The organism is Enterococcus sp. M190262 (assembly GCF_005843965.1).
Classification (GTDB): domain Bacteria; phylum Bacillota; class Bacilli; order Lactobacillales; family Enterococcaceae; genus Enterococcus_D; species Enterococcus_D gallinarum.
The window spans coordinates 2,871,029-3,101,714 of sequence record NZ_CP040461.1 but is presented as its reverse complement, the minus strand read 5'-3'; the positions used below and the strand labels follow the sequence as shown (position 1 = coordinate 3,101,714).

Annotated in this window: 213 protein-coding genes, 1 tRNA gene, 1 pseudogene and 1 other annotated feature (2 of these 216 cut by a window edge); of the genes and pseudogenes, 185 read left to right on the top strand and 30 right to left on the bottom strand. The window is 40.3% G+C overall.

The window, feature by feature from the left end; translation table 11 throughout:
* Both FE005_RS14660 and FE005_RS14655 read left to right on the top strand, forming a co-directional pair.
* On the top strand, window positions 1–198 hold the final stretch of the coding sequence (locus FE005_RS14660; protein WP_138372071.1) for a glycerate kinase. 963 nt of this gene lie to the left of the window's left edge; 198 of the gene's 1,161 nt are visible here — the last part of the coding sequence; its start codon lies beyond the left edge, outside the window; its stop codon occupies window positions 196–198.
* A gap of 123 nt (window positions 199–321) precedes the next feature.
* Window positions 322–2,886 (top strand): HAD-IC family P-type ATPase, encoded by a 2,565-nt coding sequence (locus FE005_RS14655; protein ID WP_081131640.1) that lies wholly within the window; start codon window positions 322–324, stop codon window positions 2,884–2,886.
* A gap of 1 nt (window position 2,887) precedes the next feature.
* Here FE005_RS14655 and FE005_RS14650 read toward each other — a convergent pair whose 3' ends face one another.
* Window positions 2,888–4,342, bottom strand: a complete 1,455-nt coding sequence (locus FE005_RS14650; protein WP_103299652.1) for a helix-turn-helix domain-containing protein — start codon at window positions 4,340–4,342, stop codon at window positions 2,888–2,890.
* A 204-nt stretch (window positions 4,343–4,546) separates the two neighbouring features.
* The gene (locus tag FE005_RS14645; RefSeq protein ID WP_138372070.1) at window positions 4,547–5,419 is read right to left on the bottom strand and encodes a helix-turn-helix domain-containing protein; all 873 of its coding nucleotides are present in this window, start codon (window positions 5,417–5,419) and stop codon (window positions 4,547–4,549) included.
* 270 nt (window positions 5,420–5,689) lie between these two features.
* On the opposite strand from FE005_RS14645, the gene bsh reads away from it, so the two are divergent.
* The gene (gene bsh, locus FE005_RS14640) at window positions 5,690–6,664 is read left to right on the top strand and encodes a choloylglycine hydrolase (protein ID WP_138372069.1); all 975 of its coding nucleotides are present in this window, start codon (window positions 5,690–5,692) and stop codon (window positions 6,662–6,664) included.
* Between the two features lie 395 nt (window positions 6,665–7,059).
* Here bsh and FE005_RS14635 read toward each other — a convergent pair whose 3' ends face one another.
* The 4 genes from FE005_RS14635 to FE005_RS14615 all read right to left on the bottom strand — a co-directional run bounded on the left by FE005_RS14635 (window position 7,060) and on the right by FE005_RS14615 (window position 10,056).
* Window positions 7,060–7,536: a DUF3139 domain-containing protein gene (locus FE005_RS14635; protein WP_113849561.1), complete on the bottom strand. Its 477-nt coding sequence runs from the start codon at window positions 7,534–7,536 to the stop codon at window positions 7,060–7,062.
* A 14-nt stretch (window positions 7,537–7,550) separates the two neighbouring features.
* Window positions 7,551–8,039 carry a hypothetical protein gene (locus FE005_RS16875; RefSeq protein ID WP_175413560.1) on the bottom strand — a complete coding sequence of 163 codons (489 nt, stop codon included), beginning with the start codon at window positions 8,037–8,039 and terminating at the stop codon, window positions 7,551–7,553.
* 1,158 nt (window positions 8,040–9,197) lie between these two features.
* A tRNA-Arg gene (locus FE005_RS14620) sits at window positions 9,198–9,271 on the bottom strand.
* An 89-nt stretch (window positions 9,272–9,360) separates the two neighbouring features.
* Window positions 9,361–10,056: an O-methyltransferase gene (locus FE005_RS14615; RefSeq protein WP_138372067.1), complete on the bottom strand. Its 696-nt coding sequence runs from the start codon at window positions 10,054–10,056 to the stop codon at window positions 9,361–9,363.
* Window positions 10,057–10,675: 619 nt separating this feature from the next.
* Here FE005_RS14615 and FE005_RS14610 point away from each other — a divergent pair.
* The 4 genes from FE005_RS14610 to leuD are packed head-to-tail and all read left to right on the top strand — an operon-like array spanning window position 10,676 to window position 15,200.
* On the top strand, window positions 10,676–12,196 hold the full coding sequence (locus FE005_RS14610) for a 2-isopropylmalate synthase (protein ID WP_005471121.1): 1,521 nt from the start codon (window positions 10,676–10,678) through the stop codon (window positions 12,194–12,196).
* On the top strand, window positions 12,193–13,230 hold the full coding sequence (gene leuB, locus FE005_RS14605) for a 3-isopropylmalate dehydrogenase (protein WP_103299661.1): 1,038 nt from the start codon (window positions 12,193–12,195) through the stop codon (window positions 13,228–13,230). The genes FE005_RS14610 and leuB overlap by 4 nt, the downstream gene beginning before the upstream one ends.
* Window positions 13,231–14,610 (top strand): 3-isopropylmalate dehydratase large subunit, encoded by a 1,380-nt coding sequence (gene leuC / locus FE005_RS14600; protein ID WP_113849564.1) that lies wholly within the window; start codon window positions 13,231–13,233, stop codon window positions 14,608–14,610.
* Complete coding sequence (gene leuD / locus FE005_RS14595; protein WP_138372066.1) at window positions 14,610–15,200, top strand: 3-isopropylmalate dehydratase small subunit; 591 nt, start codon at window positions 14,610–14,612, stop codon at window positions 15,198–15,200. The genes leuC and leuD overlap by 1 nt, the downstream gene beginning before the upstream one ends.
* Window positions 15,201–15,219: 19 nt before the next feature.
* Here the strand turns inward: leuD and FE005_RS14590 are convergent, their stop codons facing one another.
* Complete coding sequence (locus FE005_RS14590) at window positions 15,220–15,867, bottom strand: uracil-DNA glycosylase (RefSeq protein WP_003126176.1); 648 nt, start codon at window positions 15,865–15,867, stop codon at window positions 15,220–15,222.
* Window positions 15,868–16,012: 145 nt separating this feature from the next.
* Window positions 16,013–16,084, top strand: a sequence feature (ribosomal protein L21 leader region).
* A gap of 19 nt (window positions 16,085–16,103) precedes the next feature.
* Between FE005_RS14590 and rplU the strand changes: the two genes are divergently transcribed.
* From rplU to FE005_RS17150, 43 genes are all read left to right on the top strand, one after another.
* Complete coding sequence (gene rplU / locus FE005_RS14585) at window positions 16,104–16,412, top strand: 50S ribosomal protein L21 (RefSeq protein ID WP_005225751.1); 309 nt, start codon at window positions 16,104–16,106, stop codon at window positions 16,410–16,412.
* A 26-nt stretch (window positions 16,413–16,438) separates the two neighbouring features.
* The gene (locus FE005_RS14580) at window positions 16,439–16,783 is read left to right on the top strand and encodes a ribosomal-processing cysteine protease Prp (protein WP_003126178.1); all 345 of its coding nucleotides are present in this window, start codon (window positions 16,439–16,441) and stop codon (window positions 16,781–16,783) included.
* 12 nt (window positions 16,784–16,795) lie between these two features.
* Window positions 16,796–17,089, top strand: a complete 294-nt coding sequence (gene rpmA, locus FE005_RS14575) for a 50S ribosomal protein L27 (protein ID WP_003126181.1) — start codon at window positions 16,796–16,798, stop codon at window positions 17,087–17,089.
* Between the two features lie 90 nt (window positions 17,090–17,179).
* Window positions 17,180–17,632 carry an N-acetyltransferase gene (locus FE005_RS14570; RefSeq protein ID WP_003126182.1) on the top strand — a complete coding sequence of 151 codons (453 nt, stop codon included), beginning with the start codon at window positions 17,180–17,182 and terminating at the stop codon, window positions 17,630–17,632.
* 524 nt (window positions 17,633–18,156) lie between these two features.
* Complete coding sequence (locus FE005_RS14565) at window positions 18,157–19,083, top strand: phosphate/phosphite/phosphonate ABC transporter substrate-binding protein (protein WP_003126183.1); 927 nt, start codon at window positions 18,157–18,159, stop codon at window positions 19,081–19,083.
* 81 nt (window positions 19,084–19,164) lie between these two features.
* Entirely contained in the window at window positions 19,165–19,953 is a 789-nt protein-coding gene (gene phnC / locus FE005_RS14560; RefSeq protein ID WP_138372065.1) for a phosphonate ABC transporter ATP-binding protein, read from the top strand.
* Complete coding sequence (phnE, locus tag FE005_RS14555; RefSeq protein WP_081131634.1) at window positions 19,950–20,732, top strand: phosphonate ABC transporter, permease protein PhnE; 783 nt, start codon at window positions 19,950–19,952, stop codon at window positions 20,730–20,732. Before phnC ends, phnE (FE005_RS14555) begins: the two co-directional genes overlap by 4 nt.
* Complete coding sequence (gene phnE, locus FE005_RS14550; protein WP_171917336.1) at window positions 20,729–21,514, top strand: phosphonate ABC transporter, permease protein PhnE; 786 nt, start codon at window positions 20,729–20,731, stop codon at window positions 21,512–21,514. Before phnE (FE005_RS14555) ends, phnE (FE005_RS14550) begins: the two co-directional genes overlap by 4 nt.
* Window positions 21,515–21,665: 151 nt before the next feature.
* Window positions 21,666–22,574 carry a diacylglycerol kinase family protein gene (locus FE005_RS14545; protein ID WP_138372064.1) on the top strand — a complete coding sequence of 303 codons (909 nt, stop codon included), beginning with the start codon at window positions 21,666–21,668 and terminating at the stop codon, window positions 22,572–22,574.
* 96 nt (window positions 22,575–22,670) lie between these two features.
* Window positions 22,671–23,207, top strand: a complete 537-nt coding sequence (locus FE005_RS14540) for a GNAT family N-acetyltransferase (protein ID WP_138372063.1) — start codon at window positions 22,671–22,673, stop codon at window positions 23,205–23,207.
* A gap of 231 nt (window positions 23,208–23,438) precedes the next feature.
* The gene (locus tag FE005_RS14535) at window positions 23,439–26,264 is read left to right on the top strand and encodes a sigma-54-dependent transcriptional regulator (RefSeq protein ID WP_005471136.1); all 2,826 of its coding nucleotides are present in this window, start codon (window positions 23,439–23,441) and stop codon (window positions 26,262–26,264) included.
* 228 nt (window positions 26,265–26,492) lie between these two features.
* Window positions 26,493–26,987 carry a mannose/fructose/sorbose PTS transporter subunit IIB gene (locus FE005_RS14525; RefSeq protein WP_029486684.1) on the top strand — a complete coding sequence of 165 codons (495 nt, stop codon included), beginning with the start codon at window positions 26,493–26,495 and terminating at the stop codon, window positions 26,985–26,987.
* Window positions 26,988–27,057: 70 nt separating this feature from the next.
* Entirely contained in the window at window positions 27,058–28,047 is a 990-nt protein-coding gene (locus FE005_RS14520) for a mannose/fructose/sorbose PTS transporter subunit IIB (RefSeq protein ID WP_003126193.1), read from the top strand.
* A 29-nt stretch (window positions 28,048–28,076) separates the two neighbouring features.
* A complete protein-coding gene (locus FE005_RS14515; protein WP_003126194.1) occupies window positions 28,077–28,880 on the top strand; it encodes a PTS mannose/fructose/sorbose transporter subunit IIC in 804 nt (267 codons plus the stop codon).
* A gap of 20 nt (window positions 28,881–28,900) precedes the next feature.
* Entirely contained in the window at window positions 28,901–29,812 is a 912-nt protein-coding gene (locus FE005_RS14510) for a PTS system mannose/fructose/sorbose family transporter subunit IID (protein ID WP_003126195.1), read from the top strand.
* Window positions 29,813–29,925: 113 nt separating this feature from the next.
* Window positions 29,926–30,291, top strand: coding sequence for a DUF956 family protein (locus FE005_RS14505; protein ID WP_138372062.1), 366 nt, complete (start codon window positions 29,926–29,928; stop codon window positions 30,289–30,291).
* 72 nt (window positions 30,292–30,363) lie between these two features.
* Window positions 30,364–30,603, top strand: a complete 240-nt coding sequence (locus tag FE005_RS14500; RefSeq protein ID WP_005471142.1) for a GlsB/YeaQ/YmgE family stress response membrane protein — start codon at window positions 30,364–30,366, stop codon at window positions 30,601–30,603.
* 81 nt (window positions 30,604–30,684) lie between these two features.
* Window positions 30,685–31,197, top strand: a complete 513-nt coding sequence (locus tag FE005_RS14495; RefSeq protein ID WP_005471145.1) for an RNA polymerase sigma factor — start codon at window positions 30,685–30,687, stop codon at window positions 31,195–31,197.
* Window positions 31,190–32,248: an anti sigma factor C-terminal domain-containing protein gene (locus tag FE005_RS14490; protein ID WP_113849570.1), complete on the top strand. Its 1,059-nt coding sequence runs from the start codon at window positions 31,190–31,192 to the stop codon at window positions 32,246–32,248. The genes FE005_RS14495 and FE005_RS14490 overlap by 8 nt, the downstream gene beginning before the upstream one ends.
* A gap of 108 nt (window positions 32,249–32,356) precedes the next feature.
* On the top strand, window positions 32,357–33,421 hold the full coding sequence (locus tag FE005_RS14485; protein ID WP_138372060.1) for a Xaa-Pro peptidase family protein: 1,065 nt from the start codon (window positions 32,357–32,359) through the stop codon (window positions 33,419–33,421).
* Between the two features lie 202 nt (window positions 33,422–33,623).
* The gene (locus FE005_RS14480; RefSeq protein ID WP_003126202.1) at window positions 33,624–34,049 is read left to right on the top strand and encodes an Asp23/Gls24 family envelope stress response protein; all 426 of its coding nucleotides are present in this window, start codon (window positions 33,624–33,626) and stop codon (window positions 34,047–34,049) included.
* The gene (gene nusB / locus FE005_RS14475) at window positions 34,042–34,494 is read left to right on the top strand and encodes a transcription antitermination factor NusB (protein ID WP_003126203.1); all 453 of its coding nucleotides are present in this window, start codon (window positions 34,042–34,044) and stop codon (window positions 34,492–34,494) included. Before FE005_RS14480 ends, nusB begins: the two co-directional genes overlap by 8 nt.
* Window positions 34,495–34,744: 250 nt before the next feature.
* Window positions 34,745–35,062, top strand: a complete 318-nt coding sequence (locus FE005_RS14470; protein ID WP_113849571.1) for a cupin domain-containing protein — start codon at window positions 34,745–34,747, stop codon at window positions 35,060–35,062.
* Window positions 35,063–35,076: 14 nt separating this feature from the next.
* The gene (locus FE005_RS14465) at window positions 35,077–36,717 is read left to right on the top strand and encodes a peptide ABC transporter substrate-binding protein (RefSeq protein ID WP_138372059.1); all 1,641 of its coding nucleotides are present in this window, start codon (window positions 35,077–35,079) and stop codon (window positions 36,715–36,717) included.
* A gap of 261 nt (window positions 36,718–36,978) precedes the next feature.
* Window positions 36,979–37,830 carry a bifunctional methylenetetrahydrofolate dehydrogenase/methenyltetrahydrofolate cyclohydrolase gene (locus FE005_RS14460; protein WP_005471160.1) on the top strand — a complete coding sequence of 284 codons (852 nt, stop codon included), beginning with the start codon at window positions 36,979–36,981 and terminating at the stop codon, window positions 37,828–37,830.
* Window position 37,831: 1 nt separating this feature from the next.
* The gene (gene xseA, locus FE005_RS14455; RefSeq protein ID WP_138372058.1) at window positions 37,832–39,184 is read left to right on the top strand and encodes an exodeoxyribonuclease VII large subunit; all 1,353 of its coding nucleotides are present in this window, start codon (window positions 37,832–37,834) and stop codon (window positions 39,182–39,184) included.
* Window positions 39,165–39,383 (top strand): exodeoxyribonuclease VII small subunit, encoded by a 219-nt coding sequence (locus FE005_RS14450; RefSeq protein WP_003126209.1) that lies wholly within the window; start codon window positions 39,165–39,167, stop codon window positions 39,381–39,383. Before xseA ends, FE005_RS14450 begins: the two co-directional genes overlap by 20 nt.
* Before the next feature lie 8 nt (window positions 39,384–39,391).
* Window positions 39,392–40,276, top strand: a complete 885-nt coding sequence (locus FE005_RS14445; RefSeq protein WP_175413577.1) for a polyprenyl synthetase family protein — start codon at window positions 39,392–39,394, stop codon at window positions 40,274–40,276.
* Window positions 40,276–41,106, top strand: coding sequence for a TlyA family RNA methyltransferase (locus tag FE005_RS14440; RefSeq protein ID WP_003126211.1), 831 nt, complete (start codon window positions 40,276–40,278; stop codon window positions 41,104–41,106). The genes FE005_RS14445 and FE005_RS14440 overlap by 1 nt, the downstream gene beginning before the upstream one ends.
* Window positions 41,107–41,199: 93 nt before the next feature.
* The gene (gene argR, locus FE005_RS14435) at window positions 41,200–41,649 is read left to right on the top strand and encodes an arginine repressor (protein WP_003126212.1); all 450 of its coding nucleotides are present in this window, start codon (window positions 41,200–41,202) and stop codon (window positions 41,647–41,649) included.
* Window positions 41,650–41,661: 12 nt separating this feature from the next.
* Window positions 41,662–43,332, top strand: coding sequence for a DNA repair protein RecN (gene recN, locus FE005_RS14430; protein WP_138372057.1), 1,671 nt, complete (start codon window positions 41,662–41,664; stop codon window positions 43,330–43,332).
* 122 nt (window positions 43,333–43,454) lie between these two features.
* Window positions 43,455–44,183 (top strand): alpha/beta hydrolase, encoded by a 729-nt coding sequence (locus tag FE005_RS14425; protein ID WP_138372056.1) that lies wholly within the window; start codon window positions 43,455–43,457, stop codon window positions 44,181–44,183.
* Between the two features lie 401 nt (window positions 44,184–44,584).
* A complete protein-coding gene (locus FE005_RS14420; RefSeq protein WP_003126216.1) occupies window positions 44,585–45,439 on the top strand; it encodes a phosphate ABC transporter substrate-binding protein PstS in 855 nt (284 codons plus the stop codon).
* A gap of 118 nt (window positions 45,440–45,557) precedes the next feature.
* Complete coding sequence (gene pstC, locus FE005_RS14415) at window positions 45,558–46,478, top strand: phosphate ABC transporter permease subunit PstC (RefSeq protein WP_003126217.1); 921 nt, start codon at window positions 45,558–45,560, stop codon at window positions 46,476–46,478.
* Complete coding sequence (gene pstA / locus FE005_RS14410) at window positions 46,478–47,362, top strand: phosphate ABC transporter permease PstA (protein ID WP_003126218.1); 885 nt, start codon at window positions 46,478–46,480, stop codon at window positions 47,360–47,362. Before pstC ends, pstA begins: the two co-directional genes overlap by 1 nt.
* Before the next feature lie 13 nt (window positions 47,363–47,375).
* Window positions 47,376–48,182 (top strand): phosphate ABC transporter ATP-binding protein PstB, encoded by an 807-nt coding sequence (pstB, locus tag FE005_RS14405; protein WP_003126219.1) that lies wholly within the window; start codon window positions 47,376–47,378, stop codon window positions 48,180–48,182.
* A 31-nt stretch (window positions 48,183–48,213) separates the two neighbouring features.
* Entirely contained in the window at window positions 48,214–48,972 is a 759-nt protein-coding gene (pstB, locus tag FE005_RS14400; protein WP_003126221.1) for a phosphate ABC transporter ATP-binding protein PstB, read from the top strand.
* 12 nt (window positions 48,973–48,984) lie between these two features.
* Window positions 48,985–49,662, top strand: coding sequence for a phosphate signaling complex protein PhoU (gene phoU, locus FE005_RS14395; RefSeq protein WP_003126222.1), 678 nt, complete (start codon window positions 48,985–48,987; stop codon window positions 49,660–49,662).
* A gap of 408 nt (window positions 49,663–50,070) precedes the next feature.
* On the top strand, window positions 50,071–51,639 hold the full coding sequence (gene liaX / locus FE005_RS14390) for a daptomycin-sensing surface protein LiaX (RefSeq protein ID WP_005471173.1): 1,569 nt from the start codon (window positions 50,071–50,073) through the stop codon (window positions 51,637–51,639).
* 51 nt (window positions 51,640–51,690) lie between these two features.
* Window positions 51,691–51,996 carry a PspC domain-containing protein gene (locus FE005_RS14385; RefSeq protein WP_003126224.1) on the top strand — a complete coding sequence of 102 codons (306 nt, stop codon included), beginning with the start codon at window positions 51,691–51,693 and terminating at the stop codon, window positions 51,994–51,996.
* Window positions 51,996–52,355: a phage holin family protein gene (locus FE005_RS14380; RefSeq protein WP_003126225.1), complete on the top strand. Its 360-nt coding sequence runs from the start codon at window positions 51,996–51,998 to the stop codon at window positions 52,353–52,355. Before FE005_RS14385 ends, FE005_RS14380 begins: the two co-directional genes overlap by 1 nt.
* Before the next feature lie 602 nt (window positions 52,356–52,957).
* On the top strand, window positions 52,958–53,683 hold the full coding sequence (locus FE005_RS14375) for a LytTR family transcriptional regulator DNA-binding domain-containing protein (RefSeq protein ID WP_081131622.1): 726 nt from the start codon (window positions 52,958–52,960) through the stop codon (window positions 53,681–53,683).
* A 28-nt stretch (window positions 53,684–53,711) separates the two neighbouring features.
* The gene (locus FE005_RS17150; RefSeq protein ID WP_138372055.1) at window positions 53,712–58,715 is read left to right on the top strand and encodes a bacterial Ig-like domain-containing protein; all 5,004 of its coding nucleotides are present in this window, start codon (window positions 53,712–53,714) and stop codon (window positions 58,713–58,715) included.
* A gap of 227 nt (window positions 58,716–58,942) precedes the next feature.
* Here the strand turns inward: FE005_RS17150 and FE005_RS14365 are convergent, their stop codons facing one another.
* Window positions 58,943–60,643 (bottom strand): M3 family oligoendopeptidase, encoded by a 1,701-nt coding sequence (locus FE005_RS14365; RefSeq protein ID WP_103299684.1) that lies wholly within the window; start codon window positions 60,641–60,643, stop codon window positions 58,943–58,945.
* A gap of 161 nt (window positions 60,644–60,804) precedes the next feature.
* Between FE005_RS14365 and hprK the strand changes: the two genes are divergently transcribed.
* From hprK to FE005_RS14335, 6 genes are all read left to right on the top strand, one after another.
* Window positions 60,805–61,740, top strand: coding sequence for an HPr(Ser) kinase/phosphatase (gene hprK, locus FE005_RS14360; protein ID WP_003126230.1), 936 nt, complete (start codon window positions 60,805–60,807; stop codon window positions 61,738–61,740).
* Between the two features lie 15 nt (window positions 61,741–61,755).
* A complete protein-coding gene (gene lgt, locus FE005_RS14355) occupies window positions 61,756–62,586 on the top strand; it encodes a prolipoprotein diacylglyceryl transferase (RefSeq protein ID WP_003126231.1) in 831 nt (276 codons plus the stop codon).
* Window positions 62,587–62,660: 74 nt separating this feature from the next.
* Window positions 62,661–63,683, top strand: a complete 1,023-nt coding sequence (locus FE005_RS14350; protein WP_003126232.1) for an NAD(P)H-dependent glycerol-3-phosphate dehydrogenase — start codon at window positions 62,661–62,663, stop codon at window positions 63,681–63,683.
* 18 nt (window positions 63,684–63,701) lie between these two features.
* Complete coding sequence (galU, locus tag FE005_RS14345) at window positions 63,702–64,622, top strand: UTP--glucose-1-phosphate uridylyltransferase GalU (protein WP_138372054.1); 921 nt, start codon at window positions 63,702–63,704, stop codon at window positions 64,620–64,622.
* Window positions 64,623–64,796: 174 nt separating this feature from the next.
* Window positions 64,797–65,222 carry a DUF948 domain-containing protein gene (locus tag FE005_RS14340; RefSeq protein ID WP_113849578.1) on the top strand — a complete coding sequence of 142 codons (426 nt, stop codon included), beginning with the start codon at window positions 64,797–64,799 and terminating at the stop codon, window positions 65,220–65,222.
* 14 nt (window positions 65,223–65,236) lie between these two features.
* A complete protein-coding gene (locus FE005_RS14335; RefSeq protein WP_138372053.1) occupies window positions 65,237–65,917 on the top strand; it encodes a YtxH domain-containing protein in 681 nt (226 codons plus the stop codon).
* 166 nt (window positions 65,918–66,083) lie between these two features.
* On the opposite strand, the gene FE005_RS14330 is transcribed toward FE005_RS14335, so the two are convergent.
* On the bottom strand, window positions 66,084–66,950 hold the full coding sequence (locus FE005_RS14330) for an NAD-dependent epimerase/dehydratase family protein (RefSeq protein ID WP_138372052.1): 867 nt from the start codon (window positions 66,948–66,950) through the stop codon (window positions 66,084–66,086).
* Between the two features lie 16 nt (window positions 66,951–66,966).
* The gene (locus tag FE005_RS14325; protein ID WP_081131682.1) at window positions 66,967–68,067 is read right to left on the bottom strand and encodes an aminopeptidase P family protein; all 1,101 of its coding nucleotides are present in this window, start codon (window positions 68,065–68,067) and stop codon (window positions 66,967–66,969) included.
* Window positions 68,068–68,262: 195 nt separating this feature from the next.
* On the opposite strand from FE005_RS14325, the gene ccpA reads away from it, so the two are divergent.
* Window positions 68,263–69,261, top strand: a complete 999-nt coding sequence (gene ccpA, locus FE005_RS14320) for a catabolite control protein A (RefSeq protein WP_060815299.1) — start codon at window positions 68,263–68,265, stop codon at window positions 69,259–69,261.
* A 134-nt stretch (window positions 69,262–69,395) separates the two neighbouring features.
* Here the strand turns inward: ccpA and FE005_RS14315 are convergent, their stop codons facing one another.
* Window positions 69,396–71,855: a transglycosylase domain-containing protein gene (locus FE005_RS14315; RefSeq protein WP_138372051.1), complete on the bottom strand. Its 2,460-nt coding sequence runs from the start codon at window positions 71,853–71,855 to the stop codon at window positions 69,396–69,398.
* 193 nt (window positions 71,856–72,048) lie between these two features.
* On the opposite strand from FE005_RS14315, the gene tyrS reads away from it, so the two are divergent.
* The 4 genes from tyrS (at window position 72,049) to FE005_RS14295 (ending at window position 75,781) form a co-directional block, all read left to right on the top strand.
* The gene (gene tyrS / locus FE005_RS14310; RefSeq protein ID WP_081131618.1) at window positions 72,049–73,311 is read left to right on the top strand and encodes a tyrosine--tRNA ligase; all 1,263 of its coding nucleotides are present in this window, start codon (window positions 72,049–72,051) and stop codon (window positions 73,309–73,311) included.
* An 89-nt stretch (window positions 73,312–73,400) separates the two neighbouring features.
* Window positions 73,401–74,312, top strand: a complete 912-nt coding sequence (locus FE005_RS14305) for an AEC family transporter (RefSeq protein ID WP_003126243.1) — start codon at window positions 73,401–73,403, stop codon at window positions 74,310–74,312.
* Window positions 74,313–74,413: 101 nt separating this feature from the next.
* A complete protein-coding gene (locus FE005_RS14300) occupies window positions 74,414–75,304 on the top strand; it encodes a deoxyribonuclease IV (protein ID WP_138372050.1) in 891 nt (296 codons plus the stop codon).
* A 90-nt stretch (window positions 75,305–75,394) separates the two neighbouring features.
* Window positions 75,395–75,781: a cytidine deaminase gene (locus tag FE005_RS14295; protein WP_029486697.1), complete on the top strand. Its 387-nt coding sequence runs from the start codon at window positions 75,395–75,397 to the stop codon at window positions 75,779–75,781.
* A gap of 93 nt (window positions 75,782–75,874) precedes the next feature.
* Here FE005_RS14295 and FE005_RS14290 read toward each other — a convergent pair whose 3' ends face one another.
* Window positions 75,875–76,492, bottom strand: coding sequence for an FMN-dependent NADH-azoreductase (locus FE005_RS14290; protein ID WP_103299697.1), 618 nt, complete (start codon window positions 76,490–76,492; stop codon window positions 75,875–75,877).
* Window positions 76,493–76,650: 158 nt separating this feature from the next.
* On the opposite strand from FE005_RS14290, the gene FE005_RS14285 reads away from it, so the two are divergent.
* The 14 genes and pseudogenes from FE005_RS14285 (at window position 76,651) to FE005_RS14220 (ending at window position 95,101) form a co-directional block, all read left to right on the top strand.
* Entirely contained in the window at window positions 76,651–77,346 is a 696-nt protein-coding gene (locus FE005_RS14285) for a response regulator transcription factor (RefSeq protein ID WP_003126248.1), read from the top strand.
* Window positions 77,343–78,290 carry a HAMP domain-containing sensor histidine kinase gene (locus FE005_RS14280; protein ID WP_003126249.1) on the top strand — a complete coding sequence of 316 codons (948 nt, stop codon included), beginning with the start codon at window positions 77,343–77,345 and terminating at the stop codon, window positions 78,288–78,290. The genes FE005_RS14285 and FE005_RS14280 overlap by 4 nt, the downstream gene beginning before the upstream one ends.
* 90 nt (window positions 78,291–78,380) lie before the next feature.
* A pseudogene (locus FE005_RS14275) lies at window positions 78,381–79,154 on the top strand (ABC transporter ATP-binding protein).
* The gene (locus tag FE005_RS14270) at window positions 79,126–81,210 is read left to right on the top strand and encodes an FtsX-like permease family protein (protein WP_003126251.1); all 2,085 of its coding nucleotides are present in this window, start codon (window positions 79,126–79,128) and stop codon (window positions 81,208–81,210) included. The pseudogene FE005_RS14275 and the gene FE005_RS14270 overlap by 29 nt, the downstream one beginning before the upstream one ends.
* Window positions 81,211–81,397: 187 nt before the next feature.
* Entirely contained in the window at window positions 81,398–82,858 is a 1,461-nt protein-coding gene (locus tag FE005_RS14265; RefSeq protein ID WP_138372049.1) for an LPXTG cell wall anchor domain-containing protein, read from the top strand.
* A gap of 310 nt (window positions 82,859–83,168) precedes the next feature.
* Window positions 83,169–83,702: an adhesin gene (locus FE005_RS14260; RefSeq protein ID WP_081131612.1), complete on the top strand. Its 534-nt coding sequence runs from the start codon at window positions 83,169–83,171 to the stop codon at window positions 83,700–83,702.
* A 412-nt stretch (window positions 83,703–84,114) separates the two neighbouring features.
* A complete protein-coding gene (locus FE005_RS14255) occupies window positions 84,115–85,638 on the top strand; it encodes a helix-turn-helix domain-containing protein (RefSeq protein ID WP_175413559.1) in 1,524 nt (507 codons plus the stop codon).
* Between the two features lie 306 nt (window positions 85,639–85,944).
* Window positions 85,945–86,853 (top strand): ABC transporter ATP-binding protein, encoded by a 909-nt coding sequence (locus FE005_RS14250; protein WP_113849585.1) that lies wholly within the window; start codon window positions 85,945–85,947, stop codon window positions 86,851–86,853.
* A 1-nt stretch (window position 86,854) separates the two neighbouring features.
* Complete coding sequence (locus tag FE005_RS14245) at window positions 86,855–87,658, top strand: ABC transporter permease (RefSeq protein WP_138372047.1); 804 nt, start codon at window positions 86,855–86,857, stop codon at window positions 87,656–87,658.
* 107 nt (window positions 87,659–87,765) lie between these two features.
* On the top strand, window positions 87,766–87,984 hold the full coding sequence (locus FE005_RS14240; RefSeq protein WP_138372046.1) for a YneF family protein: 219 nt from the start codon (window positions 87,766–87,768) through the stop codon (window positions 87,982–87,984).
* 292 nt (window positions 87,985–88,276) lie between these two features.
* The gene (locus tag FE005_RS14235; protein WP_081131609.1) at window positions 88,277–90,028 is read left to right on the top strand and encodes an ABC transporter ATP-binding protein; all 1,752 of its coding nucleotides are present in this window, start codon (window positions 88,277–88,279) and stop codon (window positions 90,026–90,028) included.
* Entirely contained in the window at window positions 90,025–91,809 is a 1,785-nt protein-coding gene (locus tag FE005_RS14230; protein ID WP_175413576.1) for an ABC transporter ATP-binding protein, read from the top strand. The genes FE005_RS14235 and FE005_RS14230 overlap by 4 nt, the downstream gene beginning before the upstream one ends.
* Before the next feature lie 415 nt (window positions 91,810–92,224).
* On the top strand, window positions 92,225–93,067 hold the full coding sequence (licT, locus tag FE005_RS14225) for a BglG family transcription antiterminator LicT (protein ID WP_003126263.1): 843 nt from the start codon (window positions 92,225–92,227) through the stop codon (window positions 93,065–93,067).
* Between the two features lie 114 nt (window positions 93,068–93,181).
* The gene (locus FE005_RS14220; protein WP_003126264.1) at window positions 93,182–95,101 is read left to right on the top strand and encodes a beta-glucoside-specific PTS transporter subunit IIABC; all 1,920 of its coding nucleotides are present in this window, start codon (window positions 93,182–93,184) and stop codon (window positions 95,099–95,101) included.
* Between the two features lie 75 nt (window positions 95,102–95,176).
* Here the strand turns inward: FE005_RS14220 and FE005_RS14215 are convergent, their stop codons facing one another.
* Window positions 95,177–96,097 carry a MurR/RpiR family transcriptional regulator gene (locus tag FE005_RS14215; protein WP_138372044.1) on the bottom strand — a complete coding sequence of 307 codons (921 nt, stop codon included), beginning with the start codon at window positions 96,095–96,097 and terminating at the stop codon, window positions 95,177–95,179.
* A gap of 260 nt (window positions 96,098–96,357) precedes the next feature.
* On the opposite strand from FE005_RS14215, the gene FE005_RS14205 reads away from it, so the two are divergent.
* The 3 genes from FE005_RS14205 to FE005_RS14195 all read left to right on the top strand — a co-directional run bounded on the left by FE005_RS14205 (window position 96,358) and on the right by FE005_RS14195 (window position 100,732).
* Complete coding sequence (locus FE005_RS14205) at window positions 96,358–97,734, top strand: 6-phospho-beta-glucosidase (RefSeq protein WP_003126266.1); 1,377 nt, start codon at window positions 96,358–96,360, stop codon at window positions 97,732–97,734.
* Window positions 97,735–97,767: 33 nt separating this feature from the next.
* Window positions 97,768–99,201, top strand: a complete 1,434-nt coding sequence (locus tag FE005_RS14200; RefSeq protein WP_060815317.1) for a 6-phospho-beta-glucosidase — start codon at window positions 97,768–97,770, stop codon at window positions 99,199–99,201.
* A gap of 73 nt (window positions 99,202–99,274) precedes the next feature.
* Window positions 99,275–100,732, top strand: coding sequence for a family 1 glycosylhydrolase (locus tag FE005_RS14195; protein ID WP_138372043.1), 1,458 nt, complete (start codon window positions 99,275–99,277; stop codon window positions 100,730–100,732).
* A gap of 104 nt (window positions 100,733–100,836) precedes the next feature.
* Here the strand turns inward: FE005_RS14195 and FE005_RS14190 are convergent, their stop codons facing one another.
* Together FE005_RS14190 and FE005_RS14185 are read right to left on the bottom strand one after the other, a co-directional pair.
* The gene (locus FE005_RS14190) at window positions 100,837–101,310 is read right to left on the bottom strand and encodes a glutathione peroxidase (protein ID WP_103299715.1); all 474 of its coding nucleotides are present in this window, start codon (window positions 101,308–101,310) and stop codon (window positions 100,837–100,839) included.
* A 380-nt stretch (window positions 101,311–101,690) separates the two neighbouring features.
* The gene (locus FE005_RS14185; RefSeq protein ID WP_138372042.1) at window positions 101,691–103,076 is read right to left on the bottom strand and encodes an MATE family efflux transporter; all 1,386 of its coding nucleotides are present in this window, start codon (window positions 103,074–103,076) and stop codon (window positions 101,691–101,693) included.
* 186 nt (window positions 103,077–103,262) lie between these two features.
* Between FE005_RS14185 and trxB the strand changes: the two genes are divergently transcribed.
* The 6 genes from trxB (at window position 103,263) to thrB (ending at window position 109,873) form a co-directional block, all read left to right on the top strand.
* A complete protein-coding gene (gene trxB, locus FE005_RS14180) occupies window positions 103,263–104,195 on the top strand; it encodes a thioredoxin-disulfide reductase (RefSeq protein ID WP_003126271.1) in 933 nt (310 codons plus the stop codon).
* Between the two features lie 146 nt (window positions 104,196–104,341).
* The gene (locus FE005_RS14175; protein ID WP_081131602.1) at window positions 104,342–106,069 is read left to right on the top strand and encodes a phospho-sugar mutase; all 1,728 of its coding nucleotides are present in this window, start codon (window positions 104,342–104,344) and stop codon (window positions 106,067–106,069) included.
* Window positions 106,070–106,299: 230 nt separating this feature from the next.
* On the top strand, window positions 106,300–106,593 hold the full coding sequence (locus FE005_RS14170; RefSeq protein WP_003126275.1) for a metalloregulator ArsR/SmtB family transcription factor: 294 nt from the start codon (window positions 106,300–106,302) through the stop codon (window positions 106,591–106,593).
* A gap of 116 nt (window positions 106,594–106,709) precedes the next feature.
* Window positions 106,710–107,945 carry a homoserine dehydrogenase gene (locus FE005_RS14165; protein ID WP_005471203.1) on the top strand — a complete coding sequence of 412 codons (1,236 nt, stop codon included), beginning with the start codon at window positions 106,710–106,712 and terminating at the stop codon, window positions 107,943–107,945.
* Between the two features lie 3 nt (window positions 107,946–107,948).
* Window positions 107,949–109,007 (top strand): threonine synthase, encoded by a 1,059-nt coding sequence (gene thrC / locus FE005_RS14160; RefSeq protein ID WP_005471205.1) that lies wholly within the window; start codon window positions 107,949–107,951, stop codon window positions 109,005–109,007.
* Window positions 109,004–109,873: a homoserine kinase gene (gene thrB / locus FE005_RS14155; protein WP_138372041.1), complete on the top strand. Its 870-nt coding sequence runs from the start codon at window positions 109,004–109,006 to the stop codon at window positions 109,871–109,873. Before thrC ends, thrB begins: the two co-directional genes overlap by 4 nt.
* A gap of 99 nt (window positions 109,874–109,972) precedes the next feature.
* Here the strand turns inward: thrB and FE005_RS14150 are convergent, their stop codons facing one another.
* The gene (locus FE005_RS14150) at window positions 109,973–110,821 is read right to left on the bottom strand and encodes a pyruvate, water dikinase regulatory protein (RefSeq protein ID WP_003126279.1); all 849 of its coding nucleotides are present in this window, start codon (window positions 110,819–110,821) and stop codon (window positions 109,973–109,975) included.
* A 93-nt stretch (window positions 110,822–110,914) separates the two neighbouring features.
* Between FE005_RS14150 and FE005_RS14145 the strand changes: the two genes are divergently transcribed.
* From FE005_RS14145 to recO, 9 genes are all read left to right on the top strand, one after another.
* On the top strand, window positions 110,915–111,346 hold the full coding sequence (locus tag FE005_RS14145; protein ID WP_003126280.1) for a Fur family transcriptional regulator: 432 nt from the start codon (window positions 110,915–110,917) through the stop codon (window positions 111,344–111,346).
* A gap of 168 nt (window positions 111,347–111,514) precedes the next feature.
* A complete protein-coding gene (gene rpsU, locus FE005_RS14135) occupies window positions 111,515–111,691 on the top strand; it encodes a 30S ribosomal protein S21 (protein ID WP_002356740.1) in 177 nt (58 codons plus the stop codon).
* A 33-nt stretch (window positions 111,692–111,724) separates the two neighbouring features.
* Window positions 111,725–112,174 (top strand): GatB/YqeY domain-containing protein, encoded by a 450-nt coding sequence (locus tag FE005_RS14130; protein ID WP_003126298.1) that lies wholly within the window; start codon window positions 111,725–111,727, stop codon window positions 112,172–112,174.
* Window positions 112,175–112,385: 211 nt separating this feature from the next.
* The gene (locus tag FE005_RS14125; RefSeq protein WP_003126299.1) at window positions 112,386–113,360 is read left to right on the top strand and encodes a PhoH family protein; all 975 of its coding nucleotides are present in this window, start codon (window positions 112,386–112,388) and stop codon (window positions 113,358–113,360) included.
* A gap of 21 nt (window positions 113,361–113,381) precedes the next feature.
* Entirely contained in the window at window positions 113,382–115,583 is a 2,202-nt protein-coding gene (locus tag FE005_RS14120; protein ID WP_003126300.1) for an HD family phosphohydrolase, read from the top strand.
* Window positions 115,583–116,059, top strand: coding sequence for an rRNA maturation RNase YbeY (gene ybeY / locus FE005_RS14115; protein ID WP_060813417.1), 477 nt, complete (start codon window positions 115,583–115,585; stop codon window positions 116,057–116,059). Before FE005_RS14120 ends, ybeY begins: the two co-directional genes overlap by 1 nt.
* A complete protein-coding gene (locus tag FE005_RS14110; protein WP_029486721.1) occupies window positions 116,043–116,432 on the top strand; it encodes a diacylglycerol kinase family protein in 390 nt (129 codons plus the stop codon). The genes ybeY and FE005_RS14110 overlap by 17 nt, the downstream gene beginning before the upstream one ends.
* Before the next feature lie 27 nt (window positions 116,433–116,459).
* Window positions 116,460–117,359 (top strand): GTPase Era, encoded by a 900-nt coding sequence (gene era / locus FE005_RS14105; RefSeq protein ID WP_060813415.1) that lies wholly within the window; start codon window positions 116,460–116,462, stop codon window positions 117,357–117,359.
* Window positions 117,360–117,474: 115 nt separating this feature from the next.
* Window positions 117,475–118,251, top strand: coding sequence for a DNA repair protein RecO (recO, locus tag FE005_RS14100; RefSeq protein ID WP_138372040.1), 777 nt, complete (start codon window positions 117,475–117,477; stop codon window positions 118,249–118,251).
* Here recO and FE005_RS14095 read toward each other — a convergent pair.
* The gene (locus FE005_RS14095) at window positions 118,242–119,048 is read right to left on the bottom strand and encodes an AraC family transcriptional regulator (RefSeq protein ID WP_138372039.1); all 807 of its coding nucleotides are present in this window, start codon (window positions 119,046–119,048) and stop codon (window positions 118,242–118,244) included. The genes recO and FE005_RS14095 overlap by 10 nt on opposite strands.
* Before the next feature lie 110 nt (window positions 119,049–119,158).
* On the opposite strand from FE005_RS14095, the gene FE005_RS14090 reads away from it, so the two are divergent.
* From FE005_RS14090 to glyS, 5 genes are all read left to right on the top strand, one after another.
* Window positions 119,159–121,171: a beta-galactosidase gene (locus FE005_RS14090; protein ID WP_138372038.1), complete on the top strand. Its 2,013-nt coding sequence runs from the start codon at window positions 119,159–119,161 to the stop codon at window positions 121,169–121,171.
* A complete protein-coding gene (locus tag FE005_RS14085) occupies window positions 121,168–122,922 on the top strand; it encodes a beta-galactosidase family protein (RefSeq protein WP_113849594.1) in 1,755 nt (584 codons plus the stop codon). Before FE005_RS14090 ends, FE005_RS14085 begins: the two co-directional genes overlap by 4 nt.
* A 484-nt stretch (window positions 122,923–123,406) precedes the next feature.
* On the top strand, window positions 123,407–123,646 hold the full coding sequence (locus FE005_RS14080) for a hypothetical protein (RefSeq protein WP_003126309.1): 240 nt from the start codon (window positions 123,407–123,409) through the stop codon (window positions 123,644–123,646).
* Window positions 123,647–123,658: 12 nt separating this feature from the next.
* The gene (gene glyQ / locus FE005_RS14075; protein WP_162787489.1) at window positions 123,659–124,573 is read left to right on the top strand and encodes a glycine--tRNA ligase subunit alpha; all 915 of its coding nucleotides are present in this window, start codon (window positions 123,659–123,661) and stop codon (window positions 124,571–124,573) included.
* A 1-nt stretch (window position 124,574) separates the two neighbouring features.
* Window positions 124,575–126,647 carry a glycine--tRNA ligase subunit beta gene (gene glyS, locus FE005_RS14070; protein WP_081131594.1) on the top strand — a complete coding sequence of 691 codons (2,073 nt, stop codon included), beginning with the start codon at window positions 124,575–124,577 and terminating at the stop codon, window positions 126,645–126,647.
* A gap of 99 nt (window positions 126,648–126,746) precedes the next feature.
* On the opposite strand, the gene rlmD is transcribed toward glyS, so the two are convergent.
* Window positions 126,747–128,123 carry a 23S rRNA (uracil(1939)-C(5))-methyltransferase RlmD gene (gene rlmD / locus FE005_RS14065; protein ID WP_003126313.1) on the bottom strand — a complete coding sequence of 459 codons (1,377 nt, stop codon included), beginning with the start codon at window positions 128,121–128,123 and terminating at the stop codon, window positions 126,747–126,749.
* A 115-nt stretch (window positions 128,124–128,238) separates the two neighbouring features.
* On the opposite strand from rlmD, the gene recX reads away from it, so the two are divergent.
* The 3 genes from recX to FE005_RS14050 all read left to right on the top strand — a co-directional run bounded on the left by recX (window position 128,239) and on the right by FE005_RS14050 (window position 130,798).
* A complete protein-coding gene (gene recX, locus FE005_RS14060; protein WP_081131593.1) occupies window positions 128,239–129,033 on the top strand; it encodes a recombination regulator RecX in 795 nt (264 codons plus the stop codon).
* Entirely contained in the window at window positions 129,026–130,171 is a 1,146-nt protein-coding gene (gene mutY / locus FE005_RS14055; RefSeq protein WP_138372037.1) for an A/G-specific adenine glycosylase, read from the top strand. Before recX ends, mutY begins: the two co-directional genes overlap by 8 nt.
* Window positions 130,172–130,264: 93 nt before the next feature.
* Window positions 130,265–130,798 (top strand): DUF402 domain-containing protein, encoded by a 534-nt coding sequence (locus FE005_RS14050; protein WP_003126316.1) that lies wholly within the window; start codon window positions 130,265–130,267, stop codon window positions 130,796–130,798.
* A gap of 207 nt (window positions 130,799–131,005) precedes the next feature.
* On the opposite strand, the gene FE005_RS14045 is transcribed toward FE005_RS14050, so the two are convergent.
* Complete coding sequence (locus FE005_RS14045; protein WP_138372036.1) at window positions 131,006–131,446, bottom strand: GNAT family N-acetyltransferase; 441 nt, start codon at window positions 131,444–131,446, stop codon at window positions 131,006–131,008.
* A gap of 139 nt (window positions 131,447–131,585) precedes the next feature.
* Between FE005_RS14045 and FE005_RS14040 the strand changes: the two genes are divergently transcribed.
* The 8 genes from FE005_RS14040 (at window position 131,586) to FE005_RS14005 (ending at window position 140,191) form a co-directional block, all read left to right on the top strand.
* Complete coding sequence (locus FE005_RS14040) at window positions 131,586–132,710, top strand: AI-2E family transporter (RefSeq protein WP_003126318.1); 1,125 nt, start codon at window positions 131,586–131,588, stop codon at window positions 132,708–132,710.
* A 101-nt stretch (window positions 132,711–132,811) separates the two neighbouring features.
* Window positions 132,812–134,188 (top strand): hemolysin family protein, encoded by a 1,377-nt coding sequence (locus FE005_RS14035; protein WP_003126319.1) that lies wholly within the window; start codon window positions 132,812–132,814, stop codon window positions 134,186–134,188.
* Between the two features lie 192 nt (window positions 134,189–134,380).
* Window positions 134,381–135,394 (top strand): lipoate--protein ligase, encoded by a 1,014-nt coding sequence (locus FE005_RS14030; protein ID WP_138372035.1) that lies wholly within the window; start codon window positions 134,381–134,383, stop codon window positions 135,392–135,394.
* A 32-nt stretch (window positions 135,395–135,426) separates the two neighbouring features.
* A complete protein-coding gene (locus tag FE005_RS14025; protein ID WP_081132169.1) occupies window positions 135,427–136,149 on the top strand; it encodes a methionine ABC transporter ATP-binding protein in 723 nt (240 codons plus the stop codon).
* Complete coding sequence (locus FE005_RS14020; protein WP_138372034.1) at window positions 136,136–136,804, top strand: methionine ABC transporter permease; 669 nt, start codon at window positions 136,136–136,138, stop codon at window positions 136,802–136,804. The genes FE005_RS14025 and FE005_RS14020 overlap by 14 nt, the downstream gene beginning before the upstream one ends.
* Window positions 136,805–136,812: 8 nt before the next feature.
* Window positions 136,813–137,619 carry a MetQ/NlpA family ABC transporter substrate-binding protein gene (locus tag FE005_RS14015; RefSeq protein WP_003126324.1) on the top strand — a complete coding sequence of 269 codons (807 nt, stop codon included), beginning with the start codon at window positions 136,813–136,815 and terminating at the stop codon, window positions 137,617–137,619.
* Window positions 137,620–137,845: 226 nt separating this feature from the next.
* The gene (locus tag FE005_RS14010) at window positions 137,846–139,426 is read left to right on the top strand and encodes a peptide chain release factor 3 (RefSeq protein WP_138372033.1); all 1,581 of its coding nucleotides are present in this window, start codon (window positions 137,846–137,848) and stop codon (window positions 139,424–139,426) included.
* A gap of 222 nt (window positions 139,427–139,648) precedes the next feature.
* On the top strand, window positions 139,649–140,191 hold the full coding sequence (locus FE005_RS14005; protein WP_081132171.1) for a DUF3267 domain-containing protein: 543 nt from the start codon (window positions 139,649–139,651) through the stop codon (window positions 140,189–140,191).
* Window positions 140,192–140,262: 71 nt separating this feature from the next.
* Here FE005_RS14005 and FE005_RS14000 read toward each other — a convergent pair whose 3' ends face one another.
* Window positions 140,263–140,880, bottom strand: coding sequence for a GNAT family N-acetyltransferase (locus FE005_RS14000; protein WP_081132172.1), 618 nt, complete (start codon window positions 140,878–140,880; stop codon window positions 140,263–140,265).
* Between the two features lie 141 nt (window positions 140,881–141,021).
* Here FE005_RS14000 and FE005_RS13995 point away from each other — a divergent pair, with 141 nt between their 5' ends.
* The 5 genes from FE005_RS13995 to FE005_RS13975 all read left to right on the top strand — a co-directional run bounded on the left by FE005_RS13995 (window position 141,022) and on the right by FE005_RS13975 (window position 146,716).
* The gene (locus FE005_RS13995) at window positions 141,022–141,582 is read left to right on the top strand and encodes a TetR/AcrR family transcriptional regulator (protein WP_138372032.1); all 561 of its coding nucleotides are present in this window, start codon (window positions 141,022–141,024) and stop codon (window positions 141,580–141,582) included.
* A 344-nt stretch (window positions 141,583–141,926) separates the two neighbouring features.
* Window positions 141,927–142,364 carry a hypothetical protein gene (locus tag FE005_RS13990; protein WP_060813395.1) on the top strand — a complete coding sequence of 146 codons (438 nt, stop codon included), beginning with the start codon at window positions 141,927–141,929 and terminating at the stop codon, window positions 142,362–142,364.
* 912 nt (window positions 142,365–143,276) lie between these two features.
* The gene (locus FE005_RS13985; protein ID WP_113849597.1) at window positions 143,277–143,735 is read left to right on the top strand and encodes a hypothetical protein; all 459 of its coding nucleotides are present in this window, start codon (window positions 143,277–143,279) and stop codon (window positions 143,733–143,735) included.
* A 55-nt stretch (window positions 143,736–143,790) separates the two neighbouring features.
* Window positions 143,791–144,780, top strand: a complete 990-nt coding sequence (locus FE005_RS13980) for a DUF916 domain-containing protein (RefSeq protein WP_175413558.1) — start codon at window positions 143,791–143,793, stop codon at window positions 144,778–144,780.
* A 466-nt stretch (window positions 144,781–145,246) separates the two neighbouring features.
* The gene (locus FE005_RS13975; RefSeq protein ID WP_138372030.1) at window positions 145,247–146,716 is read left to right on the top strand and encodes a helix-turn-helix domain-containing protein; all 1,470 of its coding nucleotides are present in this window, start codon (window positions 145,247–145,249) and stop codon (window positions 146,714–146,716) included.
* A gap of 155 nt (window positions 146,717–146,871) precedes the next feature.
* On the opposite strand, the gene FE005_RS13970 is transcribed toward FE005_RS13975, so the two are convergent.
* A complete protein-coding gene (locus FE005_RS13970) occupies window positions 146,872–147,183 on the bottom strand; it encodes a DUF1827 family protein (protein WP_029486733.1) in 312 nt (103 codons plus the stop codon).
* Window positions 147,184–147,346: 163 nt separating this feature from the next.
* On the bottom strand, window positions 147,347–149,599 hold the full coding sequence (locus FE005_RS13965; protein ID WP_138372029.1) for an ATP-dependent Clp protease ATP-binding subunit: 2,253 nt from the start codon (window positions 149,597–149,599) through the stop codon (window positions 147,347–147,349).
* A gap of 250 nt (window positions 149,600–149,849) precedes the next feature.
* Between FE005_RS13965 and FE005_RS13960 the strand changes: the two genes are divergently transcribed.
* From FE005_RS13960 to FE005_RS13930, 7 genes are all read left to right on the top strand, one after another.
* Window positions 149,850–150,032: a hypothetical protein gene (locus FE005_RS13960; RefSeq protein ID WP_005471251.1), complete on the top strand. Its 183-nt coding sequence runs from the start codon at window positions 149,850–149,852 to the stop codon at window positions 150,030–150,032.
* A 171-nt stretch (window positions 150,033–150,203) separates the two neighbouring features.
* Complete coding sequence (locus FE005_RS13955) at window positions 150,204–150,470, top strand: phosphocarrier protein HPr (RefSeq protein ID WP_003126335.1); 267 nt, start codon at window positions 150,204–150,206, stop codon at window positions 150,468–150,470.
* Window positions 150,470–152,197 carry a phosphoenolpyruvate--protein phosphotransferase gene (ptsP, locus tag FE005_RS13950; protein ID WP_003126336.1) on the top strand — a complete coding sequence of 576 codons (1,728 nt, stop codon included), beginning with the start codon at window positions 150,470–150,472 and terminating at the stop codon, window positions 152,195–152,197. Before FE005_RS13955 ends, ptsP begins: the two co-directional genes overlap by 1 nt.
* A gap of 206 nt (window positions 152,198–152,403) precedes the next feature.
* Entirely contained in the window at window positions 152,404–153,423 is a 1,020-nt protein-coding gene (locus FE005_RS13945) for a glycosyltransferase family 4 protein (RefSeq protein WP_138372028.1), read from the top strand.
* A 22-nt stretch (window positions 153,424–153,445) separates the two neighbouring features.
* Window positions 153,446–154,678: a glycosyltransferase family 4 protein gene (locus tag FE005_RS13940; protein WP_113850300.1), complete on the top strand. Its 1,233-nt coding sequence runs from the start codon at window positions 153,446–153,448 to the stop codon at window positions 154,676–154,678.
* Window positions 154,679–154,752: 74 nt separating this feature from the next.
* Window positions 154,753–155,628 (top strand): NAD(P)-dependent oxidoreductase, encoded by an 876-nt coding sequence (locus FE005_RS13935; RefSeq protein WP_138372027.1) that lies wholly within the window; start codon window positions 154,753–154,755, stop codon window positions 155,626–155,628.
* 84 nt (window positions 155,629–155,712) lie between these two features.
* Window positions 155,713–155,943, top strand: a complete 231-nt coding sequence (locus FE005_RS13930; RefSeq protein WP_003126341.1) for a YkuJ family protein — start codon at window positions 155,713–155,715, stop codon at window positions 155,941–155,943.
* A gap of 90 nt (window positions 155,944–156,033) precedes the next feature.
* Here FE005_RS13930 and FE005_RS13925 read toward each other — a convergent pair whose 3' ends face one another.
* On the bottom strand, window positions 156,034–156,990 hold the full coding sequence (locus FE005_RS13925; RefSeq protein WP_113849600.1) for a GIY-YIG nuclease family protein: 957 nt from the start codon (window positions 156,988–156,990) through the stop codon (window positions 156,034–156,036).
* 302 nt (window positions 156,991–157,292) lie between these two features.
* Between FE005_RS13925 and FE005_RS13920 the strand changes: the two genes are divergently transcribed.
* From FE005_RS13920 to FE005_RS13805, 24 genes are all read left to right on the top strand, one after another.
* A complete protein-coding gene (locus FE005_RS13920; protein ID WP_005471259.1) occupies window positions 157,293–157,733 on the top strand; it encodes a MarR family winged helix-turn-helix transcriptional regulator in 441 nt (146 codons plus the stop codon).
* Between the two features lie 9 nt (window positions 157,734–157,742).
* The gene (locus FE005_RS13915) at window positions 157,743–158,705 is read left to right on the top strand and encodes a beta-ketoacyl-ACP synthase III (RefSeq protein ID WP_138372026.1); all 963 of its coding nucleotides are present in this window, start codon (window positions 157,743–157,745) and stop codon (window positions 158,703–158,705) included.
* A gap of 47 nt (window positions 158,706–158,752) precedes the next feature.
* On the top strand, window positions 158,753–158,977 hold the full coding sequence (locus FE005_RS13910; RefSeq protein ID WP_003126345.1) for an acyl carrier protein: 225 nt from the start codon (window positions 158,753–158,755) through the stop codon (window positions 158,975–158,977).
* Between the two features lie 125 nt (window positions 158,978–159,102).
* Window positions 159,103–160,026 (top strand): ACP S-malonyltransferase, encoded by a 924-nt coding sequence (fabD, locus tag FE005_RS13905; RefSeq protein ID WP_081132182.1) that lies wholly within the window; start codon window positions 159,103–159,105, stop codon window positions 160,024–160,026.
* 9 nt (window positions 160,027–160,035) lie between these two features.
* Window positions 160,036–160,773, top strand: a complete 738-nt coding sequence (gene fabG, locus FE005_RS13900; RefSeq protein ID WP_003126347.1) for a 3-oxoacyl-[acyl-carrier-protein] reductase — start codon at window positions 160,036–160,038, stop codon at window positions 160,771–160,773.
* A gap of 13 nt (window positions 160,774–160,786) precedes the next feature.
* Window positions 160,787–162,025 (top strand): beta-ketoacyl-ACP synthase II, encoded by a 1,239-nt coding sequence (gene fabF / locus FE005_RS13895; protein WP_003126348.1) that lies wholly within the window; start codon window positions 160,787–160,789, stop codon window positions 162,023–162,025.
* A complete protein-coding gene (gene accB / locus FE005_RS13890; protein WP_138372025.1) occupies window positions 162,026–162,505 on the top strand; it encodes an acetyl-CoA carboxylase biotin carboxyl carrier protein in 480 nt (159 codons plus the stop codon).
* A 12-nt stretch (window positions 162,506–162,517) separates the two neighbouring features.
* A complete protein-coding gene (gene fabZ / locus FE005_RS13885) occupies window positions 162,518–162,937 on the top strand; it encodes a 3-hydroxyacyl-ACP dehydratase FabZ (protein WP_029486743.1) in 420 nt (139 codons plus the stop codon).
* Between the two features lie 7 nt (window positions 162,938–162,944).
* Entirely contained in the window at window positions 162,945–164,309 is a 1,365-nt protein-coding gene (locus FE005_RS13880) for an acetyl-CoA carboxylase biotin carboxylase subunit (RefSeq protein ID WP_003126352.1), read from the top strand.
* 11 nt (window positions 164,310–164,320) lie between these two features.
* Window positions 164,321–165,190 (top strand): acetyl-CoA carboxylase, carboxyltransferase subunit beta, encoded by an 870-nt coding sequence (gene accD / locus FE005_RS13875; protein ID WP_081132187.1) that lies wholly within the window; start codon window positions 164,321–164,323, stop codon window positions 165,188–165,190.
* A complete protein-coding gene (locus FE005_RS13870) occupies window positions 165,183–165,968 on the top strand; it encodes an acetyl-CoA carboxylase carboxyl transferase subunit alpha (RefSeq protein WP_003126354.1) in 786 nt (261 codons plus the stop codon). Before accD ends, FE005_RS13870 begins: the two co-directional genes overlap by 8 nt.
* A gap of 200 nt (window positions 165,969–166,168) precedes the next feature.
* A complete protein-coding gene (locus FE005_RS13865) occupies window positions 166,169–167,008 on the top strand; it encodes a transporter substrate-binding domain-containing protein (RefSeq protein ID WP_005471269.1) in 840 nt (279 codons plus the stop codon).
* A 17-nt stretch (window positions 167,009–167,025) separates the two neighbouring features.
* Window positions 167,026–167,715 carry an amino acid ABC transporter permease gene (locus FE005_RS13860; protein WP_005471270.1) on the top strand — a complete coding sequence of 230 codons (690 nt, stop codon included), beginning with the start codon at window positions 167,026–167,028 and terminating at the stop codon, window positions 167,713–167,715.
* An 11-nt stretch (window positions 167,716–167,726) separates the two neighbouring features.
* Window positions 167,727–168,458 (top strand): amino acid ABC transporter ATP-binding protein, encoded by a 732-nt coding sequence (locus tag FE005_RS13855; RefSeq protein WP_003126356.1) that lies wholly within the window; start codon window positions 167,727–167,729, stop codon window positions 168,456–168,458.
* 422 nt (window positions 168,459–168,880) lie between these two features.
* Window positions 168,881–169,405 carry a YqeG family HAD IIIA-type phosphatase gene (locus FE005_RS13850; protein ID WP_003126357.1) on the top strand — a complete coding sequence of 175 codons (525 nt, stop codon included), beginning with the start codon at window positions 168,881–168,883 and terminating at the stop codon, window positions 169,403–169,405.
* A 2-nt stretch (window positions 169,406–169,407) separates the two neighbouring features.
* The gene (yqeH, locus tag FE005_RS13845; RefSeq protein ID WP_003126358.1) at window positions 169,408–170,520 is read left to right on the top strand and encodes a ribosome biogenesis GTPase YqeH; all 1,113 of its coding nucleotides are present in this window, start codon (window positions 169,408–169,410) and stop codon (window positions 170,518–170,520) included.
* Window positions 170,521–170,536: 16 nt separating this feature from the next.
* Complete coding sequence (gene yhbY, locus FE005_RS13840; protein ID WP_060813376.1) at window positions 170,537–170,848, top strand: ribosome assembly RNA-binding protein YhbY; 312 nt, start codon at window positions 170,537–170,539, stop codon at window positions 170,846–170,848.
* Window positions 170,849–170,860: 12 nt separating this feature from the next.
* Entirely contained in the window at window positions 170,861–171,499 is a 639-nt protein-coding gene (locus FE005_RS13835) for a nicotinate-nucleotide adenylyltransferase (RefSeq protein WP_003126360.1), read from the top strand.
* Window positions 171,492–172,076, top strand: coding sequence for a bis(5'-nucleosyl)-tetraphosphatase (symmetrical) YqeK (gene yqeK / locus FE005_RS13830; protein WP_081132189.1), 585 nt, complete (start codon window positions 171,492–171,494; stop codon window positions 172,074–172,076). Before FE005_RS13835 ends, yqeK begins: the two co-directional genes overlap by 8 nt.
* 27 nt (window positions 172,077–172,103) lie before the next feature.
* Window positions 172,104–172,448: a ribosome silencing factor gene (gene rsfS / locus FE005_RS13825; RefSeq protein WP_138372024.1), complete on the top strand. Its 345-nt coding sequence runs from the start codon at window positions 172,104–172,106 to the stop codon at window positions 172,446–172,448.
* A 2-nt stretch (window positions 172,449–172,450) separates the two neighbouring features.
* Complete coding sequence (locus FE005_RS13820) at window positions 172,451–173,182, top strand: class I SAM-dependent methyltransferase (RefSeq protein WP_021149847.1); 732 nt, start codon at window positions 172,451–172,453, stop codon at window positions 173,180–173,182.
* Between the two features lie 68 nt (window positions 173,183–173,250).
* Window positions 173,251–174,414 carry a nucleotidyltransferase gene (locus tag FE005_RS13815; RefSeq protein WP_113849605.1) on the top strand — a complete coding sequence of 388 codons (1,164 nt, stop codon included), beginning with the start codon at window positions 173,251–173,253 and terminating at the stop codon, window positions 174,412–174,414.
* An 80-nt stretch (window positions 174,415–174,494) separates the two neighbouring features.
* Window positions 174,495–175,220, top strand: coding sequence for a YebC/PmpR family DNA-binding transcriptional regulator (locus FE005_RS13810; RefSeq protein WP_003126366.1), 726 nt, complete (start codon window positions 174,495–174,497; stop codon window positions 175,218–175,220).
* Window positions 175,221–175,382: 162 nt separating this feature from the next.
* Window positions 175,383–176,042, top strand: coding sequence for a hypothetical protein (locus tag FE005_RS13805; protein ID WP_138372227.1), 660 nt, complete (start codon window positions 175,383–175,385; stop codon window positions 176,040–176,042).
* 153 nt (window positions 176,043–176,195) lie between these two features.
* Here the strand turns inward: FE005_RS13805 and helD are convergent, their stop codons facing one another.
* A complete protein-coding gene (gene helD, locus FE005_RS13800) occupies window positions 176,196–178,460 on the bottom strand; it encodes an RNA polymerase recycling motor HelD (RefSeq protein WP_138372023.1) in 2,265 nt (754 codons plus the stop codon).
* Window positions 178,461–178,596: 136 nt separating this feature from the next.
* On the opposite strand from helD, the gene FE005_RS13795 reads away from it, so the two are divergent.
* From FE005_RS13795 to rbfA, 11 genes are all read left to right on the top strand, one after another.
* The gene (locus tag FE005_RS13795) at window positions 178,597–179,460 is read left to right on the top strand and encodes an aminoglycoside 6-adenylyltransferase (RefSeq protein ID WP_175413557.1); all 864 of its coding nucleotides are present in this window, start codon (window positions 178,597–178,599) and stop codon (window positions 179,458–179,460) included.
* Between the two features lie 125 nt (window positions 179,461–179,585).
* Window positions 179,586–179,762, top strand: coding sequence for a 2-hydroxymuconate tautomerase (locus tag FE005_RS13790; RefSeq protein WP_005471289.1), 177 nt, complete (start codon window positions 179,586–179,588; stop codon window positions 179,760–179,762).
* A 322-nt stretch (window positions 179,763–180,084) separates the two neighbouring features.
* Entirely contained in the window at window positions 180,085–182,025 is a 1,941-nt protein-coding gene (gene thrS / locus FE005_RS13785; protein WP_041119746.1) for a threonine--tRNA ligase, read from the top strand.
* A gap of 293 nt (window positions 182,026–182,318) precedes the next feature.
* Window positions 182,319–182,735, top strand: coding sequence for a DUF4234 domain-containing protein (locus tag FE005_RS13780; protein WP_003126374.1), 417 nt, complete (start codon window positions 182,319–182,321; stop codon window positions 182,733–182,735).
* Window positions 182,735–183,073, top strand: coding sequence for a DUF2752 domain-containing protein (locus tag FE005_RS13775; protein WP_138372022.1), 339 nt, complete (start codon window positions 182,735–182,737; stop codon window positions 183,071–183,073). The genes FE005_RS13780 and FE005_RS13775 overlap by 1 nt, the downstream gene beginning before the upstream one ends.
* Window positions 183,074–183,319: 246 nt before the next feature.
* The gene (gene rimP / locus FE005_RS13770; RefSeq protein WP_003126376.1) at window positions 183,320–183,793 is read left to right on the top strand and encodes a ribosome maturation factor RimP; all 474 of its coding nucleotides are present in this window, start codon (window positions 183,320–183,322) and stop codon (window positions 183,791–183,793) included.
* 21 nt (window positions 183,794–183,814) lie between these two features.
* The gene (nusA, locus tag FE005_RS13765) at window positions 183,815–185,011 is read left to right on the top strand and encodes a transcription termination factor NusA (RefSeq protein WP_003126377.1); all 1,197 of its coding nucleotides are present in this window, start codon (window positions 183,815–183,817) and stop codon (window positions 185,009–185,011) included.
* 17 nt (window positions 185,012–185,028) lie between these two features.
* Window positions 185,029–185,325, top strand: a complete 297-nt coding sequence (locus FE005_RS13760) for a YlxR family protein (protein ID WP_003126378.1) — start codon at window positions 185,029–185,031, stop codon at window positions 185,323–185,325.
* Window positions 185,318–185,620, top strand: a complete 303-nt coding sequence (locus FE005_RS13755) for a YlxQ-related RNA-binding protein (RefSeq protein WP_005471295.1) — start codon at window positions 185,318–185,320, stop codon at window positions 185,618–185,620. The genes FE005_RS13760 and FE005_RS13755 overlap by 8 nt, the downstream gene beginning before the upstream one ends.
* Window positions 185,621–185,632: 12 nt before the next feature.
* Window positions 185,633–188,245, top strand: coding sequence for a translation initiation factor IF-2 (infB, locus tag FE005_RS13750; RefSeq protein WP_138372021.1), 2,613 nt, complete (start codon window positions 185,633–185,635; stop codon window positions 188,243–188,245).
* Between the two features lie 28 nt (window positions 188,246–188,273).
* Complete coding sequence (gene rbfA, locus FE005_RS13745) at window positions 188,274–188,624, top strand: 30S ribosome-binding factor RbfA (protein WP_005471299.1); 351 nt, start codon at window positions 188,274–188,276, stop codon at window positions 188,622–188,624.
* A gap of 102 nt (window positions 188,625–188,726) precedes the next feature.
* On the opposite strand, the gene FE005_RS13740 is transcribed toward rbfA, so the two are convergent.
* A complete protein-coding gene (locus FE005_RS13740; protein ID WP_103299756.1) occupies window positions 188,727–189,296 on the bottom strand; it encodes a phosphatase PAP2 family protein in 570 nt (189 codons plus the stop codon).
* Window positions 189,297–189,420: 124 nt separating this feature from the next.
* Between FE005_RS13740 and truB the strand changes: the two genes are divergently transcribed.
* From truB to iadA, 5 genes are all read left to right on the top strand, one after another.
* Window positions 189,421–190,350 (top strand): tRNA pseudouridine(55) synthase TruB, encoded by a 930-nt coding sequence (truB, locus tag FE005_RS13735; RefSeq protein WP_138372020.1) that lies wholly within the window; start codon window positions 189,421–189,423, stop codon window positions 190,348–190,350.
* Between the two features lie 2 nt (window positions 190,351–190,352).
* Complete coding sequence (gene ribF / locus FE005_RS13730) at window positions 190,353–191,288, top strand: riboflavin biosynthesis protein RibF (protein WP_103299759.1); 936 nt, start codon at window positions 190,353–190,355, stop codon at window positions 191,286–191,288.
* Between the two features lie 693 nt (window positions 191,289–191,981).
* A complete protein-coding gene (locus FE005_RS13725; protein ID WP_138372225.1) occupies window positions 191,982–193,406 on the top strand; it encodes an APC family permease in 1,425 nt (474 codons plus the stop codon).
* A gap of 250 nt (window positions 193,407–193,656) precedes the next feature.
* Window positions 193,657–195,348 carry a putative basic amino acid antiporter YfcC gene (gene yfcC, locus FE005_RS13720; RefSeq protein ID WP_230320984.1) on the top strand — a complete coding sequence of 564 codons (1,692 nt, stop codon included), beginning with the start codon at window positions 193,657–193,659 and terminating at the stop codon, window positions 195,346–195,348.
* A 16-nt stretch (window positions 195,349–195,364) separates the two neighbouring features.
* Entirely contained in the window at window positions 195,365–196,549 is a 1,185-nt protein-coding gene (iadA, locus tag FE005_RS13715; RefSeq protein WP_138372019.1) for a beta-aspartyl-peptidase, read from the top strand.
* Window positions 196,550–196,619: 70 nt separating this feature from the next.
* On the opposite strand, the gene FE005_RS13710 is transcribed toward iadA, so the two are convergent.
* A complete protein-coding gene (locus tag FE005_RS13710; protein WP_138372018.1) occupies window positions 196,620–197,438 on the bottom strand; it encodes an aldo/keto reductase in 819 nt (272 codons plus the stop codon).
* A 186-nt stretch (window positions 197,439–197,624) separates the two neighbouring features.
* On the opposite strand from FE005_RS13710, the gene FE005_RS13705 reads away from it, so the two are divergent.
* Complete coding sequence (locus FE005_RS13705; RefSeq protein WP_175413556.1) at window positions 197,625–198,275, top strand: hypothetical protein; 651 nt, start codon at window positions 197,625–197,627, stop codon at window positions 198,273–198,275.
* A gap of 216 nt (window positions 198,276–198,491) precedes the next feature.
* Here FE005_RS13705 and FE005_RS13700 read toward each other — a convergent pair whose 3' ends face one another.
* Entirely contained in the window at window positions 198,492–199,685 is a 1,194-nt protein-coding gene (locus FE005_RS13700; RefSeq protein WP_138372016.1) for an AraC family transcriptional regulator, read from the bottom strand.
* A gap of 165 nt (window positions 199,686–199,850) precedes the next feature.
* On the opposite strand from FE005_RS13700, the gene FE005_RS13695 reads away from it, so the two are divergent.
* From FE005_RS13695 to FE005_RS13625, 15 genes are all read left to right on the top strand, one after another.
* The gene (locus FE005_RS13695) at window positions 199,851–201,305 is read left to right on the top strand and encodes a DUF5597 domain-containing protein (RefSeq protein ID WP_230320930.1); all 1,455 of its coding nucleotides are present in this window, start codon (window positions 199,851–199,853) and stop codon (window positions 201,303–201,305) included.
* A gap of 166 nt (window positions 201,306–201,471) precedes the next feature.
* Window positions 201,472–202,647, top strand: a complete 1,176-nt coding sequence (gene hemW, locus FE005_RS13690; protein ID WP_175413555.1) for a radical SAM family heme chaperone HemW — start codon at window positions 201,472–201,474, stop codon at window positions 202,645–202,647.
* Between the two features lie 191 nt (window positions 202,648–202,838).
* Window positions 202,839–203,882, top strand: coding sequence for a heat-inducible transcriptional repressor HrcA (gene hrcA, locus FE005_RS13685; protein ID WP_003126395.1), 1,044 nt, complete (start codon window positions 202,839–202,841; stop codon window positions 203,880–203,882).
* A 34-nt stretch (window positions 203,883–203,916) separates the two neighbouring features.
* Complete coding sequence (gene grpE, locus FE005_RS13680; RefSeq protein ID WP_138372013.1) at window positions 203,917–204,483, top strand: nucleotide exchange factor GrpE; 567 nt, start codon at window positions 203,917–203,919, stop codon at window positions 204,481–204,483.
* A 37-nt stretch (window positions 204,484–204,520) separates the two neighbouring features.
* Window positions 204,521–206,350 (top strand): molecular chaperone DnaK, encoded by a 1,830-nt coding sequence (dnaK, locus tag FE005_RS13675; protein ID WP_003126397.1) that lies wholly within the window; start codon window positions 204,521–204,523, stop codon window positions 206,348–206,350.
* A 126-nt stretch (window positions 206,351–206,476) separates the two neighbouring features.
* A complete protein-coding gene (dnaJ, locus tag FE005_RS13670) occupies window positions 206,477–207,643 on the top strand; it encodes a molecular chaperone DnaJ (protein ID WP_060813350.1) in 1,167 nt (388 codons plus the stop codon).
* Between the two features lie 109 nt (window positions 207,644–207,752).
* The gene (locus FE005_RS13665; protein WP_138372012.1) at window positions 207,753–208,862 is read left to right on the top strand and encodes a glycerol dehydrogenase; all 1,110 of its coding nucleotides are present in this window, start codon (window positions 207,753–207,755) and stop codon (window positions 208,860–208,862) included.
* 407 nt (window positions 208,863–209,269) lie between these two features.
* Window positions 209,270–210,202 carry a PLP-dependent cysteine synthase family protein gene (locus FE005_RS13660; RefSeq protein ID WP_138372011.1) on the top strand — a complete coding sequence of 311 codons (933 nt, stop codon included), beginning with the start codon at window positions 209,270–209,272 and terminating at the stop codon, window positions 210,200–210,202.
* 2 nt (window positions 210,203–210,204) lie between these two features.
* On the top strand, window positions 210,205–211,368 hold the full coding sequence (locus FE005_RS13655) for a cystathionine gamma-synthase (protein ID WP_029486761.1): 1,164 nt from the start codon (window positions 210,205–210,207) through the stop codon (window positions 211,366–211,368).
* Window positions 211,358–212,008, top strand: a complete 651-nt coding sequence (locus FE005_RS13650; RefSeq protein ID WP_113849621.1) for a class I SAM-dependent methyltransferase — start codon at window positions 211,358–211,360, stop codon at window positions 212,006–212,008. Before FE005_RS13655 ends, FE005_RS13650 begins: the two co-directional genes overlap by 11 nt.
* Window positions 212,005–212,460, top strand: coding sequence for an S-ribosylhomocysteine lyase (locus FE005_RS13645; protein WP_003126404.1), 456 nt, complete (start codon window positions 212,005–212,007; stop codon window positions 212,458–212,460). Before FE005_RS13650 ends, FE005_RS13645 begins: the two co-directional genes overlap by 4 nt.
* Before the next feature lie 181 nt (window positions 212,461–212,641).
* A complete protein-coding gene (locus tag FE005_RS13640; RefSeq protein WP_003126405.1) occupies window positions 212,642–213,106 on the top strand; it encodes an RNA polymerase sigma factor in 465 nt (154 codons plus the stop codon).
* Window positions 213,099–214,124, top strand: coding sequence for a hypothetical protein (locus FE005_RS13635; protein ID WP_138372010.1), 1,026 nt, complete (start codon window positions 213,099–213,101; stop codon window positions 214,122–214,124). The genes FE005_RS13640 and FE005_RS13635 overlap by 8 nt, the downstream gene beginning before the upstream one ends.
* A 3-nt stretch (window positions 214,125–214,127) precedes the next feature.
* Complete coding sequence (locus FE005_RS13630; protein ID WP_138372009.1) at window positions 214,128–214,445, top strand: hypothetical protein; 318 nt, start codon at window positions 214,128–214,130, stop codon at window positions 214,443–214,445.
* Window positions 214,446–214,462: 17 nt separating this feature from the next.
* Window positions 214,463–214,729: a hypothetical protein gene (locus FE005_RS13625; protein ID WP_003126408.1), complete on the top strand. Its 267-nt coding sequence runs from the start codon at window positions 214,463–214,465 to the stop codon at window positions 214,727–214,729.
* 41 nt (window positions 214,730–214,770) lie between these two features.
* Here the strand turns inward: FE005_RS13625 and FE005_RS13620 are convergent, their stop codons facing one another.
* Window positions 214,771–215,508 (bottom strand): amino acid ABC transporter ATP-binding protein, encoded by a 738-nt coding sequence (locus FE005_RS13620; protein WP_003126409.1) that lies wholly within the window; start codon window positions 215,506–215,508, stop codon window positions 214,771–214,773.
* Entirely contained in the window at window positions 215,509–217,665 is a 2,157-nt protein-coding gene (locus FE005_RS13615; RefSeq protein ID WP_138372008.1) for an amino acid ABC transporter substrate-binding protein/permease, read from the bottom strand.
* Window positions 217,666–217,938: 273 nt separating this feature from the next.
* Here FE005_RS13615 and uvrB point away from each other — a divergent pair, with 273 nt between their 5' ends.
* The 7 genes from uvrB to whiA all read left to right on the top strand — a co-directional run bounded on the left by uvrB (window position 217,939) and on the right by whiA (window position 227,975).
* Window positions 217,939–219,930: an excinuclease ABC subunit UvrB gene (gene uvrB, locus FE005_RS13610; RefSeq protein WP_005471338.1), complete on the top strand. Its 1,992-nt coding sequence runs from the start codon at window positions 217,939–217,941 to the stop codon at window positions 219,928–219,930.
* A gap of 14 nt (window positions 219,931–219,944) precedes the next feature.
* The gene (gene uvrA / locus FE005_RS13605) at window positions 219,945–222,761 is read left to right on the top strand and encodes an excinuclease ABC subunit UvrA (RefSeq protein ID WP_003126412.1); all 2,817 of its coding nucleotides are present in this window, start codon (window positions 219,945–219,947) and stop codon (window positions 222,759–222,761) included.
* Between the two features lie 299 nt (window positions 222,762–223,060).
* Window positions 223,061–224,314, top strand: a complete 1,254-nt coding sequence (locus tag FE005_RS13600; RefSeq protein ID WP_060813336.1) for a carboxylate--amine ligase — start codon at window positions 223,061–223,063, stop codon at window positions 224,312–224,314.
* 3 nt (window positions 224,315–224,317) lie between these two features.
* A complete protein-coding gene (locus FE005_RS13595; protein WP_021149805.1) occupies window positions 224,318–225,022 on the top strand; it encodes an amino acid racemase in 705 nt (234 codons plus the stop codon).
* Between the two features lie 113 nt (window positions 225,023–225,135).
* Window positions 225,136–226,026, top strand: coding sequence for an RNase adapter RapZ (gene rapZ / locus FE005_RS13590; protein WP_003126416.1), 891 nt, complete (start codon window positions 225,136–225,138; stop codon window positions 226,024–226,026).
* Window positions 226,023–227,024 carry a YvcK family protein gene (yvcK, locus tag FE005_RS13585; protein WP_138372007.1) on the top strand — a complete coding sequence of 334 codons (1,002 nt, stop codon included), beginning with the start codon at window positions 226,023–226,025 and terminating at the stop codon, window positions 227,022–227,024. The genes rapZ and yvcK overlap by 4 nt, the downstream gene beginning before the upstream one ends.
* A 15-nt stretch (window positions 227,025–227,039) precedes the next feature.
* A complete protein-coding gene (gene whiA, locus FE005_RS13580) occupies window positions 227,040–227,975 on the top strand; it encodes a DNA-binding protein WhiA (protein WP_003126418.1) in 936 nt (311 codons plus the stop codon).
* Window positions 227,976–228,130: 155 nt separating this feature from the next.
* Here whiA and FE005_RS13575 read toward each other — a convergent pair whose 3' ends face one another.
* Window positions 228,131–228,646: a DsbA family protein gene (locus FE005_RS13575; protein ID WP_003126419.1), complete on the bottom strand. Its 516-nt coding sequence runs from the start codon at window positions 228,644–228,646 to the stop codon at window positions 228,131–228,133.
* A 226-nt stretch (window positions 228,647–228,872) separates the two neighbouring features.
* On the opposite strand from FE005_RS13575, the gene nifJ reads away from it, so the two are divergent.
* A protein-coding gene (nifJ, locus tag FE005_RS13570) for a pyruvate:ferredoxin (flavodoxin) oxidoreductase (RefSeq protein ID WP_138372006.1) crosses the window boundary here: on the top strand, window positions 228,873–230,686 show its start. The gene runs 1,882 nt beyond the window's last position; the window shows 1,814 of its 3,696 coding nt (coding positions 1–1,814); the start codon lies at window positions 228,873–228,875; the stop codon falls past the right edge of the window.

The window sequence follows — 230,686 nt, the reverse complement described above, 5'->3', positions numbered from 1 at the left end:
GAGCCTGATCTAGGAGAGATCGGTCAGTATTTTGCTGGTATTTTCAGTATTCAACCAGGCCCACTTCTCCTTGATGAAGCAATGAAAAAAAGTGTAACGCTCGCAAATATGGCAGAAACCGCACAGGCTATCGCGATGTTTCATGAAAAAATCACAAGAGCGAATCATGGTGATGGTGGAGGAAATGGATCTTTCTAATAGAGCGTTTTTTTAATGGGCATTTTTTTCATATTAGACTGAAATAATCGACCGTTTATTTTTAAGAATCCCCCCTATACTTATAGACAAGCGAAAGCTAAAAAGACATTAGGGGGAATGACAATGAAGTGGTATCAAATTTCAAAAGAACAATTGATGAAGCAGCTACAGTCCGATCGTCAGGGACTTTCAAATAAAGAACGTCAGGCACGGTTAGAAGCAGATGGTGCAAATCGCATTGCAGAAAAAGTTCAAATCAAAACTTGGCAAAAAATCGCAAAACATTTTACGGATCTGTTGATGATCGTGTTGATGGTTGCTGCAGCTTTAAAGGCTGTTACAGGTGATTATGTAGAAAGTGGCATCATTCTTCTAGTTGTTATCATCAACGGCATTGTGGGTTACTGGCAGGAACGAAAAGCGGAAGAATCTTTGGACGGCTTAAAACAAATGATGGGCCAAGAAGCCGTAGTCATTGTGGAAGGACTGCAGCAAACTGTTGCCGCAGAGTCGATCGTTCAAGGAGATTTAGTCTCATTGAAGGCGGGCGATGTCGTACCAGCGGATATGCGATTGATCGAAAATCATGGATTGGTCGTAGAAGAGTCGATCTTAACTGGAGAATCTGAGCCAGTCAAGAAAACAGAACACGTCATCACAGAAAACAGTATTATTGGAGATCAAAAGAACATGGTCTTCTCTGGTACACTTGTTCAAAGTGGGTCAGCTATCGGTGTGGTAGTAGCAACTGGCGACGAGACAGAAATCGGTAAGATCAATCAAGCTTTGCAGTCAGTGAAATCACAAGAGACACCGTTGGTAAAGAAAATGCATCAGTTGAACAAGCAGATTTTTCGCGGTATTGTCGCGCTGATTCTCTTCTTAATTTTCTTTACCGCATTCCGGTATGGTCTAGAACTAAACGTGTTGTTTTCCTCAGTGATCGCGTTAATCGTAGCAATGGTTCCGGAAGGATTACCAGCTGTTTTAACCATGATTTTGTCAATGGGTGTCAAAGAAATGGCAGATCAGCAAGCAATCATCAAGACGATGCCGTCGGTGGAAACGCTTGGTGCAATGACAGTCATTTGTTCGGACAAAACAGGAACGTTGACAAAAAATGAAATGACCGTTGTAGATACTGTCACTGTAACCGAAAAAGAGCAAGCGCTCATGTACGATATCATGGCAAATTGTCAAGATCTGAAACAAGATAGTTCTCAGCGGGCAGCAGATTTGCAAGGTAATCCTACTGAGCGGGCGCTGCTGCAGTTTGTGGAGACTCAGGAATTACCCTTGCAACAAGTTGCAGCAAAAATTCCTTTTAGCTCTACTTACAAGTACATGGCAACTTTGCATCCTTTGCAAGAGGATCAATCAATCTTATATGTAAAAGGCGCTCCAGAAGTTTTGCTAAATAAAAGTCAGCTATCAGAAGATCAAGTATCCTATTGGCAGCAAGCGGCTTCTGAGCTAGCACAGAAAGGACAGCGGGTCTTAGGGTTCGCATACAAGACAGTTCCAGCATCCAGTCAAGTTGCTCATGAAGAAGTCACTGATTTAGTCTTCATAGGTCTTGCAGGAATCATTGATCCGCCAAAAGACAGTGCAATCAAAGCAGTGAGAGAGTCCTTACAAGCGGGGATCAGAGTCAAAATGATCACAGGAGACCACAAAGAAACGGCGCAAGCCATCGGCGAGCAAGTCGGGTTGAAACATACGAAGAAAGTTCTTGAAGGATTAGATATCGACCAAATGACCGATGAGGAGTTGGCACAGCAAGTCAATCACGTGGATGTTTTTGCTCGGACGACGCCAGAGCACAAGCTACGAATTGTGACCGCTCTACAAAATAATGGTGAGATCGTAGGCATGACCGGAGACGGTGTCAATGATGCTCCCGCATTGAAAAAAGCAGATATCGGGATCGCTATGGGGATCAAAGGAAGTGAAGTAAGCAAGCAAGCAGCCGATATGGTTTTGGCAGATGATAACTTCCATACAATCGCGAATGCAGTCAAAGAAGGGCGACGGATCTTTGACAATCTGAAAAAAACTATCAACTTCTTTTTGCCAACAGCATTAGCGCAAGGATTGATTGTCATTTTTGCTCTCTTGTTAAATCGTCCATTACCTTTGACTCCAGTTCAGATCCTCTGGGTCAATATGGTAACAACAATTACATTGTCTTATGCACTAGGATTCGAAAAAGCGAGTAAAGATGTGATGGATCGGCCGCCACGTCCAGTCAATGAAGGAATTCTTTCCATGTACAGCATGTTCCGAATCGTCTATGTTTCTCTACTGATCATGATTCCTGCTTACTTTTTGTCCATGCAATTTGAAGGGCAAGCAGTCCAGCAAACGATTCTCCTGCAGAACATCGTATTAGGACAAGCAGTATACATGTTGAATTGTCGGGAGCTTTTAGAGCCAGCATTGAACAAGAGTATGTTCCAAAATCGGGCACTGTTCATTTCTCTAGGAATCTTGGTGATCTTGCAAGGAATGGTTCTGGTGTTGCCAGTTGCGCAGCAACTGATTGGGACAACTACATTGACGCTTGTACAGCATCTTAGTATCGCAGCAAATGGCTTCTTACTCTTTGCGGTGGTTGAAGTTGAAAAGCATCTAATGAAGCGGCGCGCCAATCGGCAAAATACAAAAACAACCAATGAACTAAGCTAAGTCATTGGTTGATCAGATAATATGTTTGGATGAGCTCAGTCAATTGATTGAGCTCATTTTTAGTTGGCAGCATTGAAAGATAGAAGACTGGTAATTTGGGATCATCCAAAGGGACGTTCGAAATAATGAAGTCGTCATTTCGAGTAGTCATCCCTGCGAATTCAGCTGGTTCGACTGGGACTAATTCGATCCTAGAACCCAAATAATCACTTATTTCCTGTTGCAAGAAAACTTTCCATGCTGGTTCTCCTTGAAAGAAGAAGAAAGCTCGGGTCGTTACTGGTCGTGCCTGAAGCACAGCTTGTTGTACGAGGAGTGAAGCCATATTCAAGATATACTTAGGTTCATCGGTTACAATGGCAAATTTTGGATCTAAGATAAATTTCCGTAATCGTTCAAAAATTGCTTGATAGTTGTGTTGACGAATGTGCATCATTTCTTGATACTCTAATTGAAATTGTTCAGACAGTTTTGCGGATTCATTGAATTTTAAGACCAAAAGCAGCAAATTGTCCGCTAACTGGGTTTCAGAAAGTAGGGGAATCGCCAATTCTTGCCCAAGTTCTTGAACAAATCGCTGGACGGATTGTTTGATTTCCTGATAGGCATCTAGTGTGACAGCAATTTTGCTTGTCCACTGATTGTTGTAATTCCAACTTTCCAGAAAACAATAGAAACTAAAGAAACACTCCTCCTGATTCAAATAGACGCCTTCTTTTTGATAAACTTGCTGGAGCGACTGCTGATATTGTAAAAAAAGCGGATCTAAAGGATCAAAAGCGAGTGCATTGACCCGACAATTGGCTTTGATTCGGATTGTATTGATGAAGAACCAGCAAGTGCCAAAAATTTCTTCAGAAAGAACGTCCAACTCTTGACGTTTCAGTGACTGTAAAAAGATAAGATAATGTGATTCATGAATAGCATAATCTTCAAAGAAATAATTATTGTGGGTAAAAGGCAGCAGCAGACGATGGAAGAAAACTCGAATGCTGATCTCACTACCTGACAGTTTGGCTTGCTTGGCGTTCAACTGAATTCGAATATTGTATGGTTTAATGCCACGGTTGATTTTTGTAACATGACGTTTCAATGTTTCAAAAGAGATACCACTGTCATGCAAGAAAGATTGTGTTGAGATTCCTTTTGCAAAGAATAACTGTTTGATCAACATAGCGCCAATTGAAAGCGGCAAGAAGCTTTCCCATAATTGATTGGTTAGTTGGGAATCTTTTTTAAGTAAAGAAAAGCCATTACTTGTCGCTTCGATTTCCCATCCGTCAGGCAATTGCTCTCGAATATACTGAATATCTGTAAAGACAGTCCGCTCTGTAGTTTGAATCGAAGCAGCCAATGCCTTTGCCGTAATCGTTTTGTGATTGGATAACTCTTCGAGAAGCAGGATCTGCCGTAATAAATCTTTTTCTGTAATGATACTTTTCATCATTGTATCCATAGAAAGCTTCCTCTCCGATTCAGAATAAGCTGATTGGTAAAAAGTTTTCTTTTATTTTACCTCGCATTGATTCAGAAATCTATTTCTTTTTCGTATAAGAAAAGGAGGGGAGCAGGATTTTTGCTTGGATCCTTCAAGCACAGTAGTATTCCATAAGGTCTTGTGGCATCTTGAATTCTACTGTAGCTCATTTATTAACTATTCTTATTCCGAAAACGACAAGTTTTGGGGTTCCGTTGGGTAGTACTGTTCACTATTAAATTCGGTTGTTTGAATATCATTGGGAACGATTTCTAAACAAAAATCATCAGCCCACAAAGTGCCTTTTCCCTGCAACAAAAACCCAAAATTTAAAACTTCAGCTTCCTGTGAGACATCTAAGACAGAAGAATAATAATTCCAATCATTTGTGCCTGTTACTGGACGATTCTGCATATTATCGAACGCTAATTGTTCAAAATTCTTGCCATCAATTCTCAACCAAATTCCTCCCCAACCTTCAATTGATTCTGATTTTAGGTATGCGCTTAATCGCACACGTTGATTAATGTAATTTTTTGCACTCACTTGTTGCATAACAGTTGCAAAATTCTCTGTGTATAAGCTCTCTGTTTGGCTCATTTTTACTGACTGATTTCCACTATGAAAAGTCATTTGATCAATTGTCACTTCATATTTGTCAAAATTATTTCCAGAAAGCAACCAGCCATTTATTTTTGTCTCACTCATTTTTTGATTCCCCCTAAAAAAATTTTTAAATTGGATTCTATATTGTCGAGGAGGGAGTTGATAATAGGACTTAAAAACTCTGGAAAACGCCTCTTGTGAGGAAAAACCGCTGATCAGAGCAATTTCGATAATCTTCAATTCGCTCTTCAAAAGTAGTAGGGAAGCATGGGCCATACGTCTTTTTTGAAGATATTTATATACTCCCATGCCCAGTTGTTTTTTAAATACACGCTGAAAATGAAATTCTGACATGCCGGCTTTTTTTGCAATTTCTTTTGAGGAGAGATCGCCAGTCAAATTATTTTCAATGTAGAGTAATGCCAGTTGAATGTCTTTTGTATAATCCATAAATCACCTCACTGCCTCCTTGTATGTAGAATACATCTTTTATTGGAAGGTTTTTTGATAATTAATGCTTTTTTACGATAGGTATGAAATCTAGTGTAACAACGATAAGTTTTATTGAAAAGTACGAATAGAGTACTTGTTAACGTTCATTTTCCTAGAGATGATTATAACCAATAAAAGAACTGAGTTCGAGACACAATCATTTCTTTTGAAAAAAAAGTGAAGAGGAGTAAAATATAAGTGAAAAAATGAACATTAGGAGGAAAAAATATGTGTACATCAATTACTTATTCAACGCGAGATCACTATTTTGGTAGAAACTTTGATTATGAGCTGTCTTATGAAGAAGTAGTCACGATTACTCCTAGGAACTATAAGCTGTCTTTTCGAAAAGTTGGTGAGTTATCACAGCATTATGCGATGATCGGGATTGCTGCTGGTATAGCGGATTATCCGCTGTATTATGATGCTACCAATGAAAAAGGTTTAAGTATGGCTGGGTTAAATTTTGCTGGTTTTGCAGATTACAAAGAACCGGTTGAGAATAAAGACAATGTCACACCATTTGAATTCATTCCCTGGATATTAGGGCAATGCAGCACAGTAGCTGAAGCAAAAGAATTGTTGAATAAAATCAATTTGGTTAATATCAATTTTAGCGAAAATCTTCCGCTATCGCCTTTACACTGGTTATTAGCGGATAAAGAATCTTCAATCGTTGTAGAAAGTATGAAAGACGGACTTCATATCTATGATAATCCTGTTGGTGTCCTAACGAACAATCCTTCTTTTGACTATCATTTGTTCAATTTAAATAACTATCGTTCTTTATCTAGTAAAACGCCAACCAATACCTTCTCAGATGCAATCGAATTGAATGAGTATAGTCGAGGAATGGGCGGAATTGGGTTGCCTGGGGATTTGTCCTCGATGTCTCGATTTGTGAAGGCTGCATTCACGAAACTGAATTCTGTATCTGGTGATTCAGAATCAGAAAGTATCAGCCAATTTTTCCATATTTTAGGGTCTGTCGAACAGCAAAAAGGATTATGTGATGTGGGAGACGGGAAATATGAATATACCATTTATTCTTCTTGCTGCAATATCGACAAAGGGATTTATTACTATCGGACCTATGAAAATAGTCAAATCGTCGCTGTAGATATGCATAAAGAAGACTTAGACAGTGAAAAACTGATTAGTTATCCGTTAGTTGAACAACAGCAAATACACGTTGCTAATTAATCGGTAAATAACTTTCAGAGAAGAACGGTAGCGTACGTATCGCTTGGATGAAGTGATCGAAAGAGAAGTTGGTTTTTATTGCTAAGAAATACGACAGAAGATGATTGATGACTAGCAGCAATGACCAACACCTTTAGATAATTGATTTATGAATCCATGTGTTACAGTTTTTTCGCGATAACTCGGACATTCGTGAGATGAAAAATAAAAGAACTTGCTAGTTTGATAAGATGCACTTTTTGGTTGAACAAAGAGTGCATCTTTGATTTATATTTGGCACAGATTGGGTACAAAGCAAAACAAAAACCGCTAAGATCAAGGGTCCTTAGCGGTAAAATAACGTTTTTTGAATATGGGTTCACCTAAGTAATTTCGATCAAGGAAGTTAATGAGTTTTATTCTTCTGGATAATCGAAAGGGATATCAGGATAGGCAAAATTTTCTTTGATTACTTTTTTACTGTTTATATAACCAGTTCCAGTGATCACGTAAGTAAATTCAACTTTTTTATCTGGGAGACGACACACAAAATTATAAATTAATTCACAATCTTCTACTTTCGGTAAATAGTTTTTAGGTAGGCAATCTCCATTATAAAATTTTCCATTTTTTTTAATTTCTTTTTTCCATTTTTCAAAATCTTTTTTAGTAGTGATTTTTTTTGAAAAATTTGTTTCCTGTTTGGTTGATTGTCGATAAGTATCTTTTACCAATAGGATTTCTTTTTTAGGAATTTTATCTATTCGGGCTATAAAGTCATCAATCTTTTTGTCAGATGTATATTCATGATATTTAAAATAACTGACATATAACAATAATCCAACTATTACAAAAAGAACAAATCCTATTAAAAAGAACCTGATTTTTTTCATAAATAAACACTCCTTCAATAGGTTCCAACTTTATAGGGTTTGTAGGAACTAGTAAATAAATTAGGCAAAGCACTCGGAGCAATGAAAGTAAGTCCTGAAGCAAAGCTTTGCATGACTGGAGCTGAACCACTACCATACCAAAAAGCATGAAAGACCAATTTTGAACAGTAAGTTGGATTCATAGACAACGTGTTAGGTCCAATGAAATAGTCATAGTAACGATTCTTTTTGTATCCACCAGATGAGTTCCAAAATGTTTTATCGGCATAATTTGCACACTGATTAGCCATTCCTTTATTAGGGATACGCCAGATTTGTATCCACTTATCTATATTTTTGCTAGGACTCACACCTTCTTGATCCTCATTTCCCCACAGCCAATTATGCTTTGAATATTGATGGTTATTATTTTTCATGACACCAGTAGGCCATTTGTTAATTACTCCTCCTCCAGACATCTCTAAGATATAGTTATCACTAGTGGCGATTGCTGCATGCCCCATACCACCACTGACAACAATAATATCTCCTTTACGAAGATCACGTTTGAAACGGTCTGCGTTTTGTTTTTGGGTTGCACATTTTTACCGTTGATTATTGCGAGGAGAATGTCCTTCTCCATCCGGGAAGGCACTGTAATTTAATATTTCTCCAAACCAGTTATCATAGGTTAATCCAGCGCCAACAACTTCTTTCATTCCTTCATAGGATGTTTTATTTACTTGATAATTCTCTTGAAAAGCTTCATAGGAGTATAATTCTCGATTAACTTTTCCTTCAGCGATCCCTTTTTCATATAATTCTTTGATTTTCGTTGCTTCTTGATCTGTTAGTTCTGGAGAATTTGTTTAATCAGAATCATATTTTACTTTGTTTTCGTCTTCCATATCCCAAAGAGATGTTCGAGCTTCTTGCTCTGATGAAGTGGCTGCAGTAGGTTCTGTTTCTTCTTCAAGTGAGTTTGTTAGTATTGGATCAGAAATATCAGTTGATGAAGCAGTTATGAAGGTGTTGCTTGTATCGGTGGTAGTAGTTGAACGCGTTGAGTGTTCTTCTGAATAAGCGTTTCCAATGAAGCTTAGGTCAATGAATAGCATAGAGAGAATGGAGAGGACGATAAATCATCTTTTCATTTAATTCACGCCGTTCTGTAGGTTTTTGAATTGTATATATATTATATCTAAGTGGAAATTAACATTAAAAATGTAAAAAAACAACTTACGCTTTTGTCACGTGCTTATTGAACAAGCGAAAAAGGTTTTTGCACTAAGACTTTTTTACTTAAAATCGAGGAGGAGATTTTTTCTTTAATGATGGTTAGTTTCAATAATGATGGTTAGTTTCAATTTTTTTTAACCTACAAGCTTAGTAGGATAGTGAATAAAAGATAGGCTACATGAGATGAGCGCTTCTCCTATAGATATTTTTAGCGTCACCTTAGCTCAGAAAAATTTATGATTTCACGTGACAAAAAAGTTCAAATTCTTGTCGCCCGATAAATACAAGATTTGACAAGCTTAATTTCGATAGATTCGTGTAATCTGTGTGCTTATAAAACTAGTATGACGTAAAAAGGTCCCGTGATGTCCATAAACGGTAAACAAAAACCGCTAGGAATTCATATTCCTAACGGTTTGTAAATAGAACGTATGATAATATAACGTCACAGGAGGGATTCGAACCCCCGACCGTCCGCTTAGAAGGCGGATGCTCTATCCAGCTGAGCTACTATGACAAGTCAGCAACAAATAACATTATAGAAAAAGGAGCGCCTAATGTCAATCGCTTTTCGCTATTTTTGCCAACTTTCTTTAAAATGACTCGTTACTCGCTGGTTGTAGCCACGTCCACATGATCTGCTTCTTTCGTAATAAGAATAACGCCATCTCCTAAGGGAATTAAGCTAGAAGTCAGTTGGGGATGATCCATCACTGTATTGAGGAAAAGGTTTAGTTTACGGTGGATGGCCCGTTGTCCTCGTGGAATGTCTTCTATAGGATCTAAAATCGTTCCTGCCTGAAAGACGTCATCGACCATTAACACGCCGCCTTTACGTAAAAGTCGTAAGCATTCCGGTAAAAATTCGATGTATTTAGACTTTGCACTATCCATGAAAATAAAATCGTAAGGGCCATCAAGTGTCGGCAAAACGTCTGCTGCCTGTCCCTCTAAAAGAGTGACTTTATCCTCAAGGCTCAATTGTTTGTAAGTTTCTCTGGCTTTTTTGATCATGACATCATAGCGATCGATGGTAGTTACGTGACCATCACCTACATACTGTGCCATCAAACTTGAAGAAAAGCCGATTGCTGTACCGATTTCTAATATTTGCTTGGGCTTCATTTGTCCTAATAAAAATTGCAGGAACACCACTGTCTCATGCGGAATAATAGGAACTTCTTTTTCATGAGCTGCCTGTTCGATTTGACCTAATTTCCCAGTTAATTGCTTTTGTTTTTCCCGCATAAACGCCACTAGTTCTTTTTTTACTACTGGACGATGCATCATTTCGTTACGCATCCTGATCCTCCTAAATAATTTCTGTTACTTATTATACGGATAACTCTCTTTGAGTTCAATCCTTTCTACTTGGGAAAAGAACAGATCTTTTGCTCAGTAAGACAAAAAAACCAGTCGAATGACTGGTAGGGGAGAAAGGTTGAAAAATTAATTTTTGGTATACAATGATACTAACAGAGCAATGTTTAAATTGTGTTAAGAGTCTGTGAAGATATAACCAGTATTTGCTGAAAAAAATCTGTTTTAAAGGGACGTATTTCAAAATAATTTCTTACTTCTAAGAGATATGAAGAGAGAAAAGGACACTTTTATTTCTTTTTCTCTAATATTATCTATCTAAATATTCAGAAAATTCAATTAAAAGCATTGACAGATGCAGTGTCTTTCGGTATCTTCTTATATAAGGTAACGAGAAGCAGAAAGTGATAGGTGAATAAAATGAATAGAAATAGGCCGATGAACACTAGCAACTTATTATTACCGTGAGGACTCTTTTTTGTATTTCATGATCTGATGACGTGAAACAGAGGAGTCCTATTCGCATTGCATAAAGGGAAGACCTTTATGGAGTGCTTTTTTTATACCCTAAAAGAACAAATGAGCCAGAGGAGGAATCAGTTTGAGACAGATCCAGTTTTTTGACACCACCCTTCGAGATGGAGAACAGACTCCAGGAGTGAATTTCAATACGAAAGAAAAGGTACAGCTTGCTTTACAGCTGGAAAAATGGGGAATTGATACAATTGAGGCAGGTTTTCCAATTGCTTCGGAAGGAGACTTTGCAGCGGTTCAAGCAATCGCAACTGCTGTATCCACGATGACAGTGGCAGGTCTGGCACGCTGTCAAATTAAAGATATTGATCGCGCTTATGAGGCATTAAAGCAAGCAGTAAGTCCCCAGATCCATGTGTTTTTGGCAACCAGTGAAGTCCATCGCCGTTATAAATTAGCCATGACTAAAGAAGAAGTAATCCGAGCAATCAAAGAACATGTTACCTATGCTAGAACCTTATTTGACAAGGTTCAATTTTCTCCAGAAGATGCGACCCGCACAGAAAAAGATTTTCTGTTAGAAGCGGTCCAAACAGCGATCGATGCCGGGGCGACCATCATCAACATTCCAGATACCGTTGGCTATAGTAATCCCACTGCCTATGGCGAATTATTTGCCTATTTGATTGCCAATACCAAAAGCAAGGAACCGATTATGTTTTCCTCCCACTGTCACGATGATCTGGGAATGGCAACGGCGAATGCTCTGGCAGCTATTGAGAACGGAGCCACTCGTGTGGAAGGAACGATCAATGGCATTGGTGAACGGGCCGGAAACACGGCGTTGGAAGAGGTGGCATTAGCATTGCATGTGCGTCAAGATTTCTATGACTGCACAACGAATATTCAGTTAGGCGAAACCAAACGAACCAGTGACCTAGTCGCTCGACTATCAGGGATCGCTGTTCCTAAGAATAAAGCGATCGTTGGAGGAAACGCCTATGCACATGAATCGGGCATCCATCAAGACGGCGTCTTGAAGAATCCTGAGACATACGAGATCATTACGCCGCAATTAGTCGGTGTTCAAACAAATTCGCTACCGCTGGGAAAATTATCTGGTCGGCATGCGTTTATAGAAAAGATGAATCAATTAGGCTATCAGTTTGACTCTGAGGAAACAAATGCATTGTTTAAACGATTCAAAGAACTGGCAGACAAAAAGAAACAAGTAACGGAGCAGGATTTGCTGGCGTTAGCAGCGGATCAAGGTCGCACGCAAACAGAGGGCGTTGAATTAGAGGCTGTTCAGCTACAATATGTCTCCAATGGTCATCAAGGTGCCGTGGTATCGATCACAAAAGATCATCAATCTTATGTTGCCTCAGCAATTGGCGCTGGGAGCATTCAAGCAATCTATAATTCGATCGACCAGATTTTTGATCAGCAACCGCGACTGCTAAATTATGAAATCACGGCTCTTACGAGTGGAGAAGATGCGCAAGCAGAAGTGCATGTAGCTATCGAATGCGCAGAGACAAACCGACAAATCAGTGGGATCGGTGTTGATTTTGATGTGCTGCAAGCTTCTGCAAAAGCCTATGTACAAGCCAGCGCTGCTTTGAAGAATCGAGGCGAGAATAAATGAAAAAAATCGTCGTTCTTGCTGGTGATGGCATCGGACCGGAGATCATGACCAGTGCATTGCAAATTGTAAAGGCGTGTTTGCCAAGCAACCCGTATTTCTCTTTTGAGTCTTATGCATTTGGCGGACAAGCCATTGAGCAGTATGGCACACCACTGCCAAAAAAAACATTGCAAGCTTGTCAGCAAGCGGATGCCATTTTGCTCGGAGCCATTGGAGATCCCAAGTGGGAAAATGCAGCTTATACACCGGAAAAAGGTTTATTGGACTTGCGGCGCGCGCTTGATCTTTATGCCAACATTCGCCCCATCAAAGTAACGGATGCTTTTTTACCCTTTTCTCCTTTGAAAGAGCAGATCGTTAAAGGAACCGATCTGGTACTGGTAAGAGAATTGACGAGCGGCATCTATTTTGGAGAAAAAAAGCTATCGGCAACAGAGGCTTCGGATCTGAATTATTACCATAGGGAAGAGATTCGCCGTATCTTACGAAAGGCGTTTCAGATCGCACGAACTAGACAACGGCGAGTAGTGTCCGTGGACAAGGCCAATGTTTTGGCAACAAGCAAATTATGGCGAAAGGTGGCGAATGAAGTAGCGCAAGAATTTCCCGATTGTCAGTTAACACACCAATATGTTGATTCTGCCGCTATGAAGATCTTGCAACAGCCAACTGCATTCGATGTGATTGTGACTGAAAATCTTTTTGGCGATATTCTCAGCGATGAGGCGTCAGTCCTACCAGGATCATTAGGTGTTTTGGCTAGTGCAAGTCATAGTCTTTCTGGGGTTTCACTGTATGAACCGATTCACGGTTCAGCACCGGATATTGCCGGCAAAGATATTGCTAATCCCATTTCAATGATTCTGTCTGTGGGGATGATGCTAACTTCTTTTGGGATGAAATCAATTGCTGATCAGATGGAGCAGGCGTGCTATCAAGTGATGGAAGATGGGGTCGTGACTTGTGATCTTGGAGGGAATACTACTACAACAGAATTTACGGATGCGGTAATCAAAAAATTAGGGGGCTACTGAATGGGGAAAACATTATTTGACAAACTCTGGGAACGTCATGTAGTGCTGGAAGAAGGTGAGGCACAGCTGTTATATATCGATCTGCATCTGATCCATGAAGTGACTTCTCCTCAAGCTTTTGAAGGACTGAGGCAAGCTGGCCGGCGTGTTCGTTGCCCTGAAAAGACCTTTGCAACGATGGACCACAATATCCCGACTAAAGATATTTTTACGATCACGGATTTGGTTGCAAAGAAACAGATTGATACACTGCGCAACAACTGCCAAGCATTTGGGATACAGTTATGTGACAATGGCTCAGCCCGACAAGGAATCGTACACATGGTTGGCCCGGAAACCGGTCTGACACAACCGGGGAAGACGATCGTTTGTGGAGACTCACATACAGCCACACATGGCGCGTTTGGAGCTATCGCTTTTGGTATTGGCACAAGTGAGGTGGAGCATGTTTTTGCAACTCAAACGATTTGGCAAACGAAACCAAAACGTATGGGGATTGAGATCAAGGGAACTTTGCAACCAGGCGTCTACGCTAAAGATATCATTCTTGCCCTGATCGCCACTCACGGTACGGATTTTGGAGTAGGTCATGCCATTGAATTTTATGGAGAAACAATCCGGAATCTGTCAATGGAGGAGCGCATGACGATTTGTAATATGTCGATTGAAGGTGGGGCGAAGATAGGGCTGATTGCCCCTGATGAAACAACCTTTGCTTATGTCGCGGGTCGGGAATATGCACCCAAAGAGCTCGCTGACGCAATTGCAGACTGGCAAACGCTAAAAACCGACGAAGATGCTGTTTTTGATACCCAACTGACACTTGATGCCTCTCAGCTGGAACCTTATATTACGTGGGGAACCAATCCTGAGATGGGAGTGCCTATCAGTGGAGTCTTTCCTGAAATTCGTGACCATAATGATGAACAAGCTTATCAATATATGGCATTGCACCCTGGACAGCGAGCCGAAGATATTCCAATTGAATATATTTTTATCGGTTCCTGCACAAATGGTCGACTCTCTGACTTGCAAGAAGCCGCAACTATTTTGGAAGGAAAAAAAATCAAAGATGGGGTCACTGGCATCGTGGTTCCAGGATCACGTCCAGTTAGAAAAGCGGCAGAAAAACTGGGGTTAGATCAGATCTTTAAAGATGCAGGTTTCGAATGGCGAGAGCCTGGTTGTTCCATGTGCCTAGGCATGAATCCAGATAAAGTACCAGCGGGCGTCCATTGTGCTTCTACATCAAATCGGAACTTCGTTGGACGTCAAGGTAAGAATGCCCGTACCCATTTATGCAGTCCAGCAATGGCTGCGGCTGCCGCTGTTTATGGCCGCTTTGTAGATGTTCGAGAAATCGTCGGGAGGAAAAATTAATGGAAGCCTTCACTTACTATCAAGGGAAAACGATCCCATTAATGAATGATAATATTGATACGGATCAAATTTTACCGAAAAATTATTTAAAACGGGTTGAAAAGACAGGATTTGGTCAATACCTTTTTGATGACTGGCGCTATTTACCAAATCGCCGTTCAAATCCTGAATTTATTTTGAACTTTCCAGAATACAAAGAAGCATCTATCCTCATTTCTGGAGATAATTTTGGTTCTGGTTCTTCGCGTGAACATGCGGCTTGGGCGCTGATGGACTACGGCTTTCGTGCAGTGATTGCCGGCAGTTTTAGCGATATTTTTTATATGAATGCAACGAAAAACGGCTTGCTGCCTATCGTTTTATCGCTTTCTGCTCGTCAAGTATTGGCAGCATTGGCTCCTGATGAGAGGATCGCTATTGATCTTCCCAAACAGCAAGTAACTGTCAAACAAACGGTCTATCCTTTTGAGATCGATGCAACATGGAAGCATAAACTGGTCAATGGATTAGATGAGATTGGCATCACGTTGCAAGAAGAAGAAAAAATCACTGCTTATGAAAAAACAATCCCTCATTATCGCCGCAACTAAAAGACAGAATTGCGAGATGTTAGTGCAAGCCATGCTCTCTGATGCGATTCAAGCCAGACCAATCTTGATGGATCCGCTCAGCCAATGTTCGATTATAAAAAATGGCAGCGGGATGATACATTGGAACAATCAGGTATTGTTTGTCAGACCACGTATAACCATTTTTTTCAGCATTCAACTGTTGGATCGCACTTCTGATTGGCTGCCCATGAACATTTGTAATGGAATAGCGATTGCCTAATAATCTTTGTAACCCGATGTTTCCAACCGTAGCAATCAAAGGCGGATCCACCTTTTGGATTTCGTAATCCAATAAAGGCGCATGCAACAAGACTTCTTTTTTTGTTGGCGTTCGATTGGGGTGCACTACTTCATGTGCGCCACTTCGTTTGTTGATTCGTTCTTTGATCGAATAGGGACGGCTCCGTACTGCACTCGTGATATATACCTCTTCACGTGTCAGTCCGACTAACGCCAAAGAGGCCATCAGTTCTTTGCCCGCTTGGCCACTGAAAGGAATAAAATTCTCGATTTCGGTCCGTCCAGGTGCTTCACCAACGATCATTAATTTGGGATGAAGCGGTCCTTGACCAGGAACAAAACCTTCAAGCTGATAGGCTTTTGATTGTTCAATGATTGGCTCAGCTAGTTTTTTTGGGTAGTTCATTTTAACACCTCATTTGTTTCTTTCTTCTATAGTAAAACAACTTACTTAAAAAAAATAGTAAAGCGGCATGACGAAAATAAATCATTATTTTTCATTGACTTTACGGAAACATTTTGATAAAGTTAATCTGTTGTAATTGTGGACTCCACAGCTACAACCGCACAGAACAAGTTATTAAGTACGAAAGTCACTTGGGATGGCGAGTCTAAGTATAATAGAAGGAGGTGCTTTAGAGCATGTACGCAATTATCAAAACTGGTGGTAAACAAGTAAAAGTTGAAGTGGGTCAAGCAATCTATGTTGAAAAATTAGATGTAGAAGCTGGACAAAAAGTTACTTTTGATGAAGTGATCTTAGTAGGTGGCGAATCAACAAAAGTAGGTGCCCCAATCGTTGCTGGTGCAACTGTTGAAGGAACTGTAGAAAAACACGGCAAACAAAAGAAAGTCGTAACTTTCAAATACAAACCTAAAAAACATTCACACCGCAAACAAGGTCACCGTCAACCTTACACAAAAGTTGTTATTGACGCAATCAATGCATAATTCTTACGAAAAGTAGGGTAACGAATATGATCAAAGGGACATTCAAGCGTAATGACTCTGGTCGGATTGTTTCTTTTGAACTTACCGGTCACGCGCAAGCAGGAGAATATGGCAAAGACATCGTCTGCGCAGCTGCTTCAGCATTAGCGATCAGTGCGGTAAATGGGATCGATGCTTTGGCTGGTGTAACACCAATCGTTGAAGCGAACAATGAAGAAGGTGGCTACCTTCTTGTTAAACTTGTTCCTCGTTTGACCCAAGAGCAGTCGAATATCTCTCAGATTCTTTTAGAGAATCTATTGATTGGTCTGCAATCTGTTCAAGAAGAATACAGCGATTATATCCAAATCAAAACAATCAAAGAAAACTAGGAGGTGCATCTCATGTTGATGAAAATGAATTTGCAATTCTTCGCTCACAAAAAAGGGGGCGGTTCTACTTCTAACGGACGCGACTCTCAATCAAAACGTTTAGGTGCTAAACGTGCTGATGGTCAAACTGTTTCAGGTGGATCAATCCTTTATCGCCAACGCGGTACTAAAATTTACCCAGGAGTAAACGTAGGTATCGGTGGAGATGATACATTATTTGCAAAAGTTGACGGTGTTGTTCGTTTCGAACGTAAAGGCCGCGACAAAAAGCAAGTTTCTGTATACCCAGTAGCGCAAGAAGCTTAATAATACAGTTAGATGATTTACTATATCCTTAGTAAGTCATCTTTTTTTATTCGGTTTGTTTGAAAGCGATTTAATTAGAGGAGGTCTGAAATGATCCGGTTAAAACCAATCACAAAAGAGAATTATCGTGGTTGTATTGAACTAAAAACAACCAAAGAACAAGAAAAATTTGTTGCGCCTAATTGGTATTCTTTGCTGGAAGCTGTATATGAAGAAGCTCGGCAGGCTTTTGCGATTTATCATCAAGAAGAAATGATCGGTTTCTTATTGTTTAGTTATTACGAAGCGGATGAAGATTATGCAAAAGAATCATGGTGGATCGAGCGTTTTATGATTGATCATCGCTTTCAGCAAAAAGGATATGGATCACAGGCAATGGAAGCAGCGATTGAATGGTTCCGGCAGGCGATCCAAGCAAAAGAACTACGAATTTCTTCCGTTAAAGAAAATACGATCGCTAAACAAATGTACGAAGGTTTTGGATTTGTTGCAACTGGAGAGTTTGTAAATGATGAGACCGTGTTGTTGAAAGAATGGAGATAATCTAGTTGAAAATAAACTCATGGTGGTGTTGGATGTGAGGAGCCGACAGCCATGAGTTTTTTTGCACTTGAAAGACTGCTGTTGTAAGTCCGGGGAAGAATAGGCGATCATCTTTTCGATCTGTCTCTTCAAACTTTTGTTTTGGTAATCTTGGTCAAACTAGTTACCGGTAGATGTGAAGAGAGAAATGTAGCCTCAAAAGTAGAGAATTTCCTGATTGATGACATGTCCAATAGATCACAACTATCTTCGAGAGGATTAACAGAAACTTTACGTGTTGTAAATACAAACAATAAATTGCTTTGGTACTCTTTTTAAAGTAGAGCAAAGCAATTGACAGACTGTGAAATACTCTTTGATTGAGAAAAGGCACACAAGTTAATGTTCGTGATTAGATTGATTTTACTAAAAAAATATCCATTTATAGCGAAAAATAGTTGTAATTAAATGTACGTTTTTCTATAATCAAAAAGGTAAAGTTCGTTAATTGGTTGTTCTGATTTTTAACACAAAGGAGAAGAAGAATGAAGCTTTGGAAAAAGGTAGGAATCGTTGGATTAGGGTTAGCAACTGGATTGGCATTAGCAGCTTGCGGAGCGGGAGAATCTAGTTCGAGTGCAGAGGAACAATATGTTCCAGAAAAGTTGACAGTTCAATTTGTGCCCTCGCAAGCAGCAGAAACGTTAGAGGCTAAAGCGAAACCGCTTGAAAAGCTGCTAAGTGATAAATTAGGAATTCCAGTTACCGTAAGTGTTTCAACAGATTACAATACGATCGTCGAAGCAATGGCTTCTAAGCAAGTGGATGTAGGCTTTTTGCCTCCAAATGCTTATGTTTTGGCTCATGAACAAAGCAATGTAAAAGTATTACTGCAGGCACAGCGATATGGAATCAAGCAGCCTGGTGGTGAAGCGACAGATGAATTGGTGGATAGCTATCGATCAATGGTTGTGGTCAAGAGCGGCAGCGATATCAAGGAATTAGCTGATTTGAAAGGGAAAACGATCGCTACACAAGATGTAACCTCTTCGGCTGGGTATGTTTGGCCAGTTGCGGAACTTCAAAAAGAAGGGATAGACATCAATAAGGATGTAACGACAGTTCAAGTCAAAGGTCATGACCAAGCAGTTTTGGCTGTCTTAAACGGAGATGTAGATGCGGCTTTCGTTTTTGAAGATGCGCGAAATACAGTGAAGAAAGATTATCCTAAAATCATGAATGACGTGGAACCTATGTATTTCACAGAACCAATCCCGAATGACACCATTAGTGTTCGCAGTGATATGAGTGAGGAATGGGACAAAAAAATCCAAGATGCCTTTATCGAAATTGGTAAAGATGAAGAAGGTCATCAAATCATTTCAGATATCTACTCTCATGAAGGCTATGTAGTCTCCCAAGACAGTAATTTTGATATCGTTCGTGAATATGCAGAACAAGTAGGACAATAAGCGGCAGAGAAAGGGTATCGTATCAGCAGATACCCTTTTCAATTTTATAAAAGTAGTTTAATGAGAGAAAGTAGGAGAACCATGGCGTTAGCAAATAAAAAGATCATTTCGTTTATAAATGTGACAAAAGAATATCCAAACGGTGTGCTGGGGTTAAAAGATTTGAATATTGACATCGATCAAGGGGAGTTTGTGATCGTTGTTGGGTTGTCTGGTGCGGGGAAATCAACCATGCTGCGTTCCATCAACCGCTTGCACGAAATCACCAGTGGCGAAATTTTGATCGATAATCGCTCCATTACAAAAGCAAAGGGCAAAGAATTACGTTTGATTCGCCGAGACATTGGCATGATTTTCCAAAGCTTCAATTTGGTAAAACGTTCGAGTGTCTTAAGGAATGTTCTCACTGGAAGAGTCGCTTATCACCCCACTCTTCAGATGCTTTTGGGATTGTTTCCGCAAGCGGATAAGGAACTAGCTTATCAATCGCTACAAAGAGTGAATCTAGCCGAAAAAGTTTATTCAAGAGCCGATCAATTGTCTGGTGGGCAGCAACAACGGGTCTCGATTGCACGGGCATTGACTCAGGAACCAAAAATCATTTTAGCGGATGAGCCGGTAGCTTCTCTGGATCCTATGACAACGGAGAAGGTCATGAGTGATTTAAAGCGGATCAATCAAGAGTTAGGTATTACGATCGTTGTCAATTTGCATTCCGTGCAATTAGCGCGAGAGTATGGTACACGGATCATTGGGTTACGTGATGGTTGCCTTGTTTTTGATGGACCAGTTAGCGAAGCCACTGACCGAAAATTAAAAGAAATCTACGGCAGTGAGATTATCGAAGAGCAAGGAGGCACAGAAAAATGACCACTCAATTGTTGCCTAAACGAAGCGGACTATGGAAGAATATTCTTTGGTTGGTGCTTTTTTTGCTCGTTTTGATTTTGAGTGGATCGATTACGGGAGTCGATCTTCGCCGTTTTTTTGAAAATGCGGATCAAATGAACGTGATACTGATAAAAATGCTGCGACCAGATTGGTCGTATAGTACGATCATTGTGGAGCCTCTTCTTCAAACCATTCAAATGGCAATTGTCGGAACAACGTTTGGGGCGCTCATTGCTTTGCCTTTTTCTTTGCTGGCAGCCAGAAATATCCTAACAATTCCTTGGCTATCGGGGATTTTTCGCTTTCTTTTGAATATCGTGCGAACGATTCCTGATTTGATGTTGGCGGCGCTGTTCGTAGCAGTTGTCGGTATTGGTCCGGTAGCTGGTGTGATTTCAATTTCCATCTTTTCTTTTGGGATGATCACGAAATTATTTTATGAGTCGATCGAAACAATTGATGCGGGACCGATCGAGGCTGTTACCGCTTCAGGGGGATCAAAACTGGCGATTATCCGTTACGCAGTACTTCCGCAGGTAACGAGTCATTTTTTAAGTTATCTTTTGTACGCCTTTGAGATCAATGTTCGCGCCTCAACGATCTTAGGGTATATCGGCGCGGGAGGAATCGGTGTCTTTTTGCAACGATCATTGAGTCAATTTCGCTACGACCAAACGGCAATTATCGTTTTGGCGATTTTTATCGTTGTTCTTCTTATAGATACCATCAGTAATAGAGTAAGGGAGCGATTGCTATGATGTTGCCAACGGAACCCCAGAAAAAAAGAAAATGGCTTTTCGTGCTCGTTCTGGTTGCTATTTATATTTGGGCATTTGCAGGAATCCCCTTAGCTGCTATCAAAGAAAACGTTGGTCAAATCTTAGGGGCAATTTTCTACGGATTGATCCATCCAGATTGGAGTTATGTCTATACCGGGGATGGCGAAGATTTGTTCAGTTTAATGATTGAAACGGTAGCCATCGCTTTTGTTGGTACATTTATTTCTTCTTTATTAAGTATTCCTTTTGCGTTTTGGGCAGCTCGAAGCAAAAATACACCTAGATTCTTGTCGAGCACAGGAAAAGTCGTCTTAACAGCGATTCGCACGTTTCCTGAGATTGTTCTAGCCATCATGTTTATTAAAACTGTTGGTCCAGGATCTTTTGCGGGCGTTTTAGCCGTCAGTGTCCATTCCATAGGTATGTTGGCCAAGTTATATAGTGAAGCGATCGAAAATATGGATCAGGGACCTTCTGAATCTGTTGTGAGTGCTGGCGGAAATCGCTGGGCGGTTTTAGGATTTGCGACTTTACCGCAGTTGATTCCAGAATTTTTGTCGTTTACTTTATATCGTTTTGAATTAGCTGTTCGCTCTGCATCGATTCTGGGAATAGTGGGAGCAGGAGGGATTGGTACACCGATGATTTTTGCTATCAATGCACGATCTTGGAGTCGTGTGGGCATCATTTTGCTTGGTATTATTTTGACAGTTACCTGTATTGATTTTATTTCGGGGCGTTTACGCAAACGATTGGTCTAAGAATAAGAAATACGGCAATTACACACAGCCCTATTCGATTCAATTGGAGATTCGGTCAGAGTTATTCGCGGTGGTTTGCAAAAAAGACAAATCTGGTGGCTCTTTGTTATACTAAAATGTGAAACGAAGTAGCATTAAGGAGGCAGAGGAGATGAAAGCACTATTGATCGTCAATCCTAGTTCAGGAGGCGAAAAAGCTGCAGAATACGAGGAATTAGCAACAAAAAAATTGCAGGAACTATTTGATGAAGTGGCTGTTGCACACACAGAAAAAGCAGGTGATGCCGAGCGGTTCGCATCTGAAGCTGTCGGCTCCGTGGATAGCGTGTTTGCAATGGGAGGTGATGGTACAGTTAATGAGGCGATCAGCGGAATTGCTAGTCATGAGGAGCGTCCGCGTTTTGGCTTTTTCCCTCTAGGTACAGTCAATGATTTGGCTCGTGCATTGGCCATTCCTCTTGATCCTGAAGAAGCAATCGAATCATTTTCGTTGAATCATTCTCGCAAAATCGATATTGGGAAAATCAATGACGATTATTTCATGAATGTAGTGGCGATCGGCATCATTCCAGCAGCTATCAACAATGTTGAAGTTGAAGAAAAAACGAAACTTGGAAAAATGGCTTATTTCCTTTCCGGGTTACGGGAAGTACGCAAAAATGAAAGCCATCAATTTGAAATTATCACTAGTGGTCAGGAAGCAACAGAAACCAAAATTGAAAGCAGCACACTGATCGTAGGATCGTCGAATACGATCGGTGGTTTTGAATCGCTGTTACCAGAAGCGAGTACGAATGATGGGAAATTGCATCTTATCTACATTAAAGACAGCAATCTTTGGGAAACCATCAAGAGTATTCCCGAACTGCTAAAAGGAGTGACGGAATCCAACGAATCCCTTGGATATCTAACGTTTGAAAAAGCGCAGATCAAACTACTGGATGATACAACGATCGAAACCAATGTCGATGGAGACCCTGGTCCAAGTCTGCCGGTTGAGATCCAAGTATTACCACAACATATTCCTGTGTTTTGCGGGCAAGAAAAAAATCAAGCATAAGCTAGTGGGTAAAGATGATCCTTGTTTTTAGACAAGGATTGTCTTTTTTTTATTAGAAAGGTATACTGATAAAAATTTGAAGAAAGAAGGGAATATATGAACATTCGAAAGGCTGCTGTTGCAGATACCAAATCATTGTTAAAAATTTATGCGCCTTATGTAGATCATACGGCTATTACTTTTGAAACAGAGATACCAACTGAGGAAGAGTTTGCGCACCGGATCACTCAAACGCTTCAGCGTTATCCATACTTGATTGCTGAAGAAAATGGTGTCATTCTTGGCTATGCTTATGCCACCGCTTACAAAATACGAGCTGCCTATGACTGGACGGCGGAAGTGACGGTTTACATCGATCGAGAAGTAAAAGCAAAAGGGATAGGAACGATGCTTTATCATCATTTGGAGTCAGAGTTGAAAAAACAAAATATCGTAAATTTGACCGCTTGTATCACGGCTGGGAATGAAAGCAGTGTGAGGTTCCATCAAAAATTTGGTTACAAAGAAGTTGCATGTTTCCCACAAATTGGCTATAAGTTTGAGCAGTGGCACGATGTTTTGTGGATGCAAAAAGAGTTGCAGCAGTTTGATGGTGACGTGCCAAAATTTATTCCCTACCCATTGACACAATAATCATAGCATTAGATTGTCTTTTTTTTGCTAAATGCTTTATTCTTAAGTTAATCAAAAGGTGCTATGAAAAAATGGTTAGTGCTGTATGCTGCAAGATTTTTCAAGGGGCGTGTTTAAGAGTGGCTAGGTTATTGGCTGGTTTGAGTAGGGAAAGTATTCAGAAAAGATTTGCAATTTTTATTCAAACCCATTAAAGTATTCAAGGATAAAACTTTCAAGGAGGCGGAGCTGTTGGGGAAACGGATTGAGCGTATTTATCAATTTTTATTGGAAAATACAGAAAATGGCTTGAATGAAAAGGGAACGACGACATCAGAGGTCGCTGATCAATTGATGATCCAACGAAGCAATGCCAGCAAAGATTTGAATCAACTTGTCAAAGAAGGCCGCGTTCAAAAGAGTGATACCCGGCCAGTGAGGTATTGGGTAGCTCAAGATGCACGGTCTGGGCCTGAGAAATATGTTCCAAGTTATAAAGAGAACCGCCCCCAAAGAGAGAAAGCTACGCCGCAGCGAGTGGATGTCAAATTGGGAAACCGTGATATTTTTTCAACGATCATTGGTGTGAACGGCAGCATGAAAAATGCTGTCGAACAAGCCAAAGCGGCAATTCTGTATCCTCCTAAGGGGCTGAATTGTTTGATCACTGGACCAACAGGTTCAGGGAAGACGTATTTTGCTCACGCCATGTTTCAGTTTGCGAAAAGCAATCAGGTGATCGAAGAGGAAAAAGAGTTGATCGTTTTCAACTGTGCCGATTATGCCAATAATCCAGAGTTGCTTATGAGCCATTTGTTCGGTTATGTTCGCGGTGCTTTTACCGGAGCGGATCAGGAGAAAACCGGAATCATTGATCAGGCGGATGAAAGTATGCTATTTCTAGATGAAATACATCGATTGCCGCCTGAAGGACAAGAAATGATTTTTTACTTTATGGATCATGGAACCTTTAGTCGATTAGGTGAGACTGGTAAAAATCATCAAGCCAATGTTCGCATCGTCGGAGCAACTACTGAGGATCCCAATTCGACATTGTTGGACACTTTTACTCGGAGAATTCCGATCAATATCCAACTGCCGTTTTTTGAAAAACGACCTGCCTCAGAAAAAGTGGATCTTGTTCGGGTACTTGTAGGACAAGAAGCAACACGAATCCAACGCACGATCACATTGACTGAAGATGTCGTTAAAGCGTTGATTGGCAGTGTCAGCTTCGGAAATATTGGTCAATTGAAGTCCAACGTTCAGTTGGTCTGTGCACGAGGGTTCTTGAATCATATGCAACAAGATGAAATCGAGATTGATTTGGACGAACTTCCCGAAGGAATCCGCTCAGGATTAATGGTCTTGGGGAATCGCCGAGATGAGTTAGCTGAGCTGTCCAAAATTCTTGAGCCGACTGTGCGTGTTCAACCAAACCAAAATCTTAATAATATTCAATCCGATTCTTATGAATTACCGTATAATCTTTACGATATTATCGGCGATAAAGCTGCTTTATTAAAAGCGGATGGGCTGGATCAAGAAGCCATCAATCATTTCATATCTACAGATATCAATGTTCATTTGAAATCATTTTACAAAGATCACGGCTTTTCTTTCAATTCAGAAAACAAATTGAGCGAGTTTGTGGATCAAAAAGTGATCACAGTGACAAATCGTATTTATGATCTGGTACGCACAAGGCTGAACTATGAATTTCAGCAAAATTTTGTGTATGCGATGAGCTTACACATTAGTTCTTTTTTGAAAAAAATTCATCTGGGAGAAGAACGGCATACCAATGACAATATTCGTCAAATGGTCGCCGACTATCCGAAAGAGTTTGAAGTTGCTAAAGAAATTCGTACATTTATTGGTGATAGTTTCAAAGTATCGATTCCTGAAAGTGAAACCTATTATTTGGCTGTTTTACTCGTATCTTTGCGGACTGCCCATTCCTCTGGAAAAATTGGTGTAGTTGTAGCAGCCCATGGGAATAGCACGGCAAGCAGTATGGTTCAAGTGGTTCAACAACTTTTAGAAGTGGATCAAGTGGCAGCAGTAGACATGCCTTTGGACATGCCGCCTACCGTTGCATTGAAAAAGATCGAAGAAAGTGTTCAAGCAGTTAATGATGGTAGCGGCGTGATTTTATTAGTAGACATGGGATCTTTGGCTACCTTCAACAATGAGATTCAGAGGGAAACAGGTGTGATTGTACGGACTGTCGATATGGTGACGACATCAATCGTTTTGGAAACAGTCCGAAAAGCATCAGTTATCGGCACGGACATCGATAGTTTGTACGAATCGCTTAGAAAATTTCGCGGCTATGGTTCCGTTGAACAGCCAGAGGGACACTTAAGCAATCATCATCGCAAAGCCATCTTAGCCATCTGTGCCTCGGGTAAAGGAACGGCTCAGAGGATCAAAGAACTAATTCAAAGTTCCCTCTCGAAACGTCAAAATCAGAATGTAGAGGTTGTGACACTTTCAGTGGCTGATTTAAAGACTGAGTTAGAACCCATACAAAGACAGTATCAACTGATCGCCACGACAGGGATCATAGATCCTAAAATCGATGCGCCTTTTATTTCTCTGGAACGATTCATTGATCAAGATGTAGATCAATTGTTGGAAGAAATTTTGTTAGAGAATGATCTGAGTTTTGAACAAGATGTTGAACTTGGTGAAGAACAAGCAGAAGAAATTTGTTTTAAATATATGGAGCAAAACCTGACTTTTGTCAATCCGCGAAAAGTTATCGAGCCATTGTGGCAATTTGGCCATCAATTGATCAATGATTTAGAATTGACGGATGCAATACCAGGGTTTCAAATCAATTTTGTGCTCCACTCTGCTGGAATGATCGAACGGATCGTATTAAAGCAACCTTTAACTGTCGATGAACCCCTTGTTTCTGAACTGAAGCAAGAGCCGATGTACAAAAAACTTCACATCCATGTTCGCTCGTTCTCGCGCTTGTTAAATGTAGAAATACCAGAAAGCGAAGAATATTACTTAGCAGAGTTGATTAAAAATCATCAAGAAAAAACGGTTTTGGCTGATCAATAATACATTAAGAATAGAATACACTAAAAAAGATACACTGTTTTTCAGTGTATCTTTTTTTAGTGTATCATCAAGAGGCCGATTCTTAAGCCTTTCCAAAGATTAGTGTATTGTATAAAAGTTGGCACGCTTCTTGCTTCTATATAAGTGGATACAGGAGGTGAATGAAAAAAGTAAGGGATCCACAAATAGCCAGCGGATCGATGGATGTAGGAGGTTTTTACGATGGGAATGGATATACGTCTTGCTCGGATCGATGATCGTTTGATTCATGGTCAAGTAGCAACAGCCTGGTCGAAAATGACTGGTATTAACCGAATCATCGTTGTCAGTGACGAAGTCGCAAATGATCAGCTTCGCAAATTTCTTTTGAAAGAAGCCGCTCCGCCAGGAATCAAATCCAATGTCGTCACAGTGGCGAAAATGCTTGAGGTTGCACATAACGCATTATTTGATACCCAAAAAGTCATGTTATTATTTACCAATCCTCAAGATGTTGTCACACTAGTCAAAGGCGGATTACCGATTCATTCAATCAATATTGGAGGAATGAGCTTTTCGATAGGAAAGCGGATGATCACTAATTTTGTTTCTGTAAATGATCAAGACCTCGAATCACTGCTTTATTTGCAGAAACAGGGCATTGAAGTCGAGATTCGAAAAGTTCCTGCTGATCGTAAAATCTATTTGATGGATATTTTGGAAAAAGAGGGTAGTCACACTTGATTTTTCGTCGTTGCTTTTTTTCTTTCATTTAAGTGTCACATTTATCAATTTTGAAATAGGAGGTAAAAAGATGGTAGGAATTATCCTAGCAAGTCATGGAGAATTTGCAAACGGCATTTTGCAATCTGGTTCAATGATTTTCGGCGAACAAGAAAATGTTAAAGCTGTAACATTGATGCCAAGTGAAGGCCCAGATGATATCAAAGCAAAAATGCAAGAAGCAATCGCCACATTCGACGATCAAGAAGAAGTGTTATTCTTAGTTGATCTTTGGGGCGGTACACCTTTCAACCAAGCAAACAGCTTGTTTGAAGACCACAAAGACAAATGGGCAATCGTAGCTGGTATGAATTTACCAATGGTCATCGAGGCTTACGCTTCACGTTTTTCAATGAATACAGCACATGAGATTGCTGCACATATCATTGAAACAGCTAAAGAAGGGGTCAAGGTGAAACCAGAAGAACTTGAACCGGCAGAAGCTGCTGCTCCAGTTGTGGCTGACGATCAACCTAAAGGATCACTTCCTCCAGGTACTGTACTGGGCGATGGCAAGATCAAAATTGTATTGGCTCGTGTTGACTCTCGTTTGCTTCACGGACAAGTAGCTACAGCATGGACAAAATCAGTGAATCCATCACGGATCATCGTAGTATCAGATGCAGTTGCAAAAGACGACTTGCGTAAAAAATTGATCGAACAAGCAGCTCCTCCAGGAGTAAAAGCCAATGTTATTCCAGTAGAAAAAATGATCGAAGTGTCAAAAGACCCTCGTTTTGGTAATACGAAAGCATTGCTATTGTTTGAAAATCCAGAAGATGTATTGCGAGTAGTAGAAGGCGGCGTAGACATTCAAGAAGTCAACGTTGGTTCAATGGCTCACTCAGTCGGAAAAGTTGTTGTAAGTAAAGTATTGTCTATGGGTACTGAAGACGTTGAAACGTTCGAAGAACTAAAATCACGGGGCATCAAATTTGATGTGCGTAAAGTACCAAACGATTCACGCGACAACATGGATGAAATTTTGCGTAAAGCGAAAAACGAATTGTCGAACAAGTAAAAAGTATACAACTAAATAGGAGGTCTATCATGTCTATTATATCTATGGTATTAGTAGTAGTCGTTGCCTTTTTAGCTGGTATGGAAGGGATCTTGGATGAATTCCAATTCCACCAACCGCTAGTGGCATGTACATTGATCGGTCTAGTGACCGGTAACTTAGAAGCATGTATTATTTTAGGTGGATCATTACAAATGATCGCGTTAGGTTGGGCAAACATTGGTGCCGCTGTCGCACCGGATGCTGCATTGGCATCTGTTGCATCTGCAATTATTTTAGTTTTAGGTGGACAAGGACGTGGCGGTGTTGACACAGCCATTGCCGTTGCGATTCCTTTGGCTGTAGCTGGTTTGTTCTTAACAATGATCGTACGTACATTAGCTGTACCAATCGTTCACTTTATGGATGCAGCTGCTGAAGAAGGTAATATCCGCAAAATCGAAATGTGGCATGTGATTGCCGTATGTATGCAAGGGATCCGTATTGCGATTCCAGCAGCAGCATTGCTAGCAATTCCAGCTGCAACTGTTCAAAACTTCCTAGAATCTATGCCAGCTTGGTTAACAGATGGTATGGCTATCGGTGGTGGTATGGTTGTTGCCGTAGGTTACGCAATGGTTATCAACATGATGGCAACTCGTGAAGTATGGCCATTCTTCATCATTGGTTTTGTGATTGCAGCGATTTCTGAATTGACATTGATTGCGATCGGTGCGTTGGCAGTAGCTATTGCATTGATTTACTTGAACATCACCAAAATGGGCGGATCATCAAATGGAGGCGGCGGCAGCAACACTGGCGACCCTCTAGGCGATATCTTGAATGACTATTAGAATCGAAGGAGGAGAAAAAAATGGCAGAAAAAATTCAATTAAGTAAAAAAGATCGTTTAGCCGTAGCATGGCGCTCTACCTTCATTCAAGGTTCATGGAACTATGAACGTATGCAAAATGGTGGTTGGGCATTCTCAATGATTCCAGCAATCAAAAAATTATACAAAACAAAAGAAGACCGTGCCGCTGCTTTGAAGCGTCATTTGGAATTCTTTAACACTCACCCATATATTGCTTCACCAATTCTAGGGGTAACTTTAGCATTGGAAGAAGAACGTGCCAATGGAGCCGCTGTCGATGATGTAGCGATCCAAGGGGTAAAAGTTGGTATGATGGGTCCTTTGGCTGGTGTCGGTGACCCTGTATTCTGGTTTACTGTTCGTCCGATGTTAGGAGCTCTAGGTGCTTCTCTAGCGTTAGGAGGAAACATCTTAGGCCCAATCATCTTCTTCTTGGCTTGGAATATCATTCGTTGGGCATTTATGTGGTATACACAAGAATTTGGCTACCGTGCCGGATCAAAAATCACAGATGACCTTTCAGGTGGTTTGCTGCAAGACGTAACAAAAGGTGCTTCAATCCTAGGGATGTTCGTATTAGGATCGCTTGTTCAACGTTGGGTATCAATTTCATTTGCACCTGTTGTATCTCGTGTCCCTCTTGATGAAGGAGCATATGTGGATTGGGCAAAATTGCCATCAGGTCCAGAAGGGTTACAACAAGCATTCCAACAAGTCGCTGAAGGCCGTGCATTAACAGATACGAAAGTAACGACCTTGCAAAACAACTTGGATCAATTGATTCCTGGGTTGGCTGCACTATTACTTACTTTGTTATGTATGTGGTTATTGAAGAAAAAAGTTTCTCCAATCATCATCATTATCGGTTTGTTCTTAGTCGGTATCGGTGGACACTTGATCGGATTGTTCTAATCTTTCAACTAAAAGTGCTTGGGGAAACCCAAGCACTTTTTATCTATTCGCCAAAAATCATCAGAACAAGTATAATAAGAAACAATAAGACGTAGAAATGGAGCAAACAAATTATGGTACAATCCCTGAACACCAAAGTTGATTTGACGATCGATGCGACCTCATTTTTGGGTATCAACGAATATGGCAAAATTATGATCGGCGACAAGGCTTTTGAATTTTACAACGACCGTGACCAGCGGAAGTTTATCCAGATTCCTTGGGAAGATGTAGATTACGTGATTGCCTCTGTCATGTTCAAAGGTCGTTGGATCCCAAGGTACGCTATTCGGACGAAAAAAAATGGCACCTATATTTTTTCTTCGAAAGAGCCCAAGAAAGTTTTGCGGGCGATTCGCGTCTATGTTGATCCGGATCATATGGTTCATTCTCTTGGCTTTTTCGATGTGCTAAAGCGGGCTTTCACTCGCAGAAAATAACATGCAGGCATATTTTTGTTCAAACCATAATTGATGTGGTACCCTTTTATTAGAAAGTTTAGGAGGGGTATTATGCATTTTTTATGGACATTGATCGTAGGTGCGGTCATCGGATCAATCGGAGGCGCAATCGCTGGTGAGAAACGCGGTTGTATCTTTGATATCGTAGCCGGGCTAGTTGGGGCATCGATTGGTCAAGCACTATTTGGAACATGGGGACCACAGATTGCTGGAATGGCAATTGTTCCTGCCATTATCGGAGCGGTCATTTTTGTCGCTGTTGTTTCGTTCTTCTTGGGACGTAGAAAATAACTTACAGCCATTCATTTTTTAATGAATGGCTTTTTTTTTTGTGACTTTTTCTCTGTGAGTTCGTATAGTAGGTATGGAGGGGTGACTGAGTTGGGAGATGAACTGTTAGCAAAAATATATAAAGATTACTCGCAAGACTGTTATTTGTATGCGTTTTATTTTACAAAAAATAAAGAGCAGGCCCAAGATTTAGTCAGTGAGGCGTTTCTCGTCATAGCGGAATCTCTCGATGAGCTAAACGAAAAGCAAATCAACTATTTTTTACTAAAAATAATCAAAAATCGCTTCATTGACTGGACGCGTAAACAAACGGTGGCACATAGATGGCGAAAGTTTCCTTCACACGTTTTTCAAGCAGAAAGCCAACAGTTGTCTACCCCATTGGAAGAAATAATAGGACAAGAGAGAAAAAGAGCATTGTATCGCAGTATTGAGAAATTACCTAAAGATACGCGAGAAGTGATTTTACTATACTATTTTTTGGAGTGGCGAATTGAGGAAATTGCAACGTATAAAGAATGGAGCTACACGCAAGCGAAGAATCGTTTGTATCGAGGAAGACAATTACTTAAGGAGGAATTAACAAATGAATGAACCATTTCACTTTGAACAATTGCAAAGAAAAATCAAACAACAACGTTACAAACGAGGGATTTTCTTTCTTTTTGCAGCTGTTGTACTGACAATTGCAGTTTTACTTGTAATGCCAAAATTTGTTGACCTCTTTTTCTATGATCCTCGGCAAAGTAGCCTACAAGTAAATCAAGATAGTTACATCATGAATCGTCAAATCAATAACGAGTTAACGACGCAAAATCATTTTCTATCGAAGTATGAAATACGTTCATTAGGTTTTGGCAGTTATGAGGTGACAGAAGTTTATCAAAATCTCGATCAGAATCATTCTACGATTCAGACAGTAACGATCGATAAAAATCACTTGCTGAAGAATTATCTCTCTAATTCGCAAAAAAAAGATTTTCTTTTTGAATCACGTATGCGAGATTCATCGAGTCTTGAATTCTCTGAGAATCAGACAATGAAGCAGAACCTTTTGAACAATTTAAAAAAATTGCCCAAAAGCACTTCATTGATCACCACATTAATTTTTGAGAAAGACTTATCTTTGGAAGAATTGAGAGACTGGCAGATGTATCAAATACCCAAAGGAGAAATTCTCTGGACAGCTGTTCGAACAGGGGGGGCAACTGGAAATCAAGATTTTCAGCCGCTTGGGTTTTCCAATAGTTTTTCTCGTGTAGTCCCAGAAGAAAAGACACTTGAAGAGAGTTTTTTAAAAGACTTTCCTTTTCTGGATTTATCTGAAGCAACTAGCAAACAACAATCAGACTATTCAGAAACAGAACAATCCGCTGCGCATTTTGAATCGATGTTGAAATACTTACTAACCCAGAAAGACTTTTTAGCCTTGGAATCGAATGACGCGCGTGATATTTTATCTGTTGAACAAATTGAAACAGCGTTGACCTACATTCAAAAAAACGGTGTACAAACCTATGGAATTTCAGCACGCATGTCCGTAGATGCACTGATTACCCTTCTAGAAGACGGTGAAAACATTTTAACAGCGCGTGTGATGGAGACGAATTTGTTTTCTTTGATAGACCAGATTAACGAGGATTAAAGAATGTCTAAAAGCAATCTGTCTTTTTTTGTATAAATTTTTTTCATTCTTTTCGCTTTTCTGGGAAGTTTGCTATAATAATACAGAACAAGAAAGTGGGGAGAAAGAATGTTAAGAGTTGAAAAATTAAGAGAAGCAATGAGAAAAGATGCCATTGATGGCTTTTTGATCACGAGCCCATACAATTTGCGTTATTTGACCAATTTTACCGGCACGACTGGTTTAGCTGTCATTACATTGGACAAAGCTTTTTTCGTTACTGATTTTCGTTATACAGAGCAAGCGGCTGCTCAAGCACAAGGATTTGAAATCGTAAAAAATAGCGGACCGATTTTTGAAGAAGTTGCGGCTATTTGCGAAAAAGAAGAGATCAATGTTTTGGCTTTCGAAGAAAGTTACGTCAGCTTTTCTGATTATTCGGTCTTGGAGGAGATTATTGAAGAATCTTCATTGGCTCCTGTTTCAGGTATGATCGAAGCATTGCGGGAAGTCAAAGATGAGTCAGAAATCGCGTTGATTCAACAAGCTTGCCATATTGCGGATCAAGGATTTGAACATATTTTGAAAATGATCCGTCCCGGAATGTCAGAAATAGAAGTAGCCAATCAACTTGACTTTTTCATGCGTTCTTTGGGCGCTACAAGCGTTTCTTTTGATACAATCGTTGCCAGTGGATTACGTTCAGCTATGCCCCATGGGGTAGCTAGTGAAAAAGTAATTGAACAAGGAGATTTGATCACTCTGGATTTTGGTTGCTACTATCAAGGATATGTTTCTGATATGACTCGGACGTTCGCCGTAGGTGATCCCGGAGACAAATTAAAAGAAATTTATCAAATCGTCCTTGAAGCTCAAGAAAAAGTTTTAGCTGCAGCCAAACCGGGCATGACAGGAATTGAATTAGATGCAATCGCACGTGATCATATTGCTTCATTCGGCTATGGAGAAGCTTTCGGACATTCAACGGGTCACGGAATCGGTCTAGAGATCCATGAAGGACCAAACGTCTCTTTCCGAGCAGACAAAGCATTTGTTACGGGCAACGTCATTACAGACGAACCGGGAATTTATCTTCCAGGTATCGGCGGCGTTCGAATCGAAGATGATTTGTTGATCACAGAAACTGGTAATCAAGTTTTGACGCATTCTCCTAAAGAATTGATCATCTTGTAAATCAACATCCTCGTTTATTTCAGAAAATTCATTGAGAATAGTGGGTTATTATAGATTCTCAGTGCAGAAAATGATAAACTTAGAGCGAGAAGAAACCTCTATACAAATGAAACTGTCTATCCAAGTCATGACTTATTGAGACGAAACATATCGTGAAGGGATAGATAACAATGTGTGGAAGTTTAGAATGGAGGCAAAACTTATGAATGAAGATAAAAATCTAGTCTTAGACGCAAGTCCTGAATTAGGCGAAATCGTGATCGCACCAGAAGTCATCGAGATCATTATTGGTATCGCAGCATCTAAAGTGGAAGGTGTCTATGGGATGCGGGGGACATTAGCCAATAGTGTGACTGAATTGCTTGGACGCTCCGCGCATGGCAAAGGGGTCTACTTGACAATCGATGAAACTGGGATCAAGGTTGATCTTTATTGCTATCTAAGCTATGGCGTTTCAGTGCCTAAAGTAGCAATGGAAATTCAAGATCGAGTGAAACAGCAAGTATTGTTCATGACAGATGTTCACTTAGCGGAAGTCAATGTCCATGTGGTAGCTGTAGTACCAGAAAAGATTGAGCAACCTGATATTGAAGAATTATTCGGAAACGACGAGGAAGAAAATGAGTAAAGAATTATCACGTCACGAGATTCGGAAAATGGCTCTGCAAGCCTTATTTCCTTTAGATTTTAATAAAGATTTAACGAAACAAGATGCGATCATGCATGCAATTGAGTTGGAACACCATGAGCTGATTGATGAAGAACAGGAACACTTCGTTCCAGCGTATTTGGATCAACTTGTAGCAGGGGTATGTCAGTACAAAGAAGCGTTGGATGAAGTGATCCAGTCCCATTTAAAATCCGGTTGGAAGATCCAACGATTATCAAAAATGGATGTAACGATTTTACGAATTGCATTATATGAAATGGTGTATGTTGACAATGTTCCTAATCGAGTCGCGTTAAATGAAGCCATTGAATTAGCCAAAACATTCAGTGATGACCAATCAAGAAAATTTGTGAATGGTATTTTGTCTAATGTGAACAGTGAAATTGAAAGTAAGAATGACTAGTTAATCAAAACAGCCTCAGCTAAAAGCTGAGGCTGTTTTTTGGTTATTTGCGATACAATGCCATAGTTGTTATTAAGTTGGTTGAGGTAAAAAAACTGAGTCTTTCTACAGAGAGAAGTGTTAATAAAAGTAATTTTTTCAAAAAAACAGCTGAAAAATAAAAATAAAAGCGATATTTTGAATAAAAGTATTGACTTTAGAATATTCTGACGATTTAATTGAAAGTAATAATTGAAAGGAGTCAGAAAAAATGAAAATTATTTCAGTGGATAATGGGAAAGAATTTGAAACGATATTTGATTCATTGAATCAAACCAACGGAAAGGTTCAAATGGGAGTGGTTCGGTTAGCTCCAGGTGAGAAAAGACCATTAGAGGGATTTGCACGTCACACACAAGATGAATTTTCCTATGTGATCAAAGGAAGCGCTCATACAGTTTTAGAAGACGGAACAGATCTCACTGGAAATCCGGGAGACTGTCAATGGATCGAAGCCGGAGAAGGGCATATCAACTACAATGATGGCACAGAAACGGCTGAGGTTGTGTGGTTTTTGGTGGAACGATAAAAAGGAGGAAAAGAATGAGAAAAGGATTTAACAGATTGTTGGGGTTGATAGTAGCAATGATATTTTTGACTGGATGTACAGCAGGTACAACAACAAAGCAGAAAGAAGATTCAGCCTCTCAAGTGATTCGACTAATGTCTATGACAGAGCTAACTTCATTGGATCCGGCTGCCATGTTGGACTTCCCAGATGCAATTATTCAAACAGCCACTTTTGAAGGCTTATATCTATTGGATGAAAAGGATGAAGTGCAGCCGGGTGTAGCAGTTGATTTACCGGAAATTTCGTCTGACGGCAAAACTTATCGCTTTAGGTTACGCGAAAATGCACAATGGAGCAATGGGGATCCGGTGACAGCGAATGACTTTGAATATGCTTGGAAACGGATGATTGATCCTGAAAATGCATTTCAGTATAGTTTCTTGATGAATGGATTGATCGAAAATGCGGAAGAAATTGCCCGTGGCGATCAGTCGGCGGATACGCTAGGTGTTGAAGCAAAGGATGACTATACATTAGAAGTCCGTCTTACACAACCAGCTCCGTATTTTACTTCCTTGATGGTTTTTCCGATTTTCTTTCCTCAAAATCAATCGGTTGTCGAAAAATTTGGACAGGAATATGGGACAGCCAGCGACAAAATTGTTTATAATGGACCATTTGTTGTAAAAAACTGGCAGCAAACTGAAATGAATTGGGATTTAGCCAAGAATGAATCTTATTGGGATCAAGAAGCTATTCTGGCAGAAGAGATCCATTATGATGTGGTAAAAGAATCTGCAACCGCGCTAAATCTTTATGAAGATGGACAGTTGGATGTCGCGATCATCAGTGGAGAGATCGCCAAACAAATGCAGTCAAGTGACCAATTTGCCTCTTATCCTTCGGCAACGATGAATTATATCCGGTTAAATCAAGAAAGAAAGGGACAACCGACACCTTTACAAAATGAAAATTTACGAAAAGCTCTCGCATTGGCCATTGATAAAGAGAATCTTGTCAATAATATTATGGCAGATGGATCCAAACCCTTGAATGGCGCGATCACAGAAGGCTTTGTCGCTAATCCTGATACTGGCGTGGACTTTCGTGAGGAAGCTGGTGATTTGATGGCCTATGATAAAGAAAAAGCGCTAGCCTATTGGGAACAGGCAAAAGCAGAATTAGGCGATGAAATCGAGCTTGATCTGTTAACGACTGATGATGGTTCCTACAAAAAAATGGGTGAGAGTATCCAATGGAGTTTGGAGGACCTCTTTACTGGTTTGAAGGTCAATATGCGCTCGCTGCCAGCCGAAACAGCGTTGAATCTTGCTAGTGAAAGCGACTATGATTTGTTCCTAATTTATTGGACTCCCGATTATCAAGATCCTTATTCTACACTTAAGATGATGTATAGCGGAAACAATCGCCATTACTCGAATCCTGTTTATGACCGCTTATTGGATGATGCCAGCACTACCTATGCTCTTGATAAGAACAAGCGATGGGAAACGATGATTGCAGCCGAAAAAGAACTGATGGAAACAACTGCCGGTATGATCGTTATCAGCCAAAATCAAAACTCAGTGTTACAAAATCCTTCAATCTCAGGATTAAACTATCACACTTTTGCGGCACCGATGACTCTCAGAAACCTTGTGAAAAATGAGTGAAGAATAGCTGATCAATCAGACTCATTATATCAAAACTGCGGATTTTGAATTGATTAGGTTTCTACAAACAAATAGTGAAAACTAGGCAGTCCTTTTGCAAAAGAGGCTGCCTTTATTGTTCTGTGTGAGTCTTTGGTTAAGCAGTTGCAATGAGAAAATGCTATGATACTAGAGATGGGAAACTATGATTTTCCTACCAGAAATCATTTTTCTTCAAAGCGAACTATGCTAGAATAGAAAAAAGTCAGAGGAGTTGTCAAGATGGGTATTTTGATTAATGGAAAAGAATTAGCAGAAAAAATGCAAGCAGATCTTACTGCAGAAACCGCCCTTTTAAAAGAACAAGGAATTGTTCCCGGCTTAGTTGTTTTACTGGTAGGGGAAGATAAAGCAAGTCAAACGTATGTGCGAAACAAAGAACTGGCTGCGGCAAGAATCGGCATACGATCTAAAGTTGAACATTATCCCGAGTCGATAACTGAAGAAGAACTACTTAGTGAAATCGACAAGTACAATCAGGACCCAGACTTTCATGGTATCTTAGTCCAGCTGCCACTGCCAAAACAAATCGATGAAGAGAAAGTGTTGCTAGCTATCCGACCTGAAAAAGATGTCGATGGTTTCCATCCTATCAACCTTGGTAAATTGTTTGCTGGTGTTCCCGATCGAATCCCTTGCACCCCTTACGGTATTATGAAAATGTTTGAAGCGTATGATATTCCACTTGAAGGTAAAAATGCATTAGTGATCGGCCGAAGCAATATCGTAGGCAAACCGATGGCACATTTGCTTCTCGGTAAAAATGCTACCGTCACGATCGCACATTCAAAAACACAGAATTTACCAGCATTGGCTAGACAAGCCGATATCTTAGTGGTTGCGATTGGACGCGGTCATTTTGTAACTAAAGAATTTGTGAAAGAAGGAGCAGTCGTTATTGATGTAGGAATGAATCGTGATGAGGCAGGAAAATTGATTGGGGATGTGAAATTTGCTGAAGTTGAACCTATCGCAAGCTATATCACGCCAGTTCCACGAGGCGTCGGACCAATGACGATCACGATGCTGATGGCACAAACCTTAGCAGCGGCAAAGGAGACTGTAAAGAGATAACATGGCACAACAATATTTAACTGTGACCGCATTGACCAAATACTTGAAACGCAAGTTTGATGCTGATCCTTACTTGGAACGAGTCTATTTGACTGGAGAAATCTCCAATTTTCGCAGACGGCCAAACCATCAATATTTTAGCTTGAAAGACGATGGCGCAAAAATTTCGACAGTCATGTTCAAGGGAGCTTTTGACAAGCTGCGATTTCAGCCGGAAGAAGGAATGAAAGTGTTGGCTGTTGGCCGCATTTCACTCTATGAGGCCAGCGGAAATTATCAGATGTACATTGAACACATGGAACCTAACGGAGTGGGGGCGTTGTATCAAGCCTACGAACAACTTAAGAAAAAATTAGCAGAAGAAGGGCTATTTTCAGCTCCCAAAAAAATCCTTCCACGATTTCCAAAACGAATCGCGGTACTTACAAGTCCCAGTGGCGCAGTGATTCGGGATATTATCACCACTGCGCAGCGGCGCTATCCGATTGCCGAAATCGTCTTGTTTCCAACCGTAGTCCAAGGAGACAAGGCAGCAGATGATGTAGTAAAAAATATCCAACGAGTAGAAGCAGATGGCACCTTCGATACAATGATTATTGGCCGCGGCGGAGGTTCTATCGAAGATCTCTGGCCATTTAATGAAGAACGCGTTGCACGTGCCATATTCGCTGCCGAGACACCAGTCATTTCTTCTGTGGGACATGAGACAGATACCACCATCGCTGATTTAGTGGCTGATGTACGAGCAGCCACACCAACTGCTGCTGCTGAATTAGCAGTGCCAGTTCTTTCAGAAGAAATTTTACGGATCGAAGAGAAGCAAACAAGGCTTGAACAAGCATTTATGTATCAAATCCAGCGGAAACAAGAACGTTTCCAACGGGCAGTAGGTTCTTATATTTTTCGTCAACCAGAGCGCTTATATGAGGCCCAAGCGATTAAGCTGGATCAGTTGCAGCAACGAATGAATCAATCGTTGCAAACACAGCTCTATGATAAAGAGAAGGTGGCCAGTCAGTTGATTCATCGTTTGGAACAACAGCTACCTAAGGCACGGCTATCAGCTGCAGGACAAGAAGTTACTTATTTAACGCAACGACTAGAAAAAGCCATTCAACTTAGCGTTGAAAAAAAAGAACAGCGATTTTTAAGTGCTCTCCAATCGTTAGATCTTTTGAGCCCTCTAAAAATCATGGGACGAGGCTACAGTTTTACGACGAAAGACGAGCAAGTCGTTAAAACCATCGCAGATATTGAAGCTGGTGATGAGTTGAACGTCCATTATCAAGATGGTCAAGCGCTTGTTAAAGTTATTGCAACAGAAGGAGAAGATCATGGCAAATCCAACATTTGAAGAATCATTACAAGAATTAGAACAAATCGTTACTCGGCTGGAACAAGGCGATGTACCATTAGAAGAAGCTCTTGACGCTTTTCAAAAGGGAATGGTGTTAAGCAAACAGTGCAAAGATACATTGGCTAAAGCAGAAAAATCATTAACAAAAATGATGACTGAAAACAATGAAGAAGTTCTTTTTGATGAGGAAGACTAATGGATAACATGCAACAATTTCAAGAAAAATATCTTTCGGAGATCGAAGCTGTGATTGTTCGATTTCTAGAAGAGCATACAAGTGATCAAACGTTGAAAGATAGTATGCTCTACTCCATTCATGCTGGCGGTAAACGAATTCGTCCATTGCTGTTGACAGCGACCGTTGCTTCTTTCTATAAGTCAATGACTTTGGGAGTATACCAGACTGCAGCAGCCCTAGAGATGATTCATACCTATTCACTGATTCATGATGATTTGCCGGCGATGGACGATGACGCCTTGCGACGAGGCAAACCAACAAACCATAAAGTCTATGGAGAAGCACTAGCGATCCTTGCTGGGGACGGTCTATTGACTGCTGCGTTTCAGTTGTTATCGTTAGCTGATCTTGAACCAGATAAGAAAATTTTGCTTTTGCAGCAGCTTAGTCATACGGCAGGCACAGCGGGGATGGTGGCTGGACAGGCAGCAGATATCCAAGGGGAAAATCAGCAACTCACACTTGATGAGTTGATCAGCATTCACGAACGCAAAACAGGTGAACTGATTCGTTTTGCAGTGATTGCAGGTGGTATTTTAGCGGATCAGACAGAAGAAGTTATCCAGCTGCTCGATCAATTTGCTCGTCATATGGGCTTAGCCTTCCAAATCCGCGATGATCTTTTAGATGTCACCAGTACAACAGAAGTATTGGGCAAGATTGTCCATCGAGATGATGCACTAGCGAAAAGTACTTATCCGGCTTTGCTAGGACTTGATGGCGCTAGTGAAGCGTTGAAGGATGAATTGAATCAAGCGTATGCTGTGTTAGATGAACTGAGCAGTTATGGTCATTTCGATCAACGATTGCTCGCATCCGTTGTCAAACAATTCGAGATTAGAGGAAAGTAATGAAAAAAGAACGAGTAGATGTTTTAGCGGTCCAACAAGGACTTTTTGAAACCAGAGAACAAGCGAAACGCGGTGTCATGGCTGGATTAGTTTACACAGAGAAAAATGAACGTTTAGACAAACCAGGTGAAAAAATCAGCGGGGAGACACAGTTGCAAATCAAAGGCAAAAAGCTGCCTTATGTCTCCCGTGGTGGCTTAAAACTTGAAAAAGCTTTGAAAATTTTTGACTTTGAGGTGAAAGACCAAATTCTGCTGGATATTGGTGCGTCTACCGGCGGCTTTACTGATGCAGCTCTGCAGAATGGGGCAAAAATGAGTTATGCCTTAGACGTTGGCTACAATCAGTTGGCGTGGAAACTACGTCAAGATCCGCGAGTAGTCGTGATGGAACGTGTGAATTTTCGTTATGCCAAACCTACTGATTTTTTAGAAGGATTACCAGAAAGAGCAACCATCGATGTGTCATTTATCTCTTTGAAGTTGATCTTGCCGCCGTTACATGAAATTCTCGTAGACCAAGGAGAAGTCATAGCGCTGATCAAGCCCCAATTCGAAGCAGGGAAAGCATCTGTCGGAAAAAACGGCATTGTTCGTGATCCTGCAGTCCATCAAAGGGTTCTCGAAGAAATCTTGGACTTTGCCCAATCGAATGGCTTTAATATTCTTGATCTTAGTTTTTCACCGATCACGGGCGGTGAAGGCAACATTGAATTTTTGGTTCATCTACAGAAAGTGCAGAATGGTGATGGCACAAGGAAAGCCGAAATCTCTGTCCCTCAGATCGTTGCTGAAGCACATGAAACCTTTCATCATCCAAAAACTTACTGATTTTGCAGAGCTGGTATTTTACATGCCGGCTCTCTTTCTTTCTGTCTAAAAATAGGATAAAATTAGTAGGAATTCAATCAGGAGGAACGAGAGATGAGAAAAAAAGAGCGTCATCGTTTGATAACACGATTGCTTAGTGAGCAAGATATTCAAAAACAGGAAGAATTTGTCGAATTGCTTCAGGAAAAAGGGGTGTCGGTCACACAAGCGACAATTTCCCGCGATATCAAAGAAATGAAGCTAGTCAAAGTCCCTTCACAAAAAGGTGGCTACCGCTACAGCATTCCTCAAGAAACGTCAGAAGATGTCATTGCCAAATTAGAAAAGATTTTGAAAGCTGCCTTTGTTTCTGTTGATCGAATGGATAAATTCGTTATTTTACGCACATTGCCGGGAAATGCTTCCGCTTTGGCAAATTTGATCGATAAACAATATGCAAAGGAACTGTTTGGTACCTTAAATGATGATGACAATGTATTGATGATCACTAAAACAGAAGCAGATGCAGAAACTTTGTTTAAAGATTTTCAACGATTTATGTAGAGGAGGCAATCCATGCTTTTAGAGTTGACCATTCAAAATTTCGCAATTATTTCCCACTTACACCTTTCTTTTCATGAAGGAATGACAGCTTTGACAGGTGAAACAGGTGCCGGGAAATCAATCATTATTGATGCGATGGGCTTGTTAGCCGGCGGACGCGGATCTACTGACTACTTGCGTAAAGGAGCAGAGAAATGCCGACTGGAAGGCCTTTTTGAATGGCCGCAGCAGCCTGAGTTTCAAGAACTGACAGAAGAATTAGGCATTGATCAAGAAGATGTGCTGATCGTCCAACGGGATATCACACAAGCAGGAAAAACAATCTGTCGTGTCAATGGACGTACGGTCACCTTGGCAAGTCTGCGAAAGATTGGTCTTTTTTTAGTTGATATTCAAGGACAAAACGAACATCAAGAGTTATTACAGCCGGAAAGGCATCTTAGCTTGGTAGATGGGTTTGGCGATGATGGTTTCAAAGCAGAACTGCTGCACTATCAGGATGCCTATCAGGAATACCGCAATTTAGAAAAACAGGTTCGCAATATTCAGGAAAATGAACAATTATACGTTCAACGGATGGATATGCTGCGATTCCAACAAGAAGAAATCGCACAGGCTGAATTAATCGAGGGCGAAGAAGAAAATCTGATCGAAGAACGTGAGAAGTTAACCAACTATCAGAAAATCGTCGATGCACTGGGGCAAAGTTATGGTGCGCTCTCTTCAGAAGAAATGAGCAGTGTCGACGGTGTAAGTGTGGCACTGTCCGAGATCCAATCTATCGCCCACTTAGATCAAGCCTATGAAAAAATCACTGAAACGATCCAGAGCGCTTATTATTTGTTGCAGGATGCTGCTTCTGATATTTCACGACAATTAGATAACCTTGAACTTGATGAAGGACGTCTAGAAGAAGTTGTCAACCGACTGGAAACGATTCGTCAATTGAAGCGCAAATATGGCGAGTCCATCTCCGTCATCCTAGCTTATTATGAAGAAATTAGTAAGGAGATCTCTGAATCTGCCTATACTGAAGGCCAGCTGGAACAGTTAGAAGAGCAATTGACAGCTAAGGCCGATGCTGTTTGGGCTCTTGCTGAACAACTCCATGTCAAGCGGCGAGAAATCGCACATCGATTAGAAAAAGAAATTGTGCAAGAATTGAACGACCTCTATATGGAACATGCACAGTTTGAAGTTCGTTTTGCAAATGGCAAGCAGTTGACAGCTACTGGATTTGATAGTGTGGCTTTTTATCTCACGACCAATCCTGGGGAAGGCATGAAGCCGTTGGTTCGGGTAGCATCTGGTGGTGAGCTGTCTCGTATCTTATTAGCATTGAAATCGATTTTTTCACGGAAACAAGGGATCACGAGTATTGTTTTTGACGAAGTAGATACCGGAGTCAGTGGCCGCGTGGCGCAAGCAATTGCTGAAAAGATCTCAAAAATTGCGTTGAATTCCCAAGTATTGTGTATCACTCATTTGCCGCAAGTAGCCGCAGTAGCTGATTATCAATATTTTATTGAAAAAGCGATCCAAGAAGGACGGACGGAGACTCGAGTTCGTCAGTTATCCTATGAAGAACGAGTGACTGAGATTGCTCGTATGTTATCAGGAGCAGAAATCACAGAACTGACAGTAGAGCATGCGCGTGAATTGTTAGCCTTGGCTCATCAGTAAATGCTTGAAAGAAGTTACCCACAAAATGGAAACGCGAACGCAAGTGCCGCTCCCTTCAAACTAGTTAAGAAGCGACTGCTTGGTTCAGGCGGTTCCATTTTGTTGATTTTGGAGGATGGAAAATGAAAAAATATCAAAAAATACTACTTGGTCTAGTGATCGGCCTACTGTTGATCGGAGCAGGTGGATGGTTGGGCTGGCAAAAATTACACTATCCGGCAAGTGAAGCCGCTCAAGCAGCTCTTTCGAAAGGGCAAGAGAAACGAGATGCGCTTTATTTCTCTGGAGACCCTGAAAAACCACTCGTTGTTTTTTATCCGGGAGCATTAGTAGATGCAGAAAGTTACAGTATTTGGGCAAAAGAGGTGTCTGAAAAAGGATACTCGGTTGCAATCGTCAAGATGCCCTTTGATATGGCGGTCCTTGGGGGAAATCGAGCAGAGAATATTTTAAACGAATTTCCACATAATGGCTATGTGATTGGCGGGCATTCATTGGGTGGCGTGATGGCAAGCCGTTATGCCGCTAGTCAAAAGAATGGGTTAAAGGGAGTCTTTTTCTTAGCGAGTTATCCAGATGAAAAAGGCAGTTTAGCAGAGACTAATTTGCCTGTGCTTTCTCTCACTGCTAGCAATGACGAGGTATTGAATCAAGGGAATTATCAAGCAGCAAAAACCTATTTGCCGGATTCAGCTATTTTCGAAACAATCTCAGGAGGCAATCACGCTGGTTTTGGTAGTTACGGCTCACAGCGTGGTGACGGAGCTGCCGAGATTTCAAATGAGGAACAACAACAACAGATCGCTGAGAAACTCACACAATGGTTAGATAACCTGGATAAAACACAATAATCCGTTATTTTGGACAAAAAAAGACGGCAGAAGCTGGTACATAAATGACCACTTCTGCCGCTGTTTTGATTCAACATACATTTGGGGAAATGTTGATGAAATCACGAAAACGTCGAACATAATTTGGGGCTATTCTTGATTGGGGAAGCAAGAAAGGTTATTATGTTCTTTTAATAATTGTTTTCTTATCCAGTATAGCACAGTAAGAATTGACAATATACTTCTTTTTACTAATTGAAAAAAATTTTTACTTTTTTACTTTTAGTTATTTTCTGTAAGTGATTGTAGTAAATTTTTGTCAGGAGTGAGAAATATTAGCAAATAATAATTTTCAACAATTTCATAAAATGGTAAAATGGAAATAATTGTATTTAACTTTGGAGAGAACAAGGAGCGTTATCATGAAAAAATTGAAATTTTTGGGACCAGTTTTAGGCTTGGTCATTCTATTATCAGGATGTGCAAAATGGATCGATCAAGGGGAATCGATCACCGCTGTCGGCTCATCCGCATTACAGCCGTTAGTAGAGACTGTGGCAGAAGAATTCCAAAATGAAAACCCAGGCAGATTTATTAATGTTCAAGGTGGCGGTAGTGGTACAGGATTGAGTCAAGTTCAAGCAGGTGCTGTAGATATCGGCAACTCAGATCTGTTTGCAGAAGAAAAGTCTGGTATCGATGCTAAAGCACTTGTGGATCATAAAGTAGCTGTAGTAGGAATCACTCCTATTGTAAATAAAAATGTCGGTGTATCTGATATCTCTACAGAAAATTTACGAAAGATTTTTCTAGGCGAAATTACCAACTGGAAAGAAGTAGGGGGGAATGATCAAAAAATCGTTCTATTGAACCGTGCGGCAGGAAGCGGAACAAGAGGAACTTTTGAAAAATGGATCATGGATGGAGAAACAGCAATCCCATCGCAAGAACAAGATTCAAGTGGAATGGTTCGTTCGATTGTTTCGGATACGCCGGGAGCTATCAGTTACGTTGCATTCTCTTATGTGACAGATGATGTCAATGTTCTTTCTATTGATGGCGTAGCACCGACAGACGAAAATGTGACGACAAATGACTGGAAAGTCTGGGCGTATGAACACATGTATACGAAGGGAGAACCTACAGCACTGACAGCAGAATTCCTAGAGTATATCCTTTCGGATGAAGTTCAAGAGCACATTGTTGGGGATCTTGGTTATATTCCTATTTCAAGAATGCAAGTTGAACGCGATTGGGAAGGAAACGTCATCAAGTAACCTTTACACAAAATTTACAATGTTGCCGAAAAATTTACAAAAGGTTTAACAGAAATTGATGTTCGAGCGATAAACTAATATTTGTGAATTTAGTTTGATTTTTGAGGAGGAATCCCTCGTGGAAAATGTAAAAGAAGTGTTAACGAAAAAATCTAAGCGAGCAAAAATGGAGCAGCGGGGAAAGCTCATTAGTTTTCTTTGTATCGCATTGATCGTTTTGGTTGTGATTTCAATTTTTTATTTTGTAGCAAGTCGTGGGCTTGCCACGTTTTTCGTTGATAAAGTAAATGTGTTTGATTTCTTGTTTGGTACACAATGGAACCCTAGTGCTGTTGGTCCAGATGGACAGCCGCTTGTCGGCGCATTGCCGATGATCGTCGGCTCATTTGTGGTAACTTTCTTATCAGCGATTATCGCAACACCATTTGCGATTGGTGCAGCTGTCTTTATGGTAGAAGTTTCCCCTCGCAACGGTGAAAAGATTTTGCAGCCAGTTATCGAGTTACTAGTGGGGATCCCATCCGTTGTTTACGGATTTATCGGACTATCCGTGATTGTTCCAGCGGTCCGTTCTGTTTTTGGCGGTACTGGTTTTGGGATTCTGGCAGGGACATTTGTTCTGTTTATCATGATCTTGCCAACTGTGACGACAATGACTGTCGATGCGTTGCGAGCAGTCCCAAGACACTATCGCGAAGCCTCACTTGCTCTTGGAGCAACAAGATGGCAGACGATTTACAAAGTTGTTTTGCGTGCAGCAGTTCCAGGGATTTTAACAGCAGTCGTCTTTGGAATGGCTCGGGCATTTGGTGAAGCATTGGCCATCCAAATGGTGATCGGGAATGCGGCATTGATGCCGTCTAGCTTGGTGACACCTGCTTCAACATTGACATCGATTCTAACGATGGGAATCGGAAATACGATCATGGGGACTGTTGAAAATAACGTGCTATGGTCATTAGCGCTGATCTTATTATTAATGTCTTTATTGTTCAATATTGTGATTCGATTGATTGGTAAGAAAGGAGCGTTGAAATAATGAATGCAAAACGCTCAGATAAAATTGCGACTGGTGTGCTTTATGCTGTAGCAGGAATCATTGTTTTGATTTTGGCTTCTTTATTGCTTTATATCTTAGTACGAGGGATTCCTCATATTAGTTGGGAATTTTTGACCTCACCTTCCAAAGCTTATCAAGAAGGTGGTGGGATTGGGATTCAGCTATTCAACTCATTGTATCTTTTATTGGTTACAATGATCATTAGTTTCCCGATTTCATTAGGTGCCGGAATCTATTTATCCGAATATGCGAAAAAGAATTGGTTTACAGATGTAGTGAGAACATCGATTGAGATTCTTAGTTCGTTGCCTTCAGTTGTAGTCGGTCTTTTTGGTTTTTTAGTCTTCGTTATCCAATTCGGTTACGGATTCTCGATTATTTCAGGAGCCCTAGCACTAACGTTTTTCAACTTACCATTACTAACAAGAAATGTAGAAGAATCATTGCAAGCCATCCACTATACACAGCGTGAAGCTGGGTTGTCGCTTGGATTGTCACGCTGGGAAACAGTCATGCGAATCATCGTTCCTGAAGCAACACCAGGGATATTGACTGGTGTGATCCTAAGTTCGGGACGTATTTTCGGGGAAGCCGCAGCATTGATTTACACCGCAGGTCAGAGTGCACCAGCGTTAGACTTTTCAAATTGGAACCCGCTGAGTGTTTCCAGCCCGATCAGCATTTTCCGACAAGCGGAAACATTGGCTGTCCATATTTGGAAAATCAATACAGAAGGAACGATGCCTGATGGAATCCAAGTTTCAGCTGGCGCTTCAGCTGTCCTGATCATCGCTGTTCTATTGTTTAACTTTGGCGCTCGTGCAATCGGTAAACGATTGTATAAGAAAATGACGTCAGCATAAGGAGAATCACTGTATGAATGATTATAATTGGGAAGAACGCAATATCATTACCTTTGATCGACCAGAAGACGTCGCTCTTTATACAAATGATCTGCACGTATGGTATGGAACGAATGAAGCGATCAAAGGAATCGATCTGCAATTTGAAAAAAACAAAATTACCGCATTGATTGGACCTTCTGGTTGTGGGAAATCGACCTATCTTCGTTCATTGAATCGCATGAACGATGGTATTGCGAATACGAAAGTAACGGGTCAAATTATGTACAAGGGTGTCGATGTCAATACGAAAGAAGTCGATGTCTATGAAATGCGCAAACGGATTGGTATGGTTTTTCAACGTCCAAATCCTTTCAGTAAATCAATTTATGACAATATCGCATTTGCTTTGCGTCGTCATGGTGAAAAGAACAAGAAGAAATTAGACGAGATCGTTGAAACAAGTTTGAAACAAGCCGCTCTGTGGGATCAAGTCAAAGACAGCCTGGATAAAAGTGCTTTAGCATTGTCCGGGGGGCAACAACAACGTCTGTGTATTGCTCGTGCCATCGCTATGAAGCCGGATATTTTACTTTTGGATGAACCAGCGAGTGCGCTAGATCCAATCTCTACCGGAACGGTTGAAGAAACATTGGTCAACTTAAAGCAAGATTATTCGATTATTATCGTGACGCACAACATGCAGCAAGCTGCACGGATCAGTGACTATACCGCGTTCTTTTACTTGGGAAATGCAATTGAATATGATCACACACGAAAAATATTCACGCGTCCTAAAATCCAAGCAACAGAAGATTATGTATCAGGTCACTTTGGCTAATCTGATCCGATCAGTAAACGGAGGCTAAGAAATGGCAGAAGAAATTATCACATCAAAAGATCTGCATTTATATTATGGAAAAAAAGAAGCACTAAAAGGAATCGATCTTTCCATCAATAAAGGAGAAATTACTGCAATGATCGGTCCTTCCGGCTGCGGCAAGTCGACTTATCTTCGTTCGTTGAATCGGATGAATGATTTGATTCCTGGTGTCACGATCACAGGGAGTGTCGTATATAAAGGAAAAGACATCTACAGTCCGCAACAAGATACAGTAGATTTACGGAAAGAAATCGGTATGGTTTTCCAACAACCGAATCCATTTCCCTTTTCGATTTACGAAAACGTTATTTATGGGTTAAAATTAAAGGGTGTCAAAGACAAAGAGATTCTCGATAAAACCGTGGAAGAAAGCTTGAAAGCTGCCTCAGTATGGGATGATGTCAAAGATAAGCTTCATCAAAGTGCGCTTTCTTTGTCTGGCGGCCAGCAACAGCGGGTTTGTATTGCCCGAGTATTGGCTGTCGATCCGGAAATCATTTTATTAGATGAACCAACCAGTGCGTTGGATCCTATTTCATCAGGTAAAATCGAAAATACCCTTTTGACACTAAAAGAACGATACACAATGATCATTGTGACTCATAACATGTCTCAAGCTTCAAGAATCTCTGACAAAACAGCCTTCTTCTTAGATGGCAACTTGATCGAATTCAATGATACCAAGAAAGTATTCTTGAGTCCGAGGGAGAAAGAAACAGAAGACTATATTTCAGGAAGATTTGGTTAGGAGGAAAAAGCAATGTTGCGTACACAATTTGAAGAAGAATTACTGAATCTTCACAATCAATTTTATGAAATGGGGATGCTTGTAAGTAGTGCGATCCATAAATCTGTTCGCGCTTATGTGAAGCATGATAAAGAGATCGCTCAAGAAGTAATAGAAAACGATGAAGCAATCAACAATATGGAAGTTCGACTTGAGAAGAAAAGTTTCGAAATGATTGCCTTGCAACAACCTGTAACGACTGATTTGCGAATGATCATCACTGTGATGAAAGCTAGTTCCGATTTGGAACGAATGGGAGATCACGCGGTATCTATCGCAAAGTCAACGATTCGTGTTAAAGGCGAGACCCGAATTGCAGAGATTGAGAAAGAAATTTCCGATATGTCTGACTATGTCAAAAAAATGGTGGACAATGTTTTGGTCGCTTATGTAAAAACGGACCAAGAAGACGCCCGGATGATTGCACAAATGGATGAGCGGGTAAATGATTACTATCGAGATATCTATTATAAAACGATTGATAGCATGAAAGCCAATCCTGAGACAGTTGTCAGTGGTACGGATTATCTTTCTGTGGCCCAATATCTCGAGCGGATTGGTGATTATGTCACAAATATTTGCGAATGGATCGTTTATTTGGCTACTGGTAAGATCAGTGAGTTAAATAGTAATCGTTCTGAGCTGATGTAGTGAGTATATCTTTGTTCAAAATATAGATTTAGCTCATCAGCTTTCACATGAATGTATATTATTATTGTACGGACTGTACTGTAAGAAGAGAGATAAAAAATAGCGTATCATTGATCTGGGATCATGGATAAACTATTGGAAAACGTGTGAGGTTATTCTTGCGCTATTCTGTTCTTCTGTAGTACAGTTTTTTTGTAGTTTTTTTAGATAAAGCTGATAAGCACAAGTTTTCCTTTCACAAAGAATCATCTTCTCTGATTTCAAGCAGAACAATTACTCTTTTATTGAAAGAACTTCGGATTGATAAAAACTTGGTACTTAAGACCTATGACAGTTTGCGGAAAAACAGGCATAATAGGTTCGTAAGCTAAACTTGCAAACAAAAATTTGCTGAAGGAGGCAATTTCCATGAACGAAAGAGAACGTGTATTGGATTTAGTGAAAAAAGGTGTGCTTTCTACAGAAGAAGCATTGGATTTGCTGGAAGGAATGGCAAAAGCCAAAGACGAGAATCAAATCAACAAAGCTGCAGCTGAAGTATCCGCTGATAAGACAAATAATGACTTTTTTGAAGAAGTTGAAGAAGCCCACGAGAAAGAAGAAGCTTCTTTTGATGGTGAAGAAAAACTTCGTCAAAATGAAGCACAAGATAAAGAAAATCTTGAAAAAATCTTGGACGGATTGGCAACTGAGGCAAACCAAGCTTCTGCTGAATTAGATGAGATCAATGTAGAAATTCAAGGTGTAAAAGAGGAACTGAAAGAAGCACAAGAAGTCCTCATGCAATTGAACACAAAAGAGGAATTGGATCAATTATCTGAAGAAGAACTTGCAACACGGCAAGAGACGGAAGCGACAATCGCTTCTCTAGAAGATTCATTAGATAGTTTGAGCGAAGAAAAAGCGACATTGGATGCGAAGTTGAAAAATATTCGCAAAGACCAATGGTCACAAACAAAAGAAAAAATCAGCCAAAAACTTGATATTCCAGATGACTGGAAAGAACAAGCCTCTGATACATTTACTCAAGTCAGTGAAAAAATGGTTGATGCAGGTACTCAATTTGGCCAATTCTTGAAAAAAACAGTTCGTGCTGTTTCAGAATCAGTGAATGACAACATGGAATGGAAAGATATCAATCTGAAAGTTCCAGGAGTAGCAGCAACGAAATTTGAACATACCTTTGAATATGCTGAAACAGAAGCAACATTGATCGATGTGAAATTAGCAAACGGAAATGTTGAATTCCGCTTGTGGGATCAACCGGGTGTGAAAGTGGATGCTAAAATCAAACTCTATGGTAAAATGGATGCTGCAACACCTTTCGATGCTTTTGATGCACGAAGCCAAATTGATGTTGACGATGAACGCATTTCATTCCAAATTCCAAACAAGCGTATCCGCGCTGATCTGGTTTTCTATCTGCCGACACGTACCTATGATCATGTTGCAGTGAAATTGTTGAACGGGAATGTAACATTTGACGAATTGGTGGCAAGAGATGTTTATACGAAATCAACCAACGGTACGATCGATTTCCGCAAAGTAGATGCTACGATGTTGGAGATTGAAGGTGTCAATGGAAATATCTTGGTTCAAGATGGAGATATCCTTGATGCTATCATTGAAACTGTCAATGGGGATGTTACTCTTACCGCGACACCACAAAATACTGGAATTTCTCTAGTGAACGGGAATATCCGAATCACTTACAAAGAAGACCGACTACAAAAATTAAATGCTAGCTCAGTCAACGGAAATGTCAAAGTAGCATTACCACAATCAGTTGGATTTGAAGGCTTGGCAAAAACCAGCTTAGGAAGTATCAATCAACGGCTGAGCAATTTTGAAATCGTGCGTGAGAAAAAAGAACGTATGAACCAATTATTGCAATTCCGCCGCGTAGCTGATAAAGTAGCACAAGTCGATCTTTCAACAACGACTGGGAATGTCTTTATCAAAGACACAGAACAATAATCTGATTCCATCAGATCTATAGATAGATTGTCAGAAGGAAGGTGAAGGTAAATGAACAAACGATTAACGAAATCAACCAATAATGTAGTGATTACAGGTACTCTGGGAGGTTTAGCAGAATACTTAGGAATCGATCCAACGATCATCCGTGTGATCTATGTCTTTCTATCATTAGTGACAGCTGGTTTCCCTGGGATCACCCTTTATGTCATCATGGCGATCTTGATCCCTTCTGGACGCAAAAGCTCTGGTGGATATGGACACGACAATCAGTACTACAAAGCGAACAACAAAGAAACAAATCGTCCGCGCAAAGAAGCAGATAAAGTCGAGGATGAGGACTGGAGTGACTTCTAATGTCCTACTTTCAACGACTGATAATGAATACACTCACCTTTGTTGCTCTGGCAGTATTGCTGCCAAACATGGTCCATGTACGTAGCATCATGATGGCATTAGTAGCCAGCTTTGTTCTCTCTATTTTAAATGCGTTGATCAAACCAATCTTGAGTATCATCTCATTTCCATTAACGCTGTTGACATTTGGGCTTTTCAGTTTTGTCATCAACGCTTTAATGCTAAATTTGACTTCAACTTTTGTAGGAGCTGCTAACTTTGGCTTTTCCTCATTTGGTGCAGCGATTCTGGTTGCTTTGATTATGTCAGTGATCAATATGATTGTGACTGAACACCATATTGAAAAATATACAAAATAAAACATCCACACGTTTCTGATACATAGCTAGCTATGTTGAAAGAACGTGTGGATGTTTTTGTTTTTTAATATTAAAGAACAATGTGAACAAACAAACTGTAATAATAAGAAAAGCAAAACATCTTTTTTTGTAATATTTATAAAAGAAAGACAAATCCGCCAATTATTTCTTCGAAATAACCATTTTTTGTCATGTTCATCTAGCTGTGTCATGTTAAATTGAGTAGAAAAATCTGTGAAAATACTCGTGTCTATTAGTTCCATTTGTTATTGTTTCGCAGTGATAAATATTGATAGAAGTAGTATTTTATGAAGGGGATCGATGGGAATACGAGCAGTATCATCGCACCACTTTTTTGACTAATAGCTATTCACTAAAACGAATAGTCTAAGCAGTTAAGCCGCCCACGCTAGAGTACCATTCTAAAATCTACGGAAACAATTCTTGCTGAATATCCACTATGACTAACTAAGTGAATAGTTACATTGTTCTTAAATACAGCTGAATTTTTGCACAAAGGTTCTTTTAATGCGCTTGAAAGTGCAAGCGGGCATTTTTGATTAATAATACAATTAAAAATGATGTAAAAAAGGAGAACTTAGATGTCTGCAAATTTAAGCAACTTTGCTGTTTATGTAGTAGATGATAATTTTTTTAATGGAGAGTGGCTAAAAAAAGCGATCCAAGAATGCCAACTTCCGTGTGCTTCAGTAGAAATTTTCCTGCCGGACCAATTTGAGCGTTTTATTAATGAACACCTTACCGATATCAATGATTTATTCTTATTTTCCACTGATATGAAAGGATATGATCGAGGTTTTCAATTAGCAGGAAGATTGAGAAGCCAATGTAAAAAATGTCAAATAGCTTTTTATGGAATAGATGCTTCAAAGATACAGATGAAAAAAATGAACCTCCTGTGCCCATTAGGGATCATTGATACAAAAGAAGCGTTTAAACACCAACTAAGAAACTTGTTAATTGAAGCAATAGAAGTAAAGCAATCATTATTAGGCAAAAAGCACTTATTAAAGCTTGAAAACAAACGAGAATTGATCGTTATGGATGCAGAATCAATCAACTATATCACAACGGTCAAAGAAGAGCGCAACCAAATCGTTCTTCACCAAAAGAAGTCGATCGAATACATTGAGATGTCCTTGAAAGTCATCAAGCAATTGGACCTACCCGCTTATTATAAAGTGTTTAAATCCTACATTATCAATACAGGACAAATCAGGAAAATTGATCGAACAAACAACATTCTTTCTTTTTTTAGCGGTGAAGAATTAGAAGTGGGTAAGAAAATAAGAAAAGCGATTGATTAAAAATACATATATAAATTGGAGGAGAATAATGAAGAAAATCACTAAAAAAATAGAACAAAGTATGGTTGTTATTGCGTTGAGTCTTACTCAGATCACAACGCCAATACTGGTGATTGCTGAAACATCTGAGGCTGATCAGCCAGCTGAAACAACTAGTAAAATAGACAAAGAAAAAGATCCTATCTTGGCTTCATCTGAAAAAGAAGCTTCCTCATTCACTTCAAGTGCTAGTAGTCAAGAAGAAGTTGATACTTCTTCCAGTGAAGAGAACGAAGTGGATCAAAGTGAGGAAACATCAGGTATAAAAGATTCTAGTGTTGCAGAAACTGAAACCAACAAATCTTCTACTGATCCCAAAATAGCTAAGAAAGAAGAAAATGCTTCTGGTTCCAATCGACAAATAAAGGCGCAAGAACTTTTAAAGAAAGGAACACTGCTTACGATGGCTGATGAAGAGTACAGCCAAACACAGGAAACAAGAGTGCTAAATAATACACCAGTTAAACTAAAATTGGATTTTGAAATCATTGACGAAGATTACTTAGCTGGAACAACTGTTGTTTTTAGTTTGCCGGACACCCTTGGATTTACCGATAATCAAGGGACGATTCAAGGCATCGATGCGACTTGGCAAGTAGACAGTGCCAATCGTCAAGTAACGATCACTTTTAATCAAGCTATCCACGATGCAACATTTTCCCTTGAATTAAAGAGTTATCTTTATTCAGAAAGTACCCCGCAAATCAAAGTGACAATTGATGATCTAAATAAAACCAGTTATGCGATCGATCTTTATGAAGATGTCGAATCATTGAAGTACGAGCAACAAAAAAACATTTTTGGTCTAGATGGTACAGTGTATTATAATTTAGACCGCAAGCTCTCGGGAACGGAAACACTCTCTTTGCAACTTATTGACATCCCAGGAGCAGTTTTCAAAAAAATAGAATCGCAACCACTAAAGGTTTATAGCTATGATGTAGATATCAAAGGAAATATCAAGCCAGAAACGCAAACGGAGCTAGTCGCTGGCACAGATTATACAATTACAGCTAATGACTTACAAAATACAGCAGTTGAGATCAAACAAATGGATCAGCAAAAGGCTTATGGTGTTGTCTATCAATTCACGATGAGCATATCTGAAATTAGTGACCATCAGTATTCTTATTACAAAAACTATCCAACCACCGGTTTTGGATCAGTAAATCTTGAACCATCGGCTGGGGAGTACCGTGGAATTTCTTTTGTGGCAAAAACAAGTCAAACTGAAAAAGAGATTTCATCAAGGTATTATTCAGCTGTTGCCGGTGGAAATTTATATTCCAATGAAAAGGGATCCTACTATTTAACATTACATGGCATGCCAACTGAAATGAAAAAAGGACAGCAGATAACGATATCCGCTGAAAATGGACAGGAACTTACAGTGAAGCAACTAATGGTCAATGATGCTTTTTATCAAAATGTACCTTTAGATGAATACTTTAAAGTCGAAAATTCTAACGGCATGTTGACCTTGACGGCAACCAAAGACAGTAACCTAGCATTTTCCATGATTCATCTTACGGTTCCTTTTGATCAAAAAGACATCGTCATGAATGTCACGACTCCTTTGATTCCCAATGAAAAATTCAAAGTGATTGGGGATGATTATGTACAACCAATCTCAGTTTTATATCCTAATTCAGCTGAGACAGCTTGGGGGAACTACAACCAAAATGGTGCCTATGCAAATGATACTTCAGTCAACGTTGAAGGAAGCACAACACAACCTGTCGAAAATCTTAAAATCTTCGTCGAACATCCAGATTATTTGACACTTAGAAAAGTTCCAGAAGTGAACTATTATTACAAGATCGATCAAGATTACCGTATCGAGAAGGTTGAGGGAGGGTCCTTAGTTACTTTTATTACGCCAATCAATCGTTCAATTCAATTTGACATTGGATTTAATTATGTGCCAGACAGTCTCGCTTCTACAACGCGGATCCCAGTAGATAAAATTCCGATTAGTATCTCAGCGGATGGCTTGGATACTGTCAATACAACAGTTACCACTGGAAGAAAAAACTATTCAGAACAAACGTTGCAAGGAAGCAAAAATCAATTTTTAGTTAATGCCCGGCAAGATACCATCAAAGATCTGAAGGTACAAACACATGTACCAATGAATACAGATGTCGTATTTTCCATTATCGATGTCTCCAATGATCAAGTGGACGGGGTTTATCCTCAATACTGGGATCGGGGGCAATACAATACGCAAGTCATGAAAGAAACAGATCCGAATTACCCTACCATCACGCATGATGAAGCGACGAATTATTATACGTTCGATTTTGGGACAACTGATCACAGATACATCATTGCCTATCATTATGCAAATGGTTGGCAGGAAATGAAATCAATTCTGATACCGGGATTTTCTAAAGAACCACTGTATGGTAATCAACAAGGGTCATCGACGGTCACTGTCTCTAATACCGCAACAGACATTATCGATATTAGTCAAAGGACAGTTACTAGCGCAAAAAACGTAACCCAAGTCACTGTGAAAACGAAAAACATTGATGATGGAACAAAGAAAGTTGTAAATCCAACGTTCAGCTTAAAATCTATTGGTAACACCAATGGAGAAATCGATCCAAACTCCATCAGAATCTCAAATGTTCCTGATGATAGTTATAAAGTAGAGAAAGTTAATGGTGAGATTCAGCTGGTTTTTGCAAACTATGTGCTTAAGGAGAACGTGGAGATCAGCTATACCGTCCTTTCTCAAAACGCTGGTCAAATTTCTGCATCAGCCACCATCTCATCCGAGACGATTGATACATTGTCCGAAGCAAAGCGCACCGCGACATCCACTATCGCAAATCTGCAATTTTCAGCAGGTGATTCGGAAGGGATTATCTATAAAACGTCTGCTTTACTTGATGTCTTTGATACAGAAAGGCCGACAAAAAAGATTGCTGGAGTTTCATTAATGTTAATCAATCAGTTGACTGGAACTGTGATCAACACCACCACTGATCAAGTAGGCGAGTCACAGTTGACAGATATTTATACAGGTAAATACAAGGTATACGTTTCAAAAGTCCCTGAAGGATATGTTGTTCCAGAAGATATTCAATCTGGTATGGATGTAAAAGTCAATCGAACGGGTAACCAGATATCTATTGGAATCACACCAGAAAAAGATTTATCCAGTATTTCAGTAAAAGACAGCACCTTGTATGTAGGAGACACATGGCAAGCCGAGGACAACTTTGTCTCTGCGACGGACAAACAAGGCAATAACGTAACATTTTCAGAAGTAACTGTTAGCGGCGATGTTGATACTTCAAAAGCAGGTAGTTATCAAGTGACCTACAAAAATGGAAACGCCGAGTCAGTGGCAACGATCACCGTCGTGTCTGATCAAGCAACCGTGGTAGCCAAAGATAGTACGCTCTATGTGGGAGATTCTTGGCAGGCGGAAGACAACTTTGTATCCGCCACAGATAAAGACGGAAAAGCAGTATCACTCGCTGATGTAACCGTCACAGGTACGGTAGACACTACGACACCCGGAAAATATGAAGTCAGCTACCGCAATGGAAAAGTCGAAGCAGTAGCTACGATCACAGTTTTAGCAGATCAAACAAGCGTCAAGGCAAAAGACAGCACATTATACGTAGGAGACACATGGCAAGCCGAGGACAACTTTGTTTCTGCGACGGACAAACAAGGCAATAACGTAACATTTTCAGAAGTAACCATTAGCGGCGATGTTGATACTTCAAAAGCAGGTAGTTATCAAGTGACCTATACCAATGGAACAGCTAAGGCAGTGGCAACGATCACCGTCGTGTCTGATCAAGCAACCGTGATAGCCAAAGATAGTACGCTCTATGTGGGAGATTCGTGGCAGGCGGAAGACAACTTTGTATCCGCCACAGATAAAGATGGAAAAGCAGTATCACTCGCTAATGTAACCGTCACAGGTACGGTAGACACTACGACACCCGGAAAATATGAAGTCAGCTACCGCAATGGAAAAGTCGAAGCAGTAGCTACGATCACAGTTTTAGCAGATCAAACAAGCGTCAAAGCAAAAGACAGCACATTGTATGTAGGAGACACATGGCAAGCTGAGGACAACTTTGTTTCTGCGACGGACAAACAAGGCAATAACGTAACATTTTCAGAAGTAACTGTTAGCGGCGATATTGATACTTCAAAAGCAGGTAGTTATCAAGTGACCTACAAAAATGGAAACGCCGAGTCAGTCGCAACGATTACCGTCGTGTCTGATCAAGCAACCGTGGTAGCCAAAGATAGTACGCTCTACGTAGGAGACACATGGCAGGCAGAAGATAACTTTGTCTCTGCGACGGATAAAGAGGGAAAAACGTTGTCAGTAGCTGAATTGGATATAACAGGGGATGTCGATACTACGACACCTGGCAAATATGAAATCAGCTACCGCAATGGTAAAGTTGAAGCAATAGCTACGATCACAGTTTTAGCAGATCAAATAAGCGTAGTTGTTAAGGACTCAGTAGTGTATGTAGGCGATCAATGGGAGGCTAAGAACAATTTTGTTTCAGCAACTGATCGTGAGGGCAATACCCTATCAATTGAACGACTTCTTATTGAAGGATCTGTTGATACCAGCAAGGTCGGTACTTATCAGGTGAACTATTCTGTTGTTTCAGGTGAGAAAGTAGCAAATCCAGCGCTGTTTGAGCGCATATTTGGGACAACCAAACAATTGGCTGTTACGGCAACGGCTACGATTCAAGTGATCGAAAAACAACCAGCAACGGACGATGGAAAAAAATCTAACAACAACGATCAAACTAAACCAGTTGATCCAAATTCAAATGATGGAAGTAAACTGATCAAAGCAACTGCTAAAGATCGTCAACAGCGAGTTTTGCCAAAAACTGGTTCGAGTGACAATCAAGTTTATCCATTAGTGGGGATTGCATTCATTGGGCTTGTTGTTACCTTCTTCTTTAGAAGAAAGAAAAAAGCGAACGAATAAGCTTATAAAATTGGCTCAATAGCCAAGCAAGAAAGCAGCGAGTATTCGTTGCTTTTTTGTTGGTCCTTAGTAAGTTAGTCCTAGCAGCTGGCAAAAAAAGAGCTGACTATTCTTTTAACGTACCTGGTTGACTAGTTCGTGACTGCATGTCGTTTATTTAAAGGACTGCAATGAAAAATGGAACGAACAAATCAATGATGATTCGTTCGTTCCGTGGATTGTGTGGTCTATTTTAGTTGTTCTTCGGAAACATTCTCTAGGTAATCATCAACAGCCTTCAGAGTATCATCTAACGCACCTTTTTCAAAGGGCGAACGTAAGTGAGCTGTTTCGAGAATTTCAAGAAATGTTTGTGTACCGCCGACTTGACAAATGGCCAAATAATCTTGCCAAGCAGTAGGATCTTGGGCTACGATCGAACGATACCAAAATTGAAAGGCACAAACTTGAGCTAACGTATAGTCGATATAATAAAAGGGTGACTCAAAAATATGTCCTTGTCTAAACCAGTAAAGCCCGCGATCCAAATCAGGAAATTCACTGTAGTCACGTTCTGGACAATAGCGGCGTTCCAGGTCTCTCCAACAAGTTTTTCGTTGCTCTGGAGTCCAATCAGGATTTTCGTAGACTTCTTGTTGGAAGTGATCAACTAACACGCCGTAAGGTAGAAATTGTAGACTGCTAGCCAGATGGGCGAACTTGTACTTTGCAGTTTCCTCTTCAAAAAAAGCATCCATCCAAGGCCAAGCGATAAATTCCATTGACATGGAATGAATCTCACAAGACTCGAAATTTGGAAAAAGAATTTCTGGCTCTTTGATCCAACGAGACTGAAACGCTTGAAATGCATGACCAGCTTCATGAGTCAAGACATCTACATCAGCAGCAGTCCCGTTGAAATTCGCAAAAATAAAAGGAGATTGATATTCCTGGATAAAGGTACAGTAACCCCCAGATTGCTTGCCTTTTTTGCTTAAAAGATCCAAGAGCTCATGATCAACCATGAAGTCAAAGAATTCACCTGTTTCTTGAGACAGTTCATGATACATGGTACGGGCTTTCTCCACTAATTCGTTTGCGGTGCCTTTCGGTGTTGCATTTCCGTTCGGATAGACCAATGGCAAATCCGCAAAAGTGGCTTTTGATAGCTGATTACGTTTTGCTTGGCGGGCATACAGCTTTTGAGTGATTGGGACAACTTTTTCTAAAATTTCCTTTCGATAGGTTTCGATCATTTTGCGATCATAATCCCAGCGGTTCATTTGGACATCTGCAAAAGCAACATAATTTTCGAAGCCTAATTTATGGGCGATTTCTGTACGTACTTTGATCAATTCATCATAAATTGTGTCGAATGTCGTTTCATTTTCAGCAAAAAATGCTGTTTGAATGTTTATTGCTTCCAAACGAATTTCACGATTTTTGTGTTCAGTAAAAGGGCGTAGTTGTGCAAGGGTATAGCTGTCTCCTTGGAACTCCAGCTGGGCGGAAGCAATCAATTTGCCATAATCAGAAGTCAGTTGATTCTCTTTTTGGAATAATTCGATCAGTGATTCATCAAATAACTTCACGCGACTTTCAGCAAATAAAAAGAACGTTTCTGGATAGATAGTTTTTAATTCTTCCACTAGCGGTGAAGCGAGTAGACAACGGTAGAAACGAAAATCCAGTGATTCAAAATGAGGCTGGTACTCATTCCAAAATGTATCTTCTGCTTCATAATACGGATCCGTCGTATCAATTGAGTGTCGAATTGAAGCCAAGTTGACTGCCGTGTCGATCGTTCCCCGCAAATAATTCAATTCATCGATGGCTGCTTTCGCAGATTCAAGGTTGGCTGCTTCCTCAAGGTTGTGTAACGCTTCCAAATAATTGTGTTTGTAAGAATCAAAATCTGGTCGTACGTAAGTATAGTCTGAAAATTTCAATTAAATCCCTCCTCTTTAAAAATAATAGCATAAAATAAAAAGAAATAGGTAGTTCCAATAACACGTGTAGTAAGTTTTAAGATAGAATGATAAAATAGAGAGGAACAGTTTGCAAAAAAGAAGCAGCTGAAGAATCAATGGAGATGAAGAGAGGGACTATTATGACAGAAACCGTCAAGGTCAATGAGTTGGCTGAGGCTTTGAACTTAGAGATCGTCCAAGGGGATGAAACAAGTTTGGAACGGACAATCATCACCGGGGATATTTCGCGACCGGGGTTGGAATTGACCGGCTATTTCAATTATTATTCCCATGATCGATTACAACTATTTGGAAGTAAAGAAATTACTTTTGCTGAACGAATGATGCCGGAAGAGCGGTTGATGGTCTTGCGTAAAATGTGTTCAGAAGATACACCTGGATTCATTGTTTCCAGAGGATTGGCTATCCCAGAGGAAATGATCCAAGCTTGTGCAGAGCACAATATCGCAATTTTGCGTTCGCCTATTTCAACTTCACGATTGCTAGGTGAACTTTCGAGCTATTTAGATGGACGATTAGCAGCTCGAACAAGCGTACATGGAGTTTTGGTAGATGTTTATGGATTAGGTGTCTTGATTCAAGGAGATAGTGGCATCGGGAAAAGCGAGACGGCATTAGAGTTGATCAAGCGTGGACACCGGCTGATTGCTGATGATCGAGTAGATGTTTATAAGCAAGATGAACTGACACTGGTGGGAGAACCGCCCAAAATCCTCCAACATCTAATTGAAATTCGCGGAATCGGAATTATCGACGTCATGAACTTATTTGGTGCCAGTGCGGTCAGAGGCTATATGCAAGTGCAGTTGGCAGTTTACCTTGAAGCGTGGGCTAAAGATAAAAAATATGATCGCTTAGGTACGGATGATACAACTGTTCAGATTGGTGAAGTAGATATCCCGCAAATCAAGATTCCAGTAAAAACCGGACGAAATGTCGCCATCATTATTGAAGTTGCAGCCATGAATTTCCGGGCAAAAACAATGGGTTATGATGCGACACAAACGTTTGAGAATCGATTGACACAGTTGATCGAAGAAAATTCTGGAAATTAGAGAGGAACAGTTTATATGTTAGCTTTAGTAAATCGTGTTGCTTTTGAGTTGTTCGGTCTGCCGATCTATTGGTATGCGATCATTATTGTCTCCGGTGTCATCATTGCGATGTGGTTGAGTACGAGAGAAGCAGTCCGTGTGGGATTGAAGGCCGATGATGTAACGGACTTTATGTTGATTGGCTTGCCAGTTTCAATTATCGGGGGCAGACTGTATTACGTCCTATTTGATTTAGAACCTTATTTGAAAGATCCAATTCAAATTTTCAATACTCGTTCTGGGGGATTGGCAATCTATGGGGCTTTGATCGCTGGAGGAATATGGCTGTATTTCTTTTGCCGACGCAATTTTATTTCACCAGTGACCTTTTTGGATATTGCAGCACCTAGCGTGTTGTTGGCACAAGGAATTGGACGTTGGGGGAATTTCATGAATCATGAAGCTCACGGCGCAGAAGTCAGCCGTTCCTTTCTAGAAAGTCTCCATCTACCTAATTTTATTATTGATAATATGAATATCGATGGAGCTTATCGACAACCAACATTCTTATACGAATCTGTCTGGAATGTTTTAGGTTTTATTGTTTTGATCTTACTCCGTAAGAAAAAGGGACTTTTAAAAGAAGGCGAAGTCTTCCTAGGGTATCTGATCTGGTACGGTTTTGGACGCTTCTTCATTGAAGGAATGAGAACGGATAGTTTGTACTTGTTTGGACCGATCCGAGTATCGCAAGTCTTATCAGCTGTGTTATTCTTTGGTGCAATCATCGTCTTGATCTGGCGCCGTAAAAAAACAAAAGTAAAAGATTACAACCGTTCCTATGGAGAAAATGAATATGTAATCTAGCAGTTATTTTTCAGCAACTATGGTAAAATGATTGAGTGAAGTTTTATTGTAAATGAACAGAGGAGGTTTCCATCGTGAAACAAAAAATAGCCGTATTAGGCCCTGGCTCTTGGGGGACTGCGCTTGCGCAAGTGTTATCCGAGAATGGTCATGAAGTGAAAATTTGGGGCAACAATCCAGCTCAAATCGATGAAATCAATACGTACCATACGAATCGTCATTATCTGCCGGATTTGAAGCTACCAGAAAATATTTTGGGTGTTAAGGCTCTTGAAGAAGCGATCATTGATGCAGATGCCATTCTTTTCGTTGTACCGACGAAAGCAATTCGGGCGGTCGCTAAAGAGTTTGCCGAAAAGGCAACCAATCGTCCCGTGATCATCCATGCATCGAAAGGATTAGAGCAAGGAAGTCACAAGAGAATATCTGAAATTTTGGCAGAAGAGATTCCTACAGAGAAACGACAAGATATTGTTGTGTTATCTGGACCTTCTCATGCAGAAGAGGTGGCTGTCCATGATATTACTACCATTACTGCAGCGAGTGAAAATGAAGAATCAGCAAAATATGTGCAGGAATTGTTCATGAATGACTATTTCCGTATTTATACGAACAATGATGTAATCGGGGTTGAGACTGGTGCAGCATTAAAAAATATCATCGCAATCGGTGCGGGAGCAATTGCTGGTTTAGGCTTTGGAGACGACGCAAAAGCGGCGATCATGACCCGCGGGTTAGCTGAAATCAGCCGACTAGGAGTAGCTATGGGAGCCAATCCATTGACCTTTATCGGTTTGAGTGGTGTTGGTGATTTAATTGTGACTTGTACGAGTGTTCATTCACGAAATTGGCGTGCGGGAAACTTACTTGGTAAAGGACACAGTTTGGATGAAGTATTAGAAAACATGGGAATGATCGTTGAAGGTGTATCGACGACAAAAGCAGCGCGAGAACTGGCAGCAGCTTTAGGTGTTGAAATGCCGATCACCGAAACCATTTATTCTGTTCTTTATGAAGGAAAAGCAATCGAACAAGCAGCCAAAGAAATCATGCTGAGAGATGGCAAAGAAGAGAACGAGTTTACGCTTGAAAAGTAACGATAAGGAGAGAGACAAATGAATGTAAAAAAAGCAGTTATTCCAGCAGCAGGATTAGGGACCCGTTTTTTACCGGCAACAAAAGCAATGGCTAAGGAAATGTTGCCGATCGTTGATAAACCAACGATCCAATTTATTGTTGAAGAAGCTTTACAATCAGGGATCGAAGATATTTTGATCGTTACCGGAAAAGCAAAACGCCCAATTGAAGACCATTTCGATGCAAACTTAGAACTAGAAATGAATCTGCAAGAAAAAGGCAAAACTGAATTATTGAAATTGGTCGAAGAAACCACAGATGTTAATCTTCACTTCATTCGTCAATCACATCCTAAAGGGTTAGGGCATGCTGTCCTACAAGCAAGAGCCTTTGTAGGAAATGAGCCCTTCGTGGTAATGCTTGGCGACGACTTGATGGAAGATGAAGTCCCATTAACGAAGCAATTGATCGATGATTACGAAACAACGCATGCTTCAACGATTGCTGTGATGGATGTTCCGCATGAAGACACATCAAAATATGGGATTATTGATCCTGGCATGCAAGTTGATAAAGGATTATACAACGTGAAGAACTTTGTGGAGAAACCTGCTCCAGACAAAGCGCCTAGTGATTTGGCAATTATTGGCCGCTATTTGTTGACCCCAGAAATTTTTGATATCTTAGCTAATCAAAAACCAGGTGCCGGCAATGAGATTCAGTTGACTGATGCTATTGATACGTTGAATAAAACACAACGCGTATTTGCTCGCCAATTTACTGGTAAACGGTATGATGTTGGTGATAAATTTGGTTTCTTGAAGACAAGCATTGAATATGGCTTGAAACACCCAGAAGTCAAAGACAATCTAAAAGAATACTTGATTGAATTGAGTAAAGAATTAACACCAACTGAAAAAACAGCAATCCAGCCAAAACCAACAAAAGAGAACAAGTAAGAAGAACGCTTGCCGAACAACTGACGATCAATCAAAGTTGTTCGGCATTTTTTTTGTTTTGTATGAAAGCGGATAGATTTTAGTAAAAAAAAACAAAATTCGCTAGTCTTTTATTTGTAGAACGCCGTTTGAAATGCTATTCTTAATATAAGTAAAAGGGGAAGGAGACATTTTATGACAGGAGGAGAGATTGCAGCATTGATCGCTGCGATTGCATTCGTCGTACTTGTCGTTTTTGTTGTACGATTATTGATGCAAGTAAGCAAAACGATGACCAAAGTGGACAAAACAGTGGAAGAAGCCAATACCACGATTCGAGTCATCACCCAAGACGTAGATATCCTTTCAAAAGAAGTGGAGGGATTGTTGGTTAAGACCAATGAATTGCTGCAGGATGTAAATGGCAAAGTTGCGACCATTGATCCGCTCTTTACTGCAGTAGCAGATTTAAGTACCAGCGTCTCTGAATTGAATAGTTCAGGAAAGAACTTGGTCTCGCGAGTTGGCAGTTTAGGTCGAACAACGGCTAAAGCAACTGTTGCTGGTAAAGTAGGTCAAACAGCAATGAAGTTTTTCAAAGACCGTAACAAAAAACAATAAGAGGAGGAATTTCAATGAGTAAAAAAGGTGGATTTCTATTAGGTGCAGTAATTGGTGGGACAGCAGCAGCGGTAGCAGCCCTGTTATTAGCACCCGAGTCAGGTAAAAACTTGCGAAACAAACTAGCCAAACAAGCCGATGATTTATTGGATAAAGCTTCTGATTATGGTGATATGGCTAAAGATAAAAGTACCGATTTAGTGGAGATCGCTAAAGATAAAGCAGCTAAACTTGGCGAACAAGCTTCAGGTTTTACTGATTCATTGACTGCAAAAGTAGATGACTTAAAAGATAAAGCAGCTAGTTCTTCTAGCGATACAGTTGAAGAATTAAAAAAACAGGCAGGAGATTTATCTGAGCGCTTCAAAAAATCTGCTGACGAAGTCAAAAATTCTGCTAGTGATCTTCATGAAGACGTCCAAGAAACAGCAGAAGACATTTTTATTGATGCAAAATCTTCCGCTGCAGACATGAAGGAAACGGTAAAAGAAGGGGCAGAAGAGGCCAAACCAATCGTAGATGATGCTGCAAAAGAAACAAAATCAGCAGCAAACGAATTGAAACATGAAGCAAATAACAAAGCGGCTGATGTAAAAGCAACAACAAAATCAGAAGCCAAAGATGCGAAAGAAGATTTTGAAGAAGTCAAAGAAGAATTAAAAGATAAAATGGAAAAAAATAATCCAGAAGCATAATCTTTCTCTTTTGAAAGTTAAAGGAGCTGCTTTTAATCGGTAGCAAAAAAACATCCAAACGAAGATAAAATGCCGAGCCGTGACAACACGGTTCCTGCGATCAAACAGATCACAGACGCATTTATTTCTAGTTTGGATGTGTTTTTTTTAGCGAAGGCGCACATAGTTAAGCATTTTTGATCTCTTGATCACATAGTGAGTAGATCCAATCAGATAGTTGGGAGAATTGAAAGCCGTTTGCTTCAGCTAGTGCTACATTTATCGAATATTCTGGCGTGCCATTGTATTTTCTGGCTTCTCCGGTAGGTGATAAAAGTGGGTCAATGCCAGTTTCTTTTGAGACATAAGCTAAAATTTCTGCCAGTGAGAGGGTACCTTTAGCAGCAGCGTTGACGGGGCCTGTAAAGGAACTGGTTCCTAAAAATGCTAAAAATTTTCCTGCTTCTTTAGAATCGATAAAACTCATTTGATGGGAAAGATTGTCAATAAACATGGCTTTTTCTTGACAAACGGATTGAATATAGAAAGACAATCGTTTGGTATAGTCATCAATTCCCACCACATAAGGAAAGCGGACAAATGCCGAATTTTGTGAGTATTTTTGGCTTAAAATCTCCTCGACACTGCGTTTTCCTTCTGCATAGTTCACTTGTTCTGAGGTCACAAGACGATAAGCATGTGCTGTTGGATCAAAATCTTTCTCGACCAGATTGTCATGGAAAGTTGGATAAACAGACATAGAGCTTGTGACAATATAGCGTTCGGTAGTGACATGACGCATCAAAATATCAATATCATTGGAGGTATAGGCGATATTATCGTAAATCACATCATAAGTTTCTTTTGTCAAAACAGATCGGATACTGTCTTCATCTTCTCTGTCAAAAATCAATCGAGTTACCTTTGGACCAAATGAGTCTGGTGTTTTTCCACGAGTAGCAATCGTTACGTTCGCACCCTGTGTAAGCAGTTCATTGACGAGATGTTTGCCAAAAAAGCGTGTCCCACCTAAAACCAATACATTTTGCGTCATAATCCATCTCCTTTTTTTAATTCAATACTAGTAGCTCTTTTGCAGTTTTTGTAAACGGCACACAACCAGTTTCAGTAACATAGATACAATCTTCGATACGAACACCGACTTGTTCAGGAATGTAAATCCCAGGTTCGATGGAGAAACACATGCCTTCTTCAATCACCAAATCATTCCCGGTAATCAATGATGGAAATTCATGAACCGTTGTGCCGATCCCGTGACCCAATCGATGATTGAAGTATTCACCGTATCCATGACTTTCGATGACCCCACGAGCAATTTCATCCAGTTGACCCGCAGTAATGCCTGGTTTAACAGCTGCTTGGGCAGTCAGTTCCGCTTCAAGGACGATATCATAGATATTTCGTTGCAATTCAGTCGGCTCGTGATAGGCAATGGTACGCGTTGCGTCGCTGCAATAGCCATTCCAGATCACACCTAGGTCGAAGAGAACTAGTTCATTTGGTTTGATTTGTTGTTTACCTGGAACCCCATGAGGGCTTGCAGCATTGGCACCTGCTAAGACCGTCGTATCAAAGGACATGTGGGAAACGCCGCGTTTTTTGAGTTGATATTCAATCTCTGCAACGATCTCCATTTCAGAAATACCTTCTTTGACAGCAGAAAAACCAATCTCAAAAGCGACGTCTGCCCAATTACCTGCTTCAAGCAATGTGTCGATTTCCGCTGCTGTTTTGGTTAATTGCATTTTCTGGATCACAGGAGTGATATCAAGTGAAAAATCAGTTCCTGGAAGGAAACCATTCAATGCTTCGAAACGTTCAACAGTCAAATCATTCTTTTCTAGTGCTAATCGTTTGAGGTGATAACGAGATTCTAGCTCTGAACAGATTTTTTTCCAAGGATCTTCACTATCTAAATAACCAATCACATCGTAGGGCCAGCCACTATTTTTAGCTTCTTCAACTTCTAAAGCTGGTGTAAATAGGAAAGGGTCTTTATCAGGTGAAAGAAAGAGTGCTAATACGCGTTCATGAGGTTCACTCTTGAAACCTGAAAAATAGGCAATCGTTGAAGGATTTGAGATATAAGCGACCTCAGCTTGATTGCTGGCTAACCACGTTGTCATTTCTTGTATTTTTTCTTTATTCATGAAAAAACCTTCTTTCAAGTATTCTTTCTCCATTTTAGCACGCTTTACTGGAGAATGCTTGTCCGTAAATATGTAAAATTGACTAAGTTTTCATGAAAGCGGAATTAAAACGGTTGCATATTCGCAAAAAGTTTGCTATTCTATCAAAGAAATGTAAATAAGATTTTCTGAAAACAGAATAAAGGGAGATATATCATGGAAAAACAAACAATTACGATTTATGATGTTGCTCGTGAGGCAAATGTTTCGATGGCGACGGTTTCTCGTGTCGTGAACGGCAATCCAAATGTTAAGCCAGCGACACGTAAGAAGGTTCTGGAAGTCATTGACCGCTTAGATTATCGTCCAAATGCTGTTGCACGAGGATTGGCTAGCAAAAAAACAACTACAGTCGGTGTAATCATTCCCGATGTCAGCAATATGTTCTTTTCTTCATTGGCTCGTGGGATCGATGACGTAGCAACGATGTACAAATACAACATTATCTTGGCGAATTCCGATGGCGATAGTATGAAGGAAGTAAACGTACTGAACAATCTTTTGGCAAAACAAGTAGACGGTGTGATTTTCATGGGTCATCGGATCACTGATGAAATCCGTGGCGAATTTTCGCGTTCAAAAACACCAGTGGTACTTGCTGGCTCAATCGATCCCGATGAACAAGTGGGGAGCGTGAACATTGATTATACAGCAGCTACGAAAGATGCAGTAAGTTTACTAGCCAAAAACAATCAAAAGATCGCTTTTGTCAGCGGTGCATTGATTGATCCAATCAACGGTCAAAACCGGTTGAAAGGGTATAAAGAAGCGTTAAAAGAAAACAACTTAGACTATTCAGAAGGCTTGATTTTTGAAGCGCCTTATAGCTTTAAAGAAGGCTTGGCATTAGTTGAACGAATCATGAACAGTGGAGCGACAGCGGCATATGTAACAGACGATGAACTTGCTATCGGTGTTCTAGACGGTTTGATTGACCGAGGTGTCAAAGTACCTGAAGAATTTGAAATCATTACAAGCAACAATTCTTTATTGGCAGAAGCTGCCCGTCCACGTTTATCTAGCGTGACCCAGCCTTTATATGACATGGGTGCTGTTGCGATGCGTTTACTAACGAAAATGATGAACAAAGAAGAAGTAGAACAAAAAACAATTGTTTTACCATATGGTATCTCTGAAAAGAGTTCAACGAAATAAGTGAGAAAAAAGAAGAAACCGTTCTTAGGAGCGGTTTTTTTATTTACATATAGATATAAAAAAGAACAGGAGCAACGATGTGCTTCCCGTTCTTCAGGTAAAACAGATTTTGGCAAATGACTGTGATGACGTAATCAGTCATCCTCTTTCTGCTCGTTTTTCTTTTCTTCCGTTTTTTCTGCTTCTTTTTGATTATTGTTATTGTTCGTGGCGTTTTCTTCTTTATTGGTACTTCTAGAGCCATTGTTCGTGGCTGTATTGGTAGAAGTAGATGTTGTTGTTCGGCTAGGGGCGATTTTCTTCCAATAATCTGCATAATTGGCATTCGATCCGCCAATCCCAAATTCAAAGGATGCTTCTTTGGGACCGCCTTTTGTCCAATACGAAGTGACTGTGTCGCTTGGATTGGTTCTTCTTGTGTTATCTACTGTGACCGTGCCGCCTGGAAGTGTTCCTGTAGCCTTAGACACTTTGATCTTTTTGACATCATCGGATAACTCGAATTTTTTATCCACTCCAAAGACCTTCTGGTCGGATTGATAAATGCGATTGATCAAATAAGCCATGTATTGAGCGGTACGTGTTCCGGCACTACTATCGGTGGCTTTGTTGTCATCACGACCGGACCAGCTGCTGATGGTAATGGAAGGAGTTGAGACCACGAGCCAAGAATCGGACCAATTGTTTGTCGAACCTGTTTTACCGACCCAATCGGCATTTCCAAGGTTCCAATCCAGACCACTAACAACGGATTTAAAGTTAGACGTCTTTTTTTCGTCAATTACACTGCGCATCATGTCATTCATGATTGATGCTGTTGCTTCAGAGAAGACTTGAACTGGTTTTTGTTCATGCTGATACAAGACTTCGCCTTCATTGTTCTTGATCGATTCGATCACATAACCTTCCTGGTAAACGCCTTTGTTTGCTAACGTTTGGAATCCATTGGTCTGAGTTAAAACAGTTACGTTGGTGACTCCTAAAGGAGCAGACTCATAAGCCCAACTATTGTCTTCAGGATAGTTCATCTTGCTCAAATAATTCTTATAAGAGAAGAATGGGTCACCTTCTTGCTCCCAAATGTCTTGAAAAATGTTTGTCGCAGCGATATTACTAGAGACTTCTAATGATTCTCGAATCGACATAAAGGTATTGGTTCCCTTATTTGTCGCGTTAACGATTGGTTCATCCGCATTTTCACCAGTGCGCCATTTAGCTGCGTAATCAGAGACCATTGATTCAGAACCCATCAAGCCTTCATCGATGGCAGGGCCGTAAACGAGCATTGGCTTAATACTTGATCCAGCTTGTCTTTGGGCATCGAACGCATGATTGAATTGATTTTGCTGATAATCGCGACCACCAATGAACCCAAGCACACGGCCTGTTGCATTATCCATCATGACATTCCCAACTTCAATGGGCGCATCGCCCCAGTTATCCAGCATATAGCCATATTTGGACACAGCGTCTTGCATGGCATTATAGATGTTTTTATCAATGGTAGAGGTAACTGTGTAACCACCATTGACTAATTTTTGTTGTGCTAATTCTAAATATTTCTGATAGGTTTCTTCTTTACTGTATTCTTCTGCGCTAACTTTATCTTCGTCCGCCAATTGTTTAGCGATAATATCTTTGGCTTCATTGAGAACCGTATAATAGAGGAAACTCTGATCGGTCTGCTCAATGGCTTCTTGTTTTTTGAAGTCTTGTTTCAAATCATAAACCATTGCTTCGTCGTATTCTTTTTTTGAGATGTCATGATTACGATACATACTAAAGAGGACGAAGTCTTTTCGATCTAAACCGGCACTGAGATTTTCTTTGATTTCACCAGTATTCGTGTACGGACTATAGACGATCGGGCTTTGTGGCAATCCAGCAATAAAAGCAGCTTGGGGCAGTGTAAGATCGGCAGCATTGACGCCAAATATTCCTTGGGCCGCTTCTTGCACGCCGGCAATATTTTGCCCTTTATTATTTCTACCAAATGGTGAAATATTTAAGTACATTGTGACAATCTCATCTTTAGAGAAAAACTTTTCGACTTCCATCGCCAAGAGAATCTCATTGGCTTTGCGTTTAAAAGTAGTTTCGCTTGAGAGAATTTGCTGTTTGACTAATTGCTGAGTTAATGTCGATCCACCGCCACCACCAAAGCCAGTTGCTTCAGAGAGGAGGGCACGGACGACCGCTTTAGGAACGACGCCATTATGCTGATTGAAATATTCGTCTTCTGTTGCAATGATCGCTTTTTTGAGATAATCAGAAATTTTATCTGAAGAAACCGATGTACGCATCAGATCTGATCGAATCGTGGCGATTTTACTACCATCCGCATAAGCTAGCTGTGAAGTCTCTGTGATGTCGGTTAATTCTTGTTGCAGTTCTTCTTTTGACGGGGCAGCGGTATCTTCTACTAAAAATGCAAAATAGCCAACACCGATACCTAGTGCGAGTGAACCGCCCAGAATCAAAAAGGAAATTGCGACTAAAAAGAGCGAATGGAGCACGCGCAAGCTGATATTGAAATAAAACCAGCTCTTTTTCGTACTTGGAGATTTTGGTTGTTTTTTCTTATTTTGGGGCAAAAATGGTCACCTCAATGATATTAGAATAGATTCCGTTGTATTATAGCAAAAATCAACGCACTTGGATAGTTTTGCTCGTTATCACAATCAAATTATAACAAATACGGGATTGATCCAAAATGGGATTAAGGCTTTTCTTTAGGCGGATTTTCAGTTAATATGAACAGTGAGTAATGATTTAGGAGGAAAAAAAATGAGTTCAGACTTTTTTGAAGAATTAAAAGGTCGTGGTCTGGTTCATCAGACTACTGACGAAAGTGCATTGATCAAACAATTAAACGAAGAGTCTGTGAAACTATATATTGGGTTTGATCCAACCGCTGATAGTTTGCACATTGGCCATCTTTTACCGATCTTGATGCTGCGCCGTTTCCAACAACGAGGGCATGTTCCTATTGCATTAGTAGGCGGAGGAACAGGGATGATTGGGGATCCATCTTTCAAGGACCAAGAACGGCAATTAAATACATTAGATACCGTCAAGGAATGGTCTCAAAGTATCAAAAATCAATTGTCTCGTTTTATTGACTTTGAGGATCAAACGAATCCAGCAATTTTAGCCAATAATTATGACTGGTTAGGCGAATTAAAATTGATCGATTTCCTACGTGATGTAGGGAAGAACTTTACCATCAACTACATGATGAGCAAAGAAAGCGTAAAACGCCGCATTGAAACGGGAATTTCTTATACCGAATTTGCTTACCAATTGCTGCAAGCCTATGACTTCCTAAATCTTTATGATGAACATGGCTGTCTATTGCAACTTGGAGGCAGTGACCAGTGGGGAAATATCACGTCAGGAATTGAACTGCTACGTCGCGAACGAGAAGTCCAAGGGTTTGGTTTGACGATGCCTTTGATTACTAAGGCAGATGGTACCAAGTTTGGTAAAACTGAGGGGAATGCAGTTTGGCTAGATGCCGACAAAACAACACCTTACGAATTTTATCAGTTTTGGATCAATACGGATGACCGTGACGCTGTGAAATTCTTGAAATACTTCACTTTCTTATCACTTGAAGAAATTGCAGCAATTGAAAAAGAATTCTTAGCTGCACCAGAAACACGAGTTGCCCAAAAAGCGTTGGCCAAAGAAGTGACCACATTAGTTCATGGTGCAAAAGCATATGAGCAAGCTGTTCATATTTCTGAAAGCTTGTTCAATGGGGATATCAAAGGACTGTCTGCTGACGAAATTGCACAAGGATTCAAAGGGGTCCCAACCTATCAAGTCTCGAATGATGATGAGTTAAACATTGTAGAATTGTTGACTACTTCGAAAATCGAAGCATCGAAACGACAAGCCCGGGAAGATATCCAAAACGGGGCAATCTATGTGAATGGCGAACGCCAACAAGACTTAAATTACGTGATCAACGAAGAAGACCGTATCGGCGGCAAATATGTTGTTATTCGCCGTGGGAAGAAAAAATATTTCTTGTTGACATTTTAGCTAGTTGCTAGAGAGTGAAATGAGTAAAAAGCGAACCGCTGAGTGGGTTCGCTTTTTTTCAAATCAATAGAGGAGGAAACAGATCGTTTATGGGACAATTATTTTTGAATGCCGCTGGTCTCTTTGCAATGATCTTTTTGGGGTATTTTCTTAAACAGCTAAAGGTCCTATCAAAAGCGGATGGATCTATTCTGTCTCGGATGATCCTCAATGTCACTCTGCCAGCAGCAATCATTCTTAATCTTGCCGATATGCAGATCCAAATGGACGCACTGGCATTAATTTTAATTGCGGTAATCATCACATTCGTGCAGATTATGACTGCCTTTTTCCTAACCAAAAAAGAGAATGATGTGTTGCGTCAGTTTTCGATGTATTGTGGCTCCGGATTCAATATCGGAAATTTCGCGATTCCTTTTGCACAAAGTTTTTATCCATTAGGAATCCCCTTGATTTCATTGTTTGATATGGGTAACAGTATTATGTTGGCAGGAGGCACCACCATTTTGATTGAGTATCTAATCGGGAAACGGACAGTTTTTGAGCCAGGAAAAATCATTCTTAATTTATTACGATCGCCAACCTTTACTTGCTATTTATTTATGTTGCTGATTCGCAGCTTTGGGCTCTCATTACCGCAAGGGGTGATCCAGCTAGTCCAACCTATCGGTAATGCCAATACCTTTCTATCGATGTTCATGATTGGTTTGTTTTTAGATTTTCGTTTACCGAAACATGCTGCTGCAACGGTAGGAAAGATTTTGAGTTTGCGTTATGGAATCGGTTTGCTATTATTCCTCTGCTTTTTCTTTTTACCTCTTCCCGCTTTTTTGAAGCCCGTGTTGTGTTTACTGGTATTTGCTCCAATTCCTTTATTCGGTGTGATCAATTCTGTATTGGCAGGTATGGAGGAAGAGGCAGTCGGCTTTGTGTCTTCTATCAGTTTCTTGATTAGTTTGCCTCTCATGACACTCGTACTGATTTTATTTGGATTGGCTTAATATAGTGGATAAAGTCAAAGAAAACGGCAAGCAAAAAACTAGCATGAATGAATGTTTTTTCGCATAATAGACAAGACTTATTTTTAGGAGGAAGACAATCAATGTTAATTGGATCACATGTTTCCATGAGTGGGAAAAAAATGTTGCTGGGAGCGGCAGAGGAAGCAGCAAGCTACCAAGCAACTACCTTTATGATTTATACGGGGGCTCCGCAAAATACCCGTCGTAAGAAAATTGAAGAGATGAATATTGCTGCTGGACAAGATTTAATGACGAAAGCAGGCATTTCGAATATTGTTGTCCACGCACCTTATATCATTAATTTGGGAAATACCATCAAACCAGAAAATTTTGGCTTTGCGGTGTCGTTTTTACAAGCGGAGATTCAACGAGCACAGGCATTGGGCGCAACGCAAATCACATTGCATCCAGGAGCTCACGTTGGTGCAGGGCCAGAAGCAGGTATCAAGCAAATCATCAAAGGATTGAACGAAGTCTTGGAAAAAGGGCAAACGGCTCAGATTGCTTTAGAAACGATGGCTGGTAAAGGAACGGAAATCGGACGCAGTTTTGAAGAAATTGCTGCAATTATTGATGGTGTTACGCTGAATGAGAAGCTTTCGGTGACGTTTGATACTTGCCACACCAATGATGCTGGATATAACGTCAAAGAAGATTTTGATGGTGTCTTAAATGAGTTTGATAAGGTCATTGGACTGGATCGTTTAAAAGTAATCCATGTCAATGATTCCAAAAATCCCCAAGGCAGCCATAAAGATCGGCATGCGAATATTGGTTTTGGAACGATTGGTTTTGAAGCATTGAATAAAATCGTCCATCATGAACAATTGAAACAACTCCCTAAAATTTTAGAAACTCCTTATGTTGGAGAAGACAAAAAGAATAAAAAAGCTCCTTATGGTTTTGAAATCGCCATGCTGCAGCAACAAACGTTTGATCCAGATTTGTTGACTAAGATCATGGAGCAATGAACCACATTATCCTATGGCGCAAAAACAGTCTAACCTAGTCTGGAACTGTTTCGATTATTGAAGAAAGAATGGGTTTAGCAGGAGGAAAAGATGGAGTTTGATGAATTGATTACTTTCGCCCAAGCGAAGATTGCACCAAGAAAACTGTCTCCCTGGGCAGAATCCGGCGGTGTTGCAGCAGCCATCCTTACCAGAGAAGGGAACGTTTTTACTGGAGTGTGCATTGACACTAGTTGTTCTATGGGTTTTTGTGCAGAGCATGCCGCTGCAGCAGCTATGATCACTGCGGGAGAACATCACATTGCAAAAGTTGTGGCTGTGGACTGGCAGGGGCATCCGATCTCACCTTGTGGTCGTTGCCGCGAGTTTCTCAGTCAGCTGTCTGAAGACAATCTTTCTGCGCAAGTCTTGACGAAGGCGGGCAGTCTGCCGCTTGCTCAGCTTTTACCACTTGATTGGAAAGACGGTCTTGTTTAACAGTAATAAAAAAATCTCAGGAATAAAGCTGTCCCATAACTGCTAGTTCGCATTGTTGGTTCGCTTATCATTCCTGAGATTTTTAATTTTTTATTAGAATTTTTTTGCTGCTTCTGCCACTTTTTCTAGGCCGGCTGCAATGATTTCTTCTGTTTTTGAAGGGTCTGCATTGTGACCTTCAATGATTACTTCATCGCTGATCGTCATGCCAAACATACCACCAAATACTTTTTCCATAAATGTAACAGCACTTTCCATACCGCTCATTTCACCTGAGTAAACACCGCCACGAGCATTTAACAAAACAACTTCTTTGTCTTTCAATAATTGGTTCATAGATCCATCTTCATTGTAGGAGAAAGTGAAACCGGCTTGGAAAATATAATCGATAAATGTGTGCAATGCCGCAGGAATCGTCAAGTTCCACATAGGAAATGCAAAGACAATCGTATCTGCTGCTGCAAATTTATTCATGACATCTTGACGGACGGTCATCAATTCTTGTTCTTCTTGGTTTAATTCTTGTTCTTGTGCTAATTTTCCGAATGCTTCGAACAATGTTTGTCCGATATAAGGCATTGGTTGTGCGTAAACATCAAAAGTAACTACATCTACTGCTGTTCGATCTAGATTTTCTACAAAAGTATCGAACATTTTTGCAGATACTCCGTCAGGACGGTTATTTGCTTTTACAACTAAAACATTTTTCATCAATTTTCCACCTTTTAGATATATTTAACATGTCACGAGAAATAGTATACTATAAAATCATTTTGCTTACAATAAATAAGTAGACAATCTTTTTCTGATTTTTTTAAGGAAGTGATCCGTTGCTTTTGGTAAACTAGAAGTACTTCAGGAGGTGCACTGTGAAAATATTTCTAATTGAAGATGACAAGTCATTAGTCAAAATGATTGAAAGTCAGCTGTCTCGCTATGCCTTCGAGACCTTTATTCCGCAGGATTTCGAAAAGATCTTGGAAGAATTTCATAGAATAGAGCCAGATTTGGTTTTGTTAGATGTTAATTTACCTTTTTTTGATGGTTTTTATTGGTGTCAAAAAATCCGCGAGCAATCCTTGGTACCCATTTTGTTTATTTCGGCTCGTGACGGTAATATGGATCAAGTGATGGCACTTGAGTATGGAGCAGATGATTTTCTGATCAAACCGTTTTCTTATGAATTACTCTTAGCAAAAATAAAAAGTCATATTCGGCGAGTATATGGAGACTATGCACAGAGCAATCGTGCTCGCCAACTAAAAGCTGGGGAATTGATTTATTATCCTGAGGCTTTAAAGATGAATTATCTAGAAAAGGAAGAAGTGTTAACTGTTCGTGAAGGAGAATTGCTTACTTTATTAATGATGGCTTATCCAGAAATGGTCTCCAGAGAACAGATCTTGAATAAATTATGGGACGATGAACGTTTTGTAGATGATAACACATTGTCAGTAAATGTTGGTCGTCTGCGAAAAAAAATGGTAAGTCTCGGTCTTGATGAACCAATCCAAACGATTCGTGGAAAGGGTTATGCTCTTTTTATTGCAGGGAGACCAGAATGAAAGAATACTTGAAAGTTCAATTACCAGCAATTGCTTTATTTGGGATGTCGATTGCTTTGATCCTTTTGCTCGTTTGGTTAGATGGGTATCGTAATGGTTTTGTGATCGGCTATGGCTTACTATTAGTGGGCTTGTTAGCGATAGGAGTTTTCACGATTGATTATCTCGCCAATCGCAGTTTCTACCACTATCTAAAAACAGGATTATCTGGAAGAAGCGCTGGTTACTTAGCTAGAAGAGTCAAAAAGCTTTTAGATGACGACCATCATCATGTACAAGAGCAACTAGCAGCGATTGATGCTCATCATCAAACCCATATCAAATTTATGAATATCTGGGTCCATCAAATGAAAACACCAGTCTCAGTCCTAGAACTGATGGCAGAGAGTAGTCAAATTGACCCTTACGATCTTTTAGCAGAGACGGATCGTTTGAAAAGCGGATTAGCCACAGCCTTGAATTTTGTTCGTCTGGAAGATTTTGAAGAAGACTTTTTGATTGAATCAACCTCCTTATTAGCATTGATCAAGCAAAGCATCGGTGAACAGAAGCGCAATTTCATCCGGCATGAAATTTATCCGAAAATTAAGGATGAGACTGATTTTTGGATAACAACAGACAAAAAATGGTTGCAGATTCTACTTTTTCAATTGATCAGTAATGCCATCAAATACTCGAATCCGAAAGCAACAGTCACTTTTGCATTAGATGATGCGAACAGAAGTCTGACGATTACAGATACAGGTTGTGGCATTTCAGCGGCAGATTTGCCACGGGTGTTCCGACCTTTTTATACCGGTGACAATGGACGGCAGCGGGGAGAAGCTACCGGTATGGGACTCTATTTAGTCTCTCTCATTAGTCAAAAACTCTCGATTACGGTTACGATTGCTTCTGAAGTCGGTCAAGGGACTGTCCTGCAATTAAAATTTCCCGAGAGCTAACGAAACTTACAAAATTGTAAGTTATCTTTCAAACAATCGATAAGTTTGTTTCAGAAAACCTGTTACACTGACAGCAAAGGAGTGAGTGCTATGGCTTTACTAGAGTTGAAAAATATCACTAAAACGTATACTGGTGAAGTATCTGTGGAAGTGTTGAAACAAATTGATCTCAAAGTGCCTGCCGGAGAATTTATTAGCATTATGGGTCCTTCTGGCAGTGGTAAAACCACCATGCTGAATTTAGTTGCGACTCTGGATCAACCAACATCCGGCTCGGTCATCATCAATGGCGCCCAACCGCTGACATTGCCAAAACAACAGCTTGCTGAGTTTAGACGCCGACAGTTAGGTTTCGTGTTTCAAAATTATAACTTATTGTCTCCGCTAAATGTGGCAGAGAATGTTATGCTGCCCTTAACATTGGATCGAGTACCGGTTGATGAGATGAAACGGCGCTGTGAAGCGCTTTTGACAGAGTTAGGAATCAATGACAAAAGAAAAAAACGGATCTATCAGTTGTCCGGTGGAGAACAGCAGCGTGTTGCGATTGCTCGAGCGCTGATACATTAGCCAGAACTGTTGCTTGCGGATGAGCCGACAGGTAATCTAGATTCTAAAGCAGCCCGTGATGTCATGGAAATTTTGAGCCGAATGAACAAACAGCGACAAGTGACAACGATGATGGTTACCCATGATCCCTATTCCGCAAGTTTCTCTGATCGTGTTGTTTTCATCAAAGACGGCAAACTTTACAATGAGGCCTATCGCGGAAGTGATCAGCAACAATTTTACCAAAAAATTCTTGATGTTCTTGCACATCTAGGAGGTCGCCGTCATGAATTTCAGACAGTTGATCATTCGTAATTTAAGAGGTAACTTCCGCACCTATGCTGCTTATTTCGTAAGCAGTACATTTGCTGCCATGGTTTTTTATATATTTAGTCTGCTTTTGTTCCATCCGCAACTAAAAGAAAACTTGTCAGCGAGCGATACCATTTCCAGTCTAGCTAAGATGGGATTAGCGGTTGCTTTAGTAGTAATTGCATTTTTATCTTTGATGTTTCTTTGGTACACCTTTGTTGTTTTCTTAAAACGTCGCAAACGCGATCTCGCGATCTATCTCATTTTAGGGATTGAAGAGAAGGATTTGCGAAGGATTCTATTTATTGAAAATGCGCTATTAGGATCGCTGGCCACCTTTCTAGGGGTTGGCTTAGGAATTTTGGGAACAAAGCTATTATTGCTTGTTGCTCAGAATGTGATGCATCTCAATCGCGGATTGTCTTTTATGGTTCCATTGACTAGTTTGGGATTAACAATCGGCGTGTATCTTTTGATGTTCCTGCTGATCTCATTTTTTAGTACGCGTGCTTTACAAGGGGAAAAGATCATATCATTGATCAAAGAAAACGAGAAGCCCAGGCCGGAGCCTGTGAGTCGTCGGATCTATGCATTCCTTGGGGTGCTTTTGCTCTTTGTCGGCTACGGATGTGTGTTTTATTTTTCTTTCAAAGCTGACGGTTTTTTGATTCTTTTATTAGGCGTTTTGTTGACGGTAGCAGGCACGATCTTGTCCTTCTATCAGTTTAGTGTTTACTTATTGAAACAACTTAAAAGAAGTCCTTCTTTTTTACAAGGAACACGCTTGTTAACGATTAGTGAATGGATTTTTCGTATGCGGGACAATGCGGCAATGTACAGTCTGATCGCCATTAGTACATCAGTGGCTTTTGTAGGAATAGCAGTAATGATGGCGATTGGCAACACTTCGTTTTCTTCGATTCAAGGAATTAGTGTAGCGTATGTTTTTTCGGAATACGAAAAAGATGAAATAGGTAAAACGAAGGCTTTTGAAGTGAAAGAAAAATTGGAAGCGCAAGGCTATCATCCGGTTATGGAACAAGTGGATCTCATTGAGACCTACACAAATCTTGAAAATCCAGCGATTGCTACTGATCCATATTACATGAACAATGCATTTTCATTGATGCGAGAAAGTGATTATCGCAAATTGATGAGCCAAATCGGAGAAAAAGCTGAACCTGTTATGGATGATCAAGTGCTTGAACTTAGCAGCAATTATTCAAGACGTAAAGAACTGTTGTCGGTTGACCAAAGCCAACGACAACATGTGTATCCGCTGGAAATTGGCGGAGATAGCGATTTTCAGCAAGATATGACGATCGTTCATAGTCCCTCAATGCTTTCGTTGAACTATTTTGGCCTTGGTGTTGTAACTGATCAAACTTTTGAGAAGTGGCAAAAAGAAATTGGTGATTCTGAAGATTCGGGAGGATTTGTTTGGTTAGATTACCCCGAGTGGGCAGACGATCCTACGTTAATTGATGGTATCAATCAGCAAATCGATCAAGAAAATAAAGAAACAGATGAAAAAGTATCCGCTATCTACGATGAATTAGGAGCAGACAAAGTCAACGAGATGTCCGATGAAGAGTGGTCAAAAGCACTTGAAGGCATTCCGTCTCATATTGGTTATCAATCAAAATACAAAGTTTTCCAGGAAACACGTCAAGGCAATGGTCTCATTTTAATGATCACTGTTTTACTGGGCTCCGTTTTCTTTATTTTCTCTGCATCAATCATCTATTTCCGCCTGTTTGCGGATCTTGACAAGGACGGCGCTTACCATCGCTCCTTGCATGTGCTTGGTGTTTCACCAAAAGAACGGCATAAAATTCTGCGTCATCAGCTACAAGTTATGTATTTTTTGCCAACTATCGTGGCAATGATTCATTTTGCTGTTGCGATGACCGCACTGCGTTTATTAGTTGAATTGCCCGTTTGGCAGTTCTATGGTGAAATCGTAGGTATTTACTTATTGTTCCAAGTTATTTTTTATATTTGTTGTCAACTACGTTATAATCAACAAATTGATCGCTATGCAGATCCAACAGAATAATCAGTCAGTCTTTTTCCAAAACCTATCGCTTTGTTTGAGTGATAGGTTTTTTTCTGTGCAAAGCAGATGATTAATTTGAAAGTGAAGCCCTGCCTTGTGATATAACTCGCACAGTTCGTATGATTTGCTTCTGAATTTTCCATAAATTATACTGACGGTGACCTATTAACTATCAGGGAGGGATCACATGCTTTCAAAGATTGCAAAAGTACTTGTTGCTCTGTTGCTAACTATCCCCATTTTTACCGGTATGGAAATTGTATATGGAGAGACGGATGTGGGGGCAAACTTAATCACTGATGTATCCGTTGTCAATAGTCAGAATCAAGAAGTGACGACTTTAGATGAAGACGAATCTTTCAGAATTGATCTCAAATGGAGTCTCGAAGGATTAGGTGACTTAAAGGCCGGGGACAAAGCGACGATTATCCTCCCAGTAGAGATTGAAGGTGTCAATAATAGCTATGAACTGTATGATGAGAACGGTCATTTAGTAGTAAATGTCACCCAAGTTGGGAATCAGCTTACTTTTGTATTTACTGAGTTTGTTGAGCAGAACAACAATGTGCATGGAGACTTTTACTTTTGGACAAAATTTAGTGAAGACATTACTGTCGATCAGATCAATCAACTCGATTTTGAAACAGTTAATGGAATTAAGACAATTCCTTTATTTATTCGAGGGGTTGAGGATACTGGAACAGGTGCATTACTTACGAAACAAGGGCTGTATCTAGGCACACAAGAACCCAAACGAACGATTGATTGGCGTATTTATATCAATTCTTATGATACGAATAAGGTTTCAATTAAAAATGGGAGATTCATTGATACTCTTGGACCCCATCAAGCATTGATCAGCACCATGGCACGAGTGGTGTATGGTCCAAGCGTAACTAATCCCACTTATGTTGACCAAGTCCCAATTATGCTTAATTCAGACGGCACTTTTGAAATTCCTTTGCGGGATACGAGTGAGAGAATCTATATCACCTATAAAACAGAAACTGATGGGTCTTTGGAGCAATATACAAACAAGGGAACCATTCAAGCATTGATCAATGATTCAGCAGCAGTCCACACAACTACTGGCTACACGCCGAAATATGGAGGCGGGGGCAGTGGTACCGGAGAAACGAGCACTTCAAGCGAAAGCACGACCGCAAGCAGTGAGAGTACAACAAGTAGCACAAGTAGTGAAAGTACGACCGCAAGCAGTGAAAGCAGTGAGAGTACAACAAGTAGCACAAGTAGTGAAAGTACGACCGCAAGCAGTGAAAGCAGTGAGAGTACAACAAGTAGCACAAGTAGTGAAAGTACGACCACAAGCAGTGAAAGCAGTGAGAGTACAACAAGTAGCACAAGTAGTGAAAGCACGACCGCAAGCAGTGAAAGCAGTGAAAGTACAACAAGTAGCACAAGTAACGAAAGTACGACCAATAGTATAAGTAGCGAGAGTGCGACTTCCAACAGTAATGGTAATAGCGTGGACAATTCTTCATTATCCGTTCCTAAAGTAAGTCAGAGTGGGGCACCGCCAAAGAATGGAGGGAATCCTCAATTACCGCAAACCGGAATGACCAATGATAAATGGATGATTCTCGGGGGCATGCTTTTGATTTCTTACGTTATCTATAAACGAAAATAAAAAGAAAAAATGAATTGGAGATTGGATGAACGTGTGAATGTATCGCTTCAAATCTAATATCCTTACAGATTTAAAAGGCTGAACATAAGAAGAGACAAAATATTGATCTAGTTAGTGGTAGTTTGCTGCTGGATTTTTCGAAGAATTCACTGCGACTTTTTGTCTTTCTTGTGTCAGTCTTTTTTGGTTGTTTTCTGAAAAATGCCAATTTCCACCTGATTCTGTCTTTTTTTTGGCGCGTGGTTACCTAAAAAAACTACTATAATCTCATTATCAAGTTAACCTGAAATAGATTTAGGAAGTGAGGCAAATGAATAAAATCCCCTTGTTGATTGCTTTTTTTATTATTTTATTTATTGTTTTCTTTAAAATAGATAGTTTGGCAAATGAACGAGCTCCCAGTAAACTATCTTTGACTTTACGAACGAACCGTATCATTTATGATGAGCAGTCAAAGTGGATCACGATACCTATTCGTCCGAATAAAACACGATCAGCCAAATCGGTTCGAGCAGTGTTAACTTATGGTTGGGATGGTAAGGGTACTGAGAATAAGGTCATTGGTGAAACGACTTTAACGAATGTAGAATGGGTTTCCGGTATTGAGAATTTTTTAAGAATTCGTGGAGATTTACCAATGTCTGAGATCAAGTGTAAAAACAAAGTGGATTTAGTGATTGTTTACGATGGTGACGTTACAACTATAGAGAATTTAAAGCCAAGTAAATGGATTATTGTTGATCTACCGTCTTCTTCTGAGAGTTCCAGCATTGACACTAGTATACTTAAGGAGACGAGCAATCCCAATAGTCTTTCCTCATACGATAATAATGATGAAAATTAATTGTGGCAGGACAAACACTCAGAACAGAAAAAGACATTTAAGAAGTTCATTTAATATTGTAAATAAAAAAGCGGTCGCTGCTGATAATGAAGTAAATAAAGAATAGACAGATTGGCATGTAAACTCTCTTGAGAGATTGTCGCAAAAAGGCAGCACAAGCAAAATGATTGGAAATTTCTTCCCCAGAAATGAACAGTTACAATTTATTCGGCTCAACAAATCGCAAGATTTGTTGAGCTGATATTTTTTAATAAAAGACTTTGACGGGTAGTTTGACAATCGTCCCTTTGAAGTGGTATGATCGCAAAACATTCACTAACTTACAATATTGTAAGATCTTTTTACTTGTCCAGATGAAATCAAACTTAAATGAAGGCAAAGTTTGAATAACTATTTAAGCGAGGGTCAATCAGTGTTTCATGTATTATTTGACACAACAGAAAAACAAATCAACCAGTTTCTCACCTATTGTTATGAAAGGAATCAAACAACTTATTCAACCAAAGAGCTGATGGCTGTGTTTAACTATAAAACTAGCAAGCTATTGTCTGTTATTCAACAGGTAGAACTATTTCAGGAGCAATATTCTGAGTATACGGTTAATTATCAATCAGAATCAAAAACTATCAAGATAGAATTTTCACCTAGATTTCTGCTAAGCAAAGTTTATGCAATCTTGGTGGAAAGAACTGTCGGATTTACCTTTCTTGATTTGTTGTTTAAGGGAAAGTACCACTCATTAGAGCAATTAAGCCAAGAGACATATAGCAGTTTACGGACGATTCAAAGAAAATTGACTGAATTGAATCAAGTGTTAGCAAATTATCATTTATCATACAGTTTAAGAAAAGGAAATCCACTTGAAGGAAAAGAGTACTACATACGTTATTTTTATCATGTCATGTATTGGCAGTTGTTTGATGAAACGGATTCAGATCTTTTAGCAACGATAAGGGACAAGCAAACTATTGCTACTCAAATTGAGCGTCACGCTCCTTACATGCGAAAAATTGATTGCAATAAATTTTTATCTCTGCTGGCTATTTCATTGCAGCGAATCAAACAGCAACATTTTATCGTAGAAATTCCTGATGAAATAACGACTTTCGAGCATCCATTGATGACTAAAAGAAAGTTCACCGAATGCATACTGGCACCTTTTTTTCAGGCAAATGTTTACGCTGTGAGTGATCTCACGGACGAAGAAATCAGTTTTCTTTATTTTATGTTTGCAGTAATGAATACATATTTGGAAGAGGATCTGACTGAAATCCATCAGGATTGGTTTGATAATGAGCAGTATTCGACTGAGGAGATCATTATTGACAAACTGTCTGCATACTTTGATTTGGCACTCACTTCGAAAGAAAAAAATTATTTATTGGTCAACTTACTCATGATTCATTCCTACTCATCAGTTTTTGGAACAGAACATAAAATAGATGGGTTTGGAAAACAAACGCGGGAAAGTGAGCTTGAAGCTTATTTTCCAGTCATGTACCCAACGATGAGACGATTTTTGATCGCAATAAAAAGAGAAATCCCTCCACTTGTTGGTTTTGCAAAGAAGAATGATCGTCTTATCTTTCAATACTGCATGCTCGTTCGAACAGTCTTTATTAAATATGAGCGTCCAGTAACTTTTTCTATTCAATCGAAATTTGGCAAGACACAAGAATTATGGATCAAAAATCGATTGTTGAACACCTCCCATCGAGCAATCCAGCATGTTCCTTCAGTTGATGAACCAGATATTCTAATCAGTGATTACCCGATCTATCGCCAGCTAGGGGCAAACAAACAAATGGAGATTTTTTATTGGAATGGTCAGCCCACCAGCAGTGACTGGGAACGTTTGAAAGAAAAGATTCATAAAATTCGGAGCGAAAAGCATAAACAGGTTTTTGACAGCCTAAGTTTCCATCAGTTTTCCTAGCAGCAGGTGAATTAATCACATTTCGGAGAAAACACCTCTTTATAAATTTATATGTTCAGTCCAATTCCCTCATTTGTTAAATGATAATTTGATTTCTACTACGTTTATTTTTATTAAATCATGTCATTAATTTAAAATCCCAATTTGATGAAGCTGGCTCGTATTCTTTGAATTTCATTCGGAAGTAAGAAGACCAAATTGAAAAGATCATTCTTTTTCCTGTTGACTTTTTAATACTCTAGTGGGATGGTAGTAATAACTATTATCATGAAAGTAAAAAAATAGCGAATAGGAAGTAGGGATGAAATGACAGAAATACTAACACTGAAAAATGTATCGAAACTGATTGGAACCAAGCAAATCATTGATAATGCTTCTTTCTCAGTGGAAAAAGGGCAAGTGGTCGGGTTATTAGGACCGAATGGTGCGGGTAAGACGACGATTATTCGAATGATCGTTGGCTTAATGAAGCACAATAAAGGCTCAATTACGATCATGGGGAATTCCCTAGAAACGTCTTTTAAAGCAGCCATTGCCTCGGTAGGAGCGATTGTAGAAAATCCTGAGTTCTACAATTATCTGACTGGTTACGAGAATTTGATGCAGTACCAGCGCATGGCGAAGACAAAAATGACGGCAGTTGAGATGGATGACTTGATTCGCCAAGTTCATTTAGAAGAATATATCAATCAAAAAGTCAAAACGTATTCACTAGGGATGCGCCAACGATTGGGTGTGGCGCAGGCATTAATCCATCGTCCTACTCTCTTAGTATTAGATGAGCCAATGAACGGACTTGACCCAAAGGGTATGAGAGAGTTTCGGGAAATGATTCTCATGTTAAGAGAACAGGGTGTTTCTGTTTTAGTATCGAGTCACCAATTAAGTGATATCGAACAGATTGCAGATCATCTGATCGTTGTCCAAAAAGGGAAAGTGACCCATCAAGTCGCGATGGATACCTTGAAGGCAGAAAAAAGCCTACTGATCATCAAAACAGATGACGATCAGGAAGCATTAAATGTCTTGAAGACTAAATTCCAAATCGATGGGCTTGCTTTGACTGATGGATTACAGATTTCACTTGAAACGGATAATCGTTCTGAGATCGCTGCTGCCCTCGTTAATGCAGGGATTGGTTTAAAGGAAATGAAATTGCAGCAATCTTCGTTGGAAGAAACATTTTTGGCTTGGACGGAAGAGGGAGGGCTCTAGAATGAGGACACTAATAAAAAATGAATGGATCAAAGTCACGAAAAAAAAGTCCACATGGATCATGTTGGGACTTTTGGTGATTTTAACATTCGGACTCACCTATGTGATCCGCTTAGGCTCGCCTGATACTAAAGCCAACGATCTATTTATTTTTCTAAGCGACATGACGTCATTTTTGAATTTATTTGTTGTTATTGTGGCAGCTTCAGCGGTAGCAGAAGAATTTAGTCGAGGGACCATCAAGTTTTTGTTGATTCGGCCATTTTCAAGAAGTCAGATATTAGCCGCAAAAGCCATCAACACACTCTTATTTGCTTTGCTTGGCACACTGGTTTTATTTCTAAGCAGTTTTCTTGCTAGCAATTTGTTTTTGGTAGCTGAATCTCCCTTCACATCAACGGATTATAATCAATTGCCTGCTATAGTTGTGGCTCTTGTCTATGCAGCAACGAATTTCCTGTTGATTGTATTTTATATGACCATGACTCTGTTCATCTCTGCCGTCATTCGCTCTCAAAGTATGGCAGTGGGATTAGGAGTAGCTGTGTTGTTCGGGAGCAGCATCATCAACTCCATCATGCTTTTTGCGATAGAAAAATATCCTTGGTTGAAGTGGAATCCATTTAATTTTATGAATATCAAAGATACGGTTCCCACATTATTGCATCAAACGGATATACAAAATGCAATAATTGATCCGGGTTTGAATTATTGGGAAATGACGATTGGACTTTTGTTATACAGCTTATTGATCTACTTTTTGACAAACTGGTTGTTCAACAAACGAGATGTGGCATTAAGCTGATATATAGAGGGAAAGTTTTTGGAGAAATCCTGCTTTCTCTCTTTCTTTTTGTATTTTTTTCTAGTAAAATGATTCATTGAGAGTACAAGAGAAAGGAGAGATTTCAAATGATTAGTTTAGGAATTGTAATCGTGATCGCTGTTATCGCGGTATTATTAGGCGCTGTCGGCGGCTTCTTTTTGGCGCGTAAATATATGCAAGATTATCTGAAGAAAAATCCTCCCGTTAATGAGGATATGTTGCGTTCGATGATGATGTCAATGGGCCAAAAGCCTTCTGAGAAGAAGATTCGGCAAATGATGCAACAAATGAAAAACCAAAAATAGGTTTTTTAGCGCAAAAAGCGGGCTGATCCCATCAGCTCGCTTTTTGTTGCGAGTCACTGCGATTGACCGCGTCAGCGAGACATGCAAGTTCATCTTAGTGATTTTCCCTTAGAAGAACTGTAAGCGAAGCGTAGATTTGCAAATGAATGTGCCTATCGTTGAGCAGGTAACAAAACGTGTTTCGCGAGGAATTGAAATGTAACTACATCGGAAGGTCAGTCATTGCCAAAATAGTCCGAAAATTTCGATGATTCAAATCGTAGCCAACAGGAGTGAATAATAGGAGGGTGTTATGTCGATTTTTAGAAAGTTAGGTTGGTTTTTTAGACAAGAAAGGAAACATTATTATATAGGAGTAGCCGCATTGGTTTTGGTGGCTCTCGTTCAATTAGCGCCACCCAAAGTGATCGGAATCATTATTGATGAGATCGCAGAAAAAGAGATTTCGATAGAAACGATTTTATTTTGGATAGGTATTTTGCTTGCCGCTGCATTAGCACAATATATTTTTCGTTTTGTCTGGCGGATAAATATTTGGGGGAGTGCTGCACGCTTGGAAAAAAGCTTACGTCGTCAATTATTCGATCACTTCACCAAAATGGATCATCTTTTCTATCAAAAACATCGAACTGGAGATTTGATGGCCCATGCCACCAATGATTTGAACGCCATTCAAAACGTTGCTGGGGCGGGTATTTTAACCTTTGCGGATTCGTTTATCTCTGGAGGAGCAACGATCATCGCCATGATCCTTTTTATCGATTGGCGTCTGACCTTGATTGCGTTGATTCCTTTGCCATTTCTTGCGGTCATGGCTAGAGTGTTAGGCAGCAAACTACATGATGCTTTTCGTGATTCGCAAGAAGCTTTTTCAGCGATTAATGACAAAGCACAAGAAAGTATTACTGGGATAAAAGTCATCAAAACGTTTGGACAAGAGACAGAAGATATTCAAGATTTTCAAGCCAAAATTGATGATGCCATCATCAAGAACCGTAAAGTCAATTTTTTAGATGCACTTTTTGATCCTTTCATTACATTGATTATCGGTGTCTCATATGTCTTAACGATTATTGTGGGTGGTCGTTTTGTCATGTCAGGAGAGATATCGATTGGCCAATTGGTTTCATTTATTAGTTATATTGGTATGCTGGTTTGGCCTATGTTCGCCATTGGCCGTCTGTTCAATGTTTTAGAACGAGGGAATGCCAGCTATGATCGGGTATCTGAATTGCTGGGGGAAAGAACCCATATTGTTGAAAAAAAACACGCGATCCAAGAGCCGGCTCAAGGTAAAATTGAAGTGGCGTTAGACGCTTTTCGCTATCATGATGCCGAAGAAATCACGCTGCAACAGATAGCATTTACCTTACATGAAGGACAGACATTAGGAATCGTTGGCAAAACCGGTGCAGGTAAAACCTCCATTTTGAAGTTGCTGATGCGGGAATATGATCATTATGAGGGTGACATTCTTTTTGGCGGGCACAGCATCAAAGAATATACTTTGAATGCGTTATTGGGCTCTATCGGGTATGTTCCCCAAGATCACTTTCTTTTTTCCATGTCGATTCGAGACAATATCCGTTTTGCGGTACCCCAAGCACCACAAGAAGCGGTTGAAGCGGCTGCTGATTTGGCGTCAATCAATGATGACATCAAAGCATTGCCAGAAGGATACGAAACAATGGTCGGTGAACGAGGGGTCTCATTATCTGGCGGGCAGAAACAGCGGTTGTCCATCGCACGGGCATTGATTGTTGACCCAGAATTACTGATCTTAGATGATGCCTTGTCAGCTGTCGATGCCAAAACAGAAGAAGATATTTTGCACAAATTGCGAGACTATCGAAAAGACAAAACAACGATTATTTCTGCGCATCGGCTAAGTAGTGTGAAGCATGCCGAAGAGATCTTAGTTATCGATGAAGGAAGAATCATCGAGCGAGGGACCCACGAAGCCCTGTTAGCCAAAAATGGCTGGTACAAAAAAATGTGGGACAAGCAACAACTGGAAGCCAAAATTGAAGGGAGTGAAGTATAATGGAACGTCAAGAATCTGAATGGTCAAAATCAATTCCATTTAAAGAGCAAAAATTGATCATCAAGCGGATGTTACAATTTGCAAAACCCTTCAAGAAGACATTTTTTGCAGCCATTTTCTTTGCTTTTCTCTTATCAATTGTCAACATTCTCCTGCCTAGAATTCTGCAGACATTCATGGATAACTATCTAACGCAACAGTCAGCAACCAATCAAATCATCTATTTCTTTGCGGGTCTCTATTTCTTTGGGGTAGTCATCAAAGCAGTCATCTGGTTTTTTCAATGGTTTCTATACTCGATGGCTTCCTTGCAGACGTATCAATATGTGCGGACCAAGTTATTCGAGAAGCTGCATAGTTTAGGTATGCGGTATTTTGATCAGACTCCGGCAGGTTCGATTGTGTCGCGGGTCAGCAATGATACCGAAACATTGTATGAATTATGGTATGTGTTTTTGATGGTTTTGACTGGTATTTTTGCAGTCCTATCTTCTTTTGCCGCCATGTTTCAGATCAACGTAAAAATTGCTTTATTGAATCTGATTTTCTTACCTATTTTGATGATCGTCATCTGGTATTATCAAAAATTCAGCTCCCGAATCTATCGTCAAATGCGAGAAAAATTAAGTCAATTGAATACGAAATTGAACGAGTCGATCTCGGGAATGCAGATTATCCAGCAGTTCCGACAAGAAGCACGTCTGAACCGAGAATTTGAGGAAACGAATGATGAATACCTCAAGACAAGGTATGCAATGATTCGTACTAATTCGTTGCTATTATCGCCGATCATCAATTTTCTCTATGCGATTGCAGTTGCGATGTCATTAACATTGTTTGGGTTTGATGCTTTGCATTCTCCGATTGAAGTGGGGTTGATTTATGCTTTTACCACCTATGTCCAAGGCTTCTTCAATCCTATGACACAGATGATGGATTTTCTCAGCGTCTTTACTGATGGCATGGTGGCTGGTAGCCGTATTCTTAAAATCATGGATAATGAAGAATTTACCCCACAACAACATCCAGATGCGAATCAAGTCATTGAACAAGGAAAGATTGAATTTCGTAATGTCAGTTTTTCTTATGATGGAGAAAATCATGTATTGAAGAATATTTCCTTTACTGCTTATCCAGGAGAAACCGTCGCTTTGGTGGGACACACTGGTAGCGGCAAAAGCTCGATCATTAATGTTTTAATGCGCTTTTACGAATTTGGTGAGGGACAAATTTTGATTGACGATCATGATATTCGCGATTTTACGATCGAAGAATTGCGAAAAAAAGTCGGATTGGTTTTACAAGATGCTTTCATGTTCTATGGAGATATTTCTGACAATATTCGTTTACTGAACCCAGAAATCAGCGAAGAACAAATCCGAGCAGCAGCGAAATTTGTGCAAGCAGATAAATTTATCGAAAAACTGGAGGGCACTTATCATGCCAAAGTGATTGAACGTGGCGCTAGCTACTCCAGCGGGCAACGACAGTTGATCTCATTTGCTAGAACGATGGTGACTGATCCTAAAATCCTCGTTTTAGATGAAGCTACTGCCAATATCGACACCGAAACAGAAGGATTGATCCAGGAAGGGTTGGCGAATATGCGACAAGGGAGAACTACGATTGCCATCGCCCACCGATTATCCACGATTCGGGATGCTGAATTGATTTTAGTTTTAGATAAAGGACGTATCGTCGAACGAGGAAACCATGATTCATTGTTAAAACAGCAAGGCCTTTATGCAGATATGTATAAATTACAGTCCAGTGACGTGTGATCAGTCGGAAATATTTTTTGCTGTTTCCTTCCAGTGGACACTAACTAATTACTAGAATTCCATGTATCCATTACTCCATCACTTTGTTGGTGTTGGCTTGGGAGCGGGTATGTGGGGTTCTTGTTTTTCATCGATTCATTTTATAAAAGGAATCGGGAGGAAGTAAAATAACGAATCCTTTTTACGGTCAATGTATTGACAGCGTTTTCTCCGTTTGCTATCATAAGGATAAGTTAATCATTCGTATGGATAGTGATTGTTGAAAAAACAAGCTAAACCTGATGAAAGTAAGGCTATTTGGTCTGCTCTCATTAGGTTTTTTTTCTGGAAAAAAGGAGTATGGATCAAAATTGATTTGAATGGCTATCTCGTATAAAAATAGGTTAGTACGTCAATAATCAAGTGGGGGTAAAACATGAAAATCAGTAAAGTGTTAAACAATAATGTCGTGATAACTACTGATGAAAAACAAAACGAAATTATTGTGATGGGAAGAGGGATCGCATTCAAGAAAAAAGTTGGTGACGATATCAGTGATCAAACGATCGATAAAGTATATCGTTTAGAAAATCGTACGATTGCTTCCCAATTTCAGGAATTATTGGCCGACTTGCCATTAGAATATTTGGAACTTTCGAACCAAGTAATCGAATATGCAAGAGAAGAGTTGTCCTCACCGATCAACGATTCGATCTATATTTCTTTACCTGATCATTTACATAGTGCAATCGAGCGTGCCAAAAAAGGGATCGTTGTCAAAAATGTTCTTCTCTGGGACATCAAGCGATTTTTTCCAGATGAATTCAAAATCGGAAAACGAACGATTGAAAAAATTAGTGAGCGCTATGGGATTGAGTTGCCGGAAGATGAAGCGGGTTTCATTGCACTGCATTTGGTAAACGCTCAAACAGAAAACAATGATCAAAGCAATCTTTATGAATTGACGAAAACAATGCAAGATATCATCAATATCGTCAAATACTATTTTAAAACAACTTTCGATGAAGAATCGGTTTATTTTTATCGTTTTACTACGCATTTGCGTTTTTTTGTTTCCCGCATGCAGAACCACTCTACCCATGCGGAAGAGACTGACGATGAGCTCCTTGAGATGGTAAAGATAAAATATCGCAACGCCTATCAATGTGTGCAAAAAATCAAATCATTTCTGGTAACGAATTATCGTTACGATATGTCCAATGATGAAAGTTTGTATTTAACGATTCATATTGCGCGATTGGTGCAAAAGAATCGCTAACCATAAAAGAAAGGAGGTCATCCCAGAATAAACTGGGGAATAGTAAAGCATTTTTTGGATAGTGACATTCAGTTGGCTAAACCTTCAATCAAACAAAAATTGGAGGAAACAAAAATGGGAAAATATCATGAATTAGCAGAAAAAATCGTGGCAAATGTGGGCGGAAAAGAAAATATCAATAGTTTGACCCACTGTATCACTCGGCTGCGGTTTAAATTGAAAGACGAAGGAATCGCGAACGATGACATCTTGAAAAATATGGATGGGGTCGTAACAGTGATGAAAAGTGGCGGTCAATACCAAGTAGTTATCGGTAATCATGTGCCAGATGTCTATGCAGAAGTAGTGGATGTTGCGGGGATCAGTGAAAACAGTGAAGAAGAAAGTTCCGGAGGGAATATTTTCAATCGTCTGATCGATATCCTCAGCGGTTGTTTCCAGCCTTTCTTAGGTGCGTTAGCAGCTGCCGGTATGATCAAAGGGTTTAATGCATTATTAGTCTTTTTGGGTACACAGGGTTGGTTCAACTATACAGCAGAATCAGGCACATATGTAATGTTGAATGCGATCGGTGATGCAATATTTATGTTTATGCCGGTTATTTTAGGTTATACTTCTGCAAAAAAATTCCGTTTGAATCCGATGGTCGGTATCGTTATTGGAGCCGCTCTATGCTACCCAACGATTCAAGGCACTGCGCTGCAAACAGCCTTTACCGCAGTTGCCGGAGAAGGAGCAGCAGCACCTTATAGCTTACTTGGACAATCTGCCTATCAAACTTTCTTAGGTATTCCATGGGTAGGGGCAACCTATACAAGTAGTGTCGTACCAGTCATTTTCATTATTGCATTTGCTGCACAGATTCAAAAACTTGCTAAAAAAGTGATTCCAAGTGTCGTGCAAACTTTCTTGGTACCATTTTTCGTCTTACTGATTGCTTTACCTGTTGGGTTCTTGATCATTGGTCCAATCATCAGCATGTTGACAGATCTCTTGAGTGCCGGATTCCAAGCGCTAATGGACTTCTCGCCAGCGGTTTATGGATTGATTCTAGGATTCTTCTGGCAAGTATTGGTTATCTTCGGCTTACACTGGTCGGTTGTGCCACTAGCGATCATGCAAGTTACGCAACAAGGATTCAGCCAAGTGTTGACAGGTTCCTTCGGAGCTAGCTTTGCTCAAACAGCAGTTGTCGTTGCCATGTATTTCAAATTAAGAGACAAAAAGATGAAAGCATTATGTCCGCCAGCGATCATTTCTGGTATCTTTGGTGTAACTGAACCAGCTATTTATGGGATCACTCTTCCTAAAAAGACTCCTTTCATATATTCTATGATCGGTGGTGCTGTCGGTGGACTGTTCTTAATGGTCAATGGTGTAACGGGCTACACGATGGGCGGACTTGGTATTTTCGGGATCTTTAACTTCATCACACCGGATGGAGATGCGAGTGGCATGTGGACTTCACTGATTGCTATCGCCATCTCTGCAGCGATTGGTTTTGGTTTGACGATGGCATTCTGGAAAGACAATACAGTAGTCGAAGAAATTGCTGAAGGCGAACCTACAATGTCTGTACGTAAAGAAATCATTAGTTCTCCTATCGAAGGAACGGTTGCACCTTTAAGCAGTGCCAAAGATGAAGCTTTTGCCCAAGGAATCTTAGGTAAAGGAATCTTGATCCATCCTACAAAAGGGGAAGTCGTTGCTCCATTTGATGGTACCGTTATGACATTGTTCCCAACGAAACACGCCATCGGGTTGATCTCAGATAACGGATTGGAATTGTTGATCCATATCGGTTTAGATACCGTTCAACTCAATGGGCAATACTTCGAAGCGCATGTCAAGCAAGGAGATAGAGTAACTCGAGGTCAAAAATTGATTACCTTTGACAAAGATGCGCTGATCAAAGCTGGTTTCAACATTGAGACCCCTGTTTTGGTAACAAATTCTGCTGATTACTTAGATATTATTGAATCAGATAAAAATGAAGTTGCTTGTTCAGATGATTTGATCACAGCTCTCGTTTAGCGAAAACTTTCTAAAAAGAGCTATTTATGCATAAAAGCGATCGGCCATGTGGGGCGATCGCTTTTTGTCAGCCGTTTAATTCGGAAACAGAGAGTCTTTGTATTGAAGATTTTTATCGTAGGTTGGTTCAGCGATAATCGTTGAGAAAGTAGGACGTTTGTCATAAGCCATGCCAATATCGATCAAATGCTGGAGATTTTTTTCATAATGTTCCGAAAAGACGATTCCATACAGCACATCCAGTAGGTAGCAAACGGACGTATTAATCGTGAAATTTGCGATCTTTGAGTAAAGCCTTTCTCGGGTTGTGATATTTAAGACACAATCACTTAATTTTGCCAATGCGTTCTCGCCAATACTAGTCATTCCAATAATTGAAACTTGACGTTCGGCAAGAATTTTACCGATTTCTTTGATCATCTTGTTTTCACCAGTATAAGAAATCAAGATGGCTGTCGTATCAGAAGTACAGTTGGATGCTTCATAAGCACTTTCGCCAAAAGTGTCACAAACATGGATGTTTTTTCCTAAACGCCGCATCTTCAAAACAAAGTCTTGAGAAATCAAGGTATTGGCATTACTTGCGAAAATCTTGATATGGCTGGCATTGAGTAGCGATTGTTTCGCTTTTTGCAGTTCATCGTGATGGATCAAGGAAAGCGTATCTTCAATTGTTGTTTGTTCGAGTTTCGCTAACTTTTTGGCGATAGTCATAATGCCGTCATGGGAGGAAAAGGGAAAGTTGGCATCAAGATCTGTAAAATGACTGCTCATATAGGTTTGCTCTTCCAAAAAGACTGTCTTTAAGTCGAGCCAACCGTTGAAGCCTAATTTTTTGGCGATCCGAATAAAAGTAGAAGGATGAACGTAGGTTTTTTCAGACAATTCCTTGATGGTTTGATCAGCCATCGCAGTTGGATTGGCTAATAAAAAATCGATCAAAGATCGTTCAGCAGGGGCCAACTTGATTTGGCGCATTTTTTCTTGTAATAACATGGTATCCACATTCCTTTTTACATTTTTATATAGTTCTTTGTAAATAAAATTATCGGAAATTTTTCTTTTTTGAGTATTTGAATAATTGTCGATATGAATATTATTCCTTATATTATTCGATTTGTAAATGCTTTTTACAAATCACTCGCAAGATATCCCTAGATTTGCAAACGCTTTTTCTAAATAATAAATTTACATTGAATCTAATTATTTTATAAATGATAATAAGGGTGTAAATAAAATAGCAAAGGAGCAATACAATGACAAAAGGAATCAAAATCGCTACCATTGGTGGCGGCAGTAGTTATACTCCGGAGTTAATGGAAGGCTTTATCAAACGCTATGAAGAACTGCCAATTCGGGAAATTTGGTTAGTAGATATCGAAGCAGGAAAAGAAAAACTGGCAATCGTTGGAGCGATGGCACAGCGAATGTGGGATGCTTCTCCTTATGATGTGAAAATCCACATGACGCTGGATCGAGAAGAAGCCTTGAAAGATGCCGATTTTGTTACGACTCAATTTCGAGTAGGCTTGCTGAATGCCCGGATCAAAGATGAGCGTATTCCTGCCTATTATGGCATGATCGGTCAAGAAACCAACGGTCCTGGCGGGATGTTTAAAGCATTTCGGACAGTACCAATTATTCTGGAAATCGTAGAAGATATGAAACGCTTATGTCCAAATGCTTGGTTGATTAATTTTGCCAATCCAAGCGGCATGGTCACAGAAGCGGTTGTCCGTTATGGGAAATGGGATAGAGTGATTGGACTTTGCAATGTTCCTGTGATGGCGACCATGATCGAACCTGCATTGATCGGTAAAGAGCCGGATGAGTTAATCTACAAATTTGCTGGCTTAAACCATTTCCATTGGCATAAAGTCACTGACTCACACGGAAATGATGTGACGATGGATATTATTGATAAAATGTATCAGGAAGATAATGGTTTGCCGAAAAATATTTTTGATGTGCCGTTTTATCGTGAACAATTAGAACAAATGAGAATGATTCCTTGCGGTTATCATCGCTATTACTATCGTCAAGAAGAAATGTTGAAGCATGCACTGGAAGAATATCAGACTGTAGGAACGAGAGCGCAGCAAGTGAAGCAAACAGAGGCAGAACTTTTTGAACTTTATAAAGATCCAGAATTGGATCATAAACCAGAACAGCTGCAGCAACGTGGGGGAGCCTACTATTCAGATGCGGCTTGCGAAACGATTGCCTCGATTTATGCAAACAAAAATACCCAGATCGTGGTCTCAACCAAAAATGAGGGAGCTGTTCCTGACCTACCGGCTGATTGTGTTGTCGAAGTTACCGCGTATGTTGGGGGACAAGGTGCCCGCAATGTGGCTTTTGGCGAGCTGCCGACTGCAGAAAAAGGCTGGCTACAAGTAATGAAGGCTATGGAGCTTTTAACGATCGAAGCAGCGGTTACTGGCGATTACAATACCGCATTACAAGCTTTCACCATTAACCCATTGGTGCCATCAGGAGAAACAGCTAAACGCGTAATGGATGAATTATTTATTGCCCACAAAGCTTATCTACCAAACTTTAAATCAACGATTGAGCGTTTGGAAAAAGAAGGAATCGAAGTTCAAGACGAACTGGCAAAATCACTTAATTAATCAACAAAATATCAAGAAAGTAGGAATGAAATAATGGGATTTAGAAAAGACTTTTTATGGGGCGGCGCAACTGCTGCCAATCAATGTGAAGGAGGTTACAACGAAGGTGGGCGAGGCCTAGCCAATGTCGATGTTGTACCGATCGGTAAAGATCGTTTTCCAGTGATCACAGGACAGATGAAAATGTTTGATTTTGATGAGGATCATTTTTATCCTGCCAAAGAAGCAATCGATATGTATCATCGTTACAAAGAAGATATTGCTTTATTTGGAGAAATGGGCTTTAAAACCTATCGTTTGTCCATTGCTTGGAGTCGTATTTTTCCAAAAGGGGACGAACAAGAACCAAATGAAGACGGCTTGAAATTCTATGAGGATCTCTTCAAAGAATGTCATAAATATGGTATTGAACCACTGGTAACGATCACGCACTTTGATTGTCCAATGCATTTAGTAGAAAAATATGGTGCTTGGCGTTCACGAGAATTAGTAGGCTTTTATGAGAATTTATGCCGAGTTATTTTTAATCGTTACAAAGGATTGGTCAAATATTGGTTAACTTTCAACGAAATCAACATGATTCTTCACGCGCCATTTATGGGAGCTGGCCTCTATTTTGAAGAAGGCGACAACGTGGAGCAGGTTAAATACCAAGCGGCCCATCATGAATTACTGGCATCTGCGATTGCGACGAAAATCGCTCACGAAGTAGATCCGGAAAATAAAGTGGGCTGTATGCTGGCTGCAGGTGCCTATTATCCTTACACAAGTAAGCCTGAAGATGTTTGGGCATCAAGAAAATCAGATCGCGAAAACTATTTCTTCATTGATGTCCAGTCTCGGGGAGAATACCCACAATATGCATTGAAGGAAATGGCCCGTAACGGGATTGAGATCAAAATGGAAGAAGGCGACTTAGAGTTATTGAAGGCCCACACAGTTGATTTTATTTCATTCTCTTACTACTCTTCTCGGGTATCGACAACAGATGCTGAGCTATTGGAACAAACTTCTGGAAATATTTTTGCTTCAGTAAAAAATCCTTATTTGGAAGCAAGCGAATGGGGCTGGCAGATCGACCCATTAGGTTTGCGGATTACTATGAATGACCTTTATGATCGTTACCAAAAACCATTATTCATTGTAGAGAACGGTTTGGGTGCTGTTGATACACCAGATGCTGATGGCTATGTGGAGGATGATTACCGAATTGATTATCTTGCAGCACATATACAAGCCATGAAAGACGCTGTTGAACAAGATGGTGTTGATCTATTAGGGTATACAACATGGGGATGTATCGATTTGGTCTCTGCGGGAACAGGTGAGATGAAAAAACGCTACGGTTTTATCTATGTTGATCGCGACAATGAAGGCAATGGTACGCTGAAACGGACGAAGAAAAAATCCTTCGACTGGTACAAACAAGTCATTGCTTCAAATGGCGAAGACTTAACAAACAAATAATCATGCTTGCGGCTTCTTCTTGGATGAATTCTAAGAAGAAAGCCGCTGATAGTCTTTACGATGGAGGGATAATATGGGGTTTGCAAAAAATTTTCTATGGGGTGGCGCAACAGCCGCGAACCAATATGAAGGCGGCTATCTTTCTGGCGGAAAAGGGTTAAGCACCCTCGATGCCATTACAGGAGGCAGTATGGATCAGCCGCGAATGATTACCTATAAAACAAAAGACGGCCAGATCGGGAAAGTTACTCGGGATACCGAATTACCTGAAGGTGCCGTTGGGTACATCGATCCAGAACAGTATTATCCTAGTCATGTGGCAACAGACTTTTACCATCATTATCAGGAAGATATTGCGTTGTTTGCAGAGATGGGCTTTAAGTGTTTTCGGATGTCTATTTCCTGGGCGCGGATTTGTCCAAAAGGAACCAGAGAGATCAACGAAGACGGCCTGGCTTTTTATGATGCAGTTTTCGATGAGTTGTTGAAGCATGGCATTGAACCAGTGGTGACGATCAATCACTTTGATATTCCTATGTATTTAGCGGATGAATATGATGGTTGGTCGAATCGCAAAGTGATCGACTATTTCTTGTTTTTCTGCGAAACGATCTTCACTCGTTACCAAGATAAAGTGAAATATTGGATGACGTTTAACGAGATCAACTTTTTGAGAAGTTGGACACAAATTGGTATTCATAAAAATGATAAGCAGCATAAGTATCAAGCTGCGCATCACTTGTTTGTAGCAAGTGCTAAAGCAGTACAAATGGGACACCGAATCAACCCGGATTTCATGATTGGGATGATGGTGGCGTATATTCCAAGTTATCCGATGACAGCTAACCCAGAGGATGTTTTAGCTGCATTGCAATTCAATCGGGAACAAGAATTCTATATTGACGTTCAAGCAAAAGGCTATTATCCTGCCCACAAGGTAAAAGAGTTCGAACGTGAAGGGATCGAAATCAAAAAAGAAGCTGGAGATGACGCGGTCATTGCGAACGGAACGGTTGACTATATCGGTTTTAGCTATTATATGTCAACCGCTTCTTCAGCAAATCCTGAAACAGTCAAGTATGTTGGCGGCAACCAAATGCCTGCGGTGAAAAATCCTTATTTAACCGAATCGGATTGGGGCTGGGCGGTCGATCCATTAGGGTTGCGGATCTCATTGTGTCAATTGTCTGATCGTTATCATCTTCCTTTATTTGTAGTAGAGAATGGATTCGGTGCCATAGACAAAGTGGAATCTGACGGCTCGATCAATGACGATTATCGAATTGATTATTTCAAAAAACACATTGCAGCCATGAAAGATGCGATAACTCTTGATGGCGTAGACTTGATTGGCTATACACCTTGGGGATGTATCGATCTTGTATCGGCAGGAACTGGTGAGATGAAAAAACGCTATGGCTTTATTTATGTGGACATGGATGATCACGGGAACGGAACATTGGCCCGGAAAAAGAAAAAATCATTTGATTGGTACAAAGAAGTGATTGCTTCAAATGGAGAACAACTTTAAAGAATAAGAAAACATCCCCGCATTCATGGCGCAAACAGCAGTGAGAGAGTACTCATTGCTGTTGCAAACCGATGAGTGAGTGGATGTTTTTTCTGGTTAGATCATTAGCCAAGAACCTTTTCAATACTAGGGATCATTTTGGTTGGATTGGTCTGAGGGGCAAAACGTTCAACGACATGTCCCTCGCGATCAATTAAAAATTTAGTAAAATTCCATTTGATCGCTTTCCCCATCGTTCCTGGGGCTTCTTCCTCCAAGTATTGAAAAAGCGGATCAGCTTCTTTTCCGTTGATGACTGTCAATTGATGCATCGGAAAGTCAACACCATAGGTTGTGCGACAAGCTTCGGCAGCTTCACTAGCAGAATGAACTTCTTGTTTGAATTGGTTGGAAGGGAAGCCTAAGACCATCAATCCTTGGTCGCGATATCGTTGGAACAATTCTTCAAGTTCGTTGAATTGGGGGCTCAATCCGCATTTTGTCGCCGTGTTAACGACAATGATGGCTTGCCCCCGATAGCGTTCTAATGAATAGGTTTCACCGTTTTCCAAAGTGGCTTGAAACGCGTAAATTGACATTTTTTTGCTCCTTTCGATAGTTGACAGTATTTTCTAATTGTTGATTGTTCAGTAGTTCTAAACTTGTAATTAGTATAGTTCAATCTGGATGAAAAACCAAAAATAATTGATTTTCTTTCAGCAGTAAATAGACGCAAGGCAGCAATAAGAGGTTGGGATCAGAAGTGTTAAACTTCGATAAATAAGGAGGAATATATGGAAATTGCTTTTCAATTTTTTGGTATTTCGACTTATTTCCGAAGACATTGTTTCTGCTACCGCTGTTTAGACGTGTTTAGAGCGTAAAACAAAAGTGTTTTTTACTTTTGTTTTACGCTCTTTTATTCGCTTTGACATTCGATTGTCTAATTGGCAGAAAAGATGACCTTTTTAGCAAGTCATTAGATTTCTGAAGCGACTTCGCCTTCAATTTCTTTTCCACGGACTACCGATTTGGTTTTCCACACACCGGAATGCCAACGATAAATCATTAAAATACTCCGCAATGCTTCATCAATTGCGTAAGCGATCCAGACACCAATCAAGCCAAATTTAAAGACGATGGCCAAAGAGTACGAGAATGGTAAGCTGATGACCCAAAGAACGATCAAACTGCAGAATAATGGGAATTTAACATCCCCGCTGGCATTTAAAGAGCCCACTAGAATCATATTGACCGCACGTGCTGTCTCTAGGACGATTTCAACAAGAAATACGCCTTTAGCGATTGAGATGACTTCAGCATTGGTAGTAAAGATTCCCATAATCGGTTCGATAAAGAGATAAGTCAATAAACAAATTGTAACAGAAGCGATGATGCCAATAATCATTGTGCGCATGCCCCGTTTTTGTGCTCGCTCAAATTCTCCTGCGCCTACATGACGACCAATCATGATTTGATTTCCCTGACTTAACGCCGAGGCGATCAAATACACAAATTGAGTGATCGCTGTAACATAAGACTTAGCAATCAGCACGCTTGAACCTAATTGCGCAACGATCATCGTTACTACCACTTGTGCTCCTTGATAAGACAAAGATTCTCCTGAGGAAGGTAGGCCATAGGTTAAGACATTTTTCATTACATCCCATGATAAATACTTCAATCGGGCAGAAAGAACAGAAAAACCAACGTGTTTTTTCAGTAAAAATGCCGCAACAATCAAGCCAATCGTATTGCCGAAGACACTGGAGAAAGCTAGTCCTGTTACACCGAAATTAGGTAAGCCAAAAGGACTGTAAAGTACAAAGTAGTTACCAATAACAGCTAGGATACTGGCAAACATCGGTACAAGCAAAGCAGGTTTCGTAAAGCTGTGGCTACGCATGACCGCGATAATGACAGCTGTCAGCGAAGAAATAAACAAGCTTCCGCCATATACTTGCAGGTAGCCGCGACCCAAATCAACCAATGCTTCTTCTAATCCCATAAAATGCAGCAATTGATCAGAGCCAAAGATAAACATCAAGCTGATCAAAATACCTAAAAATAGAGAACCAAAAAGTGCTGTATTGATCACAGTAGGGATTTTATCTCGCTGCTTCGCACCAATTAGTTGAGCAATAATGATTTGCGTACCGACAGTGATGAAACCATAAATAAAGACGGTCAGATTCAGCAATTGATTTGCTGCGCTGACGGTAGCGACTGCTGGTTCAGAATAATGGGAAATCATCCATACATTGACATTCCCAATAATCACACGTAAAAATAGTTCAACAAAAATCGGCCAGCTAAGAAACAATAGTTCCCGATCAGATCTTTTCAAAAGTTTTTTCTTATTCAATTGTAAGGACTCCCCGTTTTCTATATAATAGATGTATCGTGAAAATTTTACAAAAAATGAAAAGAAAGTCAATGTAATTTTCAGAGAAAAAAACGGGAATATCTTATTATTTTTTGTAAGCAGAACATTCGACAGAAATTCTTTTTGAAAGTAAAGTATGGGTAGTCGAAAATGGAGGGAACAATTATGTATGATGTAATTATTATCGGCGCTGGACCTGCCGGCATGACAGCAGCGCTGTATGCGTCACGGTCAAATTTATCTGTTCTGATGATTGAGCGGGGAGCTCCTGGCGGTCAAATGAATAATACTGCTGAGGTTGAAAATTATCCTGGCTTCGATTCGATCTTAGGCCCAGAACTTGCTTTTAAAATGTATGAAAGTGCCATCCGCTTTGGCGTGGAGAATGCCTATGGCATCGTTCAAGGGATCACGGATCATGGAGAGTACAAAGAAGTCTGCACAGAAGACAAGAATTATCAAGGGAAAACTGTGATCATTGCAACAGGCTGTGTACATAGAAAATTAGGAGTCAAAGGCGAGGAAGAATTCGCTGGACGCGGAGTTTCATATTGTGCAGTTTGTGATGGCGCCTTTTTCCGCAACAAACGGTTGATCGTAGTGGGTGGTGGAGATTCTGCAGTCGAAGAAGCGATCTACTTAACACAATTTGCTTCAGAAGTAACGATTGTCCACCGTCGGGATGAGCTACGTGCGCAAAAGATCATCCAAGAACGAGCATTTGCCAATGAAAAGATCTCATTTATTTGGGATTCTGTCGTGGAAGAAATCAAAGGCAACGAGATGGTCGTAACTGGTGTTCAAGTGCGAAATGTCAAAACAAATGAAGTAACGGAAGAAGCGGCTGGTGGTGTCTTTATCTACGTTGGGCTAGATCCATTGACTGAACCATTCAGAGCTAGCGGACTCACGAATGAAACAGGTTGGATCCCAACCAATGAAATGATGGAAACAACTATGCCAGGCGTCTATGCGGTAGGGGATGTTCGAGAAAAAGGCTTACGACAAATCACTACAGCAGTCGGGGACGGCAGTATCGCTGGCCAACAAGTATTTGATTTTATAGAAACACAAAAAGACCAGCAACCAGTTAAATAATTATCGAACGCACTGTTATTTATAAAACGTTATTCGTTTTTGATAGCAGTGCGTTTGCATTTTCGTTTGGTTATTCTTTGAGAAAAACAGAAGTAGTGTTATACTAAAATTATAGTCATTTTAAAGTTAGAAGGAGTGGTTTTTGTATGGGATGGGAACAAATTTATGAGCAATGGAAAAATCATCAACAATTAGAAGCAGGGTTGAAGGATCAGTTAACAGAACTGGAGAAAGATCCAGAAATGTTGCAAGATGCTTTTTATATGCCGCTTGAATTTGGTACTGCTGGGATGCGAGGGATCTTAGGACCTGGGATCAACCGCATGAATATCTATACGGTCCGTCAAGCAACAGAGGGATTGGCGCGCTTCATGGATACACAAGATCCAGAAACCCGTCGCCGCGGTGTCGCAATCGCATATGATTCTCGTCATTTTTCACCAGAATTTGCGATGGAAGCAGCCAAGACATTAGCAAAACACGATATTCCTGCCTTTGTGTTTGAAAGCTTACGTCCAACCCCTGAATTATCTTTTGCGGTACGTTATTTGCATACGTTCACTGGAATCATGATTACAGCATCTCACAATCCGGCAGCTTATAATGGATACAAAGTATACGGCGAAGATGGTGGACAAATGCCTCCAGCAGATGCGGACGCCTTGACAGCTTTTGTTCGAGAAATTGAAAATCCATTAGAAATTCCAGTTTTATCAGAAGAAGAAGCAAAGCATAGTGGATTGATCACGATTATCGGCGAAGAGGTCGATACTGCGTATCTAAAAGAAGTCAAAACAGTGACAATCGATCAAAAATTAATCGAGACAACAGGGAAAAATCTTAAATTAGTTTACACACCATTACACGGAACAGGTCGGATGCTTGGTGAAAAAGCTTTGAAACAAGCAGGGTTTGAGCAATTTATTATTGAACCTTCACAAGCTGTTGCGGATCCAAACTTCAGTACAGTCAAGTCACCGAATCCAGAAGAACATTCTGCCTTTGAATATGCGATTGCTCTGGGAGAAAAAGAAGACGCAGACTTGTTGATTGCAACTGATCCGGATGCGGATCGCTTGGGTGCTGCAGTCCGGATGCCTGATGGAAACTATCAAGTATTGACAGGAAATCAATTAGGCGCATTGATGATCCGTTACATTCTAGAAGCCCACAAGAATGCCGGCACACTACCGGAAAATGCAGCAGTCCTAAAATCAATCGTTTCTAGTGAATTGCCAACAGCGATTGCCCAGTCTTACAACGTTGAAATGGTCAATGTATTGACTGGCTTCAAATTCATTGCCGAAAAAATCCAACAGTATGAAACAGATCATTCCCATACGTTCATGTTTGGTTTTGAAGAAAGTTACGGTTACTTGGTAAAACCTTTTGTGAGAGATAAAGATGCGATCCAAGCACTTGTCTTGTTGGCTGAAGTCGCTGCTTTTTATAAACAATCGGACAAAACACTTTATGATGGATTGCAAGATATCTTTGAGGAATATGGTTATTATGCCGAAAAAACGATTTCTGTTACGATGAGCGGTATGGAAGGTGCAGCCAAAATCACTGCATTGATGAAAACATTCCGAGAAAAAGCACCATCAGTTTTCGCGGGTATACCAGTCGTTCAAACAGAAGATTTCAAAGAATTGACAAGAGTTGGTTTAGATGGTCACATGCAAAAAATGACTACACCACCGTCAGATGTATTGAAATATACTCTTGAAGATGAGAGCTGGATTGCGGTTCGTCCTTCTGGAACTGAACCAAAAATCAAATTTTACATTGGAGTCAAAGGAAACTCTTCTGAAGATGCAGCAAATAAAATTGCTGAACTTGAAGCTGCCATTAATGAAATTACAGAAGTTTAAGCGATAAACAAGAGCTAGATCCTTTTCAAATACTTGGATGAGAAGCAGATAGATTATTTTGCTGATATTCAGTTCTTCTTGGAGAACATATTATAGGAAAATGTGCTGCTTCTTTTCCAGGTATTTGGGTGGATCATGCATATATTTTGACGCCTTGTTTTCAATGGGGCTTGACAAAGAATGCTTGAACCAGCTAGAATTTTATTCACCATCGAGAAAGGAAGACCAGCATGACTCAACCAGATCAAGAAGATATCCAAAAAGTCACTCAAATTTTTAAAATGCTTGGTGATCCTACACGTTTGAAGATATTGCTTTCTTTAGAAGAAGGAGAACGTAATGTAACTTCGATCGCAGAGCAAGTGATGATGGAACAATCTGCGGTCTCTCATCAATTGAAACTATTGAAAGATAATCGGATCGTAAAATCGGAACGACAAGGAAAGACAATTTTATATAGTTTAGATGACAAGCACGTAGTCGACATCTTACAAAAAACATTCGCTCATATCCATCACCGCTGAAACTAGGACGAGAATTTCTCGAAAGTCCTAGTTTTTTCTTATGCTTTTTGGTATGCTAGTAGAAAATTAAAAATGGATGAACGATTTTTTAATAACGTTTTCGGTAAGGAGGCTATATGAAAGAGCAATTAAATATAGGACTACTAGGAATGGGTGTCGTAGGCACTGGAGTCTGCCAACTATTAGCGGAACAAAGAGAGGCAATCGCAGCCCGAACTGGTGTCGAGATTTTTATTACGAAAGCATTGGCCTCTCCTTATGATGATAAAAGCGCAATTGCCCAAAAATACGGGTTTGAACTGACTAGTGATATTCAGGAAATCTATCAGGATGAGTCCATCGATGTCATTGTGGAATTGATTGGCAAGATCGATCCTGCGAAGGATTTTATTCTTGGTGCGTTAGCTCACAAGAAACATGTTGTAACCGCCAATAAAGATCTCTTGGCGACTCATGGCCCAGAACTGACTGCCGCTGCTAAAAAAGCCGGTGTTGCATTGTATTATGAAGCCAGCGTGGGAGGCGGGATTCCTATATTGCGAACATTAAGCACGCATTATTTACCCGATACGATTACCTCGATTTCTGGCATCGTCAATGGTACGACGAATTATATGCTGACAAAAATGTTAACAGATAACTTAAGTTATGAGGAAGTTCTAGCTGAAGCACAGGCAAAAGGATTTGCAGAATCGGACCCGACCAATGATGTGGACGGTATTGATGCAGCTTATAAGATGGTCCTCTTGACAAAATTTGCATTTGGTATGACGATCGAGATGAAAGATGTTTCTATCGGCGGCATTCGTGGATTAGCAATTGAAGACATCATTTATGCCCAACAACTAGGGTATGAAGTGAAACTTATTGGTACGGCACAAAAGACACCAAAAAATCATGTCGCTGTTTCTGTTGGTCCAGTTCTTGTCCCTAAGCCCCATCCGCTAGCCTCAATCAAATATGAGTTTAATGGCGTGTATATCGAAAGTACGGGCATCGATCGTTCCATGCTTTACGGGCCTGGAGCGGGGGCTCGTCCTACTGCAACGAGTGTGCTGGCAGATGTGACGGAGATCGCTAAAAATAAATCTGCTGGGATCACTGAATCATTTCTAACCTTTGAACAGCCGACTCAGATTGCAGTACCAGATGAGCTTCGTCAACGTTATTACATTGCGTTGACTGGACCATTAGCAGCGCAGCAACAGACATTGGACTGGATCGACCAAGAATCTATCTTGGAAAAGAAAGCATTTTTGACGAAGCCATTGAGTCCCTCGGAATTAACAGCAGCATTATCGATTTTTGAAGATGGTCGAATTAGCCAAATCATGAAAGTAATGGAGGAGTAGCAGATGTATGAAGGACTATTAAAGCACTATAAAGAGTATTTACCGGTGACAGAAAAAACACCGCTAATCTCATTAGCAGAAGGAAACACACCGCTGATTCCATTGAATAACTTATCAAAAGAATTGGGTATCACATTATATGGGAAATACGAAGGACTAAATCCTACTGGATCTTTCAAAGATCGGGGAATGGTGATGGCAGTAGCCAAAGCGGTGGAAGAAGGCGCAAAAGCAATCGTTTGTGCTTCTACTGGTAATACCAGTGCTGCAGCAGCAGCGTATGCGACACGAGCAGGAATCAAAGCCTATGTGGTGATTCCAGATGGTAAGATCGCAATGGGCAAGTTGGCACAGGCAATCGTTTATGGCGCGGATATTATTTCTATTCCCGGGAATTTCGATGAAGCACTAAAAGCAGTTAGAGAAATTGCCAAAACAGAAGCTGTGGCCCTCGTGAATTCAGTCAATCCTTACCGTTTGGAAGGACAAAAAACCGCTGCCTTCGAAATTTGCCAGCAGTTGGAGAAAGCGCCAGATGTACTAGCAATTCCAGTAGGAAATGCTGGAAACATCTCTGCTTATTGGAAAGGATTCAAAGAATGGCATGACAAACAAGGGACTTCACTACCAAGAATGCATGGATTTGAGGCAGAAGGTGCCGCAGCAATCGTAAAAGGCGCGGTAATCGAAGAGCCAGAAACAATCGCAACAGCGATTCGGATCGGCAATCCAGCAAGTTGGAAGCTAGCAGAAGCCGCTCGTGATGAATCAAAAGGGTTTATCGATGCTGTAACCGACGAAGAGATCTTGAATGCTTACCGAAAGGTAGCTGCACAAGACGGTGTCTTTATTGAACCAGGATCGGCTGCTTCACTAGCAGGCGTGATTCAACACGTGAAAAACGGGAAAATTCGTCCTGGTGAAACCGTAGTGGCAGTCTTTACTGGAAACGGCTTGAAAGATCCTGATACAGCTATTCAGGCTACTGAAGTAGCGATCCATAAGATGAGTGATCTAGAAGAAATGCGGCAACACCTGCGTAAAGGAGTGTCTCAACTATGAAGATTCGCGTTCCTGCAACCAGTGCAAATTTAGGACCTGGTTTTGATTCTTGCGGGATTGCTCTCTCAAAATATCTATTCATTGAAATTATGGAAGAAAGTGACCGATGGGAGATCTTACATGAACTAGGCAGTGAAATCCCTAATGATGAAAGTAATCTGCTGTTACGTGTCGCGCTGAAGCTTGCACCTACACTTACACCGCGTAAAATCCGCATGTACTCAGATATACCTTTAGCACGGGGATTAGGCAGCAGTTCATCGGTTATCGTGGCTGGAATCGAATTAGCCAATCGTTTAGGACACCTGAACTTAAGTGATGCACAGAAAGTTGATATTGCAACGGCCATTGAAGGCCACCCCGACAATGTGGCACCGGCAATTTATGGCGATTTTCTGATTACGGCCTTTGATCATGAACATAAACAAACTTTTGTTGTTAAACATCATTTTCCGGAATGCGATATTGTTGCTTATATTCCGCAAGAACAATTGTTGACAGAAGCTAGTCGGAATGTCCTCCCTAAAACACTGAACTTTTCAACTGCTGTTGAAGCCAGTGCAATCGCCAATGTGATGATCGCAGCAGTGATCAAAGGGAATCTACCTTTAGCAGGTAAAATGATGCAGGCGGATCGTTTTCATGAGAACTATCGTGAAAAATTAATTCCGCATTTATCCACGATCCGCCAAATTTGTGAAGAAGAAGGCGGCTATGGCTGCTTCCTGAGTGGGGCTGGACCAACTGTCTTAGCGATTGTCCCACCCGAAAAGGCAGATAAGATCTGCCGCCTTCTCCATGCGCTTGAAACCAATGCAGCAATCGAACAGCTGCAGATCGATCGCGAAGGCGTCCAAGTCTTTTAGACTTTTCTGATTTGACACAAGCAAAGATCCCCAGAGTAATGGTACAGTCTAGCTGACCATTACTCTGGGGATCTTTTTGTCTAAAATGTATGTGGCTGGTTATTCTTCTGTTTCTGACGTGTAGTAACTATGGTCTTCCAAATTCAATGCATTCAAAATCATGGAAGCTGTCTCTTCAATTGAAAGAGAGGCAACATTAATGACGATGCAGCCTAATTTTTGATAAAGATCATTGGCAAACTCTAATTCAGCCCGGATTTTTTCAATATCTGAATACGCCGTGTCTGGATTCAATCCGTAAGAACGCATCCGTTCTTTGCGTATGCTGTTTAAAACGTCGGGATCATTCGTTAACCCAACGATTTTGCTCGGTTCGATTTCCCACAACTGCTTAGGAATATGTGCTTGGGGCACAAGAGGCAAATTCGCCACCTTTAAGTTTTTGTTGGCTAAGAAAAGACTTAGCGGTGTTTTTGATGTTCGGGAAACACCTAACAAAACGACATCGGCTTCGAGAAAACCTCGTGGGTCTTTTCCATCATCGTATTTAACAGCGAATTCCATTGCTTTGATACGTTTGAAATAATTTTTGTTTAAATGATGCAATGCGCCGGGTTCTCGCGATGGAGCGACACCTGTGCGTTTTTCTACCTCGGTGACAGGAGGAGTCAATACATCAAAATGATATAGGTCGGCTTCTTCACAAAAGTGATTGGTTAGCGAGACTAGCTCATCGTTAATCAGTGTGTGCAAAATAATGGCATCGTGTTTTTTGGCATCAGTCAACGCCTGGATCAAGTGTTCTTTGGTGTGAATAAAGGTACGCCGAAATAAGTTGAATTCAACACTTGGGTACTGTGCCATCGTTGCTTGAGCTAATTTGGAGGCCGTTTCTCCTGCTGAATCGGACAAGACAAAAATCGTGACAATCGTTTCTTGTGGGTTCATAGTAAAATCCTCTCTTGCATTTTTGATAATTTCATTATACCATACTTACGATCGCTAAAAATCGGAATGATTTTGATTTACTGGAGGGATTCGATGAAAAATCAACCATTGATTGAGCAAGCTATGTCGATATTAAAAGAACATGGCTATAAATATACCAAAAAAAGAGAAGCTATCATTACTTATTTAGTGAAACGCAACCGTTATTTGCCGGCAAAAGAAATCCATGATTTCATGTCTGAAGAATACCCGGGTCTAAGTTATGACACGATCTATCGGAACCTTCATGATTTTTCTGAGATTGGCATCTTGGAAGAGACTGAATTGAATGGAGAAATGAAATTTCGTTATAATTGCTGCGTGGAATTGGAAGATCATCACCATCATCATTTTATTTGCACGGTTTGTGGCAAAACAAAAGAGCTGCATATTTGTCCAATGGATTTCTTTCAAGAACAATTGCCCGGGTGCAGTATCGAAGGCCATCGTTTTGAAATTCTAGGCAGATGTGAAGATTGTCGCTGATTGTTCGGATTCTAAGATTGAATCAGGAAGTTCATCGACTTTTTTACTAGAATACCTTGACACTTTTTCAGGGGTTAGCTATAATTTTCAAAGGACAGTCTTGTTTTTTGAGATTTTATTTCAATGACAAATACGGTTACTTTTTAAGCTCGGAGGGAGGGAATTTACATGTCAAAAACAGTCGTTCGCAAAAACGAATCACTTGACGATGCTCTTCGTCGCTTCAAACGTTCCGTGTCAAAAGCGGGTACTTTACAGGAATCTCGTAAACGTGAATTTTACGAAAAACCAAGTGTAAAGCGTAAGAAAAAATCTGAAGCAGCTAGAAAACGTAAAAAATTCTAATTTTCTACTGTTTTGAGAATTGGAGCTGGTAGTGTGACGCTACTAAGTACACTGAATGATGACATGAAAACAGCGATGAAAGCCAAAGACAAGGAAACGTTGCAGGTGATTCGCATGTTGAAAGCATCGATTCAAAACGAACAGATCAAAAAAGGTGCCGACTTGAACGAAGAGGAAGAATTGACTGTGTTGTCTCGTGAAATGAAACAACGTCGTGATTCTCTGACTGAATTTGAGAAAGCCGACCGTACCGATCTGGCTGAAAAAGTCAAAGGTGAAATTGCAATTGTTGAAAAATACTTGCCGGCACAACTTGATGAAGCGGAAATTCGCCAAATCGTTGCTGGTGCGATCGAAAAAACAGGGGCTTCTTCTCCGAAGGAATTCGGAAAAGTGATGGGCGCTGTGATGCCTCAGGTAAAAGGCAAAGCAGACGGCAACCAAGTCAATGCGATCGTCAAAGAATTATTAGGGCAAATGTAAGGACACGCCGTAAGCATCTTATTGGATGCTTACGGCTTTTTTGTTCTTTCTTAGTGAGTATTTTTAAGTAGAATCAATGATCGAAAAACAAACTATTAATAAATTGCAAAGAACGCTGCCAAAACGCTTCTTGAAGCTTACAAGTAATTTTGCTTTTAGCGATTGTGTGGTATTATAAACTAGAATGCCTAAAAAAGGAGCTGTAACTTATTTGACAGAAGAGCGTATTTCTTTGGAAATCCAACTGACTCAAAATGATGATATTAGTTTGTTGTTGGGTTCCCATGACAAACATATCAAAGTCATCGAAGATGCTACACAAACAACGATTCATACCCGCGGAGAAATGATCCAAATCATTGGTGAAAAGACAGCCGCTGAAAAAGCCCAATCCGTGATCCATGCGTTGCAAGAGTTGATCAAACGAGGGATCAATATCAGTACGCCAGATGTTATTACGGCATTGAACATGGCAAATAAAGGAAACTTAGATTATTTCACAGATATGTATGAAGAAGAAATCATCAAAGATCGTAACGGTAAGCCGATCCGCGCAAAAAATGCCGGACAAAAGAAATATATTGAAGCCATCAGAACCCATGATGTCGTTTTTGGCGTTGGACCAGCAGGAACCGGAAAGACGTTTCTTGCCGTTGTCATGGCCATTGCGGCATTGAAGAAAGGACAAGTTCAAAAAATCATCTTGACGCGACCCGCTGTTGAAGCAGGTGAAAATCTTGGCTTTTTACCAGGTGATCTGAAAGAAAAAGTCGATCCCTATTTGCGTCCCGTTTATGATGCCCTTTATCAAATCTTTGGTATGGATCATACCAATCGTTTGATGGAACGCGGCGTGATCGAGATTGCTCCGCTAGCCTATATGAGGGGGCGGACTTTGGAAGATGCTTTTGTGATTCTTGATGAGGCACAGAATACCACTATTGCCCAAATGAAAATGTTTTTGACCCGCCTAGGATTTAATTCAAAAATGATCGTTAATGGCGATACAAGTCAAATTGATTTACCAAAAGGAACAACGAGCGGACTGATTCATGCGCAACGAGCGTTAGAAGCAATTCCTAAAATTGCGTTCGCGCACTTTGAAGCAGGAGATGTCGTTCGTCATCCAGTCGTTGCAGACATTATACGTGCCTATGAGGAATCCGATAGTAAAGAACAACGTTGATTGTCGGACAGGAGGGGTAAAATGATCATACAACCGTTACGGAATTTTCGAGAAAAATTAGGCCGCTTTTACCTGCCGCTGCTTATGGTGCTCTTTTTTGTTTTATCTATTGGGATCATGTTTTCCAGTGTAAAACAAAACAATGTCGACTATAGCGAGGGGCAGGTTGCGGAAGAGAATATCCGAGCCAACAAAACGATTGAAAACACAACTGCTACTGAACAAAAACGTACGCTAGCCGCTGAAGCCGTCTCGCCTGAATACACGTATCAAGACGATTTGGCACAAGTTCAACATGAACGGATCAATCATTTGTTTGAATTGATTGATACAGTCAACAAGACTGTCAATACGAAATATGAAGCTGCGGTCAAAGCTGCTGGTGAAAATGAAAATGTTCCTAAACCGGATACAGAAGAGTATATCGCCACTTTAAAAAAAGAATTTGAAAAAATGAGTGATGATGAACTTGATTTTTATCAAGCGCTGACCAATAATTTTTTGTCGACATTGTTTTCATTGAATAGTGATCAGCTGAACACGGTAAGAGATTATGCGCTGCAGCTTGTTGATGAACAAATGGCTAAACAGATCCGCCAATCTGAATTGAGTACTTTCCGATCAGAAGCCGAAGAAAAGATCCAGTTTTTGGATGTAACTTCTGAAATGGCAACAGCATTACGCTTTTTAGTCAATCAAGGGATCGTTGTCAACGATTTTCCTAATGAGAAACGAACGGAAGAAGCTCGGCAGGCTGCCAAAGACGCTGTTCAGCCGGTTATGATCTATCAAGGTGAGATCATTGTCCGGGAAGGCTCGCAGATTGATTCAAATGCATTAGAAAAATTGCAGCTTCTCGGTCTGACGAGTCAAACCTTCTCTGTATTTCCGTTGATTGCTTTAGTTTTTACTGCTGCTTTACAGATGCTCATGCTCTTTTATTACACACGGCAGACAAAAAACGAAGACAAACGGATGAATGCTGTGACCTTTTATGTCATTGCGATGATTTTTAGTATTTTGTTGATGAAGTTTTTCCAACTATTTCAGTCTGAACTCATCGCGTTCATTCCGTTATTCTTTCCAGCTGCCTTTACCCCGCTGATCTTGAATATATTCTCAAGTCGGCGTTTGGGAATTTTAGCTGCGATGTTTCAAGTAATCAATGCGATTTTCATTTATTTTGATTCCAGCGGTACGAATATGCTGACTACTGTCTTGGTAACCTATTTGTTCTCTGGATTGATGGGAACGATGATCAGAAGGGAACGAATCGCCAGTCAAGGACGAACAGCCATTATGTGGGTCATCGTCTTTCCGTTCTTATTAAGTGTCATGTTAGTGATTTTCCAAGGGATGGATTTCGCGAGAGGCAATACCTGGACGACGATCATTTGTGCCTTAGCGGGTTCATTACTTAGCTATCTACTAACGATTGGTTTGCATCAATACATTGAGTTATTGGTCTCAGACAATAGCATGATCGTTCTGAACGAACTAAGTAATCCAAATCACCCGTTACTTAAACAATTACTGGAAGAAGCACCAGGAACCTATCATCATAGTATGATGGTCGCCAATTTGAGTGCTAATGCTGTAGCAGAGATCGGCGGACAAAGTTTACTGACACGGGTCGCTTGTTACTATCATGATATCGGTAAATTAAAGCATGCGAATTTCTTTGTTGAGAATTTACCCGCAGGGGCTGAAAATCCCCATAACTTTTTGCTTCCGGAAGACAGCAAGCAAATCATTTTCGGACATGTGATCGATGGAGCGGTTCTTTTAGAAAATGAGAAAATGCCTCAGATGGTGGTGGATATTTGTCGCCAGCACCATGGAACAACCTTGATGCGTTATTTCTATGTCAAAGCGAAAGAACGTAATCCAGAAGTGACAGAAGCCGATTTTCGCTATCCTGGACCAAAACCACAAACAAGAGAAGCAGGGGTCGTTAGTATCGCGGATAGTTGTGAAGCTGCTGTGCGGGCAATGGATAATCCCACAGATCAGAAAATCAAGGAATTTGTTTCGAATTTGATCAATGATCGGATTCTTGATGGACAATTAGATGAGTCCGGACTGACATTGCATGAAATTCGTATCATTGAAAAGTCCTTAGTCAATGGATTGTGTAGTACATTCCATTCACGGATCAAATATCCGAAAATGAAGTCCGAAGCGGAAAAAATGAAAGAAGAACAAGAAAGAAGAGATCGGTAATGGAGATTGCTTTTTTAGATGAAACAAATACAGTGAGTCAAGAGAAAATCAATGAAATTGATGAACTGCTGCAGTATGCGGCAGACTATTTGAAGCTGCCTGAGGATACGGAAATGTCTGTCACCTTCATGGACAATGCCGCTATCCAAATCATCAATCGGGACTATCGTGATAAAGATCAACCGACGGATGTCATCAGTTTTGCTTTAGAAGAAGAAACGGAAGAAGAGTTGCCGATCATCTTTGATGATGAAATGCCAGCTATGCCGAGAAATCTCGGGGATATCATGATTTCAGTCGAGCGGGCAAAAGAGCAAGCTAGTGAGTATGGACACAGCTATGATCGGGAATTGGGCTTTTTAGCGCTGCATGGATTTTTGCATATCAATGGTTATGATCATATGACACCAGAAGATGAGAAAGAAATGTTCGGTCTGCAAAAGGAAATATTGGATGCCTATGGACTCAAAAGATAAGAATACAGAAAAAAACAAACAATTTATCACATCCATTGAATTTGCCTTTACAGGAATCAAGACCGTCTTTGACGAAGAGCGCAATATGCGCAAACATGTCTTGTTAGGCATCGTTGCAATCATTGCGGGATTTGTCTTTAGATTAAATCAAATGGAATGGCTCTGGTTGTTATTGTCGGTATTTTTGGTTTGGATCGTGGAAATCGTCAACACAGTCTTTGAAAATGTCGTTGATATGTTTACCGATTTTCACTTCCATCCCATTGGCAAAAAAATCAAAGACATGGCGGCAGGAGCAGTCCTGATGACAGCATTCTTTGCATTGATCGTTGCGGCAATCATTTTTATACCAAAAATTTTAGCGTTCTTTTAGAAAGATAACACACAGAGGAGATCACCTATGACAACACATAAATCAGGCTTTGCTGCCATTGTTGGCCGGCCCAACGTTGGTAAATCCACATTACTTAATCGCGTAGTAGGTCAAAAAATCGCTATCATGAGCGACAAAGCACAAACGACCCGAAATAAAATCCAAGGGGTTTACACAACACCAGATGCACAAATCGTTTTTATCGATACACCTGGAATCCATAAGCCAAAACATCGCTTAGGAGATTTCATGGTGGAAACTGCTTATAGTGCACTTCGTGAAGTCGATGTGACCTTATTTATGATCAGTGCCGATCAAAAACGGGGGAAGGGCGATGACTTCATTATCGAGCGGCTGCGGAAAAACGAGACGCCGGTCTTTCTAGTCATCAATAAAATCGATAAAGTACATCCAGACGAACTTTTAGCTATTATCGAAGATTATGCGGCTCAAATGACGTTTGCGGAGATCGTGCCGATTTCGGCAACGGAAGGAAATAATTTTGAGACATTGATGAGATTAGTCATTGATCAAATGCCGGAAGGTCCCCAATATTTTCCTGAGGATCAAATCACAGACCATCCAGAATATTTCATCGTTTCGGAATTAGTGCGGGAAAAAGTGCTGTTACTGACTAGAGACGAAGTGCCTCACTCAGTCGCTGTGGTGGTTGACTCGATGAAACGGGATGAAAATGATAAAGTTCATATTCAAGCAACGATCGTCGTTGAACGGGATAGCCAAAAAGGAATCATTATTGGGAAAGGCGGCAAAATGCTGAAACAAATCGGAACAAAAGCACGATTAGATATCGAGCATTTGTTAGACGATAAAGTTTACTTGGAATTATGGGTCAAAGTTCAAAAAGACTGGCGAGACAAACAAACCTTCCTGACAGACTACGGTTATCGGAACGATGATTACTGATCTTCTCTAAACAAGATCAGCTAAGAAGTTTGATGAGAGAAAAGACAAAGAAAGCTGGAGCAAGCGAAGGGGATTGAGCTGCTTCAGCTTTCTGGTTTAGAAAGGAGCGTTTTTCATGAATTTAGTTGAAACAAAAGGGATCTTGTTATTTACTAGGGACCATAAAGAAAAAGATAAACTGGTCAAAATATTCACTGAATCGGCTGGAAAGCAAATGTTCTATGTAAAAGGTGCCCACCGCAAGAATAATCCTTTAACGCCAGCTTTGCTTTCGTACACTGAAGCGACCTATATTGGAAATATTCGTTCTGAGGGCTTGTCATTCTTGAATAATGCCAAAGATATCCATTCTTTTCGCAAAATCCAAGCTGATATTTTTCTTGCAGGCTATGCTACGTATCTATTGAATCTGGCTGACTCTGCGATCGATGACCGCGTGTACGATCCAAATCTCTATCATTTCTTACATGAAGCTTTGCAGTTGATGGATACTGATAATGATGCAGAGATCATCACTAATATTTTTGAGATTCAGTTGCTGCAGCGTTTTGGCGTCTCACCGATATGGACCCACTGTGCGGTCTGCGGACAAACAGAAGGCCGCTTTGATTATTCCTCGAAATACAATGGCGTCATATGCGAAAAGCATTGGGCCTTAGATGACCATCGTTATCACGGTGATCCAAGGGCAATCCATTTTATTCGTTTGTTTGCACAAATCTCTTATGAACAAATCGCATCGATCAAGTTAAAACCAGAAACGAAGCAAGCCATTCGTCAGGTAATTGATTTATTGTATGATGAATATGTTGGCTTACATTTGAAAAGCAAAAAATTTATTGATCAAATGGGACAGTGGCAAGATATCCTGAAACCCAAAGATCAACGATAAAGTTGGCGAAACTTCTTTGGAGTAGCGCCAACTTTTTTTTTGAAAAGAGCAGTGAAATGACTTGCATCTGGGATTCCTACCAAGAAAGCGACATCTTGGATGTCCAGATGAGGCTCGCCTACCAATAATTCTTTGGCACGATTCAGGCGATAATTCAGCAAAAATTGGGAGGTTGACTGTCCCAAAAAGCGCTGAAAGAGCCGCGACAAATACTGCGGAGTTACAAAAATTTTTTCCGCAAGTTCAGCGACGGTCAATGGATGAGCATAATTGGTTTCGATTTCTTGTAGTACAGGCGCAATGTAGCGTTGGTACAAATGATGCTTTTCATTTGCGTCAGCATTTTGTTGTTGGATCAATGCCAAAAGAAAGTGATAGCAACTGCTGGAAGAGCGCAATGGGTCTAATATTTTTTCTTGATCGTCGCGGATTCGTTGATTGATCCACTCACTGTAAGAAAATAAAGGGCTATCTTGCCCCATCAAGTAGCGCTTTCCGCTAAAAGGTTTCAACAATTCCTGTACTAAATCTCCTTGCAGCGTAACAAAGTTTGTCTGCCAGTCTCTATGAGGATGGTAACGATGAGGGATGAATGGCAAAATCAAAATGCCAGCCCCAGGAGTTAACACAAAGGATTGATCGTTAAAAAGGACGGTCCCTTGGCCAGCGGTAGTTTGCAACCAGTGATAATATGGATAACCAGTGGGGCGAACCACTTCATCTTGTGCCCAATGATTCCCAATGCTCTCGATACTGACAGGGAGCCGAGGGTTGTTCTGATAGAAATAGATAGACATTGAATTCTCCTTGTTTCGAAATATTATAGAATCATGACAATCCTATTATACTACAACTTTTTGAAAAGCCTTACAATAATAATTATCAATGAGAAAAAGGAGCGTCAAACATGAAAAAAGTTTTTGAACGGTTTTTATTCGGTGGCGATTATAACCCTAATCAGTGGCCGCAAGAAATCTGGCAAGAAGATATGCGAATTTTTAGAAATGCACACATCAATAGTGCGACTATCAATGTCTTTTCTTGGGCAAAAATCCAACCTTCAGAGCACGATTATTACTTTAATGAGTTGGATGAGATGATTGATATGTTGAGTGAAGAAGGCTACGACATTGTATTAGCGACTTCAACAGCGGCGTTGCCAGCATGGATGTTCAAGCGCTATCCAGAAGTGGCTCGAACTGACTATGAAGGGCGGCACCATAAATTTGGACAGCGGCACAATGCGTGTCCTAACAGCTTAGTCTACCAAAAATATGCACAACGATTAGCTGGGAAATTGGCACAACGCTATGGTGGTAACCCGCAAGTCACTTGTTGGCATATCAATAATGAATATGGAGGTGAGTGTTATTGCGAAAACTGTGAGAAAGCTTTTCGGGTCTGGCTAAAAGATAAGTATCAAACCCTTGAGACATTGAATAAAGCGTGGAATCTGGAATTTTGGGGGCATACTGTTTATGAATGGGACGAAATCGTTCTTCCGAATGCTCTTTCTGAAGGAATCGGTCATGACAAAACCGCATTTGCAGGAATTTCTATCGATTATCGTCGTTTCAATTCTGACAGTCTTTTAGAAAACTTTAAGTTAGAACGGGACGCTATTCGTCAATTCGATAGTCAAACACCGATTACCACGAATTTGATGGGAACTTTTAAAGGACTCGATTACTTCAAATGGGCAAAAGAAATGGATATTGTTTCTTGGGACAACTATCCTTCGTATAATACACCATGGAGTTTCGTTGCAATGACTCATGATTTGATGCGGGGATTGAAGCAAGCGCCGTTTATGTTGATGGAACAAACACCATCCCAACAAAACTGGCAACCATATAATTCATTGAAAAAACCTGGCCAAATGCGCGCGCAAAGCTATCAGACGATCGCTCATGGAGCAGATACAATCCAGTTTTTCCAACTTCGCCGCTCCATTGGTGCTTGTGAGAAGTTTCATGGTGCGGTGATAGAACATGTTGGGCATGAGAACACCCGTGTATTTAAAGAAACTGCAGCATTAGGAGAAGAATTGAGCCGACTGAACGAAGTTTTGGGTAGTGAAACAAAGGCTGAAGTTGGTGTTCTATTTGATTGGGATAATTATTGGGCATTGGAATATACGAGCGGACCAACAGTTGATTTGACTTATGTGCAACAAATCCATCAATATTATCGTTACTTTTATGAAAAGAATATCGCAACAGATTTGGTGTCAGTTGATGCAGATTTCAGCAAGTACCAAGTGCTGGTAGCACCGGTTTTGTACATGGTAAAAGCAGGTATGAAAGAAGCTCTTGAATCCTTTGTGGAACAAGGAGGCACCTTGATCACAACGTATATGAGTGGCATTGTTGACCAGTCAGACAATGTCCATCTAGGCGGCTACCCTGGGCCTTTAAGAGAGCTAGCAGGAATCTGGGTAGAAGAGATTGATGCATTAGCACCAGAGCAGACGAACGTTATCCAATTAAAGGGGGGAAGACAGGGAGAAAGTAACTTAGTCAGTGAGATCATCCATTTGGAGACCGCTGAATCTGTAGCGGACTATACGAGTAACTTCTATGCCGGTTCACCAGCAGTGACCAAAAATCGATTTGGTAAAGGGGTCGTTTATTATATTGGGACTCAACTTGAAAAAGATCTTTTAGATACGATCTTGGATGAAGCAACCAATAGCGCAAATCTAACTGCTGTGATTGAAGGAGAAACAAATCTAGAAATCAGCTGTCGTCATACGGAAGAAGCGGTTTACTATTTTATCATCAATTTTCAGAAGCAAGCGCAAAAGGTGCCGGCACAATTTGTAGGAAAGAAGGACCTACTGTCCGGTAAGCATTTGACTGAAGACTCCGTTGCAGATCAATACAGTGTATATGTAATCAAGGAAGGAAGAAGCGAATGACTGCTTTTGTAATCAAAGACGAATTTTATTTAAATGATCAGCCTATGAAAATTATTTCTGGCTCGATACACTATTTTCGAGTTGTGCCTGCATATTGGCGGGATCGCTTAGAAAAATTACGTTTGATGGGTTGTAATACAGTCGAAACGTATGTGCCTTGGAATATGCATGAACCGCAGGAAGGAAAGTTTGACTTTAGCGATAATCTTGATTTGCGGCGCTTTATTCAGCTTGCACAGGAGGTAGGGCTGTATGTGATCCTTCGTCCAGCACCTTATATTTGTGCGGAATGGGAATTCGGGGGCCTTCCTTATTGGCTGTTAAAAGATCCCTTCATGAAGATTCGCTTTGACTATCCACCGTTTATGGAAAAGATCGCTCGATACTTTACACAGCTTTTTTCTCAAGTGAGTGATTTACAGATCACTCAAGAAGGACCAATTTTGATGATGCAAGTTGAAAATGAATATGGCAGTTATGGAAATGACAAAAGTTATTTGCGAAAGTCTGCTGAACTAATGCGTCACAATGGCATTGACGTGCCCTTATTTACGTCAGATGGTCCTTGGCTGGATATGTTAGAGAACGGTTCGATCAAGGACATCGCACTGCCAACCATCAACTGTGGATCAGACATTAAGGAGAATTTTAGGAAACTTCAAGAATTCCATGGGAAGAAGCAGCCATTGATGGTCATGGAATTTTGGATAGGCTGGTTTGATGCATGGGGAGATGACAAGCACCATACCACATCGGTAACCGACGCTGCTAATGAATTGCGGGACTGCTTAGAAGCTGGCTCCGTCAATATTTATATGTTCCATGGTGGCACGAACTTTGGCTTTATGAATGGTGCCAACTATTATGAGAAATTATCACCAGACGTTACTAGCTATGACTATGATGCGTTGTTATCGGAATGGGGCGATGTGACACCTAAGTATGAAGCATTTCAACAAGTCATAGGTGAAATTACCGAAATCCCATCCTTTCCTTTGACTACAAAAATCGCCAAACGGGCTTATGGTAGCTGGAAAGTTAGTCAGCGAGTTTCTCTCTTTGAGACACTAGCTAGCATCAGTCAACCAGTCAAGCACAATTATCCTTTAACGATGGAACTGTTAGATCAAGCTACTGGCTATGTCTATTATCGTTCGCAAATTGGCAAATCGCGTGTGATCGAAGACTATCGACTGATCCATTGTCAGGATCGAGCCCATACGTTTATTAATAATCAGCTGCAATTTATTCAATATGATCAGGAAATCGGACAAAAGAAGACTCTCACACTGACGGAGGAGTCAAATGAGTTAGGGATCTTGGTTGAGAACATGGGACGGGTCAATTACTCCGTCCAAATGAATCATCAATACAAAGGTATCAAAGACGGAGTGATCGTCAACGGTGCGTTTCAAAGTGAATGGGAAATATACAGTCTACCGATGGATAATCTTGATCAAGTAGATTTTTCCGGTCACTGGCAAACGGGACAACCGAGTTTCTCCAAAGTGAGCTTTCAAGTGGATGAATGCGCAGATACATTTGTAGAACTGCCGGGCTGGGGCAAAGGATTTATTGTGATCAATGGGCATAATATTGGTCGTTTCTGGGAGAGAGGACCGCAAAGACGGTTATATATTCCAGCTCCTTATTTACGAGAAGGAAACAACGAGGCTGTGATTTTTGAAAGTGATGGTCGGGTATCAGATATGATCATCTTTCACGATCAGCCGGACTTAGGCCCTAATTAATTGCTTTTATATTTTTTGATTGACAAAGTCCCTATACAGCTACTATGATAAGGATAATCAAATAAATACGTTGATCGGAAAAAAGAAAGAAGCCAGAGTCATCCAGCGAGCTTGGGATAGTGAAAGCCAAGTTGAATCCTTTTTTCGCAGGCATCCGGGAGTATGACTCAATGAAGCTGCCGAGTAATCGGAAGTAGGGTGGAACCGCGAGAATATCGTCCCTATATCTATGCGCAAGTATAGGTATAGGGATTTTTTGGTGTGGTTCACCATTGCTCGAATCACTGTGATCGACCTGTAAAACAGGACATACAAGTCCTTGTTAGCGAACCCTGCTGGTAGAAGTGACTGCAGGAGTAACACAGAAGAGACGAGCAGATGTGAAACAGTAGGCTCGCAGGGAGAACGTGGTATCTGTGTCCTATTTCATGAAAAACTCAACCTTTGCGGTAGAATCAATGACTTAGAAAAGGAGGGGACTCTCATGCCATTTGATATGACGATTGCTGCATCAGAATTCAAAGAAAAAAAATTAAAAGTGTTAGCAAGTATTCCATTGCAAATCTTAGTCAAGCAAGATGATCAACTAGTCAAAGAGTTAACAACAAAACCGGACCAAATGTTGTATGATTTGTCAGATGTTTTGACGGATGATCATGTTGTTGAAGTAAAATTGATTCCAGGTCATGTTGTTGAATTTTATCCAGTAGTCAATGCGTTGTAAGAAAGGAAGAAAATAATGAGTAAATTAACCGTTCAAGAAATGATCTTGACTTTACAGAAGTTCTGGTCTGATAACGGCTGTATGCTAATGCAGGCGTATGATACCGAAAAAGGAGCAGGAACTATGAGTCCGTATACTTTTTTACGTGCAATTGGTCCGGAGCCTTGGAACGCCGCCTATGTGGAGCCGTCTCGCCGACCGGCTGACGGCCGTTATGGAGAAAATCCCAACCGTTTGTATCAGCACCATCAATTTCAAGTGGTGATGAAGCCCTCTCCAGAAAATATTCAAGAATTATACCTTGAAAGTCTGCGTTTGCTAGGGATCGATCCGCTAGAACATGATATTCGCTTTGTAGAAGACAACTGGGAAAATCCTTCTATGGGTTGTGCTGGTCTGGGTTGGGAAGTTTGGCTAGACGGCATGGAGATCACTCAGTTTACTTACTTCCAACAAGTTGGAGGATTGGCCTGCAAACCCGTTACTTCAGAGATCACCTATGGACTAGAACGTTTAGCATCTTATATCCAAGAAGTTGAAAGTGTCTATGATCTGGAATGGTCGACAGGGGTCAAATACGGCGAGATTTTCCGTCAGCCTGAATTTGAACATTCAAAATATTCCTTTGAAGTCAGCGATCAAGAGTTATTGTTAAGCAATTTTGACCGCTTTGAGGCAGAAGCAAAACGCTGTATCGATGAAAACCTCGTTCATCCTGCATATGACTATATTTTGAAATGCAGTCATACATTTAACCTGTTAGACGCTCGAGGAGCTGTTTCGGTAACTGAACGTGCTGGATATTTGGCTCGTATCCGTAATTTAGCAAGACAAGTTGCCAAGTTATTTGTCGCTGAACGGGAAAAACTAGGTTATCCATTATTAGCGCCAGAAGAAGCGGAAAAATTGATTGCGGGAGGGAAATAAAATGGCACAAAACCTATTATTAGAAATCGGTTTAGAAGAAATGCCAGCACATGTTGTCACGCCAAGCATGAAACAGCTACAACAAAAAACGGCGGAGTTTTTGACAGCTCATGCACTGCAATTCAGTTCGATCGAAGCTTATTCTACACCTCGACGTTTAGCTGTATATGTGACTGGGATTCCGGAAAGTCAAGCTGATACGCAAGAAGAAGTGAAAGGACCTGCCAAAAAAATTGCAATCGATGCCGATGGCAATTGGTCAAAAGCAGCCCAAGGGTTCGTTCGCGGACAAGGATTGACCACAGATGCAATTACCTTCAAAGAATTAAATGGTGTGGAGTATGTCTATGTCACCAAGCATATTCAAGGTAAACCAGCGCTTGAAGTTTTAACTGGTTTGAAAGAGGTCATTACTAGTTTGGCGTTCCCGGTAACAATGCACTGGGCAAATTTCGATTTTGAGTATATCCGGCCAATCCACTGGATCGTAGCACTGTTTGGCGCGGAAGTCGTACCATTTACAGTCCTTGACGTAGTAACAGATCGGAAATCCCGTGGCCATCGTTTCCTTGGAGAAGAAGTCACCTTTGAAACTGCCGATGACTATTTGAGTCAAATGGAACGCCAATTTGTGATCGCTGATCCATCCAAAAGACAGCAATTGATCGTAGACCAAATTGAGGCAATTGCTAAAGAAAACAACTGGCGGATCGATCTTGATGAAGATCTTTTAGAAGAAGTGAACAACTTGGTAGAATATCCGACTGCTTTTGTCGGTGACTTTGATGAAAAATATCTTTCAGTTCCAGAAGAAGTCTTAGTCACTTCGATGAAAGAACATCAGCGGTATTTTGATGTGCGCACCCCAGAAGGTGTTTTGTTGCCCCATTTCATTTCAGCAAGAAACGGCGATCGGGTAAAAATCGATAATGTAGTCAAAGGAAATCAGAAAGTATTGACAGCGCGTCTAGAAGACGCGGAATTCTTTTACAATGAGGATAAGAAACTTACCATCGATCAATGTGTGGAGAAACTAAAACAAGTCACTTTCCACGAAAAAATCGGTAGCTTATATGAAAAAATGCAACGGGTAGCTGTTATTGCTCAAATCATTGGAGAAACCGTCGGATTGTCTGAAGATGAAAGAACAGAATTGAAACGTGCATCAGAAATCTATAAGTTTGATTTAGTAACGAATATGGTCGGTGAGTTTCCGGAATTACAAGGAGTCATGGGTGAAAAGTATGCTCTCTTGCAAGGAGAAACACCGCAAGTGGCACAAGCGATCCGCGAACATTATATGCCTGTCTCTGCTGAAGGTGCGTTACCTGAATCAAGCGTTGGAGCAATTTTAGCAATTGCTGATAAGTTAGACAGTTTACTGTCATTCTTTGCAGTGGGCATGATTCCAAGCGGATCGAACGATCCATACGCATTGCGCCGACAAACTTATGGCATCATTCGGATTATTGCTGAGAAACGTTGGTACTTCCCGTTAGCCCGTTTACAGGAAAAAATTCGCACAGCAATCAATGAACAGCCATCAGTCTATGGCATTCAATTGAACGAAGGACAAGAGCAAGTCATTGATTTTGTTGACGGACGTCTGCGTCAATTCTTAGCAACGAAAAACATTCGTCATGATGTGATCGAAGCAGTGATCAACTCTCGTCAAGGCGATATCAGTCTTTTGTTTGAAGCTGCTCAAATGTTGAGAGCACATTTGAATGATTCTGATTTCAAACCATCGATGGAAGCTTTGACAAGGGTCATTAATCTTGCGAAAAAGGCAGATCTTGAACACAAACAAATCAATCCTGAATTGTTTGAGAACGAATCAGAAAATACGCTTTATGAGGCAGTGGTCGCCATTGAAGATAAGTTCCCGCAACAAACGATGGAACAAAACTATCAAAGCCTAGTTTCATTGAGACCATTGATCGAAGCTTATTTTGATCAGACAATGGTCATGGTAGATGACGAGGCAATACGTCGCAATCGTTTTGCATTATTGGATAAGATCGCCAAAATGAGTTTGGCAGTAGCCAGCCTTGATGCTTTAGTCACAAAATAAGATTTGATCCAGCTAGTGTCCAACAATGTGTGTTTGGATACTAGCTGAATTCCTAAAAAAGCCTAGCCATCTTCATTTACTTGAAGATGGCTAGGCTTTTTATATACGCGTCAATTTAACGACAACTTCACAACGAGCAGTTTGAGGAAACATGTCAACAGACTGTAGATACTCAATCTTGAAGACAGACGCTAATTTGACCAAATCACGGGCTAATGTTGAAACATTACAAGAGATATAAACCATTTTCTTTGGCGGCTGAGCAACTAACGCTTGCAACAGGTGGTCATCTAATCCAGTTCGAGGGGGATCAACCACAATACTGTCGGGTCTAAAACCAGCAGCAAACCATTTAGGGAGTAAGTCTTCAGCAGTTCCTGTTTCATAATGCGTATTATTTGCTTGGATTCGGCGGGCATTTTCTTTGGCATTTTCGATTGCTTGCGGAATGATGTCCATCCCACGGACTTCCTTTGCATGTTTTGCGAGGCTTAGTCCAATCGTTCCAACACCACAATAGGCATCAACGACGGTTTCATTTTTTGTCAATGCCAGTGCTTTGATTGCTTCGTCATAAAGTATACTAGTTTGTTGCGGATTCAGTTGGAAGAATGCACGAGGAGAAAGGTCGAATGTTAATTCCTGCAATCGTTCTTCAATCGCTTCTTTTCCCCAGAGATGTAAAGTTTCATCCCCCATGATCACCGAGGTCTTCTTGCTTTGGACATTTTGCATGATCGAAACTACTTGGGGCATGCGTTGATTGATTTCTCGAATCAAGGCATTTTTCTGTGGCAGTTTGCTAGAGTTCGTGATAAAAACGACTTGTACTTCGCCGGTCGCTCTGCCCACTCTGACCATCAAAGTCCTCAGGATGCCGCTGTTTTTTCTTTCATCATAGATGGGGAGTTGATACTTGTTCAGTAACTGCACAAGGCCATTGATCACATCTTGGGTTGCTTTTTCTTGAACGAGACAATCATCAATCGCCACTAAACGATGAGAATCCATTTCGTAAAGACCAGCTTCGATTCGTTTTGATTTTGTATCATATCGCAACTGAAATTGCGCTTTGTTGCGATAGTGCCATGGTTCTTCCATGCCAATCGTATCTTTTAAGATATACTTCTGATAACCTTTGGGCTTAAATTTGGTTAATGCTTGTTTTAATAAGTCTTTCTTAAAGTCTAGCTGCTTTTCATAAACAAGATGCTGTAATTGACAGCCCCCACAACGATCATAAAATTTACAAGGGGGGAGAATACGGTCGCTGCTTTTCTTGATGATTTTGGTCATTCTCGCTTCTGCAAACCTCGGAGTTGCTTTGGTCACTTCTGCAATCACTTCTTCTCCCGGAAGAACTCGCGGGACAAAGACGATCAATTTTTTATAATAGCCGATTCCTTCTCCGTTGATTCCTAAACGTTTGATCGTCAGTTGTAGTTTTTGACCGTTTTTAAGTTGTACGTTTGCCATGATTGCTCCTTATCGATAAATAGTCTCTCTATTTTACCATACTTTTTATAGCTCTTTTGAAGGAATTTCCCCTTTTTTGTGATAAACTAGAATATACGTTCGTGAGGTGAAGAAAATGATAACGATCATTCGTATCAGTAAGGGAAAAGGTCCCTTTTACGAAGTAGACTGCTCTAATGGAGAATCTTTGCGGGTTTCTGAGGATCTTCTGGTTCGTTTCCGTCTTCTAAAAGGAAAAGAAGTGACGGAAGAAGAGTTGACCGAAATCAAAAAAAGCTCCGGTTTTGATATTGGGCTGCAGCAAGCAATGAATTACATTAGCTATCAACTACGTTCCGAAAAAGAAGTTCGTACCTATCTAAAAGACAAAGAAATCAATTTAGAGGATCGCCATTTGGTCGTGCAGCGATTGAAAGAACTAAATTTACTTGATGACCGTACCTACGGAGAAAGCTACTTGCGGACACAAATCCGTTTAGGAGACAAAGGGCCATCAGTCATCAGTCAGCAACTAAAACAAAAGGGGCTGTCTGAAGAAGTGATTCAAGAAGTGATGCCGTTATATACAGAAGAAAAGCAATTTGATGTCGGCTATCATACTGCCGAAAAAGCATTGCGTCGGTTCCAAGGGAAAAGTCACAAAGAGATGATGCAGAAACTATCGCTGCACCTAATGCAAAAAGGGTTTAGACAACCAGTTATCCAATTAATTTTAGATGAACTGCCTACAGATAGAGACGATGAAGAGGAAAACGCAGCTTTGCAAAAAGAGGGTCAACGACTTTTGCGAAGACATCAGCGGTTGCCTTTGAATAAAAGAAAAATGAAAATCAAACAAGGTCTTTACCAAAAAGGTTTCGCTCTGGATGCGATCCAACAATTTTTAGATGAGGAAGTTATGGATGAATAAACAGTGGGAAAAGTGGTCAAAAGAGGACATTCGTTCTTTCCAAGACAAGTTTTTGAATTGGTACCATGATGAAAAAAGGAATCTCCCCTGGCGAGCAACCAACGATCCCTATGCAATCTGGATCTCGGAGATCATGCTCCAGCAAACAAGAGTGGACACCGTCATTGGCTATTATTACCGCTTTATGGAACAATTTCCAACCATCAAAGATTTAGCTGGTGCAGAAGAGCAGAAGCTTTTGAAGGCTTGGGAAGGATTAGGTTATTACTCTCGTGCTCGCAATTTAAAAGCTGCCGCTCAACAAATCATGGCAGAGTTCGATGGAGAGATGCCACAGACCATCACTGATATTCGTTCGTTAAAGGGGATTGGTCCTTACACTGCCGGGGCGATCGGCAGTATCGCTTTTGGATTGCCGGAACCTGCAATCGATGGCAATGTGATGCGTGTAGTGAGTCGTTTGTTTTGTATTGAGGCAGATATAGCTAAAGCGAGTTCTCGCGGAGTCTTTGATGAAGCAATGCGTACAATCATTTCTCACGATGAGCCAGGAGAATTCAATCAAGCTTTGATGGATCTTGGTTCAAGTATTTGTACGCCGACTTCACCATTATGCGAGGAATGTCCACTGCAAGAATATTGTCTAGCCTATCAGCAGGGAACACAAACCGATTTTCCCGTAAAATCAAAAAAAGCGAAGCCAAAAGATGTGTATTACATTGCTGGAGCTATTGAAGAAGATGGCCGCTTTTTATTGGTGCAGCGACCAGAAACTGGCTTGTTAGCCAAAATGTGGCATTTTCCGCTTTTGGAAGTGGATCAGGCGACCTATATGCAATTATTGGCTTATTGGCAAGACCAACAGTTAACATTGGATGCAGTTGCAGAAGAACCAGCTCCGATTTTCCCTGAATTTCCCGTCGTTTGGCAAAAAAGACATCTTGGTGAGGTTACTCACATCTTTAGTCATTTGAAATGGCACATACTGCTTTTTTATGGACGCACACCGTCGGAATTCTCGTTAGAACACAGTCAATGGGCTGCGCCAGAAGAATTTGAACAGTATGTCTTTCCCAAACCTCAGTTGAAATTAGTCGAACAATTGAAGAAAAATCATAAAGTCGATAAACATTTCTAGGCAAAGGGTTGTTTTATTGCTATAATATTTACGATATCGGTGTAATGAACACCCAAACAAAACGCAAGTTTTCTTGCTGAGGGAAGGGTTGCTATGCGAGTTCCAAAAGAAGGAGAGTTTGTCAGCATCCAAAGCTACAAACATGACGGCAATTTGCATCGAACGTGGCGGGATACTATGGTCTTAAAGACGAGCGAATTCTCAATGATTGGTGTCAATGATCATACATTGGTGACTGAATCGGATGGAAGACGCTGGGTTACCCGTGAGCCAGCTATTGTATATTTTCATAAAAAATACTGGTTTAATGTAATCGCAATGATCCGAGAAAAGGGGGTTTCCTATTATTGTAATCTCGCTTCACCGTATTTGCTTGATGAAGAGGCCTTGAAATATATCGATTATGACCTTGATATCAAAGTATTTCCTGATGGTGAGAAACGTTTACTAGATGTGGATGAATATGAGCTTCATAGCAAGATCATGCATTATCCGCAGGACATTGATTTTATTTTAAAAGAAAATGTCAAAATTTTAGTAGATTGGATCAATAATGGCAAAGGACCATTTTCTGAGGGGTATGTGGACATTTGGTATGATCGCTACAAGCAGTTGTCTCAGAAATAGCAAGGAGTAGCCGTAAAGGGTCACTTCAATGTGCAAAAGACTCGACTTTAATTAGAAGTCGAGTCTTTTTGTATCAAAAAATAGTGCCTGTCATCGAGTGATTGATTTGTAAGGCGGGGCTTCTTTAAAGGAGATTCATCCAGTTCTATAAAGAAGCGAAAATTGTCAATCACGTGAGTTATAACTGATTGACAGCTTTTAAGATACTTAGTTCTGCAGATATTTACTCATTTTGATGTGGGGCATATCCGCATCAAGAAATTCTTCCCCTTCAGGTTGGTAGCCTAGAGAAAGATAAAAACCTTTTGCGGTTAGCTGAGCACCTAAAGTGATTTTTTGAAACCCTTGCTTCCGAGCAAAATCCTCCGCCCCTTGGATCAAAATTCGTCCGAAGCCTTTTTTGCGATGGGCAATGGGTACGGCCATACGCTGAAGTTTCAATGTGTGGCTATCTATAGGAAGCAGCCGCAAAGTTGCTGTTGCTTCTTTTTGTTCATTATAGAGAACAAAATGGACCGCGTTTGCTTCGTCCTGATCGATCTCAAGACTTAAGGGCACGCCTTGTTCTTTGACGAAGACATCATTACGAATTTTCAACGAGTCCAGATAAATTTCGCTTAATGTATCTTTGGTTTGTGCGACGAACATAAAATCAACCACCTTCTTATTTCATCAATTATTTTCTAAGTATACCATTTTTACGAAAAGAAAAATTGCTTTTGCGGCTAAAGTCGCAAGCTTTTTTTTGCAAAATACTCTATAATAGTGAAAAAAAGGAGGGAATCGTTTGTTCGACAAATTCAAACAATCAAAACTTTTCTTCTGGTCATTAGAAATTCTCGTTCTTGCCACGTTAGCTCTGGTATTGAGCAAAATCAATTTCTTATTTGCACCAGTAGGAACATTTTTTTCGACATTATTTGCGCCGGTCTTAATTGCAGGCTTTTTGTACTATCTGCTTAATCCGATCGTCGTTTTTCTGATGAAGACCACTAAGATCAAAAGAATCTACGCTGTGATTTTAGTTTTACTCTTATTAGTAGCAGCTATTGTCCTAACAGTCGTAAGCGTGATTCCAAATCTGATCAACCAAATTTCACAACTTGCAGAAAATATTCCTACTTTTGCTAAAAATATGGAGACTTGGATTTCTAAAATAGCAGATGACCCAGTATTTAAACAGATCGACTTTGCGCAACAGTTAGAAAATCTCAATCTTTCCTATGGTTCATTGCTGCAACAATTTCTAAGTGGGCTGTCAACAAGTTTGGGATCGATCGTAGGAACGATTGCTTCAGCAACGATGATCATTGTTACAGTACCATTCATCTTGTTTTATATGCTGAAAGACGGCGAGAAACTTGTGCCAAATATTCAATCAGTTTTACCTGAAAAAAGACGAAATCAAATCATCGAGTTATTGGGTGATCTGAATAAAACATTGTCCAATTACATTAGCGGACAAGCGATTGAATGTATTTTTGTCGCGACCTTTACCTTTATCGGCTACTGGCTAGTGGGTGTCAATTACGCCTTTTTATTTGGTGTCATTGCAGGGATCACTAACTTGATTCCTTATTTGGGCCCTTACCTCGGCTTGATTCCGGCAGTTTTAGTGACAATCTTTGATGATCCTTTCCGGGCTCTGTTATGTGGTGTAGTCGTGTTAGTCGTTCAACAATTAGATGGTAATGTGATCTATCCTAATGTAATCGGAAAGTCATTGGCGATTCATCCGCTAACCATTATTTTAGTGTTGCTAGTCGCAGGGAACATCGCTGGATTACTGGGTATTTTCTTAGGAGTACCTTTCTACGCCATTTGTCGTACGATTGTGATTTTTGTGATTCGTTTGATTCGTGACGATAAAAGCAAGAAAAACCAAGAGAAATTGATCGAACTAGATAACTGATGGTTTTTATTGCAAAGAAAAAAGCTTTATGATACGATTTTATCGTGGGTATAGCCCACGATTTTTTTTAGAAAATGTAAAAATAAGGAGAGAATGCTATTATGAATGCTGACCCCGAGAGTCAGTCGCTATTAGCGCAAATTTTATTATTGATCGTTTTGACATTGATCAATGCTTTCTTGGCTGCTTCAGAAATCGCGGTTGTTTCAGTTAATAAGAACCGTGTAGAACAGAAGGCTGAGGAAGGAAATGTCAAATCACAAAAATTATTGAAAATCATTGACAATCCCACCAACTTCTTGTCGACGATCCAAGTTGGGATCACATTAGTCAATATCTTATCAGGGGCCTCACTGGCAGATACGCTATCTACCCGCTTAGCACCCGTTCTAGGTGGCGGAGCTGCAGCAAAAAGCCTGGCTAATATCATTGTATTAGCGATTTTGACCTATGTTTCGATCGTATTTGGTGAGTTGTATCCAAAACGAATCGCAATGAACAAATCTGAAGAAGTTGCTCAATTTACTTCAGGTGTGATACGTGTGATTGGTACGATCGCAAAACCATTTGTGTGGTTGCTTTCCGCTTCAACTAGTTTGTTAGCTCGAATCACACCAATGGAATTTGATGATGAAGATACAAAAATGACTCGTGATGAAATGCGGTATATGTTAGAAACAGAAGGTGTCTTTGAAGAAGATGAATTGGAAATGCTACAAGGAATCTTTTCATTGGATACGAAGGTGGCCCGTGAAGTGATGGTGCCGCGGACTACTGCATTTATGGTCGATATCAATGATTCAGTAGATGAAATTTTGACAGAAATTTTAGCAGAAAACTATTCTCGAATCCCAGTATATAATGAGGACAAAGACAAAGTCGTAGGTATTTTACATACAAAAAACCTGCTGAAATGTGCCTATAAATATGGATTTGAAACATTAGATATTAAACAAATCCTCCAAGAACCATTATTTGTGCCTGAAACTGTTTTTATTGATGACTTACTCTATGAGTTGAAAAAGACTCAAAATCAGATGGCTATCTTATTAGATGAATACGGCGGTGTCGTAGGTCTGGTTACTTTAGAAGACCTCTTAGAGGAAATCGTTGGTGAGATCGACGATGAATCGGATGAAGTAGAAGAATTATATGAACAAGTTTCTGATCATGAGTACATCATCCAAGGGCGAATGTTGATTGACGACTTTAATGAAGCATTTGATATGAGCCTGCACATGAGTGATGTTGATACAATGGCTGGATATTTGATCACAGCTTTAGGGTTGATTCCTGATGAAGGAGAGAAATTATCCTTTAAAGTGGATAACGTCACACTGATCACAGAAGAAATGGAAGGGTCACGTGTATTGAAGATCCGCGTTATCTTCCATGATCCTGAAGAAACAGCTGTCGAACCTGAAGAAGAACGCCGCTATTTCAAAAAAGATTTTGAAGAAGACGAACCTCGTCGATAAAATGAATGCTTGAAGCAAATGCTTCAAGCATTTTTTTGTCTAAAAATAATATATAGAACAGAATGAGTTAATCAAATGATACAGATTTAGCTAGATAAAAAAACTAAAATAACTAAGCATATTTCTTGCTTTTCTTGTGAATTAAAGAGAGGATAAGAGTGCGATAACTAGAAATCATTGTGGGGTGGGAAAATGAGATTTTACCGAATGAAAAGTGATGATATTCGGATGAACTTAGCTACTGAAGAATATTTAATGAATAACGTAGATATTTCAGAACCATGCTTGCTGTTATACATACAAAAGCCTTGTGTTATAATCGGCAGAAACCAAAATGCCTACGAAGAAATAAATTTTGACTATTTACGACATAATGACATCGTTTTAACCCGGAGAACCTCTGGTGGTGGAGCGGTTTATGACGATCTAGGCAACATGAGTTTTAGCTTTGTGACTAAAAAAGATGTGACTCATTTTGGTGATTATCATGGAGCCACCCAACCTATTTTGAAAGCATTGCAGAAGATGGGAGCAAAAGAGGTTGAAGTACGGGGAAGAAATGACTTGTTTGTTGAAGGAAAGAAATTTTCTGGTAATGCCATGTACACAAAAAATGGCAGAAGCTATTCCCACGGAACATTGATGTTCGATGTTGACTTAAGCGTTTTGACAAAAGTGTTGAACGTTCCGCAGGAAAAGATCGATTCGAAGGCAACAAAGTCAGTGCGTAAAAGTGTGACCAACATCAAGCCCTATCTTTCTGAAGAATATCAACAGTTGTCAACGAAAGAATTTAGAGATCAATTGCTCTGTCATATTTATGACGTCGACAACATTGAGGAAATCCAAGAAAAAGAAATCAAATTAACGGCTGAAGATCAACGGAAGATTAATCAGTTGTATCAATCGCGATATGCCAATGATCAATGGATTTATGGGGAAGCCCCTAATTATCAATGGACGAAACGCAAACGTTTTGAAAATGTTGGTATCGTTGAACTACGCTTTTCAGTGGCAAAGGGGAAAATCACAGAAGCACAAATCACTGGAGATTTTTTTGGCGAAGAAGATATCGCTGGTCTCGAAAAACAGCTGATTGGTCTTCCTTATAATGAAGAGTTGCGGCAGCATTTTCAAGGGGTGGAAGTCGCGAAATATATCCATCAACTGACAAATGAGCAATTTGTATCACTACTTTTCAATTGAGTTTGAAGGCAGAGGAGCGTCAGGAACCAAATATGATCGAAGTAAAAGAGGTTTCACAAGTATATCAGGACAATGTCCTTGATCGAGTATCGTTAACAATCAACAATGAGATCGTCGGTATCGTCGGCAAAAGCGGTTCCGGGAAGTCTACCTTGTTGCGTCTGATTAATTTGATCGAATCTCCTTCAGCTGGCGAAATCGTGATTGATGGCGTGAACACGACAGGATTGACCAAGAAAATGAGACGAAGTCTACAGCAAGATATTGCGATGATCTTTCAACAATTTAATCTGCTCCATAATCTGACTGTCTACGACAATGTTTTTTTGCCTTTAAAATTAGCTGGAAAATCACAACGACAAGTGATGGAAACGTTAGACTTCGTAGGTATGTCTGAAAAGGCTTCGGTTTATCCTGCTTCTTTAAGTGGAGGGGAAAAGCAACGAGTAGCAATTGCCCGTGCTTTGGTCAAAGAACCAAAGATCCTCTTGTGTGATGAACCGACCAGTGCATTGGATGAAGATACTAAGGGAGATGTTTTATCGTTATTGCAAAAGGTTCATGGCACTTTCCAACCTACAATCGTGTTTGTTAGTCATGAATTGTCAGCGGTTCGACAAGTTTGTGAGCGGGTCTATGTTATGGAACAAGGAAGAATCGTAGCGGAAGTAGCGAATACGCCGCATCTTTTACAAAAAGAAGAATTAAACTATGTCGATCGTGTGATAAGGAGTCTAAAGCATGACGATAATTGAGAGTATTCAATACTATTTACCAGAATTGATGCAGGCGATGGAAGAAACCCTGATCATGATGAGTATCTCTATCTTCGCCGCTGTTTTGATTGGATTGCCATTAGGTATTCTATTATTTATTAGTCGTGAAAACAACAATCAGGGAACGATTTTGTATCAAATATTAAATTTGCTGATCACGGTCATTCGTTCGTTTCCTTATTTACTGTTTGTTGTTGCGATGATTCCCGTCACTCGTTTTTTGTTAGGCAGCTCGTTTGGGCCGATCCCAGCAAGTATCCCCTTGAGTATTGTGTCAATCGTCATCTATGCTCGTTTAGTCGAGCAGGTATTGTTGGATGTCCCAGAAGATGTCGGACTATTGGCACGCTCATTAGGTGTCTCCACTTATCAATATGTCAAAGAATTTTTGCTCGTGGAATCAAGAAGCGGGTTAATCCTGTCTCTGACGACAACGATCGTCAGTATGGTGTCTTATTCCACAGTGATGGGAATCGTTGGCGGAGGAGGAATCGGAGACTTTGCCATCCGTTATGGATATCAACGGTACGAATATGGGGTCATGTATTTTGCCATTTTAGTGATGATCGTAGCAGTTTTTAGTATTCAGTTGATTGGGAATGGGTTAGCAAAAAAAGTTGATAAAAGAAAGTAGGAGTAGGAATGAAAAAAGGAATTTTTTTTGGGTTAGTACTAGCAGTAATGTTTCTTGGTGCTTGTGGAACAGGGAATGAGTCGCAATCAGAGGATAAAGTGATTAAAGTCGCTTCTCAAACGACCCCTATGACAGATGTTGTCAAAGTAGCAGCCGATGCGGTAGAAGATGGCTGGAAAATTGAATTGGTACAAGTAAATGACAATATTCAATACAATGAGCTGTTGAATAATAAGGAAGTAGACGCAAACTTTGCGCAGCATGAGCCGTATATGCAACGCTACAATGAGGAAAAATCAGCAGATTTAGTGGCTTTAGACAAAATTTATAATGCTAAAGTGGGCTTTTACTCAAAAGAGTATACAAAAATTGAAGACATTCCTGAAGGAACGAAAGTTGCTCTGCCGAATGATGTTTCTAATGAAGGACGAGCATTAGCCATCTTAGCTGAGCAAGGATTGATTGAATTAAAAGATGGAGTTGGAGTCAATGGTACGATCAAAGACATTACTGCGAATCCTAAAAACTTTGAATGGTTATCTGTGGACTTATTGAATCTAGCAGAAGCCTATAATGAACCAAATGTCTCCCTTGTCTACAACTATCCGACCTATATCGCCAAAATTGGTCTAAAGCCTGACGATGCCTTGTTCTTAGAGAAAACGATAGATGATCGTTTTGCGATCTCTTTAGTTGCTCGTAAGGACAATCAAGATTCAGAAAAAATCAATGTTTTGCGAAAAGCGATGACCAGCGATAAAGTCAAAGAATTTTTGGAAAATGAGCATAGTGATACATTAATTCCAGCCTTTTAGTTTTTTGAGTGTTTTTCATGCTTTCACAGCAGTTCTCGTATAAATACAAATAGCTATCAAGCTGCTTAAACAGTTGCTCTCTAGACTTTCGAATCTGAAAGATAGAGAGCATTTGTCTGTAATTTTTCTTTTTTCCGCTCTTGATACATGATATACTGATTTGGTCAGAAAATCTTTGTATAGACACAGAGAGTTCTAATTTCAAGGAATGGAGTAACTACATAACATGGAGAATCCAAATTTAAAACAACAAGTTGAAAGTCGTCGCACCTTTGCGATTATTTCTCACCCGGATGCTGGGAAGACAACGATCACTGAGCAGTTGCTGCTATTTGGAGGAGCAATTCGCCAAGCAGGAACTGTCAAAGGAAAGAAAACCGGTAATTTTGCTAAATCCGACTGGATGGAAATCGAGAAACAACGGGGGATTTCTGTCACTAGTTCTGTAATGCAATTTGATTATCAAGGAAAACGTGTGAACATTTTGGATACACCAGGACATGAGGATTTCTCTGAAGATACGTATCGTACGTTAATGGCTGTTGATAGCGCCGTGATGGTTATTGATAGTGCCAAAGGGATCGAAGCACAGACGAAAAAGCTTTTCCAAGTCGTAAAAAAACGGGGAATCCCGATCTTTACCTTCATCAACAAATTAGACCGTGATGGTCGTGAACCATTAGAACTTTTAGAAGAGCTAGAAGAGTTGCTTCAAATCGAGTCCTACCCAATGAATTGGCCAATCGGAATGGGAAAAGGGCTTGAAGGACTTTATGACATTCACAATCAACGGGTTGAAATTTATCGTCCAGAATCTCATGGCGGTGAACGCCTGATTTCATTTGATCAAAACGGTGAAATTCCCCAAGATCATCCGCTGAATCAAAATGGTGTCTATCAACAAGTGTTGGAAGAAGTCGAATTATTACAAGAAGCTGGCGATTCCTTTGATGAAGAGAAAATCGCTCGTGGTGATCAAACCCCTGTCTTTTTTGGCTCTGCGTTAACAAACTTTGGTGTGCAAACTTTCTTAGAAACATTTTTACAATTTGCACCAGCACCTTACGGACATAAGACAATGACAGGAGAAGAAATTAGTCCATACGAACAAGAGCTTTCAGGATTTGTTTTCAAAATCCAAGCCAATATGAACCCCGCACACCGTGACCGGATTGCCTTTGTCCGCATTTGCTCAGGAACATTTGAACGGGGAATGGATGTCACGCTTGAGCGGACAGGCAAAAAAATGAAATTAAGTAATGTGACCCAGTTCATGGCAGACACTCGCGAAAATATTGAGCAAGCTGTTGCCGGCGACATCATTGGGGTATATGATACCGGAAATTATCAAATTGGTGATACTTTATATGAAGGGAAATTGAAAGTCGCCTATGAAGAATTACCTTCGTTTACACCTGAACTCTTTATGAAAGTAACAGCCAAAAATGTTATGAAACAAAAATCATTCCATAAAGGGATCTATCAGTTAGTGCAAGAAGGAGCCATCCAATTGTATAAAACGTATCTCAGTGATGAATACATTATTGGAGCGGTTGGACAGCTGCAATTCGAAGTATTTCAATATCGAATGCTGAACGAGTACAATGCAGAGGTGATCATGTCGCCAATGGGACATAAGATTGCTCGTTGGATCGATCCTAAAGATTTGGATGAAAAGATGAGTTCAAGTCGCAACATTTTAGCCAAAGACCGTTTCGACCAGCCATTGTTCTTGTTTGAGAACCAATTCGCGATGCGTTGGTTCGCCGACAAATATCCAGATGTCGAATTGAAAAGTTTGATGTGAAAACACTGCTAGTACTTGTGACGGCAAGTGTTCTCAAATGATGGGAGCGAGAAATGAGTTGGTTCTTGTCTAAAAAAACATTCTTATCGTTTTTGATAAGAATGTTTTTTTTGTTTTGTATCAGTAAAAAATCGAATTGTTTTGGTCTAAAAAGACTGATATAATAATTTATGACGTGAGACGAGCGCTTATAGTGTTGCAAATAGGAGTAAGGGGGTCATTATGAAATTAATCAAGCGTGTCAATTTGCTTGACGATAAAAAGCTAATCATGAAACTGAATATCTTAACGATTCCTCTATTGGTTATTTTCTTTGCTTTATTTACGCTTTTAACATTAGACAGAAAGTTATCGGAAGAAGTCACTATCGATTTAATGTATCTCGTTATTGCCATTCTATCAATGGCAGGGTTAATCATCGTTCATGAATTGATTCACGGGATTTTTTTTAAGCTGTTCAATAAGGAAGGAAAAGTCAAATTTGGTTTTAAGAATGGTTTGGCCTATGCAACAAGTCCTAATTCCTTTTATTCAAGGTGGCAGTTTTTACTTATTTTGCTTGCTCCTTTTGTCTTGATCACTTTGGTCTTATGGCTGTTGTATGCGTATAGGGAAATTTCTCCTTATGCATTTGTCTGGTTGGCTTCTTTTCATGGGTCAGCCTGTATTGGGGATTTTTATTTTTGTTATTTAGTGACTAAAGCTCCAGCGCATAGTTATGTAGAAGATACCGAACAGGGGATAAATTTTTATTCCAATCATTAGCAAAGCACAGCCATTAGGGCTGTGCTTTTTTGCACTCATTTGAAAAACGCTTTTGTTGCGTAGCATGGCTATCATTTGTCAATCACTTTGCTATAGAGCATGCACTGAAGATCAATTTTTTTGTTGGGCAATTTTAATGAAATCATTTTTTCTTTTTGACGTTGAAAACCGCGCTTTTCATAAAATTGATACGTACAAGCACTATCTGTAAAAAGATAAATTTCTTTTCCTTGCACTCTTTTCTGTAGTTCATCTAGCAGCCGCGTTCCGATCCCTTTGATAGGTATATCAGGATTAGCTGCTAAGAAAATGATTTCCCCATCCGGTGAATGGTCACTTAAATATTCAGAAAGGAGTTGATTGTTTCCGGCATCATATGCTCCGGCACTTTCTTTGGCAAAACTATTCTGTAAGAATTCAAATAGTTTTATGTACATCATTTGTCCAAAAGAAGTATGCGCTTTAGGTGCACCGCTTATTTCCGCTAGTAAAACTCCAGCCAATACATCTTCGTGATAGAGAGCAATAATCTCAGTCGCGCGATTTAATTCCAAGTACCAGAAATATCTGCCGTAAAGATTTAAGAGCAGTTTGTTTTTGATATACCAATCAAAGTGCATTCCTTTGATGGCAAACTGGATGGCTTTATGATAGTCTTTTTTTTCTAAATTTCTGAAAGTTAAAGTCATTTTTTATTCTCCTAATCATTGGTTGTCTGTGATACACTTATATTATAATAGACACTTTGTCGATTATCTATGGACAATCTTACTTGAACTTGTCGTTTAAACGACAAGTCTAGCCATAAGTGTCGAATAGGGGGAAGTAGAATGAATAAAGAGGATCGTCGGTTTAAAAAAACTGAAAGGGCGTTGGCAGAGGCTTTATCAAAACTGATGATGGATAAAAAAATACAATCAATCACTATACGCGAGCTAACAGAAACAGCCGATTTGCATCGATCCACGTTTTATAAACACTATACAGATATTTGCGATCTATATGAGCAACTGGAAATGCGATTCTTCCAAGACATCAATCAACTGATTTCCTTTGATAACACTCACAGCTATGAAGACTTGTATATAAATCTAGTTGAGTACGTCTATCATCATTCGTTTGTCTACAAGCTATTCATTACTTATTCAAACGGTTTGGAGGTACAAGAAAAAATGAAACAGTTGATCGAAAAAAATTACTTGGAAATTTGGTTGTATGAAGATAAAAAGAATGTGATTACTGAAGAGATGAGATACTTTACGACCTATCATATTCAAGGTTGTCTTTCCGTATTGAATTATTGGGTACAAACGAATTTTGCTTACTCAAAAAAGGAAATGCTGGAACTATTACAGAAATTAAACAATCATCTCGAAAGAATCATGCCATGAGAAAAATTATAATTTGTAAACGAGGCACGATCGATGTAAAAAAGATAACATCCCCTTTTGATTTGGAACTAGAATTACTTTAACATGATGATTGAACGGAACGGATAATGCGTTAGTTTTCAAATAAAAATTCTGCTAGAAAAAATCCTCTTAAAAGATCTATAAGCTTTTTAAGAGGATTTTTTGTATCGAATTCTAAGCTGGTTAGTCGATTCTGTCAAAAAAAGATTGTACATAATGTGTAATTTTTTGACAAAAAAAGATAACTAAAAAGGTTATAAATGCTTTATTTTAAAGTGTAGGAAGGTCATTTGCCATAAATAATCTCTGAAGGTGATTTGAAAATGATGGAAATATCAGAAAGTAAAAGTATGAGAGGAAAAATGTTTTCCATACGATTTACAAATAAAAGACACGTATATTTTCTTAGAAAATGTGTTTTTCCTATAAATTATACTTTAAAACAAGTAGAAAATTACTTGCACAATTCATTAAACATTGTAAAAGAAACATTAGAAATCCTCGATGCAACGAATGTTCTGATTATGGATGGCTTCAAACGTTCTAATGAGAGCACGGATAATACATTAATTGATGCCTATTGGATAGACGCCGAACAATACATAATAGAGTTGAACTATACAAATAAGGTAGATTATATCATTTTAATTGCAAATATAGATACAGAGTTGGATGCTGTCGAAAAATTTGTCAAGAGTGAATACCCAAATTCTCAGTTTACGATCGAACATTATGATGAAGCGTGGATAGTAAAATCGTGAATAGTCTTCGTCAGAGAGATGATTATAGGAAAAAGAGAAAACTCATGCCATAGAAGAATCGAATATCTTTCTAGCAATTGATGAACCAATAAATTTTGATTTTCAAGAAATTGATTTTAGTAAGGAGCTATTAAATCATGAAGGTAGTATAAATGTAGAGATTTCACTGAATGAATTGATTACTGATGACATTTTAGCGATCTCTTCATTTGGTAATGGCTTAAGTGCGGCTTTTGAAAACGCAGAAGAATGGGTAGTTACGCAATCTGCAGATGTCCGTAAGTTTTACGTTACATAAGATCTTAAGAAATTTCTGGCGCATGATCAAGAGAATTATAAAATTGTTTTTACTCTCAGTGAGATGACCTCAGGCGTTACTAATCCTAATTCATCGGACTTAAAAACCGAACTCAGAAATAGTCAAGAAGAAAATGAAGCCTCGACAATGAATGAATGGATGGAGGAATCGCTCTCTGAAACAAGTACTATTTCTTCCTCAAATAGCACCTCAACTGGGAGTGTGTTTCACGGTAGTGAGAGTGCTTTTTTATGGAAGAAGCACAATCGCATAGTACTGTATTTTCATTTTCCCAAGAATCATTCGATTGTCATACTAATTCTCCCATCTAATTGTGAAGCAGGTTAATTCCAGCTATGGCACATAATGAATATCCCAAGATCTGCCTATCAGACGGTCGGGGTTCAGATTTCTGTGTGAAACAAGAATCCGATCTTTGCAAATTAATAACAGGCGCAAAAGATTAAAATATTACTAGATAAAATTAAAAAATACTTTATTCTTATTGTGAATAAAATTGCAAAAAGAAGAGAATATTGTCAAAAAAAATAGTGTATAGTTTTTTTGTAAGACCATCTTCTTACAAAATAAATAATAAAGGAGGAATGAAATTAATGAAAAAGGTTACTTTAGTAACAACATTATTGCTTGCTCTATTTTTTGGAGCATCAGCAAGTGCAGAAGTAGTTACTGTAAATGTCACAGAAGGAGCAGCAACATTTACTTTAGCTACTCCTGTTGAAACAAAAACTGTAGATTTTGCAGATATTAGTTTCACAGAAACGAAAGCGAATCCGCTAACAGGTACTTTCACGTTATCTGGAACATTAACGAATAAGTCATTTGGAGCAAAGCAAGTAGTGATAACAGCAGCAGTTCCTGGAGAAACCTCAGCACCTGGTTTAACGATTGCAACGAGTGAAGTATTCAAAGTTGAAGCAAGTCAAGGCTATGAAACGACTGAAGAAGGTACTTTTGATTATACAATTGATCCTTCAACTTTTGACAACACTAAGGCAAGTGATTACGTAATCACACTAACTGCATCAGAAGTGACAGACGTCACTCCTTAATCGTATGTTATATCCTAGCTACAAGAATGAATCTTATTCTTTTGGGGTGTTTCTTTTGTTCCTGTGCTTAGGAATATTTTTTTTCAGTCCAGAAGCATTGGCAGAAGAATCGATTGGCTCTTCTTTTGAAGTTCAGATCCAAGCAGACAAGAATTCAAGTATAGTAAAAGATATTCAATTTTCGCCTGATCTGAACCAAAAGTATACTTATACAGAAACTGTTACTAATCATGAAAGTCATGCCATTGAAGTATCGGTTTTTCCTAGTATCGCTGTTTCAACTAGGACTTCAATGACTTATGTTGCGGAAACAAACAATTTGCTAAATAAAGATTATGATTTAAAGAAGTACGTAAAACTCTTACCAATTGAAGGTAAATTGGGAGATGGTCTTTTAAAAATAGATGCAAAGCAAAGCAAAAAAATCAAAATCATAATTAATGTAAATAAAAAGATTATTGGGGAAGTATTAGGTGGAATCAATTTCTCTCAAGCAATTGGTTTACAAGAAAATAAAGATTCCGTAAATGTTCAGCAAGTTTATCAAAAAGTAATCGTTGTTCGCTTGAAACAAAATGAATGGGCTCAAGAAACAAAACAGATCATTGGGGACTTTAAATTTACGATTACAGGAAACGCAACGACTCTTTCTTATTACCTTTACAACAAGAATCCACTTGTTACTTATGCAGAAGGTGGCTCCTATCGAGTAATCAATCCTGATCAAGAGATCATAGCTGAAGGGGAGATAGAACAAGAGAAGATTGTGCTTTCACCGTATATAAAAACAATGTTTGAGGCGCCATTGTTAGATAAAGCTGAATTGATGTCTGGGGAGTATCAATTTGTTTTATCCGATGGCGAAGATGAGACGATAACGTATTTTAATTATACGAAAGAAGAAATTGATCAGTTTATAGAGGAGACTACAGATCTTAGTAATAATGTTACAGTGAAGTCAAAAGTCAATCTTTGGTTGATCATCGCCTTATCACTAGTTTTATTTTTGCTTATTTTTTCGCTTGTAAAATTGCTAAAAAAATAAGAAAAGTTTAGGGACGTACTTCGCCTCTAAACTTTTCTTGTTGCTTAAAAGTCCGCTTCTGTCATCTGTTATTAGAAAAGCACTTGCTGAAATTTTACCTGGCAGTTTTTATTTCCTCAAAGAATTGTTTTATTTGTTTGATACAAATTGTCTTCGCGAGTTCTTTTATATCGGAACTGGAGCTTTTTAATTTTGATAAAAGAAAGTGTTCACTCATGAGTAGATTAAATGATTCGCAATCATTGTAGATTAGCTCATTTTAGTTTAAACATACCTATCATCCTAGGGCGACAATTCTCAGCGACGACCAGAGGTTCTTATTTTTTATCACTATTTATCTAAAAAAACTATTTCCACCGATAAAAAGAGTATCTTTTCATCTCAATAGGTAACTGTACTTAATAATTGTTTCGTTTCAGAGATAGACAAAATTATCGAAGTAACTATCATTAAAAAGGAGATCATCATGGATTTATGGAAGTTGTTTCTGACAGAGAGGCAAGAACAAAAATTAAACTTGTTAGAGGATATTATTTCAAAGACTGAAACATCAATTGATGAACTAGCTTGTAAGCATTCGCTGACTAATCGCAAGGTGAAGTCATTGATTATGCAGATCAATGAGGATTACATAGTAGAACTGAATATAACCGACTCACTCATTAAATTTGAAAATAGATTATTTAGACTTTCTGATGTAGAGACCCCAGAAACTTTTACGTCTTTGTATTCAAGTATAAAGATACAGTATATTAGACAAAGTTCTGTTTTCCAAGTCCTGAATTACTTTCTTAAACATCGAAAAGTAGGGATGGTCAAGTTATCAATGCAATTTAATTATAGTCAGTCCTATTGTTACAAATTAGTCAATAAAGCAAACGATATCATTCGAACGATTGGAGTCGATTGCCAGATTAGAAAGAAAATGAATTATTTAGTTGTGGAAGGTAAGGAAAGCCAGATACGAGTACTTTCTTATATTCTGAATACACATTCTTCGACATTTGCTGAGGACAATTATTATAGTTATCATAACGAAAAGAATGTAACGAGGATCAAGCAAGAGAAACTTTCTAGAATAACTAGAGTTTTTATGGATGCCCATAAAATAGGAAGTTATACTGATATAGATTCAAAAGAGGAGACGGCTATAAGCGACTGTTTATATGAAGAAATCCGACTAGGATTTTGTCAGACTTTTTATCCGTTAGATAAAAAGATCAATCATTCTATTTATCAGTCAGAAAAATTCTTTTACTATCTTTTCGCTATTTATTTCTTTCCAGAATATTTGACATCTGAAATCTGCGAACGATTGGGGGAGCGATTAATGAAATTATCTGGAAATCCTATCGTAGATCATGCATGTGAAGCTTTGAAGAAAATGGAGGAGAGTTACAGTATCCCTGCCAACCTTCATAGCACATTTGTTTTTCATCTTGTATATCGTTTTTTGATCACGGATAAGCTGAGTTTAAGTTCCTTCTTTTACCACGAAGATAAGAAATTGTTGTTGAACGATAAGTTTCTAAAAATAAAAGAGATGATAAAATCAGTTTACAAAAAAAGCATAGCGGAAAGAGATTTGGATATATTTAGTACACAACTAACAGAGCTACTATACTCCTATGTTGGACATGTGATGGCGGAACCTTTGAATGTCATGATTAATATTACCTATCATGCCAACTATGTAATGTTAGTAAAAAATTATATAACAGGTGTATATAAAAAGGAAACTGTAACTATGGTAGAAAACCTTGCAGAAGCAGATATCGTTATTTCTGATCGATTCGTTGAATCAAAAAAGAATCAGTGTTTTTTCTTTCTTGAGGATATCCATAACATTGAAACATGGAAAAGGTTAGGGATATTTATCAATGGGAGGATCATCGAACGGCGAATTCGATCTGAAAGTGCCTCAAAAATTAGCTAGGATCGATCTGTTGATTGAGTCATGGCACAGATGCTTTTGCTTAAAGATTGTTTGTTTCGTAGGGGCAACGATAAATAAGTCAAAAAAATATATCTATAAAAGAGGGCTGTGACAGTCATCTTTTATAGATATTTTTTATAGTGATTTCATTGGTATTAGGTTTGCGAAGAAAGCGATTTTTGGATAGAAATTTCTACAATATCTGGCATTTCAATAACTGAGATCGTTTCAGGTTCATAAGAACCAGGCGGTAATTTTTTCAAGAAGTAATGTTTGATTTCTTCAATTTCGGTAGGTTTGATTGCGCGTTTTTTGTTGATCAGCAATATTTCGTTGTGATTTGGGGCAGAAGTAAAGATGACTGTGATGTCTCCGGCAGTATATACTTTTACCATTTCAGCATCGGTATTTTCAAGCTGATTCATAACTAATCGAGAATGGCTGTTTGTCACATTGATCAATTTCACCATACTCACCTCACATTCTATGTATTTTTACTAATATTATAGGGCGTTTTTTTTAAAAAGAAAAGCCAGACAGCTTGAAAACCTTGGTTTTTTTGAGGTTATTCAGGCGTCTGGCATAGAAATCTAGACAAATAAGGTACGATGTCTGGCTGTTGCGAGGATTTTACTCATCATCAGATGGCTGTTTTTCTTGTTCCTTTGGCTCTTCGGGTGTGTCAACAGTTTTTGCTGTCACAATGATTTTGTCTTCAGAATCCAAAGTTGCTTGTAGATCATGGACTTGAGGATGATCAAGATAAAATTCTGCGATACCATCTTCGATATGATCTTGAATCGTTCGGCGTAATGGGCGAGCCCCCATCGTAGCACTATAACCAAGCTCTACCAATTTTTCTTGGACATTTTCTGGAACTTCAATATGCAATTTTTGATTGGCTAAGGTTTGATTGACATCTGCGAGCATCAAAGAAACGATGGATAACAGATTTTCTTTGCTTAATGCTTTGAATTCAATGATGCCATCAAAGCGATTCAGAAATTCTGGTGTGAAGTAGTTATTTAACTGATTCAAGACAGATCGTGTGACACCTTCCCGGGCTGCTCCAAAACCAACATTGGCTTCTACTTTTCCAGTGCCGGCATTACTTGTCATGATGATCAATGTGTCTTTGAAGCTGACCGTGCGTCCTTGAGCATCAGTTAAACGACCGTCATCCAAGATTTGCAAAAACATATGCAGAACATCAGGGTGAGCTTTTTCGATTTCATCTAAAAGAATTAAGCTATAAGGGTTACGACGGACTTTTTCCGTTAACTGTCCAGCTTCTTCATAACCAACATAACCAGGAGGAGAACCAATCAGTTTGGAGACACTGTGTTTTTCCATGTATTCTGACATGTCAAAACGAATCATTGATTCTTCAGAGCCAAACATTTCATAGGCAAGTTGTTTAGCAAGTTCTGTTTTACCAACACCAGTTGGTCCGACAAAAAGGAACGAACCGATCGGACGGCTTTGTTTTCCTAATCCCACACGATTACGACGGATCGCTTTAGCAACTTTATCGATTGCTTCATCTTGTCCGATTACATGCGATTTCAGATCTTGAGCTAAGTTTTTCAACTGAGTTTGTTCTTTTTCTTTGAGTTCGCCAACCGGAATGCCCGTCCGTTCTTCAACGATTTGCTCCATATCCTTTTCGGTGATCACGGGTGTTTCTTCTTCACTGATTTGACGTTCTTTCATTTTTTGCAGCTTATTGATTTGATCTCGGTAGTAAGCAGCTTTTTCAAAGTCTTCTTCTCTAGAAGCAGCTTGTTTTTGTTCTTCTGCTTCTTGCAATTTCTTGTCGATTGTTTTCGGATCGACAATTTGAATAGTCAGATTTTTTTTCGAGCCGGTCTCATCCAGAAGATCGATTGCTTTATCAGGCAAGAAACGGTCTTGGATGTAGCGATTGGAAAGGGTAGCAGCAGCTTTGATTGCCTCATCCGTATATCTTACATGATGGTAATCTTCATATCGAGGCTGTAATCCTTTCAAAATACTGATGGTTTCTTCTACAGAAGGTTCATCGACTCGGACAGGTTGCAAACGACGTTCTAAAGCTGCATCTTTTTCAATGATGCGATATTCGTTCAATGTCGTTGCGCCGACCATTTGTAATTCGCCGCGAGCCAATGCTGGTTTCAGAATGTTTCCAGCGTCCATGTTGCCATCACCAGCAGCCCCTGCGCCCACGATCTCATGGACTTCATCAATGAATAAGATGACATTTTCGGCTTGTTTGATTTCTTCAATCAATTTTTGGATCCGCTCTTCAAATTGTCCGCGAATACCCGTTCCTTGAACCAGTGACGCAACATCTAAGCGAATCACTTCTTTATCCATTAGTTTTTGAGGAACGTCACCGTCGACAATTTTTTGTGCCAGACCTTCCACGACAGCGGTTTTACCTACACCAGGCTCACCAATCAATACAGGATTGTTTTTCGTTCGGCGATTCAAGATCTCGATCACCCGACGAATTTCATCGTCACGTCCTACGACTGGATCGATCCCGCCGTCTCGAGCTTGTTGTGTGATATTGATGCCGTATTCGCCTAAAAGACCAGAAGGTGCTTGGCCATTGCGCGGAGGTTGTCCGCCGATTATGCCATTTCCTCCAGTTTGAGTTGGAGGCGTTTGTTCATAAGGTGAATTTCCTTGTTGCATTTGGCGAGACATTTGTCGAAAAAGGTCATCAAGATTTCCGAAGCCGAAGGGATCCTGAGCCATTATATTTGTTGGATTTCCAGATTGTGCTTTTAATTTTTGGTAACAACTTTGACAATAATCGAGTTGTTTTCTTTGACCATTGACATTGGCATAAAGATGAATAGAAGCTTCATTTTTACCGCAGTTTTGACAAAGCATATGTTCACGACCTTTCTTATCATTTGCTCATCTATCATTCTACCGCGATTTTTACTCATGGTAAAAAGATACACTTGCAGATTCGGTGAATAATTGTCAGCAGCGTCAAAAATTTCATTGACCTTTACTGACCATAACTTTATTATACAATTTTTTTTTCAGACTGCAAGGATTTCAGCTTTGATGGCGGAAACAACTTTTCTCTGAAAAAAGAATCGTTTATAATGGAGAAGATGAAGAGGTGATAGAGATGAATGAAAATCGATTTGTTGAACAAATTGAACAGTTGCGCTCTGGAGAAATCGACGAATTGCTGGTAGAACAATCCGAATTTCTGCTATTTCGAGAAGCATGGTTAAAATTGGAAGACCGCATGAAATTTGTCGGCGAGGCTGGCTTGAATGGCAAGATCATCTATCGGTACCAACCATAAAAACAAATATAGGTTCATTTCAGTCGTTTTCTTAAGAGAAAACGGTTGTCTATCAGAGAAAAAAATGGTAATCTTAACAGTTGAAAGGGCGTTTTTTTGAGTCTGACAATTGACTGAGTCAAAAAAAGCCTTCACCACAAAAAAACCGTATCATAAAGGAGATTGATCAATATGGAAAAGAAAGATTTTCACGTAGTTGCTGAGACAGGGATTCACGCACGTCCAGCTACTTTATTAGTACAAACAGCAAGCAAATTCAACTCTGATATCAACTTGGAGTACAAAGGTAAATCAGTAAACCTTAAATCAATCATGGGCGTTATGTCTCTAGGTGTTGGTCAAGGTTCTGACGTTACAATCACTGCTGAAGGTGCTGACGAAGCAGATGCAATCGCTGCAATCGTTGAAACAATGAAAAAAGAAGGTTTGTCTGAATAATGGTTGAGATGCTAAAAGGAATTGCTGCTAGTGATGGTGTAGCCGTTGCCAAAGCCTACCTGTTAGTACAACCTGATTTATCTTTTTCAAAAGTAAATGTTGAAGATACGGCAGCAGAAGAAGCTCGTTTAGATGAAGCACTAGCAAAGTCAACAGCGGAATTGCAACAAATCCGTGACAAAGCAGCGCAATCTTTAGGCGAGGCAGAAGCACAAGTATTTGATGCTCATTTAATGGTTCTGTCAGATCCTGAAATGATCGGACAAATCAAACAAAACATGGCAGATAACAAAGTCAATGCAGAAGCTGCATTGAAAGAAGTCACTGACATGTATATCGGCATGTTTGAAGCAATGGATGACAATGCATACATGCAAGAACGTGCAGCGGACATCAAAGACGTTGCGAAACGTATCTTGGCACATTTGCTAAATGTGACGTTGCCAAATCCTTCAATGATCAACGAAGAAGTTGTTATCGTTGCTCACGATTTGACACCAAGTGATACTGCGCAATTAGACCGCAACTTCGTTAAAGCTTTTGTAACTGATATCGGGGGACGTACCTCTCACTCAGCAATCATGGCTCGATCTCTTGAAATTCCTGCAATCGTAGGATCAAAAGAAATCACAGCTAAAGTGAATGCTGGTGATATTCTGGCAGTTAACGGAATCTTAGGAGATGTTATCATCAATCCTACTGAAGACCAAGCTGCTGAATTTATTGAAGCAGGGAAAGCTTACGCGGAACAAAAAGCAGAATGGGAAAAATTGAAAGATGCTCAAACCGTTACAGCTGACGGCAAGCACTTTGAATTAGCTGCAAATATCGGAACGCCTAAAGATCTTGAAGGTGTTCACAACAATGGTGCAGAAGCTGTCGGTTTATACCGGACAGAATTCTTGTACATGGATTCTCCTGATTTTCCTACAGAAGATGACCAATATGAAGCATACAAAGCAGTTCTTGAAGGAATGGCTGGTAAACCAGTCGTTGTTCGTACAATGGACATCGGTGGGGACAAAGAACTTCCTTACTTGAAATTGCCACACGAAATGAACCCATTCTTAGGCTATCGTGCATTGCGTATCAGTTTGTCTGAGTTGGGTGACGGCATGTTCCGTACACAACTTCGTGCGCTGTTACGTGCTTCTGCTCACGGAAACTTGCGTATTATGTTCCCGATGGTGGCAACATTGAAAGAGTTCCGTACTGCGAAAAAAATGTACGAAGAAGAACGTCAAAAATTGATCGATGAAGGCGTAACTGTCTCTGAAGATATTCAAGTAGGTATCATGATCGAAATTCCTGCAGCAGCTGTCTTAGCTGACAAATTTGCCAAGGAAGTAGACTTCTTCAGTATTGGTACCAATGACTTGATCCAATACACAATGGCTGCAGACCGTATGAATGAACAAGTTTCATATCTTTACCAACCATATAACCCATCTATTCTACGTTTGATCAAAAACGTAATCGATTCAGCACATGCTGAAGGTAAATGGGCTGGTATGTGTGGAGAAATGGCCGGCGATCAAACTGCTGTGCCACTTCTAGTCGGTATGGGCTTAGATGAATTCTCTATGAGCGCAACTTCTGTACTTAAAACACGGAGCTTAATGAAACGCTTGTCAACAACTGACATGCAAGAATTAGCAAAACGTGCTTTGGAAGATTGCGATACGATGGAAGAAGTAGTCGAATTGATCAATCAATATGTAAAGTAGTTAAAAGTTAGCAGCAAGCGAATTCGCTTGCTGCTTTTTTTGTGGTCTGGGAGCGAACAGTTTTGTCATATTGTTTTGATGACCTTTGATAAACCAGCTTTTTGACGTATGATAGAAATCAATACAAAAACTAGGCCTTGAGTTGGAGGGTGATCTCGTCTAGCTATGTTATACTAGATGTAACAGTTTAGAAGGAGGAATCTCGTTTGAAAGTACTTCTCTATTTTGAAAGTGAAAAGCTTTTAGAGAAATCTGGTATCGGCAGAGCACTTGCGCATCAGCAACGTGCACTGAGCAGTATCGGTGTTGAATATACATTAGACAAACAAGCTGATGATTATGATATACTTCATATTAATACGTATGGGATCAATTCGTTGAATCAAATCAATAAAGCAAGGAAACAAGGCAAAAAGGTAATTTACCATGCGCATTCGACTGAAGAAGATTTTCGAAATTCATTTATCGGCTCAAACCAGTTATCGCCATTATACAAAAAATATTTGATCAATTTATATTCCCGAGCCGATCAATTGATAACCCCAACGCCCTACGCAAAAGAACTTTTGGAAGGGTATGGCATCAAGGTACCGATCTGTGCGATCTCTAATGGGATTGATTTGGACAAATATCGTCCGGAACCAAAAAAAGAACAGGCTTTTCGCGACTATTTCCAATTGTCGGCGGATCAAAAAGTGATTATTTCTGTTGGCTTGTATTTTGAGAGAAAAGGAATTGTCGATTTTGTTGAGATTGCTCGCCGCATGCCAGAGTATACTTTTATTTGGTTTGGACATACACCTATGTATACGATCCCTAAAGCGGTTCGAGATCTCGTGAAAGAAAACCATCCTGAAAATGTTATTTTTCCTGGCTATATCAAAGGAGATGTCATTGAGGGGGCCTATTCTGGAGCAGATCTGTTTTTCTTTCCTTCCTATGAAGAAACAGAAGGGATCGTTGTGTTAGAGGCGCTTGCTAGTAAGCAGAAAGTTCTAGTGCGTGACATTCCTGTTTACCATGGTTGGTTGCAAGAGAATCAAAATTCTTATATGGGACGGACAGTTGATGAGTTCGTTGAACAAATTGCTAACATCGTAGAAGGTCGTGTACCAGATTTGTCAGCTGCCGGCTATCAAGCAGCTGCAGAACGGAGTATTGAAGAAATTGGAAAAGAGTTAAAGAAAGTTTATCAAAGCGTTTTAGAAGAAAAACCCGTTGATTGACGGCAAGTTTGGAGGTACCGTTGTGAAAATCGGATTTTTTACAGACACATATTTTCCGCAAGTGAGCGGTGTAGCGACATCGATCAAAACATTAAAAGAAGAGTTGGAAAAGAAGGGCCATAAGGTCTATATCTTTACGACTACAGATCCAAATGCAGAAATGGATGAGGAAGATATCATTCGTATGCCTAGTGTGCCTTTCGTGTCTTTCAAAGACCGTAGAATCGTGGTGCGGGGCATGTGGTATGCCTATTTGATTGCGAAAGAGTTGGAACTAGAACTGATTCATACCCATACTGAATTTGGTGCGGGACTACTGGGAAAAATGGTGGGACGAAAACTACAGATTCCTGTGATTCATACCTATCATACAATGTATGAAGATTATCTGCATTATATTGCGAAAGGAAAAGTTTTGCGACCTACACACGTAAAGTATTTCTCTCGTCTGTTTGCCAATCATTCTACTGGGGTTGTCTGCCCGAGTGAACGGGTCATCGATACACTACGCAGTTATGGCGTTGTGTCGCCGATGCGCATCATTCCCACTGGTATTGAGGTAGAGAAATTTCGCCGTCCGGATATCACTCTGGAAATGAAACGAGCCTTGCGTCAAGAATTGGCGATTGAAGAAGACCAGCCGATGTTATTATCATTGAGTCGTATTTCTTATGAGAAAAATATCCAAGCGATCGTTGATGGACTGCCTGATATTCTAGCAGAAATTCCTTCAGCCAAATTAGTGATCGTGGGCAAAGGGCCTTACAAAGAAAAATTGGAAGAAAAAGTTCAAGAAATGAACTTGTCTGACCATGTTCATTTTGTTGGAGAGGTTGCAAATGATGAAGTAGCCATCTATTATCATGCAGCAGATTTCTTCGTCAGTGCTTCTACTTCAGAGACACAAGGACTGACGTATACAGAAGCAATGGCAGCAGGTACGCCTTTAGTCGTTGAAGGCAATGATTATTTAAATACATTGATCGATGATCCATCTCTTGGTGTGACCTTTGACACCGATCAAGATTTTGCTTCTGCATTTATTCATTATTATCAACAGCAGATTCCTAGGGATGAAAGTGTCTTAGCACGAAAAATGTATGAAATCTCTGCGGCACACTTTGGTGAATCGATGCTTTCTTTTTACCATGATATGATCGCTTACTATGAGACAGAACGCCTAGACAAGGAAACCGAAGAAACATTGAAAAGATTCAAAGTCAAATTGAAATCATTTAAACGAACAATTGATTAAACATTATTGCAGTCAAGTTCACGTTTTTAGCGTATACTAAAGACGTGAATTTTTTTATTTTTGGAGGTATGACTATGAAGCTAGGTTTTATTGGAACGGGTGTCATGGGCCAATCAATGGTCGGTCACTTTTTAGCAAGCGGACATCATGTAAATGTGTATAATCGTACAAAAAGCAAAACAGACGAATTAGTCGCTAAGGGAGCGGTTTGGTGTGATACGCCTGAAATAGTTGCTGCTGAAAGTGAAGTTGTTTTCACAATGGTCGGCTATCCTGCAGACGTTGAGGAAGTTTACTATGGAGAAAAGGGAATTTTTCAAACCGATGTCGCGGCAAAATATTTAGTTGACTTTACAACTAGTACGCCAAAATTAGCAGAACAAATCTATCAAACGGCAAAAGAGCAAGGTGCGGCAAGTATTGATGCGCCAGTTTCTGGTGGTGACCTTGGAGCAAAAAATGGAACGTTGACGATAATGGCGGGTGGTGACGAGGAAGCCTATCAAAAAGTTGAACCACTATTTGAGATTGTCGGAAAAACGTGTCATCTTCATGGCTCTGCCGGCAAAGGCCAGCACACAAAAATGGCCAATCAGATCATGATTGCTGGCACGATGACTGGAATGACTGAGATGCTCGTCTATGCCGATAAAGCAGGTTTAGAACTTCCGCAAGTCATTGAGACATTATCTGGTGGCAGCGCCGCAAACTGGTCATTGGCCAACTACAGCCCCCGTATTTTGAAAGAAGATTTTTCACCTGGTTTTTTTGTCAAACATTTTATCAAAGATTTAGGTATCGCACTTGATGAAGCAGCGAAAATGGGACTGGATTTGCCAAGTACGGCTTTGGCAAAAAAAATGTACGATCGCTTAGCGGAAGCTGGCTATGAAAGTGATGGGACTCAAGCCCTGATTAAGCTTTGGTGGCAAGATGGAAAAAAATCTTAAAATGACAAAATAAATTGTAAAAAATCAATGCAAGATAGAATATGATTTGATACAATATAACGGACAGAAAAAGGAGGCTTACGAATGAAAAGTTCGCAATTAGTCGCTATCATCAAACGTTTAGAAGCGATGGTCGAAGCGCAAGACAACGAGGTTCAAGTTCGCCGTTTCGAAAAAGAAGGCGTAGAAAAATGCACAGTGACCTACGATAACACCACAGAAACGTTTGAGTTAACGGAAGCAGAGTCAAGTCAGCCTTATCAATTTGATAATATTGATATTGTAGCCATGGAAATTTATGATTTGATCCAATAAACGTATCAGCGTTCAGATGAAAAATGCCATACGCATTGCCAGCGTTCCTCTTTAAGGAGCGCTGGTTTTTTGTTGCAATCATTTGAGCGTTTAGGTATTTGAGAGCACAAAATTTAATTGTCTTAACTGGCGCAAAATTATATGTAGAGGGTCAAGGTCTGTTGGCAGCAATCGTTTAGCTGTTGTTAAAGGTGCTGGAACAAAAGCATCAGAGGTTGATACAACTTCGCTATGAATGATTTGTCCAAAAGAGAGTTGATAGACTTTTACTTGTGATGAATCGGCAGCAAGAGAAGCTTCAAGAGAGGTTTCAAGAGGAATCTCAAAACGAACTTCTGGGAGAGCGATCAGAGTATTCACCTCGAGAATTTCTCGATAAAAGGATTGAAGCAATTTTTTTTGGTACAGTAGTTGATCAGCCTGTTCAAAAAGTAACTGTTCCGCAAAATAATGCAATCGTTGGTCGAGATAACGAAATATTGTCTTGCTTTCTGCACGAAAGAAAAGTTTCAGCTCATTCAGTTTTTCTTCCAAAGGAATAGTTTGCATCAACGGCAACTGTTTGGACAACGAGAGAAGTTTATAAGGATTGACAGAAGGTAATTGATACGTTTCTGTCAATATCTCAATGATTTCCGGCAATTGCTTGGATCGGCGAAAAGGTCCTATTGCATCCTCTGCTCCCTCATTTGTTCGAACGATGTTTCCTGCATCAAAGCGGATGTATTGGTAATTAAGAAAGTTGGTCATTTGACGGTTATAAATGGGACGATGTTGCTGAATCAACTGACATTCTAACAATAGCGCATCGAGTTCTGTGTCTACGAAAATTGTTTCGAAATCTACGACATTGTGAACTAAACGCAGAATCTTGTTTGTATGCTGTGTATTTTTGCGAAAATAAGAAGAAACTCGTTGTTTCAATTGCTTAGCTTTTCCAACATACAGAATTCCGCCATGAGAATCTTTCATTAAATAAATCCCAGGTTTTTGGGGTAACGCATTTGCTTTTTGCTTTAAGTATTCGATCCGTGCGTTGATGTCCATCACCTCATTTCTACACTGCAACGATACCAAAATTTAAGGTGCAGAACAAGTGATGTTCTGACACGATAATCATTTTCGTGAAATGATGGAAGAAATATTTGATAATCAAAATAATTTTTAACTACTCGATTCTCTGGTAATTGTCAACTTAAAAACTTGTGAAGGTTAGAAAAGCGTACTGAAAATAAAAATGCGCTTAAAAAAAATTAAAATCAAAAAATTTTCTTGCAATTCTCTAAAAGTTACTTTATAGTTTGACTATCAAATGATTTGATTATCAAACTATTCGGATGGTGAAAGATATGGAACCAAATTTAGAAACGGTCAACGACTATTTAGTCAGTGTCTTCAATGACATTCTCGTGATCGAAGAATCAGAATTAAAGAAATCACAATTTAAAGATCTTTCAATCACAGAAATGCATACGATTGAAGCAATCGGCATGTACAAGAAGAAAACAACTTCAGAAGTCGCTAAAGAGCTTTCTATTACTGTTGGGACCCTCACCATTGCAATCAATCGTTTGGTTAAAAAAGAATATGTAGAACGCATTCGCAGTGAAGACGATCGACGCGTAGTCAAACTTGCGTTGACAAAAAAAGGCAAATTGCTTTATCGGGTACATCAACATTTTCACCGTGAGATGGTCAAAGGCGTTCTAAGCCAGATGTCTACGGATGAAGAGCAAGCTTTACTTAAAGCCTTAAAAAATCTGCATGACTTTTTACAAGATTATAAGTGAGTGTAACGGATGAATATGTTTGGAAAGATTACCGCAACAGCAAGCTATGTTCCTGAACAAATCGTGACGAATCAGCAACTTTCAGAAATTATGGATACATCAGATGACTGGATTTTTTCACGTACAGGAATCAAAGAACGTCGAATTAGTAATGGAGAAAATACTTCCGATTTATGTACGAATGTTGCTACGAAACTTTTGGCATCAAGGGGACTTGCTCCAGATGAATTGGACTTTATCCTAGTAGCGACCATCACTCCGGATTTCAATACACCGGCAGTTGCTTGCCAAGTTCAAGGGAATATTGGCGCCCATCAAGCTTTTGCTTTTGATATCAGCGCAGCTTGTGCCGGATTTGTTTATGCATTGTCTTTAGCAGAAAAATTGATTCGGACCGGTTCTAAAAAAGGGCTCGTCATTGGCGGTGAAGTGCTGTCAAAGGTCTTGGATTGGGAAGATCGTTCAACCGCAGTTTTATTTGGAGACGGGGCAGGCGGGGTGCTTTTAGAAGCAACCAACCATCAGCATCTCTTGAAGGAATCGCTGCAGTCTGATGGAACCAGAGGACTCTCTCTGACATCAGGTTTTGTTGAAAATAAGAATCCTTACGGAAGTTCGTCAACCCAATACAGTGCTTGTATGCAGATGGTTGGTCGTGAAATTTTTGATTTTGCGACACGCGATGTCGTTCAATCCATTCGTGCAATCAGTGAGCATGAATCGGTAGATTATTACTTGTTGCATCAGGCCAATTCCCGAATCTTAGATAAAGTGGCTCGGAAATTAAAGGTCCCGCGACATAAGTTTTTGCAAAATATGCAATTTTATGGCAATACTTCAGCCGCTTCAATTCCGATTTTGTTAGATGAAGAAGTGAAACGCGGCACGCTGTCTTTAGGCAGCGGACAAAAAGTGGTGTTCTCAGGTTTCGGCGGCGGATTAGCATGGGGGACCATGCTGGCAGCTTTATAGCCTGTTCACAATCAATATTGAAGAAAACACATTGGAGGAATATACACATGGTATTCGAAAAAATTCAAGAAATCGTAGCAGAAGAATTAGGAAAAGAAAAAGAAGAAATCAAATTAAACACAAACATTCAAGAGGATCTTGAAGCAGACAGCTTAGACCTTTTCCAAATCATTAACGAGATCGAAGATGAATTCGATGTAAAAATCGAAACTGAAGACGGCATCAAAACTGTCGAAGATCTAGTTAAATACGTTGAAAAACAACAAGCATAAAAAACGAGGCTAGGCAAACAGCCTAGCCTTTCCTTGTAATAGAAAGAGTGTGTTTCACTCGCTGAGATCTGCGAGTGAAGATGCCATTTTCTCCAAAATCTTTCAGTTCAAAAAAGGAGTTTAAAATGAAAACAGCATTTTTATTCAGCGGTCAAGGAGCCCAATATGTAGGAATGGGTCAGGAGTTATATCAGCAAGAATCAAGTGTTCAACAAACCTTTGCGGAAGCAAGTGAGATGCTCGGCTATGATATGACTGAACTATGTTTTACTGAAAATGACCGTTTGAATCAAACTGAATATACGCAGCCAGCCATTTTAACCGTCAGTGTGGCTTTTTGGCGTTTGTTAAAAGAAAAAGGTCTCCAGGCCGATGCTTTGGCTGGTTTGAGCTTAGGTGAATATTCCGCATTAGTAGCAAGCGGCGCATTAGACTTTCAAACTGCTGTAGCCCTCGTGCAAAAACGCGGCAAGTTTATGGCAAATGCCGCACCACAGGGTGTGGGTAAAATGGTCGCTGTGATGAATACTCCGGCTGAAACCATTGAGGCGATTTGTAAAGAAGCTAGCCAAGTAGGGATCGTTTCGCCAGCTAATTACAATACGCCGCAGCAAATTGTCATCGGTGGGGAAGTAGCTGCGGTTGACCAAGCCGTTCAGTTATTGCAAGCGGCGGGAGCCAAACGAATGATTCCATTAAATGTCAGCGGCCCTTTCCATACGAAACTTTTAGAACCCGCTTCTAAACAACTTGCTCAAGAGCTGGCGAAAATTGAAATCAAAGATTTACAGGTGCCGGTGATCAGCAACACGACTGCGAAACCGATGAAACAAGAACAAGTCAAAGAATTATTAGAGAAGCAAGTCAAATCACCTGTGCGTTTTTATGAAAGCATCGAGCAGTTGAAACAAATGGGAATTGAGCAGATGATCGAGATCGGTCCCGGAAAAGTATTGACCGGTTTTTTGAAAAAAATCGACAAAACCATTGCTGCTTCGAGAGTGGAAGATGCTCAAACACTTTTTGACACACTTTCAAGGTTTGATTAGGAGGAATTTATGGAACTGACAAATAAAAATGTCTTTATTACTGGTAGTTCAAGAGGGATTGGCTTTGGCATTGCAGAAGCATTTGCCAAAGAAGGAGCCAATATCGTATTGAATGGGCGGAAAGAGATACCTCAAACTCTTATAGAGACGATTACCCGTTTTGGTGTGAAATGCATCGCAGTCAACGGTGATATATCCGAATACGATCAAGCTGTTTCGATGCTTGCACAAGCGGAAGCTGAATTAGGACCGATCCACATTTTAGTCAACAACGCAGGAATCACCAATGACAAGTTATTGTTGCGCATGAAACCAGAAGAATTTGAAAGTGTATTGAAGATCAATTTGACTGGAACCTTCAACATGACGCAAGTAGCTCTCAAAAAGATGATGAAACTACGCGAAGGACGTATCATTAATTTGACTAGTGTCGTAGGATTGACTGGCAACATTGGTCAAGCAAATTATGCAGCAAGTAAAGCTGGCGTGATTGGTTTTACCAAATCAGTTGCCCGCGAAGGAGCGGCTAGAGGCATTACCTGTAATGCGATCGCACCAGGATTTATTGAAACGGAGATGACCGCAGTTCTTTCTGATAAGGTAAAAGAACAATCGATCAATAATATTCCGTTGCAGCGATTTGGTGCTGTAGAAGATGTCGCAAAAGCTGCGGTTTTTTTGGCCCAAAGCGCTTATATCACAGGTCAAGTAGTCAGCGTAGATGGCGGAATGGCCATGCAAGGATAGAAAGGAGATACTTATGAATCGAGTAGTTATTACAGGATACGGTGTGACTTCCCCAATTGGGAATGATCCAGAAACATTTTTAGCTAGTTTGCAAAATGGAACCAATGGGATTGGCCCCATCACCAAATTTGACGCCAGTGGAACAGGGATTTCAGTAGCAGCTGAAGTCAAAGAGTTTCCACTAGAAAAATACTTTGTCAAAAAAGATACGAAACGGATGGATCTTTTTTCGATTTATGGGATCTATGCTGCCCTTGAAGCAATGAAAATGGCGGGTTTGAATTCTGAAGCGTTAGATGCCGATCGATTCGGTGTCATGGTCGGATCAGGTATTGGAGGTTTGCCAACTATTCAAGACCAAGTGATTCGAATGCATGAAAAAGGTGCAAATCGTGTGTCTCCAATGTTTGTGCCCATGTCGATCGTCAACATGGTGGCAGGAAACATTGCATTGCGTGTGGGGGCAAAAGGTATTTGTACAACTACGGTCTCTGCTTGTGCATCCGGTACTCATTCGATTGGTGAGGCTTTCCGCAATATCAAACATGGTTATGCAGACGTGATGATTGCTGGCGGATCTGAATCAACGATTTGTGAGATTGGTATCGCTGGTTTTGCTTCTTTAACGGCATTAACAACGGAATCTGATCCAGACAAAGCATCCACACCATTTGACAAAAACCGCAGCGGGTTTGTGATGGGAGAAGGTGCTGGGGTTTTGATTCTAGAATCATTTGAACATGCCCAAAAGCGCGGAGCGAAGATTCTCGGGGAAGTTGTTGGCTATGGTGCCAATTGTGATGCCTACCATATGACTGCACCGAATCCTGACGGTTCAGGTGCTGGAAAAGCAATGAAACTCGCGATGTCTGAAGCAGCGATCACTCCAGCCGAAGTTGGCTATATCAATGCTCACGGAACAAGCACACCAGCTAATGATGTAGCTGAAGCTACATCGATCCAATATGGTTTAGGGGACGACTATCGCAAACCTTACGTCAGCAGTACAAAATCTATGACAGGACATCTTTTGGGGGCAGCAGGAGGAATCGAAGCAATTGCCTCGCTTTTAGCATTGCAGCATCAATTTATTCCACCGACCATCAATGTTCGTGAACAAGATCCTGAAATCGACTTAAATATTGTGAAAAACCAAAGCCAGCCAGCAGAAATTACGTATGCAATGAGTAACTCACTAGGTTTTGGTGGACACAATGCAGTCATCTTATTGAAACGTTGGGAGGAAGCTTAATTGGAAACAAATGAAATCAAGGATCTGCTTTCCCAATTTGATCAGTCCTCTTTGACTGAATTGCAGCTCAAAAAAGAAAACATCGAACTTTATTTTAATAAAAATTCGTTCAGTAGCCGTCAAGTATCATCCGAGAGTTCAGATGTCAAAGTTGAAAGCATCCCTGCAGCTGCACCAGTACCAAGCGTACAACCAACAGCTGCTGGAACCGTCGAGGTTAGTTCAGAGCCAATTATGGCGGGAACGGAGATCGTTTCACCTTTAGTGGGTGTGGTTTACTTAAAACCTAGTCCTGAACAAAGCCAATTCAAACAAATCGGCGATTCTGTCAAAAAAGGGGATGTCCTTTGTATCGTTGAAGCAATGAAAGTAATGAATGAAATTGTTAGCGATGTTGATGGCGAATTAGTTGAAATCTTAGTTGAAAATGAGCAGATCGTTGAATACGATCAACCATTATTCCGTGTGAAAGAAGGGTAAGCTATGTCAGTTATGTCAATTCAAGAAATCAAAGAAATCATTCCACATCGCTATCCTATGCTCTTAGTGGATCGCATTGAAGAACTAGAAGAAGGAAAACGGGTGGTAGCAAAGAAGAACGTGACCATCAACGAACCTTTTTTTCAAGGCCATTTTCCTCATGAACCAGTCATGCCTGGTGTATTGATCGTTGAAGCAATGGCCCAAGCGGGGGCAGTTGCACTCTTGTCTTTACCGGATTTTCGAGGTAAAACCGCTTATTTCGGCGGACTTGATAAAGCAAAATTCCGCAAAAAAGTAACACCAGGAGATACATTGATCTTAGAAGTAGAAATACTCAAGGTAAAATCTGCAGCAGGAATCGGCAAAGGGATTGCCTATGTTGATGGCAAAAAAGTTGCAGAAGCAGAACTTACCTTCATGATTGGATAGGTGAAAAATGTTTTCTAAAGTATTGATAGCTAACCGTGGTGAGATCGCTGTTCGCATTATACGTGCTTGCCGCGAACTTGGGATCCAAACGGTCGCAGTTTATTCAGAAGCAGATAAAGAAGCGTTACATGCAGAACTTGCCGATGAAGCCATTTGTATTGGCCCGGCGAAAGCAGCAGACTCTTATTTGAATGTGCAACAAATATTAAGCGCCGCGATCGTTACCAAAGCTGAAGCCATCCATCCCGGATTTGGTTTCTTATCAGAAAATAGCCGTTTTGCATCTATGTGTGAAGAATGCAATATTGTCTTTATTGGTCCTAAGAGTGAAACAATCGATGCAATGGGGAACAAAATCAATGCCCGACGGTTGATGATCGAAGCACAAGTGCCAGTGATCCCCGGCAGTCAAGGAGCGATTTCTGATGTGAAAGAAGCATTGACGATCGCTGAAGAAATTGGCTATCCAGTGATGCTTAAAGCAGCAGCAGGCGGTGGTGGTAAAGGCATACGTAAAGTATTGACAAAAGAAGAATTGCCGCAGCATTTTTCTTCCGCTCAGCAAGAAGCAAAAGCCGCTTTTGGTAATGATGAAATGTATATTGAGAAAATCGTGTATCCCGCAAGACATATCGAAGTCCAAGTTTTAGGAGATTCTTTTGGGAATATCATTCACTTGGGCGAGCGGGATTGTTCTTTACAACGGAACAATCAAAAAGTTTTGGAAGAATCGCCATCGGTCGTAATATCAGCTAGTAAACGTCAAGAACTAGGAGCTGCAGCAGTTCGCGCCGCTCAGGCTGTTGGCTATCGCAATGCTGGTACAATCGAATTTCTGATGGATGAAGCTGGCGAATTCTATTTCATGGAAATGAATACTCGCATCCAGGTCGAACATCCGATCACAGAAATGGTGACCAATATCGATCTCGTAAAAAAACAAATTGAGATTGCTAGCGGCGAACCGCTGGATATCAAACAAGAAGATGTCAAAATGCAAGGTGCTGCCATCGAGTGTCGTATCAATGCGGAAAATCCAGCCTTTAATTTTGCTCCTTCCCCTGGAAAAATTCATAATTTGTTTTTACCTGGAGGAGGTCTGGGCGTTCGTGTGGATAGTGCCATGTACTCTGGATATACGATTCCTCCTTACTATGATTCGATGATTGCAAAGGTCATCGTTCATGGAGAAAATCGATTTGAAGCATTGATGAAAATGCAGCGAGCTTTGGCTGAATTAGTGACTGAGGGTGTAGTGACGAATGCAGAATTCCAAATGGATCTGATCGGTCATCCAAAAGTGATTGCCGGAGACTACAACACAGCCTTTTTACAAGAGGAATTCTTGCCAAACTGGACGCCTGAACAATAGGAGGGAAGAGAATGGCTTTATTTAAAAAGAAGAATTACATTCGCATCAATCCTAATCGCGGCCAGGCACCTGCCAATGAACCAACAGTGCCCGACAATCTTTGGGCGAAATGTCCCAGCTGTAAACGGACCTTATATACAAAAGAAATGGGCGCAGAAAAAGTCTGTCCTCATTGTGGCTATAATTTCCGTATCAGTGCCTGGGAAAGAATCGCATTAACGATCGACGAAAAAAGCTTGGAAGAATGGGATACAGATGTGAAAACAGAAGATCCTCTCAACTTTCCTGATTATCTCGAAAAAATAGCTTCCGTACAGGAAAAAACTGGTCTTCATGAAGCCGTGTTAACTGGAGAAGCGACAATCAATCAGCAACCTGTGGCAATAGGAATCATGGATTCCAACTTTATTATGGGAAGTATGGGAACTGTCGTAGGTGAAAAAATCACTCGATTGTTTGAGCGAGCGCTTGCGAAGAACTTACCCGTTGTATTATTCACTGCTTCTGGTGGTGCACGGATGCAAGAAGGGATTTTTTCATTGATGCAGATGGCTAAGATCTCTGCAGCAGTGAAGCGTCATAGTGAAGCCGGTTTATTTTATTTGACAGTCTTGACAGATCCAACTACCGGAGGCGTAACAGCAAGTTTTGCAATGGAAGGAGATGTGATTCTCGCTGAACCGCAGGCATTGATTGGGTTTGCGGGGAGACGAGTGATCGAACAAACGATTCGACAAGAACTGCCAGAAGACTTCCAAAAAGCAGAGTTCTTGTTGGAACATGGTTTTGTCGATCAAATCGTTCCACGGACACAATTAAGGGAACGAATTTCCCAATTGCTTAAATTGCATACGACAAAGGGGTGGATGACAAATGATTGAAGCGGCACATGAGATCGTTGAGTTAGCCCGCAGCAAAGATCGTTTGACGGCACTTGATTACTTTGAACATGTTTTTAGCGATTTTCAGGAATTCCATGGGGATCGTCTCTATGCCGATGATGAAGCTGTTGTGGGCGGGGTCGCTGCCTTAGATGGGAAACCTGTGACAGTGATCGGTATCCAAAAAGGGCGGAACCTGCCAGAGAACCTTCGACGAAATTTTGGTGCTCCTCATCCAGAAGGTTACCGAAAAGCGTTGCGGCTAATGAAACAAGCGGAGAAATTTCAACGGCCTGTTATCACATTGATCAATACAGCAGGTGCCTATTGCGGCGTCGGCGCTGAAGAGCGTGGCGAAGGAGAAGCGATTGCGCGCAATCTCTTAGAAATGTCAGATTTAAAAGTACCAATCTTGGCAATCATTATTGGCGAAGGCGGCAGTGGTGGAGCTTTGGCATTGGCTTTAGGGGATGAAGTATGGATGATGGAACATTCTATCTATGCGATTTTATCCCCGGAAGGCTTTGCATCGATCCTCTGGAAAGATGGAAGCCGTGCGAAAGAAGCTGCCGGACTCATGAAAATAACAGCGCAAGAGTTGCACAAGCTTGGAGTGATCGAAAAAGTGATTCCCGAGACCATCGACGGTGAACTGTTGTCGAAAGAGACAGTGATCGCGGAAATGCGATCGGCAATCACCAAAAAGATCGCTGCTCTAGCACAAAAGAATATAGACCAACTCCTTGCTGAGCGCTATCAGCGTTTTCGCAAATTTTAATCATAAGTTTGATATCAATGTCGATTTTTGATCCGTCATTGATTTCAAGCTTTTTTATTTGTCCTTGTGAAATTTCTCTAATATAATAAACATCAGCAGATAGTTGTTTGAAATTCAATAACATTGTGGTATTATGTATATATTCTGAATAAAGATGGGAATATATGCATAATTATTTATTTTATAAGGGGAGAAAACAAATGAAGAAATTGATGAGTGGATTTATAACAGTTGCTGCTTTATTAACTTTAGCTGCATGTGGGAATGGTGGATCATCAAGCACTGATTCGTCAAAAAAAGGAGATCAAAATCAGCTAGAAGCTATCAAGTCTGCTGGTGTATTAAATGTAGCGACATCAGCTGATTTTGCACCTTTTGAGTTCCATGCTTTGATTGATGGCAAAGACCAAATCGTCGGCGCGGACATTGATCTGGTAAATGAAATCGCCAAAGAATTAGGCGTCAAAGTCAATGTAATGGATTTGGAGTTCAATGCTGTTCTAACTGCATTGAGCCAAGGAAAAGCGGATATTGCGGTTTCTGGGATCTCAGCAACTGATGAAAGAAAACAAACATTTGATTTTACTGACAACTACTTTACACCTGAACAAAAAATCGTGATCAAAAAGGACAATACGGATGCATTGTCTGCAATCGATGACTTTTCAGGAAAGAAGGTAGGCGCCCAAAAAGGATCGATCCAAGAGGCTGTGGTTCAAAACCAATTAGCTGACTCACAATTGGTTTCGATTGCGAAAGTGCCTAACTTGATCAATGAATTGAAACAAGGATCGATCGATGGGCTAGTACTTGAAAGTGCCGTTGCAGACTCATATGTTGCTCAAAATGATGATTTGGCAGTGGCTGACATTGCTTTGGAAGCTTCACCAGATGATTCTTATGCTATCGCTCTACCAAAAGGCAGCACAGAATTAAAAGATGAATTGAACCGTATTTTGAAAGAATTGAATGATAAAGGGACAATTAATGAATACGTTCAAAAGAATACAGACTTAGCCAACGAAAATGCGGCTGAATAGATCGGAGTAGTAAATTTATGGATTTTTCCTTCTTGTCGACTTATTATCCTTACTTTATCTCAGGGGTATTGATTACGATTGTCATCTCCATTATTACAGTGATCCTAGGCACCATCCTCGGAATCACCTTTGCATTGATGAAGTTATCAAAAGTAAAACCATTACGCTGGATCGCTAATACGTATATCGAAGTGTTACGGGGAACACCGATGCTGGTTCAGATATTGATTGCATTTGGGTTGTTGCAGGGGCTGTTCTCACTGCCGACGATTTCGTTTGGTGTGTTGAATCTTGACTTTGGACGACTATTTCCAGGGATTATCGCCCTTTCATTGAACTCAGGGGCTTACGTTGCTGAAATCGTTCGTGGTGGTATCAATGCAGTCGATTTTGGTCAATCAGAAGCAGCTGGTTCGCTAGGATTGCGTCCTGCACAAGCGATGCGGTATGTTATTTTACCTCAAGCTTTGCGTAATATCTTGCCTCCTCTAGGTAACGAGTTCATTGTTTTGATCAAAGACTCTTCTTTGTTATCCACTATCGGTATCTACGAATTGATGAATAGCGCACAAATTGTTGTGACAAGTTCGTATCAGCCATTAACTCCTTTATATGTTGCCGCTGTAATTTACTTTATTTTAACGTTTACCACCTCCCGCTTGTTGAATCTATGGGAGAAAAAACTCGGCAAAGGTTATCGGCGATAGGAGGAAAAAAGATGGATACAATGATCAAAGTAAAGAATTTACACAAAACATTTGGAACAAATCAGGTGCTTAAAGGTATCAATACTGAAATCAAAAAAGGTGAGGTCGTTGTTGTGATTGGACCTTCCGGATCGGGAAAGAGTACTTTTTTACGCTGCTTGAATTTGTTAGAAGAACCAACAAGCGGCAATATTTACTTTAAGGGGACGGACATTACTGACAAAAAAAATGATATTTATCAAATGCGGGAAAAATTAGGCATGGTTTTTCAAAACTTTAACCTCTTCCCCAATCTGACAGTAATGGATAATATTACATTGTCGCCAATCAAAGTAAAAAAAATGTCTAAAGAAGACGCTCGGAAAATCGGAGAGAAACTGTTGACTGACGTAGGGTTGCCGGATAAAGCAAAAGCTTATCCCCAAAGCTTATCCGGAGGACAAATGCAACGGATCGCTATTGCTCGCGCATTGGCGATGCAGCCAGAAGTGATGTTGTTTGACGAACCGACATCGGCGTTAGACCCGGAAATGGTCGGTGAGGTATTGAGTGTCATGCAGCGTTTGGCTCAAGAAGGGATGACGATGGTGATCGTTACCCATGAAATGGGATTTGCCAAAGAGGTTGGCGACCGCGTTCTTTTCATGGACCAAGGGGTCATTATGGAAGAGGGGACTCCTGCTCAAATATTTGATGCACCGCAAAATCCGCGGACAATCGATTTTCTGGCAAAAGTCTTATGATCTTTTTTAGACCATGAAGTTGGTTAGTGTGATGTGCGTTCATATCGGTCAAGATGAAAAACAATGAATTGTCTGAACGATTCTTGAGGAAGGAAGCTGCAGAAGTAATCTGCATTGATTGCTCACTCCTCTGATCGTTCGGCTTTTTTATTTTTTAAAGAAAGTAGCAGTGGATGATCCGTTGCTTTTTTCAACTAGATGAAAATCTGTTGCTGAGAGTTGTAGCTCAGTCTAGTATTTCACACGATTCTATTGTATAATTACAGGTTGAAAGTAGCATTATAAGTAGGATGCCTTTAAATAATCATCAGTGACCCTGTGGGGACTGATTGACGACTTGTCAGCTGACAAGCTGTTTTTATCTAGACGTGTCAACAAATTGACTATTTTTGTCACATGAATAAAAGAATCAAGGAGAATCTATGTTTTCAAAATTTAAACCGACTTGGATGGTCGATGCCATCTATCAGATCACTCCCCATCAACTTAAGAAGCAAGGCATCAAAGCTGTTCTAACTGACCTTGATAATACCCTGATTGCTTGGAATGACCCTGACGGTAGTGAAGAGCTAAAAAATTGGTTGTTAGAAATGAAGAATGCGGGAATCCCGGTGATTGTCGTTTCAAACAATAATAGTGAACGGGTCGCACGGGCAGTGGCGCCCTTTGGTTTGCAATACGTCCATCGAGCATTGAAACCTTTTTCTCGTGGCATCAAGCAAGGATACCGCCAACTCGGCTTGCAAAAAGAAGATGTTGTGATGATCGGTGATCAAATCATGACCGACATTCAAGGTGCTAATCGAGCAGGGGTCCGTAGTATCTTAGTGAAGCCGATCATTAATACGGATTCATGGAAAACACAATTCAACCGTTTGCTGGAGCGAAGAATTATGAAGTATTTATTGAAACACAATCCAGAAATGAAATGGCGAGGTGGAATTTGATAATGAATGAAGAAATGATTCATTGTATTGGCTGTGGCGCGCTGATCCAGACAGAAAATCCAACAGAGCTTGGTTATACACCGCTCTCTGCATTAGAGAAAGGGTTAGAAACCGGAGAAGTCTATTGCCAACGCTGTTTCCGCTTGCGACATTACAATGAAATCCAAGATGTCTCGCTGACAGACGATGATTTTCTGCGTTTACTGAACGAACTCGGTCAAAAAGATGCATTAATCGTAAATGTAGTGGATATCTTTGATTTTAACGGTTCGTTGATTCCAGGACTTCATCGTTTTGTGGGAGACAATCCTGTGTTGCTAGTGGGCAATAAAGTGGATATCTTGCCAAAGTCATTGAAGAAATCAAAAATGACCCAATGGATGAGAGAGCGTGCCCATGAAGCAGGGCTGCGTCCAATCGATGTTTTATTGACAAGTGCAAAAAAAGCCGCTGAAATGACTGAATTGTTACAGGCGATCGATCATTATCGAGAAGGTCGAGATGTCTATGTGGTAGGTGTTACGAATGTTGGTAAGTCGACATTGATCAATCAAATCATCAAACAGACGGCTGGAGTCCAAGAATTGATTACTACTTCTCGTTTTCCAGGGACAACCCTTGATAAAATCGAAATTCCTCTCGACGACGGTCACTTTTTGATCGACACTCCAGGGATCATCCACCGACATCAGATGGCTCATTACCTTGGAAAGAAAGATTTAAAAATCGTGGCGCCGAATAAGGAAATCAAACCGAAAAGCTACCAATTGAATGCTGGCCAAACACTCTTTTTCGGAGGAGTGGCACGTTTTGACTTTATTCAAGGAGAGCGCAGCTCATTCATTGCTTATGTAGCAAATGATGTGGTGCTGCATCGCACGAAGTTAGAAAAAGCTGATGCTTTTTATCAAAAACATGTTGGTGGTCTTTTACAACCGCCTCGTCCTGATGAGTTAGCTGATTTTCCGGAGTTAGTTCGCTTTGAATTTTCGATCAAAGAAAAAACAGATATTGTTTTTGCAGGTTTAGGATGGATCACAGTCACAAAACCAGGAGTTGTTGCTGGTTGGGCACCCAAAGGCGTTGATGTGATCAAACGGAAAGCATTAATTTAAAGGAAGAAGGCAGAACATGGAATTACGAGGAAAACAAAAGCGGTTTTTACGCAGTGAAGCGCATCATTTAACACCGATTTTTCAGATTGGCAAAGGCGGGTTGAATGAGGCAATGATCAATCAAATCGAAGAAGCGCTAGAAAAAAGAGAATTGATCAAGGTATCTTTATTGCAAAATACCGACGAAGTGGCGGAGGACGCTGCTGCAGCAATCAGTGAAGCGATTCAATGCGAGGTTGTTCAAATCATTGGACGCGTGATTGTGTTATTCAAACCATCTACAAAAGAAAAATATCAAAAAATCTCTGTAAACGTACGTTCATTATAGGAGTGATTTGACATGCAAGGAAATTCGTTTGGCAAAGTTCAGACCTTATATACAACAGAAGCGGCTTATCAAGCGCCTAAAAAACAAGTGGGCATACTGGGGGGGAATTTCAACCCCGTTCACTATACCCACTTGGTCATGGGTGAAGAAGTTGGGCAAGCTTTGGGCTTGGATAAAGTCTATTTTATGCCTGAGTATCTTCCGCCGCATGTCGATGAAAAAAAGACGATCCCGGCTGCTCACCGACTGGCAATGTTACAGTTAGCGATTGCGGATAATCCCCGATTTGCGATTGAAGACATTGAATTGAAACGCAAAGGGAAAAGCTATACTTTTGATACAATGAAGGAACTGACTGAAAAGAACCCTGATACAAGTTATTACTTTATTATTGGCGGCGATATGGTACAATACTTGCCGAAGTGGCATCGGATTGATGAATTGATGGAGTTGGTCACCTTCGTCGGGGTTCGTCGTCCTAGCTATCCCGTTGAAACACCCTATCCGATCATTTGGATCGATGTGCCTTTGATGGATATCAGCTCCACAATAATTCGTAAGAAAGTGCAACAAGGATGCTCGATTCGCTACTTATTGCCGGAAAATGTGTTAAACTATATTCAAGAAAAGGGGCTGTATCTGGATGAATAGCCAACAGTATACGCCTGCTGAACGCGAATTATTGATGCAGGAAGTACAAATGCATATGAGCCAAAAACGATTTCAGCATGTACTAGGGGTAGAAAAAACGGCTGTCGCATTGGCTGAAAAATTCGGTGCTTCACCGGAAAAAGCCAGTATCGCTGCGCTGACTCATGATTATGCCAAAGAGCGTCCAGATGAAGAATTCCAGCTTGTCATTCGGCGAGATGGTTTTGATCTGGATTTGCTCAATTGGAGCAATGCTATTTGGCATGGTATTGTGGGAGCCGATTTTGTTCAGCGAGAGTTAGGCATCGATGACGAAGAGATCCTACAAGCCATTCGTATCCATACGACTGGCGCTGCAGAAATGAGTTTGTTGGATAAGATCATTTACGTTGCCGATTATATCGAACCTGGTCGATCATTTCCTGGTGTGAAAGAAGCCCGTGAATTAGCTATGATTGATCTTGACGCTGCAGTAGCTTACGAAACGAAACATACATTGCTTTATTTGATTGAAAAGGAAGCACCAATTTATCCCAAGACGATTGAAACATACAATCATTGGGTCGCAAACCATTAGGAGGGAATTACCATAGATAGCCAGAGAATTTTAGAAATTGCTGTTAAAGCAGCAGATTCAAAACATGCCGAAGATATTATGGCATTAGACGTTCGTGAAATTTCATTATTAGCCGATTACTTTGTGATTTGTTCAGGAAACAGTGAAAGACAAATCAATGCCATCATTGATGAAGTTCTTGACAAAGAAGAAGAAGAAAACCAAGTGGAGGTTCGCCGTGTTGAAGGAAAAGATGGTGGTAAATGGGTCTTGATTGATCTTGGTGATGTCATCGTTCACGTTTTCAACGCTTCAGAACGTGCGTTTTATAATTTAGAAAAATTATGGTCAGATGCACCGCTTGTTGATCTGAATGAATGGGTCGTGGCTTAATAATGGCCTACGAAACATTTGCTTTTGTCTATGACGAAGTAATGGATTCCAGTCTCTATCAAAAGTGGCTGGATTTTTCTTGCCGTCATTTAGGTGAAAAAAAACAAATCATGGAACTAGCCTGCGGAACAGGTGCATTAGCAGTAGAATTCGCAAAAGCGGGTTTTGATGTAACCGGCTTAGACCTTTCAGAAGAAATGTTGATGATCGCCAGTCAGCGGGCGGAACAAGAGGATACGCCCATCCAATTGGTAGAAGGGGACATGCTGGATCTGACAGATGTGGGAACCTACGAAGCGATCACTTGTTACTCTGACTCAATCTGTTATATGGAAGATGAACAAAGTGTCCAACAAGTTTTCGATGGGGTTTATAACAGCTTGCGTGACGACGGGGTATTTATGTTCGATGTACACTCAACGTACCAGATCGATGAAGTATTCCCTGATTACAGCTACCACTATCAAACAGATGAGTTTGCCTTTCTCTGGGAAAGTTACCAAGGAGAAGTTCCTCACAGCATTGAACATTTTTTGACTTTTTTTGTGCAAAATGAGGATGGAACTTTCCAACGAATGGATGAACTACACCGAGAACGCACCTATTCGCTTGAAAGTTATCAGCGGATGTTAGAAAATGCTGGCTTCTCTGAAATCGAAATGTATGCAGACTTTATTGATAGTCCGCCAAATGAAAAGAGCCGTCGTTGGTTCTTTGTCTGCCGCAAGCTTTGATTGTTTGCGGTTTTTTTAGATTAAAAAGAACTTAAATTTATTTGCTGATGGGAGAAAGGAGTGGAGAAATGCAAGCATGCGGTATTGTTGTAGAGTATAATCCTTTTCATAATGGCCATGAATTTCATGTCCAGCAAGCTAGAAAAGCATCCGGAGCGGATGTTGTTGTGGCGGTGATGAGTGGCAACTTTTTGCAGCGAGGAGAACCGGCAATCGTTGACAAATGGCAACGTGCTCGAGCTGCACTCGAAAACGGCGTGGATCTAATTGTAGAATTACCGCCGGCTTGGTCAGTTCAATCAGCTGATTTCTTTGCAAAAGGAGCAATTAGAATTCTGCAATCATTGGATTGCTCCTTTTTATGTTTTGGAACGGACGCTCCCGAACCGTTTGATTATGAAGCATTTGCGCATTTTGAGCAAAACAATCAAGAAGTCATCGACCAGTTTTTTCAAGAGAATGCTTCTGAGAACCAAACCTATACACAAAAAATGCATGCGGCTTTTGCAGCAGTCTATCCAGACTTTTTGGCAGAGGCTCATTTGCCTAATCACATATTGGGCATGCGCTATGCTCGTGAAACGTGTCAGTATCCATCACCAATGAAACTGTTGCCGATTTCAAGGAAACAAGCGGCCTATCACTCACAAGAATTGTCTGGTGGGATGATTGCCAGTGCGACGGCTATTCGCAAAGCTGTGAAGGCAGGTCAAGAGATTAAAGGGTACGTTCCTGAAAGTGTAAGAAATGATTTATTAGACCAAACGATTGATTGGGAGTTTTTTTGGCCATTGTTGCAGTACCAACTTATCGCAACCCCTCTTGAACAATTGCGAACCCGGTATCAAGTGACCGAAGGATTAGAATATCGGATCAAAGCTTGTTTACACGCCACTTCTTTTGCGGAATTTATGGCACTTCTGAAAACAAAACGGTATACTAGAACTAGACTTCAGCGGTTGATGTGTTATCTATTGTTTCAAGCAACCAGTGAAGAAGTCCAACAAGCGCAAAAGAATACCGGGATTCGTATTTTGGGGTTTACAACAGCAGGTCAAACTTATTTAAAGCAAGTTAAAAAGAAGACAGACCTGCCGCTCATTTCTAAATTTGGCAAAAAGGAAAGCGAGCGTTTTGGGTATTCTTTACGGGTAGATCAAATCTATCAGTTGGCATCACCACAGATTGTAGAACAAAATTTTGGTCGTTCCCCTATTTTTCTAAAGAATTGAACTGAAATTACTTCACAGAACAGGAAATCACAAGTATAATGATTAAGGAATTTTGATTATAAAGAAAGCGAAGTGAAATTATGGGTCGTAAATGGGCAAATATCGTAGCAAAGAAAACTGCTAAGGATGCAAACAATAGCCGAGTTTATGCAAAATTTGGAATCGAAATCTACGCGGCAGCAAAATCAGGTGATCCTGATCCTCATGCGAACCAAAAATTGCGCTTTGTTATTGAACGTGCAAAAACATACAATGTACCAAAACACATCATTGACCGAGCAATTGAGAAAGCAAAAGGTTCAGGGGATGAACAATACTCCGAATTGCGTTATGAAGGGTTCGGACCAAATGGTTCAATGGTTATCGTCGATACATTGACGAATAATGTTAACCGTACAGCAGCAGACGTACGAGCAGCTTTTGGTAAAAATGGCGGAAACATGGGTGTTTCTGGCGCGGTTGCTTACATGTTTGATAATACGGCATTATTTGGTTTTTCTGGTACGGATGCAGATGACATCTTAGAATACTTGATGGAAAAAGACATCGACGTGCGCGATGTTCTTGAAGAAGATGGTCAAATCATCGTCCATGGAGAACCTAGTGATTTTCATGTGATTCAAGAAGCTTTAAAAGAAAAAGGAATTACTGAGTTTTCAATTGCTGAGATGCAGATGATTCCTCAAAATGAAGTCACTTTGACTGGAGAAGATCTTGAAAAATTTGAAAAAATGATCGATGCACTAGAAGACTTAGAAGATGTCCAAAACGTTTATCATAATGTAGCAGACAGCGAAGAAGAATAAAAGTAAGACATCCTTGAAAGTTTATCTGTGCTTTCGGGGGTGTTTTTTTACTTTCATTTTTATCGTTTTCAAAAAACAAAGGGGTATTTCTTTTGGTTTAATCGCTTTTTTTATGTTATTATTTAAGTAATTAGCAGTATGAGCAAGAAGGGAGCGGCAGAGTTGGAAGAAAAAATCGTTTTAGAGCCTTTTGATCGGATTTTAAGCGGATACGATAAATTAGCAGAAGTATCTGTCTCAGTTTCTGATTGTTCTGCACTGTGCCGCAAATACAAAAAATACGGTGTAGAGGGATACCGTTTGGGCAGCTTTCGTGGAGCCACCTATTTGAATCGTTACTTGAATGTGACGGTAGATCGTGCGCCTTTACTGATTTATAAACGGAATTTTTTGATCCCGCTGGTTTTTCGAGTATCGGAAGCGTCCCAACGCTTATTTTTGGACAATTATCGGATGGAAGGCTTTTTCTTGTTGTTAGAGTGGCTGCTGCATCATCGTCCAGAAAAAGCAATCATTGATTTTCAGAAAAGTAGTCAAATTGATCCTGAAAGGGAATATGTGATCGACAGTTCTTATATTGCTTTTCGTTTAACAGAAATTCTAGATGGTTCCGGTTTTCCCCTCAGTCACTTTACAGATGTCGAACAATTTATGGAATGGAACCGGATCTATCGATTGATCGACAATGGCAGTATTGGAAAACATAGTAAAATCTTTGATCCTGACAATGAAGAAAATGTTTCAGAACTTCAGATGATTTTGACGATTGTCGCGATGAAATATCCAGAAACGAGACTCTTTATCGGTGAATTGAAGGGGTGATCGAACCCTGTAAAAAAATGACAAAACAAATACCGATCAAACAAGGCTTTTGTCGAGAAGAATATTGTTTGATTGATCATTTATCGCTAAGCAAAAACGAGAGCAAGGGATTGTCCGCTTGCTCTCGTTTTTTTGATGTATCAATCGCTTTCCTTAAAGCAATTGTAATGCGTAGGTTGCGGGATCAGCTTTCTCTAGCAATTGATTGGTGTTATTTTGCAAAACAATCAATTGGTGCATGGCACGGGTCGCCATGGTATAGAAGATCAATTGATCTTGCTCCGTCACAAAAGAAGTCCCATACGTCCATAAGAATACTTGATCAAATTCCAACCCTTTAGCTAAAAAGGCTGGAAAAATCATGATTTTACGTTTCATAAAATCTTCCTCTGAAGTAATTAATTGAACTTGATCCTGCATCTCTTCAGAGAGCTGGGCATAAAGCGCTCGGCAGTCGGCAGCTGTCTTACAGATGATAGCTGTGCGCCAGTGTGACTGTGATTTGGTTAATGCTTGCTGCAAGTAGTCCAGACCAACTGTTTCGTTCTCGGTTTGAATGACTTGAGGGAGAGCCCCTTCGCGTGCTGTCAATTCAACTTGATCGGAACCAGTTAAGAATTGGTTGGCAAAATCCGTGATTTCTTTCGTTGAACGATAGCTGGTTTTTAATTGATACCGAGTCACGCTGTCAGCAGGAAACAACTCTTCCAACGAACCAACGATCGTTTCATTACCGTAGACCTTTTGATTTAAATCACCACATAAAGTAATTCCGGCTTTAGGATATAATTGACGTAAGAGAGCCACTTGAGCAGGCGGAAAATCCTGCATCTCATCAATGAAAATAAACCGTGCTTTTTCATCCACATAGATTGGGTAAAGTTGTTTGATCAGCAAAAAGAATAGCACGGCATCTTCTTGGGTCAATTGGCGTTGCCGCAGACCTTCTCTCAGAAGTCGGAGATGTTGTTGCCAATCTTCGTCACGGATCGCTTGTTCGTCTAACAACGTCTTAGGAACTGCCTGTAAGAAATGTAAATACTGCTTGGTTTGGTTGATAAACTGGTATTGTTTGACACCACGAGTTAGTGAGCGGAATTTTTTCTTAACGATTTGCTGCCGGATTTGCTTACGCAATCGGCGTTCATTTTCTTCGGTGTACTCCTGATAAGGATCTTTGGCAAAATGTTGCTGCAACTGCTCTTCGGTTGCTTCTTTGACCCAATCTTTTTTGGCCTCATCTTTTTCAAGACCACCGATTTTTTTCAGTAATTTTGTTTGTAATAATTGACTCCGTTGATACAAAGGAAGCTCTTGATTTGTTTCTTGATACCAACGACGGATTTGTTCTTTCGTAATGTATGTCTGTCCTTGAATTTTTAAATCACGAAATAACGGACCGATCACAGAAATCTTCTGTACGTATCGTTGAATCAATTTGACAAGTTTCAGACTGCTTTTGATCTTTTCAATCCGATCGTCTGCTCCTGATAAGAAAGTTTCTTCTAGCTGTGTTTCTTTTGTGATTTGGAAATTGGGCAGAGCTCTTTGGATGAAATGGTGGAACGTACGTGTTGGCACTTCACTTTCCCCAAGAGAAGGCAAGACCATTGAAATATAATCGGAAAATAAATGATTGGGAGAGAAAAGCAAGACTTGTTCTTCATCCAGCCATTTGCGGTTGCGATAAAGCAAGAACGCCACCCGTTGCAACAGTGCCGATGTTTTACCACTGCCGGCAATTCCTTCAATCAGCATGAACTTGCTAGTAGTATCACGAATGATCTGATTTTGTGCTTTTTGGATCGTTGAGACAATATTTTTCATTTGAGAAGAAGAGGCTTCGTCTAAAATTTCCAGCAAAAACTCATCATTGATGATTTCTGAAGTGTCCACCATAGACAAAATCTGGCCTTCTTGAATTTTGAATTGACGCTTCAGCAACAACTCAACTGTAAAGCGATCGGTTTCTGTTTCATAAAACGTTTCGCCTAATTCTCCTTCGTAATATAAATTTGCGATAGGTGCCCGCCAATCGATGACAATTGTTTCTTCTTGCTGATCCCTTAAAGAGGCGATCCCTAGATAAAGTGTTTCTTTTTCTTGTTCTTCTTGAAAATCAATTCTGGCAAAATAAGGATTGCTAGCCATTGTTTCCAATGTTTTGACCCTTTTCTCTTGAGATTCCGCTGTTCGATATTTTAACAGCAATTCTTGCTCGTGTTGCTGATATTCAACAACAGATTCGTAAAAAGCTTCGCTGTCACCACCACGAATTTTCTTTTCGGAAATCTCTTTTAACTGATCCTCCATTTTTGTAGCCAAGTCCGCTTTTTGCTGCGCTAAGACCATTTGTTCTCTTCGAATCAATGCGATCGTATCATCGACATGTAGTTGTTCTTTTTGACGTTCGTTCACAAGGAATCCTCCTTAAAAAAATTGCGACATAAAATTATAGCATATAATCTTTGCAAATGTCGTCTGAAAAATCGTTCTATGGTAAAATTTAAGTATGCTTTTGAGATCAATGGGTTCAAAGAAAGGGAGGATACCTGTGCGGAATGAAGCTGAAATGCTAGCAGTGATTTTACGAGTTGGTCAAAAAATAGGGGTCCAAGCAATCGCAATCTCTGGGTCTCGGCGAGAACCTAATGCAATAAGCGATCGGTTTCAAGATTATGATATCGTTTATATTGTTGACAATATGCAAGAACTAATAGCAGAACCTAGCTGGCTGGAAGAATTCGGACAGATCATGATCATGCAGACACCAGAAAGTTCTGTGCTTTCGCAACCCTCTTTGGGAGGACGTTTTACATTCTTGATGCATTTTGAAGATGGCAATCGCATAGACTTGATGCTTTGCCCGGTTGAATTGATCCATTTGTTGCAAGCTGAACCCTTTCTTGAGCGTCTCTATGATCCAAAAGAACTTCTGCAGGGAATGACAGTTCCTGATGCCTCTATCTTTTGGATTAAACCACCGACAGAAAAAGCGTTTCATGACAGTTGTAACGAATTTTGGTGGGTAGCGACTTATGTCGTCAAAGGGCTTGTCAGAAATCAGCTTTTCTATGCCGCCGACCATTTGTACCAAATTTGCTGGCAAGAGTTGCTTCGGCAATATGACTGGTATCTAGCGCATCAAGCAGACTATCGTCTCAGTACCGGAAAGAACCATAAATATCTTCAAAATTATTTATCAGAAGAAGAGTATGAGCGGTTGACGGCACTTTGTTTTTCATCTGTTGAAACTTGCGGCGAATCATTATGGAAAATCGTTCAACTATTTGATGAGATTGCTCGTTATGTAAGCAGACAACACCAATTTTTGTACCATGAAGAGGAAACCAGTAAGGTGATGAAGTATGTTCAAAAATGGCATTCGAGAAAATGGCGTGAAGATCCAGCCAAATGAAATGGAAGAATCTTTAGATTGTCAGAAACGCTTATTCTTGATAAGGGACAGTCATTCGATAATAGAGCAGGTTATTGCAGAGCATAATTAAGAAGCGTATACTAATGAACAGAGGAGTGATGACTATGCCATTTATTCATGTAGAATTAGTAGAAGGCCGATCGCAAGAACAATTGACCAATATGATGAAAGAAATCACTGAAGCAGTCCACAAAAATACTGGGGCACCTAAAGAACATATTCATGTCATTATCAACGAGATGAAAAAAGGACAGTATGCAGTTAATGGTGATTGGAAATAATTTACTTGATTTTTTAAGCAGATAGTGGTTAAATGAAGCCATAATTGATTGATGAAAAAGACACCTGAATTTGAGAGTCTTCGATAAGAGAGGGAAATCACGGCTGAAAATTTCCTGGAAGAAAACCAATGGATGACCACTTTTTCAAACCTTTGTTGAAACAAAGGCGGTCGTACCGTTATCCCGTCAAAGAAATACAGCGTTGTTGTATTTGAAATTAGGTGGAACCACGAAATCTTCGTCCTAGTATCGTTATCTGATACTAGGACTTTTTTTGGTTCGAATCATTCATTGATCAAATAAATCAGTAGGGGGAAAACAAATGACACTAACAATTACATTCCCAGATGGGGCGAAAAAAGAATTTGCAGTTGGCATCACAACAAAAGAAATTGCTGAAGGAATCTCTAAAAGTTTAGCGAAAAAAGCCTTAGCAGGAAAGGTCAATGGTCAGTTGATTGATCTTGATCGAGGGATTGAAGAGGATGCACAAATCGAAATCGTCACTCCGGATCATGAGGATGCTTTAGGCTTGGTTCGCCATTCAGCAGCTCACTTAATGGCTCAGGCGATGCGTCGCCTTTATCCAAACATTCATTTTGGCGTGGGACCAGCTATCGATACAGGATTCTATTATGATACAGATAATGGAGAAAGCCCTGTAACTGCCGAAGATTTACCAGCAATTGAAGCAGAAATGATGAAAATCGTGAAAGAAAATCTACCGATCGAACGTCGTGTATTATCGAAAAAAGAAGCTTTAGAACTATTTGCTGAAGATCCATATAAAGTAGAATTGATCAGTGAACTACCAGAAGATGAAACGATTACTGCCTATCAACAAGGAGAGTTTGTTGATCTATGCCGCGGGCCTCACGTGCCATCAACAGGACGGATTCAAGTGTTCAAACTTTTATCTGTGGCAGGAGCTTACTGGCGTGGAAATTCAAATAACCAAATGATGCAACGGGTCTATGGAACAGCGTTCTTTGACAAAAAAGAGTTGAAAGAATTCATTCGTTTACGAGAAGAAGCCAAAGAGCGGGATCACCGCAAGCTAGGGAAAGAGTTAGACTTATTCATGCTCTCTCCAGAAGTTGGTGCTGGTCTACCATTTTGGTTGCCAAAAGGTGCAACCATTCGTCGTACCATTGAACGCTACATCGTGGACAAGGAAGTAAGCTTGGGTTACCAACACGTTTATACACCAATCATGGCCAATGTTGATCTTTATAAGACTTCAGGACACTGGGATCATTATCATGAAGATATGTTTCCGCCAATGGACATGGGAGATGGGGAAATGCTCGTTCTTCGTCCAATGAATTGCCCCCATCATATGATGGTCTACAAAAACGATATTCACTCTTATCGTGAATTGCCGATTCGAATCGCTGAATTAGGGATGATGCACCGTTACGAAAAATCTGGCGCTCTTTCTGGGTTGCAACGGGTTCGGGAAATGACTCTAAATGATGGACATACATTTGTTCGTCCTGATCAAATCAAAGATGAATTCAAACGGACTTTGGATTTGATGGTTGAAGTCTATAAAGATTTCAATGTAACAGATTACCGCTTCCGTTTAAGCTATCGTGATCCAGAAAACAAAGATAAATACTTTGATGATGATGCGATGTGGGAAAATGCCCAAACCATGCTGAAAGCAGCGATGGATGAATTGAATTTGGATTATTTCGAAGCAGAAGGGGAAGCAGCGTTCTATGGTCCAAAATTAGACGTTCAAGTAAAAACTGCTTTGGGCATGGAAGAAACGCTTTCCACGATCCAATTAGATTTCTTATTACCAGAACGTTTCGACTTAACTTATGTTGGTGAAGATGGTGAAAATACACATCGTCCCGTCGTGATCCATCGCGGGATCGTTTCAACAATGGAACGTTTCGTTGCCTACTTAACAGAAGTTTACAAAGGCGCATTTCCAACTTGGTTGGCACCGATCCAAGCAACGATCATTCCTGTTTCAGTCGATGCACACAGCGATTATGCTTATGAGATCAAAGAACGTCTTCAATCACAAGGTTTACGTGTGGAAGTGGACGATCGCAATGAAAAAATGGGCTACAAAATTCGCGCATCACAAATGCAAAAAATTCCTTATCAGTTAGTTGTCGGAGATCAAGAAGTCAAAGATGCAACTGTCAATATTCGTCGTTACGGCAGCAAAGAAACGAACGTTGAAGAACTAAATATCTTTGTTGATGCAATGGCAGCAGAAGTAAAAAATTATAGTCGCGCATAAATCAATTAAAAGGATTGTAATAAAAGGATTGTAATAGAAGCAAAAAATGAGACTATCCGAATGACAGTGGGAAAAAAGTGTTTGTCCAGCTGGCGTTATTACTGGTGACTAGTTGGAGATTAACAGCATCCCCAATGTCCTTCAGAGGTTTCGTTTATTAAAAAGCTTAGATTACATCCTTTTTTTTCATTATTATTGAAATAAATTTCCTTTAAAAGGACTTTCTACTTTTTTGGATTGGTGTATAATTGGAAGAAAAGTAAAAAGATTCAATCTTTTAGAAGGAGTAACCGATGTATCAAAATTATCAATCCAAGAAAAAGTCCATTTTAATGGTGATTTTACTAACTATTATTACTTGCGGCATCTATTCACTTTTCTGGCTATACCAAACCACGCAAGATTTGACAGAATATAGTGAAGATTATCGCCTTACCCCAGGCATGTCTGTGTTGTTGACGATCATTACTTGCGGGTTGTACCAAATTTATTGGTGGTATCGAATCGCGGACATTTTTATCACTGCACAGGAAAAAACGAAATTTCCACGTATCAATGATAATAAAGTGTTGTTTGTTGTCTTAGCGATTTTTGGTTTAGACATTATTAATATGGCCATTTTACAATCGGATATGAATCAAGTGTGGGAGTCTGCAGATTCTGCAAGCCAATCAGTTACTCAAGACACTGATGATTGGACCGATTATTAATGTGTCCGTTTAAACTGCTGACGGGGGTTCCTTGCCCGGGATGTGGAATGACTCGCGCCTATTTGCATCTTTTTGAAGGTGACATACAAGGCGCTTTTTATTTTCATCCACTTTTTTGGCTCATTCCTTTGCTAGTGTTACTTGTCATTTTCTGGAAAAATCCCATGGTTCAGCGTATCAATCAAAATCGCTACTTTTGGCTTGGACTGATGATTGCTGTTCTGGGCGTTTATGGCTACCGCATGTGGCACTTTTTTCCTGATCAAGCGCCGATGGACTTTGATCCGAAAGCTTTGCTTCCACAAGTCATCACGAAGCTTGTCGCCTTCATTGCTTGAATCAAGAAAGACAGCTGCCTATTTTGAGATAGAGGGAACAAGGAAGTATTCTGAAGGAAGAAATCTTAAGAAATAGGATGTAAAATTTTCAGAAAAAGCCACAAAATGCTAGGATACTTGAATTTGTTAGTAAACTATGTTATATTTACATAGTAATGATACTTAGAGTGAGTGAGCGGTTTTTTCGCTCACTCTTTTTAATGGAATGAAGTTCGTTTCGTTGAGAAATAAAGGAGGCGATGTCGTGTGAGTACAGTGGTGGAAACTGTCACAACAATTGTGACCCCCATTCTGGAAGCGCAAAATTTTGAATTAGTTGAGGTAGAATTTGTTAAGGAAGGAAAAAGCTGGTTTCTAAGGGTGTTTATTGACAAAGAGGGCGGAATCGATATTGAAGAATGTGCCTTTGTCAGTGAACAACTGAGTGATAAATTGGATGCCTGTGATCCAGATCCGATCCCACAAGCCTATTTCTTAGAGGTATCCTCGCCTGGTGCTGAACGCCCCCTCAAAAAAGAAGAGGACTATCACCGTGCAGTTGGAGAATATATCCATCTTTCCTTGTATCAGCCGGTGGAAGGCGAAAAGCAATTTGAAGGCTTTTTGCAGTCCTTTGATGAAGAACAACTAGTCATTAAGATTCGAATCAAAACAAGAGAAAAAGAACTAACGATCGAACGGAAAAATATTGCCAAAGCTCGTTTAGCAATCCAATTTTAAACACGGAGGAATGGAAGAATCATGAGTAAAGAAATGTTAAATGCACTTGATGCATTGGAAGCAGAAAAAGGCATTTCAAAAGAGATCGTCATTGACGCATTGGAAGCCGCGTTAGTGTCAGCGTACAAACGTCATTATGGTCAAGCGCAAAATGTAGAAGTTGAATTTGACCAGAAAAAAGGCAATATTCACGTTTATGCAGTCAAAGAAGTGACCGAAGAAGTAATGGACTCTCAATTGGAAGTGTCTTTGAAAGAAGCCATGACGATCAATCCTGCTTACGAGATTGGCGATAAGATCCGTTTCGAAGTGACCCCGAAAGATTTTGGCCGGATAGCTGCTCAAACAGCAAAACAGGTCATTTTGCAACGGGTGCGCGAGGCAGAACGGACAATCATCTACAATGAATTCAGTGCCTATGAAAAAGATATCCTGCAAGGGATCGTTGAACGTCAGGACAATCGCTATATCTATGTGAACCTTGGAAAAATCGAAGCAGTATTATCAAAACAAGATCAAATGCCAAATGAATTCTATCAACCTCACGATCGGATCAAAGTATTTGTTTCTCGGGTCGAAAATACTTCGAAAGGGCCTCAAGTTTTTGTAAGCCGTAGTCATCCTGATTTATTACGCCGTTTATTTGAACAAGAAGTACCGGAAGTTTATGATGGTACAGTTGAAATCGTCAGCATTGCCAGAGAAGCAGGAGACCGCTCTAAAGTAGCTGTGCGCTCATTTGATGCTAATGTCGATCCTGTCGGAACTTGTGTTGGTCCAAAGGGACAACGGGTTCAAGCAATCGTCAATGAATTAAAAGGTGAGAACATGGATATTGTTGAGTGGAATGATGATCCAGCGGTATTTATTGCAAATGCATTGAATCCAGCAGAAGTGACTGATGTTATTTTTGATGTGGATAATCCGAAAGCTTGTACGGTGGTCGTACCTGATTATCAGCTATCGCTTGCCATTGGTAAACGAGGACAAAATGCCCGTTTGGCTGCGAAATTGACTGGCTTTAAGATCGATATCAAATCGGAGTCAGACATGGAAGAATTTTATGCAAAATTAGAAGAAGGCGCCTATATCGATGAAGGCGAGGCTGTTGAAAGTCAAGAAAGCACTATCGAAGATAATGAGTCTCACGACGAAATGATCATTGCTTCTGATATGACGGCAGACGATTACGAAAACATGGATTTTGACGAAAAATAAGTCAAGGAGAGATCGCGATGAAAAAACGAAAAATTCCTTTACGAAAATCTGTTGTTTCAGGGGAAATGATTCCCAAAAAAGAAATGCTGCGCATCACCCGTTCGAAAGAAGGAACCGTTGCGATCGATCCATCCGGCAAGATGCCGGGTCGAGGAGCGTACATCGCTATCGAACCAGAGGAAGCGCAATTAGCTTGGGATAAGCGGATCTTGGATAGAGTATTAGAGACGAAATTGTCAGATGAATTTTATCAAGAACTCTTAGACTATGTGACGCATCAAAAAGCCCGAAGAGAGTTATTTGCAAATGAATAAACAAAAAGCATTGAATATGTTAGGACTAGCCATGCGTGCTGGGAAATTGATCACTGGCGAAGAGATGACGTTAAAAGAGATTCGTCAACAACGAGCAGCTCTCGTACTTGTCGCTAGTGACGCTGGTAAAAATACACAAAAGAAAATAAAGGACAAAAGTTCTTATTATGAAATTCCGCTCCTAGATACATTTTCTGCCGATGAAATCAGTTCAGCTATTGGCAAACCGCGAATGGTGGTGGGCATTCTAGATGCAGGATTTGCAAAGAAGGTGCAGGAATTAATATTAGGTTAGGAAGGTGATTGCATGGGAAAAAAAAGAATTTATGAACTTGCAAAAGAATGGAACAAATCGAGCAAAGAGGTTGTTGAAAAAGCACAATCTTTAGGCTTTGATGTGAAAAATCACATGGGCGCGATCTCAGATGGAGAGGCGCAAAAATTGCGGCAGTCATTAGGCGGCAATCCAAATGATCGATCATCAGCAAAACCAACTCCCGCAAATCAGAAACCAGCCAACCAGCCGGAAAAACAAGAGCAAAAGAAATTTAAAACGCAGAGAAATAATCCTAACTTCCAGAACCGACACAATAATCAAGGGCAGCGGAACACGACGAATTCTCGTCCTAATGGTCAAGGACAACCCAACCGCCCAACAAGTCAAAACAACGGATCAACAAATCAAGGAAGTAATCGACCAAATAACCAAGGAAGTCAAAATCGAGTGAATAACCAAGAAAATCGTAACAATCAAGGACAACAAAATCGTCCAACGAACCAAAATAGAACACAAGGACAACAAAATCGTCCAAATAATCAAACCACAAACAATCGGCAAGGACAGCAAAACCGTCCAACGAATCAATCAAGCAATAAACCCGGACAACAAAACCGTCCTAGCGGTCAAGGGCAACAAAATCGCCCAGCACAAGGACAACAAAGTCGTCCAAACCAAGGGGCTAGCAGTCAAGGAACACAAAACCGTCCAGCTGGTGATAACCAAAATCGCGGTGGAAATCAAAACCGTGGTAAGTCAAACTACAACGGACGCAACAATAATTTCAATAACAATAACCGCAACAAGTTTAACAAAAAAGGGAAAAAAGGTCGTCAACAGCAAGAGAAAAAACCACCTGTTCCAGCACGTAAATTCCGTGAATTACCAGAAGTATTGGAATATACAGAAGGCATGAATGTAGCGGATATCGCGAAAAAAATCTATCGTGAACCTGCTGAGATCATCAAGAAGTTGTTTATGATGGGAGTTATGGTCAATCAAAACCAACCATTGGATAAAGATACGATCGAATTGTTAGCAACTGATTACGGTATTGAACCACAAGAAAAAGTTCAAATCGACATCGCGGATATCGATAAATTCTTTGAACCAGAAGAACAAAACAAAGAAAATCTTGTTTCTCGTCCGCCGGTAGTTACCATCATGGGACACGTTGACCACGGGAAAACAACGTTATTAGACACATTGCGCCATTCTCGTGTGACAAGCGGAGAAGCTGGTGGGATCACGCAGCATATCGGTGCTTATCAAATCGATATCGATGGCAAACCAATTACTTTCTTGGATACTCCTGGACACGCGGCCTTCACAAGTATGCGGGCACGGGGAGCAAGTATCACTGATATTACGATTTTAGTTGTAGCAGCAGATGACGGTGTAATGCCACAAACTGTCGAAGCAATCAACCATGCTAAAGCAGCAAAAGTACCAATCATCGTTGCGGTTAACAAAATCGATAAACCAGGTGCGAACCCGCAACATGTCATGCAAGAATTAAGTGAATATGAATTGATTCCAGAAGCCTGGGGTGGCGATACCATCTTTGTAGAAATCTCTGCTAAATTTGGTCAAAATATTGAAGAATTGCTGGAAATGATTTTACTTGTTGCTGAAGTAGAAGATTTGAAAGCAGATCCATCACAACGGGCGATCGGTACAGTGATCGAAGCTCGTCTGGATAAAGGAAAAGGTCCGGTTGCTACCTTATTGGTACAGCAAGGAACGTTACATGTAGGTGATCCTATCGTCGTCGGGAACACATTCGGTCGAGTTCGTGTGATGACCAACGATTTAGGCCGTCGGGACAAAACAGCGGGACCAGCTACACCAGTTGAAATTACCGGATTAAATGATGTGCCGCAAGCGGGTGATCGATTCGTTACATTTGAAGACGAAAAGACAGCTCGTGCAGCAGGGGAAGAACGCGCGAAACGCGCCGTGATGGAACAACGCGCTTCCAGCAGCCGGGTAACGCTTGACAATCTGTTTGAAAGCCTAAAAGAAGGCGAATTAAAAGAAGTCAATGTAATCATTAAAGCGGATGTTCAAGGTTCTGCTGAAGCGTTGGGTGCTTCATTGAAGAAAATCGATGTAGAAGGCGTTCGGGTCAATATTGTCCATTCAGCAGTTGGAGCAGTCAATGAAAGTGACGTGACACTTGCAGCAGCAAGTAACGCGATCATTATTGGTTTCAATGTGCGGCCAACTCCGCAAGCTAAACAACAAGCCGAAGCCGAAGAAGTCGATATTCGTTTACACCGAATCATTTACAAAGCTATCGAAGAAATCGAAACAGCGATGAAAGGGATGCTTGATCCTGAATTTGAGGAAAAAATCACTGGTCAAATGATCGTTCGTGAAACCTACAAAGTTTCTAAAGTTGGTACGATCGCCGGTTGTTATGTAACGGAAGGCAGCATTCGCCGTGACAGCGGTGTGCGGGTAATCCGTGACGGCATCGTGATCTATGAAGGAAAATTAGCTAGTTTGAAACGTTTCAAAGATGACGTGAAAGAAGTAAAACTAGGCTTTGAATGTGGTGCCATGATCGAGAAATTCAATGATGTCAAAGTAGACGATGTGATTGAAGGCTACGTAATGGAAGAAGTACCAATGAATTAAGACACTAGTTATCAGGGAGGTTTTTTGAATGGCTAATTATCGTGACCGTAGAGTTGCCCAAGAAATCTTAAAAGAAGTGAATCAAATACTTCGTAAGAAAGTCCGTGATCCTCGTGTTCAAGATGTTACCATCACAGATGTTCGCGTGACAGGGGACTTGCAGCAAGCAACGATTTTCTACAGCACTTTGAGTGATCTTGCATCTGAAAAGCAAAAAGCACAAGCCGGATTAGAGAAAGCAACAGGGTTGGTCCGTCGTGAATTGGGACAGGCACTGTCATTATATAAAGTTCCGGAGTTGCAATTTGAACTAGATGAATCTGTTCAATATGGAAATAAGATCGATGAAATGATTCGCGATTTGCATAAAGGCGAATAAAGAATCACATAAAAAAAGGCCGCGTATATGCGGTCTTTTTTTTATTACTGAGAGGTGAGGCTATTCTATAATGATCAAACAGATACTGTGCAAGGCCAAAAATCATAACAAAATGGTGATCAATGCAGCAACTGCTAATCCTAAAAACCACCCACCGATAACATCTGTCAAAAAATGGATCCCTAAATAAACGCGACTGAACCCAATCATAAAACTGAGCAGGACCGCAAGAATGCTCATGGGCAGAACAGCAGGTGGCAAAAGAAAAGCCATATTCATCGCTACAGTTCCATAAAGTGCGGCAGAAGTAGCAGCATGGGCACTAGGGAAGCTGTGGTCTTTTTCTTCGACTAACCGATGATCGTTTGGTCGTTCTCTGCGGACGATCCGTTTAATCAGATAAGCGAATGCAGAGACAAGTAAGACACTCGCTGCTGCTTTCGGCGCTAGGATAGGTTGTGTAGCTGGAAAAACATAAAGCAATAACAATAAGATGATCGTGGGCAATGCTTTACCGAAATTTGTAAAAAAGAGCATCATCCGTGTTAAAGCAGGTGTTCGGCTCTTGATAACAAATAAAGCCAGTGCCTCCTCTTGTTGTTGCAGCGTACCACGTTGAACCAAATATAAAAAAAGTATGAAACCAATCAATGAACAAACGAATACAATCATGTGGCACCTCCTTATAATATAAGTGTATCATGAACGAATATCATTCTGAAAGACTTTAAGACCATACTAAGTTTTTTTAGAATATGGTATAATGGTCAAGTTGAAAAAGAAGCGGAGGGATACTATGGATGGAATTTTGCCATTATGGAAAGAACGTGGTCAAACCAGTCACGACTGTGTCTTTAAACTACGAAAAATTTTACATACAAAAAAAGTCGGACACAGTGGAACCCTAGATCCTGATGTAGACGGTGTATTGCCGATCTGCATTGGCAAAGGAACCAAAGTCGTGGAATACTTGGTGGATTCCGGAAAGATATATACAGGAGAAATCACGCTAGGTTTTTCCACAACGACCGAAGACCGTTCGGGTGAAGTTGTTGAAAGGACGCCTTTAGCAAAACCTTTTACTACAGCAGAAGTCGATCGTGCAATGGCAAGTTTGACTGGTGAAATTACCCAAATTCCGCCAATGTATTCCGCAGTTAAAGTCAATGGGAAACGTTTGTATGAATATGCCCGGGCAAATGAAGAAGTGCAGCGTCCAAAACGGCAAGCTTTGATTCATTCATTTAAGCGGATCAGCGATCCAATCTTTGATGAGACAAGTGGCACCCAATCGTGGCGGTTTCAAGTAAGCTGTGGGAAAGGAACGTATGTCCGTACGTTAGCCGTCGATACGGGTGCTGCTTTGGGAGTAGCCTCTCATATGTCTGACTTGACACGGTTAGCAAGCGGCGGCTTTACCAAAGATCAATCTGTTACGCTTGCAGAAGTTCGTGAAGCAATGGAATCAGGGCGAATCAATGAGTTGCTGCAGCCCATTGAATATGGGGTAAGCGGGTTTCCCAAAATTGCAATTGATGAGAAGTTGTGGCAGAATGTCAAGAATGGCATGCCCTTGCCATATCATAGTTTTGGTCTTCAAGAACCTCCTGCAACACCTGTGGCATTGTTTTATCAAGATAAAGTCGTTAGTATCTATATGCCGCATCAAAGGAAACAGGGGCTATTAAAACCTGCGAAAGTTATTCGTACAGAAATAGGAGAGTAAGAATGGAAATTATCGAGCTACGTCATCCATATAATAAAGATGTCATTCCATCAGAACCTGTCGTTTTGGTTCTAGGCTTTTTTGACGGTGTGCATCTAGGTCATCAAAAAGTTATTGAAACAGGAAAAGCAGCAGCAAAAGAAAAAGGATTGAAGCTGGCATTGATGACATTCAACCAGCATCCATCTATTGTCTTTCAAAAAGTGGATCCTGAGGCAATGCAATATCTAACCAGCTTATCACAAAAAGAAGCCCATATGGCTGATTTAGGAGTCGACTATCTTTACGAAGTGGATTTCACTTCAGCTTTTGCAAATTTAGCGCCGCAAGTCTTTGTCGATCAATACATGGTAGGTTTACATGCGGAAGTGGTCGTGGCTGGATTCGATTATACCTATGGAAAGAAAGAGACAGCAAACATGGCACTTTTACCTTCTTATGCCCAAGGCCGTTTTGAAGTGATTACCGTTCCCAAGGAAACTTTGGCAGGGGAGAAAGTCAGCTCAACAAGAATCCGCGCCGCTTTGCAGAACGGAGAAATGGCAGAAGCCAATCGACTGTTAGGTTATCCTTATGAGTTTGAAGGAACTGTCGTACATGGCGATGCCAGGGGACGCGAACTTGGCTTTCCGACAGCGAATATTAAAGTCAAAAGTACAGTGCGCCTGCCAAAAGAAGGGGTCTATGTTACCGAGCTTAAAGTAGGTGATCGCTGGTATCCGTCTATGGGATCGATTGGTCATAATGATACCTTTGGTCAAGGCCGACAATTAACAGTGGAGATCTATATTTTAGATTTCCATCAAGATATCTATGGAGAGACTGTTGCGATTCGCTGGCACCACTTTTTGAGAGATCAAGTTGCTTTTAGTGGCGCAGAAGCCTTGATTGAACAACTGCAACAAGACGAGATTGATACTAGGAAATACTTCGAATAAATAAGAGCTACCTTTAGTACTCGTAAAAAATCTTAAGAGGATCGGAAAGTGTCAATCAAACTGATCTAATTAAGATTTTTTGTTATTTTAAATAATAGTTAAAATAGTTTTATGACGAATGTTATCGTTTTTATTGTAGTCTAGACAAAATATAAGTTGGTTTTTTTCTATTACTGTTCACTTTGTTTAGCGGGAAGAGTGGTGTAAGGGGATATCTTGCGTGAATAAAATTATTTTTCTAATCATTAATAGTTAAAAGTCTGAAAAATTCTAAAATTCTGTTTTATCTTTTTTCTAAAAAATTTGTTTAGTTGCTAATTTTCAGTAAAGGAACGGAACGCAATAGAAGTTATTTTTAATCTAAATAATGGTTTTTATCTCGTTATTTATATATTGCTTAACCCATTGTTAAAAAACGATGAAAATTGTTATTATTTTCTCTTGACCAAAATAATTTTGGGGTTTATTCTAAAATGAGGTGATGACTGAAACGAAATGAATGGTCAAAAAAAATGATATTCTATTCAATTTCTGGTCAATGTTAATGACAGTTATCGAGAAGTTCGTTAGAAGTGAAAAAGCGTTGTGGACAGCTCATTCGACTTACAAATAAACTTTGCTCGATACATGGAAATCATGATCATTCGAGAATTCGGTTCGATCACTGAAATCATATGTTTAAAGGAGAAAGTAATGAACGAGAAACAATTGCGCTGGTATAATATTGCGCTAATGGCGTTTGTCTCTGTTTGGGGACTCGGAAATGTAGTGAACAACTATGCACAACAGGGATTGACTGTTGTTGTATCTTGGATCTTGATCATGGCATTATACTTTGTTCCCTACGCATTGAGTGTAGGTCAACTAGGATCAACGTTCAAGGAATCAAGCGGTGGTGTATCCTCTTGGATCAAAGAAACTTCAACCAAACGATTGGCCTTTTTCGCTGCTTGGACTTACTGGGTCGTTCACGTCCCATATCTCGCACAAAAACCACAAGGGATCCTGGTATCATTGAGTTGGTTATTTAAAGGAAACGGCTCTTTCGTATCGACTGTCGGATCAATGGAAGTCTCATTAATTTGTTTAGCTATTTTTCTTTTCTTTTTATGGATCGCATCTAAAGGATTGACTACATTGAAGATGATCGGTAATATTGCCGGAACAGCGATGTTTGTCATGTCGATCTTATTTATTATTTTAGCAGTAACAGCACCAGCGATGACTGGAGCTCAAGTAGCAACACCAAATATGACAACTGTTTCAACTTATATTCCTAAATTCGATTTTACTTACTTAACGACGATTTCGATGCTGGTGTTTGCGGTAGGTGGCTGTGAAAAAATTTCGCCTTACGTTAATAACACGAAAAACCCTGCCAAAGAATTTCCTAAAGGAATGATCTTTTTAGCTGGAATGGTCGCTTTATGTGCGTTACTAGGATCAATCGCAATGGGGATGCTGTTCGATGCAAACAATATTCCTAAAGATTTGATGGTAAATGGCGCTTATGAAGCATTCCAACGTCTTGGCAATTTCTATGGGATTGGCAATACATTTGTGATTCTTTATTCGATCGCCAATGCATTAGCGCAAATTTCAGCATTAGCATTTTCTATTGATGCGCCGTTGAAAATTTTGCTTTCTGATGCAGATCCAGAATTTGTACCAAATGGTTTGGCAAAATTGAACAAAAAAGGTACACCGATCAATGGATATATCATGACAGGGATCTTAGTCAGCATCTTGATCATCATTCCTGCGTTAGGTATCGGAAATATGACTGAATTGTATAGCTGGTTGTTGAACTTGAATTCGGTTGTGATGCCATTACGTTACTTATGGGTATTTGTAGCCTTCATGCTGATCAATAAACAAGCCCATCGATTCTCATCAGATTATAAGTTTGTTAAAAATACAAAACTAGGCTTTGGTATTGGTTTGTGGTGTTTCTTATTTACAGCATTTGCTTGTATCTTAGGGATGGTACCAAAATTAGATTATGCTGCTGATCCAAAAGCTTGGTTGTTCCAATTGTCATTGAATATCATCACACCGATCATCTTTATCTTGATTGGACTGATTTTACCAATGATCGCAAAACGTGTGAATAAATAGAAGATGCATCACCTAAAAGTCTTCAAGATATTTTACTGTCTTGAAGACTTTTTCTTGTCTATTACTTGTTTGGTACATCAGTGTTCTCCTAGCTTATTTCGCTAGAATTTACAACAAATTCTAATGGTTTCCCAATGAGTAAAGGGCAAAATTCCGCTATACTAAAAAAGATGGAAAATGATAATTTATGCAGTCAATGTATAAGGTGAAAGGGAGAAAATTGGTGAAAAAGAAAAAAGATTTAACAAAAATGAAAACGCCACACACGTATGTGATCATTTTTGGCGTAGTGCTGGTAGCATGGGTATTGACATTTCTGATTCCTGCCGGAAAATTCAGTACGGAAGAGATTGAATATGTTGATGCAAATGGTGAAGTGAGCACGCGAACGGTTTTGAAACAAGATTCATTCCGTTATGCGTATCCGCTTAATACCGATTTTGTCTTCGAGCAGTTAGAGAATTTAGAAGAAAATCCAGCAGAGCTAGAAGAATTGGGTGTCGATCAAGCAGCACTGCAAAGTGTGCTAGACGAAGGGGAGTCGAAACTTGATCAAGAAAAGCTCGATGAGCTCTCCCTAACGGATGATGTTCTTTATGAGTTATATGGAGATAAAATCTATGATACATCAGAAAAACTTCATAAGACAGCAAAGGTTTGGGGAACAGATGATTTTGGCGGTTTTGGTTTCTTGAACTTTGTGTTTGAAGGATTGGTTTCAGGAGATAAATATGGTTCCGCTGTGGGGATCGCTGCGTTGATCTTAGTAGTCGGTGGCGCATTTGGGATCATTATGAAGACCGGAGCGATTGATGCTGGGATTTTTGCCTTTATCAGTAAGACACGAGGATTAGAACGATTGGCTTTACCGCTTTTATTCTTTGCTTTTTCATTTGGAGGAGCGACTTTTGGGATGGCGGAAGAAGTAATTCCTTTTTCTATGGTCATGGTGCCATTTGTGATCGCACTTGGGTATGATTCGATCGTGGCGGTAACGGTCACCTATGTGGCCTCGCAAATCGGGAATGCAACTTCTTGGATGAGTCCGTTTAGTGTGGCGGTTGCGCAAGGGATCGCGGGTATCCCAGTTCTTTCAGGGGCAACTTTCCGAATTATCATGTGGGTAGTCATTACTGGCTTATCAGCTGCATATTTGATGGTGTATGCAGAACGTATTCGTAAGAATCCGGAGAAATCATTGACTTACAAATCGGATGCCTATTTCCGCGACCATATCCAGAAGACATCTGATGAAAACAAGCCGTTTCTTTTGGGGCATAAACTGATTTTGCTTGAAATGCTGGCAGTTTTGATTTGGATCGTCTGGGGAGTAACACAAAAAGGGTACTATATTCCAGAAATTGCTTCACAGTTCTTCGTGATGGGCTTAGGTGCAGGCCTGATTGCTGTGATCTTTAAGTTAGAAGACATGGGCTTGAACGATGTAGCAAGTGCTTTTCAATCAGGTGCAGCTGATTTGGCCGGAACAGCGATTGTTGTTGGGATGGCAAAAGGAATCCTGCTTGTTCTAGGTGGTTCTGATGCCAATGTGCCTTCAGCGTTGAATACGATCCTACACAGCATCGGCGGATTGCTAAGCGGTGTGCCAGCCTTTATCGGTGCTTGGTCCATGTATATTTTCCAAAGCTTATTTAATTTAGTTGTTACTTCGAACTCAGGTCAAGCAGCATTGACAATGCCGATCATGGCGCCATTAGCTGATCTTGTGGGTGTCTCCAGACAGATCGCCGTTTTAGCTTATCAATTAGGTTCCGGATTCATGGATGCATTCACTCCAGTATCTGCCAGTTTAATCGGTGTGCTTGGCGTTGCACGAATCGAATGGGCAAAATGGGCGAAGTTCCAAATTAAAATGCAAGGATTTCTGTTTGTGTTAGGTACGATCTTTATCTTTATCGCTGTAGCGATTGGTCTGCAATAAGAGAGGAGCTGCGAGAATGAAACTTATTCGTCAAGCGGAAGTTTATGCACCAGAATATTTAGGAAAGAAAGATATTTTAGTGATCAATGACAAAATTGTTGCCATCGAAGATCAAATCAGTGGCGGCTTTGATCAACTAACTGTCGAAGAAATCGATGGTTCTTCATTGATTGCGACACCCGGATTCATCGATTGCCATTTCCATATCTTAGGTGGTGGCGGGGAAGGGGGCTACCAGAACCGAACGCCTGAAGTAACCCTTAGCCAGCTGACAACTGCTGGAGTCACAACGGTTGTCGGCTGTTTAGGAACCGATGGTGTTGGGCGTGATATGGTGGCATTGATCAGCAAAGCCAAAGGTTTAGAAGCGGAAGGAATCTCGACTTATGTCTATGACGGTTCGTATCGATTGCCTCTTGATCCAGTGACGGGTTCATTGATCAAGGACTTTTTGACGATCGACAAAGTGATTGGCATTGGTGAAATTGCGGTCTCAGATCACCGTTCTTCACAACCTAGTTTTGAAGAATTTACTCGTGCTGTAGCAGATGCTCGAGTAGGGGGCATGCTCTCAGGAAAAGCAGGGATCATCAATGTGCATTTAGGTGGTGGCAAGCGACAATACGAACTCTTGCTACAAACTGTGGAGGAGACTGAGATCCCTATTAGTCAATTTTTACCGACTCATGCAAATCGGACAAGTGAGTTGTTTGAAGCAAGTATTGCTTTTGCTAAAATGGGCGGTACCATCGATTTTACCGCAAGTGAAGATCCTGATTTTTGGGAAAGAGAAGATGATGAAGTTCGCTTTAGTAAAGGGCTAAAACGTTTGTTAGACGAAGGTATCGGGTTGGATCAATTCACCATGACATCGGATGGTCAAGGAAGCCTGCCTTACTTTGATGAAAACAATCAATTCATTGGGCTTGGGGTAGGCAGTTCCCGAGCTTTAATGGTAGGAATCAAAGAAGCTGTACAAGTAGAACAGATTCCTTTGGAGATTGCATTGCGTGCAATTACTTCTAATCCAGCAAAGATTTTGAAGTTGGCTCAAAAAGGCCGGATCGCTCCTGGAATGGACGCCGATCTTTGCCTGTTGAATCAAGATACGCTAGATGTTGAAACGGTGATCGCTAAAGGGAAAGTGATGGTCGATAAAAAAGACGTGAAAGTCTGGGGAACCTTTGAACAATTAGTATAAAACAACCGTAAAAAGGCTCACCTGCAAGTTGATCATTTTGCAGGTGAGCGATTTTTTGCGTTAGGGACGTTTAGAGTTGATCTAAAAAGGCCATATCTTCATCGGAAATGGTAAAATCAACTTTTGCATTATCCAAAATATATTCTTCGTGAACGGATTTTGGCAATGGTAAAATGTCCTTTTGCAATAGATAACGAATAGATAATTGAGGGATCGAGCGTTGATAGTTCTCGGCAATTTTCTTGATGTCGGCATTATCCAGCAAGCGACCAGTCGCGATTGGTGAATAACCTTCCACTAAAAGGTCGTTGTCTTTACAGAATTGCAGCAACTCTTCATTTGTTTTTCCAATATGATAAATGATTTGATTGACCATTGGTTTCACATCGCAATGGTCAAAAATATTTTGCAGGTCATCTTGGTCAAAATTGGAAACCCCAATCGATTTGATCAAACCACTTTGATACGCTTCTTCCAGTGCTTTCCAGACATCAATGTTTTCTTCGAAATATTTTTTTTGCTTCGGATTATCCCGCATGATTTTCCAAGGTCGTGGAGCATGGATCAAAACAAGATCGATATACTCAGTGTCAAGCTCTGCCATTGAGCGTTTGATGCTATCGACAGCTTCTTGAAAAGACTTCAGTTCAGCAGGAATTTTTGTCGTAACGAATATCTCTTCTCGAGGAACACCAGAATCTCGGAGGGCTTTGCCCACAGCCGCTTCGTTTTTATAGGCAGCAGCAGTATCCACATGACGATAGCCGTTTTCAAGAGCAAATTTTGTCGCATGATAGGCATCTTCCGGAGAGGACTGCCAAGTGCCCAATCCGATCTTAGGTATTTTGATTTGATTCTTCAGTGTGAATGTTTCATTCAGTAGACTCATAGTTTCCCAACTTTCTATTTTTTTAAAAGCGTTTTCCTATCTATTACTTTAACCCGAGTAGCCTATAAGAAGTCAAGAGAAATGATTCTATTTAAATAAAAAAACGATCACTCGAGAGACAAATTGACATTTTCACAAGATATTGATAAATTGAACCAAATAATCTTTTCAGAAAGTGGGACGATCATGAATTTTGTAAAAGATGACTTTGCCTATTATCGGCGATCTTTTGAACAAATGTATCGCAGTTATTTCCAACGAAGAATGATTGTTGTTGGAATCGCTCTTTTGATTATTTGTGCTTATCTAGCGCTGATCCAAGAGGGATTTCTACTAAACTTGTTTTTGATTGCTGTTTTGCTCGTGCTGTTTGCTTGGCTTTATCTACGTTGGCAAGAAGTCGATCAAATAATTGCTGAATTTGAACAAGAAAATAGCGAACCGATCATTTATCAAATCGTAGAATTTGAAGATTATTATGCTGCCAAAAATAAAAACGGGCAGCAAGTGCGAATCAAGAAAAACGGCAATCGGAATTTTCCGTCTGCTAATAAAACGTACACGTTGATGGCAGGATTCAAAAAAGCATTTTTTCCTAAACAACCTCTTTTTATCTTTTACTATGATATGTTGGAGACTACTTATGATGAAGCCTATCGCATTAAAAGAAATGGACAAACTACTTTTAGCAAATGGTCCCGTTACTTTAGTTTCCGCTCGTTTCGTGCCTCCATTGGAAATGGCTTCCGCTTTATTTTAGGTAACCTGTTTTTCTTGTTTTTGATCTATCGATTGATTCGTTATCTGATTTCGCTCTTGCGGATGTTTATTCAATGATAGGAAAACGTATAGCCTGAAGAGCTTTTTTTCTCACTATAGCATGCGAAGGTCAGACCTAGTTAAATAAGTCGTTGTTAGCAAAAAATTACTGTGAGCAGTAGTTAACCCAAAACATGAGTCTTTTAAGGAGTGGAGAAATCCACTCCTTTTTTTATGGAGGGCAGAAAAAGACGGTTAACAACCTTGTTTAGAGAGAGTTTATAAGTTGATCCATCAACTATCAGTTGAACAAAAGACACTTGAGAAATAGTTTTTGCGATATTCTTTAGGAGAAATGATCGCAAATTGCTTGAATACTTGGATAAAGTGGCTTTGATTCGAAAAATGAAGCAATGCAGCTATTTCTTTATAGCTATAATCAGTAAACACTAACAAATGCTTTGCTTCCGCTACTTTCTGCTGATTGATATAGGTGTGGATCGTTTGGCCTACATGTTTTTTGAATTCTGTGCTCAGATGGGTGGGGTGTTTTTCAGTAAATTCAGCCAAATTGTTTAATGTAATTTTATCGTAAATATGCGTATCAATGTAATTGATGAGACTTCTGATCAAAAAACTTTTCTGGGTAGGAAATGCATGAATCAACCTCATGAAATGATAAGTACTTTCCTGAATATGGGTCAAACATTCCTGAACGTCATAAATATTTTGTAGTTTTTGGAGTAGTGTATCGGATAACCCATAGGCTTGACTCACCGGAACGCCTTCATTGATACTGACCCGAGTTAGAATGGTAATCAATCCTGAATACTTGTATTTCAAACTTTCTAGCTTGTTGTTTGCTAGTTCGACGCTGTAGGTGCTGCTCATTTTATGGAATAGCCAAAGAATTTTTTCGGGTTGATTTCGGCGTACAGCCTCTACGTAACGTTTCTCAAATTCAAACGAGTCCAAATAAGGATCCTCTAACCGTCGTTGATAAAGATTTTCTTCTAATAGGGTGGACGTATTGGAATTTGCTTGTTTCTCTGAAACGCTCCAACGAAACTTGTTGGCATCAGGGATGGCTCCTTTTAGGATCGTGTAAAACAATTCAACGAAAGCGACAAAAGATTCTCGACTTTCTTTCGAGTAATGGACCCCAGCAATGTAATCATATCCTTGAAAAGGAAATGATCTTTTGTTAGTACCTAATATCCCGCAAGGTCCAATCAGCACATTGCCAATTGAAGAATCTGGTAGATCACAAGTAAAGCTGCTGAAAAAAAAGTCATCTCCTTCAAAAAACGTCACCACATCCAATTCAGTCGATTGGCTGGTAAGGAAAAAATGTTCCGCCACTTGTTTATCAGTTATGAAGGAATTACGAGGAATCACCACTTGCTGTTTTTCATCGAAGATAAATAAAGGAATCAAATATTTATCGTAGAGTTTTTTCACAATTGATTCTAGTGCTTCTCGATTCATCAAAAACCTCATTTCTGTTTTTTTAGTATGAATTCTCTTTTTTTAGTATACCTTATTTTAGAAGATTCCTATAATAGAATTACGACTAAAAACGCTTGCAACTACCTGAGAAGGATAGTCGATCAAAACGTGACTATCTGTCTGAGAAGAAAAAGGAGGACAATGATGAAACAACGACAGCATTCTCAAAAATTGATACTAGGAGGAGAAGTCCATAACTCCACTGCTTCATCTATCGCTTACATGGAGGAAAAAGTATGGGACAAGATTGACAAAGTTGCGATCAATACCCTTTTGATACCTATTTATTGGGAGCTGATCGAACCACAGCCTAATCAGTTTGATTTTTCATTAATTGATTCCCATTTGGAAAATGCCGCTGAGAAGAAAATCGATGTGATTTTTTTGTGGTTTGGCCTTTGGAAGAATGGCTTATCCACGTATGTTCCTGAATGGATCAAAACGGATCCCAAATATTTTCGCATAGAGGATAGCGCCGGAAACAAGATGAATAGTTATAGTCCGCTATGTCAAGATGTGATAGCACAGGCTCATTCAGCCTTTGCCGCCATCTGCGACTACTTGGGAAGCCATCCTTTGCGGGCCTTTATCAGAATGGTGCAGATTGAAAACGAGATTGGTAGTCTTGGCACTAGTCGTGATCATTCGTCAGCAGCAGAAAAAGTCTATCAGATGGCGTTGCCGCAAGAAATCAGAAACCTCTATCCCGGAGCTAAACAATGGTCAGAAGTACCCTTTGGGGATGAAGTGTTTATGGCATATCATTATGCCGCAGCAATCCAAGACTATGCAAAGATTGCAAGAAAACGTTTAGCGTTGCCGTTATTTACGAATGTATGGCTCAAAAAGCCAGACAGGCGGCCGGGAGAATATCCTAGTGGTGGCGCTGTATCCACCACTTGGCAAGTTTGGAAAGTTATTGCCTCTCAGTTGGATTTTATTGCCCCAGATATTTACGAAGAAGAAATCAAACCGATCATCGCGGAATACGGGAATGATCAGCCGTTGTTAATTCCGGAAACCCGAATTGACAAAAGATATATTTCGAATCTATTTTATGCTTTTGGTCAAGGAGCAATCGGCTATTCACCTTTTGGTATCGAAGATCTTCTAACGGATGATACTAGTCAGGATTACCGCTTTTTATCCCAGTTAGGATTAGCGAAAGACGCCTTTGATTCTTCCGATACACTGCCTCATTTAAACCAAGGGTATCGAATCATCGCCGCCCTTGAGCCACTGTTGCAAGATCAGGAAGCTCAAATCTTCTCATTTAAAAAAGAAGGGGCTCAGAACCAAATTGTGTATGAAAATGGACAGGATCGCTGGGCAGTCAAATTATTTTCTCGAGACAAAATGATCAATTCCGCAGGTCTGATCATTAAACACAAAGAATATTACTATCTCACCGGTGCTAATTTCGCATTGGATCTGCAAGCGCAGCAGGGTTCTAATCCTTTAGGTATCCTTTCTTTAGAAGAGGGGGTTCTACAAGATGGGCAATGGCGGACAAATCGTCGCCTGAATGGGGATGAAGCCTATTTCCCATTTATCGGTGAAGATTTTAAAATTTTGCGCATGCGATTGTATTCTTATTAACGGATAGCAGTGAGATCTGCTTCTAACTACTTTTAAAGCAGAGGCGTTTCGAGATAATCTTACTTATGATAGAATGGGGAGCGGATATACCTCGGATCAGGTTCATTTGCTGCGAGCCGTATTTGTGCAGTTGAACGTTGATTTGATCTCTGAAAGGAATAAGAATATGCAAACCATGAATAAGATTCCAATCAATACACTTCCCACCAGTACTTCTGCCTATATTCACATCCCATTCTGTGAACATATTTGCTATTACTGTGACTTTAATAAAGTTTTTTTAGAAGGGCAACCGGTAGATGAATACATCGACTGTTTGCTGAAAGAAATCGCTCTAACGGTGAGCAAACAACCAATCACTACTTGTGAGACGATTTATATTGGCGGCGGAACGCCGACTTCCCTTTCGGCTGCGCAGCTAGACCGTCTGATTACGGGCATACATGAATTACTGCCCACGCAAACGACCAAAGAATTTACGGTAGAGGCCAATCCTGGGGATTTAACAGAAGATAAATTGCTAGTTTTGAAAAATCTGGGCATTGATCGGTTGTCGATGGGGGTGCAGACTTTTGATAACCGCTTGTTAAAGAAAATCGGCCGCAAGCACACGGCAGAGGATGTCTATCAAACGATTCGGTTGTTAGATAAACATGATTTTCAAAATATTACGATCGATCTGATTTATGCTTTACCTGGACAAACGATGGAAAGTTTTCGAGATACTCTAACACGAGCGATTGATTTGGGTTTGCCTCACTATGCTATGTATTCACTGATTTTAGAGAACAAAACGATGTTCATGAATTGGGTTAGGCAAGGGAAAATGGAGTTGCCTTCTCAGGAATCTGAGACACAAATGTTTGAAGAAGCCATCACTGCAATGGCTAAAGCTGGCTTATCGCAATATGAGATCAGTAATTTTGCCCGGCCAGGATATGAGTCTAAGCACAATCTTGTTTATTGGAATAATGAACATTATTACGGATTTGGCGCAGGAGCGAGTGGTTATATCGGACAGACGAGATACAAAAACTTTGGACCGATCCAGCACTATCTGCGTCCATTGAGGGAAGATCAACTGCCGATCCATGAAACAGAATCGTTAACGACCAGCAATCAAATGGAAGAAGAAATGTTTCTTGGATTACGGAAGAAACAAGGTGTATCGAAAACAGCCTTTTCAAATAAATTTGCCTGTTCTTTTGATTCGATCTATGGCAATGTCGTTGAAGAACTTTCTAAAAATGGCTGGTTAGTCTCAGAAGGAGACCGCGTTTATTTAACAAAGGCTGGGATGTTTATCGGCAATGATGTATTTGAAAAATTTTTATTAAGTTAAGAATAACCAAGAAGATCGAGCTGTTTTCGATCTTCTTTTTTTGGAGCTAATTGACAATGAAGTGGATTAGCACTCTCTCTATAAGAGTGCTAAAAATCTGTGTCAAATTCTTGACATTCGTAGGAAATATGGTATATTAATAATCGTGTTAGCACTTAATGTGAAAGAGTGCTAACGGAGGAGTGGATAAGATGTTGACACAACGACAACAAACTATTTTACACCTCATCATCCAAAATTATACGGATACTGGTCAGCCTACGGGCTCCAAACGATTGATGGAGGATGGGGTTGAAGCAAGTTCGGCTACCATCCGCAATGAGATGAAGGCCTTAGAAGAAGCGGGTCTCTTATTGAAGACACATTCCTCTTCTGGACGTGTTCCTTCAATGGCCGGCTACCGCTATTACGTTGATCACTTATTAAGACCATCAAAAGTCAATCAAAATGAGATCAAAGCAATTCGCCATTCCTTGGGGAAAGAATTTCATGAAATTAATGAAATCATTCAGCAATCTGCTACGATCCTATCCAACCTTACGAGCTATACCGCATTATCGTTAGGACCGGATGTCAAAGAACGGAAATTAACTGGCTTTCGGATCGTACCTTTGAATGCCCGACAAATCATTGCTATCATTGTTACGGATAAAGGCAATGTTGAAAATCAAATTTTTTCATTACCTTCATCGATGGATAGCAGCGACTTAGAAAAGATGGTTCGGATTATCAATGAAAAATTAGTGGGTGAACCGCTCATGACGGTCTATCATCGATTGCGAACAGAGATTCCGATGATTTTGCACAAGTATTTTCAAACAACAGAAGGAATCATTGATTTATTCGATGATATGTTGAGTCATCTCTTTGAAGAGAAAATTTACGTCGGCGGACGGATGAATCTATTAGATTTTGAACCAAGTCAAGATGTTCGTCAGTTTAAGTCGATGTACTCTTTCATGAAAAATGCAGAAGAACTCACACAATTATTGGCACCGAGAGACTCCACGATTCAGATCCGCATTGGTCAGGAACTAGGGAATGAATTACTCCAAAATATGAGTTTGATTCAAGCAAGCTATGACATTGAAGGTCATGGCCAAGGGACGATTGCTTTATTAGGTCCTTCTAGTATGCCTTATTCGCGAATGTTTGGACTGATGGATGCCTTTCGTCGAGAATTAGCAATGACATTGGCTGATTACTATCGCACACTAGATGCAAACAGTGAATGATCAAATAAGTGAATTATAGAAGGGATGGTAGCAAGTGTCAGAAAAAGAAGAACAGGTAGAAAAAGATCTTGAGACAACTGAAGAGCCTCTGATAGAACCGTCAGAAGAAGAAATCGATGCAGCTGGTCTATCAGAAGCAGAAGTAGAAAAAAGCGAGATCGACAGTTTAAAAGAAAAAAACAATGAACTAGAAGACCAATTTCTGCGCGCACGGGCCGAAATCGCTAATATTACAGCAAGAAACCGTAATGAACGTGAATTGTTGCAAAAATACCGTTCGCAAGATTTGGGCAAAAAATTATTGCCAGCGATCGATAATTTGGAACGCGCTATGGCAGCAAATGTGGAAGAAGACCAAGCGGCTAACTTGAAAAAAGGCGTTGAAATGGTGTTGGAAAGTTTGCGTCAAGCGTTGAAAGAAGAAGGAATCGAAGAAATTCCTGCTGAAGGAGAAACTTTCGATCCCAATCTTCATCAAGCGGTACAGACCGTACCTGCGACAGAAGATGTGCCTGCGGATACGATCGTCACAGTATTGCAAAAGGGCTATAAGCTGCATGATCGTGTCTTGCGTGCAAGTATGGTTATCGTAGCACAATAAATAAAAAGAACGATGAATGAAAAGGAGCGTATTACTTATGAGTAAAATTATCGGTATTGACTTAGGTACAACTAATTCAGCTGTTGCTGTCCTAGAAGGCGGCGAAGCAAAAATCATCACCAATCCAGAAGGAAATCGTACAACACCATCTGTTGTTTCATTTAAAAACGGCGAGATCCAAGTAGGGGAAGTTGCTAAACGTCAAGCAGTTACGAACCCTAACACGATTTCATCAATCAAACGTCATATGGGTGAAGCTGGCTATAAAGTAGAAGTTGAAGGGAAATCATACACTCCTCAAGAAATCTCTGCAATGGTCCTACAATATATCAAAGGATTTGCTGAAGATTATCTAGGAGAAAAAGTAGACAAAGCAGTTATCACTGTTCCTGCTTACTTCAATGATGCACAACGTCAAGCAACAAAAGATGCTGGTAAAATTGCCGGATTAGAAGTAGAACGAATCGTCAACGAACCAACAGCAGCAGCTTTAGCTTATGGATTAGACAAAACAGACAAAGACGAAAAAATCTTAGTCTTCGACCTTGGTGGAGGTACATTTGACGTATCGATCCTTGAATTAGGGGATGGCGTATTCGATGTGTTGTCTACTGCTGGGGACAACAATCTAGGTGGAGATGACTTTGATAACAAGATCATCGATCACATGGTTGCAGAATTCAAAAAAGAAAATGGCATTGATTTAGGTAAAGACAAAATGGCATTGCAACGTCTGAAAGATGCTGCTGAAAAAGCGAAAAAAGACCTTTCAGGTGTGACAAGTACACAAATCAGCTTGCCATTTATTACAGCTGGCGATGCTGGTCCATTGCACTTAGAAATGACATTGACACGGGCAAAATTTGATGAATTAACCGCTGATTTAGTCGAACGGACAAAAGTTCCTGTACGTCAAGCGCTAAAAGATGCTGGTCTTTCACAATCTGAAATCGATGAAGTGATCTTAGTCGGTGGATCAACTCGGATTCCTGCAGTCGTCGAAGCAGTTCGCAAAGAAACCAATAAAGAACCAAACAAATCAGTGAACCCAGATGAAGTAGTAGCAATGGGTGCTGCGATTCAAGGTGGCGTGATCACTGGTGATGTGAAAGATGTCGTTTTACTTGATGTCACACCATTATCATTGGGTATCGAAACAATGGGCGGCGTCTTTACGAAGTTGATCGATCGCAATACGACGATCCCAACAAGCAAATCACAAGTCTTCTCAACAGCTGCAGACAATCAACCTGCTGTAGACATCCATGTCCTACAAGGCGAACGTCCAATGGCTGCTGACAACAAGACATTAGGAAGATTCCAATTAACGGAAATTCCACCAGCACCTCGAGGAATTCCACAAATCGAAGTAACATTTGATATTGATAAAAATGGTATCGTAAATGTATCTGCAAAAGATTTAGGAACTCAAAAAGAACAAAAAATCACGATCAAATCTTCTTCAGGTCTAACCGATGAAGAAATTGAACGGATGGTTAAAGATGCGGAAGCAAATGCGGAAGCAGATAAACAACGTAAAGAAGAAGTTGATTTGCGTAATGATGTCGACGCATTACTATTCACTGTTGACAAAACATTGAAAGAGCTTGAAGGCAAGGTAGATGCCGATGAAGTGAAGAAAGCGGAAGAAGCTCGTGATGAGTTGAAAGCTGCTGTCGATGCAAACAATATCGAAGAAATGAAAACAAAACGCGATGCATTGAATGAAATCGTACAAAACTTGACAGTGAAGTTGTATGAGCAAGCTGCACAACAACAAGCACAAGAAAATCCAGAAGCTGCACAAGGCGGCGCAGACGATGTGGTAGACGCCGATTTTGAAGAAGTAGACGGCGACGATAAATAATCGCTGTTTGTGAAAAAGCCAAAGTCACCACTTTGGCTTTTTCTTATGAATTTCTGAAACGTATTTTTCTGAAGCAAATTATATGCTAAAATACGAGGGACGCAAGAAAATAGTGGAGGGAAGCCAATGGCAGACAAAAGAGATTATTATGAGGTCTTAGGTCTACAAAAAGGGGCTTCGGATGACGAAATAAAAAAAGCATATCGGAAGCTTTCCAAAAAGTATCATCCAGACATCAATAAAGAACCTGATGCAGAAGCAAAATTCAAAGAAATTTCTGAAGCATATGAAATACTGAGCGATCCTCAAAAACGAGCTGCTTACGATCAATATGGTCACGCGGGAACTGATCCGAACTACGGTGGTGGTTATGGCGGCGGCTTTGGCGGCTTTAACGGCGGGGGATTCTCCGGTGGTGGCTTTGGTGGATTTGAAGACATCTTTGAATCATTCTTTGGCGGCGGTGGCAGAACGGCAAATCCAAATGCTCCGCGACAAGGAGCTGATTTGCAATATGCTGTCGATCTTTCTTTCGAAGAAGCGATTTTTGGTGTGGAAAAAAATATTCAGTATAACCGCGAAGAAACCTGTCATACTTGTGGCGGTAATGGCGCAAAACCAGGAACACAACCTGAGACCTGTCATAAATGTCATGGCTCAGGTACGATCAATGTGGAACGTCAAACACCTCTTGGTCGTGTCATGAGTCGTCAAACCTGTGATGTATGTCACGGTACAGGGAAAGAAATCAAAGAACCTTGTACGACTTGTCATGGCACTGGACACGAAAAGAAAAAACATAGCGTCAAAGTCAATGTACCTGCTGGCGTGGAAGATGGCCAACAAATGCGCCTATCCGGTCAAGGAGAAGCTGGCAGCAATGGCGGACCTTATGGAGACCTGTATGTCGTTTTCCGTGTTGAGGAAAGTGATATCTTCGATCGTGATGGATCCGAAATTTATTACGAATTACCATTGAACTTTGTTCAAGCAGCTTTAGGTGACGAAGTCAATGTTCCGACTGTTCACGGAAATGTCAAATTGAAGATTCCTGCTGGTACCCAGACGGGCACGAATTTCCGTCTAAGAGGCAAAGGTGCACCAAAATTACGTGGCAATGGCAATGGTGACCAACAAGTCAAAGTTAAGTTGATCACACCAAAGAATTTGAATGAAGAACAAAAAGAAGCGTTACGGGCTTATGCAAAAGCAAGCGGCCATGTAACCAATGAGCAACAACCCGAAGGATTTTTTGATAAAATGAAAGATGCCTTTGGTGGTAAGAAAAAATAATAAGCGGAGCCTGAAGAAAACCACTTTTTCAGGCTGCGCTTTTACTAGTTTTTGTGAAATTTTTAACAAAGTCGGGAATTGGTATAAAAAACTGAAAGTAGGAGAGTTCATGGAAAAAATATTTGTTAGTCCGCAACGCTACATTCAAGGAGAAAACGTATTAAAAAAAGGCTTGCACTATATTAGCTCATTAGGAGATAAATTATTACTAATAACCGATCCATTTGTTTGGAGGATTGCTGGCGAAGAACTGGCAAGTGATTTAGCCCATCTAGGAATCGAAGTAACCTTAGCAAATTTCAGCGGTGAATCCTCCAATGCAGAAATCAGACGTATTGCAAAAGAAGCAGAAAGAGCAGAAGTGGCAGCAGTTGTTGCTCTTGGTGGCGGAAAGGTGATCGATACCGGTAAAGCAGTGGCCCATCAATTGAAGCGAGCGGTTGCTGTCGTACCAACAGTTGCCTCAACAGATGCCCCTACCTCCTCCATCTCGGTTCTTTATTCGGAAGAAGGGAAGTTTGAACAATATGGTTATTATCCGAAGAATCCAGAACTGGTCTTGGTTGATACAACTCTGTTAGCCAAGGCACCTGCAAAATTATTAACTTTCGGCATCGCCGATGGATTGGCGACGTATGTTGAAGCCAGAGCAGTAGCTAAAAGCGGCGCTCAGAATCTCGTAGGAGGCCGGCCGACTTTAGCAGCTCTGGCAATTGCTGAGAAATGTGAAGCAGTGCTGTTTGCCGATGGGGTCGCTGCCTATAAAGCCAATCAGCAGCAACAGGTAACAACCGCTTTCGATCAAGTAGTGGAGGCGAATACACTTTTGAGCGGACTAGGATTTGAAAGTGGAGGACTAGCAGCAGCTCATGCGATCCATAATGGGTTGACAGCCGCTACTGGGAAGTTCCACCAACTTTCTCACGGAGAAAAAATTGCCTATACGACGTTGATGCAATTGCTGTTGGAACAAGATACAAACGAGTTGGAACGTTATATTGTTTTATATCAAGCTCTGGGGTTACCAACAACGTTAGCAGAAATGCAGATGGACTCACTTAGCGATCAGGAATTACTAGCAATCGGTATTCAAGCCACTATCCCTAATGAAACGATCCATCGAATGCCCTTTAAGATCACAGCAGAAGAGGTAGCAAATGCATTTCAGGCTGTCGATGCATATGTCACCAAAAATTTTTCACAAAGAAAAAAAGATTGACTTCTATTTTTTCCCATGCTATTTTGTTTACAAGCTTAAAAAGGAGGGGACGTAGACATGACAAACAACAACTTTGCATTGGTATGTTGTTGTTGTATGGTGCTAAAAAGCAGCATACTGATTTGTCATGCCTATTAATCGTTCCCTCATCTGGATAAATCACTCTAAGAGTCTCTTTCGTTGGGAAAGAGTCCTAGAGTCATTCTCTAAGAGGTACTGATTGAATAGTCAGTGCCTCTTTTTGTTTGCCTTGATTTACCTTGCAAAGATCTGTAAACAAAGACAGATCATGCCTTTTTAAGCAGGTGATCACCTAGGAATGACCAATTGTAAAACGCAGTGCCTCTGATTTGCTGCAGCACTTTAGCGGACTGACAACAAAAATTTCATTGAAAAGAAGGTTGCCCATGATCGTATCAGATATCAAAGAATTAATTGGTAAGACACCGATTTTTCAGTTTTTAGCCACTGACTACGGCGGAGAAAGCCAAAGCCGGATCTATGCGAAATTAGAATACTTAAACCCTGGAGGTAGTATCAAAGACCGATTAGGCAGTTATTTGATCTCAGAAGCAGTTGCTGCTGGAAGAATAACGAAAGACACAACCGTGATTGAACCCACCGCTGGCAATACTGGGATTGGCTTAGCTTTAGCCGGTTTGGCATATGGATTAGACATGCTTTTTGTGATTCCAGAGACATTCAGTCAAGAAAAGCAACAACTAATCAAAGCCTTAGGAGCACGAATCATTCACTCGCCTAGTCAAGAAGGCATGCAAGGGGCAATCAGGAAAGCCAAATTTCTTGCTGACCAATTGCCAAACTCTTTTTTGCCGCTACAGTTTGAAAATGAACAAAATCCGGCTGCCTATTATCGAACACTAGGTCCGGAAATCGTTCAAGAAATTCCTGAGAGAATTGACAGTTTTGTAGCAGGAGTGGGGAGTGGCGGGACTTTCGCCGGGACAGGCGCGTATTTAAAGTCGATAGATTCTACTATACGTTTGATTGCTGTGGAACCAGAGGGATCGATCTTGAATGGCGGGCCTGCTCATGAACATGCGATCGAGGGGATAGGCGTTGAAGAGAGGCCGATCTTTTTTAAGAGTCTTATGCCAGACAGCATTGAGACTATCAGTGATCCAGAGGGATTTTATTATACCCGGTTGCTGGCAGCCCATCATGGTCTATTGGTAGGCAGTTCCAGCGGTGCAGCATTTGCAGCCGCTATCCGAGAAAGCAAGCGACTGCCAAAGGGAAGCACGATCGTCACTATCTTTCCTGACAGTGGAGATCGCTACTTGTCAAAAAATATTTATGGTCAACTAGAGGAGGCATAAACATGGAATTTCGCACAAAATTGATTCATGCTGGGATCAGTCAAGATCAAGAAACGGGGGCTGTCAGTGTACCTATCTATCAAACGTCTACCTACAAGCAAGTAGCTGTGGGACAGCCAAAACAATATGAGTACTCTCGTTCGGGCAATCCTACACGGTTTGCATTAGAAGAACTGATTGCTGAACTGGAAGAAGGCATACGTGGGTTTGCTTTTGCTTCAGGTTTAGCAGCAACCCATACTATTTTTTCTTTATTTCAGTCCGGAGACCATATTTTGTTGGGAGATGATGTCTATGGAGGCACCTTTCGACTGCTTCAGAAAATCTTCAAAAAGAATGGATTGACGTATACATTGGTCAAGACTGATGATCCCCAAGCGATTCAGCGGATTGCCGCAGCGATTCGGCCAGAAACAAGAGGAATCTTTCTGGAGACGCCTACTAATCCTTTGTTGAAAATCACAGATATTCAACAAGTTGCCACGATTGCTAAGAAAAAGGATCTCTTGACCATCGTTGATAACACATTTGCGACACCTTATTTTCAGCGTCCACTGGCATTAGGTGCCGATATTGTCATTCATAGTGCAACGAAATATCTGGGGGGCCATAGTGATGTCGTTGCTGGGTTGGTCGTAACCAATCAAGCGGAACTAGCTGAGCAAATTGGTTTTCTGCAAAATGCTATAGGTGGTGTGTTAGGGCCTCATGACAGCTGGCTAGTTCAGCGGAGCATCAAAACATTGGCTTTGAGGATGGAAGCCCATCAAGCCAATGCACTAAAAATCGCCACATTGCTTCAAGAACATGCAGCTGTAGCCAGAGTTTATTATCCGGGGTTATCAAGCCATAAAGGACATGAGATCGCCAAAAAACAAATGTCTGGTTTTAGCGGGATGATTTCATTTGAATTAAAAGCCGAAAACCGAGTAGCTGCGTTTGTTGAATCGCTAACTATTTTTACACTAGCTGAAAGCTTAGGTGGCGTTGAAAGTTTAGTTGAAGTTCCTGCGGTCATGACGCATGCTTCAATTCCACCTTCAATCAGAGAAAAAGCGGGAATCAAAGATGGCTTGATCCGTTTGTCTATTGGTATTGAAGACGCTGCCGATTTATGGACGGACTTAAAGCAAGGATTAGAAAGGGTGCTGGAAGATGGGGCGTGAATTCATTCCGATTTTTTCTGAGTGGGCCAAGCAATATGACGAGACCGTCAAAGGGAAGGATGAAGAATATCGGGAGGTTTTTCTTCATTATCCAGAATTGTTAGCAAATATTGCTGAAAAAGCAGGAGATTCTGTGATAGAATTTGGTAGTGGTACGGGAAATTTGACGTTGGAGTTGATTCGCAGAAAGAAAACAGTGTTCGCGATCGAGCCATCGGCTGCGATGCGTCAAGTAGCTGAGGCAAAGCCGGAGTTATCACAGGTAACTTTTATTGATGGAGATATGGAACAATTTCCACAGATCAATTTTCCAATCGATACGATCGTTTCTAGTTATGTCTTTCATCACTTGAATGAAACAGAGAAACAGCGAGTGATCAAAAGATATAAAGCGCTGCTTTCTGAAGGCGGAAAAGTCATTATAGGGGATACGATGTTTTTATCCCCTGAGCATAAAGAAAGCATCCTAAGAAAGGCAATCAAAGCCAATCACTTACGATTAGCAGCGGATCTGCAACGAGAATACTACCCATTGATACCAGATATTGAAACCTATTTTCGAGCCAATGGTTATACCAGTCGCTTTAAACAAATCAATGCTTTTGTTTGGCTCGTCGAAGCGAGAGGAGAAAAAGAATGAAAATGAACGTGGAAAGCTTTAATCTAGATCATACGAAAGTCAAGGCACCTTATGTACGGGTCGCTGACAAAAAACAAGGAACAAAAGATACGATTATCAAATATGATGTTCGATTGAAACAACCGAATCAAGCACATATGGAGATGGCTAGCCTCCACTCATTAGAGCACTTGACCGCAGAATTGATTCGTAATCATGCCGATTACATTGTTGACTGGTCTCCGATGGGCTGTCAAACAGGATTTTATCTAACGGTTTTAAATCATGAAGATTATGATGAAATTTTAACTGTGTTAGAAAAAACGATGGAAGATGTGTTGAAAGCGACAGAAGTTCCAGCTAGTAACGAAGTCCAATGCGGCTGGGCAGCCAACCATACTTTAGAAGGCGCCCAACAATTGGCAAGGGAGTTTTTAGCCGAACGGGAAAACTGGTCAACCGTCTTTGCTTAAATCCATTCTAAAAAGCTGTAAGCCACACGAAACATTTCAGCGTGGTTTACAGCTTTTTTTGTTTTGTTACGTAGAAAGAACCTTCTGAATACGTAAGTAACAGTGATATACTATTCTTACTATAATATTTTTTTTTGCAACTTTTTTGTTGTTCACTCGTCTATATAAGTAAGGAGGGGTAGTGTTGGAGGAGATTTATCAGATCTATTACGAGAAAATTCAGCACTACTTTCAAAAAAGAGTGGGGGATGAGTATCAAGCAGAGGATTTAACGCAAGATGTATTTGTTAAAGTTTTTTTGGCTTTGCCAAAGACAAAGCCAGATGACTTTGAGAGGTGGCTCTTTACGATTGCTAAGTTTACACTATATGATTTTTACCGTCGTAAGCGGTATCTTTTGGTAGCAGAAGAAGTCGATACTTTGATGCAGGAGATTCCTATCGAAGACCAAGATAGTCTTGAAAAAGAAGAAGCACTTCGTCATGTGAATCAATTGCCTAACAAATTAAGGCATCCTTTGATATTGGCGATTCGCGGCTATAGCTATCAAGAAATAGCAGAAATATTAAATCTAACGTTAAGTACAGTGAAATCTCGTGTTTTTCAAGCGAGAAAACAAGTGAAAAGCAGGTGGTCACATGGATAAAAAACAGTACCAGCGATTACAAAAGTCAGTGGATCGTACAAAGAAAAGCATGGTACTCCAAATGATCTATAGCTTGTTGTTTTGGGGGATGGTAGTGCTTGTTTTATGCTACTTTTTACCATTAGCCTATTATCGTGCAACCGGAAATGACCGCGAGGTTTATCAATCGATTCCTTCGGCGATGAATGCTCCATATTCAGAAGATGCGCTCAAGAATGATACGTTAGAGAAGTACCGCTACTATTGGTATGAGATGGGACAGCGAAACCTCCATTACGATCCTATCAATCGGCAATCTCTGCTTGTATTTTTGGGGAAAGAGGACGTTTATCCGGTCATTTCTCGTTTAGGAAATCAGAAGACGGTCGCGTACACAGTCGAAAATCGCTATATTTTTGATCAGGCAGTTCAGACAATTGTTTCCAGCGATACGCTGACCGCATTTGCTCCCTCTGCAACACTATATGAGCCAGGCAATGCGGTTTCGACCTATGACTCCTTTCTCGCCTATTTACGTTCACTCGGCGAGTACAAGCAGGCTGAAATTTCTATTACTTTAAAAAATCCTCAAATTCCTAGTGAGCTAAGGGAAAAACTGGCTGATTTGTCTGTTCAACATTATAGTATTGATTATCATTCAGGCAATATTTTTGGTTATTCAGATGAAATGGTTCGTCAGACAACAGGAAATAATTATGATCGGCAAGTAACAGAAAGCGTCACGCAAGGACTGGGTTTTTTGGAAAAATATTATCCGACTTTTGGGGATCTAGGCTGGGATAGTCCTGACAATCTCCATTTTACCAATGATCTTACCAATCAAATCAATTTCTATGATTTCGGCGACATTCTAGATTATGTCAAAGATAATGGTGTGAAAGTAAGTGCCGTTCATGTATCGGCCTCTTGCACTGAATTAGCTCGATGGTTAGCGGAGAATCGGTCGCTTGTCATGAGAGTCCAGCTGCAGCAGCTCTCAGATATCATGGTCCAAGATGTAATCACGGAAGGAGAATGAGTATTGTTGAAAAAAATTCCATTTAGCAAACTATTCCGTTGGTTTGCAAAAGGGTATTCATTGGTGTTTTTGTCTTGTTATGTTTTCAGTCGTTTCATTCTTTTTCGTTTCAGTTCTTTTAGGTTAAGCACAGGGAGTGATCAACTAACAACCAGAACCTATTCAGGTAATTTGATTGGCTTATTGTTTGAACCGACTATTTTATTGCTGATCATTGGCGGTTTGCTGTATCTTGCTTGGAAAGAAAAACACTGGATCAGAGAATTGATGTATCCTGTTGTTGTTTTGTTATTAATAGTCATTGGAACAATTCTTTATTGATCAAAGGAGGGTATGGGATGAGTTTTTTTAAGGAAATAAAGGAGCAGCGGCAGCAAAAGAAAGAAGCGAAGAAACAAGAATTGCGTAAAAAGAACGCTGAATTAAGGAAACAAGGAAAAGATCCGCTGAAAGGCTGGGGGCAAATGATGGATACTGGTGCTGGGGGATTCAACAAAGCCAATCCAATCGATACAAAAGTTTATTTTGGTGAAAAGCAGAAACGAATCGCTTTAGAAGCACAGTACAAAAAGCAGCAACGAGAAACTAAAATGTCAGATGAATAACAAAATCCGCAGAAAACGACCAAGTTTTCTGCGGATTTTGTTTAGATATTCAAGACTTTGTCTAAAAAGTCTTTGGTCCGTTCGTTTTTCGGACTAGTGAAAATTTGTTCTGGTGTGCCGTCTTCTAGGAAATTTCCGCCATCGATAAACATGACGCGATTGGCTACTTCTTTAGCAAAACCCATCTCATGGGTAACGATAACCATCGTCATGCCTTGTTTTGCCAATTTTTTCATAACATTCAAAACATCACCGACCATTTCAGGGTCTAACGCAGATGTAGGTTCATCAAACAGCATAACATCAGGATTCATAGCTAATGCACGGGCGATGGCTACCCGTTGTTTTTGACCACCAGATAGATTGTCTGGATACATGTCTTTTTTGTCAGCCAAACCCACTGTGTCCAGCAATTGAATGGCTTTTGATTCAGCTTCATTACGGGACATCTTTTTTAAATCCATCGGTGCTAAGATAATATTCTCTAGTACAGAAAGATGAGGAAACAGATTGAAATGTTGAAAAACCATGCCAATGTGTTGACGGACGGCATTGATATTGGTGTTTTTATCCATTAGATGAGCACCATCGATAATGATATCACCACTAGTAGGTTCTTCTAAACGGTTCAAGCAACGCAGGAAAGTAGATTTTCCTGAGCCAGAAGGACCGATGACACAAACGACTTCACCTTCTTGGATCGAGACATTGATATCATTTAAAACAGTGTTATCCCCATATTTTTTTACAAGATTTTCGACTAAGATTTTTTCCTTCATTTATTTCACCTTCTTTTCTAAAACTTTAGCAAGTTTTGTTAAGGCTGTGATAACAATTAGATACATGACAGCAACGATTAGATAAACATAGGTACTTTGTGTGGTTCTTGCGACAATGATCTTACCAGTTTGCAGCAGCTCCACAACACCAATAACCGAAATGATTGTCGTATCTTTCAGCGAGATAACGAATTGATTGACGAAAGATGGGATCATGATCTTGATGGCTTGCGGCAAAATGATTTTTTGCATGGTTCGGGTATAGGTCAATCCCAAACTGCGGGAAGCTTCCATTTGGCCTACAGGAACAGCCTTGATCCCTCCGCGAACGATTTCTGCGATATACGCACTAGCGTTCAGTGTCAAAGTGATGACTCCTGCAGCAAAGTCGGGGATTGTAATCCCAATTGCATCCGAAAGGCCAAAGAAAATGAAGAAAGCTAACACCATCATTGGTATCCCGCGAATAATATCGACATAGATACCGGCGAAGATACGCAAAGCTCGGATTGGGGACACGCTGAAGAGTCCCAAGATGATCCCAATGATCAACGCTAAAGCAAAGGAGATCAATGCAAGCAGCAGGGTATTCCATAAACCTTTTAGCAAAACTTTGTAATTGTTTTTGATTAAACCAGCGACTGTTGATTCATCGGCTTTCTTTTCTGTAGCCGAACCGTCTTTGATATAACGGCCGACGATTTCATCGTATTCGCCAGTTCGTTTCATTTCTTTTAACGCTTCATTGAACATTTGGATCAATTCAGGATTTTGGCCTTTTTTGACGGCAAACCCATATTGTCCACCCACTTCTTTTTTAATCGGTGTACTTAGTTTTTGTCCTTGACTGATGGCGTAGCCAATGACTGGGTAATCATCCATCATGGCGTCGATCTGACCGCCACTGACTGCAGCATAAAGTTGATCAGCTGCGTCATAATACTTAATGGTATAGCCGTATTTGTCTTCATTTTCAATCAAGAAGTCTGCACTCTCGGTACCAACTTTAGCACCAACTGTTTTTCCTTCTAAATCTTCATAAGACTTGATACTATCGTTTCCTTCTTTGACCGCAATTTGAATACCACTTTCAAAGTAGGAGTCTGAGAAGTCATACGCTTTTTTGCGTTCATCATTGATACTCATCCCAGCAATCATACCATCCGCTTGATTCCCATCTAACGCTTGTAGCGCTCCTGAGAAACCAATGAAATTAAACTCAATGTTGAATCCTTGCATTTCCGCCGCTCTAGTTAAGAGATCAACATCGATTCCGACATATTCATTGTCTTCATTTTGAAACTCGAAAGGTGCGAATGCAGAGTCACTTGAGATTCGATAGACGTCTTTTTTCGGTTCAACTTTAACCATTTCACTTGCTTCATCAGAAGTGCTTTCTGATGAAGCAATATAAGTAGCAATGATTTCGTCGTATTTACCACTGGATTTCAACTCTTTTAGACCAGCGTTGAATTTAGCCAGTAATTCAGAATTTTGGCCTTTTTTGACTGCGAACCCGTAAGATGCCCCTTTTTCAGGCTCACCCACAAGTTTCATAGCTTCACCATTACTAATCGCATAACCTAAGACTGGATAGTCATCAAAGATGGCCACAACTGTTCCATTGCGAACGGCACCATAAAGCCCGCTAGCATCATCATAGTTTTTGATAGAGTAGCCATATTTTTTTTGATTGGTTTCTAGAAAACGAGCACTCTCGGTACCAACTTTAGCGCCAACTGTTTTATCTTTCAAATCAGCGTAAGTTTTGATATCTTGGTTGTCTTTTGCGACAGCCATCTGAATCCCACTGTCGAAGTAAGGATCTGAAAAATCAAAGGTTTCTTTCCGTTCGTCTGTAATACTCATCCCAGCGATCATCCCATCAAGTTGATTGGATTGGACGCCCTGTAACGAGGAATCAAAGCCTAATGGGCGCAAATCAACAGCAAAGCCTTGATCTTCAGCAATAGCATTTAACAGATCAATGTCGATCCCTACATACTCATTTTTTTCGTTTTGAAATTCGAAAGGAGCAAATGTCAGGTCTGTTCCGATTTTATACGTTGTTTCTGCTGCACTGACTGGCTTGTTCGCAAAAGCGAAAAAGCAGAAAATCACTGAAAACAGTGCACAAAACATATATTTTCTTTTCAAGAAAATTCCCCCTTTTGATTTTAACGTATTTTTAGATTATAGGTATTTTTGTAAAAACACACAAGTCTTTCGGTCAATATTTGCAAAAAACAGCGCTATTTCTGACATTGGGTGTTAGAAAAACTGACATCTTAAGTAAAGTTAAACTAGCAGAATAAAAAGTACAAAAGATGGCGAAAGTATGTTCGCTATGGTATACTATTCTATGGAAAAGCGTCAGCTTTCTTTTTGTTTCACGGACGCTTCGCAAATATAAATACAGGGGGAATGAAGATGATCGAAAGAACGACTTCCCATGAATTTGAATTAATCTCAAAATATCAGCCGGCAGGAGATCAGCCAGAAGCCATCCATCAATTGGTCGATGGCGTCGTTGGGGGCAAGAAGGCGCAGATTTTGTTGGGGGCAACTGGAACAGGGAAAACCTATACTGTTTCAAACTTGATCAAAGAGGTCAATAAGCCAACACTGATTATCGCACACAACAAAACATTGGCGGGTCAATTATACGGTGAGTTCAAGGAATTCTTTCCTAATAATGCAGTAGAATATTTTGTCAGCTATTATGACTATTATCAACCAGAAGCATATGTACCTTCCAGTGATACTTACATTGAGAAAGATTCAAGTATCAATGATGAGATCGACAAGCTGCGGCACTCGGCGACCAGTTCATTACTGGAACGCAACGATGTGATCGTGGTTGCTTCAGTCTCTTGTATTTTTGGTTTGGGTTCACCAATCGAATATGCTAAGCAAGTGGTTTCTTTACGAGTAGGAATGGAAAAACCGCGGGATCAACTACTGAAAGAAATGATCGACATACAATTTGAACGCAATGATATCGATTTCCAACGGGGACGCTTTCGTGTTCGAGGAGATGTGGTAGAAATTTTTCCGGCATCGCGGGACGAGCGGGCATTACGCATCGAGTTTTTTGGCGATGAGATCGATCGAATTCGAGAAGTGGATGCGTTGACTGGGGAGATTTTAGGGGAAACAGAACACGTTTCTATTTTCCCAGCTACTCACTTTGTGACCAACGAAGACCATATGGAACATGCTATCGCTTCGATACAAAAAGAACTCGAAGATCGATTAGCTGTTCTTCGAAGTGAGAACAAATTATTGGAAGCACAACGTTTAGAGCAACGCACCAATTATGATATCGAAATGTTGCGGGAAATGGGCTACACATCCGGGATCGAAAACTATTCACGACACATGGATGGGCGCAAAGAAGGCGAACCACCTTACACGTTGCTGGACTTCTTTCCTGATGATTTCCTGATCGTGATTGACGAGTCTCACGTAACGATGCCCCAGATTCGTGGGATGTACAACGGCGACCGTGCCCGCAAACAAATGCTGGTGGATTATGGCTTTCGTTTACCGTCTGCGTTAGATAACCGGCCGTTACGTTTAGAAGAATTTGAAGAACATGTGAATCAGATCGTTTATGTCTCAGCAACGCCGGGACCTTACGAGCATGAACAAACGGATACCGTTATCCAACAGATCATTCGTCCAACAGGGTTATTGGATCCAGTAGTAGAGGTTCGCCCGATCATGGGGCAAATTGATGATCTTGTAGGAGAAATCAATGAGCGGGTAGAAAAAGATCAACGGGTCTTTGTTACCACATTGACGAAAAAAATGGCAGAGGATCTGACCGATTATTTTAAAGAGTTAGGAATCAAAGTCAAATATCTTCACAGTGACGTCAAGACACTTGAGCGGACAGAGATCATTCGCGATTTGCGGCTTGGTGAATTTGATGTATTAGTCGGGATCAATCTGCTTCGAGAAGGGATCGACGTTCCTGAAGTTTCTCTCGTAGCGATCTTAGATGCAGATAAAGAAGGATTCTTGCGTAGTGAGCGTTCTTTGGTCCAAACAATTGGTCGAGCTGCTCGGAATTCTGATGGTAAAGTGATCATGTATGCGGATAAAATGACTGACTCTATGCAGCGAGCGATTGATGAAACAAGTCGCCGCCGCAGTATCCAAGAGGCGTATAATAAAGAGCATGGCATCGAACCAAAAACGATCATTAAGGAAATTCGCGATTTGATCGCTATTACGAAAGTTGCGGAAGAGTCAGGCGATTATACAACCACTTCGTATGAAGACATGACTCGTGAAGAGAAAGCAACTCTCTTACTGAAACTGGAAAAAGAAATGAAAGATGCCGCAAAAGCATTAGACTTTGAAACTGCAGCTACTTTACGAGACACGATCTTGGAATTGAAAGCAGCTGAGTAAAAGGAGACAAGAGAATGGCAAATGATAAAATCGTAATCCATGGCGCTCGCGCACACAATTTAAAGAACATTGATGTGACGATTCCTAGAGATAAACTGGTTGTTGTGACCGGTTTGTCTGGTTCAGGAAAGAGCTCTTTGGCGTTTGATACCCTTTATGCAGAAGGACAGCGGCGGTATGTGGAAAGCTTGTCTGCATATGCACGACAATTTCTAGGACAAATGGATAAGCCAGATGTGGATAGTATCGATGGACTGAGTCCAGCGATCTCCATTGATCAGAAAACGACGAGTAAGAATCCTCGCTCAACGGTCGGTACGGTGACCGAGATCAATGACTATCTGCGTTTGCTGTACGCCCGTATTGGACACCCGATCTGCCCGAATGATCATATTGAGATCACTAGTCAATCAGTGGAACAAATGGTCGACGAAGTACTGGCATTGCCAGATCGGACAAAGATCCAGTTGTTGGCACCGATCGTTTATCAAAAGAAAGGCCAGCACAAAAAAGTTTTTGAAATGATTCAACGAGAAGGGTATGTGAGGATTCGAGTAGACGGTGAAATCTATGATGTTTCTGAAGCGCCTGAACTGGAAAAAAATAAAAAACACGACATCGCCATCGTGATTGACCGGATCGTTGTCAAAGAGGGCATTCGTTCGCGATTGTTTGATTCTTTTGAAGCCGCATTACGTTTGGCAGATGGCTACGCTGTAGTAGATGTGATTGGTCAAGAAGAAATGTTGTTTAGTGAACACTATTCTTGTCCTTATTGCGGATTCACAGTAGGCGAGTTAGAACCACGTTTGTTTTCTTTCAATGCACCTTTTGGGGCTTGTCCGGATTGTGATGGATTAGGGGTAAAATTAGAAGTTGATACTGATCTAGTGATTCCTGATACTAGCAAAACGTTGCGTGAAGGTGCGATCGTTCCTTGGAATCCCATCAGTTCACAATATTATCCACAAATGCTGGAACAAGCTTGCTTGGAATTCAATATTGACATGGACACGCCTTTTGAAGAATTGCCAGAAGAACACCAAGCAATTATTTTGAATGGTTCCAATGGCGAAATGTTCCATTTTCATTATGAAAATGATTTTGGCGGTGTACGGGACGTTGAAGTACCCTTTGAAGGAATTCTTCCTAATATCAAACGTCGCTATCATGAAACCAATAGTGATTTCACCCGGGAACAAATGCGTCTGTACATGACAGAATTGACCTGTAAAACCTGTCATGGCTACCGGCTAAACCCGCAAGCATTATCCGTCAAAGTGAATGGCAAGCATATTGGTGAACTTAGTGAGATGGCAATTAACAACGCCTTATCATTTGTCGAAAAATTAACGCTCTCTGAACAAGAAAAGATGATCGCAAAACCGATCGTCAAAGAAGTGGATGACCGGTTAAGCTTTTTGCGCAATGTGGGATTGGATTATTTGACCTTAAGTCGGGCTTCTGGCACTTTGTCCGGGGGCGAAGCTCAACGTATTCGCTTAGCGACACAAATTGGTTCCAATCTTTCTGGTGTGCTTTATATCTTGGATGAACCTTCGATCGGTCTTCATCAGAGAGACAATGACCGCTTATTGGATTCATTGCGTAAAATGAGAGATCTTGGCAATACATTGATTGTGGTCGAACATGATGAAGACACCATGCGTTCTGCCGATTATTTGATTGATGTAGGTCCGGGAGCTGGACATGCTGGCGGCGAGATCGTTGCAGCAGGGACCCCAGAGGAAGTTGCGGCTAATGAACATTCGCTGACTGGACAATATCTTTCAGGAAAACGGGAGATTCCAACGCCGGCAGAACGTCGAGCAGGAAATGGACAGTCCATTCGCTTGACTGGCGCAGCTGAGAACAACTTGAAAAATGTCAGCGTTGATTTCCCTCTTGGAAAGTTTATTGCTGTGACTGGGGTATCTGGTTCGGGAAAATCAACATTAGTGAATGAAATTTTGAAAAAAGCTTTAGCACAAAAAATCAACCGCAATTCGAACAAACCGGGAAAATATAAGAAACTAACCGGATATGAAGCAATCGAAAAGCTAATCGACATTGACCAAAGTCCCATCGGGCGAACCCCTCGAAGTAATCCGGCAACTTATACAAGTGTTTTTGACGACATTCGTGATTTGTTTGCAAAAACCAATGAAGCCAAAGTCCGCGGTTATAAAAAAGGTCGCTTCAGCTTTAATGTCCGCGGCGGTCGCTGTGAGGCATGTAAAGGAGATGGGATCATCAAGATCGAGATGCATTTCTTGCCGGATGTCTATGTTCCTTGTGAGGTTTGCCACGGCAAACGATACAATTCAGAAACCCTCGAAGTGCATTACAAAGGGAAGAATATAGCAGAGATCCTTGAGATGACGGTCGAAGATGCTGTCGAATTCTTCAAACATATTCCTAAGATCCATCGAAAATTACAAACGATCGTTGATGTAGGTCTAGGGTATGTCACGATGGGGCAACCGGCAACCACTTTATCAGGTGGGGAAGCACAGCGAATGAAACTTGCCAGTGAACTCCACAAAAATTCTCATGGAAAAAGCTTCTATATATTAGATGAACCTACAACTGGTTTGCATACGGATGATATTGCTCGTTTATTGAAAGTCTTGGAGCGTTTTGTTGATGCAGGGAATACAGTTCTAGTGATCGAGCATAATCTTGATGTGATCAAATCAGCAGATCATGTGATTGATTTAGGTCCAGAAGGCGGCGAGGGCGGAGGAACGATCCTTGCAACTGGTACACCTGAAGAGATAGCAGCAGTTCCTGAAAGCTATACCGGAAAATACCTCAAGAAAGTCTTATGAGAGAGGTAGGATAAAGGCGGAGATAAAGGGGATTTTAGCAAAATTTAATATTTACTGTAATAATTCTGCAAATTCTCAAATAACTCTTGTAATGCACCGTTTATTTGTTAAAATAGCAATAGGTAAATGTCTATTCGTAACAGAATAAACGACCTATAAGTTCTATCCGTTCAAAGAAGAGGAAGGCAATCAGAGGTACATACTTTGATTGCTTTTTTCTTTATGGTATTATAGGTCTGTTGTAACAAAGTAAATAGGTAAAAATCTAAATTTATATATGCAAAAGAGAGAGTGGTTTTATGAATCCGGAAAAATTCGTTCCTATTTTGTTAGGAAGCGATATGAATGTCTATGGTATGGCAAGAGCCTTTCACGAAGCATATGGCATCCAGTCAATTGCTTATGCTGGGACACAGCTTGCCCCCACCCGCTATAGCAAAATCGTCAAGGTCAATCAAGTAGCAGGATTTGATCATGATCCTGGTTTTTTAGATACATTGATTGATTTGGCAAAAACCACTTATAACGATCCCTCTATGACTTATTTGTTGATTCCTTGCGGGGATGGTTATGCTGAATTGTTAGCGAAACATAAAGCAGATTTAGCGTCATATTACACATTTATTGCGAATGATTATTCTTTGTTGAAACGATTGATCAATAAAGTGAGTTTCTATGAAGTGTGTGAAGAGTTTGGCTTACCTTATCCAAAAACTTTTATTTTGACACCAGATCTATTAGAGGATGGCCGTTTTACTCAAGAACTGCCATTTGAGTTTCCCGTGGCATTGAAACCGGCAAATAGTGTCGCTTGGTTATCTGTTGATTTCGAAGGACGGAAGAAAGCCTTTATTATTGAAGATCGTGCCGAGTTCGATAAGATTGTTGAGCGGATTTATCAAGCTGGCTATAATTACGAGATGATCGTGCAAGATTTTATTCCAGGGGATGACAGCAATATGCGTGTGCTGAATGCCTATGTTGACAAAGACCATAATGTACGAGTGATGGCATTGGGTCATCCACTTTTAGAGGATCCAACTCCTGGAGCAGTCGGCAATTACGTGGTTATTCTGCCGGATGAAAACCAACAAATCTATCAAATGATTTCGACGTTCTTAAAACAAATTCAATATGTTGGCTTTGCCAATTTTGATTTGAAATATGATAGCCGAGATGGGCAATACAAATTATTTGAAATCAATCTTCGTCAGGGGAGAAGTAGCTTTTTCATCACATTAAGTGGATTGAATCTTGCTAAATTTCTGACAGAAGACTTAGTATTTGATGTGCCTTTCCAAGAAACTGTTTATGGGAAAGCAGATGCTCCAACAGCGAAGCTTTGGTTGGGTGTACCGAAAAACATCTTTTTGGATTATGCCAATGAAAATGAAGAAAAAGAACGGGCTAAAAAGCTGCTAGCCGAAAATCGCTGGGGGACTACCGTTTTTTATGACAAAGATCTCTCCATCAAACGTTGGATTCTACTAAAAAGAATGTTCTATCTTTACAACAAACGATTTAAACTGCATTTCCATTCGAAAGAAGGCTAGTCTATGGAAAACTTCTTTAGTATCTTAGGTGGAATGGGAACGATGGCGACTGAAAGTTTTGTACGAATCTTGAACCGTCGAACCGTTGCTCATAAAGACCAAGATTATTTGAACTATGTGTTATTCAATCATGCGACAGTGCCAGATCGCACTGCGTATATCTTGAACAACGATTTAGAAGATCCTGTTCCTTATTTGCTTGATGACATCGCTAAACAGAACTTATTACAGCCAAATTTTATTGTACTGACATGTAATACTGCGCATTATTTCTTTGATCAGTTGCAAGAAGCCACACCGATTCCGCTGCTTCACATGCCGCGGGAAGCTGCTAAATCTTTGCAAAAAGAAGGTGTTACCGGGAAAGTGGCCTTTTTAGGAACAGAAGGTAGTATCAAGGCTGGGATTTATGAAGCCGAGTTACGTGCTTGTGGCTTTGATGTCTACTTGCCTGAGCCGCAATTACAACAAAAAGTAAATACATTGATTTATGATCGGATCAAAGAATCTGATACATTAGACCAAGATCTTTATTTTGAGATCTTAGAAGAAGTAACGCATAAAATTGGTTGTGAGAAAGCTGTTCTAGGCTGTACCGAACTTTCATTGATGGAAGAATTCACGGAAAATAATCCTTATCCGGTAGTCGATGCGCAATCGATTTTAGTCGATCGAACAATTGAAAAAGCGTTAACTTATCGAAATTGAGCGAGGCATTGACATGGGAGTCAACTCTCATGTTGATGCTTTTTTTGTGCGGTAGTGTTTAAATGATACGCCCGGCATGATATACTGTTAATGAGTGAGGAAGGAGTTTTACGATGACAGAAGTAGATAATTTAGAACTAGTGATCATCACTGGTATGAGTGGAGCAGGAAAAACCGTTGCTATTCAAAGTTTTGAGGACATGGGCTATTTTTGTATTGACAACATGCCGCCGAGTTTAATTCCTAAATTCTGGGAATTGATCAAAGAGTCAGGGAAAGTGACCAAAATTGCATTGGTCGTTGATTTGCGTTCGCGTTCCTTTTTTGAAGAAATCCAAAGCATGCTGATCGATATCGAGAATACTCGATTCATCGATACAAAAATATTGTTCTTAGATGCTACAGACAATGAGTTGGTTTCTCGTTATAAAGAGACACGCAGAGCCCATCCCCTTGCGATGGACGGCTTAATAACAGAAGGGATCCGTAAAGAGCGTGCGATCTTGGAAGACTTGAAGACAAAAGCGAATATCGTGATCGACACGACAACTTTAACACCAAGACAGCTGCGAGAAAAGATCAATCAAGAATTTCGTTCTTCCCATGAACATGGATTTCGGGTGGAAGTTGTTTCCTTTGGCTTCAAATACGGATTGCCTATCGATGCGGATATCGTGATGGACGTGCGATTCTTGCCAAACCCACATTATATACCCGAATTGCGTCCGCTAACGGGAAAAGATGAAACCGTATATGACTATGTCATGTCTTTTCCAGAAACTGAAGAGTTTTATCAGCAATTTGAGACATTGCTTGAAACTATAATGCCTGGGTATATCAAAGAAGGAAAAAGCAGTTTGACGGTCGCAATTGGTTGTACGGGCGGACAACATCGTTCGGTCGCTTTATCTGAACGGATCAGCGCTGCTTTAGCAAAAAATTACAAAGTCAATGTGACCCATCGTGACAAAGATAAGCGCAAAGAGACGGTGAATCGATCATGAAAATGAAAACCTATCGAATCCGTAAACCTAAGATCGTTGTCATTGGGGGCGGAACTGGCCTGCCGGTCATTTTAAAAAGTTTGCGGAATCAAGGTGTTGATATCACAGCAATTGTGACGGTCGCAGATGATGGTGGCAGCAGTGGTGAGATCCGCAACCTAGTTTCGTCTATTTCGCCTCCAGGTGATTTGCGCAATGTGCTGGCTGCTTTGTCAGATATGCCGCAACTCTATAATGATATTTTTCAGTATCGGTTCAAGAAAGAAGACAAATTTCTTGCAAACCATGCCTTAGGTAATTTGATCATTGCCGCCATTGCGGAAATGCGCAACAGTACCTATGAAGCGATCCAGATACTTTCAAAAATCATGCACATTGATGGCCATGTCTATCCCTCTTCTGACCAATCTTTGATTTTGCACGCTGTTTTTAAAGACGGGACAGAAGCAGTGGGAGAATCCAAAATTGCCTTGGATCGTAAAACCATCGATCACGTGTTTGTGCGGAATCAAGATGACGAAAATGAACCCAAAGCTGCACGTAAAGTTGTGACGTCGATATTAGAAGCTGATATGATCGTATTAGGACCGGGTAGCTTGTTTACGAGTATCTTGCCGAATTTGATGATCAGTGAGATCGGACAGGCGTTGCTGGAAACGGCAGCGGAGACTGTTTACATCTGCAATATCATGACGCAAAAAGGGGAAACAGAACACTTTACTGATGCAGATCATGTTCGAGTTTTGCATCAACATTTAGGGAAGTCTTTTATTGATACCGTGTTAGTCAATACAGAGAAGGTCCCAGAAGGCTATATGGATCCAGAAATCTACGATGAATACCTTGTCCAAGTGAAACATGACTTCCAAGGACTGCGGAATGAAAGTTGTCGCGTGGTTTCAGCGGATTTCTTAGAGTTACGTGATGGCGGTGTCTTTCATGACGGTGATAAAGTGATCGATGAATTACTGCGGATCGTCTACGGTGCCAAAATCTAGAAAGGAGGCGACGCTATGTCCTTTGCAGCAGAAGTCAAAAAGGAACTGACATCACTAGAAGTACATCGGGAACATGCAAAAGCAGAATTAGCTGCTTTGATACGAATGAATGGATCGTTAAGTATTAATAACCAGCAGTTCGTTCTCAATGTGCAAACAGAAAATGCTGCCATTGCTCGGCGGATTTATTCCTTATTGAAAGATCACTACAATGTCCGAAGTGAGCTGTTGGTTCGTAGAAAAATGAAGTTGAAAAAGAACAATGTTTACATCGTTCGCTTAAAACAAGAGACCAAACGTGTATTGCTAGATTTAGATATTATGGATGGATTGATGTTTCATAGTCATGTATCGGATGAAATTATGGGGAATGCCCAAAAAATGCGTTCCTATTTACGGGGGGCATTTATGGCATCAGGTTCAGTCAACAATCCAGAGACCAGCCGCTATCATTTGGAAATCTATTCGATCTATGAAGAGCACAATCAAGATATCTGCGATATGTTGAACTATTATGGATTGAATGCGCGAGCCCTTGAACGACGAAATGGCTTTATTTCTTATTTAAAGGGCGCAGAAAAAATTGCCGATTTTCTCACATTGATCGGCGCGACCAATTCGATGCTCAAGTTTGAAGATGTTCGGATTGTCCGCGACATGCGCAATTCAGTCAATCGTTTGGTGAATTGTGAAACAGCAAATATGAACAAGACCATCGATGCAGCTTCCAAACAGATTGACAATATTGAATTTATTCAACAACGGGTGGGGCTGGGAGCTCTTCCAGAGAAGCTGCAGGAAATTGCCGAATTGCGATTGGAACATCCTGAAGTCAGCTTGAAGGAGTTGGGAGAGATGATTCCTTCTGGAGCGATCTCCAAATCAGGCATCAACCATCGAATCCGTAAAATCAATGAATTTGCGGATCGTTTGCGAGATAAAGTCAGTTAAACTAACCTGTGCCACAGGTCATAACAAGACAACAGTTGAAGGGATAGAATGAAGCTAAAACGGCTAAGTATCAAGTAGTTTTGGCTTCGTTGGACCGCATGTGCGAGTCGATTATCCTTCAAGAGTGGGTTGCTGTTAGAACTGTGGCACAGGTTTTATTCATTGATCAATTGTGTCAACTCATCCGCTGAGATTGATTCATCGAAAATGTGACTGCCTACGATAACGGTCGGCACAAATTGAATATTTGCTTTTCGGGCTTCTTCCACGATTTCACCAGCATACGTGGAATGGTTATGTTCGGTTAATCCTAGCTGGTTTTGCGCAAATTCTGCAACCTCCTCTAAAGTTAAATGTCCCCATTGATCTTGTGTTTGATAGATTTTAGTAATATCTGCGATCGTTTGAGCAGGATTATCCGTTGCTACAAACCGATGCATCACATTTCCCCGTTGAAGAGACTCTTTTTCTTTATCGAATAATTTGATTACTCGTTGAACTTTTCCCGCAGCAACAGCTTCGGTTAGGATCGGCAATGACTCTTCAAACCATTTGCGGCAATAAGGACAACGAAGATTCATGAATTCAATGATTGGCTTAGCATTTTCATCACCAATCTTGATTCCAGTAGTCGTATTTGTTTCTTTAGCTTTGATAATTGAAATATCCATGTTTCATCCTCCTTTTTTTTAAGTTTAACAGAATTTCAACTAGAAAGAAAAGGAGAAACAACCAAATGAAATTTGTGAAAAAATCTTAGATTAGATAGAAACTGTATCGTTTGCTCTTTCACTAAATCGCTGCTATTTTGATTTGCAGTATTTATTCAAGTAGATTTTTCAGCTATAATGGATTGTGTGAGAATGCTCAAAATGGAAGATAAAGGAAGTTAGAGAGATGCGCAAGAAAAAAACAATGGACGGAAATACAGCGGCAGCCTACATTTCTTATGCTTTTACAGAATTAGCCGCAATCTATCCTATTACCCCTAGTTCAACAATGGCGGAATTGGTAGATCAATGGTCCGCCAGCGGAAAGAAAAATATTTTTGGACAACCAGTGAAAGTGGTTGAAATGCAGTCAGAAGCCGGAGCAGCTGGTGTAGTACATGGTTCATTAAAGACTGGGGCTTTAACGACGACTTATACAGCTTCGCAAGGATTGCTGTTGATGATTCCAAATATGTACAAAATCGCGGGAGAACGTTTGCCTGGCGTATTTCACGTTGCCAGCCGAGCAGTCACTACGAATGCATTGAATATTTTTGGTGACCATACAGACGTGATGGCGGCTCGCCAAACAGGCTTTGCGATGTTGGCGGAAAGCAGTGTTCAAGAAGTTATGGATCTTGCACCTGTGGCTCATTTAGCGGCGATTGAAAGTGGGATTCCCTTTCTGAATTTCTTTGATGGTTTTCGAACCAGCCATGAAATCCAGAAGATTGATGTACTTGAATACAGTGAATTGGCTCAATTGATTGATCAAGAAAAATTAGCAGCTTTTCGCGAAAAGGCAATGAATCCAAACCATCCAACGGTTAGCGGAACGAATCAAAACCCCGATATTCATTTTCAACAGCGAGAAACGGTCAATGCCCATTACGATGCGTTACCGGCAACAATTCGCAAATACATGAAAGCCATTAATGATTTGCGCGGAACCAACTATGATTTGGTCGATTATTATGGCTGTGCTGATGCGGAAGAAGTAATTGTAACAATGGGTTCTTCGGCTCAGACTGTACAACAGACGGTGGATCATTTGCTCAAACAAGGAAGAAAAGTCGGGGTCTTGACAATTCATTTGTATCGACCATTTCCATTAGAAGTCTTTTTGGAAAAACTTCCATCAACGGTCAAAGCAATTGCCGTTTTAGACCGTAGCAAGGAGCCGGGAGCAAACGGTGAGTCTCTGCTTTTAGATGTCCAAAGTGCCCTTTATGATGCAGCGATCCGGCCAGCTGTCATTGGTGGTCGCTATGGATTGGGTTCAAAAGATGTAACGCCAGATCAAATCGTTGCTGTATACGAAGAACTGACGAAACCAAAAAGTGAGCAAAAAAGACGGTTTACGATTGGGATCATGGATGATGTTACCCATCTCTCTTTGAACACGGAAGCTACTTTGGACTTGACCAATCCCAATACATTTCAGGCGAAATTTTGGGGATTTGGCTCCGATGGAACCGTGGGTGCCAATAAATCAGCGATCAAAATTATTGGCGATCACACAGATAAGTATGTTCAAGGTTATTTTTATTATGATTCCAAAAAATCAGGAGGATTAACAGTCTCCCATTTGCGTTTCGGAGACACACCGATCCGCTCGACTTATTTGATCGAGCATGCTGACTTTGTCGCATGCCATACCCCTGCGTATCTGCATACATATGATTTGCTGAAGGGGCTAAAAAAAGGCGGTACCTTCCTACTAAATACCACCTGGAATGAGCAACAAATTGCAACTAGTCTTCCTAAACACATCAAGCGTTACATTGCAGAAAATGACATCCGTTTTTATACCATCAATGCCATGCAATTAGCGATGGAGACTGGGCTCGGCAGACGCATCAACACGGCAATGGAAACTGCCTTTTTCTATTTGTCTGATATTATGCCTTTCGACGAGGTTCTGCCGATTTTAAAAGCGGAGGTATTAAAGAATTACGGACATAAGTCCATGGAAATTGTCGAAAAAAACTATTTAGCGAT

Coding starts and splice junctions, on each gene's coding strand:
- FE005_RS14655 (WP_081131640.1), top strand. CDS start 322: ATGAAGTGGTATCAAATTTCAAAAGAACAATTGATGAAGCAGCTACAG.
- FE005_RS14650 (WP_103299652.1), bottom strand. CDS start 4,342: ATGGATACAATGATGAAAAGTATCATTACAGAAAAAGATTTATTACGG.
- FE005_RS14645 (WP_138372070.1), bottom strand. CDS start 5,419: ATGGATTATACAAAAGACATTCAACTGGCATTACTCTACATTGAAAAT.
- bsh (WP_138372069.1), top strand. CDS start 5,690: ATGTGTACATCAATTACTTATTCAACGCGAGATCACTATTTTGGTAGA.
- FE005_RS14635 (WP_113849561.1), bottom strand. CDS start 7,536: ATGAAAAAAATCAGGTTCTTTTTAATAGGATTTGTTCTTTTTGTAATA.
- FE005_RS16875 (WP_175413560.1), bottom strand. CDS start 8,039: ATGGGGCATGCAGCAATCGCCACTAGTGATAACTATATCTTAGAGATG.
- FE005_RS14615 (WP_138372067.1), bottom strand. CDS start 10,056: ATGCGTAACGAAATGATGCATCGTCCAGTAGTAAAAAAAGAACTAGTG.
- leuB (WP_103299661.1), top strand. CDS start 12,193: ATGAAAAAAATCGTCGTTCTTGCTGGTGATGGCATCGGACCGGAGATC.
- leuC (WP_113849564.1), top strand. CDS start 13,231: ATGGGGAAAACATTATTTGACAAACTCTGGGAACGTCATGTAGTGCTG.
- leuD (WP_138372066.1), top strand. CDS start 14,610: ATGGAAGCCTTCACTTACTATCAAGGGAAAACGATCCCATTAATGAAT.
- FE005_RS14590 (WP_003126176.1), bottom strand. CDS start 15,867: ATGAACTACCCAAAAAAACTAGCTGAGCCAATCATTGAACAATCAAAA.
- rplU (WP_005225751.1), top strand. CDS start 16,104: ATGTACGCAATTATCAAAACTGGTGGTAAACAAGTAAAAGTTGAAGTG.
- FE005_RS14580 (WP_003126178.1), top strand. CDS start 16,439: ATGATCAAAGGGACATTCAAGCGTAATGACTCTGGTCGGATTGTTTCT.
- rpmA (WP_003126181.1), top strand. CDS start 16,796: ATGTTGATGAAAATGAATTTGCAATTCTTCGCTCACAAAAAAGGGGGC.
- FE005_RS14570 (WP_003126182.1), top strand. CDS start 17,180: ATGATCCGGTTAAAACCAATCACAAAAGAGAATTATCGTGGTTGTATT.
- FE005_RS14565 (WP_003126183.1), top strand. CDS start 18,157: ATGAAGCTTTGGAAAAAGGTAGGAATCGTTGGATTAGGGTTAGCAACT.
- phnC (WP_138372065.1), top strand. CDS start 19,165: ATGGCGTTAGCAAATAAAAAGATCATTTCGTTTATAAATGTGACAAAA.
- phnE (WP_081131634.1), top strand. CDS start 19,950: ATGACCACTCAATTGTTGCCTAAACGAAGCGGACTATGGAAGAATATT.
- phnE (WP_171917336.1), top strand. CDS start 20,729: ATGATGTTGCCAACGGAACCCCAGAAAAAAAGAAAATGGCTTTTCGTG.
- FE005_RS14545 (WP_138372064.1), top strand. CDS start 21,666: ATGAAAGCACTATTGATCGTCAATCCTAGTTCAGGAGGCGAAAAAGCT.
- FE005_RS14540 (WP_138372063.1), top strand. CDS start 22,671: ATGAACATTCGAAAGGCTGCTGTTGCAGATACCAAATCATTGTTAAAA.
- FE005_RS14525 (WP_029486684.1), top strand. CDS start 26,493: ATGGATATACGTCTTGCTCGGATCGATGATCGTTTGATTCATGGTCAA.
- FE005_RS14520 (WP_003126193.1), top strand. CDS start 27,058: ATGGTAGGAATTATCCTAGCAAGTCATGGAGAATTTGCAAACGGCATT.
- FE005_RS14515 (WP_003126194.1), top strand. CDS start 28,077: ATGTCTATTATATCTATGGTATTAGTAGTAGTCGTTGCCTTTTTAGCT.
- FE005_RS14510 (WP_003126195.1), top strand. CDS start 28,901: ATGGCAGAAAAAATTCAATTAAGTAAAAAAGATCGTTTAGCCGTAGCA.
- FE005_RS14505 (WP_138372062.1), top strand. CDS start 29,926: ATGGTACAATCCCTGAACACCAAAGTTGATTTGACGATCGATGCGACC.
- FE005_RS14500 (WP_005471142.1), top strand. CDS start 30,364: ATGCATTTTTTATGGACATTGATCGTAGGTGCGGTCATCGGATCAATC.
- FE005_RS14490 (WP_113849570.1), top strand. CDS start 31,190: ATGAATGAACCATTTCACTTTGAACAATTGCAAAGAAAAATCAAACAA.
- FE005_RS14485 (WP_138372060.1), top strand. CDS start 32,357: ATGTTAAGAGTTGAAAAATTAAGAGAAGCAATGAGAAAAGATGCCATT.
- FE005_RS14480 (WP_003126202.1), top strand. CDS start 33,624: ATGAATGAAGATAAAAATCTAGTCTTAGACGCAAGTCCTGAATTAGGC.
- nusB (WP_003126203.1), top strand. CDS start 34,042: ATGAGTAAAGAATTATCACGTCACGAGATTCGGAAAATGGCTCTGCAA.
- FE005_RS14470 (WP_113849571.1), top strand. CDS start 34,745: ATGAAAATTATTTCAGTGGATAATGGGAAAGAATTTGAAACGATATTT.
- FE005_RS14465 (WP_138372059.1), top strand. CDS start 35,077: ATGAGAAAAGGATTTAACAGATTGTTGGGGTTGATAGTAGCAATGATA.
- FE005_RS14460 (WP_005471160.1), top strand. CDS start 36,979: ATGGGTATTTTGATTAATGGAAAAGAATTAGCAGAAAAAATGCAAGCA.
- xseA (WP_138372058.1), top strand. CDS start 37,832: ATGGCACAACAATATTTAACTGTGACCGCATTGACCAAATACTTGAAA.
- FE005_RS14450 (WP_003126209.1), top strand. CDS start 39,165: ATGGCAAATCCAACATTTGAAGAATCATTACAAGAATTAGAACAAATC.
- FE005_RS14445 (WP_175413577.1), top strand. CDS start 39,392: ATGCAACAATTTCAAGAAAAATATCTTTCGGAGATCGAAGCTGTGATT.
- FE005_RS14440 (WP_003126211.1), top strand. CDS start 40,276: ATGAAAAAAGAACGAGTAGATGTTTTAGCGGTCCAACAAGGACTTTTT.
- argR (WP_003126212.1), top strand. CDS start 41,200: ATGAGAAAAAAAGAGCGTCATCGTTTGATAACACGATTGCTTAGTGAG.
- recN (WP_138372057.1), top strand. CDS start 41,662: ATGCTTTTAGAGTTGACCATTCAAAATTTCGCAATTATTTCCCACTTA.
- FE005_RS14425 (WP_138372056.1), top strand. CDS start 43,455: ATGAAAAAATATCAAAAAATACTACTTGGTCTAGTGATCGGCCTACTG.
- FE005_RS14420 (WP_003126216.1), top strand. CDS start 44,585: ATGAAAAAATTGAAATTTTTGGGACCAGTTTTAGGCTTGGTCATTCTA.
- pstA (WP_003126218.1), top strand. CDS start 46,478: ATGAATGCAAAACGCTCAGATAAAATTGCGACTGGTGTGCTTTATGCT.
- pstB (WP_003126219.1), top strand. CDS start 47,376: ATGAATGATTATAATTGGGAAGAACGCAATATCATTACCTTTGATCGA.
- pstB (WP_003126221.1), top strand. CDS start 48,214: ATGGCAGAAGAAATTATCACATCAAAAGATCTGCATTTATATTATGGA.
- phoU (WP_003126222.1), top strand. CDS start 48,985: ATGTTGCGTACACAATTTGAAGAAGAATTACTGAATCTTCACAATCAA.
- liaX (WP_005471173.1), top strand. CDS start 50,071: ATGAACGAAAGAGAACGTGTATTGGATTTAGTGAAAAAAGGTGTGCTT.
- FE005_RS14385 (WP_003126224.1), top strand. CDS start 51,691: ATGAACAAACGATTAACGAAATCAACCAATAATGTAGTGATTACAGGT.
- FE005_RS14380 (WP_003126225.1), top strand. CDS start 51,996: ATGTCCTACTTTCAACGACTGATAATGAATACACTCACCTTTGTTGCT.
- FE005_RS14375 (WP_081131622.1), top strand. CDS start 52,958: ATGTCTGCAAATTTAAGCAACTTTGCTGTTTATGTAGTAGATGATAAT.
- FE005_RS17150 (WP_138372055.1), top strand. CDS start 53,712: ATGAAGAAAATCACTAAAAAAATAGAACAAAGTATGGTTGTTATTGCG.
- hprK (WP_003126230.1), top strand. CDS start 60,805: ATGACAGAAACCGTCAAGGTCAATGAGTTGGCTGAGGCTTTGAACTTA.
- lgt (WP_003126231.1), top strand. CDS start 61,756: ATGTTAGCTTTAGTAAATCGTGTTGCTTTTGAGTTGTTCGGTCTGCCG.
- galU (WP_138372054.1), top strand. CDS start 63,702: ATGAATGTAAAAAAAGCAGTTATTCCAGCAGCAGGATTAGGGACCCGT.
- FE005_RS14340 (WP_113849578.1), top strand. CDS start 64,797: ATGACAGGAGGAGAGATTGCAGCATTGATCGCTGCGATTGCATTCGTC.
- FE005_RS14335 (WP_138372053.1), top strand. CDS start 65,237: ATGAGTAAAAAAGGTGGATTTCTATTAGGTGCAGTAATTGGTGGGACA.
- FE005_RS14330 (WP_138372052.1), bottom strand. CDS start 66,950: ATGACGCAAAATGTATTGGTTTTAGGTGGGACACGCTTTTTTGGCAAA.
- FE005_RS14325 (WP_081131682.1), bottom strand. CDS start 68,067: ATGAATAAAGAAAAAATACAAGAAATGACAACGTGGTTAGCCAGCAAT.
- ccpA (WP_060815299.1), top strand. CDS start 68,263: ATGGAAAAACAAACAATTACGATTTATGATGTTGCTCGTGAGGCAAAT.
- tyrS (WP_081131618.1), top strand. CDS start 72,049: ATGAGTTCAGACTTTTTTGAAGAATTAAAAGGTCGTGGTCTGGTTCAT.
- FE005_RS14305 (WP_003126243.1), top strand. CDS start 73,401: ATGGGACAATTATTTTTGAATGCCGCTGGTCTCTTTGCAATGATCTTT.
- FE005_RS14300 (WP_138372050.1), top strand. CDS start 74,414: ATGTTAATTGGATCACATGTTTCCATGAGTGGGAAAAAAATGTTGCTG.
- FE005_RS14295 (WP_029486697.1), top strand. CDS start 75,395: ATGGAGTTTGATGAATTGATTACTTTCGCCCAAGCGAAGATTGCACCA.
- FE005_RS14290 (WP_103299697.1), bottom strand. CDS start 76,492: ATGAAAAATGTTTTAGTTGTAAAAGCAAATAACCGTCCTGACGGAGTA.
- FE005_RS14280 (WP_003126249.1), top strand. CDS start 77,343: ATGAAAGAATACTTGAAAGTTCAATTACCAGCAATTGCTTTATTTGGG.
- FE005_RS14270 (WP_003126251.1), top strand. CDS start 79,126: ATGAATTTCAGACAGTTGATCATTCGTAATTTAAGAGGTAACTTCCGC.
- FE005_RS14265 (WP_138372049.1), top strand. CDS start 81,398: ATGCTTTCAAAGATTGCAAAAGTACTTGTTGCTCTGTTGCTAACTATC.
- FE005_RS14260 (WP_081131612.1), top strand. CDS start 83,169: ATGAATAAAATCCCCTTGTTGATTGCTTTTTTTATTATTTTATTTATT.
- FE005_RS14250 (WP_113849585.1), top strand. CDS start 85,945: ATGACAGAAATACTAACACTGAAAAATGTATCGAAACTGATTGGAACC.
- FE005_RS14245 (WP_138372047.1), top strand. CDS start 86,855: ATGAGGACACTAATAAAAAATGAATGGATCAAAGTCACGAAAAAAAAG.
- FE005_RS14240 (WP_138372046.1), top strand. CDS start 87,766: ATGATTAGTTTAGGAATTGTAATCGTGATCGCTGTTATCGCGGTATTA.
- FE005_RS14235 (WP_081131609.1), top strand. CDS start 88,277: ATGTCGATTTTTAGAAAGTTAGGTTGGTTTTTTAGACAAGAAAGGAAA.
- licT (WP_003126263.1), top strand. CDS start 92,225: ATGAAAATCAGTAAAGTGTTAAACAATAATGTCGTGATAACTACTGAT.
- FE005_RS14220 (WP_003126264.1), top strand. CDS start 93,182: ATGGGAAAATATCATGAATTAGCAGAAAAAATCGTGGCAAATGTGGGC.
- FE005_RS14215 (WP_138372044.1), bottom strand. CDS start 96,097: ATGTTATTACAAGAAAAAATGCGCCAAATCAAGTTGGCCCCTGCTGAA.
- FE005_RS14205 (WP_003126266.1), top strand. CDS start 96,358: ATGACAAAAGGAATCAAAATCGCTACCATTGGTGGCGGCAGTAGTTAT.
- FE005_RS14200 (WP_060815317.1), top strand. CDS start 97,768: ATGGGATTTAGAAAAGACTTTTTATGGGGCGGCGCAACTGCTGCCAAT.
- FE005_RS14195 (WP_138372043.1), top strand. CDS start 99,275: ATGGGGTTTGCAAAAAATTTTCTATGGGGTGGCGCAACAGCCGCGAAC.
- FE005_RS14190 (WP_103299715.1), bottom strand. CDS start 101,310: ATGTCAATTTACGCGTTTCAAGCCACTTTGGAAAACGGTGAAACCTAT.
- trxB (WP_003126271.1), top strand. CDS start 103,263: ATGTATGATGTAATTATTATCGGCGCTGGACCTGCCGGCATGACAGCA.
- FE005_RS14175 (WP_081131602.1), top strand. CDS start 104,342: ATGGGATGGGAACAAATTTATGAGCAATGGAAAAATCATCAACAATTA.
- FE005_RS14170 (WP_003126275.1), top strand. CDS start 106,300: ATGACTCAACCAGATCAAGAAGATATCCAAAAAGTCACTCAAATTTTT.
- FE005_RS14165 (WP_005471203.1), top strand. CDS start 106,710: ATGAAAGAGCAATTAAATATAGGACTACTAGGAATGGGTGTCGTAGGC.
- thrC (WP_005471205.1), top strand. CDS start 107,949: ATGTATGAAGGACTATTAAAGCACTATAAAGAGTATTTACCGGTGACA.
- thrB (WP_138372041.1), top strand. CDS start 109,004: ATGAAGATTCGCGTTCCTGCAACCAGTGCAAATTTAGGACCTGGTTTT.
- FE005_RS14150 (WP_003126279.1), bottom strand. CDS start 110,821: ATGAACCCACAAGAAACGATTGTCACGATTTTTGTCTTGTCCGATTCA.
- FE005_RS14145 (WP_003126280.1), top strand. CDS start 110,915: ATGAAAAATCAACCATTGATTGAGCAAGCTATGTCGATATTAAAAGAA.
- rpsU (WP_002356740.1), top strand. CDS start 111,515: ATGTCAAAAACAGTCGTTCGCAAAAACGAATCACTTGACGATGCTCTT.
- FE005_RS14120 (WP_003126300.1), top strand. CDS start 113,382: ATGATCATACAACCGTTACGGAATTTTCGAGAAAAATTAGGCCGCTTT.
- ybeY (WP_060813417.1), top strand. CDS start 115,583: ATGGAGATTGCTTTTTTAGATGAAACAAATACAGTGAGTCAAGAGAAA.
- FE005_RS14110 (WP_029486721.1), top strand. CDS start 116,043: ATGGACTCAAAAGATAAGAATACAGAAAAAAACAAACAATTTATCACA.
- era (WP_060813415.1), top strand. CDS start 116,460: ATGACAACACATAAATCAGGCTTTGCTGCCATTGTTGGCCGGCCCAAC.
- recO (WP_138372040.1), top strand. CDS start 117,475: ATGAATTTAGTTGAAACAAAAGGGATCTTGTTATTTACTAGGGACCAT.
- FE005_RS14095 (WP_138372039.1), bottom strand. CDS start 119,048: ATGTCTATCTATTTCTATCAGAACAACCCTCGGCTCCCTGTCAGTATC.
- FE005_RS14090 (WP_138372038.1), top strand. CDS start 119,159: ATGAAAAAAGTTTTTGAACGGTTTTTATTCGGTGGCGATTATAACCCT.
- FE005_RS14085 (WP_113849594.1), top strand. CDS start 121,168: ATGACTGCTTTTGTAATCAAAGACGAATTTTATTTAAATGATCAGCCT.
- FE005_RS14080 (WP_003126309.1), top strand. CDS start 123,407: ATGCCATTTGATATGACGATTGCTGCATCAGAATTCAAAGAAAAAAAA.
- glyS (WP_081131594.1), top strand. CDS start 124,575: ATGGCACAAAACCTATTATTAGAAATCGGTTTAGAAGAAATGCCAGCA.
- rlmD (WP_003126313.1), bottom strand. CDS start 128,123: ATGGCAAACGTACAACTTAAAAACGGTCAAAAACTACAACTGACGATC.
- recX (WP_081131593.1), top strand. CDS start 128,239: ATGATAACGATCATTCGTATCAGTAAGGGAAAAGGTCCCTTTTACGAA.
- mutY (WP_138372037.1), top strand. CDS start 129,026: ATGAATAAACAGTGGGAAAAGTGGTCAAAAGAGGACATTCGTTCTTTC.
- FE005_RS14050 (WP_003126316.1), top strand. CDS start 130,265: ATGCGAGTTCCAAAAGAAGGAGAGTTTGTCAGCATCCAAAGCTACAAA.
- FE005_RS14045 (WP_138372036.1), bottom strand. CDS start 131,446: ATGTTCGTCGCACAAACCAAAGATACATTAAGCGAAATTTATCTGGAC.
- FE005_RS14035 (WP_003126319.1), top strand. CDS start 132,812: ATGAATGCTGACCCCGAGAGTCAGTCGCTATTAGCGCAAATTTTATTA.
- FE005_RS14030 (WP_138372035.1), top strand. CDS start 134,381: ATGAGATTTTACCGAATGAAAAGTGATGATATTCGGATGAACTTAGCT.
- FE005_RS14025 (WP_081132169.1), top strand. CDS start 135,427: ATGATCGAAGTAAAAGAGGTTTCACAAGTATATCAGGACAATGTCCTT.
- FE005_RS14020 (WP_138372034.1), top strand. CDS start 136,136: ATGACGATAATTGAGAGTATTCAATACTATTTACCAGAATTGATGCAG.
- FE005_RS14015 (WP_003126324.1), top strand. CDS start 136,813: ATGAAAAAAGGAATTTTTTTTGGGTTAGTACTAGCAGTAATGTTTCTT.
- FE005_RS14010 (WP_138372033.1), top strand. CDS start 137,846: ATGGAGAATCCAAATTTAAAACAACAAGTTGAAAGTCGTCGCACCTTT.
- FE005_RS14005 (WP_081132171.1), top strand. CDS start 139,649: ATGAAATTAATCAAGCGTGTCAATTTGCTTGACGATAAAAAGCTAATC.
- FE005_RS14000 (WP_081132172.1), bottom strand. CDS start 140,880: ATGACTTTAACTTTCAGAAATTTAGAAAAAAAAGACTATCATAAAGCC.
- FE005_RS13995 (WP_138372032.1), top strand. CDS start 141,022: ATGAATAAAGAGGATCGTCGGTTTAAAAAAACTGAAAGGGCGTTGGCA.
- FE005_RS13990 (WP_060813395.1), top strand. CDS start 141,927: ATGATGGAAATATCAGAAAGTAAAAGTATGAGAGGAAAAATGTTTTCC.
- FE005_RS13985 (WP_113849597.1), top strand. CDS start 143,277: ATGAAAAAGGTTACTTTAGTAACAACATTATTGCTTGCTCTATTTTTT.
- FE005_RS13975 (WP_138372030.1), top strand. CDS start 145,247: ATGGATTTATGGAAGTTGTTTCTGACAGAGAGGCAAGAACAAAAATTA.
- FE005_RS13965 (WP_138372029.1), bottom strand. CDS start 149,599: ATGCTTTGTCAAAACTGCGGTAAAAATGAAGCTTCTATTCATCTTTAT.
- FE005_RS13960 (WP_005471251.1), top strand. CDS start 149,850: ATGAATGAAAATCGATTTGTTGAACAAATTGAACAGTTGCGCTCTGGA.
- FE005_RS13955 (WP_003126335.1), top strand. CDS start 150,204: ATGGAAAAGAAAGATTTTCACGTAGTTGCTGAGACAGGGATTCACGCA.
- ptsP (WP_003126336.1), top strand. CDS start 150,470: ATGGTTGAGATGCTAAAAGGAATTGCTGCTAGTGATGGTGTAGCCGTT.
- FE005_RS13935 (WP_138372027.1), top strand. CDS start 154,753: ATGAAGCTAGGTTTTATTGGAACGGGTGTCATGGGCCAATCAATGGTC.
- FE005_RS13930 (WP_003126341.1), top strand. CDS start 155,713: ATGAAAAGTTCGCAATTAGTCGCTATCATCAAACGTTTAGAAGCGATG.
- FE005_RS13925 (WP_113849600.1), bottom strand. CDS start 156,990: ATGGACATCAACGCACGGATCGAATACTTAAAGCAAAAAGCAAATGCG.
- FE005_RS13920 (WP_005471259.1), top strand. CDS start 157,293: ATGGAACCAAATTTAGAAACGGTCAACGACTATTTAGTCAGTGTCTTC.
- FE005_RS13915 (WP_138372026.1), top strand. CDS start 157,743: ATGAATATGTTTGGAAAGATTACCGCAACAGCAAGCTATGTTCCTGAA.
- FE005_RS13910 (WP_003126345.1), top strand. CDS start 158,753: ATGGTATTCGAAAAAATTCAAGAAATCGTAGCAGAAGAATTAGGAAAA.
- fabD (WP_081132182.1), top strand. CDS start 159,103: ATGAAAACAGCATTTTTATTCAGCGGTCAAGGAGCCCAATATGTAGGA.
- fabG (WP_003126347.1), top strand. CDS start 160,036: ATGGAACTGACAAATAAAAATGTCTTTATTACTGGTAGTTCAAGAGGG.
- fabF (WP_003126348.1), top strand. CDS start 160,787: ATGAATCGAGTAGTTATTACAGGATACGGTGTGACTTCCCCAATTGGG.
- fabZ (WP_029486743.1), top strand. CDS start 162,518: ATGTCAATTCAAGAAATCAAAGAAATCATTCCACATCGCTATCCTATG.
- FE005_RS13880 (WP_003126352.1), top strand. CDS start 162,945: ATGTTTTCTAAAGTATTGATAGCTAACCGTGGTGAGATCGCTGTTCGC.
- accD (WP_081132187.1), top strand. CDS start 164,321: ATGGCTTTATTTAAAAAGAAGAATTACATTCGCATCAATCCTAATCGC.
- FE005_RS13870 (WP_003126354.1), top strand. CDS start 165,183: ATGATTGAAGCGGCACATGAGATCGTTGAGTTAGCCCGCAGCAAAGAT.
- FE005_RS13865 (WP_005471269.1), top strand. CDS start 166,169: ATGAAGAAATTGATGAGTGGATTTATAACAGTTGCTGCTTTATTAACT.
- FE005_RS13860 (WP_005471270.1), top strand. CDS start 167,026: ATGGATTTTTCCTTCTTGTCGACTTATTATCCTTACTTTATCTCAGGG.
- FE005_RS13855 (WP_003126356.1), top strand. CDS start 167,727: ATGGATACAATGATCAAAGTAAAGAATTTACACAAAACATTTGGAACA.
- FE005_RS13850 (WP_003126357.1), top strand. CDS start 168,881: ATGTTTTCAAAATTTAAACCGACTTGGATGGTCGATGCCATCTATCAG.
- yqeH (WP_003126358.1), top strand. CDS start 169,408: ATGAATGAAGAAATGATTCATTGTATTGGCTGTGGCGCGCTGATCCAG.
- yhbY (WP_060813376.1), top strand. CDS start 170,537: ATGGAATTACGAGGAAAACAAAAGCGGTTTTTACGCAGTGAAGCGCAT.
- FE005_RS13835 (WP_003126360.1), top strand. CDS start 170,861: ATGCAAGGAAATTCGTTTGGCAAAGTTCAGACCTTATATACAACAGAA.
- yqeK (WP_081132189.1), top strand. CDS start 171,492: ATGAATAGCCAACAGTATACGCCTGCTGAACGCGAATTATTGATGCAG.
- FE005_RS13820 (WP_021149847.1), top strand. CDS start 172,451: ATGGCCTACGAAACATTTGCTTTTGTCTATGACGAAGTAATGGATTCC.
- FE005_RS13815 (WP_113849605.1), top strand. CDS start 173,251: ATGCAAGCATGCGGTATTGTTGTAGAGTATAATCCTTTTCATAATGGC.
- FE005_RS13810 (WP_003126366.1), top strand. CDS start 174,495: ATGGGTCGTAAATGGGCAAATATCGTAGCAAAGAAAACTGCTAAGGAT.
- FE005_RS13790 (WP_005471289.1), top strand. CDS start 179,586: ATGCCATTTATTCATGTAGAATTAGTAGAAGGCCGATCGCAAGAACAA.
- thrS (WP_041119746.1), top strand. CDS start 180,085: ATGACACTAACAATTACATTCCCAGATGGGGCGAAAAAAGAATTTGCA.
- FE005_RS13780 (WP_003126374.1), top strand. CDS start 182,319: ATGTATCAAAATTATCAATCCAAGAAAAAGTCCATTTTAATGGTGATT.
- FE005_RS13775 (WP_138372022.1), top strand. CDS start 182,735: ATGTGTCCGTTTAAACTGCTGACGGGGGTTCCTTGCCCGGGATGTGGA.
- nusA (WP_003126377.1), top strand. CDS start 183,815: ATGAGTAAAGAAATGTTAAATGCACTTGATGCATTGGAAGCAGAAAAA.
- FE005_RS13760 (WP_003126378.1), top strand. CDS start 185,029: ATGAAAAAACGAAAAATTCCTTTACGAAAATCTGTTGTTTCAGGGGAA.
- FE005_RS13755 (WP_005471295.1), top strand. CDS start 185,318: ATGAATAAACAAAAAGCATTGAATATGTTAGGACTAGCCATGCGTGCT.
- infB (WP_138372021.1), top strand. CDS start 185,633: ATGGGAAAAAAAAGAATTTATGAACTTGCAAAAGAATGGAACAAATCG.
- rbfA (WP_005471299.1), top strand. CDS start 188,274: ATGGCTAATTATCGTGACCGTAGAGTTGCCCAAGAAATCTTAAAAGAA.
- FE005_RS13740 (WP_103299756.1), bottom strand. CDS start 189,296: ATGATTGTATTCGTTTGTTCATTGATTGGTTTCATACTTTTTTTATAT.
- truB (WP_138372020.1), top strand. CDS start 189,421: ATGGATGGAATTTTGCCATTATGGAAAGAACGTGGTCAAACCAGTCAC.
- ribF (WP_103299759.1), top strand. CDS start 190,353: ATGGAAATTATCGAGCTACGTCATCCATATAATAAAGATGTCATTCCA.
- FE005_RS13725 (WP_138372225.1), top strand. CDS start 191,982: ATGAACGAGAAACAATTGCGCTGGTATAATATTGCGCTAATGGCGTTT.
- yfcC (WP_230320984.1), top strand. CDS start 193,657: ATGAAAACGCCACACACGTATGTGATCATTTTTGGCGTAGTGCTGGTA.
- iadA (WP_138372019.1), top strand. CDS start 195,365: ATGAAACTTATTCGTCAAGCGGAAGTTTATGCACCAGAATATTTAGGA.
- FE005_RS13710 (WP_138372018.1), bottom strand. CDS start 197,438: ATGAGTCTACTGAATGAAACATTCACACTGAAGAATCAAATCAAAATA.
- FE005_RS13705 (WP_175413556.1), top strand. CDS start 197,625: ATGAATTTTGTAAAAGATGACTTTGCCTATTATCGGCGATCTTTTGAA.
- FE005_RS13700 (WP_138372016.1), bottom strand. CDS start 199,685: ATGAATCGAGAAGCACTAGAATCAATTGTGAAAAAACTCTACGATAAA.
- FE005_RS13695 (WP_230320930.1), top strand. CDS start 199,851: ATGAAACAACGACAGCATTCTCAAAAATTGATACTAGGAGGAGAAGTC.
- hemW (WP_175413555.1), top strand. CDS start 201,472: ATGCAAACCATGAATAAGATTCCAATCAATACACTTCCCACCAGTACT.
- hrcA (WP_003126395.1), top strand. CDS start 202,839: ATGTTGACACAACGACAACAAACTATTTTACACCTCATCATCCAAAAT.
- dnaK (WP_003126397.1), top strand. CDS start 204,521: ATGAGTAAAATTATCGGTATTGACTTAGGTACAACTAATTCAGCTGTT.
- dnaJ (WP_060813350.1), top strand. CDS start 206,477: ATGGCAGACAAAAGAGATTATTATGAGGTCTTAGGTCTACAAAAAGGG.
- FE005_RS13665 (WP_138372012.1), top strand. CDS start 207,753: ATGGAAAAAATATTTGTTAGTCCGCAACGCTACATTCAAGGAGAAAAC.
- FE005_RS13660 (WP_138372011.1), top strand. CDS start 209,270: ATGATCGTATCAGATATCAAAGAATTAATTGGTAAGACACCGATTTTT.
- FE005_RS13655 (WP_029486761.1), top strand. CDS start 210,205: ATGGAATTTCGCACAAAATTGATTCATGCTGGGATCAGTCAAGATCAA.
- FE005_RS13650 (WP_113849621.1), top strand. CDS start 211,358: ATGGGGCGTGAATTCATTCCGATTTTTTCTGAGTGGGCCAAGCAATAT.
- FE005_RS13645 (WP_003126404.1), top strand. CDS start 212,005: ATGAAAATGAACGTGGAAAGCTTTAATCTAGATCATACGAAAGTCAAG.
- FE005_RS13635 (WP_138372010.1), top strand. CDS start 213,099: ATGGATAAAAAACAGTACCAGCGATTACAAAAGTCAGTGGATCGTACA.
- FE005_RS13625 (WP_003126408.1), top strand. CDS start 214,463: ATGAGTTTTTTTAAGGAAATAAAGGAGCAGCGGCAGCAAAAGAAAGAA.
- FE005_RS13620 (WP_003126409.1), bottom strand. CDS start 215,508: ATGAAGGAAAAAATCTTAGTCGAAAATCTTGTAAAAAAATATGGGGAT.
- uvrB (WP_005471338.1), top strand. CDS start 217,939: ATGATCGAAAGAACGACTTCCCATGAATTTGAATTAATCTCAAAATAT.
- uvrA (WP_003126412.1), top strand. CDS start 219,945: ATGGCAAATGATAAAATCGTAATCCATGGCGCTCGCGCACACAATTTA.
- FE005_RS13600 (WP_060813336.1), top strand. CDS start 223,061: ATGAATCCGGAAAAATTCGTTCCTATTTTGTTAGGAAGCGATATGAAT.
- FE005_RS13595 (WP_021149805.1), top strand. CDS start 224,318: ATGGAAAACTTCTTTAGTATCTTAGGTGGAATGGGAACGATGGCGACT.
- rapZ (WP_003126416.1), top strand. CDS start 225,136: ATGACAGAAGTAGATAATTTAGAACTAGTGATCATCACTGGTATGAGT.
- yvcK (WP_138372007.1), top strand. CDS start 226,023: ATGAAAATGAAAACCTATCGAATCCGTAAACCTAAGATCGTTGTCATT.
- whiA (WP_003126418.1), top strand. CDS start 227,040: ATGTCCTTTGCAGCAGAAGTCAAAAAGGAACTGACATCACTAGAAGTA.
- FE005_RS13575 (WP_003126419.1), bottom strand. CDS start 228,646: ATGGATATTTCAATTATCAAAGCTAAAGAAACAAATACGACTACTGGA.